Source organism: Salinispora mooreana (assembly GCF_000379065.1).
GTDB lineage: Bacteria > Actinomycetota > Actinomycetes > Mycobacteriales > Micromonosporaceae > Micromonospora > Micromonospora mooreana.
Window position 1 is genome coordinate 834587 of the sequence record NZ_KB900614.1, and the last position, 230686, is coordinate 1065272.

The following is a 230686-nucleotide window of genomic DNA, read 5'->3' on the forward strand; positions in this document are numbered from 1 at the left end:
ACCTGCTTCGCGCTGCCCCTGGGTGTCTTTCTGCTGCACAACTTCGTGTCCCAGCTTCCCCGGGACCTGATGGAAGCAGCCCGGGTCGACGGTGCCACCCACCCGAAGATCTTCCGTACGGTCGTGCTGCCGCTGATCACCCCAGCGCTGGCCGCGTACGGCATCTTCCAGTTCCTCTGGGTCTGGAACGACCTGCTGGTCGCGTTGATCTTCGCAGGCGGCGGGGACGACACCGCTCCACTCACCGTCCGCCTCGCCGAGCTGGCCGGAACCCGGGGCAACGAGTGGCAACGCCTCACCTCCGGCGCGTTCGTCGCGATCGTCGTGCCGCTGATCGTCTTCCTGTCGTTGCAGCGCTACTTCGTCCGCGGGCTCCTCGCCGGCAGTATCAAGGGGTGAGCCCCGCCCCGTACTACATTCGCTTGGCACGGCGGCGAAGCAGGACTCGCACCGCAGCGATGTCCCGCGGGGAGCTGCGGGCCGCGAGCCAGTACATGACCCCGGTCGGTACGAAGAACAGCTGAAATGCGGCGAGCCCCACCGCGTAGTTCATCGGTGGCGGGAAGGCCGTCCGCAGCCCATCGAACACCACCCCGACCACTCCGTTCCCGGCAGCCCGGCCGACCCCGTTGGCCAGGTTGCCGAGACTGTACACAGTGCCGCGATGCTCCGGTGGGTTGACATCGGCGATCAGGGCGAACCAGTTCGGCGAGTTGGCCGAGGTCAGGGCGAGCGCCAGCAACGCCGTAAGCAGACTCAGCCCGACTGTCGGCTCGGTCAGCACACTCGCCAGCACCGCCCGGACGATGGTGCCCGAGCCAGCTCCGTCGGGCACGTCGATGCGGATCGGCACGAAGAAGAGCACGAGATAGAACGGCAGCGCCGCGAGGATCCCGACCGCGGCGACCGTCGCCCGGCCGGACGGGGTACGGCGTTGCAGCGCATCGCCGACCAACCCGCCGACGATGGAGAAGACCCCGCCGAGCTGGAACAGGGTGGCGAAGACGCTGCCCACCACGACCGCCGTCGCGGCCGAGTAGCCCTGCGCCTCGGCCCGTTCGATGAAGAGCACCGGCAGCCAGACCAGCGAGCCGAACGCGGCCTGCGCGGTAACCCCCTGCAGGATCAGCCAGCGGTTCGTCCGTCGGCCAAGGATCCGCGGCAGGTCCGCCCGGCTGATCCGGTGGTCGTACTCGGCGCCACCGGCCAACCGGTCGGCCAGCTCCGGTTCGCTCTGACCACGCCGAATGTCGAAGGTGAACAGGTAGGCCGCGGTGGCACCGAGCCCCACCACGGTGAGCACCAGAAACGGACGTCGCCAGTCCGCCGCCCCGAGCAGACCGCCCACCAGGGTTCCGGCCAGCGTGCCGACCCCCTGGGACAGCCCCCAGAAGCTCATCACCAGGCCCCGCCGACGGGGCGAGATCAAGTCGGTGACCACCGAGAAGCCAACCGAGCCAACGGCACCGAGACCCACCGCACCGACCACCTGGGCGGCCAGAAAGGTCGGATAGCTGCCCGCCACCGCGCTGCCACCAGTGCCGAAGGCCCAGATCAGCGTGCCAACCATGAGCAGCGGCTTGCGGTTGGTGCGGTCCCCGACGTAGGCCCAACCCACCGCCGCCACCGCGCTGACCAGGAAGTTGGTCGCGGTGACCAGGCCGAGTAGGTGCCGCGACACATCAAACGCGTCGGCGATCGAGCCATACAGCGGAGGCACCAGGCCGATCGCCACATTGTCCAGGGAGGCGAGCAGCACGAACACCACGACGCTGTAGAACCGGTGCGCCGGGCTGCCGCCCCACGCCCGCACCGGGCCGCCGGTGGCCGAGGTCATGCCAGCAGCCAACCAGGGCCGGCCCACTGGCCGGTCACCGGGGTGACGACGGCGCGCCACCGTGGTTGATGACATGCTCCCGGGCTTGTGCGTACCGGGCCCGAATCGCCGGCACCGGGTCCGCCTCGTAGGTCCGCGACGCGGCCACGGTCCACCTCGGCGGCTCCGCCCCGCCCAGGACGGCCCAGGCGGCCTGGCGAGCGGCACCGTCGGCGACGTACTCGCCAGGGGGCGGCACGACCACCGGAACACCGAAAACCTGCGGAGCGACCCGTCGTACGGCGGCGGAGCGGGCACCACCACCCACCAGAATCACCCGCCGGACGGCGACGCCCTGCGCGACGAGGGCGTCCAAGCCGTCCGCGAGCGCGCAGAGCATTCCCTCGACGGCCGCGCGGGCCAGGTGCGCCGGGGTGGCGGTACGCAGCGTCAGCCCGTGCACCGCACCGCTGGCGTCCGGCCGGTTCGGGGTCCGCTCCCCCGCCAGGTAGGGCACCAGGACCACGCCGTCCGCCCCGGGTGGTGCGGACAACGCCAGGTCGGCCAGTTCAGCGAGGCTGACTCCGAGCAGCGTCGCGGCGGCGTCGAGCACCCGGGCCGCGTTGAGCGTACAGACCAACGGCAGGTATCGGCCGGTGCTGTCAGCGAAGCCGGCGACGGTACCCGTCGGGTCCGCCGTCGGTTGCTCCGTGACGCCGCACACGGTTCCGGAGGTGCCGATCGAGACGACCACGTCAGCGGGGCCCGCGCCGACCCCGAACGCGGCGGCGGCGTTGTCACCCGCCCCCGGACCGAGCGAGACCTCCGGCAGCTCCGGGGCTCCCGCGAGCACGGCCGGGTCGAGTCGGCCGGCCCACTCCACCGGACCGAGTACCCGGGGCACGGTCACCATCCGACCGAACGCCTGCTCGAGCAGGTCCCGGCGGTACGTTGCGCTGGCCGGGGACCAGTAACCGGTGCCGCTGGCGTCGCTGCGGTCGGTGCTCAACGCCGCCAGGCCGGGGGCGCCGGCGAGCCGCCAGGTAAGCCAGTCGTGCGGTAGGCAGACAGCAGCCACCCGGGCGGCGTTGCCCGGCTCGTGCCGGGCCAACCAACGCAGCTTGGTGACGGTGAGGCTGGCGACCGGCACCACGCCCACCGCGTCCGCCCAGAACCGCCGCCCGGTGTCGCCCTCGCCCGCCTCGGCCACCAGGTCGGCAGCGGCGCCGGCGGAGCGGGTGTCGTTCCAGAGCAACGCCGGGCGGACCACCGCGCCGGCATCGTCAAGGCACACCATGCCGTGCTGCTGCCCGGCGACCGAGACCGCCCCGATGTCGGCGAGCCCGCCGGCGGCCGACACCGCCTCGCCCAGCGCGGACCACCAGGCCGCCGGGTCAACCTCGGTACCGTCCGGGTGCGGCGCCCGACCCTGGCGGACCAGGACACCGCTCTCCCCGTCCCGAATGACGATCTTGCAGGACTGGGTCGAAGAGTCGATCCCGGCGACGAGCGGCACTCCGGCCCGCCTTCAGCGTGCACCGAGCAGATGCTCGACGGCGAGTTGGTTGAGCCGAACAAAGTGGTAGCCGCGGGCACCGGCAGCAGTCACGTCGTACTCCTCGAAGGCAGTGCGGTCGGCGCGGAGCCCGGCATGGGTCTCGCCGGGGGCGACGGTTGGTGTTGCCAGCTCATCCACCCGGCTCGTGGCCAGCGCCGCGGTCACCTCCGGGTCTGCCCGGAACGCCGCGGCCCGCTCCTTGAGGAGCAGATAGGTGCGCATGTTCGCCGCGGCCGAGGCCCACACCCCGGTCCGGTCCTCGGTGCGAGACGGCTTGTAGTCGAAGTGCCGGGGGCCGTCGTAGGCTGGCCCGCCGCCCGGACCGCCGTTCTCAAGTAGGTCGACCAGGGCGAAGGCATTGAGCAGATCACCGTGGCCGAAGACCAGGTCCTGGTCGTACTTGACCCCACGTTGGCCGTTGAGGTCGAGGTGGAACAGCTTGCCCTGCCAGAGCGCCTGAGCGACGCCGTGGGCGAAGTTGAGCCCGGCCATCTGCTCATGGCCGACCTCCGGGTTGAGCCCGACCAACTCCGGGTGGGCCAGGGTGGCGATGAAGGCGAGTGCGTGCCCGACGGTGGGCAGCAGAATGTCGCCGCGCGGCTCGTTGGGCTTGGGCTCGATCGCGAACCGCAGGTCGTATCCCTGCGCCACCACGTACTGGCAGAGCAGGTCAACCGCCTCGCGGTAGCGGTCCAGCGCGGCACGGACATCCTTGGCAACGTCGTACTCGGCGCCCTCCCGACCGCCCCACAGGACGAAGGTGTGCGCGCCCAACTGCGCGGCGAGGTCCACGGCGCGCAGCGCCTTGCGGAGCGCGTACCGCCGGACACCCCGATCGTTGCTGGTGAAGCCGCCGTCCTTGAACACCGGATGGGTGAAGAGGTTGCTGGTGACCATCGGGACCACCAGGCCGGTCTCGTCGAGGGCCCGACGAAACCGGTTGAGGTGGCCGTCGCGGGTGGCAGCGTCCGCCCCGAAGGGGAGCAGGTCGTCATCGTGAAAGGTGATGCCGTACGCCCCCAACTCGGCGAGGCGGTGCACCGCCTCGGCCGCGTCCAGCGCCGGTCGGGTGGCGTCGCCGAACGGGTCCCGGGCCTGCCAGCCCACCGTCCAGAGGCCGAAGGAGAACTTGTCGGCAGGGGTGGGATGGGGCGCCATGCCAGCCTCCGGGGGGGGTCGTCCGCCGTGTTCTGTGGTTGGTTTACCAGACCGAGGCCGAAACGCCCACCACGCACACCACCGAAGCGATGAGGGCGGGAGTCGCGAAACACTCCTAGTACGCGCCGCGGCGGTTCACCACTGCGCCAAAGGTCTTCCACAGGATGGTCAGATCGGCAGCGAGGGACCAGTTCTCCACGTAGTAGAGGTCGAGCCGGACGCCGTCCTCCCAGCTCAGGTCAGACCGACCACTGATCTGCCAGAGGCCGGTCATCCCGGGCTTGACCAGCAGCCGCCGGGCGACGTCGCCGTCATACCGGGCGACCTCCGAGGGCAGTGGTGGGCGGGGGCCGACCAGGCTCATCTGCCCGAACAGGACGTTGACCAGCTGTGGCAGCTCGTCCAGCGACCATTTGCGCAGCAGTCGACCGACCCGGGTCACCCGGGGGTCATCCCGCAGTTTGAACAGCAGGCCGTCGGTCTCGTTCTGCGCCGCCAACTCCGCCAGCAGGGCGTCGGCGTTGACCACCATCGTGCGGAACTTCCACACCCCGAACTCCCGGCCCCCCTGCCCGACCCGGGTCTGCCGAAACAACACCGGCCCCCGGCTGTCGACCAGCACGGTCAGCGCGATCACGATCAGCAACGGCAGCAGCAGGGTCAGGGCGAAGAGCGCACATGCCCGGTCAACCAGTCCTTTCACCAGTTTTCGGGTGCCCCGGAACTCCGGGGCCTCGACGTGGATCAGCGGCAGCCCGGCCACCGGACGGGTGTGGATCCGGGGTCCCGCGACATCGGTCAGCGCCGGGGCAACCACCAGATCAACGCCGGTGCTCTCCAGCTGCCAGCCGAGCCGACGCAGTCGGGTGGCGGTCAGTTCTCCGGAGGCGGTCACCGCCACGGTGTCGGCGCCGATGGCGGTGGCGGCCGCGGGGATGCCCCGGAACGAGCCCACCACGGGCACGTCCCCCAACCGCTGCGGAACCGGCGCGAGCAACACATCCGGGATGCACGCCCCGACTACCTGGTAGCCCGCGTATGGCTCGCGCCGCAGAGTGTGCACCAGCTCCAGAACGTGCGCGGTGTCGCCGACCGCAAGGACCTTCCGGGACCACCCGCGGCCCCGTGAGCGGAAGCGGTGCAGCCTCTTGCGGGCAGCGAAGCGGGCCAGCTCGAGCCCGACAACGCCGGTGGCGAAGGAGATGATGAGGAAGCCCCGCGGCACGCCAACATCCAGGACCCAGCCGGCGATCACTATTCCACCGGCAAGGCGCAGGCTGGCCACACTCACCCGCCGATACTCGTCGGCACCATAGCCGACGACCCGATCGTCGTAGCAACGAAACGCCTTGAGCGAGACCAGCCACGCCAGCACCAGGCCGGATGCCAACATGATGTGGGGGAGCTCGGTGCCGCCGGGGGAGCCGATACCGAAGCCGGCGAGGTACCCGACGAGAACGGCGAGGCTCAGCACCGCGGTGTCGAGCGCCAACAGGGCTCGGAGGTAGGACCGCAGGGCAGCGCGCGTCCTCGGCGGGGACAGGCCGCCCGCCGTTGACCGGCCGAGGGTCAACAGCATCGCCGCATTCACCGACCCTCCCCACCTCACCTCGCCCCTGGTGGTCACGGCTAAGAAACGGCCCGACGGTCCGAGCCGAGATGGCCTAGTTCTCGCCGGAACAACGACATCCTGCCCCGAGCATTATGGGCACGGATTCTTTCCGACGTATTGCCGTCACTTTGCGCGACCGTCGCCCAGCCGACCCCGGCCTGCCGCCCCGGCCGACTCCGGCCCGCCGATCGGTCTCGGCACCGGCGGCAAACTCGACGCTGAGACTCGGATCAGGAGTCCGTCTCGTGCTGAGACTCGGATCAGGAATCTGTCTCGCGCAATGCGATGGCCTTCAGGAAGATGTCACCAATCTTGGTCGGGTCCTCGGTGATGAAGGAGCCGCCACCGGTAACCTTCGTGATCGACTCCAGCTCTGCCTTGCTGACGTCCGCGCCGATCCCGATCAGAACCACCTGCACCGGCCGCTCCGGGTCCTTGATCCGCTCCAGTTCGGCGATCAGTTGCTGCTGGCTGATGCCGTTGTCGTCGTCGTTCTTACCGTCGGTGAAGAGCACGATCGAATTGACCTGCCCCTGATCCCAGTCCTCTTGGACCGCCTCGTACGCCGCCAGCACCGTGTCGAAAAGACCAGTGTCGCCCCGGGTCGGCTGGATCTGGGTCAACGCCGCCTCAAGCTCGCTGCGCTGACTACTCAGCGGGCCGATCTCGACCAGCCGCCGGTAGTCCCGCCCACTGCCCAGGTTGGTCGAGAACTCCCAGAGCCCGATCTGCCAGCTGTCATCGAAGAGGTGGAGCCCACGCCCCGCGGCTTCCAGGGTGACCTGCTGGCGGCTCGCGCCATTGGCGCTCGCCACAGATTCCCGCATCGAGCCGGAGACATCGATGACACAGAGCATTCGGCCGGACTGGGTGGCGATCGACCAGCTGGAGACCGCTCGCTCGACCGCCAGTGGATCCAGGTCGCTGGTGGCGTTGCCACCGTCGGCCGCCGGGCTCGGCACCGCGGTGGGCGCGCTGAACCCAGCGCCCCAGGTACCGTCCGGCGCTCGCAGCGACAACGACGCCAACCGATCCTTGAAGCTGGCGGTGGTGAGCACGTCGAACAGCATCCGGGCAGCCGACGCTTTGGCCGACCCGATCCCCGGCAGCACCGCGTACGGATAGTCCAACGGTGTCGCCGCCGGCGTTGGGTAGAGCGCGGCCAACGGCACCGCCGGCTTCCGGGCGTTGTAGGAGAGCAGGTCCTCCTCGGACAACGCCGCCGCGCCGAGACTACCGGCCAGCGTGGTGGGATCTGCGGAGGTGGGGAACTGAGCGAACAGTTCCTGGCGCAGCTCCGCGCTGCTGGCCGACAACGCACGTAACGCACCGACAGTTGCCGTCTGGCCATCCTCCCCAGCCGCCGCGGCGGCGCTCAACGCGAGTAGACCGGAGAGGCCGGTGGCATCCCGGGTCGGGTTCACGGTGCCGGCCCGGAGCGGTTCCGCGTTGGTGACCTGGCCGACCAACGCGGACCAGGTGAACTCCTGCGCCGGCCAGCCGAGCCGGGCGGCGACCGGCTCGGGCACCCCCACGACCACCGGGCTACGGGCGATCGACGCTCCGTTACCCGGGTCGAACGCGGTCGCGCCACCGCTCTTCAGCCGGAGCAGCCACGCCGAGGAGTCGGGCACCCAGACATCCGGGCTGACCGCGGCGCCGTTGGCCCGACCCACCCCGGCCAGGATGGCACCGTGTTTGGTCGCGACGGTGGCGGCTATCTCGACCGGCTCGGAAGCGGTCACGCTTACCTCAATGCAGGTGCCGTCAACCGCCGCGCCCTCGTTTTCCCACTCGGTCGCCGCGGCGTCGACCGCCGGCGCCAGCTCCGCCGCGACCGCGACCGCGAGCTCGACCTGACCGGAGCAGCCCGGCGAGGCCAGCTGCCGGTAGCCAAAATATCCACCAGAAGCAATGAAAAGCACGCCGACAGCTGCGGCGACACCGGTGACGCGAGTCTTCTTTCGGATGCGATGGCGGCCTGGGGACACGGGACCATCCTCCGGACCCGGCCAAGCAACGGCTACGTCCGTTCGGACGAAGTTACGCAGACGCAACCGCCGACTCCACTTTGACTACGCTCCGTGAGCCAGAAAGTCCGATGTGTTGTGGTTTGCCGTCCAGGGCAGGACACAGGTGGGGCTCGGGACACGCACCGGATCACCGACCGGCGCCGGCACACCGGTCGCCGGATTGACCCGGAACACGCTGATCAGGTCGGCCCGCTCGTCCGCGACGTACAGGTTGGTACCGATCCGGGCGAAGTGCCGGGGCCACTTCCCGCCGGAGTCCACCTCGGCGACCAGCACGGGCAACTCGCCGTCGAGCGTGAAGACGGCGATCGTGCCGACACCCCGGTTCGCGACGTAGCGGCCCTCCGTTTTGGCCCGGAGCGACCATGTGGGTGTGCGCCCGCTCCTGCCGCTGTGGGTCCGGGCCGTGACCCGCATGCCGGACCAGGTCGGTACTCGCCCCAGGCACCCCCTGCCCGTCAAGCGGGAATACCGCCACGCTCCCGTCGCGACGGTGCCGGGGTGACCGCGACCGTGCCGAGCGGCGCAAGCGCACCCGAATCCGGCTCCCGCAGGGCGACAACAATCCCCTCGCCGCGGCCCCCGGCGCCCGCCCGTGTAGCAACCGAGATGGACGAACGCACCCTGAACCGCCACCGGACCACCCTCCGCGCCGACCTCTCCGATCCAACCAGAGGTTCACCCACGTAGCGGCGCATCAGACCGGAAGGCCGGAACGCCACAGCGCGGCTCCACCCCTGGAGCCAGCCACCCCGCTGGCCGGTAGCCGCCGCGGTGAGGCGGGTGCCCGCCCCGGTCGGCACCGGTCAGGCCGGCACCCGCTCCCCATGTTGCCGGGCCACATGTTCGACGAGCGCGATCAACACCTGCTTGGCGGACTGCCGTTCCCGGGCGTCACAGAGCAGCATCGGCACGTCGGAGTCCAGGTCCAACGCCTCGCGTACGGTCTCCAGGCCGAACCGGCGGGCCCCGTCGAAACAGTTGACACCGACCACGAACGGAATACCCCGCTGTTCGAAGTAGCCGATGGACGGGAAACAGTCGGCCAGTCGCCGGGTATCGGCGAGCACCACCGCGCCCAGCGCCCCGAAGGCCAGCTCGTCCCAGAGGAACCAGAACCGATCTTGTCCCGGCGTACCGAAGAGGTAGACCAGGAGATCTTCGTTGATGGTGATTCGACCGAAGTCCATCGCCACGGTGGTGGTGGACTTCGCCTCGACCCCAGCGAGATCGTCGGTGCCGATCCCGGCGTTGGTCAGCATCTCCTCGGTCTGGAGCGGGCGAACCTCACTCAACGCGCTCACCAGCGTCGTCTTCCCCGCGCCGAAACCCCCGGCGATGAGGATCTTGAGCGCAACCGGGATGTGGGCACCGGTTCTTGGGAGTTCAGAGCGCACGGAGTCCACTGACCACCGCCTTGAGAATGTCGTTGTTGGGCAGGTACGGGCCGGCCGAGGGCTGGTGGACCGTCACCAAGCCTCGGTCCACCAGATCACCAAGCAGCACCCGGACGACGCCAACCGCCAGGTCGAGGCCGGTCGCCAGTTCGGCCACCGGAACCGGCTGGGCGGCCAGCGCCACCAGCCGCCGGTGCTCGGGGTGCAGGTCGAGATGTACGGCGGGCTGGGCGTTCCGGTCGGCGAGGACGTACGCGACCAGGTCGAAACCGCCGGCAGCCCGCACGCGCCCCCCGGTCAGTGTGTAGGGGCGCACCACCGGACCTGCGTCGGCGTCCAGCCACTCATGCGGCGTGCCGGACTCAGCCCACATCGCCGATGCCCGCCGTTGGCCGAGCCGGGATGCTCATCGTCTCGCCCACCCGGGTCACCAACATCGCCATCTCGTATGCCACCAGCCCGATGTCGGCGTCTGCGTCACTGACCACAGCGAGGCAGGCGCCCTGACCGGCCGTGGTCACGAAGAGAAATGCCGCTTCCATCTCGACGACAGTCTGCCGGACGGGACCACCGGTCACATGCCGGCTCGTGCCCCGGGCCAGGCTGGAGAGGCCAGCGGCGAGAGCGCACAGGTGCTCCGCGTCGTCCCGCTCCTGCCCGGCGGAGGCCCCCAGCAGCAGGCCGTCGGCGGAGAGCACCACCGCCTGCCGAGCGGGCGGCACCCGCTCCACCAGTTCGTCGAGCAACCAGTCGAGATCAACATTCTGCCCGGTAGATTTCAGCATCACGCGTCCCTCTCAGTTGCGGTCGGGGGATTCGAGATCGTCCGACGGGTCGATCGGCCGAGGACTTGGTCCGTCCTCGGGCATTGATACTCGAGCGGCGGCGACCCGGCGTCCTCTCGCCGTGCCGGCCTGCAACTCCGCCATGATCCGGCGGGCTTCCTCCGGTGAGCGGGGAGTCGGGTCCGACGATGGTGACTGCCGACCACCCACGGCTGGCTGCCGCACCGTCGGTCCATCCACTGCCGGCCTGGGCCGCCGAGCCTCGGCGGTTGCCCCGTCTGGCCCGTTGTCGGAGCGAGACCCGCCGTGCGCGCCGGCTCCGGCCGCGCCCGCCGGTTCCCGCCTGGTCAGTTGTTCCTGCCCGGGCTCCCCAGCGACCCCAGCAGGCGGCATCGTCGCACCTACCCGCCTCCGCGGTCCCGACCCCGGGCGACGCCGGACCCGCCGCGGCAGCCCATCGATCTCGCCGGCCACCTCGACAGGCGCCGGGCCGGCATCGACCACGGCCGACTCGCGGGCAGTCGGGACCGACGGGCGGTCGGCGAGCACCAACGGCTCCGACCTGGTGGGGGGCCGACCCGGTGTCGCCCACCGGACCGCCGGAGACCCCAATCGCTCCTGCTCCCCGGGGGCCGGACCCGAGGGCAGCGGCTCCTCGGCGACCAACTCGTCCGGGATGCGGACAACCGCGGTCAGTCCAGCCGACGTGGACCGACGCAGCCGAACTCCCACCCCGTGCCGGGCGGCCAGCCGGGCCACCACGAAGAGCCCGAGCCGGTCGGTCCGGGTTGGGTCGAACTCGGGCGACGAGGCCAACAACGAGTTGGCGTCCGCCAACGCCTCGGTGCTCATACCGAGGCCCTGGTCGGTGATCTCGAAGATGTATCCGTCGTCCCTGCGCACCCCGGCGACCTGGACCCGGGTCCCCGGAGGCGAAAACCTGGTGGCGTTCTCAATCAACTCGGCGAGCAGGTGGATGAGGTCACCAACGGTCCGGCCGACGAGGCCCGCCGACTGCACGCCGCCGATGTCAACCCGCTTGTACGCCTCAACCTCGGATAGCGCCCCCCGAACCAGGTCAACCATGGCGACCGGGTTGCGCCAGCCCCGGCTCGGAGCCGAGCCAGCCAGAATCACCAGGTCCTCCGCGTGCCGCCGCAGCCGGGCAGCAAGGTGGTCAACCTGGAAGAGATCAGCCAGTTCGTCCGGGTCCTCGGCGCGCCGTTCCATCCGGTCGAGCAGGGCGAGCTGGCGGTGCACCAACCCCTGACTACGCCGGGCGATGTTGAGGAAGACCTCGTTGAGGCCACGGCGCAGGTTTACCTCACCCTCGGCAGACCGGATGGCGGTCCGCCGCACCGCGGTGAAGGCGCGCCCCACCTCGCCGATCTCGTCCGTACCGAAATCGACCGAGGGCGCCTCCCGTTCCACGTCCACCGTCTCACCTTGACGCATCCGCGCCACCAGCTCGGGCAGCTGGCGTTCCGCCCGTTCGAGTACGGTGTGCAACCCAGCCAGCCGGCTCGCAAGGGAACGGCCGACCCGCACCGCCACCACCAGGGAGACCACGACTGCGATGAGGCCTAGCAACCCGGCGGACGCGAGCAGCAGAAAGACGCGTACGGCCAAGGGTTTCGACCGATCGGCCAAGCCATCGGCCTGGTCCAGCTCGTAGTCCCGCATCGCCTGCTGGACCGCGTTGTAGTCGGCCTGCCAGCTCGCAGCCACTACCGGCAGCCGATCGGCGGAGTTCTCGATCAGGAGTTCCTGCATCTGATCCAGACGGCGGAACTCCGCCTGCTCGGTCAACTGCTGGTACGCGCTACGTTCCGCCGCCGGTAGGTCGGCTACCGCCGAATCGGCGAGGAAGCGCTGGTTGATGATCGTCTGCACGAGCTTCCGCTGCTCGCCCTCGGCGAGGCTGCCCGAGACGATTGCCCCGGCCAGCACGGCATCGGCCTGACCGAGCAGTTCGCGGGAGTGACCGAGCGCGGTTACCGCCAACGCCTCCCGGTGTAGCTCGGGGTCCGGCAGTGCTGACAGCGCTTCGAAGGCCTGGAACGCCGACGAGATCATTCCGCTGTAGAGATCAATGACGTCGGACCGGTCCGCCTCTCCCCGGTCGATCTGGCCACGCCCGGTCGACAACGCATCCAGGGCGACGAGGAGGCGGTCCAACCGAACATCCAACAAGTCGCTGGTGGCGTCCCGAAGTGCATCGCCGGCGGCTCGACGACGCAGTTCGGCGATCACCTCGTCCGTATGCCTCCGTTGTGCATCGAGGCCAACATCGGCAGTCTCGGCGGCCAGGTACACGACCGAGAGGCGACGCTCGCGTTGCAGCTCGGCAACGACCGCCTCGCCGGGCCGCCCGAACTCATTGAGGAGGGTGTGAGCGGAGAGCAGGCTTTGCGCCGGCCCAAAGGTGAGCGTGGTGGCAAAGATCCAAAGTGCGACAAGCGCGGTCACCGGCGCCACAACCAGTGCGGTCAGCTTGGAGCGGATCGGCCAGTCGCGGGTGTTCAATCAGGACCTCGTCCAGCTGGTCGGGGCTGCGGGGACACCGGCGCACGCCGGACAGCACCCGCCGGAGCGCGCCCCACACAAAGTGCCGGGACGTCATCGACGGTCGCCTTGGGCAGAATACGGAATCTACGCCAATTCCACTACCGCCCGTCGCCGTCACGAACACAGCGGATGGGTGCCGGTTGCCCGAGCAACGCAGCGACCTGCGTCCGCTCCGCCGCCAGCAGGAAGCACAGAGCCACGGCAGACCGCCCGGAGGGCTGCCCTCGATGCGACGACCTCCACGGGCTCTTCGTCCATTTTCCCCCTATATATAAATTTCTGACACTAAAACAACCGATATGAGCGATTCATCTGTGCCGCGCCGAAAAGTGCGCTGGACCGGGATTGATGGGCTGCATCAGGTGGGAATACCCAAGGCAGCGGAGGAGCCAGGTTGAGGAGACGAGAATGCGCCAGGACGAGCAGCAGGCCGACACTGAGCACCCGGAGGGCGCACCCTTCGCAGCCGCACCAGCGCGACCGAAGGGTGGTCAACCGACGACCGCCGACGACAGCGACCAGCGCGCTGCCGCGGACGGAGACCGAGACGATCGGCCCGAATTCCACCGGCCCGGCCCGGTCCCGAGCGCCCTCGGTGCGCCCTCGGTCGGCGGGGCGGTCGCCGCGTCCGCACTTGCCGGCGGGGAAGAGGAGGCTCCGGACGCGCGCGACGAGTCAACCCCCCGAGCCGGCGACGGTGCCGTTGACGTTGCGCGAGAAGGCTGGCGGGCGGATCCAACGGCCGAGTTCCGCGGTGGCCCGGGGTGGGTACAGCGCCGGGCCGAGCGGGCGTCGGCGGTTGCCGAGCCTCCCACCGCTGAAAGCCACCGCGAGCAGCGAGGGGACGGCGCGACCCGGACCGCCGGCGCTGCCGCGGAGCAACAGCCCGATGCGGGTGGCATGGCACCCGATGCACGGGGTAGGCGAGAAAGTAGCGCACATACGGACGGGAGGGCGACACCATGACCGATCATGACCGGTACCGACCGTTGGAGGAGAGCGCTGAGGCAGCCGCGGCGGTCGAGGACGACACCGGCGTCCCCCAGCTGATCACCGGCGGGGGTGGCGACCGGAACACCCCCGCCTTCGCCGCCGCTGGGGAGCAGGCCGACGGCGGCGCGTCGACCGAGAACCTCCTTGGCGACCCGTACGGCGCCGGGGCCGGTGGGGACACCATCCGCACCGGAGCGGAGCAGCCGTGGGAGCCGGAGGATCTGGTGGCGGCGCGCGGTCAGGACCTGACACCGGAAAATGTTGAGCGGGCCCGCCGAGACCTGGTCGAGAAGGGCCGGGCCGCGATCGAACGTACGGTCCCCTGACCACATAGCCGCCGGGCCCCGGACCCGATCGCGCTGATCGGGCCCGGGGCTCGGGGAACCCGCCGCCCACGCGCCTCACCACCCCAGCGGCTGGGTTCCACAATCAGGACAGCGGCGGGTGGGCATTCTGCATGAGCTGCTGGAACTGCGCCGGGAACCAGGCACCGGAGATCGGCGCATCGGGCAGGGCCCCGGTGGGGTTGAAGCCGTTACGGGCGTTGCCCTCGTACGTCGGGTCACACATCCGGTCAAAGCCTTTGCCATCGTCGTTCGGAATCTCCTCGCTGGAGCCGTCTGACTCGCCCGGCGGCTTCACCCAGACGTAGGCATCGATGCCCGGTTCCGGCGCGGCCTGCGGCCGCTCGCCCAAACCCGCGCCAGACTGGTTGCACCAGTTTCCGGCGTGGACTCGTCGATCAACCCGACCGCCGTCGACATAGCTGTCGACATCGGTCATCGGCCCGGGGCCGGCTGGTCGGGCGCTGCCACCCCAGCCGTTGCGGGAGGTGTCGATCAACATTCCCACCTCCGAGTCGAAGCCCTTGACAACCAGTTCGTCCCGGAACGCCTGCGCAAACGACAGCTCGTCCACGTACTGGTTCCAGTCCACCCACGTGGATTGACGGATCGTCTGTCCGTTGACCGTGTCGGTGATCTGGAAGTAGGGCTCGCGCAGTGCCGAGTAGTTGGCGGTGTTGACGATGAAGCCATGCACGTCATCGACTGTGCTGTCAGAGGCCGTAGCGGCCTCCTTCAGAAGCAGGGCGACCGGGCTGAAGTTGGTGTCCCAGCCAATCCAGCCGTGGTGAGCGGCGTCCACGTAGTTGTAGACGTTGCTGATCGCACCCAACGTGGCCAGTGCGTAGCCGATGCCATTGACGTAGGCACCATTCTGTTTGACGAGGTCACAGGTCGGAGTGGCACCCGGGTTGCTGCCGGTGTTGGCGTGCAGGTTCGGCAGTGAGTCGATCTCGACTATGTTGATGATCCGGAGGTCCTGGTACGTCGGGTCACTCTGGATCGCCGCGATCGGGTCGATGAACTCTGCCTTGTAGCGGGGCAACTCGTCCGGTGCAAGTTCACCGTTCGAGGCAAGCGCAGCGCAGTCCCGACCGGGCAGGTTGTAGATAACGAACTGGATGTAGTCCGCCCCCTGGCTCAGCGCCTCATCCAGGTGGTCGCGTACGCCCATCGGACCGTTGGACTGACTGTCGTCGGTACCTTCGATCGCCGCGATCCGGTCGATCCAGACGGCGGTTGACGCGTTCGACACCCGGTCACCACCCGGCACCGACTCGGCCTTGGCCTTCCACTCCGGATTCACGTAGCCCACCGCGTTCAGGTACGGGTTGTCGGCTCGACCTCCGGGAGGTGGGGTGGTGGGAGGTGGGGTCGTCGGTGGTGCCGTGGTGGGAGGTGGGGTCGTTGGCGGTGCCGTGGTGGGGCCACCGCCGCCGATGCAGGCCACCCCGTTGAGGGTGAACGACGTCGGTGTGGGGTTACTGCCACTCCACGAGCCGTTGAAGCCGATCTCCACGGTGGCACCGCTGGCCACCGAACCGTTGTACGACTCGTTCTGCGCTGTGACGTTCTGCCCGGACTGGCCATACCGGGCCGACCAGCCGTGCACAACCTGCTGACTGCTGTTCGGGAAGGCGAAGCGAAGCGTCCAGCCGTCGAGCGCCTCCCCGGTGTTCTTGATACTGAGGGAGGCGGTGAAGCCACCGGGCCAGTCATTCGTGGTATAGGACACCTCACACTGAGTCGCGGCGTGGGCCATGGTGACCGGCAGGGTCACCAACCCACCCACGACCAGGACGCCCGCGCCGGCCAGCGCAAGGGACGGGCGCGGACCAGCGAGTCTTCTCCACACATTCATGCCACAGATCTCCTTGGGCGAGACCGTTCCGCGGACGGCCCAGCCGACTGACCCGGTGGACGCCGCCGTGAGCAGCCACCGAGGCCAGCGGATACTTCCGGACCGTCCTGGACGGGGTGGTGGTGGTCTGTGCAGACCTGCGATGCAGGTCGGTCAGACCGGCAGAATGATCGCCCGGCGAACCGGTTGCCCTCGATACCCCTGCCGCTACACGGTGTTGGCTCCCACGTTCGTCGATTCTGACATGGGAGCGCTTCCATCGCAATCCTTCGACGGAACCGCACCGGGCACACCCCGGCCACCGGCTTGAGCCGCGACATGAGCGTCGCGACGCAGGAAAGGACTACACCCGCCAGCTAAGGCCGCAAGCCACCAACCCCTACATAACCCCTAAAGCGGGAAAGGCGAAATTTACCCTTCATAAGTTGTGAAAGGGACTAACGTCTGCCCTAGCTCGGTTGTCGCCGAGTTCAGGACAACAGGGGATGGAGTGACGCACGTTATGGCAAAGAAGCTGCTCGGGAAGGTCGTGGCAGGTGCGGCCCTCGGCGGTGCCTCCCTGCTCGTGTGCGCACCGGGAATCGCGGTCGCGGACGAGCACCACCGTAAAGATGAGGGCAAGGTCCTAGCCAAGCCACACGAGGTCAAGGCCGGCCACGAGGTCAAGCTGATCCAGTACTGCCCGACGCCCCAGGAGCACGCCTACGTCTGGTCGAAGGTGACCGGCAAGGTCAAGCTCAAGCCAGCGCACGACCGGGACGGCAAGGACTACGGGGACAGGGGCGGTCACGACTGGGACTACGGCCGCGACCATAAGGGCGGCTGGGACTACGGCCGCGACCACCGCGGCTACGACCACAAGAGCGACTGGGACTACGGCCGCGACTACCACGGCGGCTACGACCACAAGAGCGACTGGGACTACGGCCGCGACTACCACGGCGGCTACGACCACAAGAGCGACTGGGACTACGACCACAAGCACCACGACCACAAGCACCACGACCACAAGCACCACGACCACAAGGGCGACTACGACCACAAGCACCACGACCACAAGCACCACGACCACAAGGGCGACTACGACCACAAGCACCACGACCACAAGCACCACGACCACAAGGGCGACTACGACCACAAGGACGGCTGGGACTCCGGCCGCGACTACGACCACAAGAGCGACTACGACCACAAGCGCCACGACTACAAGGGCGACTACGACCACAAGGACGGCTGGGACTCCGGCCGCGACTACGACCACAAGAGCCACGACTACAAGGGCGACTACGACCACAAGAGCGACTGGGACTCCGACAGCCGTAGCGACTGGGGCAGCGAGGGGGAAGGCCGGCGAGCCGGCCGCCCAGCATCCGCCGAGAAAACCCAGGGCGAGCAGGGAGGTCAGGCGGCTGGGCACCACGACAGCCGGAGCGGTTCTGAGCACGGCCAGGACGGGAAGGGCGGCCGTGACGGCTCGGACAGGACCGACGACCGGAGCGGCTGGCACGGCGACGACCGGAGCGGCGACGACCGGAGCGGCTGGCACGGCGACGACCGGAGCGGCGACGACCGGAGCGGCTGGCACGGCGACGACCGGAGCGGCGGGCACGGCGACGACCGAGACGGGGATCGCTGGGAGCACAAGCGGGACTACGTCTACTACGGCGAAGCCAAGGTGGACAAGCACGCCAAGCCGGGCACCTACAAGCTCAAGGGCTCGTGCGGCGAGGGCGAACTCGTTGTGCTCCCGCGGGGCGGGGTTGACGGCGGCGACGGCGGCATGAGCGCCGGCGCCAACCGGGGCCTGGCTGCCGGTGGGGCTGGCCTGCTCGGCGCGGCCACCCTGGGCGGTCTGGTGCTGCTGCGGCGTCGAACCGATGGTTCCCTGGTCTGAGGGGACGACGACCCGGGCCGGTGGCCGTCACGGACTCCCGTGGCGTGCCGCCGGCTCCATCGTCGTCGTCTTGCTCGCCTTGGCCGGCTTCGGCCTGCTCGGGGCGGCGTTTACGGAGAGTCCCACGGCCCGCCCCCCGCAGCCTCCCGCGCTGGCCGACTCTCCAGTCGGGGCAGTGGCCCCCGGCCCGGACGCCGCCCGGCCTGCCTCCTCCGGGCACCCCCGCTCCACTCCCAGCCAGATCGTCATCCCCAAAATCGGTGTCGACGCATCGGTCATGAAGGTCGGGACCAATCCGGACGGGACAGTCGAGGTGCCCCCACTCGATCAGGCGCAGTTGGCCGGCTGGTACGAGCCGGGAGCGAGCCCGGGCGAAGTCGGTAACGCCGTGATTGTTGGACACGTCGACTCGGCAGAGCTCGGCCCCGCCGTCTTCTTCTCCCTCGGTGAGCTGCGACCGGGCGACACGGTTGGCGTGGTCCGGGAGGACGGCGAGCAGGTCGACTTCACCGTCGAGTCGGTGAAGTCCTATCCGAAGACCGACTTCCCGACCGAACTGGTCTACGGCTCCACGGACCAGATCGGACTACGGGTGGTGACCTGTGGTGGCATTTTCGACGAGGCGGCCGGCAGCTACCCGGACAACATCGTCGTGTTCGCCACCCAGGCCCCATAACCCTGGGATCGGAGGTCCCGGCGGCCGAGGCCCGGCCGCCGGGACATTCCCACGGGTCAGGACGCCGCTGAGGTCCGCACCAGGGTTCGGATCTGACGTAGCAGCACCGACAGGGCGGCCAGGTCGGCCCGGGACTCGTCGAACTCCCCCATCGCCCGCTGTGCACGGTGGATCGAGGTAGCGTTCGACTGCTCCCACTGCTGCACCCGCTCCACCGGTGGCAGGTCGCCCGGGGTACCCCCCAACACCTCGGTGGTCAGCGCGGCGAGCGCGGCGTACAGGTCGTACCGCAGCGCCATCCGGGCCAGTGTCTGCCACCGGTCCTCTCGCGGCAGCAGCGAGATCTTCGACAGCAGCGAGTCCACCCGGAACCGATCCGACAGGACGAAGTAGACCGACGCGACCTCGGACACGTCCCGCCCACTGCTCGCCGCAGTCTCGACGACATCGAGCAGGCCGAAGCTGTACATCAGCCGAACCGTCTGCTGCGCCAGGTCCCGCGGCAGTCCCTTGGCAACCATTGACTCGAGGTGCGCCGCGACTGCCTCCCGCTCGCTGCCGTAGAAGAGCGTCTCCATCCGCGGTAGGAGGTGGGCGACCCCGTCACGCAGCCGCGCGATCTCCGCCGGCACGTCGATCGGAGAGCGGCGGTTGGTCACCAGCCACCGAACCGCCCGGTCCAGCAGGCGCCGAAAGTCCAGGTAGACATCGGTCTGCAGGTCAGGGGCGACTCGGTTGTCCAGCTCCTCGACGGCGTTCCAGATCCCGCGCAGCCCGAACACCTCGCGGACCACCACGTACGCGCGGAGCACGTCGGCGGCGCTCGCTCCGGTCTCCTCGACCACCCGGTAGACGAACGAGATACCGCCCCGGTTGATCGTCTCGTTAACCAACATGGTGGTGACGATGTCCCGGCGCAACCGGTGGCGGGACATCCGCTCGGCGAACCGCTCCCGCATCGGCGTGGGGAAGTAGTTGACCAACAGCTCAGTCGTCCACTCCTCGTCGGCCAAGCCCTCCGCCAGGATCTCCTTCTCGAGCACGATCTTGACGTACGCGAGAAGCACCGCGAACTCCGGCGCGGTCATCCCGGACTCCATCCGGACCGCCAGTTCCTCGTCCGGTGGCAGCGCCTCCAGCGCCCGGTCCAGGGCACCCGAGCGCTCCAGTTCAACGATCATCCGTCGGTGCACCGGCAACAGCGACGGCGCCTGGGCCTGTGCGTTGCTGATCGCCCGCGCCTGGTCGTAGTTGTCCCGCAGCACCAACTCGGCGACCTCGTCGGTCATCTCGGCGAGCAACTCGTCCCGCTCACCGACGGTCAGCTCCCCGTCGGCGACCGCCGTGTTCAACAGGATCTTGATGTTCACCTCGTGGTCCGAGCAGTCCACCCCGGCCGCGTTGTCGATGAAGTCGGTGTAGATCCGACCACCCGCCTCGGCGTACTCGATCCGGCCGAGCTGGGTGCAGCCCAGGTTGCCCCCCTCTCCGACGACCCGGCAACGCAGGTCCTTGCCGTCAACCCGGATCGCGTCGTTGGACTTGTCCCCCACCTCGACGTTGGTCTGACTCGAGGCCTTGATGTAGGTGCCGATGCCGCCGTTCCAGAACAGGTCGACCGAGGCGGTGAGGATCGCCTTCATCAACTCCTGCGGGCTGAGCTGCGACACACCGTCCTCGATACCGAGCGCCGCCCGCACCTGCGGCGAGATCGGCACCGACTTCGCGGTACGGAGGAACACGCCGCCCCCCTCGGAGATCAACTCCGGGTTGTACTCCTCCCACGTCGACCGAGACAGGTCGAACAGCCGCTTCCGCTCCGTCCAGGAGGTGGTGGCGTCCGGATTCGGGTCGAGGAAGATGTGTCGGTGGTCGAAGGCGGCCACCAGCCGGATGTGCTGCGACAGCAGCATCCCGTTGCCGAAAACGTCACCGGACATGTCGCCGACGCCGACCACCGTGAATTCCTGGGTCTGGGTGTCGTGCCCCAACTCGCGGAAGTGCCGTTTCACCGACTCCCAGGCGCCGCGGGCGGTGATCCCCATCTTCTTGTGGTCGTAGCCCGCCGAACCACCGGAGGCGAACGCGTCGCCCAGCCAGAAGTTGTGGGCCGTGGAGATCTCGTTGGCGATGTCGGAGAAGGTGGCGGTGCCCTTGTCCGCCGCGACAACCATGTACGGGTCGTCCCCGTCGTGGCGAACCACATCCGGCGGCGGCACAATCTCGCCGCTGACGATGTTGTCGGTGGCGTCCAGCAGCGCGGAGATGAACTCCTTGTAACAGGCCACGGCTTCGTCCCGGTCGCCCGGCTTCCGCTTGAGCACGAAGCCACCCTTGGCCCCGACGGGGACGATCACGGCGTTCTTCACCATCTGCGCCTTGACCAGACCGAGTACTTCGGTACGGAAGTCCTCCCGCCGGTCGGACCAGCGCAACCCGCCCCGAGCCACCGGCCCGAAGCGCAGGTGCACACCCTCGAACCGGGGCGAGTACACGAAAATCTCGTACCGGGGCCGCGGCGCCGGCAGGTCCGGGATCGCCTGTGGATCCAGCTTCAGGGCGACATATGGCTTCGGCCGTCCGTCAACGCGCTTCTGGTAGAAGCTCGTCCGCAGGGTGGCCTGGATCAGAGTCAGGTATGACCGGAGGATTCGGTCCTGGTCGAGGCTGGCCACGTCGTCGAGCGCGGCACGCAGTTCGGCGACCAGCTCCCTACTCTGCTGCTGGCGCTGCTCGGTGCTGGTTGAGCCCGGCGCGAACCGGGCCTCAAAGAGCCGCACCAGCAGGGCCGCGATCCGCGGATACGCGATGAACGTCGACTCCATGTAGTCCTGGGAGAAGACCGTGCCCGCCTGACGCAGATACTTGGCGTAGGCCCGTAACACGACCACCTGCCGCCAGGTGAGGCCGGCGCGCAGGACCAGCGCGTTGAAGCCGTCCACCTCGGCCTCGCCCCGCCACGCCGCCGCAAAGGCGTTCTCCACGTGCGGGCGAACCTCGACGAGCTCCTGGTGCCCCTCCGGCAACCGCAGGCCGAAGTCGTACAGCCAGATCCGACCGTCAATGCGCTCTACCTCGTACGGGTGCTCGTCAACCGCCTTCACCCCGAGCGAGTGCAGCACCGGCAGCACCGCCGAGAGCATCATTGGCTCGCCGTACCGGTAGACCTTGAACCGGACGTCCATCGACTCGTCGTCGTCGCCCACCCGGCTCGCGGCACGAGGCGCCAGCTGCTTCCGGAACAGGTGCATCTCCAGCTGGCCGGACTCCTCCAGCAGCTCCAGCTTCGCCAGGTCCTTCATCGCCTCGTACGGCGTGTGCCCGTCCTTGTAGCCCTCCGGGAAGGCGTCGGCGTACCGGGAGAAGAGGTGCTTGGCCTGCTCGTCGCCGAGCTTGCGCTCCAGCACCAGCCGATAGTCGTCGTCCCAGAGGCGGGTGGCGTCGGCCAGCTCCTCGGCGAGCAGGTCGGCGTCGATATCCCCCGGCGGCTTGGTCGGGTCGGTACGCACGATGAAGTGCACCCGGGCCAGCATCGACTCGGTAACCCGGGTGGTGTAGTCGACCCCGACCCCGTTCAGCTCCCGCAGCAGGATGTCCTGCATCCGCAGCCGGTTCTGGGTGGTGAACCGATCCCGCGGCAGATAGATCAGGCAGGAGATGAAGCGTCCGTACGCGTCCCGGCGCAGGAACACCCGCAGTTGCCGGCGGCCAGCCATGCGCAGCACACCGATCACCGCGTGGTACAGGTCATCGGTCTTGATCTGGAACAGCTCGTCGCGCGGATAGGTCTCCAGAATCTGGAGTAGGTCCTTGCCGGAGTGGCTACGCAGGCTCAGGCCGGACCGATCGACCACCTCCGCCACCTTGCGCCGTACCACCGGCAGCTCCTGCACGCTGGTGCGGTACGCGGCGGTGGCGAACAGACCGATGAACCGACGTTCCCCGACCACCTCGCCGGCCTCGTCGAACACCTTGAAGCCGATGTAGTCCAGGTACGCGGATCGGTGCACGGTAGCCCGTGAGTTCGCCTTGGTGATGACCAGCAGGCGCTTCTCGGCGACCCGCTCGTGCGCCTCGGGCGTCATCGACGACAACGCCCTTGACTCCGTGGAGTCCGAGCGCAGGATCCCGAGGCCGGTGCCGAGCACCGCGCGCAGGGCCTTGCCACCCGCCTCCCCCTCGGCATCCACCAGGCGATACTCCCGGTAGCCGAGGAAGGTGAAGTGGTCGTGGGCGAGCCAGCGCAGCAGCTCGACCGAGTCGGTGATGTCCTTCTCCGGCACCGGCGGCCGGTTCTCGCTGTTCCGCGCGGCCGCCAGCTCGTCGGCGAGCGTCAGCGCCTGCTGGCGCATCCGGGGCCAGTCCTCGACCGCCTCCCGCACGTCGGTGAGCACGCGTTGCAGCTCCCGACGCAGGTTGTCCCGGTCCGCCGCGTCCCGGACCGGGTCGATCTCGATCCGCATCCAGCTCTCGATCAGGCCAGCGGTGGTCACCTCGTCGGGCTCCACGTCGGCGGACACCTCGATCAGCCGGCCCAGCGGCTCGCGCCGAATCACCAGCAACGGATGGACCAGTAGGTGCACATCCAGGTGATGCGAGTTGAGCAGGGCGGTCACCGAGTCCACCAGGAAGGGCATGTCGTCGGTGACGATCTCGACCACCGAGTGGTGCTGGTCGGCATCCGGCTCCTGGATGCGCAGTTTGAGTTCGCCCGGTACCCGCTGTTCGGCCAGCTCCCGGTGGGTACGTACCGAGTCGAGCATCTCCTCGGCGGTGAAGCCGATCAGTTCCTCATCTGGTGCGAACCGCCAGTAGCGGCGAACCAGCGACGCCGAGTCGTGGTCGTCGCCAGCGAGCGCGATCGCCTGCGCCACCAAGCGCTCCGCGTTGGGTACCGTCTCGTCGAGGTCCGAATCCTCGGCGTCCTCGCCGAAAGCGTTGGCGGGCAGGCCCAAGTCGTAGATCGAGTCGATGCTCGAACCGGTCAGGCCGGTCACACCAGTCTCGACATCACCGAACCCGTCGGAATCGGTCGCCGAATCGAAGTTGTCGTCCCGGCCGGTATCAACCTGCCGGAGGTCGGGTCCCGGTTTGGTAGCCGGACGCCGGTCCATCGGTGCCACTCCCCTCGACCCACCGCGTCGTGGGTCACTCTGCGCCCAGCCTAGGCCCTGCCTATCTGCGCCTTGGTTGGCGGACCATCATCCGGACGTCCGGTTCGGGACTGCCGCCTTTCACCTACTGCGATAGGGGTCGACCCACCCCGGTCTACCCCGCCTCCGGATGTTCATCACCCAGTCGGGGCCCGTCTTCGTCGTCGCGGTCTCCGACCGGGGGACAAACAGGCTGGTAAAGCCGCATTCGGGTGTAGAAAAGCCAGGAATCTGGGGTTGCCGAGGCGACCAACCGGCGTCAGCTGACTGGACGCCTCCGGCTTGACGGGGGCCGGGCGTCCGCAGGCGCCGCCGGATCAGCGGGCACCCCCGCGCCGGTCGGCGGCTCCGGGGGCTGCTCCACGCCTGCTGGCCCACCCTGGTTGACGAGGCGCACCGGCGGCTCCGGGCTCCGGCGGCGCTCCGACCCCCGGCGCGACACGGCAGCGGTCGGCAGCCGGGCTGGGACCGATCCCACCGCAGTGACCGGGCGGAGGCCCCCGACCAGGGTGTTAACGATCTCGGCCGCGTACGACCCGTCCGGGTCGTAGTCCGGGTCAAAAACGGTCAGCTCGACGCCGAGGCAGTGCGGGGTGTCGACCAGGCCGGCGAGCAGACTCTCCAGTTCGGCAAAGGCGATTCCGCCCGGGTCGGGAGCGTCGACGGCGGGCATCACGGCCGGGTCCAGCACGTCCACGTCAACATGCAGCCAGTAGCCGGCGCAGTGGGTGAGCTGGTCATGCGCCCACTGCGCGGTCCGTGCCGCACCCTCTGCACGCAGCGCCGGGACCGGTCGGGTGGTGATCCCGGCGGCCTGGAGGTCGAGCCGATAGTCGTCCTGCGCCCGAATGCCCAGCACCACCACGTCGCTATCCCGAAAGTACGGCCGCCGGCCCTCGATAGCGGTCAGGTCAAGCTGACCGCGACCGGTGACCAGGGCCAGCCCCTCACCGGCCGCCGCGCCCACGTACGAGGCGTTGCCGGGGTGCCGGAAATCCGAATGCCCGTCCACGAAGACCAGCCCGACCCGGCCACCCACCGCCACACCGAGCCGGTGCATGGCCAGCGCCGAGCCGAGCACGACCGAGCAGTCCCCGCCGAGCACCAGCGGAAACTCGCCTCGGTCTATGACCGCTCCGATCCGGTCGGCGAGCGCCACCGAGTAGTTGGCGATCTCATACGCGTGACATACGCCATCGCCGGGTCGCCAGTCGCCCGGGTCGTACCGGAACGGGGTCAGGCAGCCGGCATCCCGGGCCCGGAGCCGGCCGAGCAGGCCCTGGTCGCGCAGGGCGCCCGGAGCCTTGCCGCAGCCCGGCACCGAGGTCGCGGTGGGCGGGCGCAGCCCAAGGTTGGTGGGCGCGTCGAGGACGGCGATCCGGCGCATCATGGGCTCCCGTCCTCAAGCTCGTGCGGGCCGGTGGTCACACCGGCCCGCGCCGACGTGACTGGATCAGAACAGGGCGCTGGCCAGTGCCCGACGGGCGAGCGCCACCGCGGAATCGTCGGGACCGGCGATGGAGAAGAGGCCGACCAGGTGCTGACGCACCTTCTCCCGGTCCTCACCGGCGGTGCGGCGAACCAGCCCGACCAGACGTTGGTAGGCCTGCTCCGCCATCCCGCCGAGCACCTCGACATCGGCGGCGAGCAGCTGAGCGTCGATGTCGTCGGTGGCCGTGGCCGCCGCCGCGAGCGCCGCCTGCGGGTCGGCGCCGGCGACCCGACGGGCAAGCCCGACCTGGGCCAGCCCCGCCTCCGCCGCGGCGTCCGACGGCGCCTCAGCCAGGATCTTGCGGTACGCCTGCTCCGCCGCGTCCAGGTCGCCGTTGAGCAGTGACTCGTCGGCCTCGTCCAACCGTGGGTCAGCCGTCTCGGTCACGCTCGCGCCACCAGCCTTGAGAACCGCCTGGATCCACTGCCGCAGCTGCGCCTCGGGCACCACCCCGGAGAACGCGTCAACCGGCTGGCCGCCGACCACCGCGTAGACCATCGGGATGCCCTGCACCCGGAACATCTGCGCCAGCCGGGGGTTGGCGTCCACGTCGACCTTGGCCAGCACCCAGGCACCGCCGCCCTCGATGGCGAGCCGTTCGAGCACCGGCGAGAGCTGTTTACAGGGCTCGCACCACTCGGCCCAGAAGTCGACGACCACCGGCGTGCTGAGCGACCGTTCAAGGACCTCGGCCTGGAAGGTCGCCTCGGTGACATCAATGACGGCGGCAGTGCTCCCGACGCCGTCATCGGACGGGTCGGACTGGGCAGGGGCGGGGGCCGGGGAGGGTGCGGGGGTGCGCAGCGCGCTGAGGTCTACCGCGCCGCGGGTAAAGATCGACGGGGTGATCCGTGGGTCGCTCATGGTTACCTAGTCTCGCACGGGTGACGCCAATCTCCGCCCTCCGGCGACGCCGAAGGTCACGGTTCTCACGCAGGTCACCACACCTCCCCGCCGCACCTGCGGGATGCCGGCGGTCAGAAGCGAGCCGGCTCGCGGTAGACGCCCCACTCGAGGCGCAGCGCGTCACAGATCTCGCCCAGGGTCGCCTCGGCGCGGACCGCGTCGAGCATCATCGGGATCATGTTCCCGCTGGTCCGGCTGACCGCGACCATCCGCTCCAACGCCGCGCTGACCTCGGCGTCGTCCCGGGCCGCCTTCCGCTCGCCGAGTGTGCGCCGCTGCTCCAGCTCGACCTCGTGCGAAATCCGCAGAATCTCCAGCTCCTTGGCGACCGTGCCGGTGTGGCAGTTAACCCCGACGATCTTCTTTTCGCCCTTCTCCAGCGCCCGCTGGTAGGCGAACGCGGCCTCGGCGATGTGCCCGGTAAACCAGCCATCCTCAATGCCCCGCAGGATTCCCGAGGTCATCGGACCGATCTCGTGCGGCCCCTCACCACCGAGCTGCCGGATCCGGGTGAAGATCTCCTCTGCCTCGGCCTCGATCTTGTCGGTGAGCGCCTCGACGTACCAGGAGCCGCCCAGCGGGTCGGCCACGTTGGTCACCCCGGTCTCCTCCATCAACACCTGTTGGGTACGCAGGGCGATCTCGGCCGACTCGTCGGTGGGCAGCGCCAGGGTTTCGTCGAGGGCGTTGGTGTGTAGCGAGTTGGTGCCGCCAAGCACGGCCGCGAGGGCCTCCACCGCGGTCCGAACCACATTGTTGACCGGCTGCTGTGCGGTCAGCGAGACCCCGGCGGTCTGCGTGTGGAAGCGCAGCCACTGCGCCTTCTCGCTGGTGGCACCGTAGACGTCGCGCAGCCAACGAGCCCAGATCCGCCGGGCGGCTCGGAACTTCGCGACCTCCTCGAAGAAGTCCACATGGGAATCAAAGAAGAAGCTCAGGCCCGGGGCGAAGACGTTCACGTCGAGGCCGCGGGAGAGGCCCAGCTCGACGTAGCCGAAGCCGTCGGCAAGGGTGTATGCCAGCTCCTGCGCGGCCGTCGAGCCCGCCTCCCGGATGTGGTAGCCGGAGACGGAGAGCGGTTTGTACCGGGGTATCTCCCGGGCGCAGTACTCCATGAGGTCGCCGATGAGACGCAGGTGCGGCTCCGGGTCGAAGAGCCACTCTTTCTGTGCGATGTACTCCTTGAAGATGTCCGTCTGCAGGGTGCCATCCAGGCGGGAGAGGTCCGCGCCCTGCCGCTCGGCAGCGATCAGATACATGCAGAAGACCGGGACGGCCGGCCCGGAGATAGTCATACTCGTCGTGACACCGGCCAGGTCGATGCCGTCGAAGAGCACCTCCATGTCGGCGGCGCTGTCCACCGCTACCCCGCAGTGCCCGACCTCGCCGAGTGACTGCGGATCATCCGAGTCACGCCCCATCAGCGTGGGCATGTCGAAGGCGACGGAGAGCCCGCCGCCCCCCGCGCCCAGGATCATCTTGTAGCGCTCGTTGGTCTGCTGGGCGTTACCGAAGCCGGCGAACTGCCGGATGGTCCAGGCCCGCCCTCGGTACCCGGTCGGGTGTAGACCACGGGTGTACGGGAACTCACCCGGCCAGCCGATCCGCTCGAAGCCGGGGTGATCCACTCCCTCTGGCGGCCCATACACCGGGGCGACAGTCATCCCGGAGAGCGTGGTGAAGTCGGCGTCCCGTTTGCGCGCGGCATCGTAGCGGTCCTGCCAGCGTCTGCGTCCAGCGGCGATCTCGTCGGCGTTCATCCGCGGGGCTCCTCCTCGGGTCTGCGACTCCACCTCCGAGTGTAGGTCCTGTCCTGAACGGTCGCTAAGGACGTTCGTACCGGTCGGTAGGGTTTCCGGCGCGGTCGCCGGCGATCTGCGCGAGGAGCTGATCAGCCGCCGCGTACGGGTCGAGCGCACCCGCCGCCACCCGGGCAGCGAGCGTCGACAGCTCGGTGCCGTCCCGCAGCGAACCGATTCGGGCCCGGAGCGCACCCAGCGCGATCGCCTCCACCTCAGCAGCGGCCCGTGCCTCCTGACGACGGCGCAGTTCACCCCGCTCGACCAGCCAACTCCGATGCTTGTCGATGGCCGCGGCGACGTCGTCGATCCCCTCACCGCGTACGGCGACAGCGCGCACCACCGCTGGCCGCCACTGCCCCGGCCCTCGTTCCCCCAGTGCGATCATGCCCTGGATGTCCCGGACCGTGGCATCGGCGCCGTCCCGGTCGGCCTTGTTGACCACGAACACGTCGGCGATCTCCAGGATGCCGGCCTTGACCGCCTGGATCGCGTCCCCCATTCCGGGGGCGAGCAGCACGAGCGTGGTGTCGGCGAGCGAGGCGACCTCTACCTCCGCCTGCCCCACGCCGACGGTCTCCACCAGAACCACGTCGCAGCCGGCACCCTCCAACACCCGGACCGCCTGCGGCGTTGCCGCCGAAAGCCCGCCGAGGTGCCCGCGACTGGACATGGAACGGATGTAGACGCCGGGATCGGTGGCGTGGTCCTGCATCCGGACCCGATCGCCGAGGATCGCCCCTCCGGTGAAGGGGCTGGACGGGTCGATGGCCAGGACGCCGACCCGGTGTCCCCGGGAGCGCAGCGCTCGCACCAACTCGTTGGTGGTGGTCGACTTACCCACCCCGGGCGAGCCCGTCAGACCGACCACCTGGGCCTGGCCCGCATACGGGGCGAAAGCCGCCGCAATCCTCGGCAGTGCCTCGTCCCCGGACTCGACCAACGTGATGAGGCGGGCGACCGCACGGGGGTCACCCGCGCGGGCCCGCTCGACGAGCATGGGAATGTCCCGGCTACGGCGTACCGGAGGCGCGGCCGGGACATTGTTGACGGCGTCAGTCATGGTGCCTTTCGTTCCCGACCACGGGGCTCGCCGGTCTGGCTCACCCCTGGCCCTCGGCCCCCGCTGGGACGTGGATGATCAGCGCGTCGCCCTGGCCACCACCGCCGCAGAGCGCCGCCGCGCCGGTGCCGCCACCGCGCCGCTTGAGCTCCAGCGCCAGGGTCAGAACCAGCCGGGCACCGGACATGCCGATCGGGTGCCCGAGGGCGATCGCACCGCCGTTGACGTTGACCTTGTCCGGACTGATCCCGAGGTCCCGGGTTGACTGGATGCCCACCTGCGCAAACGCCTCGTTGATCTCGATCAGATCCAGATCGTTGATCGTGAGGCCCGCCTTCCGGAGCGCGTGGCCGATCGCATTGGATGGCTGCGAGTGCAGCGAGTTGTCCGGGCCGGCGACATTGCCGTGCGCACCGATCTCGGCCAGCCAGGTAAGCCCCAGTTCCGTGGCTTTGGCCTTACTCATCACCACGACGGCGGCAGCCCCGTCGGAGATCGGCGACGAGCTGCCCGCGGTGATACTGCCCTCCGGGGCAAAGGCCGGACGCAGCTTCGCCAGCGACTCCGCGGTGGCTTCCGGACGAATGCCCTCGTCCGCACTGATCACCAACGGCTCACCCTTGCGCTGTGGGAGAACGACCGGGGTGATCTCCTCGGTGAAGTGCCCGTTCTTCTGGGCTGCGGCGGCACGCTGGTGGCTTCCCGCGGCGAAGGCGTCCTGCTCCGCACGGCTGATCCCCTTGGTGCTGCCGTGCCGCTCGGTCGACTCCCCCATCGAGCAGCAGTCCCAGGCGTCGGTGAGCCCGTCGAGGGCCATGTGGTCCTTGATCACCACGTCGCCGTACTTGTAACCACCCCGCTGTCCCACCAGCAGATGCGGGGCGTTGGTCATCGACTCCATGCCGCCGGCCACGATGACGTCGAACTCCCCAGCCCTGATCAACTGGTCGGCCAGGGCGATCGCGTCCAGCCCGGATAGGCAGACCTTGTTGATGGTCAGCGCCGGAACGGAGAGCGGAATGCCCGCCTCGGCGGCCGCCTGCCGGGCCGGAATCTGACCGGCGCCCGCCTGGAGCACCTGCCCCATGATCACGTACTGGACCTGATCCGGGGCGACCTCGGCCCGCTCCAGCGCTGCCTTGATCGCCACGCCACCAAGCCGGGTCGCGGAAAGATCCTTGAGATTTCCCAGCAGTCGCCCCATCGGGGTTCGAGCGCCGCTGACGATCACCGAAGCCATACCTGCCTCCGAGGGTCCCGACCTGTACGCCTTAACGATTGTTAGGACGCACCTTAGCTTCTGGGAACAGATCGACGACGGTGACCCCGCGCACATCGACGGCGCACGGTAGGGCAAACCGGTGCAGGGCTACTCGTCGCCCCGCCACACAAGGGGCACGGGAGCGCCCGCGTGACCCGTCCGGACAGGGTATCGCCTTCCCGTGAGACAGGTCATCGCCTCCCCGTGGCGTGAGATAGCCATCCGGTCGCGCTCCCCGGGCACGCGTTCGGCCAGACTGACGCCATGGCCGAGAATCCCCCCGTCGAGTCCGCTGCGGACTACGGCACAGACATCGGACTACGTCGCATCGACCACGTCGGTGTCGCCGTACCTGACCTGGACGAGGCGATCGACTTCTACCAGCGCACCTTCGGCATGCGGTGCGTACACACCGAGACCAACGAGGAGCAGGGCGTCCGCGAGGCGATGTTGGCGGTCGGCCCGACTGCCGCCGGCGGCTGCGTGCAGCTGCTCGCCCCACTCTCACCGGCGTCCACGATCGCGCGGTTCCTCGACCGGCAGGGCCCGGGCGTGCAGCAGGTCGCGTACACGGTCACCGACATCGACGTAGCCTGCGCGAAGCTACGCGAGCGGGGTCTCCGCCTGCTGTACGAGCAGCCGAGGCGGGGCACCGCGAACTCTCGGATCAATTTCGTCCACCCGAAGGACGCCGGTGGCGTCCTGGTCGAACTGGTCGAGCCCGCCGCGGAGCACTGAGGCCGGGTGGCCCTCCCGCTCCCTGCCGGGCAGGGCCCACCCACCAATCGATGCATTTTTTCACACAGCACTTCCGAGCAAAGCTACCGTTCAGTAACGTCCGCCTCCACAACAGCGCGGTCGATGCCGGTCGCGTCGATACCGAGCCGGTGACCGACGTGCCGGGCACCGACGATGGCACGCCCCTGCCGGCGACGCGCGGGGCAGACGAACGGGAGGTCGAAGTGCAGGACATCCTCGAAACGATCATGGCCGCGGAGGGTTCGGCGCAGCCCGAACGTGAACTCGCTGGTGTTGCCCGGCTCCCAATTCCACAGTCCTACCGAGGCGTCGTCGTGCGCGCCGAGGAGACACAGATCTTCGACGGCATGGCCACGCGGGACAAGGACCCCCGCAAGGCGCTGCACGTCCAGGAGGTGCCGACCCCACAGCTCGGTCCCGGCGAGGCACTGGTCGCGGTGATGGCCAGCGCCATCAACTACAACACGGTGTGGACGAGCATTTTCGAACCACTGCCGACCTTCACGTTCCTCCAGCGCTATGGCCGACTCTCCGAGCTGACCCGGCGACACGACCTGCCGTACCACGTGGTCGGTTCGGACGCGGCCGGCGTCGTGCTACGCACCGGCCCCGGTGTGACCCGGTGGCAGGCCGGTGACGAGGTCGTCGCCCACTGCCTCTCGGTGGAGCTGGAGGAGGCCGCCGGACACGATGACACCATGCTCGACCCGCAGCAGCGGATCTGGGGTTTCGAGACCAACTTCGGCGGTCTGGCCGAGCTGGCGATTGTCAAGGCCAACCAGCTCATGCCGAAGCCCCGCCACCTCAGCTGGGAGGAGGCGGCGAGCCCGGGGCTGGTCAACTCCACCGCGTACCGCCAGCTCGTCTCCCACCACGGCGCGAACATGAAGCAGGGTGACGTCGTGCTGATCTGGGGTGCCTCCGGCGGCCTGGGCAGCTACGCCACCCAGATGGCGCTCACCGGTGGGGCGATTCCGGTCTGCGTGGTCTCCTCGCCGGAAAAGGCGGAGCTGTGCCGACGGATGGGCGCGGAGCTGGTGATCGACCGGGCCGCCGAAGGCTTTCGGTTCTGGCAGGACGAGCAGACCCAGAACCCGGACGAGTGGCGCCGCTTCGGTGAACGCATTCGTGAGCTGACCGGCGGCGAGGACCCCGACATCGTCTTCGAGCACCCGGGGCGAGAGACCTTCGGAGCCAGCGTCTTCGTCACCAAACGCGGCGGCACCGTGGTCACCTGCGCCTCGACCAGTGGCTACCAACACCAGTACGACAACCGCTACCTCTGGATGCACCTGAAGCGCATCGTCGGCAGCCACTTCGCGAACTACCGGGAGGCGTGGGAGGCGAACCGGCTGATCGCCCTCGGCAAGATCCATCCGACCGTGTCGAAGACCTACAGCCTGGAGCAGACCGGCCAGGCCGCATGTGAGGTGCACCGGAACGCGCACCAGGGCAAGGTCGGGGTCCGCTGCCTTGCTCCTACCGACGGCCTCGGTGTACGCGACCCCGAGTTCCGCGGGCGGCACGAGGCAGCGATCAACCGGTTCCGCGGTCACTGATCAGACGGGTCACAGTCGCCACCCAATGTGGTGACTGGATTGCCTTTCCTTCCGCCGATCTGGACGGCCATTCGAACGATACCGACTTCCCCGATACCGGCTCAGAACTGAAATGAGGCCGTGAGTCCTTGCGCACGGCCCATTTCAGAGCCCACTTCAGACCGTCACGGCATCCGGGAGCTGCCAAGATCGCCGATCGGCCCGGCCGCTGCGCCGCGAGCGGGTTGACCCTGTAATGAGGAAGGCAAAGGTCGGGGCGCTCTTGCGAAGGCCCCCAGGTCGTCTGCGAGTATGTCCCAATGCCCCAGCAGCAGTCCTCCCCTCTTGCGTTCTTCGATAACGCGAACACCCAGCCTGACTTCACGGTCGGCCTGCGCGGCTACAACACCGGGCAGGTGGACGACTTCCTTGGTCGGATGAGCGCCGCGCTGACCCAGTCCGAGCAGGCCCGCGCCGAGGCCGAGCAGCGGATGAACGACGCGCAGCGCCGACTCCGCCAGGCTGAGCAGCGGATGACCGCCCTCGAGCAGAAGCTCTCCGAGGCCAGCAAACAACTCGAAGAGAACAATCGGCCGACCCTCTCCGGCATCGGGACCCGCGTTGAGCAGATCCTCCGGCTCGCTGAGGAGCACGCCAACGACCATCGCAACGAGGCGAAGCGGGAGTCCGAGGGCATTCTCTCCGCCGCCCGGCTCGAGGCCCGGGAGATCACTGACAAGGCGCGGGCCGAGGTGGCGGCGATGAAGGCCACCGCGGAGCGGGAGGCGGGCAACGTCCGGACCGCCGCGGAGCGGGAGGCGGCCGAGGCCCGCGTCCAGGCCCGCCGCGAGGCCGACACCCTGCGGGCCGACGCCGATCGGGAGACCAAGCAGCTGCGCACCGTCACCGCGCACGAGGTCGCCGAGCTTAAGTCCACCGTCGAGCGGGAGGTGTCCACCCTCCGTGCGACCGCGGAGCGGGAGATCACCCAGCAGCGGGCGAAGGCTGCCCGCGAGGCCGAGGAGAAGCGCGCCGAGGCGACCAAGCTCCTCACCGACGCGCGAGACAAGCGCGACAAGGACCTGCAGGCCCTTGAGCTGCAGCTGGCCGAGCGGCGGGAGAAGGCCGAGCGCGAGGAGTCGGAGCGGCACGCCGCCCAGGTCGCCCAGACCCAGAAGCTCGTCAACGAGGCCGAGGAGCGGGCCCGAGCGGCCCAGGAGCGGGCCAAGGAGATCGAGCAGCGCGCCGAGGCACGGCGGGTCGAGTCGGAACGCACCGCCCACGACACGGTCGAAGAAGCCAAGGCTGCCGCCGAAAAGAGCCTCACCGAAGCGAAGGCCGAGGCGAAGCGCCTGCTCACCGAGGCCCGCACCGAGGCCGACCTGGCTACTCAGACGGCCCGCCGCGAGGTCGAGGATCTGACCCGCCAGAAGGACGCCGTCACCTCCCAGCTCGGCCAGATGCTCTCCGGGCTCGCCGGCATCGTCCCGGGCACGGGCCCGGACGCCGCCGCGGCGGCAGCCTCCGCCGTGGCCGCCGCCACGGAGGCGAAGTCGGGGGCCACAGCGGAGGCGAAGAAGAGCGAGAGCACCGCATCCTCCAGCTGACCAGCTCGGCTGGTGCCTGTTCCACCGCGCGGGGCGATGCTGGGTATCCGGTGTCGCCCCGCGCCGTACGTCGTTCCAAGTCCGGATCGCACCGGTTGAACCGCTGCATCCGACGAGTCCGTATCGCCCCAAGAGGGCCAATTGCGTGTGAGGATGGGGGCATGTCGAACGGCGAGGAACTGTTCGCTCTCGGCGGGGATGTGACCACGGAGCCCAGCTTCGAGGCCGGCCTGCGGGGGTACGTGAAGGGGCAGGTCGACCGGTACGTCGCTCGCGCCGAGCACGAGATCGCCACCCTGACCGCCGAGCGAGAGCAGGCCTACACCCAAATCCACAAGCTGGCCGGCCAGGTGGAGGTGCTCCAGCGGGACCTGGCCCAGGTGCGCAAGCAGGTCGGCGTGGTGGACCGCGCCTCCTTCCGGCACCTTGGCCCCCGCGTCGAGCAGGTCCTCACCCTCGCCGAAGAACAGGCCGAAGAGATCCTCGCCGCCGCGAACCAGGAGATCGAGTCCCGCCGAGCCGCCGCCGAACACATCATCGACGAGGCGCGGGCGGAGGCGGCCAAAGCGCTCAAGGACTTCGAGCTGGCGCTGGCCGCTCGCCGCGCCGAGGAAGAGCGGCACACCGCAGCGCGGAAGGCGGAGGCAGACGCCGCGGTCAAAGCCGCGACCGAGGAGGCCGAGGCCCGGGTCAAGGCCGCAACCGAGCAGGCAGACGCCACGGTCAAAACCGCAACCGAGGAGGCCGAGGCCCGGGTCAAGGCCGCAACCGAGCAGGCAGACGCCACGGTCAAAACCGCAACCGAGCAGGCAGAAACCGCGGTCAGGGCCGCGACCGAGGAGGCCGCCCGGCTACGCAAGACCGCGCAGGAGGCGCTGACAAAGGCCCAACAGGAAGCTACCCAACTGCGGGACACCGCGAAAGAGGTGCACACGCGGGCCCAGCAGGAGGCGACGAAGCTACGCGAGGCGGCCCGCGAGGCGCAGACCAAAGCCCAGCAGGAGTCAACCGAGCTACGGGAGGCCGCCAAGGAGGTGCAAGCCAAGGCGCAGGAGGAGGCCGGACGCCTCGTGGAGCAGGCTACCGAGGCGAGCCGGGCTACCCACGCCAAGGCCCAGCAGGAGGCCAAGCAGATCATTGACGACGCCAGCATCGCCGGCCGGGCCACACACACAAAGGCCCGTCAGGAGGCGGAGCTGCTCGCCAAGCAGGCCGCCGACGCGGCGAAGCGGCAGCGGGCCGAGGCCGAGGCAGACGCGCAGCAAACACGCACCGAGGCCGAGGCGTATGCCCGGCAGACCCGAGCCCAGACACAGCAGGAACTGGGAGCGTGGCGGGCGGGGGTGGAGAAGGAGGTCAACAACCGCCGGGCGGCGGCAGACCGCGAGCTGGCCCAGCGCCGGGCCGCCGACGACCAGGAGTTCACCAGCCGCCGCGACGAGTTGGAGCAGCGGCACGAGTCCCGGCATGCCGAGCTGGAGCAGCAGTACACGAGCCGGCAGCAGGAACTGGAGACCGGGTTCGCAGCCCGACAGCAGGAACTGGAGACCGGGTTCACGACCCGACAGCAGGAACTGGAGACCGGGTTCACGAGCCGGCAGCAGGAACTGGAGACCGGGTTCGCAGCCCAACAGCAGGAACTGGAGACCGGGTTCACGACCCGACAGCAGGAACTGGAGACCGAGTTCACCTCGCGCAAGACCGAGTTGGAGTCCACGTACACGGCCCGCCGCGACGAGATCGAGGGTGCCGCCGAAAGCATCCGGCGGACCGCCGAGCAGGATGCCCAGGCCCTACGCGAGCGTGCGGACCAGGAAGCAACGGTGCTGCTGAGCCAGGCCGAGGAGGCGGCGGCCGAGCAGCGCCGTACCGCCGACGAGTACGTCGCCACCTCCCGACGCCAGTTCGAGGAGTACGCCGCCACCACCCAGCAGGCCCTGGCCACCACCCAGCAGCACCTGGCGGCGACGCAGCAGGAGGCCGCGACCGGCCGGCAGCAGCTCGCCCAGGTGATGCTGGAGATCGCGCAGGCGCAGCAGCAGCTCGCTGATCTGCGGCAGGAAACCTGGCGATCCCGCCAGGAGTCCGATGACCTGCAGCGACAGGTGGCAGAACTTCGGCTCGAGTTGACCAGGGCAGCGAAGCCCGCCCCGGTCGGGCCCGCGGACGGCGATTCCGACAACGGTCGGGCCCCCACGGACGCACCGGCGCCGCCCGCTGGCGACCGGGCCGGGGTGGGCAAAGTCGATCCGGCGGACGCCGGCCAGCCGGCCCGCGGACGGATCGAGCCGGCCGTTGACGAGTCCGCCAAGGGCAGCGTGAAGTCGGTTACCACGAAGGACGGTGATGAGGCCAGCGCCGGGGTGGACGGCGAGCCGACCGTCGCGGCCGTACCGGGTGAGGGGGGTCGGGCAGCCGCCCCCACAAAGATCACCAGTACCGGTGAGAACAACAACCGACCGGCGAAGCCCACCACCGACCAGCGCAGCTCCAAGCCGAGCAAGGTCGTCGTTGACAAGGACTGAGCCGACCGGCTGGACGGCGATCCCCACCGTCGCGGCGCTCCGGCCGGTCCAGCGCGGGGTGGCTGTTCCGCGAAAGGATTCCCGCTAGTCGGCCGCCGGGCCCGGCACCGGCCGATCGGCGAAGGCCGCCACCGTGCGATCAGCGTAAGCGCTGACATCGCCGGTCTCCACCGGGCCGTCCCAGGTGGCCGGCAGCGGCACGGGGACGGAGGGGTTGACCCGCCGGACGACCTCGTCCAGGACGGTCTCGGCGTCACCGACCCACAGGTGTTTGGCGCCCGGCACTCCGACCACCTCAGCCTGCGGCACGGCCGCGAAGCGCTCCCGCGCCTCCTCGGGCCGCAGGTAGTCGTCGAACTCCGGCACCAGCGCCGTGATCGGCTTGCCGGCGGCGGCCCAGCTCGCCAGCTCCTCGGAGCCGGAGAACCGCAGCGGCGGGGAGAGCAGGATCGCACCCGCCACCGCCGGGTCACAGCCGTACCGCAGGGCCAGGTCAGTGCCGAACGACCAACCCAGCAGCCAGATCTCCGGCAGCTCGTGGAACTCCGCGTACTCGATGGCGGCGGCGACGTCGTACCGCTCGCCGACCGCGTTGTCGAACGTCCCCGCACTGGTACCGCGCATGCTGGTCGTGCCCCGGGTGTTGAAACGCAGCACCGCCAGATCAGCCAGGGCCGGCAGGCGCCAGGCGGCCTTGCGGAACACGTGGCTGTCCATCATCCCGCCATGGGTGGGCAGCGGATGCAGGCAGACCAGCGTGGCGACCGGTGCGCGGTCGGCCGGGCGGGCCAACTCACCGACGAGTCGCAGCCCGTCGGCGGTGTGCAGCTCGATCTCCTCCCGGCGGCCGGGCAGGATCGACGAGGCGCGGATGGGTGTGCTCACCCGCCCAGTCTCCCCCGTCACCGCGCCGGCAACCCGGCCGGGGTCGGGAAGAGAGCGACCCCAGGTCGTGCCTCAGCCGTGGCGGGGCGCGCTGCGGCCCCGTTGCACGATCGGTGCCCGCCGGTCCCGGGCCCGCCAACAGCCGCTGTGCCAGTGCCGGCGGTCGGTCAGGTCCCCCCACCCCTGGGCAGGCCACGCCACGACATGCGCCACACCTGGCCGGATCTCCTGGTCACAGCCGGGGCAACGGTAGGTCTTCACCGACGCGCCGCCGCTGATCAACCGGACCTGCCAGTCGCCGTCCCGCCACTGTTGCGCCGACTCGACCCCCTGCCGGAGCCGCGCGGAATCAAACTGCACGCTCTCATCCCGGCGGGATCGGTTACGGCGAGGGCTCACACCCTCCAGCGTACGGCGGGACGATGCCGTACGGTGTCGGCGGGCCGGCGGCGCGACCGGCCCGCACCTGTCCTACCGCTCATCGGCGAGTGTGATCGCGGAAGCCCCGGCCAGTCTTCCGGCCCAGATAGCCGGCGGTGACCAGATGCTCCAGCAGCGGCGCGGGAGCGAACCCCGGCTCGCGCAGCTCCAGGTACAACTCCCGCTGAATGGCCAGGGACACGTCGAGGCCGACCACGTCGAGCAACTCGAACGGACCCATCGGGTACCCACAGCCGAGCTTCATCGCATGGTCGATGTCGTCGGCGGTCGAGTAGCTCGCCTCCAGCATCTTCACCGCGTCGTTGAGGTACGGGAAGAGCAACGCGTTGACGATGAACCCGGAGCGGTCCCCGCAGACCACACCGGTCTTGCCCAGCTCCCCGCAGACCGCCTTCGCGGTCGCGGTGGTCTCCGCCGACGTGCGGATGGTCTGCACGATCTCCACCAGCGACATGACCGGTGCCGGGTTGAAGAAGTGCAGGCCGACCACGTCCGCCGGACGCTGGGTGGCCATCGCGACAGCGATCACCGGCAACGACGAGGTGGTGGTGGCGAGCACGACACCGGGCTTGCAGATCTCGTCGAGGCTGGCGAAGAGGGCCTTCTTGACGCTCAGCTCCTCGATGACCGCCTCGACCACCAGATCGACGTCGGCGAGGTGTTCCAACGTCGCGGACCACGTGATCCGGCCCAGCGCGGCGTCCCGGTCGGCCTCGCCCAGCTTGCCCCGCACCACGCCCTTGTTGAGCGAGGTCTTGACCGCCTCGAAGAGCGTGGCGGACTTCTCCGCCCCGCGGGTCACCGAGACCACCTCGTAGCCAGCCTTGGCGAAGACCTCGATAATGCCGGTCGCCATCGTCCCGGAACCGACCACACCGACCTTCGCGATGCCCCGCGCGCGGGCCTCGAGCGTCGACTCCTCACGCACCGGCGTCTGGTCGTCCGGTACGACCACCGGCGAACCGGGCCGCTCGTAGGTGTAGAAGCCGCGCCCCGACTTCCGACCGAGCAGCCCGGCGGTGACCATCTGCTTGATCAGCGGCACCGGGGCGTGTCGCCGGTCCCGGCCGCCCCGCCGGTACATCGTGTCCAGAATCTCGTACGCGGTGTCCAGGCCGATCAGATCCATCAACGCCAACGGGCCCATCGGCAGCCCGCAGCCGAGTTTCATCGCCACATCGATGTCCTCCCGGCTGGTGTACCGCGCCTCGACCAGGCTGACCGCATGGTTGAGGTAGCCGAAGAGGAGGGCGTTGGCGATGAAGCCGGCACGGTCGCTGATCGTCACATCGACCTTGCCCAACCGCGCGCAGAGCCCCTCCACGTCGGCAACAACCTCGGCCGAGGTGACCACCGTCCGAACGATCTCCACCAGCTTCATGACCGGCGCCGGGTTGAAGAAGTGGATGCCGATGACCTGGTTGGGGCGGGTCGTGGCCACCGAAATCTCGGTTACCGAAAGCGACGAGGTGTTGGTGGCCAGAACCGCCTCGGGCTTGCAGACCCGATCCAGCTCCGCGAAGACCCGCTGCTTCAGATCGAGCTGCTCGGGAACGGCCTCGATCACCAGGTCGACCGAGTGCAGGGCCGCCAGCCCGACCTGCCAGTCGACGCGGGCCAGGAGCCCGTCCCGGTCGGCCGCCGCTAGCTTGCCCCTAGCGACCGCCCGGTCGGTCGAGCCGGTCAGGGTGGCCCGGCCGCGCTCCAGCGCCGCCTCGGTCACCTCGACGGCGACGACGTCGATGCCATTTCGGGCGAAGACCTCGACGATGCCGGCACCCATGGTGCCCAGACCCACCACACCCACACTGGCGAACTCGCGCGTCACGCCAAGCCTCCCTGGTCAGCTCCATTCGGCCGGCGTTAACGGCCAATAAGGTATGCGCGCGAGTCTGCCATGTGCCGCAGGGTTGTCGAGATGCCGTGGGGTATGTCACGGTGCCAGGCTGACAATAGGCGGGCACCGCCGCCCTACCGGTGAGTAGCAAGCCGGGTCTAAACTTCCGCCATGACGGCTGTACATGTTCCGGGCACCCCGATGATCGATGATGGTCGACTCGTCTCGACGAACCCGGCGACCGGCGCGGAGGCCGGGCGGCTGCCGGTCGCCTCCCCCGCCGATGTCGAAGCAACCGTCGTCCAGGCCCGTGCCGCCAGCGAGTGGTGGGCCGGGCTCGGCGTCGCCGCCCGACGGGAGCGGCTGCTGCGCTGGCGGAGCCGGCTGGCATCCCGAGTCGAGGAGCTCGCCGAGCTGGTGCATGTCGAGGGCGGCAAGCCGGTCGCCGAGTCCGTCGTCGAGGTGGTCACCGCCGTCGAGCACCTCGACTGGGCCGCACGTAACGCCAAGCGGGTGCTCGGCCCCCGCCGGGTACGGTCCCGGCTGATGCTGGCGGAGTTCTCCGCCCATCTGGAATACCAGCCGTACGGGGTGGTCGGCGTGATCGGCCCGTGGAACTACCCCGTGTTCACCCCGATCGGCTCCATCGCCTACGCCCTGGCCGCGGGCAACGCCGTGGTCCTCAAGCCCAGCGAGTACACTCCGGCCGTCGGCCAGTGGCTGGTTGACAGCTTCGCCGAGGTCGTCAACGAGGAGCCGGTGTTCGCCGCGGTGCACGGCCTCGGTGACGTCGGCGCGGCGCTGTGCCGATCCGGGGTCGACAAGCTGGCCTTCACCGGGTCCACAGCTACTGGTCGAAAGGTGATGGCCGCCTGCGCCGAGTCCCTGACCCCCGTACTCATCGAGGCCGGCGGGAAGGACGCGATGATCGTCGATACCGACGCCGACCTGGACGCCGCGGCCTCGGCAGCCGTCTGGGGCGGTCTCACCAACGCCGGCCAGACCTGCATCGGCATCGAGCGGGTCTACGCCGTCGAGGGGATCTTCGACAGCTTCGTCGACCGGGTGGTCCAGCGGGCCGGACGACTCACCGTCGGTGCCGACGGCACCGATATCGGCCCGATCACCATGCCGAGCCAACTGGAGGTGATCCGCCGGCACATCGACGATGCTCTGGCCCACGGCGGCCGAGCCGTACTCGGTGGGGCAGACGCGGTGCAGCCACCGTACGTGCGGCCCACTGTGCTGGTGGACGTGCCGGAGGACTCAGCCGCCATACGCGAGGAGACCTTCGGCCCCACCCTGACCATCAACCGGGTCCGCGACGTTGACGAGGCGGTCGCCCGGACCAACGCGCTGCGCTACGGGCTCGGCGGCTCGGTCTTCGGCCGGCGTCGGGCCATGGCGGTCGCGCGGCGGATGCGTTCCGGCATGGCCTCGGTGAACTCGGCCCTGACCTTCGCCGGGATGTCCACCCTGCCCTTCGGCGGCGTGGGCGACTCCGGTTTTGGACGTATTCACGGCGCGGATGGGCTGCGGGAGTTCGCCCGCCCCAAGGCCATCACCCGGCGCCGGGCCCGGTCGCTGCTGCCCGTGACGACCTTCGACCGCACCGACGCGGACATCGCCCGACTGGTCAAGATTGTCAAGCGCTTCTACGGCCGTTGACCCATCAGGGCTCCCCCTGCCCTCGAGCCGCCCACAGCCCGAGGCCCCCGGTGGGCCGCGGACGGCTCAGAACAGGGTCAGCTCGTCCCGCTCGATGCCACGCAGCTTGTCGTAGTCCACGACCACGCAGCGAATCCCCCGGTCGGTGGCGAGTACCCGCGCCTGCGGCTTGATCTCCTGCGCGGCGAAGACGCCCTGCACCGGCGCGAGCAGTGGGTCCCGGTTGAGCAGTTCCAGGTAGCGGGTGAGCTGCTCCACACCGTCGATCTCACCGCGGCGCTTCACCTCGACTGCGACAGCACCCTGCGCCGCGTCCCGGCACAACAGGTCCACCGGGCCGATCGCCGTCATGTACTCCCGGCGAACCAGCGTGAAACCCTCACCCAGCGTCTCCGGGCTGGCCGCCAACAGCTCCTGAAGGTGCGCCTCCACGCCGTCCTTCCGCAGGCCCGGGTCGACACCCAGCTCGTACGCGGTGTCCTGGAAGACCTCCTCCAGGGTGATCCGCAGCTCCTCACCGGCCTTGTTGACCACCCGCCAGACGCCCGGGGCCTCCTCCAGCCGGCACGGGGGGCTCATCCAGTTCAGCGGCTTGTAGGCCCGGTCGTCGGCGTGGATCGACACCGACCCGTCCGCCTTCACCATCACCAGACGGGTGGCTGGCGGCAGGTGGGCCGAAAGCCGTCCAACATAGTCCACAGAGCACTTCGCAATCACCAACCGCACCTGACGAGGGTAACGGAGCTACTGCTCCGGCAGGCCGTTGGCGTGGCGGACCACGGTCACCAACTCGTTGACGACCCCGGTGAGCGCGAAGTCCTTCGGCGTGAAGACCCGGACGACTCCGGCATCTCGAAGGGTCTGCGTGTCCGCCTCCGGGATGATGCCGCCGACCACGACGGGCAGATCACCCCGCCCGGCGGCGCGCAGCCCCGCCAGGACGGCGGGCACAGCCGCAAGATGTGAGCCGGAGAGGACCGAGAGGCCGACCAGGTCCACGTCCTCCTCCACCGCGGCGGCCACGATCTGCCCGGCGGTCAACCGGATGCCTTGATAGACCACCTCGAAGCCGGCGTCGCGGGCCCGGACCGCGATCTGCTCGGCACCGTTGGAGTGCCCGTCCAGACCGGGCTTGCCGACCAGCAGCCGCAGCCGTCCACTGCCCAGTTGCCGGGCCGTGGCGGCGACCCGGGCCCGGACCGCCGACAACGGCCCGTCCGCGCCGGAACCGACCGCCCCCGACAGCCCGGTGGGGGCCCGGTACTCCCCGAAGATCTCCCGCAACGCGCCCGCCCACTCACCGGTGGTCACCCCGGCGCGTACGCAGTCGAGCGTGGCCGACATCAGGTTCGTGGTAGTCGCGGCGTCGGCGCGGAGCCGGGCGAGCGCGGTATCCACGGCCGCTGCGTCCCGGCTGGCCCGCCAGTGGCGTACGGCAGTCGTGGCGGCTGCCTCCGCCGCCGGATCGACCTGTTCGATCGCCGCGGCGCCGGCCGCGGTCAGCGGGGAGGGCTCGGTCTCGGTGAACCGGTTGACGCCAACCACCACATCGGTGCCGGCCTCCATCCGGCGACGCCGGTCGCCGAGCGAGGCGACCAGGGCGCTCTTCAGGTAGCCGGTCTCGACCGCGGCGACAACTCCCCCCATCTCCAGCACCTTCTCCAGCTCGCCCCGGGCGCCGGAGACGATGTCGTCCACCAGCGCCGTCATCAGGTGCGAACCGTCGAACAGGTCGGGGTACTCCAGCAGGTCCGACTCGTACGCGAGCACCTGCTGCATCCGCAGCGACCACTGCTGGTCCCACGGGCGGGGCAGGCCAAGGGCCTCGTTCCAGGCGGGGAGTTGCACGGCCCGGGCCCGGGCATTCCGGGAGAGGGTCACGCCGAGCATCTCCAGAACGATGCGTTGAATGTTGTTCTCCGGCTGCGCCTCGGTCAGCCCCAGGGAGTTGACCTGGACGCCGTAGCGAAACCGGCGCTGCTTCGGATTCGCCACGCCGTACCGGTCGCGAGTGATCTCGTCCCAGAGCGCACCGAAGGCACGCATCTTGGCGATCTCCTCCACGAAGCGCACCCCGGCGTTGACGAAGAAACTGATCCGCTGGACCACATCTCCCATCCGCTCGGCCGGCACCTGGCCGGAGCCCCGGACGGCGTCGAGGACGGCGACCGCGGTGGCGAGCGCGAAGCCGACCTCCTGGACCGGGGTGGCGCCGGCCTCCTGCAGGTGGTAGGAGCAGATGTTGACCGGATTCCACCGGGGCATCTCCCGGAGCGTGTACGCGATGAGGTCGGCGGTCAGCCGCAGGGACGCTGCCGGCGGGAAGATGTAGGTCCCGCGGGAGAGGTACTCCTTGATGATGTCGTTCTGGGTCGTGCCGGCGCAGCGGTCGAGTTGCCCCCCCTGCTCGGCGGCAACGGTGCGGTAGAGGCCGAGTAGCCACATCGCCGGCGCGTTGATGGTCATCGAGGTATTCATCTCGGCCAGGGGAATGCCCTGGAAGAGAGCCCGCAGGTCACCGAGGTGCGCCACCGGCACCCCCACCCGGCCGACCTCTCCGGCGGCGAGCTCGTGATCGGGGTCGTACCCGGTCTGGGTGGGCAGGTCGAAGGCGACCGAGAGCCCGGTCTGCCCCTTCGCCAGGTTGCGGCGGAAGAGCGCGTTGGTCGCGGCGGCCGAGCTGTGCCCGGCATAGGTTCGCATCACCCACGGACGGTCCCGCTCTGGCAGCCGACCTGGGGGGGCCTTCTCGTCCATGGCGGGAGTCTAAGTTACTGACGGGTAGAGCGCGCTGTGGAAAATTCCACAGCGACCACCACACCCCGGAGCTCGATCGGTTGCGCGGGGGCAGCACACTTGTTGCATGGACAACGAGCTCGCGATCGTCGCGCGGGGGCTACGCAAGGCGTACGGGAAGAACGTGGCCGTGGCCGGGGTGGACCTGGAGGTCCGCCAGGGTGAGGTGTTCGCCCTCCTCGGCCCGAACGGCGCCGGCAAGACGACTACCGTGGAAATCCTGGAGGGCTACCGGCGACGCGACGCCGGCGAGGTCTCGGTGCTCGACAGCGACCCGGCGGCCCCCGCCGCGAACTGGCGCAACCGGATCGGCATCGTGCTCCAGGGCGTCGGTGAGTTCGACGAGCTCAGCGTCTCCGAACTGGTCCACCACTTCGCCGGCTTCTACGCCGACGCCGACGATCCGGAGAAGGTGATCGCCCGCGTCGGGTTGGCCGACAAGGCCCGGGCCCGCACCCACACCCTCTCCGGCGGACAGAAGCGCCGCCTGGACGTGGCGCTCGGCATCATCGGCCGGCCCGAGCTGCTCTTCCTCGACGAACCGACCACCGGCTTCGACCCAGAGGCACGGCGCGAGTTCTGGCAGCTGATTCGGGATCTGGCGGCGGCCGGGACGACGATCGTGCTGACCACGCACTATCTCGACGAAGCGGAGGCGCTCGCGGACCGGGTGGGGGTGATCGCCGGCGGCCGGCTGATCGAGGTAGCCGCACCCGAAGACCTGGGCAACCGGCAACAGGCCCACGCGACAGTCTCCTGGCGCACGCCCGAGGGGCGTACCGAGAGCACGGAGAGCGCGACGCCCACGGAGTTGGTGACAGAGTTGGCCGCGCGCTTCGGCGGCGAGGTGCCCGGGCTCACGGTTACCCGGCCGACCCTCGAGGACATCTACCTGCAGATGATCGGACACCGATGACCACGACGTTGAAGCCCGCCACGGCCGCCCGGGCAGCGAGCCGCCAGCCCGGCCCACTCGCCCTCGCGCTACGGCAGGGTCGGCTGGAGCTCACCCAGTTCCTGCGCAGCCGGGAGTCCGTCGTGTTCACGATGGGGTTCCCGATCATCATGATCCTGATCTTCGCCGCGATCTTCGACGGCGAGATCGCGCCCGGGGTGAGCTTTCCCCAGTACTTCATCACCGGGATGATCGCTGCCGGTCTGATGACCGTGAGCTTCCAGAACCTCGGTATCTGGATTCCGATTGAACGAGACCGCGGGGTGCTCAAGCGCTACCGCGGCACACCGATGCCGAAGTGGGTGTACTTCGCCGGCAAGGTGATCATGGTTGTCGTGGTCGGCGTCATTGAGACAGCGCTGCTGCTCGCCGTCTCAGTGGCCGTGTTCGACCTACAACTACCGGGCACCGCCACGAAGTGGCTGACCTTCGGCTGGGTGTCCGTCCTCGGCATCACCGCCTGCACGCTCTGCGGCATCGCGATCTCCTCGTTGGCGCGGACGGCCCGCAGCGGTTCGGCGGTGGTCACCCCGGTCGCCCTCATCCTCCAGTTCACCTCCGGGGTGTTCTTCGTCTTCACCCAGTTGCCGACCTGGATGCAGCAGGTGGCCGCGCTCTTCCCGCTCAAGTGGATGTGTCAGGGGCTCCGCTCGGTCTTCCTGCCGGACACCTTCGCCGGGCAGGAGCCGGGTGGGTCGTACGAGCTGGGCCGAGTCGCCCTGGTGCTGGCCGCCTGGTGCGTGATCGGGCTCCTGCTCTGCCTCGGCACCTTCCGCTGGACCACCCGCCGCGACGGTTGAGGGGCGAGCCCAGATCAACCGACGGGAGTGGAGGGCCCCTTCGGACCGCTGTCACGAAGGGCCCTCCCGCCTGGATCGGCCGGGCTAGCCGTACGAGTAGAAGCCCTGGCCGGTCTTGCGGCCCAGGTCCCCGGCGGTGGCCATCCGCTGGAGCAGCTCCGGGGGGAAGAACTTCTCGTCGGCGGTGTCGGTGTAGATGTTGCGGGTGGCGTTGAGCAGCACATCCACCCCGGTCAGGTCCACCGTCGCCAACGGGCCCATGGCGTGGCCGAAGCCCAGCTTGCAGGCGTTGTCCAGATCCTCGGCGGAGATCACGCCGGATTCGACCAGGCTGACCGCCTCCATCGCCAACGCGCAGATCAGCCGGGTGGTCACGAAGCCCGCGGTGTCCCGGTTGACGACCACGACCGTCTTGCCGATCTCCTCGGCGAATGCCCTCGCCGTGGCGATGGTGGCGTCGCTGGTCTTGTAGCCGCGGACCAACTCGCACAGCTTCATCATCGGCACCGGTGAGAAGAAGTGGGTGCCGACCACCGACTCGGGGCGTTCGGTGGCGGTGGCGATCTGGGTGACCGGGATCGCCGAGGTGTTGGTGGCGAGCACCGCATCCGCCTTGCAGATCTTGTCCAACGCGCGGAAGACCTCGTGTTTGAGCTCGAGCTTCTCGAAGACCGCCTCGACGACGATGTCCGCGTCGGCGGCGGCCCCGAGGTCGGTGGTGGGGGTGATCCGGCCGAGCGCCGCCTCGGCATCGGCCGACGAGATCTTCCCCTTCTCGGCGAACTTCTCCAGCGACCGCTGGATACCCACCAGGCCCCGCTTCGTGGCCGTGTCGTCCAGGTCCCGCAGCGTCACCTGCCAGCCCGCCTGCGCCGCAACCTGGGCGATTCCCGAGCCCATCAGCCCAGCACCGACAACCGCGAGTCGACCCGCCATCTGCTTACTCCCTCACTGCGATTGGTGTCTGCCCTGCACCCTAGCCGGCAGACCTGAACGCAGCTTAAGGGCAGGGCGGCGGTCGGCTGAGGACCCACACGTCCCACCGCGGTGCCCCTCACCGGCCGAGGGAGATGCCCCCGTCGGCAGCGCCGCCCCGCTCCACCTCGACGCCGAGGGCCCGCAGGTCCGCCACGAAGTCCGGGTAACCCCGATCCACATGGTGCACCTGAGAGACCTCGGTGACCCCTTCGGTGCAGAGCCCCGCGATCAGGAGACCCGCTCCGGCGCGGATGTCGGTTGCCCGCACCAGCGCCCCGGAGAGCCGCTGTCGCCCCCGGACCACGGCGTGGTGGCCGTCGGTCTGAATGTCCGCGCCGAGTCGCATCATCTCGTTGGCGAACATGAACCGGCCGTCAAAGATGTTCTCGGTAATCAGGGAGGCACCGTCGCTGACCGCCGCCAGCCCGATCGCCATCGGTAGCAGGTCGGTGGCGAACCCGGGGTAGGGCAGGGTGACCACGTCCACCGCACGGGGGCGGTCCACCATCCGGACCCGGAAGGCGTCCCGCCGCGTCTCCACCAGCGCACCGGCGGAGACCAGCTTGTCCAGGGCGATGTCGAGGAAGGCCGGGGAGGCCCCGGTCACCGTCACGTCGCCCCGAGTCATCGCCGCGCCGAACGCCCACGTGCCGGCGACGATCCGGTCCCCCACGGTGGCGTGCCGCACCGGATGCAGCCCGGGCACCCCGACGACGGTCAACGTCGAGGTGCCGGCACCGTCGATGAGCGCACCCATCTGTCGGAGCATCGTGCAGATGTCCACGATCTCCGGTTCGCGGGCGGCGTTGTCGATGACCGTGGTGCCCTGGGCGAGCACCGCCGCCATCACCAGGTTCTCGGTGGCGCCGACGCTCGGGAAATCCAACACGATCTCGGTACCGCGCAGCCCGTGCGGGGCCGTGGCGACCACGCAGCCGCGCTCACCGGAGATCTCGGCGCCCATCCGGGTGAGCCCGGCGATATGCATGTCCAACCCGCGCGAGCCGATCGCGTCGCCCCCCGGATGGGCCACCCGAACAGATCCACGACGCGCCAGCAGGGGCCCGAGTACGCAGATCGACGCGCGCAGCCGGCGAACCAGATCGCAGTCCGCGTCGATGCCGGGGGTCTCCGGCACATCAATGGTCACCGACCGGGAGCGGGGAGTCCCGCCGTACGCCTCCATCGGGTCCACCGGATCGTCCGCGTCGAACCGAACCCCGCAGCCGAGCCGACGCAGCACCTCTCCCATGATCGCGATATCGGTGATCCGCGGGACATTGGTGATGACGCTACGGCCCGGCGCCAGCAGTGCCGCGGCCATGAGCTTCAAGGCCGAGTTCTTGGCGCCCACCACGTGCACGGTGCCGGTCATTCGGGTGCCACCCCGTACCCGAATGACGTCGTCAACCGCCGCGCCGGCATCGCCCGGACTGGTCAGCCAGGCATGGTCCGGCCGGTCCGGGATCATCAGATCCGGTGTCCGTAGGCTGTGCGTCATGGCCGTCCACCTCACGCGCATCTACACCAAGGCCGGCGACGCCGGCACGACCAGGCTGAGCAACAACGAGCAGGTTCCAAAGACCGATCCCCGGATCGCCGCGTACGCGGACGTGGACGAGTGCAACGCGGCGATTGGCGTGGCGCTCGCTCTCGGGCAACTCGACGAAGAGCTGCGCACGATACTCGGATCAATCCAGAACGATATGTTCGACGTGGGGGCCGACCTGGCCACGCCGGTCGAACCGAATCCGAAGTACCCGCCGCTACGAGTCACCGAGGCGTACATCGAGCGCCTTGAGGGCTGGTGCGACGAGTACAACGCACGCCTGAGCAAGCTCGACTCCTTCACCCTCCCCGGCGGCACCGCTGGCGCGGCGCTACTGCATGTTGCGCGGACGGTAGCCCGGCGCGCCGAGCGTGCGGCCTGGGCCCTGATCACCCATGACCCCGACCGAACCAGCACGCTCCCGGCAAAGTATCTCAACCGGCTCTCCGATCTACTCTTTATCCTGTCAAGAACGGCAAATCCGGCCGGAGATGTGCTATGGGTGCCCGGCGGCAAGCACTAACCGATCGACCGTCCGACGCGCCGGTGTGGGAGCCGGCGCGCCGCACCACGCCGAGGTCTGCATACCCGACCTGCCGGCTACCATCCGCGCCCAGGAGCAGCAGCTCGGCGAGGTGAAACGGCAGAACTAATCGGCCGAGGTCTCCTCGTACCGTTGCGCCGTGGGCGCTGCACGGGCCCCGGCGCCCCGGGGGCTCCGCACCGGTCCGCGACTGGGGGCCTCAGGCCGCTGGCCAGTCCTGAGCGGTCAGACTCGGCGAGGCCGCCCCCGGAGGAGCGGCCTCAAGCCAGGAGAGAAAACCGGTGACGGTCGAGCGCGCCATAGCAATCTCGACCGGGGCATGGCGGCTGGTACAGCGGAGGATGATCCAGTCGGCGGGCATCGAGAACCGCTCCTGCCCTTCGGGCAGCCGGCGGCGTTCCACCGCGAGACCCTTACGGGAGAGTGTCCGCCGGGGGCGGAGAGCGAAACTGAACATTCGGTAGAGGCGAAGCTCGTCCCCGACGAAGCGGCCGAAGCCGGGGGCCCAACCCCGGCCGTCGAGGATCGTGGAGGTCCGGACGTTGAGCCGGATAATCCCTCCGCTGCGAGTAACCAACCCACGCCGGACAAAGAGAGCCAGAAGCGCGCCGACGATGACGGCGATGCCGATCCCGACCCCTTCGACGATCCCCATCGCCGGGTGGCGCTCAGCTACCCTGCGCGGCCCGGACCGGGCTGGCGCTCTCGGCCAGGACGGTGACACCCTTGTTGCTCACGGAGAGGAAGCCGCCAGCCACCTCGTAGGAGAGCTGGTCGCCTCCGGCAACCTTGATCCGAACCTGGCCGGACTCCGCGAGCTGACCGAGCAGCGGAGCATGCCCTGGCATCACGCCAAGCTCACCCTCGGTCGTCCGGGCCATGACCATCTCGGCCTCGCCGGACCATACCGTCTCCTCGACGGCTACCAGCTCGACGTGAAGCTGCTGTGCCACGCTGTCTCCTTGCTGCGGCGTCGGGTTGCCGAAATTCTAGTCTCGCCATCGGGGCGCCGGTATCGCGGGTGACGAGACGTACGCCACTCGGGTTGGGATTCGGCTCCGATACGGTCAGCTCTTGTTCTGGAAGTCCGGATGCTCCAGCAGGAACGCATCGAGTTGCTCGTTCCGCAGCGCCAGGAAGAAGTCCTCAACGGCCGGCAGAAAGGCCTCGCCCAGGTATTTCTCGCCCTCATCGACGCGTCCACCGGACAGTTTGATCATCTGGATGTTGCCCGGCCGGAGGTCCTTCAGGGCCAGGCCAAAGTCAATCACGCTGTGCCCCCGGCCGTTGAAGATCAGTGACTCACCGGCGGCCCGAAGCACCCGGTCCAGCTTGATCGGGTTGGTCACCACATCAGCGCTGAGGGCCTGACTCGCCATTGCCTTGACAAACTGCTGCTGGTGCCGCTGGCGGCCGTAGTCACCGTCTGGCACACCGTTCGCTTCGTAGCGCTGACGGATGTAGTCCAGCGCCTGCCAACCCTCGAGAAGTTGCTCTCCCGGCGGGTATACCGCCTGCTCGCCGACGTATCCCCCACCGCCGGGGCGCAGCTCTCGGTGCGTGCCGTCGGGGCGGCGATGCCTCGAGCGCACCTCCTGCTCGATGTCCATCGTGACGCCACCCATCGCATCCACAATCTTGATGAACCCACCGAAGTTGATGATCGCCCCGGCGTCGAACCGCTGGATCCCGGTGATCGACTGGACCGTCTTGGCGAGCAGTTCGAAGCCCTGCGCCGTGCTGGGGTTCTCCCCCTGCACCTGACTGCCGTAGGACATCGCCGCGTTGAGCTTGGCCCTATCGCCGGGAAATCCGGCCTTGTCGAAAGCGGGAATCTCGACGTAGAGATCTCGGGGCATCGAGAAGAGGTAGGCTCGGTCGAGCCCCTCCGGCACGTGCAGCACCATGATCGAGTCGGCCAGCGGTAGCTGCTCCTCTTTGCGGGGGTCAACGCCGACGAGCAGGATGTTGAGCGGGCCCTTGATGTCGCTCGTACGCTCACTGGCTCCCGCCGCCTGGTCCCCGAACAGGTCCGCCTTGCCCACCGCGTTCTCGTACCGCGCCACCAGCGCCTCGGCCCCAACCAGGGCCACGCCGCTGACGAACATCAAAATGGCGCCGAAGGCGGTGCACACCTGGGCCCACCGCGGCACGCCCGCCCACACCGACGGCTTCTTCTTGCCGCCTTTGCCGGCCTTACCCACGATCATCTCCGTTCGTCAACGTCTATCGGGACGGGCGTACGTCAGCGAATGATTGCACGAATGGGCGCACAGTTAGCGCGACGCGCGTGAAACGGTACCTCGCCACCAATCAAGGTCACCGATCGGCGAAAGGGAGCCAGCGACCGGAACGGCGGCAACGGATGTGCGGAAAGGCCGCCCCGGCGTGCACCAGGGCGGCCTCTCGTCGCTACTAAGCGCTACCTGCGGCGGCAGCCGCAGCGGGGCACTCAGCCCTCCGCCATGAGCTCCTTGGCCTTACGCTCCAGGTCGTCCAGGCCACCGCACATGAAGAAGGCCTGCTCGGGGAAGTGGTCGTACTCACCCTCACTGATCTTCTTGAACGCGTCGATGGTCTCCTTGATCGGGACCGTCGAGCCCTTCATGCCGGTGAACTGCTCGGCGGCGTAGGTGTTCTGCGACAGGAAGCGCTCGATCCGACGCGCCCGGCCGACCGTGAGCTTGTCCTCCTCGGAAAGCTCCTCAATACCCAGGATCGCGATGATGTCCTGCAGGTCCTTGTACCGCTGCAGGATCCGCTTCACCTCGGTGGCCACCGTGAAGTGCTCCTGGCCGACGAACTCCGGGGCGAGGATCCGGGACGAGGACGCCAGCGGGTCCACCGCCGGGTAGATGCCCTTGTCGGAGATCGAACGCTCCAGGTTGGTGGTCGCGTCCAGGTGGGCGAAGGTGGTGGCCGGCGCCGGGTCGGTGTAGTCGTCGGCGGGCACGTAGATCGCCTGCAGCGAGGTGATCGCCTGACCCCGGACCGAGGTGATCCGCTCCTGGAGCTCGCCCATCTCGTCGGCGAGCGTCGGCTGGTAGCCCACGGCGCTCGGCATCCGGCCGAGCAGCGTGGAGACCTCGGAGCCGGCCTGGGTGAACCGGAAGATGTTGTCGATGAAGAGCAACACCTCCTGCTTCTGCACGTCCCGGAAGTACTCCGCCATGGTCAGCGCGGAGAGCGCGACGCGGAGGCGGGTGCCCGGCGGCTCGTCCATCTGGCCGTAGACCAGCGCGGTCTTGTCGATCACGCCGGACTCGCTCATCTCGGCGATCAGGTCATTACCCTCGCGGGTACGCTCACCCACCCCGGCGAAGACCGAGGTACCACCGAAGTTCCGGGCAACCCGGGTGATCATCTCCTGGATCAGCACCGTCTTGCCCACGCCGGCACCGCCGAACAGACCGATCTTGCCGCCCTTGACGTACGGGGCGAGCAGGTCGATGACCTTGATGCCGGTCTCCAGCATCTCCGTCTTCGGCTCCAGGTCCGCGAAGGCCGGGGCCTTGCGGTGGATCTGCCAGTGGTCGTCCGGGCTGAGCGTCTCACCCGGCTCCAGGTTGAGGCACTCGCCGATCGCGTTGAACACGTGGCCCTTGACCGTGTCACCCACGGGCACCGTGATCGGCGAACCGGTGTCACGCACCTCCACCCCGCGGACCAGGCCGTCGGTCGGCTGCATGGAGATGGCACGGACCAGGTTGTCCCCCAGGTGCTGGGCGACCTCCAGGGTCAGCGTCTTCTCGCCGCCGGAGAGGGTCACGTCAACGTGCATGGCGTTGAACAGGTCCGGCATCGCGTCGCGCGGGAACTCGGCGTCGACGACCGGGCCGATGACCCGGACCACGCGACCGGTGGCCGCGTTGGTGCCGGCCGGCCCATCAGCAGTAGCGGAAACAGTCATCACACTTCACTTCCCGACGCGGCCAGCGCGTTCGCGCCGCCGACGATCTCGCTGATCTCCTGGGTGATCCCGGCCTGGCGGGCCGAGTTCATCTCGCGCGTGTACTTCTCGATCATCTCTTCGGCGTTGTCGGTGGCGCTCTTCATCGCCCGCCGTCGCGACGCCGACTCACTCGCCGCCGACTCGACCAACGCCGCGTAGATCCGGGTGTTGATGTACTTCGGCAGCAGCGCGTCGAGGAGCGCCTCCGCCTCCGGCTCGAATTCGTAGGCCGGCAGCGCACCTTCGGACCGGGGCCGGTCCTCGATCTCCATCGGCCCGAGGATCCTCGGGACCGGCACCTGGGTCATCAGGGACTTGAACTCGGTGGAGACGATGTGAAGCTCGTCCACACCGAAGACCCCATCCGGCCCCGGATCCCCGTCGCCGTCGTCCACGCCAGCGGTGAACGCCTTGATCAGCGTCTCGCCCACCTCGCGGGCGTCGGCGAAGGTCGGCTGCTCCGAGAAGCCGGTCCAGCACGCTGTGATCGGCCGGTTGCGGAACCGGTAGTACTGCACGCCCTTGCGACCGATGACATAGAGCGAAGGCTCCTTGCCGTCGGCGCGCAGCCGGGCGAGCAGCGACTCCGCCGTCTTGATGGCGTTGGAGCTGTAGCCACCGGCCAGGCCCCGGTCACTGGTGACCAGCAGCACACCAGCCCGCCGCACCCGCTCCCGGGGAGTGAGTAGCGGGTGGTCGATCCGCGTGTTGGACGCCAGCGCCGTGAGCACCTCGGTGATGGCCCGGGAGTAGGGCAGGGAGGCCGCCACCTGCTCCTGGGCCTTGGCGATCCGGCTCGTCGCGACGAGCTCCATCGCCTTGGTGATCTTCTTCATCGACTTCGCCGCGCGGATGCGTTGGCGGAGTACGCGTACCTGGGCGGCCATCGGTCAGCTTCCAGCCGGACGGTCGGTCGGCTCGTCCTGGAACCGGGTAACCGTCTCCCGGTCCTCCTCACCGGCCAACGGCTCGGCGGCCGGCTCGTTGATCCGCCGCTCGTCCTCCTTGCCCAGGAAGAGTTTCTTGAAGTCGGTGATCGCCGCGTCCAGGGAGGCGATAACGTCGTCGCCCCAGGTGCCGTCCGCGATCTGCGCGAGGACGCCCTCGTGCTTGTGCCGCAGGTACTGCAGGAGCTCGGACTCGAAGCGACGGATCTCGCCGACCGGGATGTCATCCAGCTTGCCCTCGACACCGGCCCAGACCGAGACGACCTGATCCTGCACCGGGAAGGGCGAGTAGTTCGACTGCTTGAGCAGCTCGACCAGGCGGGCACCCCGATCCAGCTGGGCCCGGGAAGCCTTGTCCAGGTCCGAGGCGAAGGCGGCGAACGCCTCCAGCTCACGGTACTGGGCCAGGTTCAGCCGCAGCGAGCCGGAGACCTTCTTCATCGGCTTCACCTGCGCGGCGCCACCAACCCGGGAGACCGAGGTGCCGACGTTGATCGCCGGCCGGACGCCCTGGTTGAACAGGTCGGTCTCCAGGAAGATCTGGCCATCGGTGATGGAGATGACGTTGGTCGGGATGAACGCCGAGATGTCGTTCGCCTTGGTCTCGATGATCGGCAGACCGGTCATCGAGCCGCCGCCCATCTCGTCGGAGAGCTTCGCGCAGCGCTCCAACAGCCGGGAGTGCAGGTAGAAGACGTCACCCGGGTACGCCTCGCGGCCCGGCGGGCGACGCAGCAGCAGTGACACGGCCCGGTACGCCTCGGCCTGCTTGCTCAGGTCGTCGAAGACGATCAGGACGTGCTTGCCGCCGTACATCCAGTGCTGCCCGATCGACGAGCCGGTGTACGGGGCGAGGTACTTGAAGCCGGCCGGGTCGGACGCCGGGGAGGCCACGATGGTGGTGTACTCCATCGCGCCCGCCTCCTCCAGCACGCCCTTGATCGAGGCGATCGTGGAGGCCTTCTGGCCGACGGCGACGTAGATGCAGCGGACCTGCTTCTTCGGGTCGCCGGAGCGCCAGTTGTCCCGCTGGTTAAGGATGGTGTCCAGGGCGACGGTGGTCTTACCGGTCTTCCGGTCACCGATGATCAGCTGGCGCTGGCCCCGGCCGATCGGCGTCATCGCGTCGATGGCCTTGATCCCGGTCTGCAGCGGCTCGTCGACCGACTTCCGGGACATCACGTTCGGGGCCTGGAGCTCCAGCTCCCGGAAGCCCTCGTTCGGGATGTCGCCGAGGCCGTCGATCGGCTCACCGAGCGCGTTGACCACGCGGCCGAGGAAGGCGTCGCCGACCGGGGCCGAGAGCACGCGGCCAGTGCGCTTGACGCGCTGCCCCTCCTCGATGCCGGCGAAGTCGCCGAGGACGACGACACCGATCTCCCGGACGTCGAGGTTCAGCGCCACACCGATCGTGCCGTCTTCGAACTCGAGCAGCTCGTTGGTCATGGTCGAGGGCAGGCCCTCGACGTGGGCGATGCCGTCGCCGGCGTCAGCGACGGTGCCGACCTCCTCGCGGGACACGTCGGCGCTGTAGGAGGAGACGTAGCGCTCCAGCGCGCCGCGGATCTCCTCCGTCGAGATGGTCAGCTCGGCCATCCTCTGCTTCCTTAAGTATCAGGGGCCCGGGATACCTAGTACCGACCGGTCCGAATGACGTCTGGTCAGGGCGCTGGCGCGGCAGGTTCCGGCTCAGCGCTTAGCGAGCGCGTTACGGGATTCGTTGAGGCGACGCAGGACGGTGCCGTCGTACAGGTCGGAGCCGACCTGGACGCTGACACCACCGAGGACCTCGGGGTTGACCGACTGCTTGACGGTCACCTCGCGACCGTAGATGGCAGAGAGGCGGGCGACCAGGCGCTGCTCCTCCTCCGCACCCAACGGGGCTGCGACGGTCACGTACGCCACCTGTCGGTCCCGCTGGTCGGCGGCGAGCTCGACCAACCGGGTGAGCGCCCCGACGAAGGAGCGCCCGCCGAACCCGCCGAGCGCCACCTCGACCAGCCGGACGGTGACCGGGCGGGCCTTGCCGGCGAGCAGCTCACCGGCGAGGGTGGCCCGCTGCGCGGACGGGGCCGCCGGGTCCGAGAGCACGTTGGAGAGCGCCGACTGGCCGGCCACGACCTGACCGAAACGGAACAGCTCGTCCTCGACCTCACCGAGGTCGCCCGCCTTGTCGGCGGCGGCCAGCAGCGCGGCCACACCGAGCCGCTCGGCACCGTCGAGGAGCTCCGACGAGGCCGACCAGCGGTGGGAGACCAGGGTGGTCAGCAGGTCGAGCGCGTCCCCGCCGACCTTCCCGGTGAGGATTCCGGCGAGCAGGTCGGCCCGGTCCGTACCGGAGCGGGCCGGGTCAACGAGGGCCCGGCGCAGCCGTGGCTCGCGCCGGAGCAGGTCGGCGACGGAGAGAAGGTCTTCGGCGGTGCCGGCCACCGCCGAAGACTCCGCACCCCGGACGTACTCGTCGAGGCGGTCGGCCGCGATCTTGTACGACTCCCGGCTGGTGGCGGCCTGCATCAGCGGGCCCCCGCGCTCTCGAGACCGTCCAGGAACCGGTCGACCGTGCCGGCGCGGCGCGCCTCGTCGGCGAGGGACTCACCAACGATCTTGCTGGCCAGGTCCACCGCGAGCGTGCCGACCTCGGTACGCAACTCGCGCACGATCGTGGTCCGCTCGGCGACGAGCTGCTCCTTGCCGGCGGCGATGATCCGGTCGGACTCCTCCCGCGCCTTGGCGAGGATGTCCTGCCGGATGCCCTCCGCGTCGGCCCGGGCGTCGTCCCGGATCCGGGCCGCCTCGGTGCGCACCTCGGCCAGCTGGGCCCGGTACTGCTCGAGCAGCTGGTTGGCCTCGGCCTGAGCAGCCTCAGCGCGCTTGAGGCCGCCCTCGATCGCGTCCACCCGCGCCTGGTACATCGTCTCCATGCGCGGCATGACGAACTTCAGCAGCACGAAGACCAGTAGGGCGAAGGCGATGGTCCCGACGACGAGCTCTTGCCAGATCGGCAGGATCGGGTTGTGCCCTTCGGCGGCGAGATACATGTCAGACCTCCGGGTCGGGGAAGGGTACTCGTCAGCCGATGGCGAAGGCGAGCACCAGGCCGAAGAGGGCGAGCGCCTCGACCAGGGCGAAGCCCAGGACCAGCCAGGTGCGGTTGAAGCCGGCGGACTCCGGCTGGCGGGCGCTTGCCTGGATGTAGGCCGCGAAGACCAGCGCGACACCAATGCCGGGGCCGATGGCGGCGAGGCCGTAGCCGACGGTGTTGATGCTGCCCTCGATGGCGGCGAGAACGTCCATTGCGGGTATTCCTCCTAGCTCGCACGTGAGGTCTCACGCGTTCGGGGTTTGTACCAGAAGCTTGGTCGGGCCGGACGGCCCGCCGAGCAGGATCTCAGTGCTCCTCGGCCAGCGAGGTGCCGACGTAGTTAGCGGACAGCGTGACGAAGACGTATGCCTGCAGCACCGCCACCAGCGCCTCGAAGAAGGCCATCACGATCGCCATCGCGAAGGAGAAGACCGAGGTCACTTGAACGAAGAGGTTGTCCGCGGAGAGCATCACGAAGCCACCGACGGTGAAGACCAGCAGGAGCAGGTGACCGGCGAACATGTTGGCGAAGAGCCGGAGGGCCAGGGTAACCGGCCGCACGACGAAGTTCTGTAGGAACTCGATCGGGATCAGCAGGAAGTGCATCGGCCACGGCACGCCCGGCAGGATCAGGCTCATCTTGAGGTACTTCAGGAGACCGTGCTTACGGACCCCGACAGCGAGGTAGAGCACGTAGGAGATCGCCGAGAGCACGATCGGGAAGGCGATGTGCGCGTTCGGCGAGATCTGCAGCCCGGGAACGATGCTGAAGATATTGGTGACCAGAATGAAGCTGAACAGCACCGTGAAGTAGGGGGCGAACCGGATGCCGGCATTGCCCATCTGCTCCCGGGCGATGTTGTCCCGAACCAGCCCGTAGACCGACTCGGCCAGCCACTGCCCCTTACTGGGGACCAGCTTCGGGTTCCGGTAGGCGGTCATGTAGAAGACGATCACCAGCCCGACGGCCAGCCAGACCATGAGGGTGAACTTCGTGACCCACGGTCCAGCCACCGCTGGCGGATAGAAGTCATTGACGCTGGGGGGCCAGGGAAGGTCCTGGGCGACGACCAGCTGTCCGCTCACCGTGTCATCCTCCACACTCGACAGACCGGCGCGTGCCGAACACTCAGGCACCGAGCCTCTTCATGATCAGGTAGATCGCTGCGGCTGCGCCGAGCATCATGCCGACGGCGATCCCCACGCCGGCCGGCACGCCGAGGAAGCCCTCTGCCAACCAGCCGAGAAATCCCCAGACCAGGATGCCGGCGAGAAGGTAGCCAAGCACGGCACCCGCCACACCCTCCGACGAGTGCGCGTCGGACGGTTCGCGGTCTGGGTTGTCGGCCATTACGACGCGTACATTAGCAGCCGCAGCACGCAGGAGTGTGCGGCACCCCCCACACTGCAGGGCGGCGTGCGGGCGCGGCTGGCGCATCAATCCGGGCCAGCCTACTCCTGTCCGACACACCGCATAGGACATCAAAACGGCGGATAGACGCCAGTCGTCCGGGTAGGGCCGTCCGGCCACTCAGCTCCGCGACGACGAGTCAACTGTGGGTAGTGGCGCGCGGAGAGCCCAGGTCAGGTGGGCGGCCGTCCAGACCACCACGGCGACGATGATGGCCACCCCCATGTCCGGCAGCCCGGCCCAACCAGTCCCGGCGACCGCCGCCATCACCACGCCCAGCACCACAATCTTCGTGACGTAGGTGACCAGCCCAACCGACATGATCAGCTGCGGGTTGACCGCATCTGCCCAGGCCACCGAGAGCCCGGAGACCAGGTAGCTCACGACAACGAGCGCGATCCCCGCCGCCACCGCGGCCGCGGAGGTGGCACCCCGGACGGCCGCCGCGGCCGGCACCGCGGCGACCGCGAGGAGGGCACACGCGGCCAGGGGCAGCCGCAGGTAGGGCAGCCGCGCGCGAATCGCGCCCGGCTCGCCCGCGGCCGGATCGGTCGCCCGCGGCTGGTCGTGGTCCCGCCCCTGGCAGGTCGGCGTCGTCTCGGTGTTCACAGCACCACAGTCTATTGGTCCCCGCGCCGGCGGCCGCGCGGCGCCAGCGGAAACGGTGTGACGGGGCACACCGACGAGCGCCTCCCGCCCCGGGGGGAGAGCATAGGCCCCCCATCGGCGAGGACGCCCGCGCCCGGGGTGCGCTACTCCCCGGTCCGGGCAGGGGTGACATCGAAGGCGGTTACCTCGCTCGGCGGGACGAAGTCTCGAACCGGCTGCCCCCGTAGAGCGAGGGACATCAACTCCGCCACCCCGTCGGCCATCCGCGCCTGGACCGCGTGCCCCACCGCATCGTGCGGGTCGTCCGGGTTGGTGGCGATCGCCGCCACCGCCAGCTGCGGCGTGACCGCGACGATGGACTCCGTTCCGTACCCCTCCGAACTGCCGGTCTTGCCGGCGACCGGGCGTCCCAGCCGGGAGCGGAGCTCCGGTGCGGTACCCCCCTCACAGCCCTGGTACATCGACTGATCCCCGACCGGACAGCGCGCGGCGTCCACCGCGGCCCGGGCCACGTCCCGGGCCACGACCTGCCGGCAGTCCGGCGACCCGGCCGCGACCGTCCGCCCGGCCGCGTCGGTGATCCGCACCACCGGCAGCGGCGCGCACCACCGCCCCTCGGCCGCGATGGTGGCGTACGCGTTCGCCAGATCCAACGGAGTCGTGGCCGAGACACCCAACGTGAACGGGCCCCACGTGCGGACACCGTGCCGGGCCAGCTGCTCGTCGCTGGGCGCCCGGAACACGATGCCCAGCCGCTCGGCCATCTCCACCACCCGATCCGCGCCGACCCGCTCGGTCAACCAGGCGAAGTACGTGTTGACCGACTTCCCGAACGCACTCCACATGGTGTGCTCACCATCGACCGACGAGCTGGCGTTGCGGGGGCACCACCTTCCGTCACAGCTCGTCGGACCGCTGATCGGGAAGTCGGTGACGATTCGGTCGGGCGCGTCGAACACCGTGTTCAACGGCAGCCCGGCCTCCACCGCGGCCAGCACGGTGAACAGCTTGAACGTGCTCCCGCCCTGATAGCCCTGGATTGCGCCGCCGCCCGCAATCAGCTGATTGACCGTGTTCGGGCGGTTCTTCCACCCGGCCGGGTTCGGCTGTACGCCGTAGGTGCGGTTGACCGCCATGGCGAGCACCCGCCCGGTTCCGGGCTGGACCACGGCGGTCGGCAGCGCGTGGCGGTGGTTCGCCGAGTAGATCTGCCGCACCTGCTCGATCGCGGCCTGCTGCACCGCCGGGTCCAGGGACGCCACAATCTCGTAGCCGCCCCGGCGCAGGGCGAGCTGCCGCTCGTCAACCGTCGATCCGAACGCCTCCTGCGAATTCCACCAGCGGGTGAACCAGTCGCAGAAGAAGCCCCAGTCGTTCTGCTCCGCCGGCACCGCCGCGCAGTCGTTCGGCGTCTCGGTGGGCCGCAGCCGCAGCGGCTCGGCCGCCACCCGGGCCGCCTCGTCCGCCGCGAGCTGACCGGCCTCGACCAGCTGTTCCAGCACGTACGCCCGGCGTTGCCGCGCGGCATCGGCGTCCCCGTTGAGCGGGTCGTCGGTGTGTGGGGACTGGACCAGCCCGGCGAGCAGCGTCGCCTCGGCCAGGTTCAGGTCCGCCGGCGACTTGGAGAAGTAACGCTTACTCGCGGCCGCCACCCCGTATGCGCCGGCACCAAAGTAGGCGATGTTGAGGTAGCGGGCGAGGATCTCGTCCTTGCTCAGCTCCCGCTCCAGTGCCAACGCGTACCGCACCTCCTGCACCTTGCGCGCGGAGGTGACCTCAGTGGCGGCCCGGCGCTGCTCCTCGGTCAGACGGGGGTCGCTGGCCAGAACGTTGCGGACGTACTGCATGGTCAGGGTGGACGCCCCCTGCCGGACCGCACCGCCGCGCTGGTTGGCGGTGAACGCCCGGACCACGCCGCGCAGGTCCACCCCACGGTGCTGGTAGAAGCGGGCGTCCTCGGCGGCGAGGATCGCCTGACGCATCACCGGGGCCACCTCGTGCAGCGGCACATCCACCCGGTCCTCCTGGTAGAAGGAGGTGATCAACGTGCTGCCGTCGTTGGCGTACAGGTTGGACCGCTGTGGGGTCGGCGGCGTACGCAGGGTGTTCGGCAGCTCCGTGTAGGGCGCGGCGAGCGCCGAGAGGCCGACTCCGTACACCAACGCGGCGGGCAAGGCCGCCACCGCGAGCCCGAGACCGGCCAGAAGGCCGGCGAGCAGGACTGTCATCAGCTTGTTCAGGTGTGCCCGGGTCATCAGCTCTCCCCGCAGGAGCCGGCAGGACTCCTCAAGAATGACCCGAATGCGCCTCTTGTCCGCCTCGTTCCGCCGCCGGGTAACCCAGGTGGGTTACGGCAACAACGCCGCCGCCAACGGACGCACCGTCTCCTCGACCTCGTCGGCGACCCGGCCGAAACACTGGTCGCCCCGGCCCCACGGGTCGTCGAGGTCATCCGTGGGGAGCGGCCCGGCCCCCGCCCGAACGGCGTTGACCGCCTCGACCAGCGCCACACCGCGCGTGTACACAGCGGTGGGGCTCGCTCCGGCCGCCGGCAGACCAGCCAGGTCCACCGCGGGCAACAGACGACCGAACTCACCCAGCACGAAGGTGCGGGAACCCGCGTCCGGACGCAACACCGACACGAACTCCTGCTGATCGGCGGTCGCGGTGAGCACCAGGTCAGCGCCGTCGATATGCTCCGAACGCAGCTTTCGGGCCGCGAACCCGTCGGTGCCACCGCCCCGCCCGGCCACCTGTCGGGCCGCCGGTGGATTCATCTCCTCACCGGCGTGCCAACCGCCGGTGCCGGCGCTGTGACTGTGCAGTAGCTCGTCGGCGAGCCCCGGTGCGGCGTCGCCGTGCCGGGCCAGCCGCACCTGGACAGCCAGGACCAGCAGCCGCTCCGCCATCGGAGAGCGACAGATGTTGCCCATACACACGTGGAGAACGGTAAACGGCGGCACTCAGGCCACCCGGTTCAAGTCGATATCCGGCACCACATCCCGCAGCCGGTCCAGCTCGATCGCACCGGCGCGGAGCAGCTGGGGCACCGGCCCGGTCAGGTCCACGATCGTGCTCGGCACCGGATCCACCGCCGGACCCGCTTCCAAATACGTGCGCACCGAGTAGGCGAGCTGCCCACGGGCCGCCTCGGCGGTGGTGGCCGCGGGCAGACCAGCCGTGTTCGCCGACGCCACCGCCATCGGGCCGGTCTCCCGGAGGACCTCCAGCGCGACCGGATGCAACGGCATCCGCACCGCGATCCGGCCCGAGGTCTCCCCCAGATCCCAGCGCAGGCTAGGCGAGTGCTCAACCACGATGGTCAGCGCACCTGGCCAGAAGGCCGCCACCAGATCACGGGCCGCGCTGGGCAACGAAAAGACCAGACCGTCCAGGGTGTGCCGGGAGCCGATCAGCACCGGCGGCGGCACCGGCTGACCACCCTTGGCGTCGAGCAGGGCCTTGACCGCGTGCGGAGTGAACGCGTCCGCCCCGATCCCATAGACCGTGTCGGTCGGCAGGACGACCAACTCGCCGTCGCGGATCGCCTTGATGGCTGCCGCGATGCCGCGGTCCCGGTCGGCGGGCGACCGGCAGTCGTAGAGCATCACGAGCAGCAGTCTGCCACGCCCGGGTCCGGGCGGTGTGCCGGCCGTACCCGGGCGGCGGACACGCGCGCTCCACCCCCGCCCCGCAGGTGGGCGAGTTCGCCGACCCACCCGCCGGCGCCACCGGGCTCTCACGCGTCCACCCGCCGGGTCGCGGTAGCGAATCGGGGCCGGCCGGCGAGGTCCGCGTGGTCGGCGATCGAGTCGTACCGGCCGTCCCCGGCCAGCAGCCCGGGTACCGCCGCACCCTGCGTGTCGTCGTGCTCGATCCCGAGCCGGCCCCCGGGCCGTAACAGCAGCGCGGCCCGGGACACCACCGGCCGGATCACGGCCAATCCGTCCGCACCGGCGAAGACCGCCGGCGCCGGATCGTGCTGGCCGACCTCCGGCGGCACCACCACGTCCACCGGAACGTACGGCGGGTTGCACAGCAGCACGTCCACCTGACCCAGGAGGTCGTCGAGCAGATCCGGCACCGTGACATCCGCGACCACCACCTCAACCGGCCGATCGCCGGCGGCGGCCCGGCTGGTCGCGTTGCGCCGCAGCCACGACAGCGCCGCCGGGGAACGCTCCACCGCGACCACCCGGGCCGCCGGGACCTCCTGCGCCACCGCAAGGGCGATCGCCCCGGAGCCGCTGCACAGGTCCACGACCAGCGGCGCCGCCTCCCGGCGTGCCTGCTCGACGCCCCACCCGGCGAGCAGCTCCGTCTCCGGACGAGGCACGAAGACGCCCGGGCCGACCGCCAGTTCGAGATGCCGAAACGGTGCGCTGCCGGTGAGGTGCTGCAACGGTTCCCGGCCGGCCCGCCGGGCCACCAACGCGTCGAACCGGCGACGCTGGTCCGGGTCTAGCCCGTCGGCCAGCGCCAGCCGTCCCCGTGGCACCCCCAGCACGTACGCGGCCAGCACCTCCGCCTCCCCCCGGGGCCCCTCCACCCCGGCGTCGGCCAGCAGCCGGGCGGCCCGGACGACCGCTCGGGTGGGTCGCTCCCGATTCGTCCCTTCGGACGGCTGTTGCGACAAAGTGCTCACGCCATAATCATGGGGCGTCACGCAACCGTCCACGAGCCGGTGCGGTCAGGCGCACACAGACAGGAGGTCGCGGGTGGGTTGGCTGGACCAGGTCGGCGACCAGGTTGACACCCTGAGCCGGGCGCGCGGGCTACAGGAGTCGAGCCGCTCCACCGAGGCCTACCGCATCCTCTCGGGCGTGCTCGCCACCACCAACGACCGGTACGCCCGGGCCGACGCCCTGGTGCAACGTCTCTCCGCGGTGGTCAACCTGGGCCGCACCGCGGAGTACACCCGGGCCATCGAGGAGGCCACCACCGCCGTCCGAGACCTCACCGAGCCATACCCGCACGGACACCTCCACGCGCTCGCCGCGCTCGCCGCCCACCATCAGGGCGCCCTGGACCGCTGTGTCATGCACCTGGTGCGGGCCGCTCGCGCGCTGGGTGCCGTCGAGGACCCCGACCAGGACACCGCCTGGGGCTGGCACGACCTCGCGATGGCCTACTCCTACCTCAGCTTCCACGGATACGCGCTGGGCGCGATCGAGCGGGCCCGACAGCTCGGGCTCGCCGCCGGCATCCCGGCGGAGACCTTCGCCGCCCCCGGCATCCGACTACGTAACGCCGTCGCGCTGGACCACACCGGCGACAGCGACGGCTGCCTGCGGGTGCTCCGCGACATCGCCAGCGACCTGGCGCAGTTCCTGCACGCCGGAGAGGCCGGGCGGCTCCGCCCGAGCAGCCTCGCCGCGTACGGCTACGCCGCAGCGCGGCAGGCCGCCCTGGGTGACCGACTGGAGGTGGGAACGAATGCCGCCCCAAACCGACTGCTCAGCCACGGCGGCGACAGTGCCCGGGCGCGAGACATGCGCCAACTTGGCGAGGTCTGCCTGGCCATCGCGGCCGACCGCCCGATCGAGGCGATCGCCCGACTGGACACCGTGCACGTCTCCACCGAGACCCTGGGTGCGGCCGAACCCGATCGGCTCCGCAGCATCGCGCACGGCCGGGCCGGTGAACACGTCGCCGCGCACCGGGCCGACCGGCGGGCGTTCCGGCTCGCCGCGCAGCGCAACAATCGACTTCGGGACGTCTACATCGACGGAATCGCCGCCCGCATCGACCACGAGGAGATGCGCCGCGAGGCCGCCCGCTTCGAGGGAGAGGCACTCACCGACCCGCTGACCGGGCTACCCAACCGGCGCCGGCTGGAACGGCACATCGCCACCGTGATGGCCCAGGGGAAGCGGGTGGTGATCGGCATCTGCGACCTGGACGGATTCAAGGCGGTGAACACGTGCCACGGGCACCACTCCGGCGACCTGGTCCTGCAGCGCGTCGCCGGAGTGGTCAACCGGGTGATGCGGCGCAACGACTTTGTGGCCCGCTACGGCGGCGACGAGTTCGTCGTGGTGCTACCCGGAACGAACATGGCCGAGGCGGAGGAGGTGGCGCGCCGGATCAGATCCGCCGTACGGACCGAGGACTGGGAGTCCCTCGTGCCTGGCACCCCGGTCGGGGTCAGCATCGGCTTCGCCGAGGTCGCCGCCACCGGCCCCGACGTACAGGATGCCCTGAGCGTCGCCTTCGAGACCGCCGACCGGGAGATGCTGCGCGCCAAGACCCGCCCCGCGCCTCCTGACGGCCTCGGGGCCGGGCCGGCAGACCGTTGACCGGGGCGAGCCGGCGGTGTCAGCGGCGGACCAGGTCCGCGTTGCCCGCCAGCCGGGCCGCCCGGTCGGCCTCGGCGAGCGCCGCCAGCACGCCGTCCAGCTCTCCGGCGAGGGCCAGGTCCAGGTTGTACGCCGTGTAACCGATCCGGTGGTCGGTGATCCGGTTCTGCGGGAAGTTGTAGGTGCGGATCCGCTCCGAGCGGTCCACCGTCCGTACCTGCGCCCTACGCGCGTCGGAGGCGGCGGCGTCGGCCTGCTCCTGCGCCACCGCCAGGAGTCGGGCCCGCAGGATCCGCATCGCCTGCTCGCGGTTCTGCAACTGGGACTTCTCGTTCTGGCAGGAGACGACGATGCCGGTCGGCAGGTGGGTGATCCGGACCGCGGAGTCGGTGGTGTTCACCGACTGACCACCGGGACCAGACGAGCGGAACACGTCGATCCGAAGCTCGTTCGGGTCGATCGTCACGTCGATCTCCTCGGCCTCCGGCAGCACCAGCACGCCAGCCGCGCTGGTGTGGATGCGTCCCTGCGACTCGGTGACCGGCACCCGCTGCACGCGGTGCACGCCGCCCTCCCACTTGAGTCGGGACCACACCCCGTTGCCGCCCTCCGGCACTCCCTTGCTCTTGATGGCCACCGAGACGTCCTTGACGCCGCCCAGGTCGGAATCCTGCGCGTCGATCACCTCGACCAGCCAGCCACAGCGTTCCGCGTACCGGGTGTACATCCGCAGCAGGTCGCCGGCGAAGAGCGCCGACTCCTCGCCCCCCTCCCCCGCCTTGATCTCGACGATGATGTCCTTGGCGTCGTGCGGGTCCCGCGGGATCAACAGCTCGGCGAGGCACTCCTCCAGTGCCGGCAGGGTCGCCGCGATCGCCTCCGCCTCGTCAGCGAAGGCGGGATCCTCGGCCGCCAGTTCCTTCGCCGCCGCCAGGTCGGCTCGGGCCTGCGCCAGCTCGGTGGCGGCCTTGTGTAGCGGCACCAGCTCCGCGTACCGGCGGCCGACTCGGCGAGCCAGGTTCTGGTCGGCGTGAATCGCCGGGTCGGCCAGCCGCTTTTCCAGCTCCGCGTACTCATCCAGAAGGGTGGCCAGACGCTCGCTACTCATGGACAGCTACTCCTTCGACAACGGCGCTGGACGGCGAGGCCCCGGAGTGGGGCGGAATACGGACGGCGCCCGCGCCCGGAGACAAGACCGGACACGGGCGCCGAGTTGGGCGTTACTTGCCCTTCTTGGCCTGAACCTTGGCGTACTTCTGCTGGAACTTGGCCACCCGGCCGGCGGTGTCCAGAACGCGCTGCTTACCGGTGTAGAACGGGTGGCAGGCGCTGCACGTCTCCACGTGGATGGAACCGCCCTTGGCGGTGCTGCGGGTGGTGAAGGTGCTGCCGCAGGAGCAGGCGACCTCAGTGGTCACGTACTCCGGGTGGATGTTGGGCTTCATGTCGCCTCGGTCCTCTCGTTGGTGGTCGCCGGGTCGCCCGGCCGCGGGTGTACGACGGATCGGGCGTGAACCGGAACCGGTGGCCGACTGACCAGTCTGCCACGGGGACAGGTCGGCTCGGTAAGCGGGCCGCGCCGCGCCACTGGCAGCGCAAACGTCGACCCGTAGCACCGCATTCCCCGATCCGCCGCCGAGCATTCGTCCCGGCGGTTCCGCTCCGGAGGTGCGACGACCCGATGCGGTGTCGCCGCCGCTACCGGCACCGGGGCACGACCACGCGGCCGCGCCCCGGACCGACCTGGGGCTCACTCCCCGGGCGTCGACTTCGCAATCTGCATCAGGAACTCGATGTTGGTCCGTGACTGCTTGAGCCGGTCCAGCAGCAGGTCCAGCGCGGCCTGCGAGTCCAGCGCGTGCAGCACCTTCCGGAGTTTGTGGACGATGGCCAACTCCTCCGGCGCGAGCAGAATCTCCTCCTTACGCGTGCCGGACGGGTGGATGTCGATGGCCGGGAAGGTCCGCTTGTCGGCGATCTTCCGGTCCAGCTTCAACTCCGCGTTGCCGGTGCCCTTGAACTCCTCGAAGATGACCGTGTCCGCCGTCGAACCGGTCTCCACCAGCGCGGTGGCGAGGATGGTCAGCGAACCGCCGTTTTCGATGTTGCGGGCCGCACCGAGGAACCGCTTGGGCGGGTACAGCGCGGTGGAGTCGATACCACCCGACATGATCCGGCCGCTGGCCGGCGCCGCCAGGTTGTACGACCGGCCGAGCCGCGTCACCGAGTCCAGCAGCACGACCACGTCGTGGCCCAGCTCGACCAGCCGCTTCGCCCGTTCGATCGCCAGCTCGGCGACGGTGGTGTGGTCCTGCGGCGGACGGTCGAAGGTTGCCGCGACTACCTCACCCTTCACCGACCGCTGCATGTCGGTGACCTCTTCTGGACGCTCGTCCACCAGCACCACCATCAGGTGGCACTCCGGGTTGTTGTGGGTGATCGCGTTCGCGATCGCCTGCAACACCATCGTCTTACCGGCCTTGGGCGGCGAAACGATGAGCGCCCGCTGACCCTTGCCGATCGGCATCACCAGGTCGATCACCCGAGTGGTGAGGATGTGCGGCTCGCTCTCCAACCGCAGCCGCTCCTGCGGGTAGAGCGGGGTTAGACGATAGAACTCCGGTCGGCGCTTCGCCTCCTCCGGCTCCATCCCATTGATGGTGTCCAGCCGGACCAGCGGGTTGTACTTGTCGCGCCGCGGCTCGCCCTCCCGCGCCGCGCGGACGGCACCGGTGATCGCGTCACCGCGCCGCAGACCGTACCGCTTGATCTGGGACATCGAGACGTAAACGTCATTCGGCCCGGCCAGGTAGCCGGTAGTCCGGACGAAGGCGTAGTTGTCGAGCACGTCGATGATGCCCGCCACCGGGACGAGGACATCGTCCTCGCTGACCTGGGGCTCCCGGCCGCCATCGCCGTCCCGGTCACCACGGCCGCGCCGACGGTCCCGGAAGCGGCTGCGCCGACCACGCCGACCGCCGCCCTCGTTCTCCTCCTCGCCGTCGTTGTCACGCTGACCCCGCTCGTTCCGGTCGCCGCGCTCAGCCCGGTCGCCGCGGTCGCCGCGCTCAGCCCGGTCACCACGCTCAGCCCGGTCGCCGCGGTCGCCGCGCTCAGCCCGGTCACCACGCTCAGCCCGGTCGCCGCGGTCGCCGCGCTCAGCCCGGTCACCACGCTCAGCCCGGTCGCCGCGCTCGCCGCGCTCAGCCCGGTCACCACGCTCAGCCCGGTCGCCGCGCTCGCTCCGGTCACCGCGCTCAGCCCGGTCCCGGCCACCGCGGCCCTCACTCCGCTCCCGGCGTTCGCCGGACTCGGCCCCCTCCGGTCGCGTCTCGGCGCGGGCCTCACTGGCCTCGCTGACCGCCCGGCTACGTCGGCCACGGGTGCGGCCGGTGGTCGGCGTGGTCGGCGTGGTCGGCGTGGTTGTCGACGGCTCGGCGGGACGCGACTCGGTCTCCGGCCGCTCACCCGACTCCCGAACCTCCGCGTGAACCTCCCCCCGGGCGGGGGCCGCAGCAGCCGCAACCTCGGCCCGCGGTCGAGGGGTTCCGGTGGCTGCCCCGCCACTCTGGCGCTCGGTGATCGCGCTGATCAGCTCACCCTTGCGCATGCGAGCCGTGCCCGAGATGCCGAGCGACGCGGCCAGGCTCTGAAGCTCCGGCAGCAGCATCGCCGACAGACCGGTGCCGCTACGCCGGCGACGGGTGGGAGCAGCGGTCGTGGCATCGCCAGCGACGTTGGAAACATCCGACGTCACGTCGGTGGTGTCGCTCAATGGAATCCTTCCCTCGATAGGCCGGGACTGCCCGGGATCGACATACAGGTGGCCGGGCGGCCTCGGTGCACCCGCCTCGCATGGACGCGTCGCGGGAGATGGTGACACAGCAGCCGGTCGCCTTCCCGACTCACCGAGGTGATGAGGACGGGCTCGCCGTCTGCCGCGACCGGTGCGCACTGCGGTGCGGCGTGTCTAGGCAGGGGTGACGGGCAGACCGCCGACAGCTTCGGGGGTGCGCCGACCCGCAGGAAAATCGCGTGCTTCGCGGCTGTGCTAAGTCTAGAGCGTAATCAACTCTTCCGACCTGCGGCAACAGGATCCCGCTCCGCGTGTCCCAGTCTACCCCGCCCGACCCGGGCGCCGTGCACCTCTACCGGCAACGACCACACCTGCCAGTCTGGCCCCGTCACCAGGTCGGCGGGGGGATGACGCAGGGCCAGCACAGTCGGGCCGGCCCCAGACACCACCGCTGGCACATCCGCCGCGCGTAGCTCGGCAACCAGCGCGGCCGTCGCCGGCATGCTCTCGGCCCGGTAGTCCTGGTGCAACCGGTCAACCGTGGCCGGCAGCAACAGCTCCGGTGCGACGCTGAGCGCATGGACCAGCAGTGCGGCCCGGCCAGCGTTCTGTGCCGCGTCCTGGTGCGGCACCGTGGCCGGCAGCGCGGCCCGCGCGGCGGCCGTGAGCCCCCGCTCCGTCGGCACGAACACCGTCGGCCGAACCCCGGCGGCGACCGGAAGCGACACCGCTCGGGCGCCCTCCGGCTCGGTCCACGCGACGGTGCACCCACCCAGCAGGCAGGGCGCCACATTGTCCGGGTGGCCCTCGAGCTGGGCCGCGAGACGGAGCACGGCGGCGTCGTCCAGCCGTTGCTGCCCGTCGGGCACCAACGCTCGGGCCAGCAGCACCCCGGCGACGATCGCCGCCGAGGACGAGCCGAGGCCACGCGCCTGGGGGATCCGATTGACGCACTCCACCGTCAGCCCCGCTGGCTGGCCGCCACACTCGGCGAAGGCGGCCCGCATCGCGCCCACCACGAGGTGCCGCTCGTCGCTGGGTAGGTCACCGGCGCCCTCGCCGACCACCTGCACCGTGACACCGCCAGCGGTAACCTCGGCGCAGACATCGTCATAGAGTCCAAGGGCGAGCCCGACGGCGTCGAAGCCTGGCCCCAGATTGGCGCTCGTGGCAGCGACTCGCACCCGGACCGGGCCGGGCATGAAGTTGGTGGACACGCGCTCATGCTAGGACCGCGCACCGACGTTCCGCACCACCGCCCCCGGGCCCACTGCCGGGGAGCTGGTGGCGAAGAACCTCGGCAGGTCAGCGCAGCGCCGACGCAGACTCCGACTCGGCAACCGACCCGGTCAGCGAGAGGTGGCGGGTCGCCACCCGCCACCCGATCGCGTAGACCAGGGTGACCAGACCGCCACCGGCCAGCACCACCCGTTCGTCCACCACGTCAATCATCGACGCCACCACCAGCTGGCTCACCGTGATGGCGAGGGTCGCCAGCATCATGTCGGTGGCGAAAACCCGCCCCCGTAACCGGTCCGGGACCTCGCCCTGGAGGGCGTAGTTGGACATGACCCAGTTACTGCCCCCGGCGAAGTGCGCCACAAAGACCAACACGAGCACCAGCGGGAACCAGTTCACCGCCGAGGTGCCCAGATAGGCCAGCCCGTACAGCGACATGGACAACGCCAGGCCGGGCAGCAGCCAGGCCCGGTTACCCAGGACCCGTCGCATCAGGATCGGACCGACCAGAGCCCCCGCCCCACGTACCGCGAAGAGCAGACCGGCGCCGATCGGGCCTGCCCCATAGGTCGCTGCCAGCAAAGGAAAGACCGTCAACACACCATTCCCGAGACCGACCGCCGACTTCACCGTCACCAACGCCAGCACCCGGGGCCGGTGGCCGATGTAGCCGAGCGCCTCCCGGACCGCCGCCCAGGTCGGCTGGACCGGCCGGTCCCGATCTAGGGGAGCCTGCAACGGCCGACGGATCAGCCCGGCCAGGACCGCCGCCAGGAGCAGGCCGGCGGCGGCGACCCAGAAGGCGACGTACGGTCCGGTGACGCTGCTCAGCACACCGCCGAGCGATGCCCCGACAATCGTCATCGTGCCCCACGCCGAACCCGCGACCGCATTACCCGCGGCCAACTCGTCCCGGTCCAGCACGTTCGGCAGGGCGGCCTGCGCGGCCGGTGAGTAGAACGCCTTCGCTACCGCCACCACCCCGATCCCGACCAACGCCAGCCAGGCGGTGCCGGCATCGCGTACGCCGAGGAGCAGCAGCACGCCGACCAGCGCAGCGATGTTGGCTCCGATCATGATCCGGCGACGATCGAACCGGTCCGCCACCGCCCCGGCGTACGGCAGCAGCAGCGCCACGACGCCGGTCTCCATGGCCAGCAGCAGCGCACCCCACACGCCGCTGCCGGTCAAGGCTGGCAGGAGCACCAGCAACGGCACCATGACGAACCAGTCAACGCCGAAGACCATCAGCTGGGCCAAGAGCAGTTTGCGGAAGTTCCGGTTACGACGCAGGACCGAGAGGACGGACGGCATCACCGAACCCTATCCACCACGGTGCCGGGCTCTGGTCATCGTACGGACAGCAGGGCCCGGACACGGCGCGGACGCCCTCGATCAGCCGTCGAGGGCGTCCGCGGGCCAGGGCGCGCTACTCCGCCGGCGGAAGCGGCGAGGTGCGGCTTCTGGGCAGTCGCAGTACCTCAAACTGGTCAGTTCCATCGACCAGCGCCGGCGAGGGCATTGGTTGGCCGGACGCCTCCCCGGTGGCGGTGACGGTGGCGGCGCCCGGACTCGCAGGCTCGGCCGCACCGGGCTCGGTGGCCGCCGGCTCAGCCGAGGTGGACGTGGCGGCCGATGCCTCGACCACGGCCCGCGTCCCCCGCCGACCGGCCCGCCAGTCCCGGATCGACTCCTTGGCGTGCTCGACCATGACGTACAGGGTCGGTACCAGCACCAGGGTGAGCAACGTCGAGCTGAGCAGACCGCCGATCACCACGATCGCCAGGGGCTCCGAGATGAAGCCGCCCTCGCCGGTGAGGCCGAGGGCCATCGGCAGCAGCGCGAAGATGGTCGCGACCGCGGTCATCAGAATCGGGCGCAGCCGGCGCCGGCCGCCCTCGACAACCGCCTCCCGGACCCCCAGGCCCTGCGCCCGGTACTGGTTGACCAGGTCGAGCAGGACAATCGCGTTGGTCACCACGATGCCGACCAGCATGAGAACACCGATCAACGCCGGTACGCCCAGTGGGGTGCCGGTGGCCAGCAGCAGCCCGATCGCGCCGGTCGCCGCGAACGGCACGGAGACCAGCAGAATCAACGCCTGAGTCAGGCTACGGAACGTCACAACCATGATCAGGAAGACGATCGCGATCGCGGCTAGCACCGCCAGCCCCAGATCAGCGAAGGCCTCCTCCTGGTCCGCGCTGACCCCGCCGATGACGAAGGTGGCCCCGGGGACGTCGATCGCGTCCAGCCGCTCCTGCAGCTCCTGGCTGGTCGCACCGAGGTCGGAGCCGGTGGCCGTGCCGGTCACCGAGACGCTGCGCTCACCGTCGATCCGGGTGATCTGCTGGGGGCCGAGCACCTCGCTGACCTCAGCGATGGCGCCCAGCGTGACCGCACCGACCGGCAGTGCCCGCAACTGCTCCGTTGACACCGGCGGCTGGACGGTCTGCAGGACCACGTCCCGCTGCTGCCCCTCGAGCGTCAGCTGCCCCAGGGGGGCGCCCCGGAAGGCCTGCGCGACGAGCTGCCCGACCCTCGCCTCGGTGAGCCCGACCGCCGCGGCCTTCGCCCGATCAACCGTGACCGCGACCTGCCCGACCTGGGTGGCCACGCTGGTGGTCACATCCTCGACGCCGGACAGCCCCGTCATCGCCGCCGACACCTCGTCGATGGCCTGGGTCCGGGTCGCCGGATCGGTGGCCTGCACGACCACCTCGAGCTGATTAGCGGCAGCTCCACCCTGCCCGGTCCCGAACCGGAACTCACCCGCCTCGGCACCGAACTCGTCGAACTTTCCGCGCAGGACAGCACGCATCTGCTCGGCGTCGGTGTCGGTGAGGGTGAGCGACCAGGTCGCCACGTTGTTGCCGCTGGCACCGGCCCACGGGTTACCCCCGGCGCCCGCCGTCACCTGGTAGGTCTCGATGCCCTCGGTCTCGGCCAGCACCTCCTCCACCTGTTGGGCCGCCGCGTCCGTTCCGGCCAGTCCGGTGCCGGCCGGCAGTTCCTGGGTGATGGTCAACGTGTCCTGGCCGGAGTCGTCGAGAAAGTTCGTCTCCAGCTGGCGGGAGAGGCCAAACGTGCCGAAGAGGACCAGGACGCCGAGGCCGAGGGTGATCCATCGGGTCGACCGCTCGCGGGTGGCGAAGCCGATGACCGGCAGGTACGCACGCTGTAGCGGGCTTCGCAGCTCCTTCTCCTCCGCTGCCCGGCGCACCGCCGCCGCACCCGCCGTCTTGCCGGCTGGCTGGAGGAACCAGTACGCCAGCACCGGAATGAGGGTCAGCGACACCAGCAGCGAGGCGAGCAGCGCCACCGTGACGGTGATCGCGAACGGCGCGAAGAGCTGCCCGATGAATCCACCGACCAGCGCGATCGGGGCGAAGACGGCGACCGTGGTGAGGGTGGAGGCGGTCACCGCACCGGCCACCTCACGGACCGCGGTACGGATGGCCTCCTGCTTGGACTCGCCATACTCAAGATGCCGTTTGATGTTCTCCAGCACCACGATCGAGTCGTCGACGACGCGACCGACGGCGATGGTCAACGCGCCGAGGGTGAGCAGGTTGAGCGAGTAGTCACCGATCCAGAGCGCAATGAGCGCGACCAGCACCGACAACGGGATGGAGACCGCGGTGACGACGGTGGAGCGCACCGAGAGGAGGAAGACCAGGATCACCAGGGCGGCCATCACGAGGCCGATCAGCCCCTTGGTGGCGAGACCCTTGATCGACTTCTCGACGAAGGGAGCCTGGTCGAAGACGACGGTCAGCTCGGCACCGGAGGCGGTGCGCAGCTCCGCGAGCCGGTCCCGGATCTCCTGGGAGATCTCCACCGCGTTCCCGTCCGGGGTCGCGGTTACGGCGATGCCCAGGCTTTCCTGGCCGTTGGTACGCGTGATCGCGGTGACCGGGGTGAGCCGCTGCTCCACCCTCGCCACGTCGCCGAGGCGCACCGGGGCCGCCGGCGCCACCGTGAGGATGACGCCACGCAGCTCGTCGAGGGTGCCCAGCGGGGTGCCAACCTGCACCGGGAGCGTCTGCTGGCCATCCACCACCGCGCCGGCCGGAATGGCGACGCCGTTGGCTCGCAATGCCCCGCCGAAGGCGCTGGGCTGAATCCCGGCGGCCGTGATCTTCGCCATGTCGGGCGTGATTACCACCACCTCATCACGGGTGCCCGTCAGGTCGACCGTACGGACGCCCTCGATCGCGGCCAGCTCCGGCAGGACCGTACCGCGAAGCTGCTCGCCGAGCGCCTGCTGATCGGCATCGCCGGAGGCGGCGAGCACCACCGCCGGCAGGTCATCCGTACCGCCGGCGATGACCTGCGGGTCAACCCCGTCCGGCAGCTCCACGACCCGGTTGACCGCGCTCTGTAGCTGGCTAACCGCCTCGTCCACATCGGTACCGAATTCGTACTCAACCTGGATGGTCGACGACCCCTCGCGCGAGGTGGAGGTGATCTTCTCCAGCCCGGCTACGCCCTGCAGACTGTTCTCGATCGGTGCGGTTACCTGCGACTCCACAGCCTCCGGACCGGCGCCCGGATAGCCCGCCACGATAAAGGCGGCCGGGAACTCCAGCGACGGTAGGAGCTGCTGCTTCAGCGACGGTACGGCGAACGCTCCGAACACCGTGGTGACCACCGCGACAAGGGCTATCAGCCCTCTATTGGCAAGACTGAATCTGGCGAGCAGCGACATCGGCTGGGCTCACTCCTGATGCGGGAAATGGGTGCGGGTGAGTCGAGTGTCCCGTACTGGTTCTGCACCGGTACGGCGGGGTTCGATCTCAGCGCCCCGCGAGTTTGCTCGCCGGTATCACGGGCGAGCCCCGCCCCGCCCTCAGGTCAGATCGAGTGAACGGGCCGCGGCCAGGGGGTCATTGGCGATGGTCACCGGCGCGGGGGCAGTCGAGATCGCCCACTCCGGGTCTTTCAGACCATGACCAGTCACCGTGCAGACAACCGTCGAACCCGGCGGCACCGTACCCGCGGCGGCCTGCTGGAGCAGTCCGGCGACACTCGCGGCGCTGCCCAACTCGACGAAGCTCCCGACATCGCGAGCGAGCAGCCGGTAGGCGGTCAGGATCTCCCGGTCGGTGACCGCGGCGATCAGACCGCCCGAGGCGTCCCGGGCATCCAGTGCTCTCGGCCAACTCGCCGGATTGCCGATCCGGATTGCGGTGGCGATGGTGGCTGGTTCCCGCACCGCCTGGCCGGTGACGATCGGCGCGGCGCCAGCGGCCTGAAAACCGTAGAGTTTCGGGGCCCGGGTGATATTTCCGGCCGCCTGTTCCTCCGAGTAGCCGAGCCAGTAGGCGGAGATGTTCCCCGCATTACCGACCGGCATGCAGTGGATGTCCGGCGCCGCGCCGAGCGCCTCGACGATCTCGAACGCGGCGGTCTTCTGGCCGTGTAGGCGATCGATGTTCACCGAGTTCACCAGGGCCACCGGATAGTCCTGGGCGAGCTTGGCGGCCAGCGCCAGGCAGTCATCGAAGTTGCCGCTGACCTGAAGCAGGCGAGCACCGTGCACCAGCGCCTGGGCGAGTTTGCCCAGCGCGATCTTGCCCTGCGGCACCAGCACTGCGCAGGTCAGGCCAGCTCGCGCCGCGTAGGCCGCGGCCGAGGCACTGGTGTTGCCGGTCGAGGCACAAATGATCACCTTGTTGTCAGCCTCGACCGCTTTGGAGACCGCGACGGTCATCCCGCGGTCCTTGAAGGAGCCGGTCGGGTTGGCGCCCTCGACCTTCAGATAGACCTCGCACCTGGTCCGCGCCGACAGCACCGGCGCCGGCAGCAGTGGGGTGTTCCCCTCGTGCAGGGTGACAACCGGGGTGGTCGCCGTAACCGGCAGCCGACCTCGATACGCGTCGATAAGACCCCGCCACATGTCGTCTCCTCCGCCTCTCCCCGGCCCGGACTGGGCTATGCGCTGCCCTCGACCCGCAGCACGCTGGCTACCGACCGGACCGCGTCCAGCCCGCGCAATGCCTGGACCGTCGCGGCGAGTGCGGCATCCGGCGCGACATGGGTGACGATGACCAGGTCGGCATCGTCGTCCCGGCCGGCCGCGCCGCTGCCCGCGGCACCCTGCCGAACGGTTGCTATCGATACACCGTGCTGCGCGAACACACCCGCCACCGCCGCCAACACCCCGGGACGGTCGGTCACGTCGAGGCTGATGTGGTAGCGGGTGAGCGCCTCCCCCATCGGCCGCACCGGCAGGTCGGCGTAGGCGGACTCACTGGCCGCCCGGACCCCGGCGAGCCGGTTGCGGGAGACCGCCACCACGTCGCCGAGCACCGCGCTGGCGGTCGGCGCCCCACCCGCACCCGGCCCGTAGAACATCAACTGCCCCGCCGCCTCGGCCTCCACGAACACCGCGTTGAAGGCGTCACCCACGCTGGCGAGGGGGTGGGTGAGCGGAATCATCGCCGGATGCACCCGTACGCTGACGGTCTCCCGGCCATCCGCGGCGGTGCCCCGCGCTGCGATGCAGAGCAGCTTGATGGTGCAGCCCATCGCCTTGGCGCTGGCGACATCGGCGGCGGCCACCTCGGTGATGCCCTCCCGGTGCACATCCGCCGCGCCGACCCGGGTATGGAACGCCAGTGAGGCGAGGATCGCCGCCTTGGCCGCCGCGTCGAAACCCTCCACGTCGGCCGTCGGGTCAGCCTCGGCGTACCCCAGATCAGTCGCCTCGGCCAACGCCTCGGCGAAGCCGGCGCCGGTGCTGTCCATGGCGGAGAGGATGAAGTTGGTGGTGCCATTGACGATGCCGGTCACCCGGGTGACCCGGTCCCCGTGCAACGACTCCCGCAGCGGGCGCAGCAGGGGGATCGCGCCGGCCACGGCCGCCTCGTAGTAGAGGTCGCCCCCGCCCTGCGCCGCCGCGTCGTGCAGCGACCCGCCGTCCTCGGCGAGCAGCGCCTTGTTCGCGGTTACCACGCTCTTACCCGCCCGCAGCGCCTCCACCAGCCAGCTCCGGGCCGGTTCGATGCCGCCGACGCACTCGACCACCACGTCGATGTCGTCCCGTTTGACCAGGTCGAGCGGGTCAGCGGTGAAGACGAGAGGATCGACCGGCAACTCCCCCCGGTCCCGGCCGATCCGCCGGACAGCGATGCCGGCGATCTCCAGCGGGGCACCGATCCGGGCGGCGAGATCGGCGGACTGCGAGTGCAGCAGCCGAACCACCTCGCTGCCGACCGTGCCGCAGCCGAGCAGCGCCAAGCGCACAGGTGATGTCATCCCACATCCAAAGCGAGCAGATCCTCTTCGGTTTCCCGGCGGACGATCAGGCGAGCCCGGCCGTCACGCACCGCGACCACCGGAGGGCGCGGTACATGGTTGTAGTTGCTGGCCATACTCCGGCAGTAGGCACCCGTGCCGGGCACGGCGACAAGATCTCCGGGCTGCACGTCGGCGGGCAGGAATTCATCCTTGACCACGATGTCCCCAGACTCACAGTGCTTTCCCACAACGCGGGCAAGCACCGGCTCGGCGACGCTCGCTCGGGACGCCAGAGTCGCCGAGTACGACGCGTCGTAGAGCGCGGTTCGGATGTTGTCGCTCATGCCACCGTCAACACTCACATAACAACGACGCCCATCGGCCGCGTCCCCACCGGCGCCGACCGGCACCGACTTGACCGTGCCCACCTCGTAGAGCGTGAACATGGCCGGGCCGACGATCGCCCGGCCCGGCTCGATCGACAGGTGCGGCACAGCCAGCCGCTCGGCGGCACACTCCCCGTCAACGATTTTGCGTAGTCGCTTCGCCAGGTCGGCCGGCGTGGCCGGGTCGTCCTGCGAGGTGTACGCGATGCCGAAGCCGCCGCCCAGGTCCAGCTCCGGTAGCTGCACCCCCCGCGCGTCGCGGATCTGCGCCTGCAGCGCCAGCACCCGGCGGGCGGAGACCTCGAAACCGCTCGCATCGAAGATCTGCGACCCGATGTGCGAGTGCAGACCGCGCAGCTCCAGCACGTCCTCGTCGAGAATGCGCAGCACGGCGGCGATCGCCGCGCCGTCCGCCAGCGAGAAACCGAACTTCTGGTCCTCGTGCGCGGTGGCGATGAACTCGTGCGTGTGCGCCTCCACGCCAACGGTGACCCGCACCAACACCCGGGGGCGGACGTCCCGCTCGCGAGCCAACGCGGTAAGCCGGTCGATCTCGTGGGATGAGTCGACGATGATCCGCCCCACCCCGACCTCCACCGCCCGACTCAGCTCGGCGATCGACTTGTTGTTGCCGTGGAAGCCGATCCGCTCCGGTGGCATCCCGGCCGCCAGCGCGGTAGCCAACTCGCCACCACTGCACACGTCCAGGTACAGGCCCTCCTCGGCGACCATTCGGGCAACCGCACGGCAGAGGAAGGCCTTACCGGCGTAGTAGACATCCTCGGTCGGGAAGGCGGCACGGAAATCCCGGCAGCGGCTCCGCAGGTCCTCCTCGTCCAGGAGGTACACCGCGGTGCCGAACTGGGCCGCGAGATCCCGTACCGAGCAGCCCGCGACGGCGAGCGCGCCGTCCCCCGCCCGGCTGACGGTACGCGGCCACAGCGCGGGTATCAGGGCGTTAACGTCCCGCGGGGCCCGCAGCCACGCCGCCCCCTGGCTGCCGATCTCCCCGTGCAGGGCGCCGGCCTCATGTGCGCGCATTACTTGTCTCCGCTTCCCGACTGCGGGGCTCGCAAGCTCACTCCTCGCGCTCGCACTACTTGTCTCCGCTTCCCGACTGCGGGGCTCGCAAGCTCACTCCTCGCGCTCGCACTACTTGTCTCCGCTTCCCGACTGCGGGGCTCGCAAGCTCACTCCTCGCGCTCGCATGTCACATCCGCTCTGGGGCCGTGACGCCGAGCAGCCGCAGGCCGTTGGCGATGACCACGCGGGTGGCGTCGTTGATCCAGAGCCGGGCGCGGTGCAGGTCGGTGATCTTCTCGTCGCCCCGCGGCAGCACCCGACAGTTGTCATAGAAGCGGTGGTACGCCCCGGCCAGGTCCTCCAGGTAGCGGGCGATCCGGTGTGGCTCCCGCAGCTCGGCGGCGGTGGCCACCACGGCGGGGAACTCGGCCAGCGCCTTCAACAGCTCGTTTTCCTTGTCATGGTCGAGCAGCTCGGGGTGGAAGTCCGCCGAGCCACCCCGGGCCAGCCCGACCTCCGCGGCATTGCGCCCCACATTCGCCGTACGCGCCGCCACGTACTGCACGTAGTAGACCGGGTTGTCGCGGCTGGCCCGGGTCCACAGCTCGATGTCGATGTCGATCGGGGAGTCGGTGGAGTAGCGCGCCAGCGCGTACCGGGCGGCGTCCACACCGATCGCGTCGACCAGGTCCTCCAGGCTCACCACGGTGCCGGCTCGCTTACTCATCCGCACCGGGGCCCCGTCCCGGACCAGGTTGACCATCTGCCCGATGAGGATCTCCAGGTTGCGGCTCGGGTCGTCGCCGAAGCAGGCGACCATCGCCTTCATCCGGCCCAGGTAGCCGTGGTGGTCCGCGCCGAGCATCAGCACGACCCGCTCGAAGCCGCGCTCCCGCTTGTCCAGGTAGTAGGCGCAGTCCGCGGCGAAGTACGTCCACTCGCCGTCGGACTTGCGCAGCACCCGGTCCTTGTCGTCGCCGAAGTCGGTGGTGCGCAGCCAGGTGGCGCCGTCGGCTTCGAAGATGTGGCCCTGCTGCCGGAGCCGCTCCAGGGCGAGCTCCAACTCACCCCGGTCGTGCAGGTCCTTTTCGTTGAAGTAGGTGTCGAACTCCACGCCGAAGTCACGCAGCGACGACTTGATCTCCGCGAACATCAACTCGACGCCCTCGACCCGGAACACCTCCTGGGCGGCGGCGGCGTCGAGCGCCAGCACGTCCGGCCGCCGGGACTGGACCTGCTGCGCGATCTCCGCAAGGTACGCGCCGGCGTACCCGTCCTCCGGCGGCGGCTCCCCCTTCGCCGCAGCCAGCAGGGAGCGGGCGAACCGATCGATCTGCGAACCGGCGTCGTTGAAGTAGTACTCGGTGGCGACCGCAGCCCCGGTGGCGCGCAGCAACCGGCTCAACGCGTCACCGACCGCCGCCCACCGGACGCCGCCGATGTGCACCGGGCCGGTGGGATTGGCCGACACGAACTCGAGGTTGATCGACTGACCGGCGAGCCGGCCACTGCGGCCGTACTCCGCGCCGGTCTCGACGATCACCTGGGCCAGCTGGCCCGCGGCGGCCGCGTCGAGGCGGATGTTCAGGAAGCCCGGGCCGGCGATCTCCACCGACTTGACCCCCACGGCCTGGCCGAGCTGCTCGGCCAGCGCAGCGGCGAGCTCCCGGGGCGGGACTCCCACCTTCTTGCTGAGCTGCAGGGCCAGCGTCGAGGCGTAGTCCCCGTGCTCGACGTTGCGGGGTCGCTCCACCGCGGTCTGCTCCGGAAGCGTGGAGCGGTCCAGGCCCCGCTCGGTAAAGACGGCGTGGGCTGCGGTGAGGACGACCTCGGCGAGTTCTGCGGGAGTCACCGAACCATGCTATCGGGGGTAGACTCAGTCCCCGCGGCGGCGACCCAGCATGTGACCCCAGCCCGCCAGATCCCCCGACCGACCGACCTGACGAGGCCCGATGAGCATCAGCACCCCGGGCGGCCCGGAACGCCACCCGACCGTTGCCAGCAGCACGAAGAAGTCAGCCGGGGGCAGGCCGGCCAAGCCCGGATCCGGCACGCCAGCGGGGGGCAGACCGGGGTCCGGTAAACCAGTGGGCAGTCAGCGCGGCGGCAAGAAGCCACGCAAGCCGATCACTCCGGTCAGGGTGAGCCAGGAGCGCAACTGGGGGCCGATCGCCCTCTTCGTTGCCGTCGGCGTGCTCGCTGTCGCAATCGTCGGCTACGGCGGCTGGGCGGCATTCCAGGGCTCCAAGCCGTGGGACGAACGGGCGAACGAGATCGCCGGCATCGTCAACTACCGCGAGAAGGACCCGGAGCTGGTCACGGGCGGCAACCACCAGCAGGGCTCAATCCAGTACTCCGTCCTACCCCCGGTCGCCGGCCCACACAACGACGCCTGGCAGAACTGCATGGGCGACATCTACGACGCACCGATCGCCAGCGAGCACGCGGTGCACAGCCTGGAGCACGGCGCGGTGTGGATCACTTACCAGCCCGACCTCGACGCCGGCCAGGTCGAGAAGTTGGCCGAGCGGGTACGCGGCAACGAGAAGCTCCTCCTCAGCCCGTACGAAGGCCTGGACCAGGCGATCTCGCTCCAGGCCTGGGGCTACCAGCTCAAGGTCGACAACGCCGACGACGGCCGGATCGACGATTTCATCAAGACGCTGAAGGTCAATGCCTCTGTCGAGGGGCCAACCGCCCTCTGCGCTCAGGGCGTCACCGCCACCGGCACCACGCCGCGGGAGCTCGGCCCGCAGATGCCGCAGTAGTTAGGAGCCGGGATGTCCGTCCGCACGCCCCTCGAAGAAAAGCCAGACGGGGCTCCGCCCGCCGCCAGCGCCCGTCGCCCCGCTACCCGGTTCGGCACGGCGACGATGGCGATCGCCATCGTGATCGGCCTCCTGCTCGGCTATGCGGGCGGCCTACTCACCCCCAACCTCAACCGGCCCGGGGACACCTCCGCCGAGGCGGGCTTCGCCCGGGACATGACCACCCACCACGCCCAGGCGGTGGAGATGGGGTTGATCGCCTTCAAGCACGGCACGGACCGGGAGGTCCAGACGATCGGTAGCGACATCGCCCTCGGTCAGCAGGGTGACATCGGCATCATGCAGGCCTGGCTACGGTCGTGGGAGCTGGACCCGACCGGCTCCGAGCCCCGGATGGCGTGGGTACCGGACGGCACCGAGATGATCCGTGACGGGCTGATGCCGGGGATGGCCACTGCGGAGCAGATGACACAGCTACGGGAGGCCCGGGGCACGGAGGTGGATGTCCTCTTCCTCGAGCTGATGATCACGCACCACATCGGCGGCATCCACATGGTTGATGCGCTGCTCGACCAGAGCGACGAGAAGGACGTGGTCCAGACCGCGCAGACCATGAAGAACACCCAGCAGACAGATCTGACCAACCTGCGCAACGCACTCGAGCGCATCCGGGGCTGATCGGGCGGCTGGGCTGTCCTGCGACCCGCACCACCACGGGATGGTGCGGGTCGTTTGTCATGGTCAGAGGTGCGCACCGCGGGCCCGCCGAGCCCGGTCCCACCCAACGGGCCAGACCCGGACCGGCCATACCCCACTGAGGAAGCAAGTCCGATTCGAGAGGTTGATCCCTCTCCGGGCGAATACATCTCAAAGAGAAGTTTCTCCGCACATATCGTGACCAGTTGCGATTCGGGCTCGTTGCGTAAGACGTGGGTGTTGCACTGAGAGACGCACGGCGTTCGGTCACCAGCTGGTGTCGGCGCCACACAATCGGCGGTGACGGGGCGGTGGCGGCCGTCCGTCGCGGAGTGCGGCAGAGCGAGCCAGGAGCGCTCAGCCGCGAACAGGAACTCGAGCTGATCGACACCTTGCGGGGCAGCTACCCCGACGCGTTCGGCTTGGACGAGGAGCTCTGGACGCGACAGGGCCTACACACCCTCATCCAGAACCGGTTCGGGTTGCCGCTCGACCCCGGCGCCGTCGGGGTGTATCTGCGAGCGTGGGGACTCGGTCCACGGGAGCCACGCGAGCGCGCCTGCGGGCTCTGCGTCGGCACGGTGGAGCGATGGGTGCGCACCGAGTACCCAGCGATCATCCGGGCCGCTCAGGAGCACCTGGCCGACGTGCACTGGATCGGCCGGATCCGGCTCCGCGGCACGATGCCGGCGGCGGACATCATCTCCGCGGTCTCGTCCCGAGGGCGGGTCCAATTCATGATCACCACGCCGTCGGTGGACCCCCCGCTCCCGCGTGACTTTGTACTCCGGCTCAGCGGAGCGGAGCAACGCACCGTCCACCTGATCGTTGACGGCTCGTGGCCCCGCAATGAGTGGCCACGTCGGCTACCCCGCCGCATCGCGCTACACCCGTTGCCGAGCTGCGGTCGCGCCGTCGCCGCGTGACCCCAGCTCGCCCGGACGCGGGCAACTGGAGCGCATCCGCGCATACCGATTCGGTGATCGCGGGAGGGGTTTGCTACTCTTCTCCGGTCGCTGAGCCCCCGTAGCTCAGGGGATAGAGCACCGCCCTCCGGAGGCGGGAGCGCAGGTTCGAATCCTGCCGGGGGCACCACCAAGAGGCTGTGACCACTCGGGTCACGCGGCCAGGGCCACCAGCGTAGGCCAACGGCCACACCGGAATTCCGAACGGACACGCGCGATGTCGATGGCATCGCGACGGGTCGCGCCATCCCGCTACGACGGCTTGTTCGGTACCCGGTCTGCGGCTGCCGTGAGCTGGTCAGCCAGGTTTCTCAGCGCCGGCCGTAACTCGTCGGGTCGGCGGATGGTGAAGGGCCATTCCAGTGCGGCCAGCAGGCGGGCCATGCCGTCCAGGCTCTCGGCCCGCGCGTGCATCACGACACCGGCGACAGCTGTCTCGAGCGTCACGGCGGAGCGCGGCAGTCGGCGGGCGACGTCGTCCAGCGGCCCGTGGATGAGGACTTCGACCTCCCAGCGGTAGGGAACACGAGCAAGCGCCGACGTCAGGTGAGTAACGGGGTCAAAACCCTCAGGCACCGTGAAGGTTTGCGTACCAGTTGCAAGCGAAGTGATCCGGTCGATGCGGAAGGTTCTTAGGTTGTCGTACCGGTGGTCGCGTCCGACCACATACCAACGGCCGCGATGGAAGACGACACCGTAAGGATCGAGGTCACGTTCGGTCTGCTCCTGTTGCCAGGACAGATAGCTCAGGTGGACGGCCGTACGGCCACGCGATGCCTGGGCCAGGGCCAGCAGCACACCCACCTCGGGCGCCTGCGCGGTCACCGCGTTCGTCGTGAAGGACAGGGTCTCCCGAATGGCAGCCAGCGGCTCCCGCAGGCCGCGGGGGAGGACCCGTTCGATCTTGGCCAGGGCGCCCGAGTGCGCCGGAGTGGTCATGCTCATGCCCAGCCGCTCTGCGGCGAGCAGTCCCACGACAACGGCGAGGGCCTCGTCGTTGGTGAGGACCAGGGGCGGCATCCGATAGCCGCGGGCTAGGCGGTAGCCGCCGTGGCGTCCCCGTTCGGCCGCTACCGGGATCCCGAGATCGCGCAGGTGCGCGGCGTAGCGACGGACAGTTCGGACGTCAGTGCCGAGCCGGTCGGCCAGTTCCCGACCAGCAAGCCGCGGGTGCGACTGCAGGAGCTCCAGCAGGGTCAGGATGCGCGTCAGCGGATGAGACATGGGTCACTCAAGATATCCGGGCGGGATCTGTCCTGTATTGATCCTACGCTTGCGACGCCTCAAGCTAGGGAGAACACATGGCTACCTTCGTACTCGTTCCCGGCGCCTGGCTCGGCGCATGGGCCTGGCACGACACCGCGCACGCGCTAGCTGGGCGCGGACACACGGCGCTTCCGCTGACGCTGACCGGCCTCGGTGAGTACGCCGACCGTGGCACTCCGGCGACGAACCTGGAAACCCACATCGCCGACATCGTCGATGTCATCGAGCAACGTGACCTGCACGACGTCACCCTGGTCGCCCACAGCTACGCGGGCGCTCCCGTCACCGGAGCAGCCGCACAACTCGATGCACGGCTGAAGCGTGTGGTGTACGTGGACAGCGCTCCGTTCGCCACCGGCATGTGCATGCTCGACCTCATGCCACCGGAGGCCGCTGACCAGCTACGCCAGCAGGTGGCAGCGGATGGCGGTGGATGGCGACTACCGATGCCCCCCTTGGAAGTCCTGGGAATGTCCAGCAGCCTCGACGGACTCGACCAGAACAAGCGGGAGCTGCTGCGGGCACGTGCCACCGCCCAACCATTCGGGACCTACGAGCAGCGGCTCACTGGCCCGGCCGAACCCCGCCACGACGTCGACCGCGTCCTGGTCACGTGCAACGACTTCCGGGACTTGTTGAACGCCGGAGTACCGGCCCTGGCGTCCCTCACCCAGCCCCCGTGGCGGCGTTTCGACCTGCACACGGGGCACTGGCCGATGTTGTCCGCCCCGACTGAGCTCGCCGATGCCCTCGATACGGCCGTGAGCTGACAGCGGCGCCGGTACGCGGTGCGGCAGCCGAACGGCGTCGGATGCCCGGCGGTCACCCCGACCGGCACTCAGCCGGCGGCCCGCCGGGCACGGGCCCGACGCTTCCCCTCCTGCATCGCCTGCACCCGAGCCACCGGGATGGTGCGCCCCTCCGCGATCAGGTCGGCCGGGAGCCGCTGCGCCGTAGGCATTCCGTCCGCCCACGGGTCACCGGTGGCGACCAGTGCGGGCACGGTCTGAATCGTGAAGTCGGCGGGCGTAACCGATGGCAGGACGTCCCAGGGCACCGGGAACGAAACCGGCACGCCGGACCGTAGCCGCGGGCTGTAGGCGGCCACCACCGTCGCCCCACCAGCTCGGGTGGAGTCGATGAAGACCTTCCCACTCCGGTCCTCCCGGATGAAGGCGGTCGTCGCGACGTCCGGGTCGAGGCGTGCCGCCCGAAGCGCGAGCGCTCGGGTGGCGGCGGCCAGCTCCTCCGCCGTCGCCTCCGCCGTCACCGGCACGAACACATGCACCCCCTTGGCACCGCTGGTCTTCACCGCCCCGGCCAGCCCGGCACCGGCGAGCGCCCGCCGGACCAGGAGGGCCGCGGCCACCGCCGCCTCGAACGGGGCGCCCTCCGGCGGGTCCAGGTCGAGCACGAGGTGGGTCGGGCACTGCAGGGCAGCGACCGTGGCGAGGGTGGGGTGGAACTCCACCGCCCGCTGGTTGGCGAGCCAGAGCAACGTACGTCGGTCGCCGCAGAGGGCGTACGAGATCTCGCGGTGCGACGCTGCCGCCCACACCCCCGTACGAGGAACCCATTCCGGGGTGTACCTCGGCAGGTTCTTCTGCATGAACGGGGGTTGCCCGGGGCGCACCCGCATGACCGACAACGGCCGCTCCCGCAGGTACGGCAGGATTCGGTCGCGCACCGCGTCCAGGTAGTTCACCAGGTCGCGCTTTGTCGCGCCCGCCCCGTCAAACAGCGGCTGACTCAGGTTAGTCAGTGCGACCCCGTCCCGGGTCTCCTCGACCTTGCCCATCTGATCACCCTGCCGGCAGCCGAGACGGCGGTCAACACACCCGGCCGCCGACATGAGCACGTCAGCCAGCCGCGGGCCGGAACCGGCGGCCACCGCCAGAGCACCGCCAGAAGCGCCTTCGCCACGGCCAATCGGACCCACCTGGGTGTGGCGAACGCCACTGGTTTGCCCATCAGTCGGCATCTGACCGATCGGTCAGGCATGCTGTGCGAGGAGGTGGAACCGGCATGACACGGGCAGCGCCCGAGCGGCACGACGATATTCTCGCGGCGGCGGGGCGACGGTTTGCGCAATCCGGCTACCGGGGCACGTCGTTGCAGGACATCGCGGCAGACGTGGGCTGTTCGAAGGCGGCGGTGCTTTACCACTTCGCCGACAAGAAAGCCATTCTTGCCGAATTGGTAGCCCGGCCGATCGACCAGCTACGGGAACTCGACGAGCGCATCGCCGCCGCGAGCAGCCCGGCGGAGGCGCAACGGGTCGCGGCCGAGGGCTACGTCGACCTGGCCGTCCAGTTCCGCCGCGAGACCGCGTTCCTCCGCGGTGAGTTCCCCGGCCTGTTCCAGCAACCCCCCTTCAGCCACCTACAACACATCCCGGATCGGCTCGTCCGCGCCTTTGCCGGGCAATCCGATCGCCCGGCTGCCCGGGTCTCGGCGCTGGTGATTCTCGCCGGCATCGCCGAGACGTGCGGCGAGTTCATCGATCTCCCCGAGGCGGAGCTACGACCGGCGCTGCTCGCGCTGGTCCGCCGGGCACTCGAACCGGTCAACTGACCCACCAATAACGACGGAGGACATCGACCCATGTCGACCCTGCTCTATCGGCTCGGCCGCGGCGCGATGCGCAGGCGACGCCTCGTCGCCGCGATCTGGCTCGTCGTGCTCGTCGGTCTCGGCCTGGCGGCCCTGAACCTGCGCGGCCCGACGGCGAGCGACTTCAGCATGCCCGGCACCGAGTCGCAGCAGGCGAGGGATCTGCTCGATGAGCAGTTCTCGGCGGCCAGCGGCGCCACCGGCACGATCGCGCTCAAAGCTCCACAGCCGGGCCTGCTCGGCACGCCAGAGGGCCAGGCGGTGGCGACCGAGGTCACCCAGGAGGCCGCGACGCTGCCCGGTGTGATCGGCGCGGTGGACCCACTCACGGCCCAGGCGATCAGCCCCGACGGCCAGTACGGGCTGATCCAGGTCCAGTTCGCCGAGGGCGCGGACAAGGTCACCAACGAAGAGCGGGAGGCGTACGAACAGGTCGGCGCCGCGGCCAAGGCGGAGGGCTGGCAGGTAGCCCCCGGCGGCGAGGTGCTCAACGCCGAGCCGCAGGCCGGCTCCTCGGAGGCGATCGGCGTCGCCGTCGCGGCAATCGTCCTGGTCGTCACCTTCGGCTCACTGGTAGCGGCGGGAATGACCATGCTGAACGCGCTGATCGGGGTCGGCGTCGGCATGGCCGGTCTCTACGCGCTCAGCGGCACGGTCGAGTTGACCAGCACCGCGCCGATCCTCGCCCTGATGCTCGGTCTCGCGGTCGGCATCGACTACTCGCTCTTCATCACCTCCCGCTACCGGCAGAACCTGCTCGAGGGGCTACCGCCGGACGAGGCGGTCGGCCGGGCGGTCGGCACCGCCGGCTCGGCTGTGCTCTTCGCCGGCGCCACCGTGGTCATCGCGCTCTCCGGTCTGGCGGTGGTGAACATCCCGTTCCTGACCGTGATGGGTCTGGCCGCCGCCGGAACGATCGTCATCGCCGTGCTGGTCGCCCTCACCCTGCAGCCCGCGCTGCTCGGCTTCGCCGGGCGGCGGGTGCTCCGCCGTAAGCAACGGCACCAGTACCGGGCCAACCCGATCGAGCCGGGAACCGATGCACCCGAGCCGACCGCGCCGGCCGAGGACCGCTCCACGTTCGGCTTCCGCTGGGCTCGGTTGGCCATCCGGTTCCGGGTGCCGGTGATCCTGGTCGCCCTGCTCGGGCTCGGCGCGCTCGCGCTGCCCACCTCCGACATGCGGCTGGCCCTCCCGGACCAGGGGACCGCGCCGGTCGGCTCGCCGGCCCGGGTCTCCAACGACCTGATCAGTGAGGGCTTCGGGCCGGGCTTCACCGGTCGGCTGGCGATCGTGGTGGCCGGGGACAGCCCGGAGGCGACGGCGGCAGCCGTACCCCAGGTCGCAGCCCTGGTTCAGGGCACTGACAACGTCCTGGCCGTGACGCCACCGCAGCTGAGTCCGGACGGGCGGACCGCTTTGCTCGGTGTGATCCCGGAGACCGGGCCCACCGACCCGGCGACCGAGCGGGTGGTGGACGACATCCGCGGCTCGGTCGGCGGCATCCAGGGCGCCGACGTGCTGCTCACCGGGGTAACCGCGATTGGCATCGACGTCTCGGAGAAGCTCACCGACGCCCTGCCGATCTACCTACTCCTGGTGGTCGGCCTGTCGATCGTGCTGTTGATGCTGGTGTTCCGCTCGCTGCTGGTGCCGGTGAAGGCCGCGCTGGGCTTCCTGCTCACGGTGGCGGCCACCTTCGGGCTCACCGTCGCGGTCTTCCAGCAGGGCCACCTCGCCGACCTGGTCGGTCTGGACACACCAGGGCCGCTGATCAGCTTCCTGCCGATCCTGCTCATCGGTATCCTCTTCGGACTCGCGATGGACTACGAGGTCTTCCTCGTCTCCCGAATGCGGGAGGACTTCGTCCACGGCGACACCGCCCGGCAGGCCACCATCAACGGGATGGGGCACGGCGCCCGGGTGGTCACCGCGGCCGCGCTCATCATGATCTCCGTCTTCGGTGGCTTCATCTTCATGGAGGACCCGGTCATCAAGTCGATGGGCTTCGCGCTGGCGGTCGGCGTCGCCATCGATGCGTTCGTGGTCCGGATGACGATCGTGCCGGCGGTCATGTCCCTGCTCGGCGACGCCGGTTGGTGGCTGCCGCGCTGGCTGAACCGGGTCCTGCCCAACGTGGACGTGGAGGGTGAGGGCCTGCGGAACCACCTGGCGGAGCAGGAGCCCGCCCGCACCTGAGGTCAGTGAAGCGGCCCCTTGCCCGGGGTGGGACGCGCCGGGCAGGGGGCCCTTCCTGTGCTGGCCCCGAACCAGGGCCCTCCCCGCTACACCCCGGCCGGGTACGTCTCCAGCTCACCGCGGGCATCCCGAGCGGGGAGTGGGTCCAGGGCGGTCGCCTCGTCACACCAGACGAACCCGTCGTACCGTTCCCCCAGCCGCGTCGGCTGATAGTTACCCCACGACTCCAACGAGGGGTTGTAGACCACCCCGATCGCCCGGTGGTCCAGCGGCTCGGTCACCCAGCCGGGCTGGTCGGCGCCGCCGAAGATCAGTACTGCCTGTTCCGGCAGCAGGTCGTGTAGCCGCTGTTCCACCGACCCCTCCCGGGCCGGCGGAACGTTCATCTTCTCGGCTGGCGAGCCCCAGTGCGGCGCGGCGACCACCGTGCCCCGATGGCTGCCGAACCCGACCAGGACGACATCGTCCCGGCCGTGTCGGTCCCGGGCCAGTTGGCCGAGGCTCACCATGCCGTCCGCGACCATGTCGGTTGCGCGCGCGTCCCCGACGTGGGTGTTGTGGGCCCACACCACCCCACGTGCCCCCGGACCGTAGCGCTCCAGCAGCCGGTCCAGGGTGTCGGCCATGTGGTTGTCCCGGATGTTCCACGACTCCGGCCCACCGCTGACCATGGCGCGGTAGTACCGCTCCGCGCCGGAGACGACCTCCGCGTTCTGCCAGGCCGAGAAGGCGTCCGCACCGTTGGTCGCCGCGTGTTCCCGAATCCGCGCCAGCAGGCAGACCACCTCGTCCTCACAGCGCGCGGAGACGAACCGGCTCGCTGTGCCGTACTCCTCGATCCGCCGTCCGTATGGCTCGAAGCACCGATAGGCGTCCTGCGCGGCGTCCAGCGCCCCGGGCGCCTCCTCGCCCAGGTAGTCGAAGATGGCCTGCATCGACTCCCACAGGCTGTAGACGTCCAACCCGTGGAAACCGACCCGTTCCGGCTCGGGCCGCTGCCCGTTCCACTCCCGCAGCCACCGCAAGAAGCGGGCCACCTCCGCGTTCGCCCACATCCAGGTGGGCCACCGCTCGAACCGTTCGAGGGCACCCTGCGGTTCGACCGCGGCGTCGGGGGCGGCCGTCACCGAGCGATGCACCCGGTCGCAGTCCGGCCAGTCCCCCTCCACCGCGATGAACGAGAAGCCCCCCTCGGCAATCAACCGCCGGGTCAGCTCCCCACGCAGCCGGTAGTAGTCATGGCTGCCGTGGGTCGCCTCCCCGAGCATCACGATCCGGGCGTCCCGGGCGCGCTCCAGCAATGGGTCAAAATCACTCGGGGCGCCGAGCCGCTGCATCAGCATGCCGGGCGGCTACCCGGTGCGCCGGATGGGCAAACCCGGTGTGCCGGCACGCGGGGCGGGTATCCGGGAGCATGACCGCCTCCAGCGCAGAGTTGCAGGACTCTATCGCCGCCCTCGACTACCCCGTCTCCCGCGAGGACCTGGTCCGGTGGGGCCAGGAGAACGGGGTGAGCACGGAGATGTTGCAGGTGCTGCGGCTGCTGCCAGAGGGCAGCTTCAACTCCCCGGCCGAGCTGTCCGAGGCGCTGAACATGCGCTGAGACCCCAGCGGCCGGGCCGGGCCCGGGCCGCCGGGTCAGGCGGTTGACCGCGGCCGGATCAACGAGTAAGCACCTCAACGGTGCGGGCCTCGGCGCGGGCCGTCTCCGCTGCCGCCAGGATGGCCACCACCTCACGACCGAACCGGACGTCGAGACGGTGATCCCGGGTCCCCGAGTCGATCTCTGCCAGGAGCTGGTCGATCGCCGTCCCGAACGCCCCGGCCAGGGTGTCGTTGCCGTAGGGAACGGCCTCGATGCCGCTCTCGCCGTAGAAGACGACATCCCGGCGGACCGCTCCGCTGGGGGCGTCCAGGGTGAGTGACAGTCTGCTCGTGGCGCCGTTGTCGTGGGTGAGCAGCAGGTGCACCAGACCCCGGGGGCCATCCATCGCCGCAACCCGGGTGACTCGCCCCATGACCGGCAGGATCAGTGACAGCGCGTGCGGACCGATGTCCCAGAGCCCGCCGTGCTCACGCCGCCAGGTAGAGCCCGCGTACGGGCTACCCGGCTGGAAGATCGAGGCGAAGAGGGTCGCCTCGGCGTGTTGCCAGCCGCCGTCCGCGGCGGTGGCGGCGAGGAAGGTGGTGACGTTCTGGTGATAGCGCTGGGTGAAGAAGACCAGCGAGGCAACGTTGGCAGCCTGGGCCGTGGCGACCAGGCGGTCGGCGTCGGCGAGGGTCAACGCGAGCGGCTTGTCGAGCAGCAGGTGGCGTCCCGCCGCGGCGGCCCGGGTCGCCAGCTCGACCTGCACATCTGGCGGCAGGGCAATCGCCACGGCCTCGCACGCCTCAATCAGCGCGTCGGCGTCGTCAAACGCCGGCACGCCGTACTGCTCGGCGAGCACGGCGGCCTTGGCTGGATCCCGCCCCCAGACACCGACCAACTCGGTACGGGGATGGGCAGCCAGACCCGCTCCGTGCGTCTCACCCGCCCAGTGCCCGGTACCGAACAACCCGAACCGCACCACGAACCTCCCACCAGTCGGCACCGCGACCCACCGCAGTGTCGCAGACAACGCTATCCGGCGGGGCAAGGACGCCACCGGGAGGTGTGCTACCCGGATGAGTAGAGTGTGCCGGTGACCGAAGCAAGCGCGGCCACCAGCGCTGCTGCCGACCTTCCCATCGACGGGCTCCTCGCCGCCGTCCCGATCGTGCTCTCCCTCCTCGTCGCGGGTTGGGCCCTCGTGGCGACGCTGCGGCACCGCGCCCCGGACCGGGCGCAGTTCGCGGGCTTGGCCGTGCTGGAAGCGGCTCTGCTCGTACTCACCGTCGTCACCCTGATCGCCCTCGGCGGTGGTCAGCGGCCGGACGAGCCGGGATCCTTCTTCGGCTACCTGGCCACCCTGGTCTGTCTACCCCCGCTGGCCTGGGTGCTGGCCCGAATGGAGCCCACCCGGTGGGGGTCGGCCATCGTCTGCACGATCTGCCTGGTCACCCCGGTGGTTCTGGTCCGACTCCAGCAGACCTGGACGGTGCTCGGTGGCTGACCCGCACCCCACCAAGCGCCCGCAACCCACCGAGCGGGCGCGGACCAATTCCGGCCCGGGCCGCCTCCTGATCGCGGTCTACCTGCTCTTCGCCATCGCCGCCACCAGCCGGGCCGGCCTCCAGATCGCCACCCGGTTCGAGGCGGCGCCGATGGCGTACCTCCTCTCCGGCTTCGCCGCGGCGGTCTACATCGTGGCGGCGGTGGGGCTGGGCCGGGCCGGTCGCGCCGGCCGCCTGATCGCGCTGACCTGCTGCACGGTCGAGTTGGTCGGGGTGGTGGGTGTCGGTGCGGTCAGCCAGGCCCGGCCGGAGTTGTTCCCGGACGAGACAGTCTGGTCCGGCTTCGGCAGCGGGTACGGCTACATCCCGCTGGTGCTACCGGTGCTCGGTCTGCTCTGGCTCTGGCGTACCCGTCACGACCCCGACCGGACTGTGGCCAGCCGGCCGAGGCCGTCCCGGGTCGCGCCGGATCAGTCCTTCGGCCCGCCGGCGACGTAGAGGACCTGCCCGGAGACGAACGACGCGCCCGCACTGGCCAGGAATGAGATGGTGTGCGCGATGTCCTCCGGGCGGCCCACCCGGCGGACCGGGATCTCCGCCTCCGCGTGTTTCTGCAGCGCCTCGAAGTCGACCTTCATTCGGGCGGCGGTCGCCGCGGTCATGTCGGTGACGATGAAACCCGGAGCGACCGCGTTGACCGTCACCCCGAACGGGCCCAACTCGATCGCGAGGGTCTTCGTGAAGCCTTGCAGACCGGCCTTGGCCGCGGCGTAGTTCGCCTGCCCCCGGTTGCCGAGCGCGGAGGTGCTGGAGAGGTTGACGATCCGACCCCACCGCTGCTCGACCATGTGCTGCTGGGTGGCCTGGCTGAACAAGAAGGCACCCCGCAGGTGCACGCCCAGCACCGTGTCCCAGTCGGCGTCGGACATCTTGAACAGCAGATTGTCCCGCAGCACACCGGCGTTGTTGACCAGGACGGTTGGCGCGCCGAGCTCGGCGGCTACCCGCTCGACGGCCGCCTCCACCTGGGCCCGGTCCGACACGTCCGCGCCGACGCCGAGCGCCCGCCCACCCGCGTCGGCGATGGCGGCGACGGTCGCACCGGTCGCGGACTCGTCGATGTCCACCACCGCTACGGCCAACCCGTCGGCGGCCAACCGCCGGGCGGTGGCCGCCCCGATGCCCCGCGCTGCGCCGGTCACGATCGCGACCCGCTGCTCCGACATACTACCTCCCAGTAACCTCGATCGATCGAAGGAGCTTAACCCACTCGAGTCGACCCGTTACCCGACCAGGAAGCAGTCGCCGCTCGGGCGCGCGACGGGTTGTCCGCCGCGCTACCGAGGGGGAGGAGCGGGCGAGCGGCCCTGGTTGACGCCGACGGGAAGCCCACCAGGGCCGCTTGCACCGCTAACGGCGGAAGGTGAACCAGTTGACGTTGACGAAGTCGTTCGGCTGGCCGCTGGTGAAGGTCAGGTAGACCGGATGGCGACCGGTGGGGCCGGCAACGTTGCCGGGCACCGAACGCCAGCTCTGCCAGCCGCCGGTGCTGCCGATCGCGAAGCTGCCGATCGGTGGGCTGGTCGGGCTGTCCAGGCGCACCTCGACCAACCCGCTCACCCCGCTACCGGCGCCGGAGGCGATCCGAGCGACGAAATCCCGTGGTGGGACGGCACCGAACTCGACGTTGTCGTAGCGGGCCCAGTCACCGTTGCGCAGGTAGCCGATGCTCTCCCCGCCCTCGGTGGCGTCCTCCACCTGAACGCCGTACTGGCCGTCGAACGACTCGGCCTCGATCGTCGCGTACGCGTCCCGCGCCCCACCCGGCGGTGGGGTGGTTGGTGGAGCGGTGGTCGGCGGGGCGGTGCCGGCGCCCCGGCTGTAGACCGCGACGTAGTCCACGAGCATCGGCCGGCCCGGCACCGTCGCGGCGGTCGGGGTGGTTCCCCCGGCGACACCATTCGGGAAGGCGCCACCCATCGCCACGTTGAGCAGCAGGAAGTAGCCGTCGTGGCTGGTCATCTGCGACCAGGCCGGCTCACCGACCCGGGTCTGCGTCACCGTGTGGTATTGCTCGCCGTCGACGTACCAGCGCAGCTCCTGCGGGCTGACCGAGGCGTCCCACTCGAACCGGTAGGTGTGGAACGCCGACTGACAGGTGGCTCCCGGGCAGGTTCGGGCGGCACCGATACCGTTGAACTCGTCGCACGGTCCGCCCGGCGCGAAGCCGCAGTGCAGCACGCCCCAGACCGAGTTGATCCCGTTGACGTTCTCCATCACGTCAAACTCGCCGACGCTCGGCCAGTTCTGGTAGTCACCCCGGTACGGCGACCCGAGCGCCCAGAACGCCGGCCAGTAGCCGGCCGCCGGAGCCCCGGTCACATTCGGCACCTGGAGCCGGCCTTCGATCGCGAGGACACCTCCGGCCGGCGGCTTGAAGTCGGTCCGTACGGTCTCGATCCGGGCCGAGGTCCACCCGCCGGCCGACTCGCGCAGGGGGGTGATTCGTAGGTTGCCCGCACCATCGTGACTGAGGTTGGCGGTGCTGTCGGTATACGTCTGGATCTCACCGGTGCCCCAGTTGGGCGGGCCGCCGGGGTAGCTGGTGCCGAGGTCGATGATCCAGTTGGCCGAGGAGGGCAGGGTGCCGGCCGCGCCGTCGAAGTCGTCGCTCCAGACCAGACTCCAGCCGGGGGCGGGCGTGGGCACGGCGGCGTTCGCGGTGACCGCGACACCCGCCAGGGCAGTGGTGGTAAGGGCAGTGAACAGCGCCAACGCCAGTTGCTTCCGGCGTCTCGCGGGCAGGGCGGCAGGCGCCCCGGGCGGGGTGTGCATGAACGTACCTCTCTGGGGACGGGTCGAGAGAGCGCTCTCTCCGAGTTGTACGTGCCCACCACCCAGTTGTCAATGTCGATCTCTCGAACCTCCGCTCAGCGCACCCGAGCCCGGGTCGATCCGTGACAGGATGAGTTGGTGGCAGAACGGTTAATCGTCATCGGCGGCGATGCCGCCGGGATGGCGGCGGCGTCCCAGGCCCGCCGTCGCCGCGACCCGGACGACCTGGAGATCATTGCCTTCGAGCGGGGCCAGTTCACGTCCTACTCGGCCTGCGGCATCCCGTACTGGATCAGTGGTCTGGTGCCGCAGCGCGACCAGCTGATCGCCCGCGATCCGACGACCTTCCGCGAGCGGTTCGACATCGGAGTCCGGCTACGGCACGAGGTCACCGCGGTCGACCTGGACCGGCGCGAGGTAGTCGCCCGGGACCTGGCCAACGGCGGCGAGGTCCGCGAGCGATTCGACACCCTGGTCTACGCCACCGGTGCCCACCCGCTACGGCCCGCCTGGGCGCGCACCGGGGTGGAGGGCGTCTTCGGCGTGCAGACCCTCGACGACGGCGCCGCCCTCCGGGACTGGCTGGACACTGATCCGCGACCCCGCCAGGCGGTCGTGGTCGGCGGAGGCTACATCGGGGTCGAGATGGCCGAGGCGCTGATCCAGCGCGGGCTGGCGGTCACCCTGGTCGAGAAGGCCAGTCAACCGATGTCGACGGTGGACCCGGACATGGCCAAGCTGGTCAACGACGCCATGCACGGAGTGGGGGTGCAGATCCGCACCGACCTGGAGGTGACCGGCCTGCAGGAGCGAGACGGGCGGGTCTGCGCGGTGCTCACCTCCGACGGACCGATCCCCGCCGACCTGGTCGTGCTCGGCCTCGGTGTCCGCCCCAACGTCGCGCTCGCCGAGGCCGCGGGGCTGCCGATCGGGCCCAGCGGGGCACTGCGGGTGGACCGGCGCATGCGGGTACCCGGAGTTGACGACGTATGGGCCGCCGGTGACTGCGTGGAGTGCCTGCACCGGGTCAGCGGAATGCCCGTACACATCCCACTGGGCACGCACGCCAACAAGCAGGGCCGGGTCGCCGGCATCAACATCGGTGGCGGGTACGCGACCTTCCCCGGCGTGATCGGCACTGCGGTGATCAAGGTCTGTGACCTGGAGGTCGGCCGCACCGGGCTCCGGGAGCAGGACGCCGCGGCGGCGGGCTTCGAGTTCGTCTCGGTGATCACCGAGTCCACCAACCGCGCCGGCTACTTCCCCGGCTCCCGCCCGATGAGCGTCAAGCTCATCGCCGAACGGCCCACCGGGCGGCTCCTCGGCGCCCAGATCGTGGGCTGGTCGGAGGCGGCGAAACGGATCGACGCCTTGGCCGTGGCGCTCTGGAACGGCATGACGGTGGATGACATGACCGCCCTCGACCTCGGGTACGCCCCGCCGTACTCACCGGTCTGGGATCCGGTGCTGATCGCCGCGCGTAAGGCCGTTGAGGCCCTCGGGCGGTGACGCGGGAGCACCTCCCCTTTCCGGCCGGAGCAGCCGGAGACTCCCCGCCGGGAGGTCTCTGCAATGAAACGCCGCCAAAGAGCCGTCAAACGCAATGATCTGACGACCAAAGCAACTTCCTACGGTGGATCCTGCTGACCTGCCCCACATACCGTGGAGCAACGGCGCCAGCCCGCGGGCCACGGTGGCCGGGCGCGCCCAACCCTGGGAGCAGGACAATGCCGATGGACGCCACCCACCAGCGCTTCCTCATGTGCCGGCCGACATACTTCGCCGTTGACTACGCGATCAACCCGTGGATGGACCCGACCGCACCGGTCGACGTCGACCTGGCGATCCGGCAGTGGGAGCAGCTACGCCAGACCTACCGGGATCTCGGCCACACCATCGAGGAGATCACCCCGCTACCGGGCCTACCCGACATGGTCTTCGCCGCCAACGGCGGCACGGTCCTCGGCGACCGGGCCATGGCGGTGCAGTTCCGGAACCCGCAGCGCGCCGACGAGGCACCCGCCTATCGGGCCTGGTTCGAAGCCGCCGGCTTCGAGGTGCACGATCCGAAGCACGTCAACGAGGGGGAAGGCGACATCCTGCTCGCCGGTGGCTACCTCCTCGCCGGCACCGGGTTCCGGACCGCGCACCCCGCCCATGCGCAGTTGCAGGAGGTCTTCGGCTACCCGGTTCTCACCATGCAGCTGGTGGACCCCCGCTTCTACCACCTGGACACCGCGTTGACCGTGCTGGATGAGCGCACCGTCGCGTACCTCCCCGAGGCCTTCTCCCCCGGCAGCCAGGCAGTGCTGCGGCGACTCTTCCCGGACGCCGTACTCGCCAGCATGGCCGACGCCATGGTCCTGGGCCTCAACGCGGTCGGCGACGGCCAGCACGTCGTCCTACCGGCGCAGGCCACCGGCTTGGCGGCGAAGCTCCGGGAGCGGGGCTACCAGACGATCGGGATCGACCTGTCCGAGCTGCGTAAGGCCGGCGGTGGCCCGAAGTGCTGCACGTTGCGACTCCGACAGGGAGGCGAATAGATGATCAAAGACGAGGTACGGACGCCCGCGGCCGTGCGCGATGCGCAACGGTGGACAGCGCACAACTACCACCCGCTGCCGGTGGTCATCTCCTCGGCCGAGGGCACCTGGGTGACCGACGTGGACGGCCGCCGCTACCTGGACTGCCTGGCCGGCTACTCGGCGCTCAACTTCGGGCACCGCCACCCGAAGCTGGTCGAGGCCGCCCACGCCCAGCTGGACCGCCTCACCCTGACCAGCCGTGCCTTCATCCACGACCAGTTCGCCGACTTCTGTCGGGAACTTTCCCAGCTCTGCGGCAAGGAGCTGGTGCTGCCGATGAACACCGGGGCCGAGGCCGTCGAGACCGGCATCAAGGTGGCCCGCAAGTGGGGCTACCAGGTCAAGGGAGTCGCGGCGGAGCAGGCGAACATTGTGGTGGCCGAGGGCAACTTCCACGGTCGCACCACCACCATCGTCAGCTTCTCCACCGATGAGGACGCCCGCGCCGACTTCGGGCCGTACACGCCAGGCTTCCGCCTCGTCGCCTACGGCGACCTGGCGGCGCTGACCGCCGCCATCGACGAGAACACCGTCGCGGTGCTGCTCGAGCCGATCCAGGGCGAGCAGGGGGTCATCGTGCCACCGGCCGGCTACCTGCCGGGCGTACGGCGGGTCTGCACCGACCGGAACGTGCTCCTCCTCGCCGACGAGATCCAGTCCGGCCTCGGCCGCACCGGCACCACGTTCGCCTGCGAACACGAAGATGTCGTGCCGGACATGTACCTACTCGGCAAGGCCCTCGGCGGCGGCATCGTGCCGGTCTCGGCCGTCGCGGCGGATGCCGGCGTGCTCGGCGTGCTCCAACCGGGCCAGCACGGCTCCACCTTCGGCGGGAACCCCCTCGCCGCCGCGGTCGCCACCGAGGTTGTCCGGCTGCTGGCCACCGGCGAGTTCCAGCGCCGCTCCACCGAGCTCGGCGCCCGGTTGCACGCCGGGCTCCAGGCACTGGTCGGCAAGGGTCTGCTCGCGGTCCGGGGCCGCGGGCTCTGGGCCGGCCTGGACATCGACCCGGCCCTGATGACCGGGCGGGAGGCGAGCGAACGGCTGATGAGCCGCGGCGTCCTCGTTAAGGACACCCACGGCTCCACCATCCGCCTGGCCCCACCCCTGGTCATCACCGAGGAAGAGACCGACTACGCGGTGGCTCAGCTCGCTGCGATCCTCACCGAGTAGCCCTCGTGCCCCCGCAGGGGTGCCGGTCCGGGTGACCCGGCACCCCTGCCGGGCCGGTCACCGCGGCAGGCGCATCGCCATCGTCGGCGCCTCGGCCATCACCGAGGCCGGGGTGTGCGGCGCGCCAGTCGGCAGTTCATCCGGGCGCCCGACCTGCACGCCCGGGTACAGCTCCACCATCTCCCCCTCGGTCAGCACCCGAGACTGCTGCGGCGCCAGCGGAACCCGCTCCGCCTCCACCACCGACCCGTTCGGCCGGATCCCCGAGCCGTTGGTGCTCACGTCGGTGACGACGATCTCGCCGACGCGCAACTCCAGGCGCAGGTGGCTGCGGCTGATCCACCGGCGGGCCTCGTCGTTGAGCCACTGACCGAGGACGATCCCGCCGTCAGCCTCTGGAGCACGCCCGACCAGCACCGGTTCGGAGTCGGTGAGCACGAACCGACGCCGGATCAGGCCACCGACCCGGACCGCCAACATCGCCGACCGAGGACGCGGACCCGCGTCGCTGAGCCGAGCGCCGTGCCGGGGGCAGGTCGGCACTCCGCCGCGCAGGCTGGGCGGCGGCTGCGTCACCGGGCTGCGATCGCTGACCGCGGCCAGATCGGCGAAGGCCCCACCCCCACCGCCCTGACCGAAGAGCGCGCACGGGGACTCGGGGCACCGCCAGTGCCGCGCCAACAGCTTGTTGCCGGCCACGGAGCGGTCCCCGGCGGAGAGAGTGCCCCCGCCACCGACGTGTGCGACGAAGGTCGGCCCACCCTGCGCGGGCACCGGGGCGACCACCCGGCCGGGCTGGTCGGCCACCCAGGGGTAGCGTCCCCGCAACCCGTCGAACCGGGCCCGGCTCAGCACCGGAAGCCCGAGCAGGTCAGCGACCTCCAGCATCCGACCACCGGGATTGTCGAGCACCTCCACCAAGCCGTCGTCGGCCCACCGCCGCACCACCATCCGCTCGTTCGACGTCAGGTCGGCGTCGGAGAGCACGCCCCGGTGCACCACCGCGTAGACCGGGACGCTGTCCTCCTCCAGGTGACGCGACAGGGCGTCAATCACCATGCCGAGGCGGAGCAGACTGGCTGGCCGGCCGCCGTCAATGTCCTGGTACCGGATCACCTCGGCCAGGTCGAGCACCGCGCGGGTCAGCCAGGGGTCGGTGGACACCCGGCCCTCAATGGCGTCCAGCACCTTACTGATCTCGAATCTCATCGGATCTCCCCCACGAAGGTCGCCCTCCGCCCGGTGCGCACGTCTACCATGAGCCGACCCTACCGGCACCGCCGGCCCGGAGCTGACCAGCGGTGTCGGCACCACCTCGCTGCCGAGGCACGCTACTCACTCAACGTAATGGCTGCCCAACCGCATGCAGGTGTGCGAGCGCCTGCCGGTACGACTCCACCAGTCCCACCTCGACGTACGGGACACCCCGCTGCGCGCAGTAGGCCCGGACGATCGGTTGGGCCCGGCGCAGGTTGCCGCGCGGCATGCTCGGGAAGAGGTGGTGCTCGATCTGCTGGTTCAATCCGCCCAACGCGACATCGACAAACCGACCACCTCGTACGTTACGTGAGGTGATCACCTGCTTACGCAGGAAGTCCAGTTGGTCAACGGCGGTCGGCATCGGCATGCCCTTGTGATTCGGAGCGAACGAACACCCCATGTACAGCCCCCACAGCCCCTGGTGCACCGCCGCGAAGACCAACGCCTTCCCCGGTGACATCACCAGCAGCAGGCCGCCAACGTAGAGGACGGTGTGTGCGGCGAGCAGGAACGCCTCGGCGCCCCGGTGCCGCATCGGCGTCTGGAACCGCCCGTCCGGCCCCCGCCCTACGATGGCTCGCAGGCTCGACAGATGCAGGTTCAGCCCTTCCAGTAGCAGCATCGGGAAGAAGAGGAACGCCTGCCTTCGCGCCAGCCACCGAGCGAACCCCCGGGTCGCCCGAGCCTGCTCCACCGACCAGACCAACGCGCCCGCCCCCACGTCCGGGTCCTCGTCGGCGTGGTTGGGGTTGGCGTGGTGCCGGTTGTGCTTCTCCACCCACCACCCGTAGCTGAGCCCGACCGCCAGGTTCCCGGCGAGCAGGCCAACCAGTTCGCTGGGCCCCCGCCGCCGGAACATCTGCCGGTGCCCGGCGTCGTGACCGAGGAAGGCCACCTGCGTGCTGGCCACCGCCATCAGTGCCGCGACCGCCGCCTGCCCCCAGGAGTCGCCGACGAGGACGACCAGCGCCCAGACCGCGCCGAAGAACGCGGTGGTTGACGTGATCCACACCGCATACCAGCCGGGACGGCGGTCCAGGAGCCCCGCCGCCCGAACCCGCCGGGACAACTCGGCGTAGTCACTGCCCCGAACCGGCGGATCCGCCACCAGCTGCCGCATCATCGCCCACCCCTCCTCGACTCCGGTCGCGCCGGTCAGCTCGACCATCGACACCGAGTCTTCCGAGGACGGTTGCGCTGAGTAAGCCGGCACACCCCCCGGCTGGAGGTGGGGCACGCCCTACCGGGGCGGGTTACGGATGGGTCTGCTCGTGGATCCAGGCGGCGTAGTCGGGGTTACTCTCCACCCGGTTGACCAGGATCTCCGGGACGTCGTACGGGTGGTTGGCCCGAATCTGCCCGACCAACGCACCGACTCGGTCCGGGGCGGTCTTGAACTGCACCGACCATTCGGAATTGGTCTCGACGCGCTGTTGCCACCAGTACGTACTGTCCACCTGGCCGCCCACCTGCGCGCAGGCCGCCAGATGATCGGCCACCGCCGCGTCCGCGAGCCCCCCGGCGACCGAACGCTCGTCCACCACCGTCGTCACCACACAGATCTCCTCCACATAGTCACCCTACGTGGATCCGTTCTGATGTTGGGCGATCCACGCGTCCATCCGCCCCCACCAGTCAAACAGCCAGTCGATCCGCGCCTGCGCACCGACCGGCACCTCCTCCGGGGGCACAGACCAGAAGCGCATCACGATCCGTTTGTCCATGGGAAGTTCCCGCCACACGTCGGTAATCGTCACCATCCGGTCCAGGCCGGTGTGGGCGACAAAGATGACGCCGGCGTCGGGCGCGGCGTCCAACGCGGCCAATAGCCCGCCCGGCTGCGGGGCAAGCACGTGGCGCATCCGTTCGGCCCGCGACGCCATCAACTCGTGGCCCAGTTCCCGCAGCCGGGCAATCGCCCGCAGACGACGCTTCGGGGTGAAGTTACCGCCCTCGGGAAAGAGCACGAAGGCAGTGTCATCGTCCAGGCCGGTGGCGAGCTGCCCGATCTGTTCGGTCAACGTCGCGCGGCCGTCTGGTCCGGGCGCGAGAAAGCGGTTCGGTAACCGGTTGAGCAGTACGTCGATCGCCGGATCCCACTGCAGGGTGTGCTTGAGCACGATCCGCGGCTCCCGGCGGAACCAGTTGACCAGGGCATGGATCAGAATGAACGAGTCGCCCGGACCGGCGTGCCGACACAACACCAGCTCCGGCCGCCCGGCCAGGGCCGTGTCCGGATCGGCGCCCGCCACCTCAATGGAGAGCCGCAGGGTCCACCGGGCCTGCCAGAACAGCACCCGCAGGAACCAGCCGGCGAGCCGGTAGTGCGCCTGTTCGAACGCCGGGGACCGGACCCGCCAGCCGAACCCGGAGGCGACCCAGAGCACGAAGAGCGCGATCAGTGCCGCCGCGTCCCACACCAGATAGACGAGACCGATCCAGAGCAGTCGCAGCGGACGCAGCCGACCCGGCACGAACGGCGAGGCGGCCAGGGCGAGCAGGGCCCACACCGGCACTGTCGTCACCACGGTGACCGCCAGCGCAACCACACCCGGAGCCAGGAGCACCCGGCGCAGCCACCGGGGTGGTAGGCGCATCAGCGGTCCATCTGGGCCAGGTAGTGCCGCGAGGCCGTGTAGGCCCGGCTGATCCGCCGTCCCACCGCCGCCATGTCGCGGTACGCCCACGGCGAGTCCTCCCGGGGCTGGATGCCGCCGGTCGGCAGCACGTGCACCTGGACCCCGTCGGGCACGGCGGCCAACTCGCGGGCGAACCGGTGCCGGCGGGCGATCTCGAACGCGACCTGGGCGATCTCCCAGGGGCGCCGCGGCGGGCTGAGCTCGCGTTCGATCCGCCCCACCTGAAGCACGAAGATCCGGGTAGCGCCAGCCGCCACCGCCTCGCCGATCGGGATCGAGTTGACCACACCCCCGTCGATGTAGTGCTGGCCATCGATCTGGGCTGGGGGGAGAAGACCCGGCACAGAGGCGCTGGCGAGGACGGCCGGCACCACCGGCCCGGTATCAAACCAGTGCTCGGCGGCCCGCTCGATGTTCGCCGCACAGCAGCGGAAGGGCACCCGCAGGTCCGCGAAGGTGGTGTCGGCGCCGAGCTCCCGCTCCAACAGTTTGCGCAGTGGCCGCGGCGAGTGCAGATGGGTACGCGCGGCGAACCGGCGTAGCTGCCGAGCCACCGAGTCGCCGTACACCTCGCTCGCCTCCGGGGAGGCCCAGAGCCGGACCAGCCGGTCGATGACCGCAGTGGACGGATCGGCGGCCACCAGTACCCCGTTGACCGCACCAATCGATGTGCCGAACACCAGGTCCGGCCGGATGTTGGTGCGGAACAGAGCGCGCAGCATGCCGACCTCGACCGCACCGAGGATGCCGCCGCCACCGAGCACGAACGCCACCGGACCCCGAGCCATAGCTGCCATCCTGGCATGGCTGTGCCGCCCGCCCGCCGGCCCGTCACCCACCTCCCCCAACCCGGACTGATCCGGCCGCCGCCCTCAGCGGAACGTGATGGGGGCGGGTTCTCGCGCGGGGACCACCGCCGAGACGAACCGCTGCAGCACCGCCTCGTAGCCGTCAACCAGCCGGGCGGTGGAGAAGCTCTCCGCCACGTGCGCGACGCAGACCGCCGGGTCCAGTTCGCCCGCCACCCGCAGCGCCGCCGGCAACTCGTCCGCGCTCTCGCAGATCAGACCGGTACGGTCCGGCACGATCAACTCCGGCACGGCACCTCGACGTAGCGCCACCACCGGGGTCCCGGTGGCCATCGCCTCCAGCATGACGACACCGAACGGCTCCTCCCACTGGATCGGCAACACCAGACAGCGGGCGTCCAGGAGCAGGCGGAACGAGTCCCGTCGGTCGGCGTCGAGGATGACGGTGACATCGTCGCCCAGCATCGGCCGAACCACCTCGTCGAAGTAGCGACGTTCGGCTGGCTCGTTGCACTTGCCGGCGAGGACCAGCGGCAGGCCGGCCGCCCGGCAGGCACGGATGGCGAGATCGGGTCCCTTGTCCGGGCTGAACCGGGCCAGCCAGAGCACCGGTCCCCGGCCCGGCTGCGACTTGTGCGGGATGTCTTCGGTGTCCAGCGCGTTGTGCACGGTGCCGACCCAGGGCAGCCGCAGGTTGAGCCGCCGTTGGGCGTGGGAGATGGCTACCAGACCGACGCCTCGGTCGACCTTCTCGAGGACGGTGCCGTACTCCCCGACCGGGTTGCCGTGCACGGTCGCAACGGTGGGCACAGACCGGCGTCCGGCCAACAGGGGTCCGATCGTGGTGTGGTCGTGGACCACGTCGAAGTGTTCCGGAGTGATGAACTGATTCACCTGAACGAGGTGGGCCAGCTCGGGCAGCGCCTCACCCATCCGGTGAAACTTCAGCTCGGCGTCGGTCGAGACGTAGCGGGCGGCGGTCCCGGTCTGCTCACCCGCACCGAAGAGGGTCACCGGATGGCCCCGGGCGATCAGCCCGTCCACCAGGGCAGCGACGACGTACTCCAGGCCACCGTAGCCGGCTGGTGGCACCGATAGCCACGGCGGGACCACCATCGCGATCCGTAGTGGCCGCCCGGCCACGCTGCCGTCCCCGCGGTTACGCGCCACGAGTCCCCCTCCGGCCGCTGGTGGGCACCGCCATGCCCACCAGCGGCACGGCTGCCAGTCGGGGGCGGATTCCCGGTTGCCACCCAAGTAAACGGACAAGCCGGACGAGCGCTCCTGCTGCCCCGGCCGGTCCTGTTTCCCCCTGACGGCGTCTGGAGCTGGGGTGACGGTGGTTCACCCGTCCGGGGTGAACCACCGTCACCACAGACGCGGCGGGTGGTGGAGCCAACCCCCTTGGCTCCACCACCCGCCGCAGGAGGGAGGAGGAAAGTCCTGATCGCAGTGACGCCCTGGGCGGGCATCACTTCTTAGGACGCTTCGGCGAGCGTCACGGTTGCCGTCGCTTCAACATTGTTTCGCTTGTATGTCACATCCACCCGGTCGCCCACCTTGCCGGCCTGGACCACGGCGACCAGATCTTCGGAGTCGCTGATCACCTTGTCGCCGTACCGGATGATGACGTCGCCCTGCTGGAAGCCCGCCCGCTCGGCAGCGCTGTCGGGGAGGACCTCGGCCACCAGGGCACCCCCGCCCTCCGCGGCGGTGACGCTGACACCGAGGGTGGGGTGGCTTACCTTCTCGCCCCGTTGCAGCTTCTCGGCGACGTCCTTGGCCTTGTTACTCGGGATGGCGAAGCCGACCCCGATGTTGCCGGTGCTGCCTTGGCCGCTGGTGGCGATCGCGGTGTTGATCCCGATCACCTCACCCCGGGTGTTGACCAGCGCCCCACCGGAGTTACCCGGGTTGATCGGCGCGTCGGTCTGCAACAGCCCCGAGATCGAGGTGACCCCCGCCGTCGGGTCCTGCTCCGAACCGCCGGCCTGAATGGTGCGGTCCCGCGCGCTCAGGATGCCGGCGGTCACCGACCCCTGCAGGCCCAGCGGACTACCGAGGGCGAGAACCTGATCGCCGACCTGCATCGCGTCGCTGTCGCCGAACTCCGCCGGCGTCAGGTCGCTGACCCCGGCGGCCTTCACCACCGCCAGGTCGGTCTTGGGGTCGGTGCCGGTGATCTCCGCCGACGCCGTCTCGCCGTCGGCGAAGGTCACCAGCACGGTGTCGCCGCTGGCCGTGGCGATCACGTGGTTGTTGGTCAGCACATATCCGTCGGCGGTGAGGATCACGCCCGAGCCCCCGCCGCTGTCGGTGCCGATCGACACCACGCTGGGCTGCACCGCGGCGGCGATCCGCGGCAGGTCGGCGCTGTCGATGATCGGGGCCGCGGAGTAGGTGCGCGTGATGCCGGAGCCATCGCTCAGGGCGAGTGCGAGCGCGCCGCCGGCGACACCGGAGCCGAACATCAGGGCGAGCACCGCGACGCCGGCGCCAATGAACTTCGCCACCCGGCTGCCCGGATTCGGACCGGTTCGCGGCGCCCCCCACGGTGGTGTGGGCTGCCCGGCCAGCTGCGCTGGCTGACCCGGGTAGAACGGGGCTCCGTACCCGCCTGGCTGCCCCCCGCTCCAGGCGGTGGACTGCGGCCCGTACCAGGCAGCGCCGGGGTGCTGCGGCGAGTAGCCGGGGGGATAGGGAGGCCCACCGGGCGGCCCGGCGACGGGCGTGGCGCCGGGCCGGGGGCCGAGCGGCACAGCGGGGTTGACCGACGGCGGGCCGTCCGGGGCCGAGGGCGGCAACACGTCAATGGGGTCGACCGACAGCGGCGTGTCCGGAGCCGAGGTCGGCACCACCTCAGTACGGTCGGCCGGGGTGCCGGCGGATGGCGCGGCGCCACTGTCCGCACCGGGGGTAGCGGCCGAAGAGTCGGACAGGGTGCGCTCGAGGCGGGACAGATCGGCAGTGGGATGCGACGACTCGGCGTCCCTGGGGGTCTGCCGACGCTGCGGGTCGGACTCGTAGTCGGTCATGGAACCACCTTCTCCCCTACCACTTCGATCAGCCTGAAGCCTAGCTGTGGATTGGCTGAAAATTACACCTCGTCACCGGTCGGTGCCGGCGCCAGGGGCAACCGGACCCGAAACGTCGCGCCTCCGCCCGGAGTCTGCGCCACCTCCACCGTGCCCTGGTGGGCGGCGACCAGGGCGGCGACGATCGCCAGGCCCAGCCCGGTCCCGGTGTTGCCACCGGCCCGGCGGGTCCGGGCCGCGTCCACCCGGTAGAAGCGCTCGAACACCCGCTCGGCCTGCTCACCGGAGAGCCCCGGCCCGGTGTCGGCGACCTCCACCACCGCCAACTGACCAGACTCGGAACGCAGCCGTAGCGTCACCGACGCCCCCGGTGGGGTGTGCGTCAGGGCATTGGTCATCAGGTTGCCGATCACCTGCCGCAGACGAGCGTCGTCGCCGTATACCACCAGCGGCCCGGCGCCCGCGACGATGTCCAGTTCAATTCGCCGGTCCGGCGCCACCGCCCGCGCTGCCGCCACGGCGTCGGCGGCCAGCACCGGCAGCTCGACCGGGGCCGGCGAGAGCGGACGCTCCCGGTCCAGCCGGGCGAGCAGCAGCAGATCCTCCACCAGCAGCCCCATCCGGGCCGCCTCGTCCTCGATCCGACGCAGCAGGTCACCGGTCTGCTCGGGATCCCGCGCAGCGCCCTGCCGGTACAGCTCGGCGAAGCCCCGGATGGTGGTCAGTGGCGTACGCAGCTCGTGCGAGGCGTCCGCGACGAACTGCCGCATCCGCTCCTCGGAACGCCGGGCGCGGGACTCGGACGCCTGCGCGTGCGCGGCGGCGTCCCGCGCGGTGGCCTCGGCGGCGCGGGCGGCGGTCTCCGAGGCGGCGCGGGCGGTGAAGGCCGCCTCGATCTGGGTGAGCATCATGTTGAGCGCCCTGGACAGCCGCCCCAGCTCCGAGGTCGGCTGGGGGTTACCCGCCTCGGGGTCCGGCACCCGGCGGGCCAGGTCCCCACCGGCGATCGCGGCGGCGGTCTGCTCGATCTCGTCGAGGGGCCTCAGGCTGGCCCGGACGATGCCCGCGCCGATCGAGGCGAGCAGGAGCAACACCGACGTGCCCACCATCAGATCGATCCAGATCAGCCGCTTGACGGCCTGATCCACCTCGATCAGGTGCTGCCCGACGGCCAGCCACGCTCCGCTCGGCAGCTCCGTGTAGAGCATTCGCCAGTGCACATCGCTGCCCTTGGCGCGGGCGGTGAACGGCTCACCGGCCAGGTCCCGAAACCCCGCGGCGTCCGTCGGCACCGGGGGCAGCTCCCAACTCTCGAACCGGCCTGTGTCGTACACCACGCCTTCGACCAGCCCGGTTTGGGCGCTCGTCACGACGATCAGGTAGTCCGTCGGGAAGATCAGCCGAACCGGCACGTGGAGAGCCTCGCCGGCCTTGAGCCGGGAGTCGATGTTGCTGGCCGAGCCCTCCAACCCCTGGTCAACCTGGCCGATAAGGTAGCTCCGGAGGAAGACGGTGGCCATCGTGCTGATCACCAGGAGCGCGACCGCCACCAGGCTGAGGACCGCGGCGATCAGCTTGACCCGGAGCGGGATCCGGCGCAGTCCGGCCTTCGCCTGTGCGAGGGCGTTCACGCTGCCGGCTTGCGGAGCACGTACCCGACCCCGCGGAGGGTGTGGATCAACCGGGGCTGGGTGTTGTCGACCTTGCGCCGAAGATACGAGATGTACGACTCGACGATGTTGTCGTCGCCCCGGAAGTCGTAGTTCCAGACGTGATCGAGGATCTGCGCCTTGGAGAGCACCCGGTTGGCGTTCAGCATCAGGTACCGCAGCAGCTTGAACTCCGTCGGGGAGAGCTGCACCCGCTGCCCCGCCCGGTGCACCTCGTGGGCCTCCTCGTCGAGTTCGAGGTCGGCGAAGGTGAGCCGGGCCGGGGCCTGCTCACCGCTGGCGCTGCGGCGCAGCACCGCCCGGATCCGCGCGGTCAACTCCTCCAGGCTGAACGGCTTGGTCACGTAGTCGTCGCCGCCCAGGGTCAGCCCACGGATCTTGTCGTCGGTGGCGTCCCGCGCGGTCAGGAAGACGACCGGGGTACGGGTGCCCCCCTCGCGCAGCAACCGGATGACCTCGAACCCGTCCAGATCGGGCAGCATGATGTCCAGCACGACCAGATCGGGGCGGTGTGTCTTCGCCGCGCTCAACGCGGCGCTGCCGCTGGTCGCGGTCGCCACGTCGAAACCAGCGAAGCGCAGGCTCGCGGAGAGCAGCTCGAGAATGTTCGGGTCGTCCTCGACGACGAGCAGTCGAGCCTCGGTCTGGGTAGCCGCCATGCGGCCATCATCCGCGACCCGACTGCGACACGCCTGGGTGATTCCTGAATGAATTCTGTGAGCGGACGAGGCGACCTGGCCACCTGGGCGGCTGCGACATGACCATGGCAGGCTGCCAGGCGGACCGGCGACCGGGCTGGCTCCGATCGGAGGTGAACGACGTGATCATCGGCTCGCGGTACAACGGCCCGCCGGGCTCGGGGAACGGCGGGTGGAGCGCGGGTACGTTCGCGGTGGCCGCCCAGGGTGCTTCGCTACCGGCGCCCGGCGGGCGCCCTCGACGCGACGCCGAGCCGGTGGAGGTGACCCTACGCCGACCCCCGCCGCTGGAGACGCCGTTGACCCTCGACACGGGCGAGGTCCGCGACCCCGCAGGCCGCCTCGTCGCCGAGGTCACGACAGTTGCCCCGTTCGACCCGGTGGCGGAGCCGGTGGACCTGGCGACCGCCCGGGCCGCCGCCGCCGACTACCCCGGGCTGGTCAACCACCCGTTCCCCGGCTGCTACGTCTGCGGCCCGCAGCACGCCGACGGGCTCCGGATCTTCCCTGGTCCACTCTCCGACGGGCGCACCGCCGCCCCGTTCCGGGCTCCGGAGGAAGCGGACGTGGTCACCACCTGGGCGGCGCTGGACTGTCCCGGAGGCTGGTCGGTGATCGCCCCCGGCCGGCCGTACCTGCTGGGCCGAATGTCCGCGGTGGTGCTGGCCACACCGCACCCCGATGACGAGTGCGTGGTGACCGGGGTGTTGGCCGGCGTCCAGGGCCGCAAAGCCGAGGTGCACAGCAGCTTGTTCGCCCCGGACGGTAGTCTCCTCGGCTACGCGCGCGCCACCTGGATCGCCGGATAGCAGCTGGACATCGGTCCCGGCTCCGCTGCCGGGCCGCAGGTGGCTCACACCGCCCGGCAAGGCCAACGAGGGCGATCACCGACATGAACGTGGGAGAAGAATGACAGACGGACGGTCGAGCCCCAACACCACAGGCGAGATCGTGGTCTCCCGGCTGACGAAGATCTACGGCAACGCTCGCGCGGTCAACGACCTGTCGTTCCGGGTGGAGCCGGGTCGGGTCACCGGGTTCCTGGGCCCGAACGGTGCCGGCAAGACCACCACGCTGCGCATGCTGCTGAACCTGGTCACGCCGACGGCTGGCCAGGCGACCATCGGCGGGCGCCGGTATGCCGACCTGACCGACCCGGTGCGGCACGTCGGCGCGGTGCTGGAGGCGTCCAGCGCACACAAGGGGCGCACCGGCATCAACCACCTGCGGGTGATCTGCACCGCGGCCGGGCTGCCCCGTTCCCGGGCCGACGAGGTGCTGACCCAGGTCGGTCTGGCACCAGCGGCCCAGCGCAAGTTCAAGGGCTACTCGCTGGGCATGAAGCAGCGCCTGGGCATCGCCGCGGCGATGCTCGGCGACCCCCGGGTGCTGATTTTGGATGAGCCGGCCAACGGGCTCGACCCGGAGGGCATCCGGTGGATGCGCGGTTTCCTCAAGAGCCTGGCCGCCGAAGGGCGCACGGTCCTGGTCTCCAGCCACCTGCTGTCGGAGATGCAGCTTCTCGCGGACGATGTCGTCATCATCGCGGCCGGCCGGCTGATCCGGCAGGGCCCGGTGGACCGGGTCATCGGCTCGATGGCGCAGACCGCCCGGGTTCGGGTGCGCTCCCCGCAGGCCGAGACGCTGCGGGCCGCGCTCGAGCAGCAGTCGGCGACAGTGGACGTTGACGACCAGGGGGCCCTGCTGGTCCGGGGCGTGGACGCACCGACGATCGGCAGGGTGGCCCTGGCCGCCAGCGTGGAGCTGCATGAACTAGCCACCGAACGTCCTGACCTTGAGGGCGTCTTCCTCGAGCTGACGGCCGGAAAGGCGGGCATCCGATGAGTAACCTGGTCCGAGCCGAGCTGGTCAAGATCCGCACGACCAGCACCTGGTGGATCATGACTCTGATCTACCTGCCACTGTGGGGTATCACGTTGGCGTTCAACTGGTTGCAGACCGACGCGCTCACCCGGACCCGCCTCGACGACGTGCCGGCGGAGCAGTCCGAGGCGGTGGGGGCGGTCGCCCAGCCGGACGCGCTGGCGGCCAACCTCTACACCAACGGTCAGTTCTTCGGCCTGCTGATGGTGATGCTGCTCGGCATCGTCGTGGTGACCGGTGAATTCTTCCACCAGACCGTGACCACCACCTTCCTGACCACCCCGCGGCGGAGCGCGGTCGTCCTGGCCAAGCTCGCCGCGACCGCCTGCCTGGCACTGATCTTCTGGCTGGTGACGACCAGCGCGAACCTGCTCGCCGGGCCAGCGGTCCTGGAGGTGGTCGGGGTGAGCGCCCAGTGGGGCAGCGCCGCCTGGGAGGCCGTTGCGCTCAACGGGCTGGCCTACCTGCTCTGGGCGTTTTTCGGGGTCGGCCTGGGGACACTCATCCGCAGCCAACTCGGCGCCACCGTCACCGGAATTCTGCTGTACCTGGGAGGCACGATCGGGGCGCTGACCGTGCTCGTCATGGCCGCGAACCGCTTCGGTGACTGGATCAACAACCTGCAACTGCTGGTGCCGTCGTTGGCCTCGGCGCTGATGACCACCGGTGTCGACATTCCGGGGGAACCACCACGCTGGGCGGGCGCTGCCGTACTCATCGGGTACGGGCTGCTCTCCGGGCTGATCGGCATCCTCATCATGCGTCGGCGGGACGTCTCCTGACGGATCCGTCAGGAGACGGCCTACCTGCCCGAAAGGGCAGGTAGGCCCGTCCGCGCTGATGGGTTCGGGCCGCCTACCAGGAGGTGGCAGGACGCGCGGCGATGGACGCACTTCTGGCAATTTCTGTGAAACCCCCCGCGGAGCCGAGTCGGAAACTCCTATTGGTTGGGTACGGCGTAGCCTGGAGCCCGACTCGTGTGTCCGGGAGCCCCCGGCGTTCGGCGTAACCCACAAACTCGCGTGAAAGAGGCGATACCGGCCGTGTCGACCCAGCAGACCTCGCAGGAGAACCCACTGGCGGGTTTCGGCCCGAACGAGTGGATCGTCGAAGAGATGTACCAGCGGTACCTCACCGACCCCACCAGCGTCGACCCGGCCTGGCACGACTTTTTCGCCGACTACCGGCCCACCCCGGGCCCGGGAGAGACGCGGGATAACGAGCCGGCCGCGAAACCGGAACCCGACGGCCGGCCCGAGCCCTCCACCGCCCCGCCCGCTGCCACCCCGGAGCGCACATCCGTGTCGACCAAGGCCACCCCCAGCAAGCCCGCTCCCAAGCCGGCCGCCACGAAGCCGGCCGCCAAGCCCGCCCCCGCCAAGCCCGCCCCCGCGAAGCCGACCGCCACGCCGACCTCATCCGGCCCGCAGACCGCACCGCTACGTGGGGTCGCCGCCAAGATCGTCCAGAACATGGACGCCTCCTTGAGCGTGCCGACCGCGACCAGTGTGCGTGCCGTCCCGGCCAAGCTGCTGGTGGACAACCGCATCGTGATCAACAACCACCTCGCCCGGGGCCGCGGTGGGAAGGTCAGCTTCACCCACCTGGTCGGATACGCGCTGGTCCGCGCGCTGGCGATGCACCCGGAGATGAACAACTCCTTCGCCGTCGTGGACGGCAAGCCGGCGCTGGTCCGCCCCGAGCACGTCAACCTCGGAATCGCGATCGACCTGGTCAAGCCGGACGGCAGCCGCAACCTGGTGGTGCCCTCCATCAAGGCCTGCGAGCAGCTGGACTTCCGTCAGTTCTGGCAGGCGTACGAGGATGTGGTCCGGCGGGCTCGGAAGAACGAGCTGACCATGGAGGACTACGGCGGCACCACCATCTCGCTGACCAACCCCGGCGGCATCGGCACCGTGCACTCGATGCCACGACTCATGACCGGCCAGAGCGCGATCATCGGCGTCGGCGCGATGGAGTACCCGGCGCCGTACCAGGGCATGAGCGAGGGCACCCTTGCCGAGCTGGCGGTCAGTAAGGTCATCACGCTGACCAGCACCTACGACCACCGGGTCATCCAGGGCGCGCAGTCCGGCGAGTTCCTCAAGGTGATGCATGAGGTGCTCCTCGGCGAGCACGGCTTCTACGACGAGATCTTCACCTCGCTCCGCATCCCGTACGAGCCGGTGCGCTGGATGCGCGACGTCGCGATCGACGGCGAGGGTCAGATCAACAAGACTGCCCGGGTCCACGAGCTGATCCACGCCTACCGGGTGCGGGGCCACCTGATGGCCGACACCGACCCGCTGGAGTTCAAGATCCGCAAGCACCCGGATCTGGACGTCCTCCAGCACGGGCTCACCCTCTGGGACCTGGACCGCCAGTTCCCGGTGAACGGCTTCGCCAGTCGGCAGCGGATGAAGTTGCGTGATGTCCTCGGCGTGCTCCGGGACACCTACTGCCGCCGGGTCGGCATCGAGTACATGCACATCCAGGACCCGGAGGAGCGGCGCTGGATCCAGCAGCGGGTTGAGCGCAAGTACGAGAAGCCGGCGGTCAACGAGCAGAAGCACGTCCTCAACCGGCTGAACGCCGCGGAGGCCTTCGAGACCTTCCTGCAAACCAAGTACGTCGGCCAGAAGCGCTTCTCGTTGGAGGGGGGCGAGTCGCTGATTCCGCTGCTCGGCGAGGTGTTGGAGGCCTCCGCCGAAGGTGGGCTGGACGAGGTCGTCATCGGCATGGCGCACCGGGGCCGGCTGAACGTGTTGGCCAACATCGTCGGCAAGCCGTACGAGAAGATCTTCTCCGAGTTCGAGGGGCACCTGGACCCGCGTTCCACACAGGGCTCCGGCGACGTGAAGTACCACCTCGGGCAGAACGGCAAGTTCACCACCCCCGACGGCGAGCACTCGGTCAAGGTCTCGGTGGTGGCGAACCCGTCGCACCTGGAGGCCGTTGACCCGGTGCTGGAGGGCATCGTCCGGGCCAAGCAGGACCGGATCGACCTCAAGCTGGAGGGCTACACCGTACTGCCGCTGGCGGTACACGGGGACGCGGCCTTCGCCGGCCAGGGAGTCGTCGCCGAGACGCTGAACCTGTCCCAGCTACGCGGCTACCGCACCGGCGGCACGGTGCACGTGGTGGTCAACAACCAGGTCGGCTTCACCACCGCGCCGGAGTACAGCCGCTCCAGCCTCTACAGCACCGACGTGGCCCGGATGATCCAGGCACCGATCTTCCACGTCAACGGCGACGACCCGGAGGCCGTGGTGCGGGTCGCCCAGCTGGCCTTCGAGTACCGGCAGACGTTCAACAAGGATGTCGTCATCGACCTGGTCTGCTACCGGCGACGCGGGCACAACGAGGGCGACGACCCGTCGATGTCGAACCCGGAGATGTACCGGATCATCGACTCGAAGCGATCGGTTCGCAAGCTCTACACCGAGGAGCTGATCGGGCGCGGCGACATCACCGTGGAGGACGCGGAGGAGCTGCTGCGCGACTACCAGGCGCAGCTGGAGCGGGTCTTCAAGGCCACCCGGGACGCCGCCACCGCACCCCGTCAACTCAGCCGCCCGAAGCGGGAGGATGAGCCGGAGCCACCGGTGGAGACCGCCACGGACGCCGATGTCATCCGGGCGGTTGGCGAGGCACACCTCAACCTGCCGGAAGGCTTCACCCCGCACAAGCGGATCCAGCAGCTGCTCGACCGACGGGCCAAGATGGCCAGCGAGGGCAACATCGACTGGGGCTTCGGCGAGATCATCGCCTTCGGTGCGTTGCTGCACGACGGGGTCACCATCCGGCTCGCCGGCCAGGACTCGCGCCGCGGCACGTTCGTGCAGCGGCACGCCTCCGTTGTCGACGCCGAGACCGGCGACGACCACCTGCCCCTGGAGGCGCTCACCGCCGGCGGTGAGCGGTCCCGGTTCTTCGCGCACGACTCGCTGCTGTCCGAGTATGCGGCGATGGGCTTCGAATACGGCTACTCGGTGGAGAACGTCAACGCGCTGGTCTGCTGGGAGGCCCAGTTCGGTGACTTCGTCAACGGTGCCCAGTCGGTGATTGACGAGTTCATCTCCTCCGGTGAGGTGAAGTGGGGTCAGCGCTCCGCGGTCACACTGCTGCTGCCGCACGGCCACGAGGGCCAGGGCCCGGACCACACCTCCGGCCGTCCGGAACGGTTCCTCCAGCTCTGCGCCGAGGACAACATGCGGGTGGCGATCCCGACGACGCCGGCGAACTACTTCCACCTGCTGCGTCGCCAGGCCCTGTCGCCGAAGCGCAAGCCCCTCATCGTCTTCACGCCGAAGTCCCTGCTGCGGCACCGGCTCTGTGTCTCACAGGTCGAGGACTTCACCAACGGCACCTTCCAGCCGGTGCTGCCCGACGGTGGCACCCCCGCCCCAGAGCAGGTGAAGCGGGTTCTGCTCTGCTCTGGCAAGGTCTACTACGACCTGTTCCAAGCCCGGCAGGATCGCGGTATCACCGACACCGCGATCATCCGGGTCGAGCAGCTCTACCCGATGCCGATCGAGGAAATTCGGGCCGCACTCGCGGCATACCCGAACGCGGTGGACTTCGCCTGGGCCCAGGAGGAGCCGGCCAACCAGGGTGCCTGGTCTTTTGTTGCGCTCAACATGCTGGAGCACCTGGACGGGGTACGGCTACGCCGCATCTCCCGCCCAGCGGCAGCCGCCCCGGCGGTCGGCTCGGCCAAAATGCACGACGTCGAGCTCTCCGCCCTGCTCGACGCCGCACTCCCCCGCCCGTAGGTACCACCCAACCCGTGCTGGTGGTGGGGGCTGGGACACTGTCCCGGCCCCCACCACCACGACGTGACCGAGGAACGCATGTACTTCACCGACCGAGGGATCGAGGAACTGACCGAGCGCCGCGGCGACGAGCAGGTCAGCATCGACTGGCTCGCCGAGCGCCTACGCGACTTCGTCGACCAGAACCCCGAATTCGAGACCCCGATCGAGCGCTTCGCCACCTACCTGGCTCGGCTGGACGACGAGGACGACGAGTAGGGCCGCGAACGGCAGCCCCGCCGCCCCCAACTCGACGGCGATCACTCCCCCGGGAGGCTGCGCACACTCTCCGGTAGCGGCGAGACCTCCCCCGGCAGCGGCGCGAAGCGAACACCCGGGCCCCGGGCCGGATGACCGGGCCGAAGGACCCGGGCGGAGAGCCCGGCGAGCTCCTAGAGTGGATCTCGTGGCGCGGAGTGTGTATCTGACCAGCGTGAGTTCCGGCGGCGGCAAGTCCACCGTCGCCCTGGGACTGGCGGAGCTGTTGTCCCGGCAGGTTGGCCGAATCGGCATCTTCCGGCCGTTGGTCCGGGGCGAGCAGCCGGACCCGATCCTCGCCCTACTCAGCGAACGCTACCGGGTCGAACTACCGATCGAGGACCTCACCGGCACCACCTACACCGAGGCCACCGGGATGGTCGCCGAGGGCCGGAGGGAGCAGCTGGTCTCCCGCATCGTGGAGCGATACCGCGCGGTCGAGCGGCAGTACCCGGCGGTGGTCGTGGTGGGCAGCGACTTCGCCGACGACGGCGACGGCGCCGGCCCCCGGGAACTGGCCTTCAACGCCCGGCTCGCGACCGAGTTCGGCAGCGTCGTGGTCCCCGTGGTGGACGGGTACGAGCAGGAAACCGCCACCATCGCGGCGTCGGCCCGGGGGGCGTACCACGACCTGGCGGACCTCGGTGCGACGGTGCTGGCGGTCGTCGCGAACCGGGTGACCGGTCCACTCACGCTGCCCGAGCTGCCGGTGCCCGCGTACCTGATCCCCGAGGTGCCCAGCGTGTCGGCACCGACCGTCGCCGAGGTCGCGACCGCGCTCGGTGCCACCCAGCTCGGTGGAGACGACGCCGCGCTCAGCCGCGACGTACTCGACTATGTCGTCGGCGCGGCCCACGTGCCCACGCTGCTCGACCATCTGACCGAAGGCGCCCTGGTGATCATGCCGGGGGATCGGGACGATCTCCTGGTCGCCACCAACGCCGCGCACGTCGCGGGACAGGTCGCGCTCTCCGGGCTGGTTCTCACCCTCGGCGAAACGCCGGACCCGCGCACAATGCGGCTGGTCGAGCGGCTCCGGCCAGGCCTTGCCGTGCTCTCCGTGCCCAGCGACAGCTACGACACGGTGGCTGCCTGCAACCGAATCGAGGGCCGGCTCAGCGCCAGCAATCCGCGCAAGGTGGAGGCCGCGCTGGGCGCCTTCGAACGCTGCGTGGACACCGACGACCTCTCCCGCCGGCTGCGGGTCACCCGTTCACAGCGGGTCACCCCGCTGATGTTCGAGTACGACCTGATCGACCGGGCCCGGGCCCAGCGCCGGCATGTGGTGCTGCCGGAGGGGAACGAGGAGCGGATCCTGCGGGCAGCCGAGATCCTGCTGCGCCGGGATGTAGCCGAGCTGACCCTGCTCGGCCGGCCCGACGATATCGCCCGGCGAACCCGGGAGCTGGGCGTCGACATCGCCGACGCACGGGTGATCGATCCATTCACCAGCGAGTGGCGCGACGAGTTCGCTGACGGGTACGCGCGGCTCCGCGCCCACCGGGGCGTTACCCCGGACCTCGCCCACGACATCGTGCCCCAGTCGAACTACTTCGGCACGATGATGGTGTGGGCCGGGTACGCCGACGGCATGGTCTCCGGCGCCACCCACACCACCGCCGCCACCATCCGTCCCGCCTTCGAGATCATCCGCAATCTGCCCGACGTCTCCATCGCCTCCAGCGTCTTCTTCATGCTGCTCGCCGACCGGGTACTCGTCTACGGCGACTGCGCGGTCAATCCCGACCCGGACGCCGCCCAACTCGCCGACATCGCGATCTCATCCGCCGACACCGCCGTCCGGTTCGGCATCGAGCCGCGGGTGGCGATGCTGTCGTACTCGACCGGCAGCTCGGGCGCGGGCGCCGATGTGGAGAAGGTCGCGGCGGCCACTCGAAGGGTTCGGGAGCGCCGACCCGATCTGCTGGTCGAGGGGCCGATCCAGTACGACGCGGCGATCGACCCGACGGTGGCGGCGACGAAGCTGCCCGGCAGTACGGTCGCCGGGCGGGCGACGGTCTTCGTCTTCCCAGATCTGAACACGGGCAACAACACATACAAGGCGGTGCAACGATCTGCCCGAGCGGTGGCGGTGGGGCCGGTCATGCAGGGGCTACGCCGGCCGGTGAACGACCTGTCTCGGGGTGCGACCGTCCCGGACATCGTCAACACGGTGGCGATCACCGCGATCCAGGCCGGAGAGGCAGGCAAATGAGCCGGGTACTGGTACTCAACTGTGGGTCGTCGTCGGTCAAGTGGCGGCTCTACGACGGCGACGAGCTCCTCGACCGGGGCGCCGTCGAGCGGATCGGCGAACCCGGGGGCGGGCCGGCAGACCACGGCACCGCCGTCCGGGGGATCCTCGCCGAGCTCGACCTGACCGGACTCACCGCCATCGGGCACCGGGTGGTACACGGTGGACGCCGCTTCGGCGAGCCGGTCCTGATCGACGATGCGGTGCTCACCGCGATCCGGGAGCTGGTGCCACTCGCCCCGTTACACAACCCCGCCAACCTGGCCGGCATCGAGGTCGCCCGGGCGACGCTGCCCGGTGTCCCCCAGGTCGCCGTCTTCGACACCGCCTTCCACACCACGCTGCCCGAGTCCGCCGCCACCTACGCGATCGACCGGGCGACAGCCGGCCGGTACGGCATCCGGCGGTACGGCTTTCACGGCACCTCCCACGCGTACGTCTCCCGGCGCACGGCGGAGTTGCTGGGGCGTCCGTACGCCGACACCAACACCATCACCCTGCACCTGGGCAACGGCGCGAGCGCCGCCGCCGTGGCCGGCGGGCGCAGCGTGGCCACCTCGATGGGGATGTCCCCGCTCGAGGGACTGGTCATGGGCACCCGGAGCGGTGACCTGGACCCAACGGTGATCTTTCACCTGCGGCGGGAGGGCGGTCTGGGCGTAGACGACATCGACGACCTGCTCAACCACCGCAGCGGCCTGTACGGGCTCACCGGCGCCAACGACATGCGCGAGGTGCTCGCCCGCCGGGCGGACGGCGACGAGGCCGCCCGCCTCGCCTTCGACGTGTACTGCCGCCGGATCACCAGCTACGTCGGGGCGTACTACGCGCTGCTCGGTCGGGTGGACGCGGTGACCTTCACCGCCGGCGTCGGCGAGCACGCCGCCCCGGTCCGCGCGGCCGCCCTGGCCGGACTGGAGCGACTCGGTATCACGATCGATCCGGAGCGCAACGCCGGCAGTGGCGACCGGGTCATCTCGCCGGACGGGGGCGAGGTGGCGGTCTGCGTCGTCGGCACCGACGAGGAGCGGGAGATCGCCCGCGCCGCCCGGGAGGTGGCGGGCCGACGCTGACGTCGCTCAGGCGGCGTGGTCGACGACCACCTTGCCGAAGACGTCACCGGAGTGCAGGCGGGCGAATGCCTCCTCGACCGCGGTGAACGGCACCACCCGGTCCACCACCGGGCGCAGCCCCCGCTCGGCGCAGAAGGCCAGCAGTGCGGCCAGCTCGTCCGGAGTGCCCATGGAGGTGCCGAGGATCTCCAGCTGCATGGCGAAGACGCGGCGCAGATTGACTGTGGGTTCGTGCCCGGCGGTCGCGCCGGAGACCACGATCCGGGCCATGGGCGCGGCTGACTTCAGTGAGTGGTCGAAGGTCGCGGCACCGACTGTCTCGATCACCAGGTCCACCCGCTCCGGCAGCCGGGCACCCGGTTCGACGGCGGTCGCGCCGAGCGCCGCGACCCGCTCCCGCTTCGCGGCGTCCCGGCTGGTCGCATAGACCCGCTTACCCATCGCGGCGGCGAGCGCGACGGCCGCGGTGGCCACACCTCCCCCCGCCCCCTGCACCAACACGGCGGCGGCCTCGTCCACCCGGCCCCGGGTGGTGAGCATCCGCCACGCGGTGAGCCAGGCGGTGGGCAGGCAGGCGGCATCCGTCGCCGCCAGGCCCGCCGGCAGCGGCAGCAGGTTCGCCCGGGGTACGGCGACCCGTTCGGCCAGCGTGCCCGGGAAGTGCTCGGAGAGGATCGAGATCCGGCGTGGATCGGCTGGGGTGGGGAGCACCGGGTAGACGACCACCGGGTTGCCGTCTGGGTCAACGCCGGCCGCATCACAGCCGAGGATCATCGGCAGCTGCTCCGCGCGCAGCCCGACGCCGCGCAGCGACCAGAGGTCGTGGTGATTGAGCGAGCTGGCGGTGACCTGGACGGTCACCCAGTCGTCGCCGTGGTGCGCGGGTTCCGGCCGCTCGCCGACGGTGAGCGCGGCGAGCGGGTTGGCGTCGTCGAAGCGGGAGGCGAAGGCAGCACGCATGATCGGCACGGTAACAACCCGGGCGGGTGACCAGAAGGCCCGTCGGCGTGTGCGAAGCCACACGTCGGATCAGCCGCCGCGCCGCACGGATCCCGCCCCCCGTGCCTACCGGGTTAGGCCGTCGCGCGACGCGGACCCCGCCGCCACACCGACCGCGTTACCCCACCGCGCTGCCGCGCCTACCGAGTTGCGCCGTCGCGCCGCGCGGCCTCCGCGACCGCCTCGGCCACAGCGGGGGCGACCCGCGGGTCCAGTGGGGACGGGACGATCGCATCGGGCGTGAGCGAGTCGGCCACCACCCCGGCTATCGCGTCCGCCGCGGCCACCTTCATGCCGTCGGTGATCCGGGTGGCCCGGGCGTCCAGTGCGCCGCGGAAGACACCGGGGAAGGCGAGCACGTTGTTGATCTGGTTGGGGTGGTCGCTTCGCCCGGTGGCGACCACCGCGACGTGCCGGGCGGCCACCTCCGGCTGCACCTCGGGGGTGGGGTTGGCCAGGGCGAAGACGATCCCGCGGGGAGCCATGCCGGCGACTGCCGCCTCGGCGATCTGGCCACCAGAGACACCGATCAGCACATCGGCGCCGCGCAGCGCCTCGGCCACGTCGCCCTGCCGGCCGTCACCGTTGGTCAGCTCCGCCAGCTCGGCCTTGGCCCCGGTGAGACCTTCGCGGTGCGGCCCGAGGATGCCCCGGGAGTCGCAGACCACCACCTGTTCCGGGTCTACTCCGCCGGCGACGAGCATCTTGGTCACCGCCACCCCGGCGGCACCCGCGCCACTGATCGCCACCCGAAGGTCGCCGAGCTTTCGGGTGAGCAATGCCGCCGCGTTGCGGAGCGCGGCGAGTACAACGATCGCGGTGCCGTGCTGGTCGTCGTGGAAGACCGGGATGTCCAGCGCCTCGTCGAGGCGCCGCTCGACCTCGAAGCAGCGCGGCGCGCTGATGTCCTCCAGGTTGATGCCGCCGAAGGAGGGGGCGAGGGCCCGTACCGCTGCCACGATCTCATCCACGTCCTGCGTGTTCAGACAGATCGGCACCGCGTCCACCCCGCCGAACTGCTTGAAGAGCACGGCCTTGCCCTCCATGACCGGCAACGCGGCGGATGGGCCGATGTTGCCGAGCCCCAGCACGGCGGAGCCGTCGGTGACGACCGCGACGGTGTGCCCGGCCCAGGTGTAGTCATCGGCGAGCCGGGGGTCGGCGGCGATGGCCGCACAGACCCGGGCCACCCCTGGGGTGTACGCCAGGGAGAGGTCTTCCCGGCTGGTCAGCGGGACGGTCGAGGCAACGGCCAGCTTGCCGCCCCGATGCAGTCGGAAGACCGGGTCCGCAGGGTCCATAGTTGACGATGACATTGGTGACTCCAGGATCTGTCGATACAGATGGACCAGCCGGTCCGGGCGCGAGGTGGGCGCTGACCGGCGGCGCGAGGTGTGGGGGTCACCCGGGACACCTGCCGAGCATAGTGCGGCGCACACCACCCGGATGTGAGTAGGGTCATACTTTACGGCGGCGCAGCAGCCGGGGCCGCGGCCAGTAGCGCGCCACCACCCGCCCCCAGATGTCCGCGCCACCGTACGCCCGTGAGTCGTCAGTGATCAGTGGGTTGTCGCCCGCGAGCCACCAACCCTCCACGGTCGGACCGACCGCCCGCTTGACCACCAGCAGGTCGGGGCGGCTCCGAAAGACCGCGACCACCACGTCACCGGCCCGGATCCCGCGGTCCCCACGGCGCACCAGTACCGCGTCGCCGTGCCGCAGGGTCGGCGCCATGGACGGACCCGTCACCAGGACGGCCGAGAGCGACCACCGAGCGCCCGGCGCCGGGCACGGCGGGGGCGAGGGCATGCCGTTCACCTCCACCAGGTTCGGCGTCCAAGTAATGTCGTGCTCGATCATCGCAAACTTCCCAGGAGGCTCCTGATGCGACTTCCACGCATCCTCACCCCCCGAGTTACCGCCAGCGCCCACTGCGACCTGCCCTGCGGTGTCTACGACCCGGCACAGGCCCGGATCGAGGCCGAGTCGGTGAAAATGATCTGTGAGAAGTACCAGGCCAACACCGACCCGGAGTTCCGCACCCGGGCCATCCTGATCAAGGAGCAGCGGGCCGAGCTGGTGAAGCACCACCTGTGGGTGCTCTGGACCGACTACTTCAAGCCGGCCCACTTCGAGAAGTACCCGCACCTGCACCAGCTCTTCAACGAGGCCACCAAGCTGGCCGGCGCGACCGGCGCCAAGGGCGCGACCGACCCCGCGAAGGCCGACGAGTTGCTACAGAAGATCGACGAGATCTCAAAGATCTTCTGGGAGACCAAGAAGGCGTAGGCGAACGGCCACGGTGACGACCGGCGCGTCCGCGGAGGTGCCGGTCGTCACCGTGGCGGCTGCGTCGGAGGTACCGGGTAGAGTTCCCTGACGGGTCGCCACCCCCGATCCGGGTAGCGGGCGCCCCGGAGGGGATGACGCGTGACTCCGACGACCAGCCAACCTGCCAGCGACAACGTGGTGCACCTGACCGTGCCCGCAGATGGCGGCTACCTGGGCGTGCTCCGCACAGCCACGGCCGGGCTCGCGGCCCGGCTGCAGTTCGCCCTCGACGAAATCGAGGATCTCCGCATCGCGGTTGACGAGGCGTGCGCCATGCTGCTTTCGATCGCCACCCAGCACGCCGAGCTGGAGTGTCGGTTCTCGGTAACCGACGATGCGCTCGCCGTCGAGGTCACGGTGCCAACCTCCCGCGGTGCGCGACTGCCGGCCGAGTCCTCCTTTGCCTGGAAGGTACTCACCGCACTGACCACCTCGGCCGCCGCTACCGCTGACAACGACCGCGCCACCATCTCGCTGCTGACCCGTCGCGTCGCCGGCTAGGTCGAGCCGGTCGCGCCCACCGGCTAGGACCGGCGGCGCTCCGCGCCCTCACTCGAAGCCGAGGGCACGGGTCGTCGGAGTACTGAGCAGCAGGGCGGTGACGCCGAGACCGAGTGCCATCAGCGGCCCGCCCAGCCAACCGATCCCGCCCTGGATCATGAACCATCCGATCGGCAACAGCATCAGCTGAAGCACAACAGACGGAGCCCGGGCACCCGCCCGACACCGCGCGAGCGCCCCACCCAGCGCCCAGAGCCCGGCCGCCACACCCGCGGCGAACGCCGGCAGCAGCAGCGCCGACGTCAGGTCGACGGTGGGCTCCACGAGGTTGGCCCAGAGTAGCCAGCCAGCGATCAGACCGACGGCGACCGCCTCACCGCGCAGCATCAGGACGGCCCACCGAAGCGGGCCGGGTATCTGGTTGGGGGCGATCGTCACGCGACCACGATACCGGTGTCGCCACGCGGTACAGTGCCGCCCATGCGGGCCGTCCTGGTGGTCAACCCCAAGGCCACCACCACCAGCGAGCGCAGCCGGGATGTCCTGGTCCGGGCGCTGCGCAGTGAAGTCGACCTGTCGGTGCGCTACACCCGGCGCCGGGGGCACGCCACAACCCTGGCCCGCGAGGCGGCTGAGGAGGGCGTCGACCTGGTCGTCACGCTTGGTGGCGATGGCACGGTCAACGAGGTCGTCAACGGCCTGATGTCCGCGCTGCCGACGACGGGGCCGACCGGGGGAGCGCCGGCCGAGCAACTGCCCGCCCTGGCGGCTGTGCCGGGCGGTTCGACGAACGTCTTCGCCCGCGCTCTCGGTCTGCCCCGGGAGTGGCCGGACAGCACCAGCGTGATCTTGGAAGGGCTACGGCTGAACCGGCACCGCACCATCGGCCTGGGTCGGGCGGACGAGCGTTACTTCACCTTCTGCGCCGGCTTCGGGGTTGACGCCGCAGTGATCCACCGGGTGGAACGGTCCCGCCGGCGCGGGCAGGTATCCACGCCCAGCCTGTACTTCCGATCGACGCTCGCCCAGTACTTCCTCGCCTCGGACCGCCGACACCCCGCGATCGCCCTCCAGCAGCCGGACCAGCCCACCGAGGAGCAACTCGCCACAGTGATCGTCCAGAACACCGCACCCTGGACGTACCTCGGCGATCAGGAGGTGCACCCGAATCCGGAGGCATCGTTCGACCTCGGCCTGGACGCGTTCGCACTACGACGGCTCCGGGTGACCAGCACAACACGGACGATCACTCAATTCTTCGGCCGAGCGCCGGGGCCGCACGGCAAACAGGTGCTCCGCCTCCACGACCTGGCCGAGTTCACCTTGATCGCCCGCCACCCACAGGCGTTCCAGCTCGATGGCGAGTACCTGGGCGAGCGCGAGAAAGTTGAATTCACCGCCGTACCCGCGGCGGTGCGAGTAATCTGCTAGCTCTCGGGTACTCCCCTCGGTTGAGCCGGCCCGTCCATGACGATTGGCGCCACGTGGGGGTGAGTGACGGAAATGTCAGCGAAATCAGCGCTGTCGTACTATATTGATCCCCGACTGTGGTACTCCGAGTATCCGGAGCCTCGGGCAAATCAGGACAAACAGGTTGTGGGCTTGCTCACCGCGTGGAGTTTTCCGAGCGTCACCCTTGACATCGCGAGCGTTCGTGAAAGTATTCACAAGCGACTTGAGTTTCCGGGACGTCGCCTGGATACGCTCAACAGAATGAGCGGTTCCAGCAGGTCCACGGAGCCAACAGCCTGATCACGCATTGCCAGCAACCCGGACGCGAACCGTTGCGGCCGGCGCTGCGGATGCATATAGCAAGCCATCTGCCACCCATCCAGAATGAGGAGTGTTGCCGCCATGGACTGGCGTCACCATGCTGTCTGCCGCGACGAGGACCCCGAGCTGTTCTTCCCGATCGGGACGTCCGGTCCGGCCCTCCTGCAGGTGGAGCAGGCCAAAGCTGTCTGCCGGCGTTGCCCGGTGACGGATCAGTGCCTGCAGTGGGCCCTCGAGTCCGGCCAGGACGCAGGCGTCTGGGGCGGGATGAGTGAGGAGGAGCGACGCGCCGTCAAGCGTCGCGGCGGCCTCCGGGTGCTGCGCGCTCACACCGCCTGACCACCAGCCGAAAGCGGAACGCCCCGGTCGGCCCCCAACCACCGGGGCGTTCCGCTGCCCGGCCGAGGTAGACCGAGACCCGCTGCCACCGGGACGACACCACCACCAAGCCTAGTCGAACACGGCGTCAACCCGGCGGAGGACCAGGTCGACCAGCTCGGGAGCGTCCGAGAGCGGGGCCGCCACCGCCACCGCACCGGCCTGCCGGGCCGAGACGGTGACTGCGTCGTGAAACAGCCCGGGCGCCAGGAAGTACGCGGCCACCGCCACCCGCCGCGCGCCGCGTGCGCGCAGGCGGTTCACCGCCACACCAGCGGCGGGAGGAGCAGCCGAGGCGTAGGAGACCCGGGTCGGAACGGCCAGGGCCGCCCGCAGCGATGCCGCCACCCGCCCCACCGAGGCGCGCGCGACCGGATCCCGGGTGCCCGCAGCGGCCAGCACCAGCCCGTCGTAGCCCCCGGGCTCCGCCTCGGCCAGGCGGCGGCGCAGCCCGGCCATCAACGCCGGTTCGATCTCCCGGGCGGCGGGACCGAGCACGTCGGTCACCCGTACCGCCAGTTCGGGAGCCGTCTGGCGGACCGCCGCAACGGCCGCCGGGATGTCCACCCGCCAGTGATACGCGGCGGTCAGCAACAGCGGCACCAGCACCACCCGGGGGAAACCAGCGCCGGCCAACTCCCGCAACGCCTCCGTTGGACCGGGGCGGGTGTGGTCCAGCCAGCTCGGCATCACCCGCCGGCCAGGCCGGGCAGCGGACACCGCCGCAGCCAGCGCCCGCGTCGCCGCGGCGGCCCGCGGGTCCCGACTGCCATGCGCGACCAGGAGCACCGGGTCCCCGCGGCCCCTGGTCTCGCTCAGCCGTGCAGGCCGCACTCGGCCTTCTCGAACATCGCCCACCGACCGGCCCGCGGATCCTCCCCAGCCTTCGTCCGCCGGGTACAGGGCCAGCAGCCGACCGAGCTGTAGGACCGGCCGAACAGCTCGTTTACCGGCACATCCCAGCGGGAGACGTACGTCTCCACATCGACCTGCGTCCACGCCGCGATCGGGTTGACCTTCACCTTGCCCCGACGCGCGTCAAAGGTGACCACCGGGGTGTTCGCCCGGGACGGCGACTCGTCCCGGCGCAGCCCCGCGGCCCACGCGTCGTACCCAACCAGGGCCCGCTCCAGCGACTCCACCTTGCGTAGCTGGCAGCAGTCATCCGGGGAGCGATGGAACAGCCGCGGCCCGTACTCGCCGTCCTGCTGGCCGACGGTCAGCCGGGGTCGGATCGAACGGATGTTCACCGGCATCGTGCGGGCGACCTGATCCCGGACCTTGAGCGTCTCCGGAAAGTGCAGCCCGGTGTCCAGGAAGACCACGTCAACGCCGGGCGCGACCCGAGAGAACAGGTGGACGAGCACCGCGTCGGCCATCGAACTGGTGACGCAGAACCGGTCGCCGAACGTCTCGACCGCCCATTGGGCCACCGCCAACGCCGGTGCGCCCGCCAACTCCCGGCCGGCCGCCTCGGCCAGCGTCCGCAACTCCTGCCGGTTCACTTCCGCAGCGGCCGGTTCGCCGGCCCGGACCAGGCCGAGACCGGCCGCCCAGACCAGACCGCTCACCGGAGCACCGCCTTCGCCAACAGGCCATGCAGCCGTACGGTGAAGATCCGGGCACAGGCACGGCACTCCCAACCGCCGTGCGTGGCCTCGCTCGGCCACAGCTCCTCCGCACCGCAGTACGGGCAGTACAGCGGGGTGGAACGGGCGTCACTCATCGCAGCTCTCCCGCATCGGCCCGGAGCACCCAGCTGGCGAACGTCTCCCCGTCGACGCGACCAGCCAGGTAGCGCCGAGCCAGCCGCTCCACGTACGCCGGAAGCTCCGCCGCCGTGACCTTCAGGCCTCGCGGCTTGCGGCCGAACCCCGCGGCCCGGCCCTGCGCCATGCCCAGACCACCGCCGAGATGCACCTGGAAGCCCTCCACCTGGCGGCCGTCCTCGCCGACCATCAGCTGACCCCGGAGACCGATGTCGGCCACCTGGGTACGGGCGCACGCGTTCGGGCAGCCGTTGAGATGAATGGTGATGTCGGCGTCGAAGTCCCGCAGCCGCTCCTCCAGCCGGGCCACCAACTCCGCGCCCCGCGCCTTGGTCTCGACGATGGCCAGCTTGCAGAACTCAAGGCCGGTGCAGGCCATGGCGCCACGCCGCCAGGCCGATGGCCGGGCCGACAGGCCAAGCCCGCCCAGCGCCTCGACCAGGGACTCCGTCCGGTCCGGCGGCACGTCCAACACCAACAGCTTCTGGTATGGAGTCAGCCGAACACGATCGCTGCCGTGCGCCTCGGCCACGTCGGCGAGCCGGGTGAGCTGGCTACCCGAGACCCGGCCGACCGTCGCAGCAGCCCCGACATAGTTGCGCCCGTCGCGCTGCTCGTGCACCCCGATGTGGTCAATCTGCTGCGCCGGCAGCTCGGCCGACGGTCCGTCCCGCAGCGCGCGGCCCAGGTACTCCTGCTCCAGCACCTCCCGGAACGTCGCCACCCCCCAGTCGGCGACCAGGAACTTCAGCCGGGCGCGGTGGCGCAGCCGTCGGTAACCGTAGTCGCGGAAGATACCCACCACCCCCGCCCAGACGTCCGGCACCTCGTCCAGCGGCACCCACACACCCAGCCGCTGGGCGAGCATCGGATTCGTGGAGAGGCCGCCGCCGACCCAGAGGTCGAAGCCAGGGCCGTGATCGGGGTGCACCGCCCCGAGGAAGGCGATGTCGTTCGTCTCGTACGGCGTGTCCACCAGCCAGGAGATCGAGGACTTGAACTTCCGGGGCAGGTTGGCGTACTGCTTGTCGCCGACGTAGCGCCGGACGATCTCGTCAATCGCCGGCGTCGGATCGATCATTTCGTCGCGGGCCACGCCAGCGACCGGGCTACCGAGCACGATCCGGGGGCAGTCCCCGCAGGCCTCGGTGGTCTGCAGGCCGACCGACTCCAGTCGACGCCAGATCTCCGGTATGTCCTCGACCCGGATCCAGTGATACTGGATGTTCTGCCGGTCGGTGAGGTCGGCGGTGTCCCGGGCGAACTCGCGGGAAATCTCGGCCACCACCCGGAGCTGGGCCACGGAGAGCTGCCCGCCGTCGATTCGCACCCGGAGCATGAAGAACTCGTCCTCGAGCTCGTGCGGCTCCAGCACGGCGGTACGTCCACCGTCGATGCCGGCCCTGCGTTGCGTGTACAGCCCCCACCAGCGGAACCGACCCCGCAGGTCCTGTGGGTCGATCGAGGCGAAACCCTGGTGGGCGTAGATGTTCTCGATCCGGGCTCGGACGTTGAGTGGGTCGTCGTCCTTCTTGATCCGCTCGTTGGCGTTGAGCGGCTCGTGGTGGCCGAGTGCCCACTGACCCTCCCCGCGGGGGCGGCGAAGAGCCCGGACCGACTGGAGCGTCGGGTCCTCGGGGCGGGCCGGGTTGCGCAGCGCCATCGTGGCGTCCTCCATTGTCTGAGGTGCCTCGTGGCCACTGCGCCGAGCGCGGTGGCCGGCCCCGGCACGACGGGCTGGGCTGGGGCTGAGCAGCCGGCGCAGAGCGCCCGAGACAGCTGGGGTCGGGCGTCGTCAGTGGGCCGGACAGATCGCGCTGCGCACGCGGCCAAAATCGACGTGGCGACGGGCCACGAAGTAGCGAACAACGGCGGCAGCCATGACGTTATGCTGCCACGGCGTCACCGAAGCAGCCAAGGTTCGGGGGGCGGCATCCCACATCACGGTCGGCGGTGTTCCAGTCCGGCCCCCGGGGCCCCGGGGCTGTGCGAGGCTCAGCGACATGGGCGCGCGAACCGTGCCGCAGCTGCCGGTGTGGCTGCCGCCGGCGCTGCTGACGCTCGCGGTCACCCTCACCGACGTGACCGGGGCACAGCTCTGGCGAGACGAGTTGGCGACCTGGAGCGCCGCCACCCGTCCGCTCGGTGACCTGGTCCGGCTCACCGGCACGATCGACGCCGCAACCGGTCCGTACTACCTGCTGATGCACCTTTGGGTGGCCGGAGCGGGGGATTCGGTGGCCGCCCTGCGGCTGCCGGCCGTGCTCGCCATGACCACCGCCGCGGCCCTGACCGCGCTCCTCGGCGCCCGGCTGTACGGTCGGGCGGCCGGGCTGCTCGCCGGCCTCCTCTTCGCGGTGCTGCCCAGCACCTCCCGGTACGGGCAGGAAGCCCGCCCGTACGCGCTGGCTACCGCCCTCGCTGTCCTGACGACGCTGTTGCTGGTCGCTGCCGTAGCTCCGGTGCCGGCGGGCCGGCGGTTCGGACCCTGGATCCGCTGGGCCGGCTACGCCGCCGCGCTGGCCGCGCTGGGCCTGACCCACCTGGTCGCCCTCACCCTGCTCCCGGCCCACGCGGTGGTGGTGCTCGCCGCCCAGCGGCGGCACCCCGACCGACGCATCGTCGGAGCCGGGCTGCTCGCGCTCGTGCCGGTGGTGCTGCTGGTCGGCCCGCTGCTCTGGGTCGCCCACGGCCAGCACGCCCGCCAACTCGACTGGGTGGACCCCGCCCGCCTCGGCGATCTCGCCGCGCTGGCCGGGGCGGTGACGCAGAGCGGGGTGGTCGGAGGCCTGCTGGTCGGGCTCGCCGCACTCGGCGCCGCAGCCCTGGGACGGTCGGCGCTGCTGCCCGGGCTGGCCGTGCTCCTGCCGGTGCTGCTGGTCTTCGCCGTCGGTGCGGTCATCCCCCTCTGGGTACCCCGATACCTGGTCTTCGTGGTGCCGTTCGGCTGCCTGCTGGCCGGGGTCGCCCTGGCCAGGGTGCCGCTCCTACCGGCGCTGACCATCGTGGCCCTGGCCGGGGCGCTCGGCCTGCCGGCCCAGACGGCGCTGCGGCGTACCCACGAGTGGCCCCGTTCGGCGCCGGTCGACTACGCCGGGGCGGCCCAGATCGTGGCGGACGGGCAGCGCCCCACCGACGCGGTCGTCTACTCGCCCCGGGACGGCTGGTTCTTCCTCGACCTCGGCCTGGCCTATCACCTGGGCGACCACCGACCCCAGGACGTGCTGCTCTCCGCCAGCCCGGCCCGCCGGGGCGACCTTTGGGCCGCCGAGTGTGCCCGCCCGGCCCAGTGCCTGGCCGACGCGGACCGAGTCTGGCTGATGCTGGCCGGCCGGCACGACGACCCGCTGGCCGCCGTACCCGGCGCGAAGGGGAGGGCGCTGCGGGACGGACGGACGGTCGAGCGGGTCTGGCACCCCCCTGGACTGACCGTCGCCCTGGTACGCCGTTAGCCGGTGCCGCATCGCCAGAGTCCACGCGGTGGACCGGCGCCGCAGCACCAACGTGACGCGGTTGGCCGGTGCCGCACGCCCCGGGTGGTCACAGCCGGTGGAGGGGAAGGACGAGCAGCGCCTCGGTGCCGCCGCTGGCACTCGGCCGCAGCTCGATCGTGCCGCGCAGCTCCCCGGTGACCAGTGCACGGACGATCTGCAGACCGAGGCTGCCGCCGCGCTCGGCGTCGAAGCCCGGCGGCAGTCCACCACCGTTGTCGGCCACCGACACATGCAGGATCTTGCGAAAGCGATGCGCCGAGACCACCACCTCGGGGGAGCAGTCGGCCGCTCCCGACTGTTCACCAGCCCCGTCATCGGCGGGGAACCCGTGCTCGACGGCGTTCAGCAGGAGCTCGTTGAGGACCATCACCAGCGAGGTGGCGAGTTCGGCGGGGAGCACGCCGAAGCTGCCCTGACGGCGCATCCGGACGGTTGACTCGGTCGCCGCCACCTCGGTCGCCGCGCTCGCCACCCGGTCCACGATCCCGTCGAACTCGACCACCTCGTCGTTGGACATGGAGAGCGTCTCGTGTACCAGCGCGATCGAGGCGACCCGGCGGACCGACTCCTCCAGCGCGATCCGTGCCTCCGGCATGGCGACCCGGCGGGCCTGCAGCCGCAACAGGGCGGCGACCGTCTGGAGGTTGTTCTTCACCCGGTGATGGATCTCCCGAATGGTGGCGTCCTTGGTCATCAACGCTCGGTCCCGGCGCCGGACCTCGGTGACATCGCGGACCAGCACCAGCGCGCCGATCGGCACTCCGGCGGGGATCAGCGGTAGCGCCCGGGTCAGCATGGTCGCCCCGCGCGCGTTGATCTCCCGGCGGGGCGGTGCCTCGCCCCGAAGCGCGGCCAGCGCCGCATTGGCCGCGTCGGTCCCCTCCAGCGGATCGTCGGCGAGGCGCCGGTGCAGCGCCGCGAGGTCCTCCCCCACCAGGTCCGAGGCGTAGCCGACCCGCCGGTACGCAGACTGCGCGTTCGGGCTCGAATACGTCACCCTGCCGCCCGCGTCCAGCCGGACCAGCCCATCGCCGACCCGGGGAGCCGAAGTGGTCTCCCCCGGGTGCCGGGGTGGCGGGAAGGTGCCGTCGGCGAGCATCTGCGCCAGGTCGTCCGCCGTGGTCAGATAGTTCAGCTCCAGTTGGCTGGGGGTCCGGGCGGTCGAGAGGTTGGTGTCCCGGCCGACCACGGCGATCACCTCGGCCAGCTCACCGTCGGCGGCCCGCAGCCGCACCGGGATCGCCTCGTGCCGCGCGGGCACGTCCCCGTACCAGACCGGATCGCCCTCCCGCCAGATCCGGCCTCGCCGGTAGGCGACCTCCAGGTGGTCCACCTCCGGCCCACCGGTGATTCGACCCACCTGGTCATGCTGGTACGCGGTGGGCGCGGTGGTCGGTCGAACCTGGGCCACGCAGAGGAACGTCCCGTCCTCGCCCACCGGCACCCAGAGCAACAGGTCGGCAAAGGACATGTCAGAGAGCAACTGCCAGTCGCCCGCGATCCGGTGCAGATGATCGATGTCAGCGGGACGTAGCTGGGTGTGCTCGTCGGCGAGGTCGCGCAGCGTGGACACGCCGCCCAGCCTGCCACGCCTGGGCTCACATCGTCGCGGTGACCTTCTTCAGGCCCCGCGGCGCGTCCGGGTCCTCGCCTCGGGCCAGCGCGAGCGCCAGGGCCAGGCGCTGCAGCGGCAGGATGTCCAGCAGCGGCGCATACCGTTCGTCCACCTCGGGAACGGCGATTCGCGTCGTGCTGGGCACCTCCGCCGAGCCGACCACCACCACATCGGCGCGGCGCTCGCCGAGCCGGGGCAGCACCTCCCCCATTGCCTGGCCGCCTGGGCCGGAGCCGACCACCGCGAGCACCGGCACGTCCGGATCGGTCATGGCGAGCGGACCATGCAGCAGATCGGCACCGGAAAAGGCGAGCGTCGGCAGGTACGAGGTTTCCATCAGCTTCAGCGCGGCCTCCCGCGCGGTCGGGTACGCGTACCCCCGGCCGGTCGTGACGAGCTGCGCGGCGAACCGGTACCGGGGGGCGAGCTGGGCGGGCGTCGGGTCGGCGAGGGTACGTGCGGCGAGCTCAGGCAGCGTGTCGAGGGCTCTCCGCTCGGCGGCCGGCAGCACGCCGTCACCGGCCCGGATGCCCTCCACCAACATGAGCAGGGCGAGCAGCTCAGCCGAGTATGTCTTGGTGGCGGCCACTGCCCGTTCATGCCCGGCGGCGATGTCCACGCTCAGCTCCGCCGCCTCGGCGAGCGGCGAGTCCGGCGTGTTGGTGACCGCGAGGGTGAGCGCGCCGGAGTTCCGGGCGGCCCGCAGCACCTCGGTGAGGTCCGGGGAGCCGCCGCTCTGGCTCACCCCGACCACGAGCGCGGCGGAGAGGTCCGGGCGGGCGCCGTACGCGGTGACGGAGCTGGGCGAGGCGAGCCCGGCGGGCAGACCCAACCGGATCTCGGTCAGGTAGGTGCCGTAGAGCGCGGCATGGTCTGAGGTGCCGCGGGCGGTGAACACCACGTGCCGCGGTCGGTGCTCGGCGATGGCGGCGGCGACCCGAGCGATCGGCTCGGCATGCTCGGCGGAGAGCAGGCGGGTGTATGTCGCCGGCTGCTCGTCAATGTCGGCGGCCATGCCGGCCCCTGGACGCGTCACAGAAACTCCTCCCGGTGCGCGATTTCCGCGCGTTTGTGTTCAGTCTTGCACTTTTCAGCGCCCAAGCGCAACATAACAAGCAGCAGTGCGCGATCATCGCTAAAGATCCTCACTATCACCTACGCTGACCGACCGGAGCGCAAACCAGCACGGCGGGAGAAGAACGTGTCCCCGGACAAGCGAGACCTGCCGGCGGCGGAGGAACTGACCCTGGCCCGACTAGCACTCACCGAGGGCGACCTGGCGCACGCTGCCGCCCACATCGCGGGGGCGCTGGCACAGGCACCGACTCTTCCCGAGGCCCACGAACTACTCTCCCGGCTCGCTGCCGTCGACGGCGACGGGCTCAACCTCTTTCCCCTGCACCAGAACGTCTTCGTCGGAACCGTGGTCGCCCGGGCCCACCTACTCGCCGCTGCCGGCCGGCCCGCCGAGGGGTTGGACCTGCTCGTTGCGGCCACGGGCCACGCGCCTACCGAGCCGTGGGCGGAGGTGCCCTGGGTGACCGCGCCCGACCTGGCCGAACGCCTCGGGCCGGAGCGGATCGCCCAGATTCTCATGCAGGTCTGCGCCGCGACCGCCGATCCGGTTCCCCGAGCCGGCCGGGCCGCCCTCACTCCATACCTCACGCTGGCCCGCAACGCGGTGGCCACGTACCACGGACACGCGCTGCTGTTCGGCGCCGCCTCCGCACTGGCCCGGCGGCTCGGCGAGGTAGCACTCGCCGTCCGGTGGGCGTCCCAGGGGTTACGTGCCGAGCCATCCAAGATCGGTGAGGTCTGGCTCGGGTACGCCTATCGAAGCGCGGGGCGAATCCGAGACGCCCTCGCAGCGCTGGAACGTGCCGTTGCGCACGACCCGGACGACCTCGCCGTCTACGCCGACATCGCGGGCACTCTCGCCGACCACGGACGGCTGGACGAGGCGCTCGACTGGATCAACCGGGCGCTCGCCCGGGACCCGACGTTTGACTGTGCCGTGCACACCGCCCATCGGCTGCGCTTTCAGCGCGACGGCGATGTCGGGCACCTCATCGCACTGGCGGACTTCGTCCGGGAGCACCCCGAGGACTCCCACGAGCACACCGACCTCGCTGAGTCCTGCGCCGGCCAGCCCTGGCTCGGGCAGATCACTCCGGCCGCCGGCCCCGCCGTGGACGCACTCCGGGCCAACCATGCCGGCGGTCGGCTGGGAGCCAGCATCCGGTTCGGGTCGCCGGTGCCGCCGAGCGCCCTGCACACCCTCACCCGAGCCGCGCCCGGGCTCCGGGTTCGGCTGGCACAGGGGCCAGGCCCGGACCCGCGGGAACCCCGACGCGCGGTGGACTGGCACCTGTGGCGGCACGACGGCACACCCGCCGTCGAAGCCCCCTCGCCACTGGCGGCGGACCACCTCCGGCAGTTCGTGCATCCGGCGTGGCCCCATCCGCCGGCGGCGTACGACGCCGCGGTGGCCCTGGCCACCCTGGACCTGACCGACCTCCTCGGTCTGCTGGCCCATCCGCCGGCGACCCCACCGACCGTGCTGGGTCGGGTCCTCGACGATCAGGACCCGTCCCTCTGGATCCGCAGCGTCCAGGTGTGGGCCTGCCTCGGGCTGCTGCACCACCGCACCGACGAGCCATGGCCGACCTCCACCCGCCGGGCCGTGCTGCTAGACCTGACCTGGGGCGTCGAGGACTGGGCTACCGAGGCCGCGCTCTTCGCCCTGGTCACCGTCGCCTGGGTCGACCCAGCGGTCCGCCCCGAGGTCGCCGCGGTCGTCGCCGAACGACTCACCGATGCGGTCGAGGTGGCGCGAACCCGCCCGGTCCCGATCGCCCGGTCCCTGGCGCTTCTGGCACTGGCCACCCCGGACCTGGCCCCGGAATCCCGAACGCTGGCCCAGACGGTGGCCGGTGGCCGGCCGTCGGCGCCAATGCCGCCCGGCCCGCTTCGCCGCCTCTGGCGACGCATCACGACACTCCTCCGCCGCCACTGATCTCGCCGAGCCGACTCGGGGTCAGCGGCGGGCGCCCGGGAGTTGGGGCTTCGCCTCGCCGGGCGGCACCGGGATGTTCTCGGTACGCAGCGGAATCTCCCTGATGAGCCAGGCGAGCACCGGCACCACGAGGGTGAACAGCAGGGCCCACTGAAACACGTGTGAGATCGCGTCGGCGAGGCCACCGAAAACCAGCTCCCGGACCGCCTCCGGGAGCTCCCGAAGCTTCGCGAGGTCCATCGCCGCCCCGGCCTCACCGCCGCCGAACATCCCGCCGCCGGGGGAGCTGGCCAGCCGGCTGGCGAAGACGGCCCCGAAGAGCGAGATGCCGAACGAGCCGCCGATCGAGCGGAAGAAGGTCGCCGCGCCGCTGGCCGCGCCCAGATCGCGCTGATCAACACTGTTCTGCGCGATCAGCATCGTCGTCTGCATCAGGAAGCCCATACCGACACCGAGCACGAGTAGGTAGAGCGAGGACTCCGCCACCTCGGTCTGCGCGTCGAGCCGTGTCAGCAGGACCATGCCCACACTCATCACCACACCGCCGATGATCGGGAAGACCCGGTACCGGCCGGTTCTGGTGATCATCCGCCCCACCACCAACGAGACCACCAGCATGCCGAACATCAACGGCAGCAGGAGCAACCCGGATTCGGTGGCTGAGGCGCCCTGCACGGTCTGCTGGTAGAGCGGCAGAAAGCTCATCGCCCCGTACATCGCGAAGCCGAGCAGGAAACCGATCACCGAGATCAGCGCGAAGTTGCGGTTGGCGAAGAGTGAAAGCGGCAGGATCGGCTCCACCGCCCGCCGCTCGACGACCGCGAAGACGACGAGCGAGGTCACCGCGAGGACGATCAGGCCAACGATCTGCGGAGAACGCCAGGCGTACTCGTTACCACCCCACGTGGTGATCAGCACGATCGCGGTGATGCCGACCGCGAGCAGTGCGGCACCGAGCCAGTCAATCCGGTGCTCGGTGCGATGCCGGGGCAGACGCAGGGTGGCGACGAGCAGCACCAGGGCGACCCCGCCGAGGGGCAGGTTGACATAGAAGGCCCAGCGCCAGGAGAGATGATCGGTGATGAAGCCGCCGACCAGCGGGCCAGTCACCAGGGCGACCGCCATGATCCCGGCGATCGTCCCCTGGTAGCGACCCCGCTCGCGGGGCGGCACCAGATCGCCGATGATCGCCAACACGCCGACCATCAGGCCGCCCGCACCGAGGCCCTGCACCGCGCGGAAGGCGATCAGTTCCACCATCCCGTCATCCGGCCCGCCGAGCAGGTCGGAGCCGGCCATGCCGCAGAGCGCGGACCCGACAAGAAAGATCACCACCGAGGTCAGGAAGATCGGCTTCCGGCCGAAGAGGTCACCGAGCTTGCCCCAGATCGGAGTGGAGACGGTGGTCCCGAGAACATAGGCGGTAACAACCCAGGTGAAGTGGTCCAGACCGCCGAACTCACCCACAATCCGCGGCAGGGCGGTGCTGACGATCATATTGTCCAACATCGCCAGCATCATGGCGATCATCAGGCCGAAGAGCACGATCCGGATATTCGGTCGCGTCGGAGCCGGGGCTGCCTGGGTCATACGTCATTCCCCTCGGGGTTTGCTTACTTGCCGACCGGCTAGCCAGCTTACTAGCCGTACGGTAAGTTGGGGTGCCGACGACAGTCAAGCGGGGTAGGTGATGAGAGTGCGGGAGAGCACCGGCAGCACACGGGAACGGATCAAGACCGTCGCCCTGGAGCTCTTCACCGAGCAGGGCTACGAGAAGACCTCGCTCCGGGAGATCGCCGAACGGCTCAACGTGACGAAGGCGGCGCTCTACTACCACTTCAAGAGCAAGGACGAAATCGTCAACAGCTTCGTCGAGGACCGCCTCGATCAACTGGACGACCTCGTCGCCTGGGCCGAGGTCCAACCCGCCACACTGACCACCCGACGGGGCATCATCGGTCGGTACGCGGACACCATGTGCGCCGGGCAATACCCGTCGGTGATGCGCTTCTTCGAGCAGAACCAGACAGCGTTACGGAGTCTCGCCGCCGGACAGCGGATGCGGGAGCGGATGTTCCAGCTAGCCAACCTGCTCTGCGGCGACGACTCCTCCCCCGAGGCCCAACTCCGGGCCGCCCTCGCGCTCTTCTCCGTACACAGCAGTTGGCTTGGGGTACGCGCGCCCGGCCTGACCGACCAGGAACGCCGGGAGGTTGCCCTGAAGGTGGCCGACGAGCTCATCGCCGCCATCGGCCCACCCCCGACCGACGACCCCCGCTGACCCAACCGCCGGCTCAGGCCGGAAGCGAAAGCCGCAGTCCGCGCAGGAGCACGCCGGCCATCGGCGACCAGTCCAGCTCCGGTGCCCGAGTGAACCCCCGCCGCTGATAGAGCCGCTGCGCCGAGGCGGCGAGGCCATCTCGCATGCAGATCACCAGGGCGGAGCAGCCCAACTCGGTCGCCCGCGCCACGCACGCCTCCACCAGAGCCGCGCCAACTCCCCGCCCCTGCACTGCCGGGTCCACGGCGAGCATCCGGAACTCCGCCTCGCCGGCTCCGGAGAGCTCGGCGTATTGGGTACCGGGCAGGACGAAGAGGACCGAACCCAGCACAGCGTCGGTGCCGGCGTCCACGGCGACCAGCACCTCACCGTGCTCCACCCGAGCCGGGACGTCGGCGAGCACCGCCGCGTACCCATGCTCTCCCTTGAGCTGCCCGTCCGCCTCGTAGGCGGCGACCGTCAGCCGGGCGACCGCGGAGTGGTCAGCCGGCGTGACGGGTCGGACCAGGACACTCAACCGATCACCGCGATCAGGTCGCCGTCCTGCACCACGTCCCCCTCGTTGACCGCCAGCTCATGTACGACGCCGTCGGACTCGCTGACGACCGGGATCTCCATCTTCATCGACTCCAGGATCACCAGCGTGTCCCCCTCGGACACGGTGTCCCCGGCCGACGCGACGACCTTCCAGACGTTCGCCACCATCTCGGCGCGGATCTCCTCGGCCATCTCCCCAGCCTTTCTCTCGCGACTGTCCTGCCGACGTATCCAATCATGAGCCGGGCCGGAGCGGGGCGGCCACGCCAAGACGCGCCAGTACCGCCCGAGCACGCTTCGAGAAACGGCACGGGCCCCCGCGCCGGGCGACGCCCCGGGCCGGGCCCGCCAGCCAGCGACAACAGCACTAGGGTCGGACGCGTCCGGTTTCACGCCGCAGTGGTCGCGCCGCCGCGGCGTCCACCAACAAGGAGGTCACCATGGCCAAGAGGGCCCGGAAGAAGAAGGCTCGCAAGAAGGGCGCGGCCAACCACGGCAAGCGCCCCAACTCCTGAACCACCGCCGCGACCAAGCCCAGCCGGCTCGGCCAGCGGGAACGACAGTGGCCCGGACCGAGCTCGGTCCGGGCCACCACGGTGTAGCCCCAGGTCAGTCAGCCAACTCACGCGACTCGCTGCTGCCGAAGACCACGAGTTCGGCGAGCTTGCTGCGGAGCCGCTCGCGAAGCTGGTCAGGAGCGGTCTCATTACCGCAGCAGCGGGCCACGAGCGCCTGGACCTCCTGCTCGATGCCGTATTCACGCAGGCACGGACCACACTCGTCGAGGTGGTGCCGGATCAGCTTCCGCCGCTCCTCTGCGCACTCCAGGTCCAGGTACAGGTAGACCTCCGCCAACACCTCGCGGCAGTCCGTCTCGTGCGGCTCTCCACAACTCACGTCAGACCCCCCGGCCGGTCGAGCCCTTGGCCGACGACGCAGAGCTGAAGCCCCGGTCGGCCGCGTACTGCTCCAGCAGCTTGCGCAGGTTACGACGACCGCGGTGCAGGCGTGACATCACGGTGCCAATCGGCGTACCCATGATCTCGGCAACCTCCTTGTAGGAGAAGCCCTCGACATCGGTGAGGTAGACAGCCAGCCGGAACTCCTCGGGTAGCTGTTGCAGGGCCTGCTTGATGTCGCTGTCCGGCAACCGGTCCAGCGCCTCCGTCTCAGCGGAGCGCAGCCCGCTGGAGGTGTGCGACTCGGCCTCGGCGAGCTGCCAGTCGGTGATCTCGTCGGTCGGCGCCTGAATCGGCTGCCGCTGCCGCCGCCGGTAGGAGTTGATGTAGGTATTGGTCAGGATTCGGTACAGCCAGGCCTTCAGGTTGGTGCCCTGCTCGAACTGGTGAAAGGCTGCGTACGCCTTCAGGTACGTCTCCTGGACCAGGTCCTCGGCATCTGCCGGGTTGCGGGTCATCCGTAAGCCAGCAGCGTAGAGCTGGTCAACAAAGGGCATGGCGTCCCGCTCGAAGCGGGCCCGGCGCTCGTCCGTCTTCTCGGTGGTCAACCGCGCATCCCCTCGGGTCGGATGTTTCCTCGCCGAGGATACGTGCAACCGCTCACCGACAGATTCACTTCCGCCCAGCCCGACCGAAACCCGGGCCGCCGACGCCGCCGTTGGCCAGCTCGGCCCCGCCAGCACGCGGTGTCGCGGCCACGTCTCCCGATCGTCCAACTCCCGGGCCTGCGTCTCGACCGGCACCGGCCACCCCCCTCGTCGGAAAAGTCGTCCGCCGGATGTAACGCGGGTCGGCGGGGCGGGAATTCCGGCCATCGGCCCCCTTTCCTGGTCCCGGCCCGACCTCGGCGGGGACCGGAGCTGGGACCAGGAAGGGCCCGGGAGGACCGGTGCCGCCGCCGGGCTGGGGCGGGCGGCACCATCCAAAGCAACGAGAGTCGCCCACCACGGTCACGCCTCATCGGCGCAGTCGGACGGCGTGACCCCACGGCTGGACCGGTCCGGAGGGCCGGTCCAGCCACCGGCACGCAGCCAGTCGAGGACGACCGCCGCCGTGCCCAGCGGATCCTTGCGCAGCTCATGCCGCTCCCCCGGCCGGGTGATGACGCTAACCGTCGGCACCGCGGCCACCGGCGTCCCGAACGGGTCCCGGTCGCCGTTCACCACCAACGTTGGCACGCTGACCGGCAGCTCGGCGGCGCGAGACCGCTCCGGTCGGCCCGGTGGGTGCAGCGGAAACGCCAGGGCCACCACACCCGCTGCCCCCACCGCGTCGGCGGTACGGCAGGCCACCCGGGCACCACTGGAGCGGCCGCCCACCACCAGCGGAACTCCGGGACACCGCGCCCGAAGCACGGACAACACCACCGTCCAGGCCACGTCGAGCTGCCGCGCGGGTGCGGGCGCGCGCCGGCCCGCGAGCCGGTAGGGCTGAGTCACCCGGGCAACGACCAGGCCAGCGGCCAGTGCGGCGTCCCGGAGCGCGAGCAGGTCCGGCGCGTCCACCCCGCCGCCCGCTCCGTGACCGAGCACCAACAGAGCGGCCGGCGGACCGACAGGGCGGTCGAGCTCCACCCCGGCCGGCCCGTGCGGAGTAATGATCTCCTCGGTCGGCGTCACGCCACCATTCTGACCGTCACGCCGATGCTCCGGTCACGCGGCCACGCCGACGCTCACCGGCCGAGTGGCACCGGGGCCAGCCGCCGGCCCCGGACCAGCGGCTGGGCAGCGTCGGTCAGGGCTGGCTGAACCTCGCCGCGCCAGGCGACCAGCATGGCCCGACGCTCGCGCGGGGTGGTGCCACCCCAGACGCCATAGCAGTCGCCGACCTCCAACGCCCAGGCGAGACAGGCCCCCTGCACGTCACAGGTGTGACAGAGCGCCACAGCGGCGTCCGCCGGCTCGTTGGGCGCCGGAAAGAAGGTTTCCGGGTCAACGCTTTGGCAGACGCCTCTGGTACGCCATGCATCGTCTCGCTGACGCTCATGCAGAGCCCGCAACAGGCGCGTGTCATGTCGTGCCGCAGCAACCTCGTGTGGACGGGGCATGCGTGCCCTGGTCATCCACCCACCTCCCCCGTGGGACCGGAAATCTAGGGCACGACTCGCCGCATGCGAATCGATGCCCACTACCGGCGCTCTGGTGTATCGCACTTTTCGAAGTCGATACAAGGGGTAGCGGAAAAAAGTTGAATTAACCAGGAATGTTTTGCTCTTAAAACCGACAAATAACCTGGCCTTAAGTCGCGGATACGTCAGAAAAGAGTCTCCTCCCCGAGCCCGCTGCCACGTCGGGGCGGCACCGACGCGGTGACCCGTTCGACGAGGCTCGGACCGTCGTTACGGACATTGCCAACCGCCGGCCCAACCGGACGAATCTCCAGCCCAGCCAGCCACTCCAGCGACGGCGGGGCGAGCAGGTCCGTCGGTCGGTCCGTGGGACCCAGCCAGGCCCCCCACCGCTCACGGGGCACCAACAGCGGCATCCGGTCGTGCACGTCGGCCAGGTCACCACGGGCGGGGGTGGTCACGATGCCGCAGGTGAGCAACGGGCCGCCCGGCCCCTTCCACACCGACCAGATACCGGCGAAGACGACCGGCGAGCCGTCCTGGGGAGTCAGGTAACACGCCTGCTTGCCACCCGGATGACGGACCCACTCGTACCAACCGTCCGCCGGCAGCAGACACCGGTGGCGGGCAAAGGCACGGGCGTACGCCCGGCTCGTGGCCACCGTCTCGGCCCGAGCGTTAATCATGCGAGCAGCGCCGGCCAGGGAGCGCGACCAAGCCGGGACGAAGCCCCAGCGCCCCAGCGACAGCACCCGCTGGCCCGCCGTGGTGGCCTGAACCAACGGCACCGGATCGGTGGGGGCGACGTTGTAGGCTGCGCTGAGCCGACCACCCGTTTCGTCGAACGACTCGAATATCGTGCTCAGGTCCCCCGCGGACCGGGTCGTCGCGTATCTCCCGCACACACCGGACACGCTAGCGCCCCAACCGGTCGCCCGCGGTCCCGCCGGCCGGGCCGACAACCGGGGGTAGCCGACAATGACCGCTGGTGAAGGCGGCAGAATGTAACCGTGGGACATCTGACCGCTACCCGGCCGCTGCGACCATGGACCGCGCCGACCGCCTCGGATCCGGTCTCGACGAGGCTGCGCCTGCCCGGTTCCAAGTCACTCACCGCGCGCGCCCTGGTGCTCAGCGGCCTGGCTACCGGCCCATCGACGCTCGCCCGGCCGCTACGAGCCCGGGACACCGAGTTGATGGCCAGCGGGCTGCGGGCGATGGGTGCGCACGTCTCGATCAGCGATGACGAGCGCTGGCTGGTCCGACCGCACCCGCTGGCCGGACCGGCACACATCGATGTCGGCCTCGCCGGCACGGTGATGCGCTTCCTACCCCCGGTCAGCGGCCTCGCGGACGGTCGAATCACCTTCGACGGCGACCCGCAGGCCCGCCAGCGTCCGCTGGGGCCGCTCCTGGCCGCCCTTCGCCGCCTCGGTGTCCGGATCACCTCGCCGGCCGTCGGGAGCCTGCCGCTGACCGTGCTCGGTGGCGGAAGCATTCGCGGCGGCGAGGTCGTGATCGACGCCAGCGCCTCCAGTCAACTCGTCTCCGGGCTACTACTAGCCGCTCCCCGCTTCGACCGAGGGGTGGTCGTTCGACACGTCGGCCCGCCGGTGCCCTCCGCGCCCCACCTGCGGATGACGGTGGAGATGCTGCGGGCCGCCGGTGCCGCCGTCGACGACACCACCCCCGATGTCTGGGCGGTCGAGCCGGGCCCACTGACCGGTCGTGGCTGGGAGATCGAGCCAGACCTCTCCGGCGCGGTTCCCTTCTTCGCCGCCGCGCTGGTCACCGGCGGAGAGGTAACCGTGACCGGCTGGCCGGGCGGCAGCGTCCAACCAGTCGAGCGGCTCCGCGGGCTGTTCCAGGCGATGGGGGGCGAAGTATCCCTCTCCACCTCCGGGCTGACCGTGCGGGGCACCGGCACCGTACACGGCCTGACCGCCGACCTCTCCGACGTGAGTGAGCTGACCCCGGCGTTGACCGCGCTGGCGATGCTCGCCGACTCCCCCTCCCGGTTTACCGGTATCGCCCACATCCGGGGGCACGAGACCGATCGGATCTCGGCGCTCGCCCGCGAGTTCACCGCTCTCGGCGCCGACCTCACCGAATCTCAGGACGGGCTGGAAATCCGACCCCGGCCACTTCGCGGCGGAGTGTTCGAGACCTACCACGACCATCGAATGGCGCACGCCGCCGCGATCGCCGGGCTGGCGGTGCCCGGCATCGAGCTGAGCGACGTTGCCTGCACCTCGAAGACGATGCCGGAATTCCCGGCGCTATGGTCAGCGATGGTAACCGGCAAGAGCTGAGGGGAGCTGTCCTGGCGACGAGGCGGCGGGAGTACGACGAGGACGACGTCCGGATTCGGCCCGGCAGATCCTCACGCCCACGTACCCGAACGCGTCCGCGCCACGCGGACGCGGTCGAGGGATTCGTCATCGCCGTGGACCGCGGGCGCTACACCTGCGTACGGGAGGACGCCGACGCGAATCAGGCACCGGTGACCGCGATGCGGGCCCGGGAGTTGGGCCGCAAGTCCGTCGTGGTGGGCGACCGGGTTGGGCTGGTCGGCGACACGTCCGGTAGGCCCGGGGCGCTGGCCCGGATCGTGCGCATCGCCGACCGCAGCTCGGTTCTGAGACGCACCGCCGAGGATGACGCGACCACCCCCGAAGGGCGGCTGGAACGGGTCGTCGTCGCCAACGCCGACCAGCTCGTGATCGTCAGCGCACTGGCCGATCCACCGCCCCGGACCGGTTTCATCGACCGTTGCCTGGTAGCCGCGTACGACGCCGACATCGAGCCGCTGCTCTGCCTCACCAAGGCCGACCTCGCCGGGCCGGAGGAGGTGCTCGGGTACTACGCCGAACTGGAGCTGCCCCATGTTCTGATCTGTCCAGGCTCGACCCTGGACCCGCTACGCGGTCTCCTCGCCGGACGGATCTCGGTGCTGGTGGGGCACTCCGGGGTCGGTAAGTCGACACTGGTCAACCGCCTGGTCCCCGCAGCCACCCGGGCAGTTGGCCAGGTCAGCGCGATCGGTCGGGGCCGGCACACGTCAACCAGTGTGGTGGCGCTACGGCTGCCACCGGTCGCCGACGCCGCCGAGGGCTGGATCATCGACACGCCGGGAATCCGCAGCTTCGGGCTGGCCCACGTCTCCGCCCAGAGCCTCCTGCACGGCTTCCCCGACCTCGCCGAGGGGGCGGCCGACTGCCCGGCGAACTGCCCACACACCGCCGGTGAGCCGCTCTGCGGGCTGGGCGCCCGGGTCGCCGCCGGCCACGCCGACCCGCGCCGGCTGGCCTCGTACCGGCGGCTCCTCACCTCGCGCACCGGCGAGAGCGAGCCGCGCACCAAGCCCAGTTCCCGAGACCCGAGTGACCCGCCGGCGGGAAGCTGAGCAGAACGGCACTACTGTTCCCTGGATGAAGGGTTACGCCGCCGACATCACCCTCGCCCACCGCCTCGCGGACGCCGCCGACGAGGTCTCCGCCGCACGGTTTCGCGCCGTGGACCTTCGGGTGGACACGAAGCCGGATCTCACCCCGGTCTCCGACGCCGACACCGCGGTCGAGCAGGAGATTCGGGCTCTGCTCGCCGCCGAACGCCCCGACGACGGCCTACTCGGCGAAGAGTACGGCGAGCAGCCCGCCGCCGGCCCAGGCGGGCGGCGGTGGGTAGTCGACCCGATCGACGGGACAAAGAACTTCATTCGCGGCGTACCGGTGTGGGCCACGCTCATCGCCCTACTCGAAGGGGACCAACCGGTCGCCGGACTGGTCTCCGCACCGGCCCTGGGACGACGCTGGTGGGGGGCGCTCGGCGAGGGGGCGTACGCGGGGCCGGACCAGGCGTCCGGTGCGCCGATCCAGGTGTCGGCCGTGGCCAAGCTGACCGACGCCAGTTTCTGCTACTCCTCGCTCCACGGCTGGGAGGAGCGCGGCCGGCTGCCGGCGGTCCTACAGATCATGCGAGACGCGTGGCGCAGTCGGGCGTACGGCGACTTCTACGGTTACATGCTGCTGGCCGAGGGCGCGCTGGACATCATGGTGGAGCCGGAGCTGTCGCTGTGGGACATCGCCGCGCTGGTGCCGATCGTGACCGAGGCGGGCGGCACCTTCACCGACCTGGCGGGCCAGGCTGCCCCGGGGGAGATCGGCTCCGGCGGGATCAGCGCGATCGCCACGAACGGTCCGCTGCACAGCGGCGTCCTCGCCCGCCTGGGTTGAGCGCCTGCGCGCTGATGTCGGCCACACTCTATCCTCGCGCTGTGGTTTCCTCCGGTTGGTGCTTCCTCGCGGCAATGATCATCGCCTACGGGTTCGCCAACCTGCTCCAGTCGGTCGCGGCGGCCCGCACCACCGTGCATCACTCGTTCGATCCGGGGTTGCTGCTGCGACTGGCCGGACACCGCACCTACCTGCTCGGTCTGGGCTGCCAGGTGGGCGGTTTCGTGCTGGCCTTCCTGGCCCGCCGGGACCTTCCGCTCTTCCTGGTGCAGGCCAGCATGGCGGCGGGGCTCGGCGTGACCGCCTTCCTCGGGGTGCTCCTACTGAGGTGGCGACTGCCCAGGGCGGAGGTCGTTCTGCTGGTGCTGCTCGTCGTCGGGATCACCGGGCTGGTGCTCTCGGCCCGACCGGCGCCCTCGCGGCAGCTCGGCACCGCCGGCCTGGTCACCCTGGCGGCGGCCTTCGGCGCAATCGCCGTACTGGGCTTCTTCGCGGTACGGCTGCACGGCGCGCCCGGATCGGTGGCGCTCGGCTCCCTCGCCGGCCTGGCCTTCTCCGCCGCGGCGGTGGCGGCCCGGCCACTGGCCTCAACCGACTCGGCTGAGGAGTTCCTCGGCGACCCGCTGCTCTACCTGTTGGTGGCCCACTCGGTCATCGGCCAGCTCCTTCTCGGCTTGGCGATGCAACGCGGGTCGACCACGGCCGCCGTAGCCGCGATGGACGCGGCCGGGGCGGTGCCGGCAGCCATCATCGGACTGCTGCTGCTCGGCGACCAGATCTGGCCGGGACGGGAGTGGCTGGCCACGGCCGGCTTCCTGGTCACCCTCGCCGCCGTGCTCGGGCTGACCCGGTACGCGGAGCCGCAGCACCAGCACGCCGGGACCGGTTGGCGGGAACAAGTGGTGGTCAGCGTTGGTCGGTCCAGCTCAGCGCTGCCAGGGCGGGTAAGCGCTCAGGCGGCCTCAATCGGGGTGCGGCAGCGGGCCACCCGCTCGTAGAGCCGTTCCAGCGCAGCGCCGGTCCGCTCCCACGTGTAGCTGCATCGCACCCGGTCCACGGCGGCGTGCCCGTAGGCGAACCGCTCGGCGCCGTCGGTCATCAACCGACGCAACGTCACCCCCAGGGCGCGTACGTCGCCCGGCGGCACCAGCCGTCCGGTGACCTCGTCCACGACCGCGTCGGCGATCCCACCCATCGCGTACCCAACGACCGGCACACCGCAGGCCATCGCCTCCAACGACACCCGGCCGGCCGAGGCATAGCCCGACGTGCATGCCACCACGTCCGCTGAGCGGTACCAGGTGGCCAGCTGCTCGTGCGGCACCGCCCCCACCAGAGTCACCTGATCGGCCACCCCGTTGCGTTCGGCCAGTTCCTGGAGCCGGCGCGCCTCGTCGTGCCCGGCGAGCCGCTCGCCCGGCGGGCCGCCGACGATCACCAGTTCCGCATCGCCAGCCATCCGAATCACCCGGATCAGATCTTCCTGACCGTGGCCCGGGTCAAGGGTGGTCACGGAGAGGATCCGCGGTCGCGCCTCGCGCGGCACCGCCTCCCCGTCGGGGTGGAACAGCTCCGCGTCCACCCCTGGTGGGACCAGCGCCACCGAGGCACGTGGCAGACCCAACCGGGCCAGCTCGTCCACCTCGTCGTTGGACTGCGCCACCGCGATGTCCACCACGCGAACGAGTGCCCGCTCCAGCGGAATTCGCTCCGGCGGCGCGCTGTAGCGCGCGCCGAGGCGACGTAGTTGTTCCAACCCGAGCGAGTGGAACGTCTGCACGATCGGGATGTCGGTCTCGCGGACGGCGTGCGCGGCGGCGAGCCCACCGAGCCAGTAGTGCCCATGCACCATCTCCGGTGCCCAGTCGTCCGCCCACCGGCCGGTCAGCCAACGGCCGTACTCGGCGACGTAGCCCACCAACTCGCCGGTGGGCAGTGCCGCGGCGGGACCGACCGGGACCCGCTCGACCTGGTAGCCGTCCGCCGTCGCCGTCGCCGCCTGGTCCGGGGCATCGTGGCGCTCGTAGAGCCGGACGTCGTGGCCCCGCCCGGCGAGTTCAGCGGCGATCCGGGCGATGTGCTGGTGGGTTCCGACAGACGGGCCGCCGGCACGCCGGGACGGGTCAGCGTGCGCGCAGACGAGACCGACGCGCATGGTCACCTCCAGGCATCGTCACAGTGGCGGAGTCCTCCCGGTCAGAGGTTCCCATTAACCCGGGGTCGGGGAGTCGAAACCTGGCAGATCGGCGGCAGCAGGCTGGCGGCGGCTGCCGAAGCGCCGGTTACGGGACGTGGGGCAGCGGGTAGAGCATCGGCATGCGCGACGACGAGTACCCGACCCCGGTGTCTGACCCGGAGGCGGTGGGCCTGCCCGACACCGCCGACGACGACTCGACCGCGAACGACAATGTCCGGACTGGGCGGGAGGCAGACGGCCCGGACCCGGCGCAGCTGCCCGGGGACCGGATGCCGGTCGCGGTCGACCGGTTCGGCACCACTGCCGACGAACAGCTCGACGGCGAGTCGCTGGATGCCAAACTCGGCCGGGAACGGTACGAGCGGCCGGCGGATGATCCGTTGGCCGGCCCGGTGGACCCGGACATCGCCGCCGAGGCGAACAGCCCCGAGCAGGCCGCCCAGGCCCAGCTCGACGCCGACGTGTTCGAACCGGGACCGTCCTCCGATCCGAACTCCCCGGTCTCCCTCTACGACCACGGCCTGCTTGGCAGCGGGGCCGACGCCCAGGTGGGTCGGCTGGTTGAGCCGGACGAGGGCGTCCATCCCGACCAGGAGACCGACGCGGTCGCGTACGACGCGGGTTCGGCCGGCGGCGGTGCGAGCGCTGAGGAACTGGCGGTCCACGAGACCCGCCCGCCGCCGGCGGTCTAACCCCTCGGCGGTCGACCATCGATATGGGTGGCGGCCCTGGCGTACGGTGAAAATGCCGCTATTCCACACCGTGATCCCTGCCGAGAAGGGCCATGACGAACGCAGACCCGGACCTGCCGCGCATGGCTGCGCCCCCGGAACCCTTCCTGTTGATCGCCACCGCCTTCGAGCAGAGACAGGTGACCCAGCTACGCCACTCGGCCGCCGCGTGCGCGCACACGGCGGGGCTGCGGGGCCAGCGGCTCAACGACTTTGTGCTGGCGGTCAACGAGCTGACCACGAACGCGGTTCGCCACGGCGGCGGCCGCGGGTCGCTACGGATGTGGCGGCAGGCCGGAAGCCTGGTCTGCGAGGTCTCCGATCATGGGGATGGATTCAGCAGCCGACTGCGCGGAGACCACCGCCGCCCGGCCCCGGAATCGGTCGGTGGCTGGGGGCTCTGGCTGGCTCGCGAGCTGAGCGACACCATGGACGTGGCGTCCGACCGAGCCGGCACGGTCGTCCGCATCACCACCCTGCTGCCGATCCCACACTCCACTCCGGAGTAGCCGGGGGCAGAGTGGTTCAACCGAAGAGCGCGCTCACCGACTCGCCGTTGTGAATCCGGCGAATCGCTTCGGCCAACGCAGGGGCCACCGACAGCACGGTCAGCTTGGGGACCCGCTTCTCGGTGGGGATGGGAACCGTGTTGGTGCAGACGATCTCCCGTACCTCGTCCTGCTCGCTCAACCGCTGCACGGCTCCGTTGACGAGGAGGCCGTGGGTGCAGGCCAGCCGGATCGAGCGGACCTCCAACTCACGCAGGTGCCCCATCAGTTCGACCACCGTGCTGCCCTTGACAATCTCGTCATCCACCACAATCACGTCCCGGCCCCGCACCTCGCCGATGATCGTGCTGATCTCCACCCGGTCGCCCCCGAAGCGCTGCTTGGCACCGGCGGCGACCGGCGTCCCGAGCTGCCGGGCAAAGACCGCAGCCTCTTTGACATAGCCCAGATCTGGCGAGACCACCACGGTGTTACTCAGGTCGAGCGCCTGGAAGTGGGCGGTCAGTTCGCGTAGCGCGTGCAGGTGGTCGACCGGGATGCCGAAGAAGCCGTAGACCTGCGGCGAGTGCAGGGTCATCGTGAGTACCCGATCAGCGCCGGCCGCGGTGAGCAGGTCCGCGACCAACCGGCCACCGATCGAGATACGCGGCGCGTCCTTCTTGTCGGAGCGGGCGTACGCGTAGTGCGGTAGCACCACGCTGATCCGACCGGCCGAGGCTCCCCGGGCCGCGTTGACCATGAACAGCAGCTCGACGAGGTGCTCCTGCACCGGCGGGACCAGTGGCTGGATCAGGAAGACGTCCCGTTCCCGGCAGTTGCCCTGTAACTGCACTTCCAGGCAGTCGTTGGCGAACCGGGACACCCGAGTCGGGGACAGGGGCACTCCCAGGTGGGTGCAGATCTCCGCACCGAGCTCAGGATGGGCGCTTCCACTGAAAACGGCGAGCTGGCGCACAGCTACCGATTCTACGACCTGATCAGCCCCAGCGCTCGCCGGTGAGTTTCTCGTAGACGTCAACGTAGCGGGCACGGGTGGCGTCGACGACCTCGCCCGGCACCTCCGGCGCCGGGCTCTGCTTGTCCCACCCGCTCCTGGTGGCCCAATCCCGCACGTACTGCTTGTCGTACGAGAACTGGGCACGTCCCGGCTGGTACGACTCGGCCGGCCAGAACCGGGACGAATCCGAGGTCAGCAGCTCGTCGCCGATCGTCAGCGTGCCATCGGCAGCCCAACCCAACTCGATCTTGGTGTCGGCGATCAGAATTCCCCGGTCGGCGGCGAGCTCGGCTCCCCGTCGGTAGACGTCGAGCGTGACCTGACGCAGCCGCTCGGCGGTCTCCGCGCCGACCTTCTCCACCACCTCAGCGAGGGTCATCGGCTGGTCGTGCTCTCCGACCGGCGCCTTGGTGGAGGGGGTAAAGATCGGCTCCGGCAGGACGGCCGCCTCGACCAATCCGCGCGGCAGTTCGATCCCGGAGACCGTTCCGGTGCGCTGGTACTCGGCGAAGCCGCCACCGACCAGATAGCCCCGGGCGACGCACTCCACCGGAACCATCTCCAGTCGCCGGCACCGAATCGCCCGGCCGGCGAACTCCGGCGGCACGTCGGTCGCCGAGAGCACGTGGTTCGGCACCAGCTCGGCGAGCTGGTCGAACCACCACAGAGAGAGCGCCGTGAGAAGTTTGCCCTTCTCCGGGATCGGCGTCGGCAGCACGACGTCGTAGACAGAGACGCGGTCCGAGGCGACCAGGATCAGGTCGTCGCCATCAGCGTAGACATCCCGAACCTTGCCCGAGTGCAGAAGTTCCACGTGAGCTAGTACATCACGCGGCCCAGATCGACCCGCGGCGGCAGAGCGCGGCCCACAAGACCCGACGCAGAAGGCGCGCCGGGCCGCCGCTGGTCGACTCAGCGCCGGGGACCGCGCCGACCACGGAGGACCCGCAGGACGAGCAACACGATCACGACGACCACGACCAGGCAACACAAGAGCCCGAGGAAGCCGAAGCCCCCGCGACGGCGCCGGGCGGCCTCGATCGCCAGCTCACCCGGGCCGCTGGCTGCCCAGGCCGCCACCGGGACAAAGACCGCCAGTACGACCGCACCGAGGACCGCGCTGAGCCGGCCCCACCACTTCGCGAATGCAGACATGACCCCATCCTGGCCGAGCCGCGCAAGCCGGGCACGACGAAGGCCCTGGAGGAAACCTCCAGGGCCTTCGTATGAGTAGCGGGGACAGGATTTGAACCTGCGACCTCTGGGTTATGAGCCCAGCGAGCTACCGAGCTGCTCCACCCCGCGTCGGCTTCACTACTGTACCCCATCAGATCCCGGCCATGATCCGCACCCCCGGTGCTCGGTGCTCGTCCTGCACCACACCCGACAACACCGTCGATCCGCCGAACGAACTCATCGGGACAGTCCCACCGGACGGTCCGCCAACACGCGAAAGCCCCGGAGAAACCCTCCGGGGCTTTCGTATGAGTAGCGGGGACAGGATTTGAACCTGCGACCTCTGGGTTATGAGCCCAGCGAGCTACCGAGCTGCTCCACCCCGCGTCGGCTCGTAAACGTTAGCGCACCACCCCGGGCCAACGCAAAACGGCCTCTGCCCGGCAGACACAACGACGCCCCCGGGACTCCCGGGGGCGTCGTTGATCGTACGTGCTGGGGTCAGCCGCCGGGCGTCGGTGAACCCGTCGGCGCCGTGGTCGGCGTGGCAGCGGGGGGCGACCCCGCTGCCTGATCGAAGGCCCCGATCGCCTCATCCAACGCCTGTAGCGCCCGGCCGTAGCGCTCGAAGTCGCCGGACTCCTGCGCGGCCCGGAGCTCCACGATCGCCGCCTGAACCTGCTGGGCCGCCTCAGCCACGTCGCCCGTGAACGGGGGTGGGGTGGCGCTCGGAGTCGTCGGAGTCGGGGTCGGGGTCGGGGTCGGGGTCGGGGGTGTCTCGTCGTCGGAGGGCGGAGGCGCGGGCGCGCCGGCCTGTTCACCCTGCTCGACGAGCTGTTTGATGCCGTCGGAGAGGTTGTCGGCCAGGACGACGAACGATCCACCGTCGCCGTAGGAGAGGAGCACCTTCTGCAACAGGGGATAGGCCTGCTGTTGGTTGCTCTTCACATAGACCGGCTCGACGTAGAGCATGCCGTTGCCGAACGGCAGGGAGAGCAGGTTGCCGTACTGGACCTGAGCCTGGTTCGACGAGAGCAGGTTCAGCTGCTGCCGAATCTGGGCGTTGTTGGTCATCTGCTGGTGCACCTGCACCGGACCGGAGATCCGAGTGTCTTCCGGCAGTTCGTACACCTCTAGCCGCGGCTTGCCGTCCACGTACGAGCCAGACATCAGTGCCGCGAGGTTCTGCCGCCGGTTCGGCGTCACCGCTGAGGTGAGCTGGAACCGGGGCTCGTCCTGCCCGGGCATCTGGGTGAAGAGGTAGTACGGGGGCTGCTTCTGGCCGCTGTCCGGCGCGTCCGGCACGTTCGGCACCTGCCAGAAGTCCTGCCCGGAGTAGAAGTCACCGGGGTTGGTCACGTGGAACCGGGTGTACACGTTCCGCTGCACCTTGAACAGGTCAGCCGGGTAACGGAAGTGGGCGCTCAACTCGGCCGGGATCTCCGCCTTCGGCTTGATCAGGTCGCCGCCGAATGCCTTGTTCCACGCCCGAAGTACCGGGTCACCGTCGTCGAACTCGTAGAGGGTGACCGTGCCGTCGTACGCGTCAACCGTCGCCTTGACCGAGTTCCGGATGTAGTTGATGTTTTCCCGGGCCTGCTGGAAGGTGCCCCGGTTGGTGAGTTCGTCGGTGGTCTCGGTCTGGAGGTTGATCCGCTCGGCGTAGGGGTAGGTCGCGGCGGTGGTGTAGCCGTCGATGATCCACGTCACCCGGCCATCGATCACCGCTGGGTACGGGTCGCCGTCCACGGTGAGGAACGGGGCGACCTTCTCCACCCGCTCCCTCGGGTTACGGACGTAGAGCAGCTTGGAGTTCTCGTTGACCGCCTCGGAGAGCAGGAAGTTCGACTCCTGCTCCTTGATCGCGTAGAGCAGCCGGCGACCGAACGAGCCGACGTCGACACCGCCGGAGCCGGTGTAGGTGTAGTAGGACTCGGATCCGTCCTCGCCGACCGGCCGATCGAACTCGGCGGGGCTGGCCTCCGAGGTCGCCTTACCGACGATGGCGTAGTCGCCGGCCTCCATCCGCTCGCCGTAGTAGATCCGCGGCTGGCTGGCCGGGATCTGGTCGACCTGCGCGGCACACCCCTCCTGCGACCGCTCCCCGAGGAAGCCGGAGACGAAGAACGGCTGGCCACCACAGACCACCCGGTTCGCCGGGGCCGCGACCAAGCCATAACCATGGGTGTAGACGGTGTGCCGGTTGATCCAGTTGCTCTGCTGCGGGGTCAGCTCGCCATAGTTGATTTCACGGACCCCGACCACGTAGTCCTGGGTCTCCCCATCGACGGTGTAGCGGTCGATGTCGAGCTTGGGGCCGAAGTCGTAGAAGCCGCGGACCTGCTGAAGCTGGGTGTACGTCTCGCTGACCAGCTGCGGATCCAGCAGTCGGGCGTTCGGCACCACCGCGGTGTCGGTGGCGAGGCTCGCCGGTGGTTGCAGGTTACTCGCCGCGTACCGCGTGGTGTCGGCCTCGCCCAGACTGAAGGCCGCCCGAGTCGCCTCGATGCTGCGCTCGATGTACCGCGCCTCCTTGTCTCGGGCACTTGGCTTCACCTCGAAGGTCTGCACAGCCCACGGGTAGATGCCGCCGATGGCGACCGCGGAGACCCCAAGCAGGGCCAGCGAGATGCCCGGCCAGACCAGGTTCCGCATCCAGGCGTTGGCGAAGACGAGGACCGCGATCGCCACGACGACCGAGATGTAGGCGAGGATCTCCTTCGCTGGCAGCAACGCGTTGACGTCGGCGTAGCCGGCACCGTAGACGTTGGCGCCCTCGTTGTACTCCAGCAGCATCGTCCGCCGGTCGAGCACGTACGCGACGGCTTTGAGCAACACAAAGAGCGCGATCAACGTGCTCAGGTGGGCCCGCGCCGCGGTGCTCATCCGGTCGCCCACGCCCTGGAGCCGGATCCCGCCGAAGACATAGTGCACAGCGAGCGCCCCGAGCAGCGCCAACACCACGGCGGTGAAGGCGACCCCGAGCAGGTAGCGCCAGAACGGCAGGTCGAAGACGTAGAAGCCGATGTCCACCCCGAACTCCGGGTCCTTGACCCCGAAGTCCCCACCGTTGCGGAACAGCAGCCACTCGCCCCACCTGCTCTGCGCCGACAGCCCCGCGAAGAGGCCGACCACGACGGCGGCCATCGTGAACCAGATGCCGAGCCGAGGGCTGAGCAGCATCCGGTATCGCTCCAGGGTGGCCTGCTCCGGCGACTGCGGTCGCAGCCGAGGCCGCAGTCGATGCGCCAGCCAGAGGTTGCCACCGACGATGGCCGCCATGGCCAGGCCGACCGCGACGAAGAGCAGCAGCCGGGTGACGAGCACCCCGCTGAAGACCGCGGTGTAGTTGACCTCGCCAAACCAGAGCCAGTCGGTCCACGCCTGCACCCCCCAACCGAGCAGGGTGAAGAGCACGAACACCCCGACCAGGACACCAATCGTGACGCGTCCGCGTCGGCTCATCCTCGGCATCGGGGCGCTGCTACGCATGACCACTGTTGGCTCCGCATGTTCGATTGATCGGCACCGACCAGGCCACCAGAGTACGGGGTCTTCTCAAACCTGTCGTCCGCGGTCACGCCGAGTGCCGGCGGTTGGCTCAGCAGCGGGTCGGTTCGCCCCCCGCTCGGAGCTCCTCGAGGGCGGTCAACGCATCGTCCAACGTCGCCACCCTGAGCAGCGGAAGGTCGGGCTGGGGGTTGCGGGCCGCCTCAGCGCAGTTCTCCGCCGGGACCAGGAAGGCGGTGGCGCCGGCCTCCTTGGCGCCGACCAGCTTCTGCGGGATACCGCCGATCGGGCCGACCCGGCCCGCGTCATCGATCGTGCCGGTGCCCGCGATGACCTGCCCACCGGTCAGATCCTCCGGGATCAGCTTGTCGATGATGCCGAGGGCGAACATGAGCCCGGCGCTCGGACCACCGATGTCCGCCAGGTCGATCGTCAGCGTGAACGGGTGCGGTTGCTGCTGCTCGATTCCGATCCCGATCCGGGGCTTGCCGTCCCGATCCTGAGTCGTGATCCGCGCCGTCCCCGGGGTCCCGTCGCGGGTGTAACCGATCTCCAAGACGGTGCCGACCGGCTCGGCCTGGATCAACTCGGTAAGCCGGATGGCCACCGGGACCGGCTCTCCGTTGACGGAGGTCACCACGTCGCCGGGACGGAGCAGACCGGCCGAGGGCCCGTCCTCGGCCACCGTCTTGACCTGCACCGTCACCGGGAATCCGAGCTCACGCAGGGCGACCGTCTCCGCGCTGGACTGGGAGGCCTCGAAGTCCTCCGCGTTGCGTTCCTCGACCTCCTCCCGGCTCTCCCCCGGCGGGTACACCAGTTCCCGCGGCACCACCGCCTCGTCGTCGGAGAACCAGCCCTGGATAGCCCCACGCAGCTTGACCGAGGGCTGCACCCCCACCGTGGTCAACCGCAACTCTCCCGCCGAGGTGAAGGTCTCCCGGTCCTCGACCTGGATGACCTCCGTGCCGTCCTCGGTGCCCAGCGTGTTGACGGTGGGGCCGGGACCCAGCACCACGTATGGGATGGGCGCCGCGAGCACGCCGATGCCAAGCAGGGCAACAAAGATGGCACCGAGCAGGACGGTCATGCCGCGACGTCTCATGCGGCAGAGCGTACCGACCGGGTGCGCTGGCCCCCGCGGACCTGCCAGGACTTCACCATTGACGCAACGCCAGCCGACGCGACCTGGGGCGCGGCGCGCGTACCGTAGACCCCGTGCCTGATATTCCGTTCGGTTTCGCGCTCCCCGGTGGCCAGCCACCAGACCCCAACGACCCCGCGCAGATGCAGCAGTTCATGTCCCAGCTGCAGCACCTGCTCGCCGCGCCCGGCAGTGGACCGGTGAACTGGGACCTGGCCCGCCAGGTGGCGGCGAGCCAGCTCAGCGCCGGGGGTGATCCGGCTGTCTCGCCGTACGAGCGCAACGCGGTGGAGGAGGCGCTGCGGCTGGCCGACCTCTGGTTGGAGTCGGTCTCGGCGCTCCCGTCGGGCATCCGCGCCTCGGTGGCGTGGAACCGGAATGAGTGGATCTACAAGACCCTCGACGTCTGGCGCAAGTTGTGTGACCCGGTGGCCAGCCGGATGGTCGGCGCCATGGGTGACCTGGTGCCGCCGGAGGCACGGGCCCAACTCGGCCCGATGCAGTCGATGGTGGCCACCCTCGGTGGGGCCCTCTTCGGGGGCCAGCTGGGCCAGGCCCTCGGCTCACTCGCCGCCGAGGTGCTCTCCGCCGGCGACATCGGGCTGCCGCTCGGCCCGGCCGGCACGGCGGCGCTCGTCCCGGCCAACATTCGGGACTACGGTGCCGGGCTGGAACTGCCCGAGGACGAGGTGCGCCTCTACGTAGCCCTACGCGAGGCCGCTCACCAGCGCCTCTTCGAGCACGTTCCGTGGCTGCGCGGACACGTGCTCAACGCGGTGGAGATGTACGCCTCGGGCATCCGGGTCAACCGCGAGGCGATTGAGGAGGCGATGGGCCGCGTCGACCCGACCGACCCGGAGTCGATGCAGGCGATCGCGCTGGAGGGGATCTTCACCCCAGAGGACAATCCAGCCCAGAAGGCGTCGCTGGCCCGGCTGGAGACGGCCCTCGCGCTCGTCGAGGGCTGGGTCTGCCACGTGGTCGACAGCGCGGCCGGGGAACGACTGCCCAACGTCGTCCGACTCGGGGAGGCGTTCCGGCGGCGGCGGGCCGCCGGAGGTCCGGCCGAGCAGACCTTCGCCGCCCTGGTCGGCCTGGAGCTTCGGCCGCGGCGGCTGCGCGAGGCGGCGGCGCTCTGGGCGGCCCTCACCGAGCACCGGGGGATCGCCGGGCGGGATGCGCTCTGGGGTCACCCCGACCTGCTGCCCTCCGACGACGACTTCGCCGACCCGGTTGCCTTCGCCCAGGCCCGGCTCGATGCGGACGAGTTGGAGAGCTTCGACTTCAGCGCGCCGGGTGGCCCGCCGGAGAAGACCCCCGGCGAGCCCGACGAACAGGACCCACCCACCGCCGGCTGACTCTCCGGCCCCGCCGGGGTCAGCCGAGGATGCCGGCACCGGCAAGCAGGGTGCGGGTGGCGTCCCAGCCGGCCAGGGCGGGGTCGAGCCGGGCCAGGTCGGCCGGGCCACGCAGCCGATGCCACCCCGCGGTGACGGCGAGCTCGCCGGGGCGAGGTGCCGCCGCGCGCACCGCAGCGGGTACCGCCCGATCCAGGTCCAGCGCCGGTAGCCACTCGGGTAGGGGCAGTCGGGCCGCCGCACCGAGCAGGCCGGTGTCGCCGCCGGCGACCGGGGCCACGGCCACCGGTCGGGTGCTGAGCGGCCGGAGTAGCTTGCCGATGGTCAACCCCGGTAGGTCCGGGGCGTCCCCGGCGACGACGGCCACCTGGTCGTAGCCGTGCCCGGCCTCGGCTCGGGTACCGCTGGCCGACCGGGCGGTCCGCCCGCAGCTGGTGAGGACGGCGTCGACGGTGGGCCGCGGGATCTGGAAGACGGTGGTGCCGGGCCAGACCACGGCATCGGCCAACCACTGGTCGGCCTCGGTCACCGCAACCGCGGTCTCGACCTCGTTCAGCGTGGCGAGAAGGTCAACCACATCCTCGGCGAGCGCCGTCCGCCAGTCAGTCGGGGCGATCTCCGGCGGCGTCCAGGTGACCGGCGCGAGCAGGGCAACCACCAACCGTCGTACCACGGACCGACCCTACGCCCGCCAGCGGAGATCAGGAAGAGGAGACAGCCGCGACGCCCTCCAGGTAGCCACGGGCCCGCTCGGTCTTCGGGTACCGGCCCACAAGCTGCCAGAAGCGGGCGTTGTGGCTCGGGACGATGAGGTGGGCCAGCTCATGCAACAGGACATAGTCGATCACCCAGTCCGGCATGTCCTGTAGCCGGTGAGAGATGCGAATCGTCCGATCGGCTGGGGTGCAGGAACCCCAGCGACCGGTCTGGTTGGTCACCCAGCGGACGCTTGCCGGAATCGCGTCACAGCCGTGGTCGGCCAGGTAGAGGGCGATCAGTCGAGTGGCACGGGCGAGTAGTTCGTCGTCGGATCGGACCAGCCGGCTCTCCCGGGCGGTGAGCCTTGCAAGCATTCGGTCCACCCACTCGCTCTCCTCAGCTCGGGAGAACTGGTCTGGGATCAGGACAACGACCCGCTCGCCGTCGCGGTACGCGGACACCGTTCGCCGGCGGCGCTGGCTGCGCCGTACCTCGACCACCGGCTTCCGCGGCGCTGCCATCAGCCGGCCGCGCCGCCGTGGATTCCTGCCACGAAGAAAAGTTACTTCGTGGTGACCGGGGGTCCGCAAGGGCCAACCCGCGACACGCGCCCGAAAAATAAGTGTTGGTCGCCCGGAGTCCCGAAAATTTTTCTGCGTTAGCGTGCCCGGGAATAGCCGAAGGTCACCCGCGGGCCGGGTGATCACGTTGGGCTCCCGTCACCTGCGGGCACCCTGCGCCGTTCTTCAGGGCATCCGTCCGGCGTGTCCCCACCAAACTCACTTATCCAAGCTTATTCGCCGTGCACACTCTCGTCGTCAACTTGCTCACAGTGTCGATGAGGAGTTGACATGGAACCCCCCAGACCTGGGTAGGGTCCGCGGACCGGTGGTCACGCCTGTGACCACGACGGAAGGCCTAGCGCCGGCGCCCTCGTGGCCCGCCGCTGGAACCCCGCCGGATGAGCGTTCGCCGGTGGACGAGACGAGGAGGCACCCGTGGCCGACCAGGCCCAGACTTACAACGGTTACTGCGTCAAGTGCAAGGAGAAGCGGGACTTCGAGGGGCGCGTCGAGGTTTCCAAGACCGGGATGAACATGGCCAAGGGCAAGTGTCCGGTGTGCGGCACAACAGTGAACCGCATTCTCGGTAAAGCGAAGGTCTAACGCCTTTCCGGGTGGTGGAAGGGGCCGCCCTTCCACCACCCCAGCCAATGTCGGTTGCCGGACAGGCGCGTCCGAGGCCTGTGGAGAACCAGCCACTTCCTGTGGAAAACTCTGGGCCGGACTCCGGACACCTGTGGACAACGTTCGACGGAAACCTCTGACGCGATCACTATTCGTGCCCATGAGCCTTACCACCCTGCCCCGGCCAACCCTGCTTCCCGGCCTCACCCGCCTCTGGCGGGACCGACACACGCTGCAACTGGGTGTCGATCCGAGCCGGGCCGTCCTGCTGGAGTTGGCCAACCCGCGTACCGCCCGGCTCCTCGACCTGCTCGACGGCGCGCACAGCGAGCGGCATGTCCTGGAACAGGCCAACCGAATCGAGGTGGGGCGGGAGGCGGCCCGTACCCTGCTCGAGGCGCTGCGCACCGCCGGCCTGGTCGTACCCGCCCACACCCTCCTACCCCGCGACCTGACCGGGCCGCCACGAACCCGCCTCGCCGCCGAGGCCGGCGCCCTCGCGTTGGCCAACCAACAGACAGCCGGCACGCCCGCCCAGGTACTGCGCCGCCGCCGGACAGCGCGGGTACTGGTAACCGGCACCGGTCGCCTCGGCGCTCCCGTCGCCGTCGCCCTGGCCCAGGCCGGGGTGGGGCACGTGCAACCACGCCTGGCCGGCCCGGTCGCGCCGGCGGACCTCGTCGGCACCGGAATCCCCGCCGCCGACCTCGGCCAGCCGCTCACCAGCGCAGTCCGGGAGACCCTCGGCCGCACCGCCCCCGGCACCGCCACCGGCCCACTCCGACCCGGCCGGATCGACCTCGTGATTCAGTGCGGAACAGACCGTCCGGCTCCCCTGCTCGCCGCCGCCCACCGCCAACGCCGGCAAGTACACCTACTGCTCGACCTCCGGGAGGGCGTGCCGGTCGTCGGCCCGCTGGTCCGGCCACCGATCGGTCCCTGCCTGAACTGCCTCGACCTGCATCGAAGGGACCGCGACCCGAGCTGGCCGGCGCTCGCCGCCCAGCTCGCCAATGGCACGCCGGAGTGGGCCTGCGCGACGACAACGCTGCTCGCCGCCGTGGCGTACGCCACTGGCGAAGCCCTGAGCCACCTCGATGGCGGTGTCCCGGCCACCGTCAGCGGCTCTGTCGAGGTCACCGCCGATGGCCGGCTACGTCGCCGGCATTGGGCGCCCCACCCCTCCTGCACCTGCTCCGGCCGCGGAGCAATGAGGTCGGTCCGCAACTCCCGGTGAGCCCGCAGCCCGCCGAGATCCGCTGCTGCCCCGGCGCCCGTCCGCCCGAAGGCGGGCCGGCCGGGCAGCACGGCAGCCGTGGGCCCGCCCGGTCGGTCACAATAGCCAGGTGACCGAAATCCCGCGCCGGGCCGTCTCCCGGACCGCCAAGCTCGCCGCTCTGCCGCTCGGCTTCGCCGGCCGGACCGTCCTCGGCGTGGGCAAGCGCGTCACCGGTCTCGCCTCTGACGTCATCTCCGCAGAGATCCAGCAACGCACCGCCGAACAGCTCTTCAGCGTCCTCGGGCAGCTCAAAGGCGGTGCGATGAAGTTCGGCCAGGCGCTGTCGGTCTTCGAGGCGGCGCTGCCCGAGGAGATGGCGGCCCCCTACCGGCAGGCACTGACCAAACTCCAGGAGGCCGCACCCCCGCTGCCCGCCGCCTCCGTACACCGGGTGCTCGCCGAGCAACTCGGCCCGGACTGGCGGAATCGGTTCGTGGAGTTCGACGACACACCGGTCGCCGCCGCCAGCATCGGTCAGGTACACCGCGCGCAGTGGCGGGAGCCGGGCTACGACGCGAACGGCGCCCCCAACACCCGCGACGTGGCGATCAAGATTCAGTATCCAGGTGCGGGAGAAGCCCTGCTCACCGACCTCAAACAGCTCTCCCGACTCGGTGGGATGTTCCGGGCGATCCAGCCGGGGCTGGACATCAAACCACTCCTCGCCGAGCTACGGGAACGCATCACCGAGGAACTCGACTACGAACTGGAGGCCGAGTCGCAGCGCGCCTTCGCCACGGCGTACGCGGACGACCCGGAGATCTACATCCCGGCCGTGGTCGCCACGTCGCCGCGGGTCCTCGTGACCGGGTGGGTCGAGGGAACTCCGCTGTCGCGGATCATCGAGGAAGGCTCCGAGCAAGAGCGGGACGAGGCCGGCCGGTTGATGGCCACCCTGCACCTCTCCGCGCCGATGCGGGCCGGGCTACTCCACGCCGACCCGCATCCGGGCAACTTCCGGCTGCTGCCCGACGGCCGGCTTGGGGTGGTCGACTTCGGCGCGGTGGCCCGGCTACCCGAGGGGACACCCGAGCCGATCGGCCGCATCGCCGGACTGGCCTTGCGAGGAGATGCCGAAGCGGTGATGGCCGGCTTGAGTGACGAGGGCTTCGTCAGCAACAGCGAGGCGATCGACGGGCCGGCGTTGCTGGACTTCCTCCAGCCGATGCTGGAGCCGGTCGCCGCCGAGGAGTTCCGGTTCACCCGGGCCTGGCTACGGGCCGAGGCGACCCGACTGGCCAGCCCCCGCTCGCCCGCGTACCAGCTCAGCCGAAACCTCAACCTGCCCCCGTCGTACCTGCTGATCCACCGGGTCACGCTCGGCTCGATCGGGGTGCTCTGCCAGTTGGAGGCGAAGGCACCGTACCGAGGGATCCTGGAGCGCTGGCTGCCCGGCTTCGCCTCGGTCGCCTGACGCGACGACGGGCACGTCCGGGGTAACCGGACGTGCCCGTCGCAGCGGTGTTAGCGAACGGGCCCGCTCCCCACCCGCGAGGGGGGAACGGGCCCGATCCCTAACCGATTCCCGACTCGCGCGCCGACCGCCGACGGGCGGCCATGGCGACGGTACGGGCGGAGCGATAAGCCTCAGTGCTCGTGGTGGTGCGACCGGCCTGAGGCCGGGGCATTCGAGCCCTCGACAACACTTCGTTCAGTAATTGCAGTTCGAACTTATTCGATTTCTGGAGCATCTTCGTCAGCTTTCTCGTGGCCGGCGCGAACACCGGCGAGGGGTTGAACGGATCGGGTGGTTGTCAGGCTGCCAGCCGGACCGCGTCGCGCCAGGCCAGCCCACTGGCCTCCAGTCGCGCCTCGGCCTCGACCCGGAGTGTGGCGTCTCGGGCGACATCGTCCTTACGGGGACGGCCTCGGGGCCGCTTACGCGGAACCACCGCGCCACGCTCGAAGATCTCGCCACCCCAGACGCCCCAGGGCTCGGCCCGCTCCACCGCGCCAGCGAGGCACTCGACGCGCAGCGGGCAGTCCCCGCAGAGCGACTTGGCCACCTCAAGCTCGGGGGGCGAGTCAGAGAACCACAGGTCGGGGTCGAACTTCCGGCAGGGCAGGTTCGCCTCCAGCTCGACGCTCAGGTCGAGTGGGGCCAACGCCAGACTCATCGCCCGGTCACCTCTCTCTCACTTCGATCTCTTGGATCGCATTCCGACATACTTCGGCGGGACAAAAACAAAGGCCGCGGATCCCGGTATGCGGGTTCCGCGGCCTCGAGGTGAGCCGGTGGTCTGTCTCAGACCGGTCTACCTCGAGGTGGAACACCGCGGACATCCGTGTGCCGCGTGGCGTTATCAACGCCCTTGCCCGTGAAACCACTGGTCCCCTGAGTCCCGAATGGCGCCAGCGCGAGAATCAGCTCGGCCTGGGTCTCGACCTGGCGCGTCTGCGGAACCGACGGTCGCGCAGCGCTCAGGGGCACCTGGACGGCCGTCAGGGGAGCGTTGGCAGCAGGCAGCACCATCGGACGCTCATTGCTGTAGATCTCCATTGGGGCCACCTCCCTAACTCTCCCTCGTGCCGACCGAATCACGCCCGCGAGCAGCCCGAATGCCGCAGCTCGCGAGGTATGCCCCGAGGCTATGCCGCACCCGGGGGGGAGGGCAAACGAATTTACGGCAAGATTTCAGAAGTTCTCTCCGGGCAGACCTCGTCCACCGTCGCGCCGGCCACCAGGGCCAGCACCGCCTCCCCGTAGAGCCCCAGCTTCCGGGCTCCGATTCCCGCGATCGCGGTGAGATCACGGGGCTGCTGCGGGCGCCGCTCCGCCAACGCGACCAAGGTCGCGTCGGTGAACACCACATAGTCCGGCACCCGCTGGCCACTGGCCACCCGACGCCGCCACTCACCCAGCCGCCCGTGCAGCTCCTTGTCCATATCCGACGGACAGGCGGTGCACCGGCCCAGCTTGCGCTCCGCGCCAGCGAGCAGCGTCGTACCGCAGACCCGGCAGGAGACGATCTGGGTACGCCGACGCTCGGTCCGCCGTACCCCGCTCACACCGGCCCGCCCACTGGCACCGGAGGAGTCCAGCCGGGGCAGGAAGCGACAGGGCCGCCGGGGACGCCCACCCGGTGAGCGGGCTGAGGCGTACGACAGCCAAAGCCACTCCCGCGCCCGGGTGATGCCCACGTAGAGCAGCCGGCGCTCCTCCTCCACCTGCTCCGGGGTCTTCGCGTAGGTGGTGGGCAGAGTGCCCTCGGCGAGGCCGACCAGAAAGACGGCATCCCACTCCAGACCCTTCGCCGAGTGCAGGGAGGCGAGTGTCACGCCCTCGACCGTCGGCACGTGCTGGGCGGCGGCACGCCGGGCCAACTCGTCGGTGAAGTCGGCCAGCGTGGCCGGCCGCTCGACCGCGGCAGCCGGCCCGATCGGCAGCACCGGGGCGCTGGCCGCGTACTCCTCGGCGAGTTGGACCAGAGCGGCGAGGGCCGCCCACCGTTCCCGGGCGGCGCCACCGGTTGGTGGCGTATCCGGTGCCCACCCCACCGCGGCCAACGCCTCGACCACGGCCGCCGGCAGCGGGGTGTCACCGGGAAGGGAGCGGGTGGCGGCGCGCAGCGCGACCATCGCCTGCCGTACCTCGACGCGCTCGAAGAACCGCTCCGCACCCTGCACCTGGTACGGCACCTCGGCCTCGGTCAGCGCCTCCTCGTACGCCTCGGACTGCGCGTTGGTCCGAAACAGCACGGCGATCTCCCGGGCTGGTGTGCCGGCGTCCACCAGGGCACGACAGCGGGCGGCGACGGCGGCGGCCTCGGCCGGCTCGTCGGTGAAGATCCTCAACTCGGGCTCGGGGCCGGCCGGGCGCTGGCCGACCAACTCCAGCCGAAGCCGCGCCTCGGCGCCCCGGGCCGGGGCGATGACCGAGTTGGCCAGCCCGACCACCTGGGGGGTGGAGCGATAGTCGCGCACCAGACGGACCACCGTCGCGCCCCGGTGCCGACGGGGGAAGTCCACCAGGTAGGACGAGGTCGCGCCGGTGAACGAGTAGATCGTCTGGCTCGCGTCACCCACCACCGTCAGGTCGTCACCACCACCGAGCCACGCCTCCAGCAGCCGCTGTTGCAGCGGGTTGACGTCCTGGTACTCGTCAACGACGAAGTGCCGGTACTGGGCGCGTATCTGGTCGGCCACGTCCGGGTGCTCCTCGATCCCCCAGATCGCGGCGCGCAGCATGTCCTCGAAATCGATCACCCCGCCGGCGCGTTTGGCCTTCTCGTACGCGGCGAAGACATCGGCCACCTTCGCCGGCTCGTACGGGGTGTCCCGCAGCGCCCGGGCGGCCGCGACCACGTACTCCCCGGGCTCGACCAGGGACGACTTCGCCCACTCGATCTCGCCCGCGAGGTCCCGGGCACCGGCCCGGTCGGAGCGGATCCCGACCTTCGCCGCGGCGAGGGTGACCAATCGGACCTTACTGTCCAGCAACTCGGGCATCGCCCGACCGGTGAGCAGCCGGGGCGCGAAGTAGCGCACCTGACGCAGCGCCGCGGCGTGGAAGGTGCGCGCCTGCACACCCGGTACCCCCAGCGTGGTGAGTCGGCTGCGCAGCTCGGCGGCGGCCCGCGCGGTGAAGGTGACCGCGAGCAGGTGCCGGGCCAGGATCTCCCCGGTCAACGTCCGGTGTGCGATCCGGGAGGTGACCGCCCGGGTCTTCCCGGTGCCGGCGCCGGCCAGGACACAGACCGGGCCGGCCGGGGCGGTTACCGCTGCCCGCTGCTCTGGGTCGAGGCCGGCGAGCACCCGGTCGGACGCTGAGTGGGACACCACAGCGTGGGATTGTTCCAGCCGCTCCCCACGTTGGTGAAGTTAGCCTGACGTGAATCATGACCAACCCTTGGAGGTCTGCCGATGTTGACGATGTACTCCACGCCTTGGTGCGGCTACTGCCACCGGCTGAAGTCACAGCTGGACCGGGAGGGCATCACGTACGAGGTGGTCGACATCGAGCAGGAGCCGGCGGCCGCCGAGTTCGTGATGAGCGTCAACGGCGGCAACCAGACCGTGCCGACGCTGCGCTTCGCGGACGGCAGCGCGCTGACCAACCCCACTATTCGGCAGGTCAAGGAGCACCTGTCGGGGATCTCCGCCTGACTGGTACGGGCCCGACGGGTGCCGGCTGGGCCGGTGGGCTCAGCCGGCGCCCACTCCAGAGGTAGCTGCTGGCCAGTAGGGTGACCAGGCCCACCAGCACGAAGAGCAGCCGATAGTCGAAGCTGCCGACGAGCAGTGCACCGCCCCCGATCGAGGCGGCCCGCGGGCCGCTGACCACCGCATCGGCGCCGGCCGCGACCCGACCGATCAGCGGTGCCGGCGTACGCCGCTGGATCAGCGTGTGCAGGCTGACCATGGTGAGCGGCAGGGACACCCCGGCCAGCAGGAGGGCGGCGCAGCCCAGCCAGAGGTTGGGGTAGGCGAGCGTCAGCCCGGCTGACCCGAACAGTGCCACCCCCACCGCGAGCGCGCCGACCTCCCCCACCCGCCGGATCACGCCGGAGGAGACCAGCCCGCCAGCGAGACCACCGACCCCCTGCACGGCCACGAGCACACCCACGAACGCCGCGTCGCGGCGAAGCCCGTGGTCAACGTAGGCAAAGATCAACGACTCGCTGAAGCCCATCACCAGCGAACTGAGACCGTAGCCGAGCAGTGCCCGGCGCAGCGCCGGCTCGTCGGCCAGGTACCGCAGGCCAGCGCCGAGCTCGGTCGCCCAGCGCGACGTGCAGCGCGGTTGCCTTGCCCGGCTCGACGGCGGGGTGCGTCCTGGGCGGCAGCGGCAACACCGCCCTGGTCGCGACCGGGGCGGCTCGGTGACCCGGAGCAGGCCCACCAGCACCGCCGCGGCGACGAAGCCGACTATCGCCACGCCGGCCAACAGTCCGCCGCCGACGGCGGTGTAGAGGGCGGCCCCCGCCAGCGGGCCGATCAACCGCAGCCCCTGCCGCACCGTCTGTAGCACGCCGTTCGCGTCGGCCAACAACTCTGCCGGCACCAGGTGCCGCAGGAGGCCGCTGAGCCCTGCGTTGAGGGTGATGTACGACAGGCCGTAGAAGACCGCGACCAGGTAGATGAGCCAGAGGTCGGCACGGTCTTCGACGGCGAACAACGGGGTGAGTAGGGCGGCCGTGACCAGGTTGGCGGCCACGAACAGGGGCCGGCGCGGATACCGGTCAACGATCCAGCCGACCAGTGGTGCCAGCGTCATCGGGGCGATGATCGCAAAGATGGTGGCCCCGGCCAGTCCACTCGATCCGGTCAGTTCCTTGACCCAGACGGCGAGCGCGAGCAGCAGGATCGACTCGGCGGTCATACTGGCCACCAGGCCACCGAAGAGCAGCCGGAAGTCCGGGCGGCGCAGGACGGTACGCATCTGCCCTCCGTCTGACGTGGTACACGATGTGCCGCCTTTGGCCGAGACACGCCCCCACCAGAACCTCCGGCGCCGGCCGCGTCGTTCCATACTGAGGGTTAGGGGCGAATTCAGAGAGTTACCGTCGCATCTACGACGGTCTACGGAAATGAGGACACGTGCCTCCAGTCGCACCCAGCCCCATCCTGCGGCGCCGCAGGTTGGGCACCGAACTGCGTCGGCTGCGCGAGACCACCGGCCTCACCGGGGACCAGGTGGTCGAGCGGGTCGGCTGGGCCTCCGCTTCCAAGCTGTCTCGCCTGGAGAATGGTCGCAGCCGACCGGACCCTCAGGATGTCCGCGCACTGCTCGAGCTCTACCGGGTGGACGTGACGCTGCGGGACGAGTTGCTGACCATCGCCAAAGAGGCCGGCGACATCCGTGGCTGGCTTCGGAACTACCCGGTCATGACCCCGCAGCAGCGCGGCTTCGCCGAGTTGGAGGCGGGCTGTGTGGAGATCTCGGAGTATCACCCGCTGCTCGTACCGGGGCTGCTCCAGACGCCCGGCTACGCCCGCATCCGCATCGCCTCCGCTCGGGATGTCGACGAAGCGGCCGGCGAGCCGGAGGGCACCGAGGACATCGAGACCGAGGTGGGTGCCCGGCTGGCCCGTCAGTCGCTGCTCACCCGGGGGCCGGACGCACCCCAGTACACGGCCGTACTCGAGGAGACAGCACTGGGGGGCCGGGCCGGGCCGGCCGACGTGCTACGGGAGCAGCTCACGCAGCTTTACGAGTTGGCCAAGCTGCCCAACGTCACGCTACATGTGCTGCCGCGGGACACCCAGGCGAGCGGTTGGTACCTGCCACCGACGGCGTTCTCCCTCTACCGGTTCACCGACCCGCAGGATCCCGAGACTATGGCGATCGAAAGCGCGTTCTTGAACACCATGTCAACCGAGGCAAAAATCATAAATCGCTATAAAGTGGTCTTTGAGTGGTTATGCACGGCAGCACTCCCCGCATCGGACACTCTCTCCTGGCTGAATCAGGCCAGGGGACAGCGATTCGATGCAGCACCCTCGTCGGCAGCGGCGTTCGGGGCGGCAACACCGCCGGTCCAGCGCCGCCGGCGCCCCGGGCGACTGACGGAACGCTGACCCACCGGCACCCAGCGTCGGTCCGTGCGGGCACTACTCGTCCATCGGCCGGTTCACACAGGAGTGCAACCATGAACGAGATCCATGACACGCCGACCGTCTCCCCCGACCTGGCGCGGGCGACGTGGCGAAAGAGCACCCGCAGTCAGACCTCAAACTGCGTCGAGGTAGCACCGCTGCCGGCCACGGTGGCCCTCCGGGACAGCAAGGATCAGGCCGGTCCGGTGCTGCTGTTCGACCGTGGCGAGTGGCGAAACTTCCTGGCCGCGACCAAGGAAGGCCGGCTCGACCGAACCTGACTCGCAGCTTCGACGGGGCCGCCGGTGCGTAGGTACACCGGCGGCCCCGCATCGTCTTCGAAGGCCGGACGGGCGGGCCGTTCGGGCAGCCGGCCCGGGCGCCCTCGCCCGATCGGCCACTCTGCCGGCCGATCGCGGCATTTCGATTGCCAGGCCTGCCACGCGGCGTAGCATGACCCGCAGTGACGTGGAACTTCCACTCCGTTCCCGATCGTCGCGGCACTCATCCGGAGACCGACATGCGGTTCCTGATCGTTCGCACCGATGTCCGCGCGGCTGCTGACGTGGACCTCACCGCCGCCTGGGCCCACGGGGGCCGGCTCCGCGACGAGACCGTCGCGCCCGAGCCACGCCGGCAGGTCGTCCACGCCGACGACCGCGAAGCCGCGCTCCTGCTCGCCCGTGCCCTCGCCGCGGTCGGCGCGGTCCGGGCCGGTCGGCAACGGGTCAAGGTGCTCCCGCTCGACGAACCCCCGTCCGCCTGGCCGAGCTGGCCGGATGACCGGGGTAGCTGAGCGGCTACCCGTCCGTCGGAACCGGCCCGGCTCCCCCCCACCGCGCCCGCGCCCCAGCCGGTCTCGACGGCACGGTCCTCGGCCCGTGACCGTCGCGGCAACGGCGGTCGCGGGCCGGGACCACGTTCGGCGTCAGCCATCACATTCTGCGGCGGCACCGCCCTCAACAGTGGCCGTCGAGCCAGTGGCGCAGCAAGAAGGACGCGATCGAAGACGACGGCGGCAGGACCAGCCGAACGCCCTGAACGTCAACGTGCTCCCCGGCCAGGGCCGCGCTGACCTCGGCCCGGGTGAACCAGCGGGCCGCCGCGATCTCCGCTGGGTCGACCCGCACCGGACGCCGCGGGTCGGCCACCGCCTGGAAACCCAGCATCAACGAACCGGGGAACGGCCAGGCCTGGCTCCCCACGTACGTGATGTCCGTGACCGGGACGTCAACCTCCTCGCGTACCTCACGCAGCACCGCCGCCTCGGCCGACTCCCCGGGCTCCACGTAGCCCGCAAGGCAGGAGAAACGCAGCTCTCCCGGCACCCGCGGCCAGGCGGCGTTGTTGCCCAACAGGCAGCGCCCGTCCCGACCGGAGCCCCCGTCGTGCACCAGGACGATCATCGCCGGATCGGTCCGCGGCCAGATCCGCTCCCCCGCCGGGGCGACCCGGGACCAACCGGCCTCATCCATCGTGGTGGCCTGCCCCGTCCGCGGAGAATATCGGTGCCCACGGTGCCAGTTAAGCAGGGCCAGACCGGTGGTGAGCAGGCCCGCGTCCCGGTCGGGGAGCAGGTGACCAACCTCCAACAGGTGCACCGCACGGGTGCCGGGGAGCACCGGCAGGGGGGCGTCCACCGTGAACACTGGGACGCCATCGGGCTCGACCCCGAGGAATACCGCCCGCAGGGCCGCCTCCTCCGGCACCTGCTCCGAGCCGACCAGCACCAACGCTGGCGGCTCCGGTCCGGCTGACACCAACGCCCGCCCCCCGTTGCCGCTGTCCAACACCAGCACCCGGCACCGTCCCCAGGCCTGACCCAGCCAGTCAGGATCGGTACGCCGGTGCGCGGCCCGGTCCAGGGTGGAGCGGGCCAGCGCCGGGGCCGGTCCGCTGTCCGTCACGGAACCGCCGGTTCGGTCACAACCTCGGCGAGCGTCCCCAACTGCCCGGCGACCCGCTGCGCATCCCCCAGCACGACGGTGACCGCCCGGGCCGGGGCGAGGTACTGGGTCGCCGCGTCGGCGACATCAGCCACCGTCGCCTTCGCCAGCCGAGCCGCGTGTTCGGCCAAGAAGTCCAGGCGCAGACCGCTGCCCGCGTACGCGCTGGTCAGCGCCGCCAGCCCGGCCTGGGTGGAGATGCCGAGTTGGAGCGTGCCGAGCGCGTACTGGCGGGCCTGCTCCAGTTCCTCCGCCCCCGGTGCGACGCAGGCCAACCGACCCAACTCATACTGGGTCTCCAGCAACGCCGCCCCGGTCACGTCGGTGGCCACCTCGGCGGCGGCGAGCAGGACCGATCCGGCGGCCGAGTGCTCCACCAACGAGTGTGGTCCGTACGTGTAGCCCTTATCCTCGCGAATATTCTCCACCCAGCGGGACGAGAAGTAACCTCCGAAGATCAGGTTCGCGAGTTGCAGGGCGGCGTGGTCGGGGTCGGTGCGCGGCACCGCCGGCAGCGCCATCCGCAGCGACGACTGCACCGATCCGGGGCGGTCAACGAGAAGCAGCGGCCCCGGCTCCAACGGTGGCGTGGCCGGCAGCCCGACAACCTGACCGGCGCCATTCCACCCGCCGAGCGCCTGCTCGGCCGCGTCCAACGCCCGTTCCGGCTGGACATCCCCGACCAGTACCAGGACCGCATCCGTCGGATGCACCCGCTCGTCATGGAGCTTCCGCAGCACGCTCGGACGCACCGCGCGGACCTGATCCGGGGTCGGCGTCTGCACCGCGTACGGGTGCCGACCGTAGATCCGCTTGAGCAGGGCGGTGCGGGCCAGGTGCCCTGGCTGGCACTGGGCCAGCTGAATCCGGTCAACCAGCCGGTCCCGCTCGGTGGCGACCTCGTCGGCCGGATAGGCCGCCGAGGTCAGCACCCCGGCCAGCAGCTCCAGCATCCGGTCCAGGCCAGTCACCAATCCCGCACCGGAGAGCATCAGCCGGTCTGGGTCAACCCCGGCGGAGAGCCCACCGCCGACCTTCTGCAACTCGGCGGCGATCTGCACCCCGGTCAACGTCGTCGTGCCGGAGAGCAGGGTCTGTGCGAGCATCGCGGCGCGGGCCGGGTGCACCCGCCCGAACGGCATCCCGAGCCGCAGCTCGACCAGGGGCACCGCCGGCCGACGGACCGCAATCACGGTGAGACCGTTGCCGAGCCTACGTTCCGCCTGCTTCGGCAGCTTCAGTTCCCGGGTCGGACCGAGCGGCGGCAGAACGCGCGACGCGGTCGTCGTCGCGCCGCTCACTGCTCCGCCCCCGCGAGCACCTCGATGGTGGCCCGGCGCTGTGGGCGCAGGGTGGCGGCGGCGGCGCGGACCGACTCCTCGGTGACCTCGCCGACCAGGCGAGGCAACTCGTTGAGCAGGCCGGGCTCGCCGCGTTGCTGCTCCAGGACGGCCATCCGTAGGGCCCGGCCGAGCACCGCGTCCGTGTCGCGCAACAGGTGCGTGGCCATCCGGGCCTGGGTTCGGGCCAGCTCACCGTCGGCCAGTCCGTCGGTGGCCAGCCGGTCCAGTTCCTCATCCATCGTCTGCAGCACCTTGTCCACGTCACCGTCGGGTGGCAGGTGCGCCTGGAGCAGGAGGGCCGTCGGATCGCGGACATCGAACGGGTCCCCCATGAAGCCCAGGTAACCGCCGACGCTGGTGACCGACCTGTCCCGCTGGACCAGCCGTTCGACCAGCCGGGCGGCGTCCCCGTCGGTGAGCACCTCGGCAAGCACCGCATATGGGAGGTAGCCGGCGAAGTCGCCGATCGGGTCCGGCACCCGCCACGCCGAGGCGACCGCCGGCAGTGGGGCCAACCGATCGGTGTAGGAAACCCGCCGTTCGGCGGCCAGGTCCGGCTCGGCGAAGCGTGGCAGGACCGGGGCCGGACGGGCCGGCACGTCGCCGAAGTGCCGCTCGACCAGCTCGACCGCCTCGGCTACGTCGATGTCGCCGCTGACCGCCAGTACCGCGTTACCGCTGGCGTAGTAGTGCTGGAAGAAGTCGGCGGCGTCGGCCACCGTCGCCGACTCGAGGTCGGCAAAGGACCCGTAGCCGTCGTGCGCGTTGGGGAAGGTGTCGAAAAGCACCGGTGGCAGGGTGAGCCAGGGAAACCCGCCGTACGGCCGGTTGAGCACGTTGACCCGAATCTCCTCCTTGACCACATCGACCTGGTTGCGCAGGTTCTCCTCGGTCAACCGGGGGCCGCGCATCCGGTCCGCCTCAAGGAAGAGAGCCCGTTCGAGGGCGTTGCCCGGCAACGTCTCGTAGTAGTCGGTGTAGTCGAGGTGGGTGGAGCCGTTGAAGGTGCCGCCCGCCCCCTGTACGTGCCGGAAGTGGGCCAGTTTCTCCAGGTTCTCTGAACCCTGGAACATCAGGTGTTCGAAGAGGTGCGCGAAGCCGGTGCGTCCCTCGGGCTCGGAGCGGATACCGACGTCATAGACGACTGCCACCCCGATCACCGGGGCGCTGCGGTCCGGGGTGAGCACCACCCGCAGGCCGTTGTCGAGTGTGAGTCGCTCGACGGGGTACCTCGTTGCTGGAATCGTCGCTCTGCGGGTGGTCGACACGCGTTCGACCCTAACCCGTCCGCGCTGACGCACCGATGGCCTCCCGCCGGACTCAGCCCACGGTCGCTGTCGGTTCCGGACTGCGCAGCTCAACCGGGGCCGCCGGCGCGGCCTTGTCCGGCACGGCGTGCCACGGGCTGAAGACGACGATCAGGGCGAGCAGTACCCCGACCACGGCGACCGCCGCGACCAAGAGCAGTTCCCTCACCGTGTCCAGGACGCTATGCCCCGTCATTCATACCCCTCCCACACCGAACGGGCGGCCGGTGTCATCCCCTCTGCCCCAGCCTCACCGGCCCCGCCACCGGATACAGTCACCATTCGGACCCATCCGACGCTAGTTGCTGACTCAGCCAACGGTGGGCCCCTCAGCCCCACGTTCTTCCGGGACCGCGGCGATCAGCGCGGTGAGGCCCGCCGCGTCCAGCAGATCCACCGGCCGCACCGTCGCACCGTCGCGGACGTAGTGGAACGCCGCACCCACCTGCGCAACCGGAACTCCCACCAGCTCCGCCCAGGCCAGTCGATAGACGGCGAGCTGCACCGCTGCCGCGGCAGCGGCCACGCCGGAGGGCTGCCGGCCAGTCTTCCAGTCCACCACGTCGAACCGGCCGCCGGGCCGGCCGAAGACCGCGTCCATCCGGCCCCGGACGACCACCCCGGCGATCACCGTCGCGAACGGCACCTCGACCTCAGCCGGGGTCCGGTCCGCCCACTCACTGGCCAGGAAGCGCTCCTGGAGTTCGGCAAGCGCCTCGTCCGGCGCGGCGTCCGCATCCGCGGCGCCGGGCAACTCGTCCACGTCGAGCAGCCGGCCAGCCCCGAACCGCTGCTCCAGCCAGGTGTGGAAGGCGGTACCCCGACGGGCGTACGGGTTCGGCTCGGTGGGCAGGGGTCGGCGCAGTGACCGGGCCAGGGCCGCGGGATCCCGCCGCAGCGCCACCAGTTGGGTGACCGAGAGCGCAGCCGGCAGCGCGACCTCAATCGGGCCCGCCTGCCGGGTCAGCTCGGCCCGCTCGGCGAGCAGCAGATCGGCCTCCCTGCGCCAACGCGCCACCTCCGGGTCGTCGCCACCCGGATCGTCCGTAGCCAGGTTGTCCGCGCCCGGCAGCGGGGGGCCGGCCACCGCAAGGCTGCCGGGTGCCGGACGAGTCGACACCCCATCCGTCAGATGGCGCCGAACCAGCGTGGCTGCCTCGGTGAGCACCGGTCGACGGGCACCCAACGGGTCAGCGGGCCACTCCGCCCGGAGCACCACCTCGGTCGTGGGATTCACCGCGTCCGGGGCGGGCTCCGCCGCCCACTCGTCAACCACCTGCCCAGCACCCCCGTCCCGGCAGGCCTGTTGCAGGTCCCGCAGGAACACGGAGGGGCCGCGCGGGCGTTTGGTGCCCTCCCCCCACCAGTGCGCCGAGCAGAGCAGGAGCCGGCGGGGACGTGTCACCGCGACGTACGCCAACCGCCGCTCCTCCTGCTCGTCATGCGCCCGCCACGCCGCGGTGAAGTCTGCCAGGGCCTGCGCCACCCCGCGCTGATCCTCCGCCGCGGCCAGCGCCAACACCGGCAACCCGGCAGCGTCTCCGCGCAGCGGGAACGGCAGCACCCCCAGCCCGCCCAGCCAGTGATCGGAGTTGCGCACCGGCCCCGGCCACACCCCACGGCTGAGCCCCGCCACCGCCACGATGTCCCACTCCAGGCCCTTGGCCGCGTGCGCGGTGAGAACCTGCACCGCCCCCTCGACCACCTCCACCTCACCGGGGGTGAGCCCACGCTCCTCGTCCTCCGCCGCCGCCAGGTAGGCCAGGAAGCCCGAGAGCGTGGCGCCCGGGGTCTCCCCGCTGAACCGGGCCGCGACGTCACCGAGCGCATCCAGGTGCCCCCGGGCCAGCCCCGCATCGCCGGCCCCGTCCCGGCCGGCGCGCACCGCCACCTCCACGTCCAGGCCGATCGTCCGCTCGACATCCGCGATCAGGTCTGGCAGCGACTGGTCCAGCCGGTAGCGCAGCAGGCCCAGTTCCTGGGCGGCGGCGCGGAGCCGGGCATAGCCCTCCGCCGAGTACGCCGGCGCCGGCCCCAGATCGGCCAGGGCCTCCACCAGAGTCGCCTCGTCCAGCACATCCGGGACGATCTCCGGCTCGTCATCCGCCGCGAGCTGCCGGCGTGCGGCGGCGATGGCCCGAGCCCGACGGTGCAGGGCCACCAGGTCCCGCGGCCCGATCCGCCACCGGGCACCGGTCAGCAACCGAAGTAGCGCGGCACCGGCGGTCGGGTCGGCCAGCACCCGCAGGATGCAGACCACGTCCCGCACCTCCGGCGTGTCCAGCAGCCCACCCAGCCCCACCACGTCGACCGGCAGGCCTCGGGCTCGCAGCGCCGACTCGATCGCCGGAATCTGGCTGCGCAGCCGGACCAGCACCGCGGTGGTGGGGCGCGCCACGACCGGAAGGTGCTCGGGCAACGCGCCGGGCATCCCCGCCGCTCCCTGCCAGGCGCGCAGCAGGCTGTCGGCGATCCAGTTCGCCTCGTCCGCGTAGGTGTCCAACAACGCGCAGTGGACGGTGCCGGCGGCGGCCCCGCGGGGAGTTCGGTGCGGGATCGGTTCCTTGACGCTGAGCGCGGCACGCAGCTCCGGCACCCGGGCGCCGGCGGCGCGAAGCGGGGTGGCGAGGGCGTTCGCCACCCCCAGGATCTCCGGTCGGTTGCGCCAGCTTGTGGTAAGGGTGCAGACCTGGGCCGGAGCGCCGTCGGCCTGGGCGAACTCGGTGCGGAACCGGTCGAGGGTGCCCGCACTCGCCCCACGCCAGCCGTAGATCGACTGGCACGGGTCACCGACCGCGGTCACCGGATGCCCGCCACCGAAGAGCGCGTTCAGCAGCACCACCTGGGCGTGGCTGGTGTCCTGATACTCGTCGAGCAGCACCACCCGGTAGCGGTCCCGTTCGATCTCACCGACCACCGGGTGGTCCCGGGCGGCCCGGGCCGCCCGGGCCAACTGGTCGGCGAAGTCCATCGCCTCGAAATCCTCCTTGCGCCGGGCGTACGCCCGGACCAGCGGCAGCAGCTTCAACCGGACCTGCGCGAGGGTGAGCGTCCGACGCACGTCGGCGTAGACACGGCCGGGGCGGGACTGCACATCGGCAAAGAACCGCCCGGTCCAGGCCGCCAGGTGGTCCGGCTCGACCAGGTGCTCGTCCAGCTCGCCGGCGAGGGCCAGCACCGCGTCGGTGACCGTGCTCGGCATTCGGTCCACTTCGGACATATCACCGTCGTAGGTACGCACGATCAGGTCGACGAGCTGCCAGCGGGACGCCTCGGTGAGCAGCCGGGTGGCGGGCTCGTACCCGGCGCGCAGCCCATGTTCGGTCACCACCCGCCCGGCATACGAGTGGTAGGTGGCGACCGTCGGCTCACCGGAGAACGGATCGTCGAGCGGGTGTCGCCCGTTACGCCCGAGCCGGCGAACGAGCTGACCGAGCCGGGTCCGGACGCGGTGCGCCAACTCCCCGGCGGCCTTGCGGGTGAACGTCAGACCGAGCACCTGCTCCGGTCGGACGTACGAATTGGCCACCAGCCAGACCACCCGGGCGGCCATCGTCTCGGTCTTGCCGGAACCGGCGCCCGCGACGACGAGCATTGGCTCCACCGGGGCGGCGATGATCGCCGCCTGTTCCCGGGTGGGCGCTGGCAGTCTCAGCAGCTTCGCCAACTCGACCGGGGTGTACCGGGGCCCGGCATCGGCCCGACGGGGAGTCGGAGTCGCCGCGCTGAACAGGGTCGGCTGGGTCACGGGCCCTCCGGTGAGCGAGTGCTCGGCGGTTCGACGACCTGACGCCCCTGCCCGGACACCGGGCAGCTGGTGCGTACCGGGCAGACACGACACTTCGAGTTGGCGACCGCGGCAAAGGTGGCGGCGGCCATCGTCTCGGCGGTACGCCGGACCAGGGCGGTCGCCCAGCCGGCCGCCGGCCCCTCGCCGGCCGGCGGTTGGGCCTGCTCCCGGGCTTCCCTGGCGCCGGTGCCGAGCTGCACCAGGGACGCTCCCCCGGACTCGGTCCCGAACTCGGCGAACGCGCCCGCCTCGACCGCCGCCTGGTACGCGCCCAGCTGCGGATGCTCGGCGAGGTCCGCTGCGGTCACCGCAGTCGACTTGCCGGTCTTGAGGTCAACCACCACGAGCCGGCCGTCCGGGTCAACCTCCAGCCGGTCCACCCGACCGACCAGGTCGACCGGGTGGCGTGGATCGTCCAGTCGGACGGCGAACTCGTGCTCGATGGCGAGCAGCCGACGCGGGTTGGTGGCCAGCCAGCGCAGCAGCTTGTCCACCATCGCCTCGGCGCGGGCCTGCTCCGGGCCGACCATCCACCGGGCCGCCAGCTCGATCGCGTCGAACCGGGCTGCCACATAGTCGAGCAGCGCCCCGCGGTCCGAGCTGGCACTCTCGGCCAGCATCGCGGCGGCGTGCACCAGGTTTCCCACCCCCTGCGCCGCGCTGGCCGGCGCGCCACCGCCGTGGCGTTCGAGCAGCCAGCGCAGGCTGCACCGCAGGGCGCTCTCCATCCCCGACGGGGTGACCCGCACCGGCTCGCCGTCGGCGACCAACGGCCGTTCGTCGGAGAGCGGACGCAGCCCCCACCAGTCATCCGGATGCGCCCCGGCGACCCCCTCGGCGGCGAGCCGGGCCAGCTCGGCCGCGGCCGCCCGTCGCCGGAGCACCGGCGCGCTCGGGTCGGTCACCGCGGTGCGCAGCTCCGCCACCAGCGACGCCAGCGTGAGCGCCCGGGGCGGCCGGCTGAGTGGCAACGTGGCCGTCCGGGCGTCCCCCGGTCCCGCGCCATCGTCCGGTCCCGTACCTCCGCCCGATCCCGCACCCTCGGCCGGTCCCACGCCTTCGGCCGGCAGCGGGTCGACCACGCCGAGTTCGTGCAGGAACCGGCTCGGCTGCTCGTCGTGATCGTCGCCGCCGACGGCGGCGCTGGCGACGGCGCTGACCATCAGCCGGCGTCGCGCCCGGGTCACCGCGACGTGGAAGAGCCGCCGCTCCTCGTCCAGCAGGGCCGAGGTCTGGCCAACGACGGAGACCCGCTGTCCCTCGCCGGCCGAGCGGCCGGCGAGCACGTCCACGAGGCGCTCCGACCCGAGCAGACTGCCCCGCAGCCGCAAGTCCGGCCAGACGCCCTCCTGCACTCCGGCGACGGCGACCAGATCCCACTCCAACCCCTTCGCGGCGTGCGCGGTGAGCAGCCGGACCGCGTCGCCCCGGTCAGCGGTCGGGGCGATGGTGTCGGCCGGCAGGTCCTGCCCGAGCACGTGGTCGAGGAAGACCTCGACCCGCGCCCCGGGCAGCCGGTCGGTGAACCGGGCGGCGGCGTCGAAGAGCACCAGCACCGCGTCCAGATCTCGGTCGGCCGCCTCGGCGCGACGACGCCGGGCGACCTCCCCCTCCCCGGCCGCCGCCGGGGTTCGGGCCAGCGCCGCCGACCAGAGCTCGGCGAGGCCACTGGCCCGCCAGACCGCCCAGAGCACCTGCTCGGCGGTGGCACCCGGCCGAGCGGCCGCCTCCCGGGTGACCGCCAGTAGACCGGCCACCGTCTGCGCCGGCTCCGCCCACCGGCGGTCGATGCCGGCCAGCTCGGCCGGGTCCCGCAGCGCCTCGACGATCAGCTCACCGGAGGGTCGGCGGTCGCCGGCGGCCAAAGCCATAACCCGCAGCCCCTGCCGCAACCGCCGTTCCGCCAGCGGATCCGCCCCGCCCAACGGCGAGTGCAGCAGAGCGACCGCCGCCTCCTCGTCGAGCCGGTCCGGGGCGAGCGCGCAGCGCAACAGCAGCAGCAGCGGGGCGACCGCCGGTTGCAGGTGCAGCGGCAGGTCCTCGCCATGCACCACGGTGGGCACCCCGGCGGCGTGCAGAGCGCGCCGCAGCGAGGGCAGCGCGCGCCCGGTGGAGCGCACCAACACGGCCATCTCCGACCAGGGCACCCCGTCGAGCAGGTGCGCCGCCCGCAGCGCGTGCGCCAGCCAGGCCGCCTCGCTGGCGGCCGAACGGAACATATGGACCTCCGCCACGCCCGCGGCCGCTGCGGGTAAGGCCCGGGTCCGCCGGTGCGTGGCCGGGCCACGCAGCCGGCGGGCCAGCCGCGCGTGCGCCGCCAGCAGCCGGGGACCGGCCCGGTACGACGTGCTGAGGACGACCTGCGCGGCCGGCGCCCCGGAGGCGGTCCGGAATCGGTGCGGGAAGGTCACCACACCGCCCGGGTCGGCGCCCCGGAAGGCGTACGTGGAGGAGTCGGGATCGGCGAGGACGACCAGCGCCTTGCCGCCCCCCGCCACGGTCGCCAGCAGCTCCTGCTGGGCGGGGTCGGTATCGGCGTACTCGTCCACGTAGACGTGCACCAGCCGGTGCCGCTCCGCGGCCAGCAGCGCCGGATCGTCGAGCAGCATTCCGGTGGCGGCGCGGACCAGCTCGGCCGGGTCGTAGGCGATCGAACCGCGGTTGCCGACATCGCGCAGCGCGAGCACGGCGACATACTCCCGGAGGAACCGGGCGGCGGCCGGCCAGTCGGCCCGGCCGAGCCGCTCACCCAACCGCGCCAGCTCCATTGGCCCGACGCCGCGCTCGGCGGCGCGCATCAGCAGGTCCCGCAGCTGGGTGGCGAAGGCGCGGGTGCGCAGGGCCGGGCGTAGGTCCTCCGGCCAGCCCACCGGATCGGCGTCCGGCTCCTCGCCCACCAGGTCCAGCAACTCCCGAATGATCAAATCCTGCTCGGGGCCGGTGAGCAGCCGGGGCGACGGCTCACCGCGCTCCGCGGCGGCCCGGCGCAACAGCCCGAACGCGTACGCCGGGAAGGTGCGCACCAACGGCTCCCGCAGCACCCGGTGCCCGGCGCCGGCGATCCGAGCCTCGATGCGCTGGCGCAGGCCGGCGGCTTGTCGGCGACTGAAGGTGAGCACCAGGATGCGTTCGGGATCCACCCCCTCGGCTACCCGCGCGGCGACCGCCTCGACCAAGGTGGCGGTCTTGCCGGTGCCCGGCCCACCCAGCACCAGCATCGGCCCGATGGTGTGCCCGATCACCTCCGCCTGCCGGGGGTCGTCGATCCGCCCGACCAGCCGACCGTGCTCACCCAGCGGGGCATGCTCGCCCAACAGGGTGTGCTCGCCCGCCGGAGTGGGCGCCTCCGCCGGCCCGCCAGACCGGCGTACCAGCCGGTATGCCTGCATCCCCCCATCCCACCAGACCCGGCCGACAGATCCCTATCCGCCCACGCCCACCGGGTACCCGGACCTACCGCGCACCGCCAGCGGGGGCGGTCGCGCCGGGCTGCCGCGGCGCTGACTGCACCGCAAGACCCGTGCGGTGGCGCTCAGCTCAGTCGGGATTCCAGGAGGTCGAGGGCCGCGGGGACGGTCGCCGCGACGGAGAGCAACTCCAGCCCCGCCGGCTTCAGGAAGGTCTGCCCGGCCAGGCCACCCAGCCAGTCGAGCAGCGGACGGTAGAAGCCGTCCGCGTCCACCAGCGTCATCGGCTTGCTGTGCAGCGTCAGGGTGGCGGTCGTCCAGACCTCGAAGAGCTCGTCCATCGTGCCGAGGCCACCGGGGAGGGCGAGGAAGGCATCCGACTTGTCGATCATGATCGTCTTACGGTCGGCCATCGACTCGGTGACCAACAGCTCGTCGGAGCCGAGGTCGGCGACCTCCAGATCGACCAGGGACTGCGGGATGATGCCCAACGTCCGCCCACCGGCGGCCCGCGCGCCGGCCGCCACCGCCCCCATCATCCCGACCCGGCCACCACCGCTGACGAGCGTGTGACCACGGCGGGCCAGCGCTGCGCCGGTCTCGGCTGCCAGGTCCAGAAAACGCTGGTCAAGCGTGCGGGAAGACGCGCAGAAGACACAGATCGCCGCCATCGTCAGCTCCGATCTCCGTCGTCTGTGGCGGCCCGCTGCTCGGCCGCGGTGACGGCGACGGACTCCTCGCGGATCGCCTCCTGCTCGGCGGAGAGCACCGCCTCCGCCTCGACGATGTGCCGCACGGCTGTGTTCACGTCGTCGGTGAGGCAGATCAGATCAAGATCGATCACCCCGATCTTGCCGTCGGCCACCATCGTGTCCCGCAGCCAGTCGAGCAATCCGCGCCAGTAGTCGGCACCCATCAGCACCACCGGGAACCGGGTCACCTTGCCGGTCTGCACCAGGGTGAGGGCCTCGAACAGCTCGTCCATCGTGCCGAAGCCACCCGGAAGCACCACGAACGCCTGGGCGTACTTGACGAACATGGTCTTCCGGGCAAAGAAGTACCGAAACTCGACCGCCACATCGACCCAGTCGTTGAGGCCCTGCTCGAAGGGGAGCTCGATGCCGAGGCCGACGGAGAGCCCGCCAGCCTCACTGGCCCCCCGGTTGGCCGCCTGCATCACCCCCGGTCCCCCACCGGTGATGACCGCGTAGCCGGCCCGGGCCAGCGCCCCACCCAGCTCCTCGGCCAGCCGGCACTCCGGGCTGTCCGGCAGGCTCCGCGCCGAACCGAAAACGCTCACCGCCGGCTGCAGGTCGGAGAGGGTGTCGAAGCCCTCGACGAACTCGGAGAGGATCCGCAGCGCCCGCCAGGCGTCCCGGGTCTTCCAGTCACTGCGCTGGTGGGAGTCGAGCAGCCGCTGATCAGCGGTGCTGCCACCAATCACTGACCGACGTGGTGCTCCCGCGCCCCGGTGCTGGTCCCGCTGGGCGGCACCGGTCGCCTCCCGCCCGTTGCTCTCGCTCATGCAGGCAACCGTAGTGGAGATCCGCCGACGGGCGGGGCGAGCAGGGCCGTTCAGGCCACCGAGAGCCAACGACGCAGCACAGCCGCACCGTCGCGGATCTTCCCGATCTCGACATGTTCGTCCGGGTGGTGGGCGAGGTTGGGGTCCCCGGGGCCGAAATTCAGCGCTGGCGTGCCCAGCGCCGCGAAGCGGGCAACATCCGTCCAGCCCAGCTTGCCGATCGGTGCGGTACCGACAGCGGCCAGGAACTCCTGTGCCGGCGCGGCCTCCAGCCCCGGCATCGCGGCGGCCGCCAGGTCGGTGATCGCCACCTCGAAGTCGGCGAACACCTCCCGCACGTGCGCCTCCGCCTGCTCCGGGCTCCGGTCCGGCGCGAACCGGTAGTTGACCTCAACCGTGCAGCGGTCCGGCACCACGTTGCCAGCGACCCCGCCGTTGATGCGCACCGCGTTCATCCCCTCGCGGTACTCGCAACCATCAACCGTCACCCGGCGGGCCTCGTACGCCTCGAGCCGGCGCAGTACCTCCCCAGCGGCGTGGATCGCGTTCACGCCGTGCCAGGAGCGCGCCGAGTGCGCCCGTACGCCGCTGGTGGCGACGGTTGCCCGCAGGGTGCCCTGGCAGCCCGCCTCGACGATCCCGTGCGTCGGCTCCAGCAGCAACGCGAAGTCGGCCGTGAGCCACTCCGGGTGCGCCTCGGAGACGAGGAAGAGACCGTTGTACCTCGACTCGATCTCCTCGGCCTCGTAGAAGAAGTACGTCACGTCGTACCGCGGCTCGGTCAGGGTCACCGCGAGGTGCAACGCGTACGCGACACCGCTCTTCATGTCCGAGGTGCCGCAGCCATACATCAGGTCGCCGCGCACCGTGGCCGGAAAGTTGTTGTTGATCGGGACCGTGTCGAGGTGGCCGGCGAGCACCACCCGCTGGTCTCGGCCGAGGCTGGTACGGGCCATCACGGTGTTGCCATACCGATAGGTGGTCAGGTGCGGCTCACCGCGCAGCACATCCTCGACACAGTCCGCGATCGCCTTCTCGTTCCGGGAGACGGACTCGATGTCGACCAGGGCGCGGGTCAGGGCCACCGGATCAGCGAGGACCTCGGGGGTCAGCGGGTTCTTCATAATCCGCACGGTACCGTCACAGAGGTGACCACTACGCAGTCTGCCTGGGGCATCGGCCTGGCCACCGTAACCGCTGACGACCAGGTGCTCGACACCTGGTACCCGACCGGCAAGCTGGGCCTCGGCGAGCTGCCGCTGGTCCCGGGCGAGGATGAGGCGGACGTCCTCGACCTGCCGCCCGGAGCAGTCGGCGATCGGTCGCTGCCGGGCCTGCGGACCGTCCAGCTGGTGACCGTACTCGGCTCGCTGGCCGACCCGATCAAGGACGCCGCGGACGCGTACCTCCGGCTGCACCTCCTCTCGCACCGACTGGTGCGGCCCAACGAGCTCAACCTCGACGGCATCTTCGGCAAGCTGGCCAACGTCGCCTGGACCTCGGCCGGGCCCTGCCCGCCGGAGCGGGTGGACGAGCTACGGGTCATCGAGCGGTCCGCCGGCCGCCACCTGACCGTGTACGGGGTGGACAAGTTCCCCCGAATGACTGACTACGTGGTGCCCTCCGGGGTCCGGATCGCCGACGCGGACCGAGTCCGGATCGGCGCCCACCTCGCCTCCGGCACGACGGTGATGCACGAGGGCTTCGTGAACTTCAACGCCGGCACGCTCGGCGCCTCCATGGTCGAGGGGCGCATCGTGCAGGGCGTGGTGATCGGGGACGGCTCCGACATCGGTGGCGGCGCCTCGATCATGGGCACTCTCTCCGGGGGCGGCACCGAGAAGGTCCGCATCGGCGAGCGGAGCCTGATCGGCGCGAACGCGGGTGTGGGCATCTCGCTCGGCGACGACTGCGTGATCGAGGCGGGCTGCTACATCACGGCCAGCTCCAAGCTCACGCTGCCGGACGGTCGGGTGGTGAAGGCCCGCGAGCTCTCCGGCGTCGACGGCCTGCTCTTCTGGCGCAACTCGGTCACGGGCGGGCTCGAGGCGAAGCCGCGTACCGGGCAGGGCATCGCACTGAACGCCGCGCTGCACGCCAACGACTGACCCGCTCAGCCCGGCGGTGGCTCGGCGAGGCACACCACCAGGTCGGCCCGGTGCGCCGTGCTCGCCACCAACGCGGCGTTGGCCTCGTCGGTGCCGCCCGCCCAGGCCCGGGCCTGGGCGGGCGAACGCCCGTACGCCTCGTGCCGCGCCGTCAGCCGGCGCAGCCGCTGTTCCGCATCGAGATCCAGGAACCACGCCTCGTGCAGCAGCGGCCGAACCTCCTCCCACGGCCAGTCCGGCAGCAACAGATAATTACCTTCGGTAACCACCAACCGAACCGCCGGCGGCACCTCGACCGCCCCGGCCACCGGCTCTTCCAGCTCCCGCCGGAACTCCGGCGCGTAGACCGAGGTGGGCTCCAGACGCCGCAGCCGGCGCAGCAGCGAGACATAGCCGTTGGCGTCGAACGTGTCCGCGGCGCCCTTCCGCTCTGCCCGGCCCAACCGGACAAGCTCGGCCTGCGCAAGGTGGAACCCGTCCATCGACACCAGCCGGGCCGCCGGCCCAACCGCGGCGACGATCTGCGCGGCCAGGGTGGACTTGCCCGCGCCGGGCGCACCGGCGATGCCCAGTAGCTGGCGGGAGCCGGTGTCGGCGAGCGCGCGGGCCCGCGCCACCAACTCGGCAACAGGCACCACGCGGGCCGGCCCCATCAGCTGAGGACCGGCTCGCTGATCGTGAACCGCGCCTGCACCGCCGCCTGCACCGACTGGGGTTGCGGGTCCAGATCGAGCTCGGGCAACCTTTCGGCAGTGGCCGAGTAGGACTGAGCAGCCAGCATCGCTGGTCGATCGACGCCAGCGTCGGCGAGCTCGACCAACGCGGTCACCCGGGCGCCGAGCGCCTCCGCGTACTCGTGGGCCCGGCGCAGCGCGTCGGCGATCGCCGCCTGCCGGGCCTCTCGGTAGACCGGGTTGTCCGGACGCAGCGACCACCACGGCCCCGACACCTCGACCTGGTCCTGGTCAGCCAGGCGCAGCATCAACTCGCCCAGGGCGGTGAAGTCGGTGACCGTGACGGTGGTGTGCACACTGCCGTGATAGGCGCGCACCCGCTCCCCCGAGCGTCGTAGCTCCGGGGAGACCCGCAGCTCGCCGGTCTCCCGCCGCTCAATCACCGGGCCGTATCCGTCGAGGAGCACCCGGACGGCGGCCGCCCGCTCGGCCAGCCGGCTCAGCGTGGTCTCCCGGTCCCGGTCCCGGGCCAGCACGGCCACGGCGAACCGGGCCCGCTCCGGCGCGACCTCCCGAAAGGACTCCCCACGAACCGCCACCACCGGTCCAGCCACCATGTGCACACCCTAGCGGCGGTCAACCGCCCCGGCAGGCCCGTCGGGCCGCGCGTCACGCCCAACCGGGCCGCGGCAGCCCGGCGGTGTAGCAGACCTGACCCTCGCGCACCTGGCAGCCGCCCAGATAACCGCCGGCCGCGCCGACCTCCCGAAGCCAGTCGACCTCCGCGGTGTGCTCCCCACCGATCGGGAATTCGCGGACCTGGGTGGTGTACTCCCGGTTGGACAGCAAACGCCGGATCGCCCCCGCCTCGTCATAGCGCGCGATGAGCCGCTCCCGGTCACCGGAGCGCAGGGCCTCGACCAGGTCGTCCAGGTACGCCCGCACCCCGGTCAGCTCCCGCAGCACCTCGTCCCGATTGCCGAGCAGCAGGTTGGCCGTCCGCGCCGCCGGGGTGGCGGCGACCCGGGTGCCGTCGCGGAAGCTGCCGGCGGCGAGGGCGAGAACGGCATCCGGTGCAGCCGTCCGACCGCTCGCCCCGGCCAACGCCCCGGCGAGCAGGTGCGGCACGTGCGACGCGAGGGCGGCGGCCCGGTCGTGCTCCGCCACGGCCAGCGGCACCACCCGAGCTCCGAACACGGCCAGGAGCAGCCCGGTGAGCCAGCGGAACGGGGCCGTCGCCGGCCCCGGGCACAGCACCCACGCGGCACCGCCGAGGAGCGTCGGCCCGGCCGCCGCGAGCCCGGCGAACTCGGCGCCCGCCATCGGGTGTCCCGGCACGAACCGGTGCAGCAGACCCAGCCGGGCCGCCGCCGCGGCCACCTCGGCCTTGGTACTACCCACGTCGGTGAGGACGCAGTCGGGCCCGCTGGCGGCGGCGACAGCCGACAGTGTGCTTGGCAGGGTCGGTAGCGGCCCGCACAGGAACACCAGCTCCCGGCCCGCGACCGCTGCCTCGACGGTCTCCGGGACCGGCACTCCCCACTCGCGTGCCTGGTCCCGGGTCGTCGGGTCCGGGTCCCAGCCGGTGACATCCAGCCCTGCTTGGCGGAGCCGAAGCAGGATGGACCCCCCGATCAGACCGGTCCCCACGACCGCGGCCCGGACCCCGCGATACGCCGCCCCGGCCGCGATGCTTCCAGCGTCGGTCACGGTCGACACCCGCCGCTCTCAGCCGGCCAACCGGTCGGCGACCGCCGCCACGTGCTGGTCGGACGCGGTCAGCGCCACGCGGACATGCCGAGCGCCGGTGTGCCCGTAGAGGGCACCCGCCGCCACCAGGACGCCCCGCCGGGCCAGCCAGTCGACCGTCGCCCAGCAGTCCTCGTCCCGGGTCAACCACAGGTAGAGGCCGGCCTCCGAGTGCTCGACGGTGAACCCGGCGGCGGTGAACGCGGCACGCAGCACGGCCCGCCGAGCCCGGTAGCGCTCCCGCTGCTCGGTGGCGTCCCGCTCGTCCTCGAGCGCGGTCACCATCGCGGCCTGCACCGGAGCTGGCATGATCATCCCGGCGTGCTTGCGCACCTTGAGCAGCTCGGCGACGAGCGCCGGGTCGCCGGCGACGAAGCCGGCCCGGTAGCCGGCGAGGTTGGACCGCTTGGACAGCGAGTGCACCGCCAGGACGCTGTCGTACGAATCGCCGCAGACCTGCGACGACAGCACCGAGACCGGCTCGGCCTCCCAGCCCAGCGGCAGATAACACTCGTCACTGGCGACGACGGCACCGCGCTCTCGGGCCCAGTCGACCACCTTGCGCAGGTGGGCGGCGGGCAGCACCCGCCCCGTCGGGTTCCCCGGCGAGTTCACCCAGACCAGGCGGACCCGGGGGGTCGGACCGAGGGCGGTCAACGAATCAGCCCGCACGACGGTCGCCCCGGCGAGTCGAGCCCCGTCCTCGTAGGTCGGGTACGCGACCGACGGCACCACGACCACGTCCTGCGGCCCGATCCCGAGCAGCGTGGGCAACCAGGCGACCAGCTCTTTCGACCCGACCACCGGAAGCACGCCGAGCCCCTCCGGCTGGGCACCGCAGGCACGCGCCGCCCAGGCCACCATCGCGGCCCGCAGCGCCGGCGAGCCGGCGGTCAGCGGGTACCCGGGGGCGTCCGAGGCGTCCGCCAGCGCCTGCCGGATCGACGGCGGCACCGGGTCAACCGGCGTACCGATGGAGAGGTTGATCAGGCCCCCCGGGTGCGCCGCGGCCAGAGCGGTCGCGGCCTCCAGGGCGTCCCAGGTGAACTCCGGCAGCCGAGCCGAGACCGGCGTGGGCCGGTTCAGTGTGCCTCTCCACGCGGCGCCTGCGCCGCGACGAAGGTGGCGTCCTTCTCCACCTTGCCGATCTTCGAGGCTCCGCCGGGCGAGCCCAGGTCCTCGAAGAACTCATAGTTGGCCGCGGTGTAGTCCTTCCACTGCTCCGGCACGTCGTCCTCGTAGAAGATCGCCTCGACCGGGCATACCGGCTCACAGGCACCACAGTCGACGCACTCGTCGGGGTGGATGTAGAGCATCCGGTTGCCCTCGTAAATGCAGTCGACCGGGCACTCCTCGATGCATGCCTTGTCGAGCACATCCACGCACGGCTCGGCGATGATATAGGTCACCGATCTTCTCCTCCGCAGACACGCCGCGATCACCCGCGACGGGTATGAGCCTAGTATCTCGTCGGGGAGGAGGTCGATCGTGCTCCAACCAGAGGATGTGGGACACCGGGTCGTGGTCCGCCGAATTGTGGGCATTCGCGCAGGCCGGCCCCGCTTCTCCGACGCCCTCGGCGAGTTGGCTGAGCTGAGCGAGAGCCATCTCACCCTCGTCACCGCGCAGGGGCGACTCACGGTGCCGAGGGACGAGGTCCACCGGGCGCGGCGAGTACCCCCCTCCCGACGGCCGGCAGCCGCCGCGATGGCCGCGCTGGAGCACGCGGCGGATGCGGCCTGGCCCGCACCGACCCGGGCCCACCTGGGCGACTGGCTGCTGCGCAGCGCCGACGGCTGGACCGGACGCGCCAACTCGGCGTTACCGGTCGGCGACCCGGACCGGCCACTTCCCGCCGCGATCGACACGGTGCAGCGCTGGTACGCCGACCTCGGTCGACCAGCCCTGATCAACACGCCGCTTCCGCTCGCCGCGCCCGTCAGCGCGGAGCTCGACGCCCGGGGTTGGAGCGGTGGCCCGCCGGTGCTCGTCCAGACGGTGCCGCTGGCCGCGTTGCCGGCCGCCCGGCCCGCCATCGCCGACGCACCGCCGGTCGAGCTGGCCGCCACGCCGTCGGCGGACTGGCTGGCGGTCGCCGCCAACCGCAAGGGCGACCTGCCGACCGCCGCCCGGCACGTGCTCACCGCCGTGCCCCAGATCCGCTTCGCCCAGGTACGCGTTGCCGGCCGGCTGGTCGCCATCGGCCGGGGAACTGTCACCGGGGCGGGCCGCTGGCTCGGCCTCAGTCTGATCGAGGTGGCACCCGAGGCACGCCGGCGAGGACTGGCGCGGCAGGTGATCCACTCCCTGGCGCAGTGGGGTGTGGCGGTCGGTGCGACGAACGCCTTCCTCCAGGTCGAACGGAGCAATGCGGAGGCGGTGACGCTCTATCGAGCCCTCGGCTTCACCACCCATCACACCTACCGAACCCGAACCGCACCGGCCGACTGAACGGGTCAGCGGCGGGCCGGCTTGTGCGGCTTCGCCGTCTTCGACTCGGCGTACCGCTTCAGCACCCGGGAGCGGTGGTCCAGGCCGAGCGCGACGGCCAGCAGATAGCCCAGCAGCACCCCGATGCCGGCGACAGCGGCATAGAGCCAGATCTGCGCGAAGAAGGTCCCCGCACCGTCACCGAACGGGTTCTTCCCCACCAACAGCGGCCCGACCAGTACGGTCAGCGCCAGCGCGACGCCGACCGCGGCGGCGACGTCCGCCCCCCACTCGGCGGCGGGCCGGCTTCGGCTCCAGACGAAGGTGACCGCGGCCAGGCCCACCCCGATCACCACGAACATCCCGAGCGACACCCGGTCAGCCGCGGTCGTGTCCGCATCGTCGAACCCCACCCAGATGATCAACCGAGCGACCACGTTGACTACGAACAACGCACCCGTCAGCGCTCCGGCCGCCCGCCACCGCTGCCTCATCGCACTCTCCCGCCATACCGCCCGCCACCACTCGTACGGGTCATCCTGGCAGGAATGTCTACCACCGGAGGACGGGTGCCGTCAGGCCCCGGGCCGGGTAGCCGGCGGGGCGGCCAGGATCTGCCGGAACCCCAGCACCGCGAAGGTCATTGCGCCGGCCACGACGAGCAGCAGGTCCACCCAGGTGCCGGCGAGCAGCACGTCCCCCTCCGCGGTGCGGATCCCGGCGACTGCGACCAGGAAGAACCACGGCACGGCGGGCAGCGCCACCGCCCACCGACGCCCGACAGTAGCCAGGGCGAACCAGGTCAGGGCCACGTTCAACCCGACCGCGACCAGCACGGCCACGCCAATCAGATAGCCACCGACCCGAAGCGGGGCGAACAGGAGTTCCAGCATCGCGCTGAGGGCCCCGCCGGCGACCGCCAACACGCCGCCGGTGAACCGCAACACCCGGCTGGCGAACCGGGCGTCGCCCCGGGCTGGGGGTGGAGCGCTCTCGTCGGGCACGACCGACACCGGCACGGCGGGAAGACTCACCACTGACCGGTCGCGCCGACCGGGGCCCGGTTGACGCCGTCGGCCAGAGCACGGTCCGAGCCCTCCGCGACCGACATCCGGTCGTCCGAGCCCTCCGCTACCGATGTCCGGTCCGAGCTCTCCGCGACCGGCAGCCCGGCGAAGAGGTCGTCCTCCCAGCCGTACGGGCCGAAGCCAGGGCCCTTCTCGCCAACGGCGAGGGTGTAGTACTCCACCCCCATGAACTCGCTGCCGAAGTTGCCGGCGATCGAGTACAGCCAGGAGTTGTCCGGAATCTGGGTGGCGTGCGCGCGCATCGCCGCCTCCTTCGCGGCGTGCTGCCCGCTCGCGTCGATCCGGGCGGCGATACGCTCATCCGGCGTGCAGAACGGCAACTCCACCGCCTCCTCGATGCCGGCGAACGGGTTGTCCGACGAGCCGGCGAAGTGCGTCATCCCCGCCTCCAGCACACTGCGCGGCATCGCCGTCCAGTAGACCTTCGCCGGAGCGAACCCGTCGGCGGCGGCCAACTCGTGTGCCCGCATCGCCACCCGGTGGGCCTGAATGTGATCCGGGTGGCCGTAGAACCCGTTGCCGTCATAGGTGACCATGACCTGGGGTCGGAGCTCCCGCATGAGCTCCACCAGCTGCCCGGCGGCCACATCGAGGTCGGCCTGCCAGAAGGCGCGCGGGTGCTCGTTGGTGGCCAGGCCCATCATCCCGGAGTCGCGATAGCGGCCGGCGCCGCCGAGAAACCGGTGATCGGTGACCCCGAGCGCGCGGCAGGCCGCCGCCAGCTCCCCGATCCGGTAGCCACCGAGTTGGTCGGCTTCGGCCGCGGCGAGCTGCGCCAGCTCCGGCACGTGCACCTCACCCTCCTCACCCAGGGTGCAGGTGACCAGCGTGACGTGCGCACCGGTGGCCGCGTAGTGGGCCATCGTCGCGCCGGTGCCGATGGCTTCGTCGTCGGGATGCGCATGGACCAGCAGGAGCCGGCGATCGGGCAGTGTCGTCACGTCCGTCACTCTATCCGGCGGTTCTCGCAGCCGACCCGGATGCGTCCGCGCAGGTCCGCCACATCACCCACGGCACCGCCCTACGATCCGACGTGTGGACTTTCCGGAGCTGGCCGCGCGGACCCGTCGGTTCCGCCACGGAGCGCCGCACGCGATCTCGGTGGCCGACGACGGCTCCCGGGTGCTCTTCCTTCGCTCCGGTGGGCCGACGGACCCCACCGAGGCGCTCTGGCTCCTCGATGTCGACACCGGGCAGGAGCGGCTCGTCGCCGATCCGGCGGCGCTCCTGTCGGAGGATGCCGACCAGCTCAGCCCGGGCGAGCGCACGCTGCGGGAGCGGCTGCGGCTGAGCGCCGCCGGCATCGGCTCGTACGCTCTCGACTCGGCCGGCCGGGTGGCGATCTTCGCCCTCGGTGGCCGGCTCTTCCGGGCCGACCTGATCCACGGGGACGTGGTCGAGGTGGCCGCCGCCGGCCCGGTGCTCGATCCCCGACCCGACCCGACCGGGCAGCGGCTGGCGTACGTGACCGACGCCGCGGCCGGGGTCCGCCGGGGAGAGCTTCGGGTGGTCGAGTACGACGGCACCGACACCATGCTCGCCGGCGAGGACGCGGGGGTCATCTGGGGGCTGGCCGAGCACGTCGCGGCGGAGGAGTTCAACCGCTTTCGGGGCTACTGGTGGGCACCGGACGGGCGCTCGGTACTCGCCGCCCGGGTAGACGAGTCCCGACTGGGCCGATGGCACCTGCATGACCCGGCCGAGCCGGCGACCGCGCCGACCACCGTCGCCTACCCCCGGGCGGGCGGACCCAACGCCGAGGTCAGCCTGCACCTGCTCGATCTCGACGACGGCTGGGTCGATGTGCACTGGGACCGGGAGACCTACCCGTACCTGACCGCCGTGCACTGGGCCGACGGCGGACCGCTGATCACCGTGCTGCGCCGTTCCCAACAGCACGGACTGGTACTCGCGGTGGACCCACGCACCGGGGAGACCCAGGTACACGCCGAGCTGGCCGACCCGCGCTGGGTGGAGCCGGTCCCCGGCACTCCCGCTCACCTGCCGGACGGCCGGGTGCTGGTCGGCGGGGAACTGGCCCACGACGGCTACGACGCACGCTGCCTCTTCGCCGACGGAACGCTGTTGACGCCGCCGTCGCTCTACGTGCGCCGGGTGGTGGGACGGCTCCCGGCCCGCGCGGGCACCGGACCGGCTGATCTGCTGGTGGAGGCGGCCGAGGGCGAGCCGAGCGAGCAGCACCTGTTCCGGGTCCGCACCACGGTCGGCGGCGGCATGGACGTACGCCGGATCACCTCGGACTCCGGCTGGCACGTCGGTGTCGTGGGCGGGGACGTGTTGGTGGTGGGCAGCGCCTCGCTGGACCACCCGGGTCTACGCTGGACGGTCTGGCGCGGTGACCGGGAGGTGGCGACGCTACGCTCGTTCGCAGCGGCCCCGCCGTACGCTCCGCTGCCGTTGCTGGAGCGGGTGACCGACCGGCGACTGCCGGCTGCGGTGCTCTACCCGGAGAACCACGTCTCCGGCCGCCGGCTGCCGGTGCTGCTGGACGTGTACGGCGGCCCCGGTCACCAGGAGGTGCTGGCGGCGCGGTCGGCGTGGTTGGAGCGGCAGTGGTGGGCCGACGCCGGGTTCGCGGTGGTCGTGATCGACAACCGCGGTACGCCGGGGGTCGCGCCGTCGTTCGAGAAGGCGATCCACCGGCGGGTCGCGGACATGGTCCTCACCGACCAGGTGGAGGGGCTCACCGCGCTCGCCGACAAACATCCGGACCTGGACCTCGACCGGGTGGCGGTGCGGGGCTGGTCGTTCGGCGGCTGGCTGGCGGCGCTGGCGGTGCTGCGCCGTCCGGAGCTGTTCACGTGCGGGATCGCCGGGGCGCCGGTGACCGACTGGAGCCTGTACGACACCGCCTACACCGAACGCTACCTGGGCCTGCCCGAGGACGGGACGGACGTGTACGCCCACCATTCCCTGGTGGAGTTGGCCGCCGCCACCGAGCAGGCCCGGCCGCTGCTGCTGGTGCACGGGCTGGCCGACGACAACGTGGTGGCGGCGCACACGCTGCGGCTGTCGGCCGCGCTGGTGGCCAACGGACACCCACATTCGGTGCTGCCACTCACCGGCGCCACGCACATGGCGGCGGGCGGCGTCGGTGAACAACTGCTGCGGCTGGAGCTGGCCTTCCTCCGTACCCACCTGGAGTGAGCGCCGTCCCCGGCTTGGTTCGGATCAGTCATAGGAGCTGACCATCTAGGGTCGAGCTATGACCGAGTTCGATGCGGCGTCCGCCGCTGTCCAAGCCGCCCTCGACGCGGGCGCCCGGTACGCGGATGCCCGGGTGATGCACCGGCGCTACGAGTCCATGACGGCCCGCAACAGCGACATCGAGGAGCTGACCCAGGACGAGAGTGTCGGGCTGGGGGTCCGGGCGCTGGTCGGGTCGAGCTGGGGCTTTCACGCCGTCCCCGACCTGTCCGATTCCGCCGCCCGCGACGCCGGCCGGCGGGCAGCGCGGATCGCCGCGGCCAGTGCCCACGTTCCGGGCCCGCCGATCGACCCGATCCCGGCCGAGCCGGTCATCGCGAGCTGGGCCTCGACCTGCGCGGTGGATCCGCTCGGCGTGCCGCTGTCGGCCAAGGGCGACCTGCTGGTCGAGGCGACCCGGCTGATGGCCGAGCACGGCGCCGACCTCGCCGAGGGCCTCTACCAGATCTGGGACACGGCGAAGTGGTTCGTCTCCAGTGAGGGCCACCGGATCGACCAGCGCATCCGCGAGTGCGGCGGGGGCATCTCGGCCACCTCGATCGGCGCCGGAGAGACCCAACGCCGGTCGTACCCGAGCTACCGGGGCCAGTACGGCACCAGCGGGTGGGAACTGGTCGACTCGCTCGACCTGACCGCGCACGCGGCACGAATGGCCGAGGAGTCCCGGGCACTGCTCACCGCACCGCCCTGCCCCGCCGGCGAGACCGACCTGATCCTCGGTGGCGAGCAGCTCGCCCTCCAGATCCACGAGTCGGTCGGGCACGCCATCGAGCTGGACCGGATCCTCGGCTGGGAGGCGGCCTTCGCCGGTACCTCCTGGCTGGAGCTGGCCCAGCTCGGCTCGCTGCGGTACGGCTCGGAGCTGATGAACATCACCGTTGATCCAACGCTCCCCGGGGCGCTGGGCAGCTTCGGCTACGACGACGAGGGTTCCCCGGCGGTCCGCCGGGACGCCGTCCGGGAGGGGCGTTGGGTGGGCGTGCTCGCGGGTCGTGACTCGGCCGCCGTCGCGGGCCTGGACTACGCCGGCAGCGTCCGGGCGGACGGCTGGGCCCGGCTGCCGATGGTGCGGATGACCAATGTCGGGCTGGAGCCCGGTCCACACAGCCTGGACGAGATCATCGCCGCCACCGACGAGGGGGTGTTGATGGACATCAACCGGTCCTGGTCCATCGACGACAAACGGCTCAACTTCCAGTTCGGCTGCGAGGTCGGCTGGGAGATCAGGAAGGGGAGACGGGGACGGATGCTGCGCAACCCCACGTACACCGGGATCAGCCCGCTCTTCTGGCGCTCGATGGACATGCTCTCCGGCGAGACGGTCGCCTGGGGCACACCCAACTGCGGCAAGGGCCAACCAGGGCAGGTGGGGCACACCGGCCATCCGGCCGCACCCGCCCGCTTCCGGGGCACCCGGGTGGGGGTGCGCGCGTGAGGGCGACGATCCGGCCGGGGTCCGAGCTGGACCTGGCGGGCCAGGTGATAGAGCTGGTCCACCGGCTGGCCGGGCCGACCGCGTCGGCCGAGGCGACGGTGACCCGGGCCGAGCTGGCGCTGACCCGGTTCGCCAACTCGTTCATCCACCAGAACGTCGGCGAAACCCACCAGACCGTACGGCTACGGCTGCACCTCGCCGGGCGGACCGTCGCCAGCAGTGGCAGCGTCGGCACCCCGGACGGCCTGCGGGAACTCGTCGAGCGCACCCTGGCGGCGGTACGACTCGGTCCGCTCGACCCGGCCTGGCCGGGGCTCACCCCACCCACCCCGATTCCGCCCGGAGCCCCGGTGGACGAGGCGACCGCGTACGCGGAGCCGGGTGAGCGGGCCGATCGGGTCCGCGCCTTCGTGGCGGCGGCCGGCGGGCTGGAGACGGCCGGCTACTGCCGCACCGCGCACCGCTCGTCGGCGTTCGCCAACTCGGCCGGTCACTCGGTCGGGGGCCAGACCGCCGAGGCGGCGATGGACGGCATCGCCCGCACCGGCGGCGCGGACGGGGTGGCCCGGCTGGCCGCCGACCGCCTTGCCGACCTGGACGGCTCCGTCCTCGGCGCCCGCGCCGCCGGCAAGGCTCGGGCGGCGACCGACCCCGTCGAGCTGCCGCCCGGCCGGTACGAGGTGGTGCTGGAGCCGGCCGCCGTCGCCGACCTGCTCCAGAACCTCTCCTCCTACGGCTTCAACGGCAGGCGGCACCACGAGGGTCAGTCCTTCGCCGAGCCCGGCACGGCCCAGTTCGACCCGATGGTGACCCTGGTGGACGATCCGCTCGACCGGTCCGGTCCGCCGTTCGACGTGGAGGGCACTCGGCGGGCGGCGTTGACCCTGGTGGACGCGGGCGTGACCGCTGCCGTCGCGCACGATCGGCGCACCGCCGCCCTGGCCGGTGCCACCTCAACCGGGCACGCCGTCCCCGGCGGCACCGCCTGGGGCCCGGTCCCCCGCAACCTGCGTCTCACCGCCGCCTCGGCCGAGGCGGTGCGGCAGCCCGGGTCCGGCGACGCCCGTACCGCGGCGGTCGTTGACCCGGACACCGCCGCGCTGCTCGCCGGCGTCCGCCGTGGTCTGTTGGTCAGCGACTTCTGGTACACCCGGGTCCTCGACCCGAAGAGCCTGGTCGTCACGGGTCTCACCCGGAACGGGGTGTGGCTGGTGGAGGAGGGCGTGGTGACTCGGGCGGTACGTGACCTCCGGTTCACCGAGTCCTACCCGCGCGCGCTCGGTCCCGGAGCGGTACTCGGCGTCGGGCACACGCTGGCCCGTCAGCCGGACCGGGTGGACGGGGTCTGGTGGGAGGCGCCGGCGCTGCGCCTCGCCGCGTGGAACTTCACCGGTGGGGCCTCCGGCTGATCGGCGACCGCCAGTGCCCGCGGTGGGCGGGGCGGGTGGCCGCGGTCGGCGCGGCTGAACGACGCCGTCGAACGAACGGGTGGACATCGATGCACCGACAGGCCTTTCCAAGAACGGGGACACACGGGACACTGCCTTGCGCGGACGGCTCGCAAAGATCGGCGTAACGTGTGTCACTTAGCTGCGCCGTTTCTCCGGCGCGGTCGTTGGTGTGCGCATGACGTTGGCAAGCGGGTGCGGCCTGGTTGCCTACCGAACTTGATCCGCCGCCCATCCGGGCCCCGTCAGGGAGACGACTCGAATGACATCAACGGCAACGAGGCCGGGAGGGCCGGGCGCGCGTCCGCGTGCCGCCATCGCGGCGAGAACGTTGCGTACCGACCGCTGGTGGGTGCAGCCCGTCGGCATCGCCGCAATCCTGCTCTTCTTCATCGTCTACTCGACGATCCGCGTCTTCATGGCGAAGTGGTACTACGTGGAGGACTACCACTACCTCACGCCGCTGTACTCGCCGTGCCTGACCGACTCGTGCGTACCCGGCTCATCGCACTTCGGCACCCCGTTCGGGGAGTTCCCCTTCTTCCTCCCCCTCGGCATCGTCGCCTTCCCGATCGTCGCCGGGTTCCGGGTTACCTGCTACTACTACCGCAAGGCGGGCTACCGCTCGTTGTGGGCGTCCCCGCCGGCCTGCGCGGTGACCGAGCCGCACCAGAAGTACACCGGGGAGACCAGGTTCCCGCTGTTCGTCATGAACTGGCACCGGTACTTCTTCTACCTGGCCTTCGTGGTCCTGCTGATCAACATCTATGACGCGTTCCTCGCGTTCCGCGGGCCGGACGGCGCCTTCGGGGTCGGGCTGGGCTCGCTGATCATCCTGGTCAACATCGTCGCTCTCGCCGGCTACACGCTCTCCTGCCACGCCTGCCGGCACGTGATGGGCGGACGACTGAAGCACTTCTCCCGGAACCCGGTGCGGTACCGCTTCTGGACGTTGATCTCAAAGCTGAACGTCCGGCACGGCACGTTCGCCATGGTGTCGCTGTTCACGGTGCTCTTCACCGACTTCTACATCATGGCCGTCTCCGCCGACTGGTTCACCGACCTGCGGTTCATCAACTAGAGGGCCCCGACATGACCACTACCACGCGAATCGAACGACACCACTACGACGTCGTCGTGATCGGGGCCGGCGGCGCCGGGCTGCGGGCGGCGATCGAGGCCCGGCTGGCCGGCAAGAAGACCGCGATCATCTCGAAGTCGCTCTTCGGCAAGGCGCACACGGTGATGGCCGAGGGCGGCGCCGCGGCCGCGATGGGGAACGTGAACAGCCGGGACAGCTGGCAGGTGCACTTCCGCGACACCATGCGTGGCGGCAAGTTCCTGAACAACTTCCGGATGGCCGAGCTGCACGCGAAGGAGTCGCCGCAGCGAATCTGGGAGCTGGAGACCTACGGCGCCCTCTTCGACCGGACGAAGGACGGGAAGATCTCCCAGCGCAACTTCGGCGGGCACGAGTACCCGCGCCTTGCGCACGTGGGCGACCGCACCGGCCTGGAGCTGATCCGCACCCTCCAGCAGAAGATCGTCTCCCTCCAGCAGGAAGATCAGCGCGAGCACGGCTCCTACGACGCCCGGATCCGGGTCTTCTCCGAGACCACCATCACCGAGCTGCTGCTCGACGGCGACCGGGTCGCCGGCGCCTTCGGCTACTACCGGGAGTCGGGGGAGTTCATTCTCTTCGAGGCGCCGGCCGTGGTGCTGGCGACCGGCGGGGTCGGCCGCTCGTACAAGGTCACCTCGAACTCCTGGGAGTACACCGGGGACGGCCACGCGCTGGCGCTGCGGGCCGGGGCGACGCTGATCAACATGGAGTTTCTCCAGTTCCACCCGACCGGCATGGTCTGGCCGCCCTCGGTGAAGGGCATCCTGGTCACCGAGTCGGTCCGCGGGGACGGCGGGATCCTGAAGAACTCCGAGGGCAAGCGGTTCATGTTCGACTACGTGCCGGATGTGTTCCGGAAGCAGTACGCGGACAGTGCGGCCGAGGCGGACCGCTGGTACGAGGACCCGGACAACAACCGGCGTCCACCGGAGCTGCTTCCGCGCGACGAGGTGGCCCGGGCCATCAACAGCGAGGTCAAGGCGGGTCGGGGCACCCCGGCTGGGGGTGTGTACCTGGACATCGCCTCCCGGCTACCGGCGGAGGAGATCCGCCGTCGCCTCCCGTCGATGTATCACCAGTTCAAGGAGCTGGCCGATGTCGACATCACGCAGGAGCCGATGGAGGTCGGGCCGACCTGCCACTACGTGATGGGTGGGGTGGAGGTCGACCCCGACTCCGGTGCCGCGTTCGGACACGTCCGCGGGCTGTTCGCCGCCGGTGAGGTCTCCGGCGGGATGCACGGCTCCAACCGGCTCGGCGGCAACTCCCTGTCGGACCTGCTGGTCTTCGGCAAGCGGGCGGGCGGGCACGCCGCCTCGTACGCCGACGGGTTGGCGTCCCGGCCCCGGGTCCCGGTGCCGGCGGTGGAGACCGCGGTGGAGACGGCCCTGGCCCCGCTACAGCGGGACACCGGCGAGAGCCCGTACGTCCTACAGCAGGATCTCCAGGCGGTGATGGGTGACCTGGTCGGCATCATTCGACGGGAGGGCGAGCTGGTGGACGCGCTGGCCCGGCTCGGCGAGCTTCGCGAACGAGTGGCCAAGGTGAGCGCGGTGGGCGGCCGGCGCTACAACCCGGGCTGGCACCTTGCCCTGGATCTCCGCAACATGCTGGTGGTCTCCGAGTGCACCGCGAAGGCAGCGCTGGAGCGGCGGGAGTCGCGGGGCGGCCACACCCGGGAGGATCATCCGACGATGGACCCGGCCTGGCGGCGGGTCAACCAGGTCTGCTCCCTGGAGGGCGACATCGTGCACCTGGACCGCAAGCCGCTACCGCGGATGCGGCCGGAGCTCTTCGCGCTCTTCGACCGCGCGGAGTTGGCGAAGTACCTGACCGACGAGGAGCTGGCGGAGTTCGACGCCCTCACCGAGGAGGAGCGCTGAGGAATGGGAACTGAGAAGAGCCAGGCGGCCGGCGCACCGGCCACGAAGCGACAGTTCCGCATCTGGCGGGGCGACGAGACCGGCGGCGACCTGAAGGAATACCTGGTCGAGGCAAAAGAGGGCGAGGTCGTCCTCGACATCATCCACCGACTGCAGAGCACCGAGGCACCGGACCTCGCCTGCCGCTGGAACTGCAAGGCCGGCAAGTGCGGCTCCTGCTCAGTGGAGATCAACGGCAAGCCGAAGCTGGCCTGCATGACCCGGATGTCGACCTTCACCGAGGACGAGACGATCTCGGTCACGCCGCTACGGACGTTCCCGATCGTGCGGGACCTGGTCACCGACGTCTCGTTCAACTACGAGAAGGCCCGGGAGACCCCGGCCTTCGCACCGCCCCCCGGCGTCGCCCCAGGCGACTACCGGATGCAGCAGGTTGACGTCGAGCGCTCGCAGGAGTTCCGCAAGTGCATCGAGTGCTTCCTCTGCCAGACGGTCTGTCACGTGATCCGGGACCATGAGGAGAACAAGCCAGCCTTCTCCGGGCCGCGGTACTTCATTCGGGCGGCCGAGCTGGACATGCACCCACTGGACGCGCGGGACGACCGCAAGGAGTACGCACAGGCCGAACAGGGTCTGGGCTACTGCAACATCACCAAGTGCTGCACCGAGGTCTGCCCCGAGCACATCAAGATCACTGATAACGGGATTATCCCCATGAAGGAGCGGGTAGTCGACCGGAAGTATGATCCCCTTGTTTGGCTCGGTAACAAGATCTTCCGGAGGGGTCAGGTGCCTCAGACCAGCGTGACCAGCGAGCACTCCCCGGGTGCCGTGCGCACCCCCGCGGCCGGCCCGCCCGGGTTCCACTCACACGCGGGAGCGTCGCACGACCCGCAGGCCGAGGCGCAGGCGCAGGCCGGCGTCAACTGGCACCGCGAGGTGCCGAAGCCGACCGCCCCGACACTTGACGAGTCCGGCAAGCTGCCGCTGACCGAGCTCACCTTCGACCGGCCGGCGGCACCGTCGCCGTTCGGCGAGGACGTGACCTTCCCGCTGCCGCCGGAGCACCTGAACTACGCCCACCCGGAGCAGGACAAGCACTGAACACGTCAACGACGACGACAGGGCCGGCGGCAGCTCCGCCGGCTCTGTCCGTTTTCGGGTCGCCCTTCCTGTTCTGCTGCGGGTCAGCCAGCGGCCAGCAGCGGGCGGAGCGCGGCGACAATCGGGGCATCGGCGGGTAGCCAGGTGACGCTGTCCAACTCGGCCGCGGAGAGCCAACGCAGCGCCGCGTGCTCCAAGGCCTGCGGCTGGTCACCGTGCAGCAGCCGGGCCAGATACACCTTCAGCACCGAGCGCCCGTGGGCCATCCGAACGCTCCGGCCGACCCGCTCACCGATCTCCACCCGGACGGCCAACTCCTCGACACACTCGCGCACCAGCGCCGCGGTCTCGCTCTCCCCCGGCTCCACCTTGCCGCCGGGGAACTCCCACCGGCCCGCCACCTCCGGCGGGGCAGACCGTGCGCAGGCCAACACCCGACCGTTCTGGATGATTGCCGCGCCGACGACCACCTTCGGCTCGGGTCGCTCCACCCGGCCGCCATCGCTTGCCTGTTCGGTCCGCACGAGCGTCCAGCGTGCCAGATCAATCGCCGGTTTGGGTACCGCGACCAACCCATCAGGCCAGGAAGACCCAGAAGTGTGGCCGTGGACACAGTTCCTCCCAAGAGACAGACTAAGTCCACCAAAACGACACGGGGAAGCGACGATTAGGCCACAAGCCAGCAACGATGCCGGGAGGTGTGGTGGCACGCATGCCGTTCGGGCGAGGTAAGCACAACCATCTCAACGATGCGCTGACCCTGCTGCCCGGTTGGACCCGGGAGGGCGAAGGAATCCGACGGACGCTCCCCATCGACGACTCGCAACATGCCGCCCTCACCGAGCGGGTGAAGGTGGTCGCTGACGCGCTGCACCTTCGTCCCGAGATCAGCCGCCGCGCCGACCAGACCGAGATCCGGGTCGGCCACGAGACCATGCCGCTGACCGAGGGCGAGGTCCTGCTGGCCGCCCGCATCGAGGACGCGTATCGCGCCGTCACCGAGCCCTGAGGCCACGGTGACCAGCTACCAGCAGCCGAGGCATCACCGCAGGCCACTTCGCTCCCTGTCGATGTGCTCGTGATACCTACGCTGAGGCCATGGCGAACGCGACGTACGACCGCAAGGAGCAGTTCCAGCAGATCCAGAGCGGGCTGCTCGAGGGCGAGCAGATCATCGCCGTCTACGACGCCGTCGGCACCGGTACCGGCTTCATCGGTGTGACCGACCGACGCGTGATCATTCAGGACCGCTCGTTCATCGGCAAACGCTACGCGATCACCAGCATCCCGTACGCGAAGATCACCAGTGTGAGCGTGGTCAGCAACAAGTCGTGGGGTGGCTCGTTCTTCTCCACCGGCGCCATCGCCATCCACGTTGGCACGCACACCTACGAGGTGGAGTTCCGCGGCTCCCAGAAGAGCCACCACGTGCACAACGTGATCCTGCACTACATCAGCTGACCCCACGGTCCGGGCGCGACGACCCCGCCGCCGGGTCGATCCCCCCACACGAGGTCGTCGCGGGCCTGCCGGCGGGATCGGCGTTGGTGGCACCGCGGCTGGGACGGTGGGTCAGGACCTGGGGGCCCGCGGCGGTGATGGCGATCGTGTGTTCGGAGTGGGCGGTACGGGAGCCGTCGGCGGAGCGAATCGTCCAGCCGTCCTCGTCGAACTTGATCTTGTCAGTGGAGGCGCAGAACCAGGGTTCGATAGCGATGGTGAGGCCGGGGTGGAGCTTCAGACCGCGACGGGCGCGAGCATTGTTGGCCACGTGCGGGGCCTCGTGCATGGTGCGGCCGATGCCGTGCCCACCGAACTCGCCGTTGACCTGGTAGCCGTAAGAGTGCGCGACCTGACCGATCGCGGCGGAGATGTCGCCGAGCCGCCCGCCGGGCTGGGCGGCGGCGATACCGGCGACGAGGGCGACCTCGGTGGCCTCGATCAGCTTCAGGTCGGCGGGGGCGGGGGTGCCGACGACGAGGGAGAGCGCGGAGTCGGCGACCCAGCCGTCGATGCCGACCGCCATGTCGATGCTGAGCAGGTCACCGTCGCGGAGGACATAGTCGTGCGGCAGGCCGTGCAGCACCGCGTCGTTGACCGACAGGCAGAGGACGTTGCGGAAGGGGCCGCGGCCGAACGAGGGGGCGTAGTCCCAGTAACAGGACGTGGCACCGCGTTGCGCGATCCGACGACGGGCGTGGTGTTCGAGATCCATCAGGTTGACGCCGACCGCGGCGACCTCGCTCAGTTCGGCGAGCAACTCACCGACGAACTGGCCGGTGACCGCCATCTGGTCGATCTCCTCGGCGGACTTCAGCTCGATCACGGTGCCTCCCTGGCAACGGTATTTTAATACCGTATTTTTATACCACCCCACGCTGCGGGGGCATCGGGAGCTATCCTGCCGGCATGGTTCGCCAACCCCTGACCGCCGAGCAGATCGCCGCGGGCCAGCGCCTCGGGGTCGCCCTCCGGGCCGCGCGGGCCGACCGCAGCCTCGTCGAGGTGGCCCTGGCGGCCGGCATCTCCCCGGAGACGCTGCGCAAAATCGAGTCGGGTCGCCTACCCGCGCCGGCGTTCGGCACCGTGGTCTGCCTCAGCCGGGCTCTCGACGTCCCCGTCAGCAACCTGGCCGACGCCTGGCTGACCAGCCCGGCCATCCGCCAGGCGTCCTGACCACCGGCGACGAATCCGAACCCGGCAGACCAGCCCGGCGGCCACCCCAAGGCCCGGAACCCCACAACACCACTCGTGCCGTCGCGACAGACAGCTCCACAGCATGCCCCGCGACAGCTCTTCATGGACATGTCTCGGCCCTACCAGCGGGACCGCGCGCCACCACGCGAACCTTCGAGACTAGCGCAGCGACCCAAGGGTGCGGCGGGTTAAGCCGCACAGACTCCACCTTTGGGTGACACAATCCGTAATCGCATCACCCACGAGCCGGTTTTGTAAGAATGTGAGCGATAGTCAGGTTCGGTTTCCGGAGTAGCTGACCATTCTCGGTCGCGAACTCGTGCTGCTGTCTGGGCAGCACGCGAAGGAGCCTACATGACGCGCCTAATCCGATCTCTCTGCGCCTCGCTGTGCGCCGCGGGGATCTTGCTTGCCACACCCTCTTACACCACTGCGAGGTCACCTTCTCCAGACGGAGCCGCAATCGACGGTCAGACAGCGCACGTCTATGAGGTTACGCGCCGTTATGTAACCAAGTTCTACCCCCGGTGGTTCACGCATCAACAACAGCGGGTCCTGGTTCCCAATCTCCTCTTCGGACCAGACGAGATGTCCCCCACATTCCGCTCCGTGGTGGCACCCAGCGATGACACGCTGTACACCTCTGCACTCATCGGCGTACGTCATGAGCCAGCGATCTTGGAGATCCCGGACACCGCGGCGACGTATGGGGTACTCATCACCGACGTTTACGGGAACATTATTAATACCGATATATCGACAACCTCTGGTGGCACCTACGCTTTCACTGGACCCGGCTGGAGCGGAAGCCTCCCTCCAGAGGTAGCCCAGATAGCACTTCCGGTGACAAATCCGCTCCTGATTATCCGGACCAACAGATTCTCGTCCGAGGGGGAGAACCAGAGTGCTCTGGCTGAGGAGTTCCGGAGATCCCTGCGCATGGGCCCCTTGCTGGCGTACGAGAGGGGCGTGCTGGCGGAGACCCTGATTCTCCCCGTGACTTTCTGGGCTCGCTCGTTCAAGAGGGATGCGGGCAGGCTGATCAGAAATAATCCTATTCGCTTCCTGCGAGAACTCCAACGTGGGGTTAGGGACATCCGAACACCACCTCTCACTGGCGACAACAGGGAACTTGCGGATGAATTCGACAAACTGCTCGCCACCGGGAGATTCGACGAAGAATTCGCACGAGCGACCCAGGACGCACAGTCCGCGATCATCGCGAACTATCTTGATAATACCGATCAGAACAACTGGATCAACTTCCGAAACATCGGCTTCTGGGGGCGCGAATACCTCGATCGATCCTCGATTGCCGAATTCTGTCAATACTGCAACGGCATCGACAGTTCAGCGTACTACAATGTCTTCCAGGGCGAGGACGATCGACCACTGAATGGAGCCTCCGGCGGATATGTTCTCACTTTCGAGAGGGACCAGATTCCCCAGTCCCGTGATTTCTGGTCGGTCACTTCCTACATTTCTGAAACCATTAACCTGCATCGCAACCCGGAGGATAAATACGTCGTAGCAAGCTACACTCCGGGGCTCGAGACCAACGAGGATGGCTCGATCAGCATCTACGCAACGCCAACTCCACCACCAGGCGTAAGTACCGCCAACTGGCTACCCGTTCCCGATGGGCCCTTCAGCATGCTGCTCCGCGTCTACAGCCCAGAGGGGAGCGTGGCCGACGGTACGTACGTCCCACCGGCCGTCCGAGAGATCAATCAACCTGAACGGAACGAAGGCGCTCCCCGCGGGGGCGGTTGAGCCTCCCTCGTAGCGATAGGCAAACCGCGCGCCCGTCCGCCTCCGATCAGCAGGTACCGACTGACGATTCGCTGCAGAAGTCCAATTGCTACGGTCATAGGTCCGGCCCTCCGTCCTGAGTGCGCGGAGGGACATCTGCCAATGCACCTCTCGCTCCGCGCCCCGGTGTGGTGAGGTCCAGCGTCCCGCCGAACACGGCATCGATCTAGCCGCTGCGTGTCCGCTAACCGGGCTTGCTGTCCGCCGATAGTCGGCGTCCCGGGGCGTGTTCGACGCACAGGTCACGCAATGCCGCGGCCTCCGGCGCCCCCGACTGTTCCACCTTCGTCAGCAGTTCCGCAGCCCGCCACCAGTTCGACGGCACCACCCGCCCGGACATCACAGCCTGCACCCCCAGGGCGACCGCCTCGTCGGGCTGGCCGGCGGCGACCAGGGCAAGGCCAAGATCGAGACGAGCTGATGCGGACCGACGAGGCCTCGCTCCCCCATCTCCGTGCGGGTCCAGGTCGGCCAGAACCGCCCGCGCTACCTGCTCGGCACCGGGGTCCCCCGCCCACGCCAACGTTGTGGCCGTATAGGCGGCGGCCTTGGCGGGGTCGTAGCGATAGTGGTGCTCAGCCCGCTCCGGAACGGGCAGATTCGCCGTCAACCGCTCCACCCGGTCCAGCGCTCGCCGAGTCGCACCGACGTCTCCCATCCGCGCCCACGCGCGCGCCTCCTGGGCGGTCGCCTGAATCCGAGCAGAGCTGCCCTTCGGGGCGACCCGCTGCGCTTGACCGGAAAGATCGAGCGCCCTCCGGTAGTCACCTTGAGTCAGCACGTCCCAGGCCCGGGTTTCCAGACACCATGCCTGGATCTCACCATGCTCGGCATGTTCGGCAAGGTCACGCGCAGCCCGCAGGTGGGCAGCCGCAGCAGTGCGCTGTCGAAGGTCGATGTGAACGGTCGCCCGCAGCACCGCCAGCCAGGCACCGGCAACCAACAACCGCCGTTGTTGAGCAAGTGTGACCCGTCCATCCAGTAGCCGCCGCACATCGGCGAGGTGCCGCCGCACCAGCGGCAACAAGTCTGCCGGGGCCAACGTCGGATAGGAACTGGCCAGGTCGTCAACGCCCTGTTCAATCCGTTCGAGCACGTCTCTGCCCACGTCACTGGCGGCGACTCTCGCCCGCAGCTCGCCGGCCTCGGCCGCATGGTCGATCGGTGCGTCAACCAGGCGAGCCAGCACGCCTCCCGCGCCGAGAATCCGGTCCAGGTGGCACGCCGTGTCGACCGTCGGAGCCTTGAGTCCCGCCTCCAGCTCCTGCAGATGGCTCTTACTCCGATGAGCGAGCTGCCCGAGGGATCGGATCGACAGACCACGCTGCTCCCGGAACTCACGCAGTGCTACCCCAAAGCGCGGATCGACAGGCGAGGCCATAGCGTCACTCCAAGCTCAGCAGGCCAGCGAACTCCCCAACCGGCCATCACGTTGACGGTACCCCCAACGTCGCGCGTCGGTGCCCCCTCGACACTTCACCGGCCGCCTCGACGCCCTCAGCCTCGACACTGGCTCCTACAACCCTTGGGCCGCCAGCCGGCCTCCTCCTCGACCTCCCGTACCGCGGCTGTTGAGCCCTATCATCGAGCCTCGTGGAGGATTGTTCTGGGTGGTCGCCGCACCGGTTTGCGGCCTGCTGAGCTGTCTGTTTCTCTGCGCCGTCCTAGCGGCGCTGGCGACCTGGCCCAGGAGGAGCGACGTGGGTAGTGGGCCCTCAATTATTGGTTGTAAGCGCCCTGTCCATGCCCTGTCCGTCAGGGCTGAGATGAGGCAGCACCGAGACATCTCCTGGATTGCCGTTGTGGCTACTACCGCGGGATGGGAGCGGCCAGACGCACAGATTGCCCGACGGCTGTCGTGAGGCCCGGCGGGCGGTGGCGCGGCCTGGGAGCCAGCTCCCTGCCGCGCCACCGCCCGGCTACCTGTCAGGTGCCGGGCAACTCCTGGGCGACCTCCCAGACGTTGCCGGCCGGGTCGGCGAAGGCGGCCGTACGACGGCCCCACGGGCGGTCGATCGGCCCGTTGAGTAGCTTGACCCCGTGCCGCTCGAGTTCGGCGCAGACCGCGTTGGCATCCTCCACCAAAATGGTCAGCAGCAGACGGGAGCCGCCGTCCCGACCAGCAACTCGGGCCGGCTCGATCAGTTCGTCGGCCTCGGAGACCTGGAGCAAGTTGATCATCAGGCTCTGCAGCTTGACGACGGCCGACACCTCGTCCTCGAACACCACCTCGAGGCCGAAGACGTCCTGGTAGAACTTCTTCGTCACCGGCAGGTCCTCGGTAAACAGCGTAATGACTTCGATGTTGTTCAGCGCTTTGATCATCCTCTTCCTCCATCTGGCATTGATCCCACCACTAACCTGACCCGGGCGCGGCCGGGATGAATGCCACCTCTCCGCACCCCCTCGTGGGTCTCGCACCGGGCGCCTCGAATCACCAGCGACGGCCGGAAGTCCGCCACCACATCAGCACAGCGCCGTCAACGGTGGGCCCGGCCGGGCCCACCGCCGCTGGTCGTTGCCGCCGTTGGCGCGTTCGGCCGGCGTCGCGGTCACCGACCCGGCAGAGCCACCACCGCACGTCTCGTCCAGGCGGCGACTGAGGTACCGACGTTCGGCGTCGTTGCCGGTCAGGTGCAACGCCCGGCGGTAGCTTGCCGCCGCGTCGTCCCGCCGACCGAGCCGGCGCAACAGGTCCGCGCGGAGCGCTGGCAGCAGGTGGTAGCCGCCCAACCGCCCGGATGCCTCCAGGGCCTCCATGAGCACCAGCCCCGCCGCCGGGCCGTCGGCCATCGCGACCGCGACAGCCCGGTTGAGTTCCACGATCGGCGAGGGCATCAACTCGGCCAGGCACGCGTACAGCGCGGAGATCTCGGCCCAGTTGGTGTCGGCCGCCCGCCGCGCCTCGGTATGACAGGCGGCGATCGCGGCCTGAAGCTGGTAAGGCCCGATGCGCCGGGCCCGCAACGTCCGTTCGAGCAGCCTGGTGGCCTCGTCGATCTCTTCCCGGTGCCACAGACCGCGGTCCTGGTCCTCCAGGGTGATCAGGTTGCCGGCGCTGTCCACCCGGGCCCCACGCCGCGAGTGTTGCAACAGCATCAGGGCGAGCAGGCCGGCCGGCTCCGACTCGCCGGGCATCAGCTCAACCAGGGCCCGGGTCAGCCGGATCGCCTCCGCGCAGAGCCCCTCACGGGCCAGGTCGGCACCGCCGAGCCGTTTCGCCATCGTCTGCTCGGGAACCAGAAACGCCCGGGCGATCTCGGCGGTGGTCAGCCCGGCAAGGGTACGGAGAGTCAGCGCCACCCGCGCCTCAATCGGCAACGCCGGGTGACAGCAGGTGAACATCAGCCGTAGTCGGTCGTCCCGAATGCCACTGCCGCCGTCGGCGTCGAGGTCCACACCCCCGCCGGATAGGCCCTTCTGATCCGCCAGGACGGCGACCTCCTTCAGCTTCGCGGTCTCTGTGCTGGCCCGCCGGAGTCGGTCGTAGGCACAGTTGCGGGCCACCGTGGTGAGCCAGGCGCCCGGACGCCGCGGGGTGCCCGTCTCCGGCCAGGTGCGCAGCGCCTCGGCGAAAGCGTCCTGCGTGCACTCCTCGACCAAGTCCCAGTCGCCGGTAAGGCGGATGAGCCCCGCGACGATGCGCCCCGACTCCTGCCGGAACGACTCCGCCACGGCCATCCGCACCTCCGGCGTCAGGACTGCCAAAACGCCCGCACCTCGATCGCGCCGAAGCTGGCGGCCGGGTGTTTGGAAGCCACTTCGATCGCCTCCTGCAGGTCCGCGCACTCGAGCAGGTCGTAGCCCGCGACGTGCTCCTTCGTCTCGGCACACGGCCCATCAGCGACGAGCACCGCACCGTCCCGCACCCGTACCGTGGTCGCTCCCTCGGCGGGCTGCAGCCGGCTGCCGTGCAGGCGCACCCCGCGGCTGTCCATCTCCGCCACCCACCGCTGAGTCCGGCGCGCCAGGTCCGCCTCCTCCTCGACAGTGAAGGTCAGGTCTTCCTCAGCGCAGACCAGCATCAGATACTTCATGACTTCATTCTCAGCTCGTCTTCTCAGGTATCAGCACGTTCTCCAGGGCTCAGGGCCGATGGGATCTGTTGGGTATCGGTACGACGATCGGTGCGGCCCCGAATGGACACCCGTGCCGAATTTTCTTGATGATCCCGGCAGATATCCTGGTCGACAAGGCCGACGCGGCCTGGCCGCGCGAAGGCACGACCGACTGGGATCGGCTCGCCGGAGGGCCCCGGGTGCGGGGTCGGCCGGGGGTCGGGGTCGATCGGAGCTTCGGCCAGGCCGGAGTTCACCGAGGGCCGCGACGCAGATCAGTCACCTCGGCGGACGGAGTGAAGCCGGCCGAGGCGTAGGTGGCCATGGCACCGGCGTTGGAGCTCTCCACGCACACGCCCGCGCTGGACGAACCCAGGTCGCGAAGGGCCGCGGCGGCGGCGAGCGTGACCGCTGTGCCGTAGTAACGACCTCGATGACCATGGTGGACGCCCATTGGTTCCAGCAGTCCCGGCCGCCCGGGGCCGGCCGACCACACGGCCGCCACCGCCACGGCGTCGTCGTTCTCGTCGAATACGGCGAGGCTGCGTGCGTCACCGTAAAACGGGCCTCCAGCCATCGTGAGCCAACGCCCGACCGTACGGTGTCGGTCGGCATCGGTGCAGACTGAGCCACGGAACGCGGACCAGTGGACGGCGACCCACACCTCGGCGCGATCGGGCTCGATCGTCTCGACGCGCGGACCGCTGCCCTCCACCGGTTCCGAGAGGGTTCGATGAAAGGTTGTCCACGGCTCGTCCCGTTCCCAGCCTCGCTTCAACAGCAACTGGGTAAGGAGCTCCGCACCCCGGGCTTCGACGATCGCGTCATCGCCAGCCCGGACACCACCTGCCGGGTCGTCCAGATCCGCGGCGAGCCGGTGGGCCAGGGCCGCATCCTCGCGCCGGTCGGGAGCGACCGCCAGGCGCACCAGCCCAGGGCCGTCCAGCAGCCCGATCGCGAGAACCTCCCCGTCACACGACCACATCCGAATCGCGCCGGCGGTAGCCTCGGCCCCGTTTTGCGAGTGCCAGCCGAGATCGCCGGAGTGTAGTTGCAGCGCTCCCTCGTCGAGCTGCCACCGCTTGAGCGCCTCGGCCGCTGATGACAGCTCGTCAACCTTCGGAGTGCTCAGAATGATGCTCATCGAGGCACCCAACCACCCGAAGCAACCTGGCACCAGCGACTTTGGCAGGTAGGCACTCTCGTTCATCCGCGAGCGCCTCGTCGCCCACCAGGGCTTGGCCAGGTGAAGCCTCAATGGGGGACGCTTTAACCGTGGTTGGCGCGGTGGGGCCGGCCGCCGGTGGGCAGGCCCCACCGGCCACCGGCCACCGGATGCGGTCAGTCGCGCCGCTCCCCCACCTGGTACGTGACCAGGTTCGGGTCGGCTCGGAGCTGGCGCTGTGTGAATTTGATGGTGTCCCAACCCTTGCCCGAATACAACCGCGTCTGATCGGCGTACCAGGGCGAATTCGGGTTGGCCGACTGCGAGTAGGTGAGGATCTGCCGGCCCGACGGCCCGTCGCTACCCAGCTCAACGGCCATCAGGAACGAGGTGCCGTCAAAATCTTTGGATAGCCGACTCCGGGCGCAAACCCACTGATGGTCATATTGAAGGCGCCGACATCGTAATGACCACCGTGGATCGAGATCTGTTCGGCGCCCCGCGGCTCGGTCTGGATGTCGCCGAGCCGGGCGTCGAGCGGGATGCCATCCAGCTTCTGGACGGCATCCGCGAGAGCGGTCCGCACCTTCGGGTCGTCGACGGCAAGCCGGCTCGGCGTGCTCAGCGGGGCGGTTGGGTCGAACGGGTCGGCGAAGCGCAGGCCACCGGCCCCAACGAACTCGGTGAACAGGTGCGCACCGCGACTGTCCAGATCGACCCGCAGATCCCAACCACGCAGGGCCGCGCAAGCTTCGGTCAGGTCGACGGTGGCGCCGTCGGAGGTGGTCGCCGTCGGCTCCGCCTCGCAGCTCCGGACCAGGTCGTCGCGGACCAGTTCACCGCCGAAGACCCGGTTGCCGATCGTCACGTCCCACAGGTTGCTGGTGGTGAAGCCCCTCCCGGGAAGTCCATCGGTGCCGGTGCGGCGCTGCTGCACCGATGCACACCGAGCCGGGTCCGCAGGCTGCGCTGGGTCTGCTCGTCGCTGACGATACGCGGGTAGCCCTCCAACGGATGTTCCGGATTGGCCAGCCAGTAGCTGTCGTTGGAGTTGGTCACATAGTCACTCCGGAATGCAGGCGGCGGCCAGGGAGTCGGTCACCCGGGGCACGACGGAGTGGTCGGCGTAGAGGGCCTGGCCGCGGCGGTCAACGGCGATGACGTTGACCCAGGACAGGAACTGCCGCTCGTCCAACACCGTCCGCAACTCACCCACCGACCGAGCCTGTCCCATGGCCAGCCAACCATCGAGGGCACGGTTGTTGGTGGCATTGGCGTCAGTGATCGCGTCGCCGTGGTGTCGGTCCAGTCGAACTGACCGGGCACCACGACGACCGGACCGAAGTGGGTGTCGTAGAGGGTGCGGCTGATCGGCCCCTCGGGAGTCTGAACGGTGACCGTACGGGCGGTCATCTTCCCGGGGCTGGCCGTCGTAGTGGTAGCTGCACCAGGTCCAGCCGGTGCCAGACAAACCGCTGGGCGGTGGAGACGGTGTGGCTCCAGGCGACCTTGCCGTTGTGGCCGATCTGGACAAGCGGGTCACCAACCAGCGCCGCGCCCTCGACGTCATACCGGCCGGGCACCTTGAGAGATGCATCCGGTAGAAGCGCTCGACGCCGTCCCACGGGAAGTGCGGGTTGGCCAGCAGCATGCCGGCGCCGCTGGTGGTGGCCTCCCGCCCCAAGCCATACGCGTTGCTGCCCAACCCGGCCGGCGCACCGTCCACGCCGGCGGCGACCGCTGCCGTCTGAGGGGCACTTGCCAGCCCACTGTTCCCGCTGGCGGTGGGGGGCGCGGCGGCGACGATACCGTTGGCAAGGGCACCAGAGCTGGCCAAGACCATTCGGGCCCAGTGCGCCCGCCACATGTCCAGCTCGCTGATCGGGCGTACCCACTCCTTCCCGGCGCAGGCAGGGTCGGTGATCGCCTTCCCATCGCGAAGGTACGCGTTGTAGCCGGCGACAAAGCCCCGGATCTGGTCGCGCACCTGTGTGGAGGGTGCGCGGACGCCGTCGCGCGGACCGTCGAGCAACTGCTCGGCGGCCTGGTCGTCGATGGCCTTCTGATGGAGGAGGTCGCTGCTGACGTTGCTGGCCTCCGCGCCGAGCCAACGGGATCGTTCGGCGCGGACCGTCACCATCTGCTCGGCGATCAGGCAGATGTTGTCCTCGGCTTGCACGTAGCCGGTGCCGAAGCCGAGGCTGGCGAAATTGCGGGCGGTGATGTGCGGTACGCCGTAAGACGCGCGCTGGATCAAGGCCGAGTAGCCATCGCGTTCACGACGGCGGTGCTGCCGGTGACGGTGAGGCCAGCGGCGACCAGTCCGACGACGGTGGCTGCGGCGACGAGCCGGCGCCGGCTCATCGGTGGGCTCTATTCGCGGTGCGTCCTCCCTCGCGGCATCCTGTCCATGCTCGACAGACGCTAGTGGTGAAGGACTCCCCCGGGCATCAGTAGCGAACCATGAACTTTCGCCAGGGTTCACCCCGAGGGGCTGCTCAACGATGATGATCAGATGGACGACCTCAGCATCCGGGACCGGGTCCCGGCCGACCTGCAACGCTGCATCTCAGTCCTCGCGGACGTGCACCGGCTGGACCGCTACCCGCTGAACTGGCCCGCCGACACATACCAGTGGCTGTCCCCCGACAACACCCGCCATGCCTGGATCGCCGAGCGAGGAAGCACCCTCGTCGGCCACGTAGCCATCCACCACCCCGCCTCCGCCGCCGACCCTGCCTTCACAACCAACCCTGTCGCTGCGACCAGCCCTGCCGCCACAACCGTGGTCGAGATCAGTCGCCTGTTCGTCGCACCGGCCGCCCGTCGACACAACACCGCAACCCGGCTCCTGCACCATGCTCGCCAATGGGCCACCGAGCACCAACTCGACCTCATGCTGGAGATCGTTGACGACCCCAGGTCAGCCGCCGCCATCGCCCTGTACGAGCACACCGGCTGGCGGCACACCCACACCACCACCGCCGACTGGACCAGCCCGGAAGGCCGCCCCGTCCGGCTGCGCCGCTACATCCTCCGCGGCCACCGGACCAGGGCGTCGTGGCCACCGGGCGACCCACTCCTCAACGAGAACGTGGCCAGGCCGATCGGTAGGTGAGACTACGTAGCAGCACCTCGGCCGGGCCACGGACAGACAGCCGGTCCATCAACAGCGCGCTGAGGACGCCGACGGTCCAGACACCAACAGCCACCGCAGAGTTCCACGCAACGCCGAAGTTGTCACCCAGCCCAAAGAAGTCCGGATCGAAGAGGACGAGGAATAGCAGGGATTGGCTCAGGTACAGAGTCAAGGAGCGTTGCCCACTCACCGACAGTGCCTTCACTATTGGGCCGGGAGTCTGCCGAGCGGCAACCGCGATTAAGGCAAACAGGGCCAGGTAACCTGCTGCGGCAGCATATCCGCCCGCCAGGTGGAGCATTCCCGCGATCGCACTGATACCGAGTGCTGGGTCAGTCCATATTGACGCCGCCATCAGCGCCAAGGGCACTCCGGCAAGGATGCCGACCGCCAGTCCGGCAACCGCGACCAGGCCAAGAACCCGCTTCCGCTCCGGCCCCCAGGTCAAGACTGACCTACGCCCCGCGTAGACACCGAAGAGCACCGCCGGCATCAGGCCGAACAGGCGTATCGTCCCCACGGCCCACTCACTCACCCTCGCCTGCACCGCCCCGATGGCCTCTCCGCCGAATATCGTCGGCGTCGCCGTGACCACTTCCGCCTGGCCAAGCGCCTCCGCGGGCAGCCCGATCCCGACAGATGACCTGGACCCCGGGATGCGCGTGCAGCCATTCGGCGAGGGTGCCGACGGGTGCGCTCGGGTAGGACGTCGATCGGCCGGCGGGTGTGCATGTCGAGCAGCACGGTCGCGTATCGGTGCCCACGGCGTCGGGCGAAGTCGTCCACGCCCAGCACCGTCGGCGTTCACCTCAGGTTCCTACTCGCACGAGGGAGATGTCGATGCCAGTCACGCTATTGGCCACAACTTCGGATGGCACTGAAGCAACCACCGTACCGCTGGTAGGGATAACCCATCCACGGTTACGACGACGCAACATGCAGTTGACGGATTCTTGTCGGGCTGTGCGCGGCCCCTCCGGACGCCTCCTGACAGAACGAGCCTGGTTCACCTACAGTCATCCCAGGGAGGGGATCTTCGCCGGCTTGGGCCTGATGCTCTGTGCAGGGTTTGCCTGCCTCTTCCTCATCGCCGTCGTAGGGCTGCTCGCGGCCTGGTGGAGACCCAAGGGCTAACGGGTCACTCTCGGGTTGGGAACGGGCTATGGGCCCCGAAGTAGGGCTATGGGTGCTCCGAGCTGCGAGGGCACCTGAGCCAGAAAGGCCACCGCAAGCCGTTACTCGCCTCCACCGCCTCCACCGCCCCCGCTGTCGCCACTCCCGCTGGCACTGTCATCGCCACTCCGGTGACCGCTCCCGGCAACCCACCATCCGTCGGCGTAGGCGCTGCCCCCCAGCCCTTCCAATCGCTTGACCCGCGCTCTGCGCACCGCCACTATTCCGAGCACGGTAGCTACCAGGGCGGCCAACACGAACAAAACCTCAAACATATGGCAAAGGTACGGCGGTGAACCGAGGCGCCGCAATCGACAGCAATGGTTCGGACGACTTCGGTACGAATGATTGATCGCGTACCGGATCGTCGCGCGGCAACTGGACCGGCCAGCGGTCGCACCTGCCCGGTTGGCCGTGCTGGACCTCGGTTCCAGAACACCTCGTACGGCGCGGGCACGCCAGGTGCCCGTCTTCTGAAGGGGCCGGGTGGTTGACGACGAGTCGCTGCGGCCGGTGAGACCCGGAATCACGGCCGTCACCCAGTGCGGCGGCTTTCGCGAGTTCGCCACCGGTCCGATGCAAAAGGCGACGTCAGCGCGGCGGCCAGCGCCCCGAATCCTGGATAACGACCGCATCTGTCCACAGTCCCGACAGGAGTAACGGTCTGTGTAGGGGCCCGGGCGGAGGTCCTTCCGCGTTCACGACCTCGGGTAGCTGTCCGCTTCCGACCGCTGCCGGCTGTCCATGTCGCAGCTTGTTGCTGTCAACATTGCTGTCGGGCTGTCGCCACCGACGGTGTGCGAGGCTTGGGAGTCCCGCAGTCGGCGGGACTCCCCGGACTCGGCCCGACTCGAACGGGCTGTCACCCTCTCCATGTTGCGGGCGCGGTCAACCGGAGCCACCACGCCTTGAGCGAGGACAACCGGATTCAATCAGGTCAACATACGCCCCCGCAACGCTTAACTCAGACGTTGAAGCGGAACTCCACCACGTCGCCGTCCTGCATGATGTAGTCCTTGCCCTCGATGCGAACCTTGCCCACCGCCTTCGCGGCGCTCATCGACCCGGCCTCGAGCAGGTCGTCGTAGGAGACGACCTCCGCCTTGATGAAGCCGCGCTGGAAGTCGGTGTGGATGACGCCGGCGGCCTCCGGGGCGCTCGCCCCGACCGGCACGGTCCAGGCCCGCGCCTCCTTGGGGCCGGCGGTGAGGTACGTCTGGAGCCCCAGCGTGCGGAAGCCGACCCGGACAAGCTGGTCCAGCCCGGGCTCGGCCTGCCCGATCGACTCCAGTAGCTCGCGGGCCTCCTCCTCGGGCAGGTCCACCAGCTCCGATTCGATCTTCGCGTCCATGAAGACGGCCTCGGCGGGGGCGACCAGGGCCCGCAGCTCGTCGAGGAACTCGGCGTTGGCCAGCTCGGCCTCGTCGACGTTGAAGACGTACAGGAAGGGCTTGGTGGTCAGCAGGTGCAGCTCGCGCAGATGCTCCAGCGCGACACCGGCGGCAGCCGCGCCCGCGTACAGGGTGGTGCCGTTGTCGAGCACCTCCACGGCGGCCTTGGCGGCGGTCACCGCGGCGGCCCGGTCCTTGCGGAGCTTGGCCTCCTTCTCCAGCCGGGGAATCGCCCGCTCCAGCGTCTGCAGGTCGGCGAGGATCAGCTCCGTGTTGATCGTCTCGATGTCGTCCGCCGGGGCGATCTTGCCGTCGACGTGTACGACGTTCGGGTCGGAGAAGGCGCGGACCACCTGGCAGATCGCGGCGGCGTCCCGGATGTTGGCGAGGAACGCGTTGCCCCGCCCCTGGCCCTTCGAGGCGCCGCGGACCAGCCCGGCGATGTCGACGAACGACACCGGCGCGGGGATCACCTTCTGCGAGTCGAAGATCCCGGCGAGCTTGCCCAGCCGCTCGTCCGGCAGGCCGACCACACCGACGTTGGGCTCGATGGTGGCGAAGGGGTAGTTCGCCGCGAGCACGTCATTCTTGGTCAGCGCGTTGAAGAGGGTGCTCTTGCCGACGTTGGGCAGGCCGACGATGCCGATGGTGAGACTCACGACGAGCCAGCTTACGCCGCCGCCGGTTGACCACCGGCACCTGGCCGACGATTCCTGTCGCCGGCTCAGTCCAGCAGGCGTGGGCCGATGGGGGTCTCCCGGATGCTGCCGTCCGGGCCGCGACTGACCTCGTACGCCGACACGCCCGGCCGGTCCGCGACCGCCTCGACCAGCCGCTCACCCCGGTAGAGCAGACCGACGCCGTCGTCGGTGCACCGGCTGGTGGGCAGCGTGCCGTCGCCGACCAACCGGTGTATCAACGGGCGCCGCTGGTCCTCACTGTCGTAGTGCACCCCGTTGCCGTACGGCAGCCAGCCCAGCCCGTCGGTGAAGCCCCGCAGGGTGGTTCCGAAGCTGTCGGTGGCGCCGCCGGAGTGCCAGCAGATCGAGCCGGCCGACACTCCGCCCAAGACGACCCCGGCCTCCCAGCACTCCCGCAGGATCTCGCCGAGGCCGTGCACCCGCCACACCGCCACGAGGTTGGCCACGCTGCCGCCGCCAACCCAGATGATGTCCTGCGCCCGCAGGTGGGCCCGCACGTCCTCGACGTTCGGCATCGGGAACAGCGCCAGGTGGGACATCCGGAACCGGCTGCCGGCGAACCCCTCGTAGACCCGGGTCAGCGTGGTCGGCTGATCCCCCTCGGCCTGGTTGAGGAAACAGATCCGCGGCTCCGCTGCGCCGGCCAATTCGGCGGCCAGGTCGAAGACCGGGTTGATTCGCCGGGGCTGGCCGGCGCGTCCCGGCGCGAAGATGCCCATGCTGGTGGCGAGGATGGTGGGTTCGGTGGCGGCCACGGTCGTCCTTTCCGTCGGGTGCGTCGCCCATCCTGCCCCGAGGGCGACCTCGGTCAGTCCCGGGGGAGGGTCTGGCGGGGAATGACCGGCTCGGTCCGCGGCGCTTCCGGGGGCAGTTCGGCGGCGGCGGCGAGCGGCAGGGTGAAGCGCGCGTCGGCCGCTGGCCCGACCGCGTGCGACTCGCGGAGCATCCACCGAACCTCGTCGGCCGTCCACCCCAGCCCCGGCCGGGCAGCGATCTCGCTGAGCAGCCGCAGCGCGGCCCGGGTGTCATCGTCGTAGAAGCGCACGCACCAGTGGTGCACCCACATGCCGAGGGCACGGAGCCGGTCGTCGTCCAGCGAGCGGACGAGCCGACCGCTGGCGGTGTCCTCGAACGCCCGCTCCGGGCTTCCGGCACGGTCCCGATCCAGCGCTCCGACCGCCGCCGGGGCGACCACCCGCATGCGGGTGAAGAAGCCCTGCGTGACCGCCGGATCCAGCGGCGGGTGCCCATCCCGTGTCGACGTCTGCCCGCCCGCCCCGCTCGCCATCGCCGCACCCTTCTCCCGTGACCTGGTGTGCGAGACGGTACCGACCAGGACCGACCGTTCCTGCCCCGGGCACCCCTGCGGTACACCGGCGTCCGATTCCCGCGAGCCGACGGGCTCCGGACGGAGGCATCATCGGTGCGTGGACCTGGACTTTGAACGGTGCTACCGGGCCGTTGACAGCCGCGACCAGCGGTTCGACGGCTGGTTCTACACCGGTGTGCTCTCGACCGGCATCTACTGCCGGCCATCCTGCCCGGCAACCACCCCGAAGCGAAAGAATGTGCGATTTTTCCCATCTGCTGCCGCGGCGCAGGGGGCCGGGCTGCGGGCCTGCCGTCGATGCCGGCCGGATGCGACCCCCGGTTCACCACAGTGGGATCTCCGGGCGGACCTGGTGAGTCGCGCCATGCGGCTGATCGCCGACGGCGTGGTCGATCGGGACGGGGTGCCCGGACTGGCGGCGCGGCTCGGCTACACCGAGCGCCACCTGCACCGGCTACTCCGCACCGAGCTGGGCGCCGGCCCGCTCGCGCTGGCCCGAGCGCAGCGCGCGCAGACCGCACGGACCCTGATCGAGTCCACCGACCTCGGGCTGGCGGAGGTCGCGTTCGCCGCCGGGTTCGGCAGCGTACGACAGTTCAACGACACGCTCCGCGAGGTGTACGCGGTCCCTCCGTCCGAGCTACGGGCCAACCGGCGTCGGCCAACGGTACCCGCGGGACCCGGCACGATCACGGTACGGCTGGCCTACCGCCCCCCACTGCACGTCGGGGCGCTGCTGGACTTCCTCGCCCCGCGGACACTGCCCGGGGTGGACCAGGTACGCGCCGGCACCTACCACCGGGGGCTACGGCTACCCCACGGCACCGGCACAGCGGCGCTGGCCCCGACGGAGCGGCACGTGGTGGCGACGCTACGCCTGACCGACCTGCGGGACCTGGCGCCGGCGGTGGCCCGGTGCCGCCGGCTGCTCGACCTCGATGCCGACCCCACCGCGGTGGACGCCGCCCTGGCCACCGACCCCGCCCTGGCCCCGATGGTCGCGGCGGAACCCGGGGTCCGGGTGCCCCGCACGGTCGACGGTTTCGAGGTGGCCGTCCGCGCGGTCGTCGGCCAGCAGGTCTCGGTGGCCTCCGCTCGCACCACGCTCACTCGGCTCCTGAGCCAGCTCCCCGCCCCCGTGCCCGAGGCGGACGGGCTGTCCGCGTTCCCCGCCGCCGAGGAGGTTCTTGCCGCGCCGGATACGGCATTCCGGATGCCGGCCGCCCGCCGGGAGACGCTGCGTCGGCTCGCGGCGGCGGTGGCCGCCGGGGAGATCGACCTGGAGCCGGGTGGGGATCGACAGGAGACCCGGCAGCGGCTGCTGGCCCTCCCCGGGATCGGGGCGTGGACCGCGGACTACGTCGCGCTCCGCGCGCTCGGCGACCCGGACGTCCTGCTCCCCACCGATGTGGCCGTCCGTCGGGGTGCCGCCGCCCTCGGCCTCCCCGACAGCCCGGACACCCTGCACTCGTACGCCGACCGCTGGCGCCCCTGGCGCTCGTACGCGCTGAGCCGACTCTGGAGAGCAGCATGAACACGATCGACGCCACCATCACCGACACCCCGGCCGGCCCACTCGCCATCCTCGCCGGACCGGACGGGGCGGTCCGAGCCGCCGGCTTCACCACCGACCTGCCCGCCCTGCTCGCCCTGGTCCACCCACGCCTGCGCGCCCCGTTGCGCCAACGCCGCGACCTCGGCCCGGTCACCACCGCCGTCACGGCGTACCTGGAGGGGGAGCTGACCGCGGTGGACGAGGTTCCGGTCGAGCAGCACACCGACGGTGCGTTCCTGGCCCACGCCTGGGACGTGCTGCGAGACCTGAAGCCGGGCAATCCGGTCACCTACACGGAGCTCGCCGGGCTGGCCGGACGCCCAGCGGCGGTCCGGGCCGCCGCGGCGGCCTGCGCCCGGAACACCGCCGCACTCTTCGTCCCCTGTCACCGGGTGCTCCGCACCGACGGAACCCTGGGCGGCTACCGCTGGGGACTGGATGTGAAGAAGTGGTTGCTGAATCATGAGCGACAGTTGACAGCAAGCTGACACCGGCGACGGTCCTAAAGGACGTAACGTCGGGTAGTGCCCGCGGAGGTTGACGGCGATCCGGGCCCCACCACGGGCCGACATCCGTTCGACAGCCTCTGGCGGCTGCGGCACTACCTGCGCCCATATGCGCCGGAGTTCGCCTGGCTCTTCCTCGCCGGCCTGGCCGCCATGGCGGCGGGGATCGCCGTACCGCTGGTGGCCCAGCGGGTGGTGGACGGCCCGGTCGCCCGGCAGGATCCGGCCGGGCTGTTCCGCCTCGCCGGCCTGGCGCTGCTCTTCGGGCTCGCCGAAGCGGTGCTGATCTTCATCCGCCGCTGGGTGCAGTCCTCCTCCTCGCTGGGGATCGAGACGGCCATCCGGGCCGACATCTACGCCCACCTGCAACGATTGCCGGCCAGCTTTCACGACCGGTGGCAGTCCGGTCAGCTCCTCTCCCGGATCACCACCGACCTTTCGGCGATCCGTCGGTTCCTCTCCTTCGGCCTGCTCTTCCTCGCCCTGAACCTGGTCACGTACACCGTGGTGGTGGCGCTGCTGATCCGGCTGCACCCCGTGCTGGGCCTGGCCGTGGCAGTCAGCGCCATCCCGCTGTTCCTCCTCGCGCGGCGGTTCGCCCGCGCGTACCACGCCGCCTCCCGGCGGATGCAGGACCAGCAGGGCGACCTGGCCACGCTGGTTGAGGAGACCGCGCAGGGGCTACGCACGGCGAAGGCGTACGGGCGGGGGCCGGAGCTGGCCGCGCGATTCGCCGTCAGCTCCCAAGCGCTACACGACACCGCGGTCGGCAAGGGACGGCTGCTCGCCGACACCTCCGCCCGGCTCGACCTGGTGCCGAACCTGACCCTGGGCGTCGTCCTCATCGCCGGGGCGGGCGCCGCCGCCGCCGGCACGCTCACCATCGGCGAGCTGGTGGCCTTCGTCAGCCTCCAGCTCCTGCTGATCTGGCCGGTGCAGGGCCTGGGGTGGATCATCGCGGGCGGGCAGGAGGCGGCCACCGCGGCCGACCGGATCCGGGAGGTCCTGGACACCCCGCCCGCGATCCTGGACGCTCCCGACGCCGCCGCCCCACCCCGCGCCCAGATCCTCGGTCGGTTGCGGTTCGCAGGTGTCTCGTTCCGGTACCCGGGTGCCCGCGCACCCGTGCTGCGCGACGTTGACCTCACCATCGAGCCAGGCGAGACGGTGGCACTGGTCGGCGCGACCGGCTCCGGCAAGAGCACCCTGCTGTCCCTGGTACCCCGGCTGCACGACGTGACCGGCGGCCACATCACCATCGACGGGTACGACGTGCGGTGCCTGAAGCTGACGACGCTGCGCCGGCTGGTCGGGGTGGCCTTCGAGGAGCCGACGCTCTTCTCCATGTCGGTGTGGGAGAACGTGACCCTGGGCCGGCCCGACGCCGCTGACGAGGAGGTCCGGGCCGCGCTCACGCTGGCGCAGGCCACCTTCGCCTACGACCTGCCGTGGGGGTTGGCGACTCGGGTCGGCGAGCAGGGCCTGTCCCTCTCCGGCGGGCAGCGGCAACGGCTCGCGCTCGCCCGGACGGTGCTCAGCCGCCCCGCCCTGCTCCTGCTCGACGACCCCCTGTCCGCCCTCGACGTGCACACCGAGGCGCTCGTCGAGACGGCGCTACGACAGGCCCTACCCGACACGACAACCCTGGTCGTGGTGCACCGACCGGCCACGATCGCACTCGCCGACCGGGTCGCCCTGCTGGAGGCCGGCCGGATCACCGCGCTGGGCCGCCACTCCGACCTACTCACCACGGTGCCGGCGTACCGTGCCCTGCTCTCGGCCGAACCGGGCCCACCGGCGGGCCATCCGACCCCCAACGGCCTGGTGCGCTCGTGACCGACGGCGACAATCGGGGCGGTGACCCGCGGTCGGCCGCCCCCGTGCCACGACCACGGCCGGCCCGGGAGAACTGGCGCGGCATCGCGGTTGACCCGGACGCCGACCGCAGCCGGGCCGAGGCCACCGATCCGGCGGCGGTGGCCCGGCTGCGCGCCCGCAGCCGAGTGCTGCTGCGCAACCTGATCCACCCGCACCGCCGACAGCTCGCCGTCGCCGTCGTGCTGCTGCTCATCCAGAATGTGGCGGGCATGGCCGGACCATATCTGGTGATGCTCGGCATCGACCGGGCCATTCCGCCGCTGCGGGCCGGTGATGCCAGGCCGTTGACGTACATCGCGGCCGCGTTCGTCGTCGCCACGGTCGCCGAGTACATCACCCGCCGCGGCTTCCTCGTCCTCTCCGCCCGGATCGGTCAGGCTGTGCTCCTTGACCTCCGACGCCGGGTGTACAGGCACTTCCTGCGCCTGTCGGTGACCTTCCACGAGCGGTACACCTCCGGACGGATGGTCTCCCGGCTCACCAGCGACCTGGACTCCATCGGCGAGTTGGTCGGCGGTGGCATCGACAGCCTGGTCCTCGCTGCCCTGTCGATCCTGTCGGTGGCCGCGATCCTGCTCTGGCTGGACCTTCCGCTGGCCGCCGTGACGCTGCTGGCGTTCCCGTTCCTGTTCTGGCTGTCCCGCTGGTTCGCCCGCACCTCGGCCGTGGCGTATCGGTGGACCCGGGACACCATCGCCCTGGTTATCGTGCATACCGTCGAGTCGCTGCGGGGGATCCGGGCGGTACAGGCGTTCCGCCGCGAGCCGCGCAACCAACGGATCTTCACCCGGGTCAACGACGACTACCGACGGGCCAGTCTGCATGCGTTTCAGCTCATCGCCACCTACTCGCCCGGGGTCAAGCTGATCGGCAACGTCACCATCGCCGCAGTGCTCTGCTACGGCGGGTGGCGCGTCCTCAACGGCCACGTCGAGGTCGGGGTGCTCGCCGCCTTCCTGCTCTACCTGCGTCGGTTCTTTGAGCCGATGCAGGAACTGAGCCAGTTCTACAACTCGCTGCAGTCGGCCACCGCGGCGCTGGAGAAGCTCGCCGGGGTGCTGGACGAGCGGCCTGAGGTACCGGAGCCGGCCCGCCCGGTGCCGCTGCCGGCCACCGAAGCCGGGCGCGGCGCGGTGACCTTCCACTCGGTCTCCTTCGGGTACTACCCGCAGTCCCCGATCCTGCGTGGACTGGATCTGGACATCCCGGCCGGACAGACCGTCGCGCTGATCGGACCGACCGGCGCCGGCAAGTCGACCATCGCCAAGCTGCTCGCCCGTTTCCACGACCCGAACACGGGCACCGTTTCGATGGGGGGCGTGGACCTGCGGGACCTCGCCGACGCCGACCTACGGCAGGCGCTCGTCCTGGTCACGCAGGAAACCCACCTCTTCGGCGGGACGGTCGCGGAGAACATCCGCTTCGGCCGGCCCGACGCCGACGACGCCGCGGTGGCGGCGGCGGCGAAGGCAATCGGCGCGGACGAGTTCATCACCGCGCTGCCCGACGGGTACGCCACCCAGGTGCATCGCCGCGGTAGCCGGCTCTCGGCCGGTCAGCGGCAGCTCGTCGCGTTCGCTCGGGTGTTCCTGGCCGACCCGGCGGTGCTGATCCTCGACGAGGCGACCTCGGCCCTCGACGTCCCGACCGAACGAGCGGTCCAGCGGGCCCTGGCCACCATTCTGCGGGACCGTACCGCGCTGGTGATCGCGCACCGACTCTCCACCGTCGAGATCGCCGACCGGGTGGTGGTGCTGGAGTCGGGGCGGATCGTCGAGGACGGTCCACCGGCGCGCCTGGTCCACCGCGACGGGCGATACGCCGCGCTGCACCGCCAGTGGCTGGACTCCCTGAGCTGAGCGGGAGGACAAGGTCAGGCAGAAGCCCCGGTAAGGACGGTGAGGCTGGAGACGGCCACCGCGGCTGGCTCAGCAGCGAGCGAATCGGCACGCAGCACCACCTCGCCTGCGGCTGCCAAGCGTTGGACGAGTCACCCTAGCCCCGCACTGCCCGGAGTGAACCCCGCCGGCTATCCCACCGGTGGTGGGGCCGCCGACCTGACTCAGCTGGTGTCGCCGGCCACACTGAACGACCGGAGCCGATCGACTGCCAGGGCGGTGAAACCGATCGTGATCAGCGCGCTCATCACCGCCGCGACCGGCACCGAGACATCGGTGGCGAGCAGCTCGGTCGGGGCGAACCGGTCGGCGAGTGCGATCACGTACTGCTGGATGGAGAGCACCTTCGTCCCGCTGACGAAGTTGCCGAGCAGCCCCTCCCAGATCAGCACGTAGACCAACCCGAGCAGCACCGGGCGGCGCGTGACCAGGCTGAGCGCGAGGAAGAGCGCGCAGTAGGCCAGCGCGCCGATGGCGGCGGCGGCGGCGAGCGCCAGACCGACCCAGACCGAGCTGGCGAGCACACCGGCCACATACAGCGGCACGGCGACGGTGACCGCGGTGACCCCGGCCGCCACCGCCAGCTTCGGCAACACGATCTGCCAGCGCGGCAACGGCTTGGTGAGGATGTGCACCACGGTGCCGTCGTCAATCTCCGCGCCGAGTACGCCGGTCCCGACGATCAACGCGATCACCGGCAGCACCACGGCCAACCCGAGGCCGACCAGCACCGGCGGCCCCCACGCGCCGGGATCCACCCCCAGCGCGCGGGAGAGCACCGCGAGCAGGACCAGCAGCACCGGTAGTGGGAACAGCAGCAGGAAGCGGCGCCGCCCCAACAGCCCCCGGGCGGTGATCCAGGAAACAGTCGACATGGTCAGGCCTCCACCAGGTAGGAGAACACGCTCTCCAGGGACTCGTCCTCGGGCACGAGCTGCCGCACCCGGATCCCGTGGGCCGGGGCAACCTTGGGCAGCGCCCGGGTGAAGGCGCCGTAGTCGCTCACCCGCACGGTCAGCCCGCCCCGGCCCAGCTCCACGCCGGTCACCGATGGCTCCGCCATCAGCGCCACGGCGAGCGCCCGGTCGTCGGTGGACCGGACCCCGAAGACGTGGGGCCGATTGGTCATCAGCCGACGGATCGTCCGGAAGTCGCCGGAGGCGGCGAGCCGGCCGGCGACCATCACCTGCACCGTGCCGGAGAGCTGCTCGACCTCCTCCAGGATGTGCGAGCTGAACAGGATGGTGCGCCCGGCGCCGCCGAGGCGGTGCAGCAGGTCCATCATGTGCAGCCGCTGTCGCGGGTCCATCCCGTTGAACGGCTCGTCAAGCAGCAGCACCTGCGGGTCGTGGACCAGCGCCGCCGCCACCCGCGCCCGCTGTCGCATGCCCTTGGAGTACGTGCCGATCCGGCGTGACTGCGCCCCCTCCAACTCGACCAGGGCGATCGCCCGGCGAGCGGCCTCCGAGGGGTCCGGCAGCCGGTGCAGCCGTGCGCTGGCCAGCACGAACTCGTACGCGGTGAGAAAGGTGTGCACGGCCTCCCGTTCGCTGACCAGCCCCAGCCGCCGGTAGACCTCGGGGTTGCGCCAGGTGGGCGTCCCGTCCAGGGTCACCGCGCCACGGGACGGCGCGAGGAAGCCGGCCATCATGTGCAGCAGCGTCGTCTTACCCGCGCCGTTGGGCCCGAGTAGCCCGGTGACCCCCGGCCCCAGGCTCATGCTGACATCGTTGACGGCGACCACGTTGCCGTACCAGCGGGAGACGCCCGCCAGATCCAGTCGGCTGCCTGTGGGGGCGGGCGCCGACCTCGGTTCCACACTGGTCACGCTCATCGGGTGGCCACCTTCCGGTAGCGGGCCAACAGGAGAACGACACAACCGGCCACGAGCAGCACGGCCGCGAAGGCGTAGAGCGGGCCGAGCCCACCGATGGGCAACCCCTCCCCGCGCTCGAAGAGCAGGTCCCCGAGCGCCCAGGTGCCCACGCCGTTAACCATGGTCATCGGCGAGGCGAGGAAGGCCAGCTCATTGATTGTCTGCGAGGGCAGGATGGCGAGGATGCCGACGATCGGCGTGGTCATCAGGAAGACCGCGACGATCCCACCGGCGGCGAACGCCCGCTTGCCGGTCAGCGCGGCGACCAACAGACCGATCGCGCCGAAGACCGCTGCCCAGAGACCGGCGTAGAGCAGCCCCGGCAGCAGGTCGAGCAGCTCGTTCCAGACCCCCCGCGGGCCCTCCTCGAGGGTGAAGGCGGCGCCGAGGAACATCACCAGCTGTGGGCCGCCGAGCAACAACCAGAGCGCGGTGACCAGGGAGAGGAGCTTGGCCAGCGGATAGTCCGACCGAGCCAGCGGCCGGGAGAAGTACAGCGGCAGCACTCCGCTACGCAGGTCTCGACTGACCAGTTCGGGGGCCGCGACGGCGACGAAAAAGATGATCAGCCAGCTCATCGTGTCGGCGAACTGCGCATATGTGATCACCACCTGACCGATCTGGCTCCGGACGGCGGCGACCACGGCGGCGACCACGATCACGATGCCCACCACCAGCCAGGGGAAGATCTTCGCCTTGGCGCTGCGGCCGAAGCCGAAGACCGTGCGCAGCCCGTGCAGGTAGAGCGCGCCGAACACCGGACCACGGCCGAGGCGGGGGCCGGTGTAGCGCTGGTAGCCGATGTCGTGAATGACTCCGGTCGACTCAGACATGGCTGGGCTCCCTCGTGGCGAACAGCTCGGCCACCCGGTGGCGACGCTGGTCCAACCGGTGCAGCGGCAGGTCCAGCTCAGCAACCGCGCCGAGGATCTGATCGTAGGTGTCGTCATCGGCCAGCTCGACGAGGAGCAGGCGGCCTTCCCGGCGAACCGGCAGCCGCAGTGCGGCCAGGCGGGCGGCGAGTTCCTCGGTGCCCTCGCTGACCTCCACGGCGAGCACGTCGGTGGCCGAGGTCATGGCGTCGATCCGGTCGGCCCGCAGCAGCCGACCGCCGTCGATGGCGACCAGCGTGTGACAGATCCGCTCGACCTCGCCGAGCAGGTGCGAGCAGACCAGAACCGAGATGCCGAACTCGGTGCCGATCCGGTGGATCAGGGCGAGCATCGCGTCCCGCCCGGCCGGGTCGAGCCCGTTGGTCGGCTCGTCGAGCAGCAGCAGGTCCGGGTCGTGCACCAGGGCCTGAGCGAGCTTCACCCGCTGCTTCATGCCGGTCGAGTAACCGCCGACCGGACGGTAGCGCTCCTCGTAGAGCCCGACGTGTCGCAGCGCCTCGCTGGCCCGCTCGCGGGCCACCGTCCGTGGCAGGCCGCTGATCCGGCCGAGGTGGGTAACGAACTCGGCGGCGGAGAGGTCGGGGGGAAGAGCCTCGTGCTCGGGCATGTAGCCGACGCGCGCACGGACCCGGTCGGGCTGGGTGGTCGGATCCAGGCCGAGGACCCGGACCTGCCCACTGGTCGGCGGGAGCAGACCGAGCAGAATCTTGATCAGGGTGGACTTGCCGGCGCCGTTCGCGCCGACGAGACCGACGATGCCGGGCTCGACCACGACGGTCAGATCGGCCAGCGCGGTGACCCCACCCCGGTAGGTTTTGGTCAGCGACTCGGTCGCGATGAGTGCCACGCCCCCAGATTAGGCAGGTGCCGCCCGACACCGACACCCGACGCGCCCCTGATCATTCCCGTAGGGGGCGGCAGTCGTAAGGCTCCGGTAATTCCCCCACCGCCCCCCGCCGGCAGACTGGACGCATGGCTTCACGACTGCTGCGCGCCCCGCTCACCTGGGTCGCGGTCACCGTTCTCGCCGCCGGCACCACCTTCGGTCTCTACTGGTTCCAGCCGTGGAAACTGGTCACCGACACCGAGGTGAACGAAGAACTGGCGGTCGTGGCCAGCGAAGCGCCCTCATCGCCCACCAACTCCACACCAGTCGACGACTCCGCATCAGCCGAAGGCGCCACCCCGGGCACCGGCCCGACGATCGTCCGCAGCGGCGAGTTCATCACCCACGAACACGACACCAGCGGCACCGCCCGGATCATCCGCACCGCCGACGGCGAGCTGCGGCTGGAACTGGTCGGCCTGGCCACCTCCAACGGCCCTGACCTTCGGGTGTGGTTGACCGACCAGCCGGTCCGGAGCGGCGAAGCCGGGTGGCATGTGTTCGACGACGGCCACTGGGTCGAGTTGGGCCGACTCAAGGGCAACCGCGGTGACCAGGCGTACGACATCCCGGCCGAGGTGGACCTGGACGAGCTGACCAGCGTGTCAATCTGGTGTAAACGGTTCGCGGTGTCCTTCGGCGCGGCCCCCTTGGCCACTGCCTGAGATCCGGCCGCGTCCCCAACTCCTGGAGTGGCACTCGACCGATCCCCAGGTCGGCTGAGAAACTAGTGCCGAACAGTGATTTGGGGGGTTCATGAGTAACGGTTGGGTGCCGCCCGACGAGGTGCTGCGGGACGCGCCGGCGTACTCGCCCCGCCCGGGTGAACTGGCCGATCTGGAGCTACTCCTCATCGGGGCATACACCCCGCTGACCGGCTTCATGACCCGCGCCGACCTGGTCTCGGTGAGCCGGCGGGGCCGGCTCACCGACGACGCTCCCTGGTCGGTGCCGGTGACGCTCCAGGTACCGGCGGCCCTCGCCGAGCGGCTCGACGTCCGGGATCCGGCCCGCCGCACGTTGGTGCTGACCGACGGCGAGGGGGCCCCGATGGCCGCGCTGGAGGTCACCGACGCCTGGCCGGTGCGCGACGGGGTGACGGGGGTCGGTGGTCCGGTGCGCCGGCTCGGCGACGGCGGACACGGCCCGTTCCAGCGGCTACGCCGCACCCCGGCGGAGATCCGCTCGCTACTGCCACCCGGCCGGGTGCTCGGGGTGGTCGCCGACCGGCCGCTGCACCGGCCGCAACTCGCCCAGATCGCCCACGCGACCCGTACCCTCGGCGCCCACCTGCTGGTGCTGATCCCGATCGGCGAGGACGGCGGCGAGCTGCCGCCGGAGGCCCTGGTGCGCAGCGTCTTCGCCGCCCGGGACCGGATGCCACCGGCGACGCTGATCGCCGTTCCGCTGCCCCGTCGCCGTGAGGAGATCAGCGACGCGCTGCTCCGGGCGCGGGTCTCGGCGGCCTACGGGGTGACCCATCTTCTCTCCACCGGCGAGATGCTCTCCGGGGCAGGGCTGCGGGTGCTGGTCCCGCGGGAGTTGGCCTACGACAACCGGGACGGGCAGTGGCGGTGGCGGGAGGACATCCCGCCGCGTAACCGGCGGCAGGCGCTGACCCAGGCCGAGATCGACGACCTGCTGGACCGGGGATTCCCGCTGCCGGAGTGGCACACTCCTCCGGCGGTGGCGAAGGAGTTGGTACACGCCCGCCCACCCCGCCGTTACCGAGGCTTGGTCATCTTCCTGACCGGCCTCTCCGGTTCCGGCAAGTCCACCATCGCCCGTGGTCTCGCCGATGCCCTACGGGAGCAGGGCGAACGGACGGTCACCCTGCTCGACGGCGATATCGTGCGTCGGGAGCTGTCCGCTGGGCTCGGCTTCAGCAAGGCCGACCGGGACGCGAACGTCCGCCGGATCAGCTGGGTGGCTGCCGAGATCGCCCGGCACCGGGGGGTGGCGATCTGCTGCCCGATCGCCCCCTACGAGCACGCTCGGGCCGCCGCTCGAAAGATGACGCTGGCCACCGGGGCGGGCTTCCTCCTGATCCACGTCTCCACCCCGCTGGAGGTCTGCGAGCAGCGGGACCGGAAGGGCCTGTACGCGCGCGCCCGCGCGGGCCTGCTGACCGGGATGACCGGAGTGGACGACCCGTACGAGGAGCCGACCGACGCCGAGCTGACGGTCGACACGACCGACCTGTCGGTGGAGGAGGCGGTGCAGGAGGTCCTGCACCAGCTGGCCGAGACGGGCTGGGTCGAACCCCGCCACCCGAGCGGGTAACCAGTCCCCTGGTCGCGCCGTTCCACGGCAGGCGGCACAGGGCGTGTCGGCTCGTGGAAGGAGGCGAGGGCTCCGGGCACCCGACCAGGGGCTCGGGACATCAGCCCGGGAGCACGGGAGAGGGGCACGGAAGCGGGGTGCGGGGGGCCCGGGACAGGGCCCCCCGCTGGGAAGGGACGGCTGGCTGTGCGTGACAGCCGGGAAAGCTGACGGGCGGCGCACGTCGCGGGCGACCGCGGTCAACCTTCCTGGACGCGACTGGCATCTCGTCCATCTGGGTCAACGAGGCGCGCCGGAGAAAGTCGCGCCTCCCGCCGGCTCGACCCCACCCGCCGACTGCCCCACCGGCAGTCGGCGGCCCCGCCGGTCGAGATCAGGCGAGCTTGCGGGCCAGGTTCTCGTCCAGCGCGTTCATGAACTCGTCGGTGGTCAGCCACGGGGCGTCCCGCGAGATGAGCAGCGCGAGGTCCTTGGTCATCTGGCCGCCCTCGACGGTCTCGATGATGACCTTCTCCAGCGTGTTGGCGAACTCGGTAACCGCCGGGGTGCCGTCCAGCTTGCCCCGGTGGGCCAGGCCCCGGGTCCAGGCGTAGATCGAGGCGATCGGGTTGGTCGAGGTCTTCTCGCCCTTCTGGTACTGCCGGTAGTGCCGGGTGACGGTGCCGTGCGCGGCCTCGGCCTCGACGGTGCGGCCGTCGGGGGTCATCAGCACGGACGTCATCAGGCCGAGCGAGCCGAAGCCCTGCGCGACGGTGTCGGACTGCACGTCACCGTCGTAGTTCTTGCAGGCCCAGACGAAGCCGCCCTCCCACTTGAGCGCCGCGGCGACCATGTCGTCGATCAGCCGGTGCTCGTAGCTGATGCCGGCCGCCTCGAACTCGGCCTTGAACTCAGCCTCGTAGACCTCGGCGAAGATGTCCTTGAACCGGCCGTCGTACGCCTTGAGGATGGTGTTCTTGGTCGACAGGTATACCGGGTAGCCACGGTCGAGGCCGTACCGCATGGAGGCCCGGGCGAAGTCCCGGATCGACTCGTCGAAGTTGTACATGCCCATGGCGACCCCGCCGCCGGGGAAGTTGGCGATCTCCATCTCGACCGGCTGGGTGCCGTCGGTCGGGGTGTAGGTGATGGTGACCTTGCCCGGCCCGGGGACGACGAAGTCGCTGGCCTTGTACTGGTCGCCGTGGGCGTGCCGGCCGATGATGATCGGCTTCGTCCAACCGGGCACCAGACGCGGCACGTTGGACATGATGATCGGCTCACGGAAGACGACGCCGCCGAGGATGTTGCGGATGGTGCCGTTCGGCGACCGCCACATCTTCTTCAGGCCGAACTCCTCGACCCGCGCCTCGTCCGGAGTGATCGTGGCGCACTTGACGCCGACGCCGTGCTCCTTGATCGCGTTGGCGGCGTCGACGGTGACCTGGTCGTCGGTCTCGTCCCGGTGCTGGATCGAAAGGTCGTAGTAACGCAGGTCGACGTCGAGGTAGGGCAGGATCAACTGCTCCCGGATCTGCTTCCAGATGATCCGGGTCATCTCGTCGCCGTCGAGCTCTACGACCGGGTTGTTTACCTTGATCTTCGCCATCGGCCGGCGCTCCTCTCGGGGGACACATGCTCAAGCAGTACGAGCGTACTGCAAACAATCCCGCTCTCCCCAGCCGGCCTCATTCCGGGGACCGAACCCTCGGCGTAGCCGACGGCAGCGCCCGCGGCCGGGTGACCACGGGGCGCTGCCGTCGAGGTGA

Annotated in this window: 201 protein-coding genes, 3 tRNA genes and 3 pseudogenes (1 of these 207 only partly in view); 75 read left to right on the forward strand and 132 right to left on the reverse strand. The window is 70.2% G+C overall.

Annotated elements, in window-relative coordinates; all coding sequences use genetic code 11:
* On the forward strand, positions 1 to 399 hold the 3' end of the coding sequence (locus tag SALPAC6_RS0103975; protein WP_018252149.1) for a carbohydrate ABC transporter permease. 555 nt of this gene lie to the left of the window's left edge; only the last 399 of its 954 coding nucleotides appear in the window; the start codon falls outside the window, past its left edge; its stop codon occupies positions 397 to 399.
* Between the two features lie 13 nt (positions 400 to 412).
* Here SALPAC6_RS0103975 and SALPAC6_RS0103980 read toward each other — a convergent pair whose 3' ends face one another.
* The 10 genes and pseudogenes from SALPAC6_RS0103980 to SALPAC6_RS25330 form a co-directional block, all read right to left on the reverse strand.
* The gene (locus SALPAC6_RS0103980; protein ID WP_018252150.1) at positions 413 to 1837 is read right to left on the reverse strand and encodes an MFS transporter; all 1425 of its coding nucleotides are present in this window, start codon (positions 1835 to 1837) and stop codon (positions 413 to 415) included.
* Positions 1838 to 1871: 34 nt separating this feature from the next.
* Positions 1872 to 3332: a xylulokinase gene (xylB, locus tag SALPAC6_RS0103985; protein ID WP_018252151.1), complete on the reverse strand. Its 1461-nt coding sequence runs from the start codon at positions 3330 to 3332 to the stop codon at positions 1872 to 1874.
* A gap of 12 nt (positions 3333 to 3344) precedes the next feature.
* Positions 3345 to 4532 (reverse strand): xylose isomerase, encoded by a 1188-nt coding sequence (gene xylA / locus SALPAC6_RS0103990; protein ID WP_018252152.1) that lies wholly within the window; start codon positions 4530 to 4532, stop codon positions 3345 to 3347.
* 115 nt (positions 4533 to 4647) lie between these two features.
* Entirely contained in the window at positions 4648 to 6123 is a 1476-nt protein-coding gene (locus SALPAC6_RS0103995) for a sugar transferase (protein WP_018252153.1), read from the reverse strand.
* A 281-nt stretch (positions 6124 to 6404) separates the two neighbouring features.
* Entirely contained in the window at positions 6405 to 8135 is a 1731-nt protein-coding gene (locus SALPAC6_RS0104000) for a substrate-binding domain-containing protein (RefSeq protein ID WP_018252154.1), read from the reverse strand.
* Positions 8136 to 8219: 84 nt separating this feature from the next.
* Positions 8220 to 8813 (reverse strand): annotated as a pseudogene (locus SALPAC6_RS27180) (lactonase family protein).
* 170 nt (positions 8814 to 8983) lie between these two features.
* On the reverse strand, positions 8984 to 9583 hold the full coding sequence (locus SALPAC6_RS0104010; RefSeq protein WP_018252156.1) for a GTP-binding protein: 600 nt from the start codon (positions 9581 to 9583) through the stop codon (positions 8984 to 8986).
* Positions 9564 to 9947, reverse strand: coding sequence for a DUF742 domain-containing protein (locus SALPAC6_RS0104015; RefSeq protein ID WP_018252157.1), 384 nt, complete (start codon positions 9945 to 9947; stop codon positions 9564 to 9566). The genes SALPAC6_RS0104010 and SALPAC6_RS0104015 overlap by 20 nt, the downstream gene beginning before the upstream one ends.
* The gene (locus SALPAC6_RS0104020) at positions 9937 to 10362 is read right to left on the reverse strand and encodes a roadblock/LC7 domain-containing protein (protein ID WP_026189305.1); all 426 of its coding nucleotides are present in this window, start codon (positions 10360 to 10362) and stop codon (positions 9937 to 9939) included. The genes SALPAC6_RS0104015 and SALPAC6_RS0104020 overlap by 11 nt, the downstream gene beginning before the upstream one ends.
* A 9-nt stretch (positions 10363 to 10371) precedes the next feature.
* Positions 10372 to 12885, reverse strand: a complete 2514-nt coding sequence (locus SALPAC6_RS25330; RefSeq protein WP_018252159.1) for a sensor histidine kinase — start codon at positions 12883 to 12885, stop codon at positions 10372 to 10374.
* Positions 12886 to 13335: 450 nt separating this feature from the next.
* Here SALPAC6_RS25330 and SALPAC6_RS27185 point away from each other — a divergent pair, with 450 nt between their 5' ends.
* On the forward strand, positions 13336 to 13893 hold the full coding sequence (locus SALPAC6_RS27185; protein WP_018252160.1) for a hypothetical protein: 558 nt from the start codon (positions 13336 to 13338) through the stop codon (positions 13891 to 13893).
* The gene (locus SALPAC6_RS0104035; protein WP_018252161.1) at positions 13890 to 14246 is read left to right on the forward strand and encodes a hypothetical protein; all 357 of its coding nucleotides are present in this window, start codon (positions 13890 to 13892) and stop codon (positions 14244 to 14246) included. The genes SALPAC6_RS27185 and SALPAC6_RS0104035 overlap by 4 nt, the downstream gene beginning before the upstream one ends.
* 103 nt (positions 14247 to 14349) lie before the next feature.
* On the opposite strand, the gene SALPAC6_RS0104040 is transcribed toward SALPAC6_RS0104035, so the two are convergent.
* Positions 14350 to 16125, reverse strand: a complete 1776-nt coding sequence (locus SALPAC6_RS0104040; protein ID WP_018252162.1) for a glycoside hydrolase family 6 protein — start codon at positions 16123 to 16125, stop codon at positions 14350 to 14352.
* 502 nt (positions 16126 to 16627) lie between these two features.
* Here SALPAC6_RS0104040 and SALPAC6_RS28825 point away from each other — a divergent pair.
* Complete coding sequence (locus SALPAC6_RS28825; protein ID WP_026189306.1) at positions 16628 to 18019, forward strand: hypothetical protein; 1392 nt, start codon at positions 16628 to 16630, stop codon at positions 18017 to 18019.
* Complete coding sequence (locus SALPAC6_RS0104050; protein WP_018252163.1) at positions 18003 to 18695, forward strand: class F sortase; 693 nt, start codon at positions 18003 to 18005, stop codon at positions 18693 to 18695. Before SALPAC6_RS28825 ends, SALPAC6_RS0104050 begins: the two co-directional genes overlap by 17 nt.
* 56 nt (positions 18696 to 18751) lie before the next feature.
* Here the strand turns inward: SALPAC6_RS0104050 and SALPAC6_RS0104055 are convergent, their stop codons facing one another.
* The 6 genes from SALPAC6_RS0104055 to SALPAC6_RS0104080 form a co-directional block, all read right to left on the reverse strand.
* The gene (locus SALPAC6_RS0104055) at positions 18752 to 23809 is read right to left on the reverse strand and encodes an NAD-glutamate dehydrogenase (RefSeq protein WP_018252164.1); all 5058 of its coding nucleotides are present in this window, start codon (positions 23807 to 23809) and stop codon (positions 18752 to 18754) included.
* Between the two features lie 298 nt (positions 23810 to 24107).
* Complete coding sequence (locus SALPAC6_RS0104060; protein ID WP_018252165.1) at positions 24108 to 25238, reverse strand: arginase family protein; 1131 nt, start codon at positions 25236 to 25238, stop codon at positions 24108 to 24110.
* A gap of 63 nt (positions 25239 to 25301) precedes the next feature.
* On the reverse strand, positions 25302 to 26204 hold the full coding sequence (locus tag SALPAC6_RS0104065; protein WP_018252166.1) for a tetratricopeptide repeat protein: 903 nt from the start codon (positions 26202 to 26204) through the stop codon (positions 25302 to 25304).
* 113 nt (positions 26205 to 26317) lie between these two features.
* Positions 26318 to 28006, reverse strand: a complete 1689-nt coding sequence (locus tag SALPAC6_RS0104070; protein WP_018252167.1) for an acyl-CoA mutase large subunit family protein — start codon at positions 28004 to 28006, stop codon at positions 26318 to 26320.
* Between the two features lie 64 nt (positions 28007 to 28070).
* Positions 28071 to 29108 carry a methylmalonyl Co-A mutase-associated GTPase MeaB gene (gene meaB / locus SALPAC6_RS0104075; protein ID WP_018252168.1) on the reverse strand — a complete coding sequence of 346 codons (1038 nt, stop codon included), beginning with the start codon at positions 29106 to 29108 and terminating at the stop codon, positions 28071 to 28073.
* A gap of 40 nt (positions 29109 to 29148) precedes the next feature.
* Positions 29149 to 30348 carry an acetyl-CoA C-acetyltransferase gene (locus SALPAC6_RS0104080; RefSeq protein ID WP_018252169.1) on the reverse strand — a complete coding sequence of 400 codons (1200 nt, stop codon included), beginning with the start codon at positions 30346 to 30348 and terminating at the stop codon, positions 29149 to 29151.
* A 285-nt stretch (positions 30349 to 30633) separates the two neighbouring features.
* Here SALPAC6_RS0104080 and mce point away from each other — a divergent pair, with 285 nt between their 5' ends.
* The 4 genes from mce to SALPAC6_RS0104100 all read left to right on the forward strand — a co-directional run bounded on the left by mce (position 30634) and on the right by SALPAC6_RS0104100 (position 36798).
* Positions 30634 to 31107: a methylmalonyl-CoA epimerase gene (mce, locus tag SALPAC6_RS0104085; RefSeq protein ID WP_018252170.1), complete on the forward strand. Its 474-nt coding sequence runs from the start codon at positions 30634 to 30636 to the stop codon at positions 31105 to 31107.
* A 224-nt stretch (positions 31108 to 31331) separates the two neighbouring features.
* Positions 31332 to 32687, forward strand: a complete 1356-nt coding sequence (gene ccrA / locus SALPAC6_RS0104090) for a crotonyl-CoA carboxylase/reductase (RefSeq protein ID WP_026189307.1) — start codon at positions 31332 to 31334, stop codon at positions 32685 to 32687.
* 299 nt (positions 32688 to 32986) lie between these two features.
* Complete coding sequence (locus SALPAC6_RS0104095; protein WP_018252172.1) at positions 32987 to 34273, forward strand: DivIVA domain-containing protein; 1287 nt, start codon at positions 32987 to 32989, stop codon at positions 34271 to 34273.
* A 161-nt stretch (positions 34274 to 34434) separates the two neighbouring features.
* Positions 34435 to 36798 carry a hypothetical protein gene (locus tag SALPAC6_RS0104100; protein WP_020493535.1) on the forward strand — a complete coding sequence of 788 codons (2364 nt, stop codon included), beginning with the start codon at positions 34435 to 34437 and terminating at the stop codon, positions 36796 to 36798.
* Between the two features lie 84 nt (positions 36799 to 36882).
* Here SALPAC6_RS0104100 and SALPAC6_RS0104105 read toward each other — a convergent pair whose 3' ends face one another.
* From SALPAC6_RS0104105 to SALPAC6_RS0104115, 3 genes are all read right to left on the reverse strand, one after another.
* The gene (locus SALPAC6_RS0104105) at positions 36883 to 37683 is read right to left on the reverse strand and encodes an alpha/beta hydrolase (RefSeq protein ID WP_018252173.1); all 801 of its coding nucleotides are present in this window, start codon (positions 37681 to 37683) and stop codon (positions 36883 to 36885) included.
* A gap of 72 nt (positions 37684 to 37755) precedes the next feature.
* Positions 37756 to 38043 (reverse strand): hypothetical protein, encoded by a 288-nt coding sequence (locus tag SALPAC6_RS0104110; RefSeq protein ID WP_018252174.1) that lies wholly within the window; start codon positions 38041 to 38043, stop codon positions 37756 to 37758.
* Between the two features lie 118 nt (positions 38044 to 38161).
* Positions 38162 to 39952, reverse strand: a complete 1791-nt coding sequence (locus SALPAC6_RS0104115) for a 3-hydroxyacyl-CoA dehydrogenase family protein (protein WP_018252175.1) — start codon at positions 39950 to 39952, stop codon at positions 38162 to 38164.
* A gap of 180 nt (positions 39953 to 40132) precedes the next feature.
* Here SALPAC6_RS0104115 and SALPAC6_RS0104120 point away from each other — a divergent pair, with 180 nt between their 5' ends.
* The gene (locus tag SALPAC6_RS0104120; protein ID WP_018252176.1) at positions 40133 to 41629 is read left to right on the forward strand and encodes an aldehyde dehydrogenase family protein; all 1497 of its coding nucleotides are present in this window, start codon (positions 40133 to 40135) and stop codon (positions 41627 to 41629) included.
* Positions 41630 to 41695: 66 nt separating this feature from the next.
* On the opposite strand, the gene nucS is transcribed toward SALPAC6_RS0104120, so the two are convergent.
* On the reverse strand, positions 41696 to 42355 hold the full coding sequence (gene nucS / locus SALPAC6_RS0104125) for an endonuclease NucS (RefSeq protein ID WP_018729397.1): 660 nt from the start codon (positions 42353 to 42355) through the stop codon (positions 41696 to 41698).
* An 18-nt stretch (positions 42356 to 42373) separates the two neighbouring features.
* On the reverse strand, positions 42374 to 44386 hold the full coding sequence (locus tag SALPAC6_RS0104130; protein WP_018252178.1) for a protein meaA: 2013 nt from the start codon (positions 44384 to 44386) through the stop codon (positions 42374 to 42376).
* A 106-nt stretch (positions 44387 to 44492) separates the two neighbouring features.
* Here SALPAC6_RS0104130 and SALPAC6_RS0104135 point away from each other — a divergent pair, with 106 nt between their 5' ends.
* Together SALPAC6_RS0104135 and SALPAC6_RS0104140 are read left to right on the forward strand one after the other, a co-directional pair.
* Complete coding sequence (locus tag SALPAC6_RS0104135) at positions 44493 to 45341, forward strand: ABC transporter ATP-binding protein (protein ID WP_018252179.1); 849 nt, start codon at positions 44493 to 44495, stop codon at positions 45339 to 45341.
* Complete coding sequence (locus SALPAC6_RS0104140) at positions 45338 to 46180, forward strand: ABC transporter permease (RefSeq protein ID WP_018252180.1); 843 nt, start codon at positions 45338 to 45340, stop codon at positions 46178 to 46180. Before SALPAC6_RS0104135 ends, SALPAC6_RS0104140 begins: the two co-directional genes overlap by 4 nt.
* Before the next feature lie 84 nt (positions 46181 to 46264).
* Here SALPAC6_RS0104140 and SALPAC6_RS0104145 read toward each other — a convergent pair whose 3' ends face one another.
* The gene (locus tag SALPAC6_RS0104145) at positions 46265 to 47116 is read right to left on the reverse strand and encodes a 3-hydroxyacyl-CoA dehydrogenase family protein (RefSeq protein ID WP_018252181.1); all 852 of its coding nucleotides are present in this window, start codon (positions 47114 to 47116) and stop codon (positions 46265 to 46267) included.
* A gap of 118 nt (positions 47117 to 47234) precedes the next feature.
* The gene (murA, locus tag SALPAC6_RS0104150) at positions 47235 to 48659 is read right to left on the reverse strand and encodes a UDP-N-acetylglucosamine 1-carboxyvinyltransferase (protein WP_018252182.1); all 1425 of its coding nucleotides are present in this window, start codon (positions 48657 to 48659) and stop codon (positions 47235 to 47237) included.
* On the opposite strand from murA, the gene SALPAC6_RS0104155 reads away from it, so the two are divergent.
* Positions 48658 to 49230: a cob(I)yrinic acid a,c-diamide adenosyltransferase gene (locus tag SALPAC6_RS0104155; protein WP_018252183.1), complete on the forward strand. Its 573-nt coding sequence runs from the start codon at positions 48658 to 48660 to the stop codon at positions 49228 to 49230. The genes murA and SALPAC6_RS0104155 overlap by 2 nt on opposite strands.
* A 220-nt stretch (positions 49231 to 49450) precedes the next feature.
* Here the strand turns inward: SALPAC6_RS0104155 and SALPAC6_RS0104165 are convergent, their stop codons facing one another.
* The 16 genes from SALPAC6_RS0104165 to prmC form a co-directional block, all read right to left on the reverse strand.
* Positions 49451 to 49906: a DUF2550 domain-containing protein gene (locus SALPAC6_RS0104165; protein ID WP_018252185.1), complete on the reverse strand. Its 456-nt coding sequence runs from the start codon at positions 49904 to 49906 to the stop codon at positions 49451 to 49453.
* Positions 49907 to 49919: 13 nt separating this feature from the next.
* Positions 49920 to 50204: a F0F1 ATP synthase subunit epsilon gene (locus SALPAC6_RS0104170; protein ID WP_018252186.1), complete on the reverse strand. Its 285-nt coding sequence runs from the start codon at positions 50202 to 50204 to the stop codon at positions 49920 to 49922.
* 114 nt (positions 50205 to 50318) lie between these two features.
* Positions 50319 to 51461, reverse strand: coding sequence for an LCP family protein (locus SALPAC6_RS0104175; protein WP_018252187.1), 1143 nt, complete (start codon positions 51459 to 51461; stop codon positions 50319 to 50321).
* Between the two features lie 242 nt (positions 51462 to 51703).
* A complete protein-coding gene (atpD, locus tag SALPAC6_RS0104180) occupies positions 51704 to 53161 on the reverse strand; it encodes a F0F1 ATP synthase subunit beta (protein WP_018252188.1) in 1458 nt (485 codons plus the stop codon).
* Positions 53161 to 54090, reverse strand: coding sequence for a F0F1 ATP synthase subunit gamma (locus SALPAC6_RS0104185; protein ID WP_018252189.1), 930 nt, complete (start codon positions 54088 to 54090; stop codon positions 53161 to 53163). The genes atpD and SALPAC6_RS0104185 overlap by 1 nt, the downstream gene beginning before the upstream one ends.
* Positions 54091 to 54093: 3 nt before the next feature.
* Positions 54094 to 55746 (reverse strand): F0F1 ATP synthase subunit alpha, encoded by a 1653-nt coding sequence (gene atpA, locus SALPAC6_RS0104190; protein ID WP_018252190.1) that lies wholly within the window; start codon positions 55744 to 55746, stop codon positions 54094 to 54096.
* 93 nt (positions 55747 to 55839) lie between these two features.
* Positions 55840 to 56664: a F0F1 ATP synthase subunit delta gene (locus SALPAC6_RS0104195; RefSeq protein ID WP_018252191.1), complete on the reverse strand. Its 825-nt coding sequence runs from the start codon at positions 56662 to 56664 to the stop codon at positions 55840 to 55842.
* Positions 56664 to 57188 carry a F0F1 ATP synthase subunit B gene (locus SALPAC6_RS0104200; RefSeq protein WP_018252192.1) on the reverse strand — a complete coding sequence of 175 codons (525 nt, stop codon included), beginning with the start codon at positions 57186 to 57188 and terminating at the stop codon, positions 56664 to 56666. The genes SALPAC6_RS0104195 and SALPAC6_RS0104200 overlap by 1 nt, the downstream gene beginning before the upstream one ends.
* A 31-nt stretch (positions 57189 to 57219) precedes the next feature.
* Positions 57220 to 57444, reverse strand: a complete 225-nt coding sequence (atpE, locus tag SALPAC6_RS0104205; RefSeq protein WP_018252193.1) for an ATP synthase F0 subunit C — start codon at positions 57442 to 57444, stop codon at positions 57220 to 57222.
* Positions 57445 to 57538: 94 nt separating this feature from the next.
* Complete coding sequence (atpB, locus tag SALPAC6_RS0104210; RefSeq protein WP_020493536.1) at positions 57539 to 58318, reverse strand: F0F1 ATP synthase subunit A; 780 nt, start codon at positions 58316 to 58318, stop codon at positions 57539 to 57541.
* A gap of 43 nt (positions 58319 to 58361) precedes the next feature.
* A complete protein-coding gene (locus SALPAC6_RS0104215; RefSeq protein ID WP_018216786.1) occupies positions 58362 to 58583 on the reverse strand; it encodes an MATE family efflux transporter in 222 nt (73 codons plus the stop codon).
* A 180-nt stretch (positions 58584 to 58763) separates the two neighbouring features.
* On the reverse strand, positions 58764 to 59252 hold the full coding sequence (locus SALPAC6_RS0104220; RefSeq protein WP_018252195.1) for a hypothetical protein: 489 nt from the start codon (positions 59250 to 59252) through the stop codon (positions 58764 to 58766).
* 143 nt (positions 59253 to 59395) lie between these two features.
* Complete coding sequence (locus tag SALPAC6_RS0104225) at positions 59396 to 61507, reverse strand: transglycosylase domain-containing protein (protein ID WP_018252196.1); 2112 nt, start codon at positions 61505 to 61507, stop codon at positions 59396 to 59398.
* A gap of 93 nt (positions 61508 to 61600) precedes the next feature.
* Positions 61601 to 62215 carry an arsenate reductase/protein-tyrosine-phosphatase family protein gene (locus SALPAC6_RS0104230; protein ID WP_026189308.1) on the reverse strand — a complete coding sequence of 205 codons (615 nt, stop codon included), beginning with the start codon at positions 62213 to 62215 and terminating at the stop codon, positions 61601 to 61603.
* A complete protein-coding gene (locus SALPAC6_RS0104235) occupies positions 62216 to 62860 on the reverse strand; it encodes an L-threonylcarbamoyladenylate synthase (RefSeq protein ID WP_018252198.1) in 645 nt (214 codons plus the stop codon). It lies immediately after the preceding gene.
* 131 nt (positions 62861 to 62991) lie between these two features.
* Entirely contained in the window at positions 62992 to 63897 is a 906-nt protein-coding gene (gene prmC / locus SALPAC6_RS0104240; RefSeq protein ID WP_020493537.1) for a peptide chain release factor N(5)-glutamine methyltransferase, read from the reverse strand.
* 73 nt (positions 63898 to 63970) lie between these two features.
* Between prmC and SALPAC6_RS0104245 the strand changes: the two genes are divergently transcribed.
* Positions 63971 to 65551 (forward strand): GGDEF domain-containing protein, encoded by a 1581-nt coding sequence (locus SALPAC6_RS0104245; protein ID WP_018252200.1) that lies wholly within the window; start codon positions 63971 to 63973, stop codon positions 65549 to 65551.
* 19 nt (positions 65552 to 65570) lie between these two features.
* Here the strand turns inward: SALPAC6_RS0104245 and prfA are convergent, their stop codons facing one another.
* The 10 genes from prfA to argS form a co-directional block, all read right to left on the reverse strand.
* On the reverse strand, positions 65571 to 66659 hold the full coding sequence (prfA, locus tag SALPAC6_RS0104250; RefSeq protein ID WP_018252201.1) for a peptide chain release factor 1: 1089 nt from the start codon (positions 66657 to 66659) through the stop codon (positions 65571 to 65573).
* 112 nt (positions 66660 to 66771) lie between these two features.
* Positions 66772 to 66996, reverse strand: a complete 225-nt coding sequence (rpmE, locus tag SALPAC6_RS0104255; RefSeq protein WP_018252202.1) for a 50S ribosomal protein L31 — start codon at positions 66994 to 66996, stop codon at positions 66772 to 66774.
* Between the two features lie 305 nt (positions 66997 to 67301).
* Entirely contained in the window at positions 67302 to 69326 is a 2025-nt protein-coding gene (gene rho / locus SALPAC6_RS0104265; RefSeq protein ID WP_018252203.1) for a transcription termination factor Rho, read from the reverse strand.
* Positions 69327 to 69619: 293 nt separating this feature from the next.
* Positions 69620 to 70564 (reverse strand): homoserine kinase, encoded by a 945-nt coding sequence (thrB, locus tag SALPAC6_RS0104270; RefSeq protein ID WP_018252204.1) that lies wholly within the window; start codon positions 70562 to 70564, stop codon positions 69620 to 69622.
* An 88-nt stretch (positions 70565 to 70652) separates the two neighbouring features.
* Entirely contained in the window at positions 70653 to 71900 is a 1248-nt protein-coding gene (locus SALPAC6_RS0104275) for an MFS transporter (protein WP_018252205.1), read from the reverse strand.
* A 115-nt stretch (positions 71901 to 72015) separates the two neighbouring features.
* The gene (locus SALPAC6_RS0104280) at positions 72016 to 75297 is read right to left on the reverse strand and encodes an efflux RND transporter permease subunit (RefSeq protein ID WP_026189311.1); all 3282 of its coding nucleotides are present in this window, start codon (positions 75295 to 75297) and stop codon (positions 72016 to 72018) included.
* Between the two features lie 141 nt (positions 75298 to 75438).
* Positions 75439 to 76488, reverse strand: coding sequence for a threonine synthase (thrC, locus tag SALPAC6_RS0104285; RefSeq protein ID WP_018252207.1), 1050 nt, complete (start codon positions 76486 to 76488; stop codon positions 75439 to 75441).
* 35 nt (positions 76489 to 76523) lie between these two features.
* A complete protein-coding gene (locus SALPAC6_RS0104290; RefSeq protein ID WP_018252208.1) occupies positions 76524 to 77837 on the reverse strand; it encodes a homoserine dehydrogenase in 1314 nt (437 codons plus the stop codon).
* Between the two features lie 8 nt (positions 77838 to 77845).
* Positions 77846 to 79258 (reverse strand): diaminopimelate decarboxylase, encoded by a 1413-nt coding sequence (gene lysA / locus SALPAC6_RS0104295; protein WP_018252209.1) that lies wholly within the window; start codon positions 79256 to 79258, stop codon positions 77846 to 77848.
* 169 nt (positions 79259 to 79427) lie between these two features.
* A complete protein-coding gene (argS, locus tag SALPAC6_RS0104300; RefSeq protein ID WP_018252210.1) occupies positions 79428 to 81092 on the reverse strand; it encodes an arginine--tRNA ligase in 1665 nt (554 codons plus the stop codon).
* A 100-nt stretch (positions 81093 to 81192) separates the two neighbouring features.
* Here argS and SALPAC6_RS0104305 point away from each other — a divergent pair, with 100 nt between their 5' ends.
* From SALPAC6_RS0104305 to SALPAC6_RS0104320, 4 genes are all read left to right on the forward strand, one after another.
* A complete protein-coding gene (locus SALPAC6_RS0104305) occupies positions 81193 to 82008 on the forward strand; it encodes a DUF3105 domain-containing protein (RefSeq protein ID WP_026189312.1) in 816 nt (271 codons plus the stop codon).
* Positions 82009 to 82020: 12 nt separating this feature from the next.
* Positions 82021 to 82686, forward strand: coding sequence for a DUF305 domain-containing protein (locus SALPAC6_RS0104310; protein ID WP_018252213.1), 666 nt, complete (start codon positions 82021 to 82023; stop codon positions 82684 to 82686).
* Between the two features lie 251 nt (positions 82687 to 82937).
* Entirely contained in the window at positions 82938 to 83630 is a 693-nt protein-coding gene (locus SALPAC6_RS0104315; protein WP_033667104.1) for a winged helix-turn-helix domain-containing protein, read from the forward strand.
* A gap of 94 nt (positions 83631 to 83724) precedes the next feature.
* A tRNA-Arg gene (locus SALPAC6_RS0104320) sits at positions 83725 to 83799 on the forward strand.
* Positions 83800 to 83921: 122 nt separating this feature from the next.
* On the opposite strand, the gene SALPAC6_RS0104325 is transcribed toward SALPAC6_RS0104320, so the two are convergent.
* The gene (locus SALPAC6_RS0104325; protein ID WP_018252215.1) at positions 83922 to 84893 is read right to left on the reverse strand and encodes a helix-turn-helix transcriptional regulator; all 972 of its coding nucleotides are present in this window, start codon (positions 84891 to 84893) and stop codon (positions 83922 to 83924) included.
* A 77-nt stretch (positions 84894 to 84970) separates the two neighbouring features.
* Here SALPAC6_RS0104325 and SALPAC6_RS0104330 point away from each other — a divergent pair, with 77 nt between their 5' ends.
* Positions 84971 to 85705, forward strand: coding sequence for an alpha/beta fold hydrolase (locus tag SALPAC6_RS0104330; protein ID WP_018252216.1), 735 nt, complete (start codon positions 84971 to 84973; stop codon positions 85703 to 85705).
* A 68-nt stretch (positions 85706 to 85773) separates the two neighbouring features.
* Here SALPAC6_RS0104330 and SALPAC6_RS0104335 read toward each other — a convergent pair whose 3' ends face one another.
* On the reverse strand, positions 85774 to 86733 hold the full coding sequence (locus SALPAC6_RS0104335; RefSeq protein ID WP_026189313.1) for a non-homologous end-joining DNA ligase LigD: 960 nt from the start codon (positions 86731 to 86733) through the stop codon (positions 85774 to 85776).
* A 227-nt stretch (positions 86734 to 86960) separates the two neighbouring features.
* Between SALPAC6_RS0104335 and SALPAC6_RS0104345 the strand changes: the two genes are divergently transcribed.
* Positions 86961 to 87509 (forward strand): TetR/AcrR family transcriptional regulator, encoded by a 549-nt coding sequence (locus SALPAC6_RS0104345; RefSeq protein WP_018252218.1) that lies wholly within the window; start codon positions 86961 to 86963, stop codon positions 87507 to 87509.
* A gap of 30 nt (positions 87510 to 87539) precedes the next feature.
* On the forward strand, positions 87540 to 89747 hold the full coding sequence (locus SALPAC6_RS0104350; protein ID WP_018252219.1) for an MMPL family transporter: 2208 nt from the start codon (positions 87540 to 87542) through the stop codon (positions 89745 to 89747).
* 86 nt (positions 89748 to 89833) lie between these two features.
* Here the strand turns inward: SALPAC6_RS0104350 and SALPAC6_RS0104355 are convergent, their stop codons facing one another.
* Positions 89834 to 91090 carry an erythromycin esterase family protein gene (locus SALPAC6_RS0104355; protein ID WP_018252220.1) on the reverse strand — a complete coding sequence of 419 codons (1257 nt, stop codon included), beginning with the start codon at positions 91088 to 91090 and terminating at the stop codon, positions 89834 to 89836.
* A 71-nt stretch (positions 91091 to 91161) separates the two neighbouring features.
* Here SALPAC6_RS0104355 and SALPAC6_RS0104360 point away from each other — a divergent pair, with 71 nt between their 5' ends.
* Positions 91162 to 91350, forward strand: a complete 189-nt coding sequence (locus SALPAC6_RS0104360; protein ID WP_026189314.1) for a DUF2795 domain-containing protein — start codon at positions 91162 to 91164, stop codon at positions 91348 to 91350.
* Positions 91351 to 91408: 58 nt separating this feature from the next.
* Here SALPAC6_RS0104360 and SALPAC6_RS0104365 read toward each other — a convergent pair whose 3' ends face one another.
* Positions 91409 to 92317: a Gfo/Idh/MocA family protein gene (locus SALPAC6_RS0104365; RefSeq protein ID WP_018252222.1), complete on the reverse strand. Its 909-nt coding sequence runs from the start codon at positions 92315 to 92317 to the stop codon at positions 91409 to 91411.
* Between the two features lie 105 nt (positions 92318 to 92422).
* Between SALPAC6_RS0104365 and SALPAC6_RS0104370 the strand changes: the two genes are divergently transcribed.
* Complete coding sequence (locus tag SALPAC6_RS0104370; RefSeq protein WP_018252223.1) at positions 92423 to 92839, forward strand: hypothetical protein; 417 nt, start codon at positions 92423 to 92425, stop codon at positions 92837 to 92839.
* On the forward strand, positions 92832 to 93338 hold the full coding sequence (locus SALPAC6_RS0104375) for a hypothetical protein (protein WP_018252224.1): 507 nt from the start codon (positions 92832 to 92834) through the stop codon (positions 93336 to 93338). Before SALPAC6_RS0104370 ends, SALPAC6_RS0104375 begins: the two co-directional genes overlap by 8 nt.
* Here the strand turns inward: SALPAC6_RS0104375 and fabG are convergent.
* Both fabG and SALPAC6_RS0104385 read right to left on the reverse strand, forming a co-directional pair.
* Positions 93311 to 94066: a 3-oxoacyl-ACP reductase FabG gene (gene fabG / locus SALPAC6_RS0104380; protein ID WP_018252225.1), complete on the reverse strand. Its 756-nt coding sequence runs from the start codon at positions 94064 to 94066 to the stop codon at positions 93311 to 93313. The genes SALPAC6_RS0104375 and fabG overlap by 28 nt on opposite strands.
* Before the next feature lie 184 nt (positions 94067 to 94250).
* Complete coding sequence (locus tag SALPAC6_RS0104385; RefSeq protein ID WP_026189315.1) at positions 94251 to 95675, reverse strand: carbohydrate-binding protein; 1425 nt, start codon at positions 95673 to 95675, stop codon at positions 94251 to 94253.
* Positions 95676 to 95813: 138 nt separating this feature from the next.
* Here SALPAC6_RS0104385 and SALPAC6_RS0104390 point away from each other — a divergent pair, with 138 nt between their 5' ends.
* From SALPAC6_RS0104390 to rocD, 3 genes are all read left to right on the forward strand, one after another.
* Positions 95814 to 97184: an FAD-dependent oxidoreductase gene (locus tag SALPAC6_RS0104390; protein WP_018252227.1), complete on the forward strand. Its 1371-nt coding sequence runs from the start codon at positions 95814 to 95816 to the stop codon at positions 97182 to 97184.
* 224 nt (positions 97185 to 97408) lie between these two features.
* Positions 97409 to 98218: a dimethylargininase gene (ddaH, locus tag SALPAC6_RS0104395; protein WP_018252228.1), complete on the forward strand. Its 810-nt coding sequence runs from the start codon at positions 97409 to 97411 to the stop codon at positions 98216 to 98218.
* A complete protein-coding gene (gene rocD / locus SALPAC6_RS0104400; protein WP_018252229.1) occupies positions 98219 to 99433 on the forward strand; it encodes an ornithine--oxo-acid transaminase in 1215 nt (404 codons plus the stop codon).
* A gap of 57 nt (positions 99434 to 99490) precedes the next feature.
* Here the strand turns inward: rocD and SALPAC6_RS0104405 are convergent, their stop codons facing one another.
* The 9 genes from SALPAC6_RS0104405 to SALPAC6_RS0104445 all read right to left on the reverse strand — a co-directional run bounded on the left by SALPAC6_RS0104405 (position 99491) and on the right by SALPAC6_RS0104445 (position 109505).
* Positions 99491 to 100642, reverse strand: a complete 1152-nt coding sequence (locus SALPAC6_RS0104405) for an FHA domain-containing protein (protein WP_018252230.1) — start codon at positions 100640 to 100642, stop codon at positions 99491 to 99493.
* Positions 100643 to 100772: 130 nt separating this feature from the next.
* Positions 100773 to 101816 carry a fatty acid desaturase family protein gene (locus tag SALPAC6_RS0104410; RefSeq protein WP_026189316.1) on the reverse strand — a complete coding sequence of 348 codons (1044 nt, stop codon included), beginning with the start codon at positions 101814 to 101816 and terminating at the stop codon, positions 100773 to 100775.
* A 130-nt stretch (positions 101817 to 101946) separates the two neighbouring features.
* Complete coding sequence (gene cutA / locus SALPAC6_RS0104415) at positions 101947 to 102264, reverse strand: divalent-cation tolerance protein CutA (RefSeq protein WP_018252232.1); 318 nt, start codon at positions 102262 to 102264, stop codon at positions 101947 to 101949.
* 9 nt (positions 102265 to 102273) lie between these two features.
* Positions 102274 to 103290: a 1-acyl-sn-glycerol-3-phosphate acyltransferase gene (locus SALPAC6_RS0104420; RefSeq protein ID WP_018252233.1), complete on the reverse strand. Its 1017-nt coding sequence runs from the start codon at positions 103288 to 103290 to the stop codon at positions 102274 to 102276.
* Entirely contained in the window at positions 103290 to 104120 is an 831-nt protein-coding gene (locus SALPAC6_RS0104425) for a patatin-like phospholipase family protein (protein WP_018252234.1), read from the reverse strand. Before SALPAC6_RS0104425 ends, SALPAC6_RS0104420 begins: the two co-directional genes overlap by 1 nt.
* An 84-nt stretch (positions 104121 to 104204) precedes the next feature.
* Positions 104205 to 105311, reverse strand: coding sequence for a glycosyltransferase family 4 protein (locus tag SALPAC6_RS0104430; RefSeq protein ID WP_018252235.1), 1107 nt, complete (start codon positions 105309 to 105311; stop codon positions 104205 to 104207).
* Between the two features lie 308 nt (positions 105312 to 105619).
* Positions 105620 to 107176, reverse strand: coding sequence for a S1C family serine protease (locus SALPAC6_RS0104435; RefSeq protein ID WP_018252236.1), 1557 nt, complete (start codon positions 107174 to 107176; stop codon positions 105620 to 105622).
* A gap of 62 nt (positions 107177 to 107238) precedes the next feature.
* The gene (locus SALPAC6_RS0104440; RefSeq protein WP_018252237.1) at positions 107239 to 108807 is read right to left on the reverse strand and encodes a sensor histidine kinase; all 1569 of its coding nucleotides are present in this window, start codon (positions 108805 to 108807) and stop codon (positions 107239 to 107241) included.
* On the reverse strand, positions 108804 to 109505 hold the full coding sequence (locus SALPAC6_RS0104445) for a response regulator transcription factor (RefSeq protein WP_018252238.1): 702 nt from the start codon (positions 109503 to 109505) through the stop codon (positions 108804 to 108806). The genes SALPAC6_RS0104440 and SALPAC6_RS0104445 overlap by 4 nt, the downstream gene beginning before the upstream one ends.
* Positions 109506 to 109609: 104 nt before the next feature.
* Here SALPAC6_RS0104445 and SALPAC6_RS0104450 point away from each other — a divergent pair, with 104 nt between their 5' ends.
* The 7 genes from SALPAC6_RS0104450 to SALPAC6_RS0104480 all read left to right on the forward strand — a co-directional run bounded on the left by SALPAC6_RS0104450 (position 109610) and on the right by SALPAC6_RS0104480 (position 119827).
* A complete protein-coding gene (locus SALPAC6_RS0104450; protein WP_188115278.1) occupies positions 109610 to 110353 on the forward strand; it encodes a hypothetical protein in 744 nt (247 codons plus the stop codon).
* A gap of 100 nt (positions 110354 to 110453) precedes the next feature.
* Positions 110454 to 111389, forward strand: a complete 936-nt coding sequence (locus SALPAC6_RS0104455) for an ABC transporter ATP-binding protein (RefSeq protein ID WP_018252240.1) — start codon at positions 110454 to 110456, stop codon at positions 111387 to 111389.
* A complete protein-coding gene (locus tag SALPAC6_RS0104460) occupies positions 111386 to 112210 on the forward strand; it encodes an ABC transporter permease subunit (RefSeq protein WP_018252241.1) in 825 nt (274 codons plus the stop codon). Before SALPAC6_RS0104455 ends, SALPAC6_RS0104460 begins: the two co-directional genes overlap by 4 nt.
* A 261-nt stretch (positions 112211 to 112471) precedes the next feature.
* Positions 112472 to 116203 carry a multifunctional oxoglutarate decarboxylase/oxoglutarate dehydrogenase thiamine pyrophosphate-binding subunit/dihydrolipoyllysine-residue succinyltransferase subunit gene (locus SALPAC6_RS0104465; RefSeq protein ID WP_018252242.1) on the forward strand — a complete coding sequence of 1244 codons (3732 nt, stop codon included), beginning with the start codon at positions 112472 to 112474 and terminating at the stop codon, positions 116201 to 116203.
* Positions 116204 to 116266: 63 nt separating this feature from the next.
* Positions 116267 to 116461, forward strand: coding sequence for a DUF6104 family protein (locus SALPAC6_RS0104470; protein ID WP_026189318.1), 195 nt, complete (start codon positions 116267 to 116269; stop codon positions 116459 to 116461).
* A gap of 178 nt (positions 116462 to 116639) precedes the next feature.
* The gene (pta, locus tag SALPAC6_RS0104475; protein ID WP_018252244.1) at positions 116640 to 118715 is read left to right on the forward strand and encodes a phosphate acetyltransferase; all 2076 of its coding nucleotides are present in this window, start codon (positions 116640 to 116642) and stop codon (positions 118713 to 118715) included.
* Positions 118712 to 119827, forward strand: coding sequence for an acetate/propionate family kinase (locus SALPAC6_RS0104480; RefSeq protein WP_018252245.1), 1116 nt, complete (start codon positions 118712 to 118714; stop codon positions 119825 to 119827). Before pta ends, SALPAC6_RS0104480 begins: the two co-directional genes overlap by 4 nt.
* Before the next feature lie 6 nt (positions 119828 to 119833).
* Here the strand turns inward: SALPAC6_RS0104480 and SALPAC6_RS0104485 are convergent, their stop codons facing one another.
* From SALPAC6_RS0104485 to SALPAC6_RS0104495, 3 genes are all read right to left on the reverse strand, one after another.
* Complete coding sequence (locus SALPAC6_RS0104485) at positions 119834 to 120796, reverse strand: zinc-binding dehydrogenase (protein ID WP_018252246.1); 963 nt, start codon at positions 120794 to 120796, stop codon at positions 119834 to 119836.
* Positions 120797 to 120966: 170 nt separating this feature from the next.
* Positions 120967 to 122142, reverse strand: coding sequence for an NAD(P)-dependent malic enzyme (locus SALPAC6_RS0104490; RefSeq protein ID WP_026189319.1), 1176 nt, complete (start codon positions 122140 to 122142; stop codon positions 120967 to 120969).
* Positions 122143 to 122284: 142 nt separating this feature from the next.
* Positions 122285 to 122686 (reverse strand): S24/S26 family peptidase, encoded by a 402-nt coding sequence (locus tag SALPAC6_RS0104495; protein WP_018252248.1) that lies wholly within the window; start codon positions 122684 to 122686, stop codon positions 122285 to 122287.
* Between the two features lie 24 nt (positions 122687 to 122710).
* On the opposite strand from SALPAC6_RS0104495, the gene sodN reads away from it, so the two are divergent.
* The gene (sodN, locus tag SALPAC6_RS0104500; protein WP_018252249.1) at positions 122711 to 123115 is read left to right on the forward strand and encodes a superoxide dismutase, Ni; all 405 of its coding nucleotides are present in this window, start codon (positions 122711 to 122713) and stop codon (positions 123113 to 123115) included.
* A gap of 141 nt (positions 123116 to 123256) precedes the next feature.
* Complete coding sequence (locus SALPAC6_RS0104505; protein WP_018252250.1) at positions 123257 to 123658, forward strand: ATP-binding protein; 402 nt, start codon at positions 123257 to 123259, stop codon at positions 123656 to 123658.
* Positions 123659 to 123706: 48 nt separating this feature from the next.
* Here the strand turns inward: SALPAC6_RS0104505 and SALPAC6_RS0104510 are convergent, their stop codons facing one another.
* On the reverse strand, positions 123707 to 124096 hold the full coding sequence (locus tag SALPAC6_RS0104510; protein WP_018252251.1) for a hypothetical protein: 390 nt from the start codon (positions 124094 to 124096) through the stop codon (positions 123707 to 123709).
* Positions 124097 to 124138: 42 nt separating this feature from the next.
* On the opposite strand from SALPAC6_RS0104510, the gene SALPAC6_RS0104515 reads away from it, so the two are divergent.
* Together SALPAC6_RS0104515 and SALPAC6_RS0104520 are read left to right on the forward strand one after the other, a co-directional pair.
* A complete protein-coding gene (locus tag SALPAC6_RS0104515; protein ID WP_018252252.1) occupies positions 124139 to 125089 on the forward strand; it encodes a diacylglycerol/lipid kinase family protein in 951 nt (316 codons plus the stop codon).
* 423 nt (positions 125090 to 125512) lie between these two features.
* Positions 125513 to 125770 (forward strand): WhiB family transcriptional regulator, encoded by a 258-nt coding sequence (locus tag SALPAC6_RS0104520; RefSeq protein WP_025616811.1) that lies wholly within the window; start codon positions 125513 to 125515, stop codon positions 125768 to 125770.
* A gap of 111 nt (positions 125771 to 125881) precedes the next feature.
* On the opposite strand, the gene SALPAC6_RS0104525 is transcribed toward SALPAC6_RS0104520, so the two are convergent.
* Genes SALPAC6_RS0104525 through SALPAC6_RS0104540 form a run of 4 tightly spaced genes read right to left on the reverse strand, consistent with a single transcriptional unit; the run spans position 125882 to position 129241 of the window.
* Complete coding sequence (locus SALPAC6_RS0104525) at positions 125882 to 126643, reverse strand: sirohydrochlorin chelatase (RefSeq protein WP_018252253.1); 762 nt, start codon at positions 126641 to 126643, stop codon at positions 125882 to 125884.
* The gene (locus SALPAC6_RS0104530; protein WP_018252254.1) at positions 126625 to 127380 is read right to left on the reverse strand and encodes a phosphoadenylyl-sulfate reductase; all 756 of its coding nucleotides are present in this window, start codon (positions 127378 to 127380) and stop codon (positions 126625 to 126627) included. Before SALPAC6_RS0104530 ends, SALPAC6_RS0104525 begins: the two co-directional genes overlap by 19 nt.
* Complete coding sequence (locus SALPAC6_RS29630; RefSeq protein WP_018252255.1) at positions 127377 to 127535, reverse strand: hypothetical protein; 159 nt, start codon at positions 127533 to 127535, stop codon at positions 127377 to 127379. Before SALPAC6_RS29630 ends, SALPAC6_RS0104530 begins: the two co-directional genes overlap by 4 nt.
* On the reverse strand, positions 127532 to 129241 hold the full coding sequence (locus SALPAC6_RS0104540) for a nitrite/sulfite reductase (RefSeq protein ID WP_026189321.1): 1710 nt from the start codon (positions 129239 to 129241) through the stop codon (positions 127532 to 127534). The genes SALPAC6_RS29630 and SALPAC6_RS0104540 overlap by 4 nt, the downstream gene beginning before the upstream one ends.
* Positions 129242 to 129581: 340 nt before the next feature.
* Here SALPAC6_RS0104540 and SALPAC6_RS0104545 point away from each other — a divergent pair, with 340 nt between their 5' ends.
* A complete protein-coding gene (locus SALPAC6_RS0104545; protein WP_018252257.1) occupies positions 129582 to 131030 on the forward strand; it encodes a glycosyltransferase family 39 protein in 1449 nt (482 codons plus the stop codon).
* Between the two features lie 88 nt (positions 131031 to 131118).
* On the opposite strand, the gene SALPAC6_RS0104550 is transcribed toward SALPAC6_RS0104545, so the two are convergent.
* Both SALPAC6_RS0104550 and SALPAC6_RS0104555 read right to left on the reverse strand, forming a co-directional pair.
* A complete protein-coding gene (locus SALPAC6_RS0104550) occupies positions 131119 to 132645 on the reverse strand; it encodes a sensor histidine kinase (protein WP_018252258.1) in 1527 nt (508 codons plus the stop codon).
* A 25-nt stretch (positions 132646 to 132670) separates the two neighbouring features.
* Positions 132671 to 133702, reverse strand: coding sequence for an SIS domain-containing protein (locus SALPAC6_RS0104555; RefSeq protein WP_018252259.1), 1032 nt, complete (start codon positions 133700 to 133702; stop codon positions 132671 to 132673).
* A 186-nt stretch (positions 133703 to 133888) separates the two neighbouring features.
* On the opposite strand from SALPAC6_RS0104555, the gene SALPAC6_RS0104560 reads away from it, so the two are divergent.
* Positions 133889 to 135703, forward strand: a complete 1815-nt coding sequence (locus SALPAC6_RS0104560; RefSeq protein ID WP_018252260.1) for a tetratricopeptide repeat protein — start codon at positions 133889 to 133891, stop codon at positions 135701 to 135703.
* A 21-nt stretch (positions 135704 to 135724) separates the two neighbouring features.
* Here the strand turns inward: SALPAC6_RS0104560 and SALPAC6_RS0104565 are convergent, their stop codons facing one another.
* Positions 135725 to 137293 (reverse strand): MDR family MFS transporter, encoded by a 1569-nt coding sequence (locus SALPAC6_RS0104565; RefSeq protein ID WP_018252261.1) that lies wholly within the window; start codon positions 137291 to 137293, stop codon positions 135725 to 135727.
* Positions 137294 to 137393: 100 nt separating this feature from the next.
* Here SALPAC6_RS0104565 and SALPAC6_RS0104570 point away from each other — a divergent pair, with 100 nt between their 5' ends.
* On the forward strand, positions 137394 to 137984 hold the full coding sequence (locus SALPAC6_RS0104570) for a TetR/AcrR family transcriptional regulator (RefSeq protein WP_026189322.1): 591 nt from the start codon (positions 137394 to 137396) through the stop codon (positions 137982 to 137984).
* Positions 137985 to 137997: 13 nt separating this feature from the next.
* On the opposite strand, the gene SALPAC6_RS0104575 is transcribed toward SALPAC6_RS0104570, so the two are convergent.
* Positions 137998 to 138501 carry a GNAT family N-acetyltransferase gene (locus SALPAC6_RS0104575; RefSeq protein WP_018252263.1) on the reverse strand — a complete coding sequence of 168 codons (504 nt, stop codon included), beginning with the start codon at positions 138499 to 138501 and terminating at the stop codon, positions 137998 to 138000.
* Positions 138498 to 138713, reverse strand: a complete 216-nt coding sequence (locus tag SALPAC6_RS0104580) for a biotin/lipoyl-binding carrier protein (protein ID WP_018252264.1) — start codon at positions 138711 to 138713, stop codon at positions 138498 to 138500. Before SALPAC6_RS0104580 ends, SALPAC6_RS0104575 begins: the two co-directional genes overlap by 4 nt.
* A 248-nt stretch (positions 138714 to 138961) precedes the next feature.
* Here SALPAC6_RS0104580 and SALPAC6_RS31140 point away from each other — a divergent pair, with 248 nt between their 5' ends.
* Positions 138962 to 139036: a 50S ribosomal protein bL37 gene (locus SALPAC6_RS31140; protein WP_372492465.1), complete on the forward strand. Its 75-nt coding sequence runs from the start codon at positions 138962 to 138964 to the stop codon at positions 139034 to 139036.
* A gap of 94 nt (positions 139037 to 139130) precedes the next feature.
* Here SALPAC6_RS31140 and rsrA read toward each other — a convergent pair whose 3' ends face one another.
* The 5 genes from rsrA to SALPAC6_RS0104610 all read right to left on the reverse strand — a co-directional run bounded on the left by rsrA (position 139131) and on the right by SALPAC6_RS0104610 (position 142453).
* Positions 139131 to 139418, reverse strand: a complete 288-nt coding sequence (rsrA, locus tag SALPAC6_RS0104590) for a mycothiol system anti-sigma-R factor (RefSeq protein ID WP_025616801.1) — start codon at positions 139416 to 139418, stop codon at positions 139131 to 139133.
* A 1-nt stretch (position 139419) separates the two neighbouring features.
* Complete coding sequence (locus SALPAC6_RS0104595; RefSeq protein ID WP_018252267.1) at positions 139420 to 140223, reverse strand: sigma-70 family RNA polymerase sigma factor; 804 nt, start codon at positions 140221 to 140223, stop codon at positions 139420 to 139422.
* 207 nt (positions 140224 to 140430) lie between these two features.
* Positions 140431 to 141099 (reverse strand): alpha/beta hydrolase family protein, encoded by a 669-nt coding sequence (locus tag SALPAC6_RS0104600; protein WP_018252268.1) that lies wholly within the window; start codon positions 141097 to 141099, stop codon positions 140431 to 140433.
* 53 nt (positions 141100 to 141152) lie between these two features.
* Complete coding sequence (locus tag SALPAC6_RS0104605) at positions 141153 to 141542, reverse strand: WhiB family transcriptional regulator (protein ID WP_026189323.1); 390 nt, start codon at positions 141540 to 141542, stop codon at positions 141153 to 141155.
* Positions 141543 to 141733: 191 nt separating this feature from the next.
* Positions 141734 to 142453, reverse strand: a complete 720-nt coding sequence (locus SALPAC6_RS0104610) for an SOS response-associated peptidase (protein ID WP_033667096.1) — start codon at positions 142451 to 142453, stop codon at positions 141734 to 141736.
* A 105-nt stretch (positions 142454 to 142558) separates the two neighbouring features.
* Here SALPAC6_RS0104610 and aroA point away from each other — a divergent pair, with 105 nt between their 5' ends.
* From aroA to SALPAC6_RS0104630, 4 genes are all read left to right on the forward strand, one after another.
* A complete protein-coding gene (gene aroA / locus SALPAC6_RS0104615) occupies positions 142559 to 143860 on the forward strand; it encodes a 3-phosphoshikimate 1-carboxyvinyltransferase (protein ID WP_018252271.1) in 1302 nt (433 codons plus the stop codon).
* A complete protein-coding gene (gene rsgA, locus SALPAC6_RS0104620; protein WP_033667095.1) occupies positions 143830 to 144954 on the forward strand; it encodes a ribosome small subunit-dependent GTPase A in 1125 nt (374 codons plus the stop codon). Before aroA ends, rsgA begins: the two co-directional genes overlap by 31 nt.
* 25 nt (positions 144955 to 144979) lie before the next feature.
* Positions 144980 to 145783 carry a histidinol-phosphatase gene (hisN, locus tag SALPAC6_RS0104625; RefSeq protein ID WP_026189325.1) on the forward strand — a complete coding sequence of 268 codons (804 nt, stop codon included), beginning with the start codon at positions 144980 to 144982 and terminating at the stop codon, positions 145781 to 145783.
* A gap of 74 nt (positions 145784 to 145857) precedes the next feature.
* Positions 145858 to 146781: a hypothetical protein gene (locus SALPAC6_RS0104630; protein WP_018252274.1), complete on the forward strand. Its 924-nt coding sequence runs from the start codon at positions 145858 to 145860 to the stop codon at positions 146779 to 146781.
* Here the strand turns inward: SALPAC6_RS0104630 and SALPAC6_RS0104635 are convergent.
* Positions 146736 to 147938 (reverse strand): glycosyltransferase, encoded by a 1203-nt coding sequence (locus SALPAC6_RS0104635; RefSeq protein WP_018252275.1) that lies wholly within the window; start codon positions 147936 to 147938, stop codon positions 146736 to 146738. The two genes, SALPAC6_RS0104630 and SALPAC6_RS0104635, sit on opposite strands and share 46 nt — an antisense overlap.
* Before the next feature lie 161 nt (positions 147939 to 148099).
* On the opposite strand from SALPAC6_RS0104635, the gene SALPAC6_RS0104640 reads away from it, so the two are divergent.
* Both SALPAC6_RS0104640 and SALPAC6_RS0104645 read left to right on the forward strand, forming a co-directional pair.
* The gene (locus tag SALPAC6_RS0104640; protein ID WP_018252276.1) at positions 148100 to 148672 is read left to right on the forward strand and encodes a DUF5709 domain-containing protein; all 573 of its coding nucleotides are present in this window, start codon (positions 148100 to 148102) and stop codon (positions 148670 to 148672) included.
* A 92-nt stretch (positions 148673 to 148764) separates the two neighbouring features.
* Positions 148765 to 149220, forward strand: coding sequence for an ATP-binding protein (locus tag SALPAC6_RS0104645; RefSeq protein WP_018252277.1), 456 nt, complete (start codon positions 148765 to 148767; stop codon positions 149218 to 149220).
* Positions 149221 to 149236: 16 nt separating this feature from the next.
* On the opposite strand, the gene SALPAC6_RS0104650 is transcribed toward SALPAC6_RS0104645, so the two are convergent.
* From SALPAC6_RS0104650 to SALPAC6_RS0104685, 7 genes are all read right to left on the reverse strand, one after another.
* Positions 149237 to 150175 carry a ribose-phosphate diphosphokinase gene (locus SALPAC6_RS0104650; protein ID WP_018252278.1) on the reverse strand — a complete coding sequence of 313 codons (939 nt, stop codon included), beginning with the start codon at positions 150173 to 150175 and terminating at the stop codon, positions 149237 to 149239.
* A 22-nt stretch (positions 150176 to 150197) separates the two neighbouring features.
* Positions 150198 to 151031 (reverse strand): phosphoribosylaminoimidazolesuccinocarboxamide synthase, encoded by an 834-nt coding sequence (locus SALPAC6_RS0104655; protein ID WP_018252279.1) that lies wholly within the window; start codon positions 151029 to 151031, stop codon positions 150198 to 150200.
* A gap of 98 nt (positions 151032 to 151129) precedes the next feature.
* A complete protein-coding gene (locus SALPAC6_RS0104660) occupies positions 151130 to 151372 on the reverse strand; it encodes a hypothetical protein (RefSeq protein ID WP_018252280.1) in 243 nt (80 codons plus the stop codon).
* Positions 151373 to 151448: 76 nt separating this feature from the next.
* A tRNA-Met gene (locus tag SALPAC6_RS0104665) sits at positions 151449 to 151522 on the reverse strand.
* Between the two features lie 184 nt (positions 151523 to 151706).
* Positions 151707 to 151780, reverse strand: a tRNA-Met gene (locus tag SALPAC6_RS0104675).
* A gap of 114 nt (positions 151781 to 151894) precedes the next feature.
* The gene (locus tag SALPAC6_RS0104680) at positions 151895 to 154885 is read right to left on the reverse strand and encodes a UPF0182 family membrane protein (RefSeq protein WP_080636141.1); all 2991 of its coding nucleotides are present in this window, start codon (positions 154883 to 154885) and stop codon (positions 151895 to 151897) included.
* A gap of 109 nt (positions 154886 to 154994) precedes the next feature.
* On the reverse strand, positions 154995 to 156008 hold the full coding sequence (locus SALPAC6_RS0104685; RefSeq protein ID WP_026189327.1) for a YlbL family protein: 1014 nt from the start codon (positions 156006 to 156008) through the stop codon (positions 154995 to 154997).
* 182 nt (positions 156009 to 156190) lie between these two features.
* Between SALPAC6_RS0104685 and SALPAC6_RS25345 the strand changes: the two genes are divergently transcribed.
* Entirely contained in the window at positions 156191 to 157405 is a 1215-nt protein-coding gene (locus SALPAC6_RS25345) for a zinc-dependent metalloprotease (RefSeq protein WP_018252284.1), read from the forward strand.
* Positions 157406 to 157424: 19 nt separating this feature from the next.
* Here the strand turns inward: SALPAC6_RS25345 and SALPAC6_RS0104695 are convergent, their stop codons facing one another.
* The gene (locus SALPAC6_RS0104695; RefSeq protein ID WP_018252285.1) at positions 157425 to 158078 is read right to left on the reverse strand and encodes a hypothetical protein; all 654 of its coding nucleotides are present in this window, start codon (positions 158076 to 158078) and stop codon (positions 157425 to 157427) included.
* Between the two features lie 28 nt (positions 158079 to 158106).
* On the reverse strand, positions 158107 to 158625 hold the full coding sequence (locus SALPAC6_RS0104700) for a M48 metallopeptidase family protein (RefSeq protein WP_018252286.1): 519 nt from the start codon (positions 158623 to 158625) through the stop codon (positions 158107 to 158109).
* 477 nt (positions 158626 to 159102) lie between these two features.
* Between SALPAC6_RS0104700 and SALPAC6_RS29635 the strand changes: the two genes are divergently transcribed.
* The 3 genes from SALPAC6_RS29635 to SALPAC6_RS0104715 all read left to right on the forward strand — a co-directional run bounded on the left by SALPAC6_RS29635 (position 159103) and on the right by SALPAC6_RS0104715 (position 161984).
* Positions 159103 to 159270 (forward strand): DUF5679 domain-containing protein, encoded by a 168-nt coding sequence (locus tag SALPAC6_RS29635; protein WP_012014940.1) that lies wholly within the window; start codon positions 159103 to 159105, stop codon positions 159268 to 159270.
* Positions 159271 to 159451: 181 nt separating this feature from the next.
* Positions 159452 to 160528 carry a hypothetical protein gene (locus SALPAC6_RS0104710; protein ID WP_018252287.1) on the forward strand — a complete coding sequence of 359 codons (1077 nt, stop codon included), beginning with the start codon at positions 159452 to 159454 and terminating at the stop codon, positions 160526 to 160528.
* 109 nt (positions 160529 to 160637) lie between these two features.
* Entirely contained in the window at positions 160638 to 161984 is a 1347-nt protein-coding gene (locus SALPAC6_RS0104715) for an ABC1 kinase family protein (protein ID WP_018252288.1), read from the forward strand.
* A 340-nt stretch (positions 161985 to 162324) separates the two neighbouring features.
* Here SALPAC6_RS0104715 and SALPAC6_RS0104720 read toward each other — a convergent pair whose 3' ends face one another.
* The 3 genes from SALPAC6_RS0104720 to SALPAC6_RS0104730 all read right to left on the reverse strand — a co-directional run bounded on the left by SALPAC6_RS0104720 (position 162325) and on the right by SALPAC6_RS0104730 (position 165352).
* Positions 162325 to 162687 (reverse strand): WhiB family transcriptional regulator, encoded by a 363-nt coding sequence (locus SALPAC6_RS0104720; RefSeq protein WP_018252289.1) that lies wholly within the window; start codon positions 162685 to 162687, stop codon positions 162325 to 162327.
* A gap of 128 nt (positions 162688 to 162815) precedes the next feature.
* On the reverse strand, positions 162816 to 163070 hold the full coding sequence (locus SALPAC6_RS0104725; RefSeq protein ID WP_018252290.1) for a hypothetical protein: 255 nt from the start codon (positions 163068 to 163070) through the stop codon (positions 162816 to 162818).
* A gap of 122 nt (positions 163071 to 163192) precedes the next feature.
* Positions 163193 to 165352 carry an ATP-dependent DNA helicase UvrD2 gene (locus SALPAC6_RS0104730; protein ID WP_018252291.1) on the reverse strand — a complete coding sequence of 720 codons (2160 nt, stop codon included), beginning with the start codon at positions 165350 to 165352 and terminating at the stop codon, positions 163193 to 163195.
* Between the two features lie 81 nt (positions 165353 to 165433).
* On the opposite strand from SALPAC6_RS0104730, the gene SALPAC6_RS0104735 reads away from it, so the two are divergent.
* Positions 165434 to 165676: a mycoredoxin gene (locus SALPAC6_RS0104735; protein ID WP_018252292.1), complete on the forward strand. Its 243-nt coding sequence runs from the start codon at positions 165434 to 165436 to the stop codon at positions 165674 to 165676.
* Here SALPAC6_RS0104735 and SALPAC6_RS0104740 read toward each other — a convergent pair.
* The gene (locus tag SALPAC6_RS0104740) at positions 165645 to 166952 is read right to left on the reverse strand and encodes an MFS transporter (RefSeq protein ID WP_018252293.1); all 1308 of its coding nucleotides are present in this window, start codon (positions 166950 to 166952) and stop codon (positions 165645 to 165647) included. The two genes, SALPAC6_RS0104735 and SALPAC6_RS0104740, sit on opposite strands and share 32 nt — an antisense overlap.
* Before the next feature lie 158 nt (positions 166953 to 167110).
* Between SALPAC6_RS0104740 and SALPAC6_RS0104745 the strand changes: the two genes are divergently transcribed.
* From SALPAC6_RS0104745 to SALPAC6_RS0104755, 3 genes are all read left to right on the forward strand, one after another.
* Positions 167111 to 168091, forward strand: coding sequence for a helix-turn-helix domain-containing protein (locus tag SALPAC6_RS0104745; RefSeq protein WP_018252294.1), 981 nt, complete (start codon positions 167111 to 167113; stop codon positions 168089 to 168091).
* 71 nt (positions 168092 to 168162) lie between these two features.
* Positions 168163 to 168390 (forward strand): DUF397 domain-containing protein, encoded by a 228-nt coding sequence (locus SALPAC6_RS0104750; protein ID WP_018252295.1) that lies wholly within the window; start codon positions 168163 to 168165, stop codon positions 168388 to 168390.
* A gap of 239 nt (positions 168391 to 168629) precedes the next feature.
* Complete coding sequence (locus SALPAC6_RS0104755; RefSeq protein ID WP_018252296.1) at positions 168630 to 168905, forward strand: hypothetical protein; 276 nt, start codon at positions 168630 to 168632, stop codon at positions 168903 to 168905.
* Positions 168906 to 169068: 163 nt separating this feature from the next.
* On the opposite strand, the gene nudC is transcribed toward SALPAC6_RS0104755, so the two are convergent.
* The 9 genes from nudC to dapE form a co-directional block, all read right to left on the reverse strand.
* Positions 169069 to 170016 carry an NAD(+) diphosphatase gene (gene nudC / locus SALPAC6_RS0104760; protein WP_018252297.1) on the reverse strand — a complete coding sequence of 316 codons (948 nt, stop codon included), beginning with the start codon at positions 170014 to 170016 and terminating at the stop codon, positions 169069 to 169071.
* Positions 170013 to 171356 carry a M16 family metallopeptidase gene (locus SALPAC6_RS0104765; RefSeq protein ID WP_018252298.1) on the reverse strand — a complete coding sequence of 448 codons (1344 nt, stop codon included), beginning with the start codon at positions 171354 to 171356 and terminating at the stop codon, positions 170013 to 170015. The genes nudC and SALPAC6_RS0104765 overlap by 4 nt, the downstream gene beginning before the upstream one ends.
* Positions 171353 to 172666 carry a M16 family metallopeptidase gene (locus SALPAC6_RS0104770; RefSeq protein ID WP_018252299.1) on the reverse strand — a complete coding sequence of 438 codons (1314 nt, stop codon included), beginning with the start codon at positions 172664 to 172666 and terminating at the stop codon, positions 171353 to 171355. Before SALPAC6_RS0104770 ends, SALPAC6_RS0104765 begins: the two co-directional genes overlap by 4 nt.
* Before the next feature lie 52 nt (positions 172667 to 172718).
* Entirely contained in the window at positions 172719 to 172901 is a 183-nt protein-coding gene (locus SALPAC6_RS0104775) for a hypothetical protein (protein ID WP_018252300.1), read from the reverse strand.
* A 114-nt stretch (positions 172902 to 173015) separates the two neighbouring features.
* Positions 173016 to 176453, reverse strand: coding sequence for an ATP-dependent helicase (locus SALPAC6_RS0104780; protein WP_018252301.1), 3438 nt, complete (start codon positions 176451 to 176453; stop codon positions 173016 to 173018).
* On the reverse strand, positions 176450 to 179884 hold the full coding sequence (locus tag SALPAC6_RS0104785; RefSeq protein WP_018252302.1) for an ATP-dependent helicase: 3435 nt from the start codon (positions 179882 to 179884) through the stop codon (positions 176450 to 176452). Before SALPAC6_RS0104785 ends, SALPAC6_RS0104780 begins: the two co-directional genes overlap by 4 nt.
* Positions 179885 to 180027: 143 nt before the next feature.
* Positions 180028 to 180573 carry an LOG family protein gene (locus SALPAC6_RS0104790; protein ID WP_018252303.1) on the reverse strand — a complete coding sequence of 182 codons (546 nt, stop codon included), beginning with the start codon at positions 180571 to 180573 and terminating at the stop codon, positions 180028 to 180030.
* Between the two features lie 2 nt (positions 180574 to 180575).
* Positions 180576 to 181427 (reverse strand): LOG family protein, encoded by an 852-nt coding sequence (locus tag SALPAC6_RS0104795; protein WP_018252304.1) that lies wholly within the window; start codon positions 181425 to 181427, stop codon positions 180576 to 180578.
* A 50-nt stretch (positions 181428 to 181477) separates the two neighbouring features.
* On the reverse strand, positions 181478 to 182551 hold the full coding sequence (gene dapE, locus SALPAC6_RS0104800) for a succinyl-diaminopimelate desuccinylase (protein ID WP_018252305.1): 1074 nt from the start codon (positions 182549 to 182551) through the stop codon (positions 181478 to 181480).
* A gap of 24 nt (positions 182552 to 182575) precedes the next feature.
* Between dapE and dapD the strand changes: the two genes are divergently transcribed.
* Positions 182576 to 183535 (forward strand): 2,3,4,5-tetrahydropyridine-2,6-dicarboxylate N-succinyltransferase, encoded by a 960-nt coding sequence (dapD, locus tag SALPAC6_RS0104805; RefSeq protein ID WP_018252306.1) that lies wholly within the window; start codon positions 182576 to 182578, stop codon positions 183533 to 183535.
* A 5-nt stretch (positions 183536 to 183540) separates the two neighbouring features.
* Here the strand turns inward: dapD and SALPAC6_RS0104810 are convergent, their stop codons facing one another.
* The 5 genes from SALPAC6_RS0104810 to fdxA are packed head-to-tail and all read right to left on the reverse strand — an operon-like array spanning position 183541 to position 187367.
* Positions 183541 to 184188 (reverse strand): nucleoside/nucleotide kinase family protein, encoded by a 648-nt coding sequence (locus SALPAC6_RS0104810; protein WP_018252307.1) that lies wholly within the window; start codon positions 184186 to 184188, stop codon positions 183541 to 183543.
* Positions 184188 to 184826 (reverse strand): SIMPL domain-containing protein, encoded by a 639-nt coding sequence (locus tag SALPAC6_RS0104815; protein ID WP_018252308.1) that lies wholly within the window; start codon positions 184824 to 184826, stop codon positions 184188 to 184190. The genes SALPAC6_RS0104810 and SALPAC6_RS0104815 overlap by 1 nt, the downstream gene beginning before the upstream one ends.
* 52 nt (positions 184827 to 184878) lie before the next feature.
* A complete protein-coding gene (locus SALPAC6_RS0104820) occupies positions 184879 to 185919 on the reverse strand; it encodes a prephenate dehydrogenase (RefSeq protein ID WP_026189328.1) in 1041 nt (346 codons plus the stop codon).
* 18 nt (positions 185920 to 185937) lie between these two features.
* Complete coding sequence (gene dapC, locus SALPAC6_RS0104825) at positions 185938 to 187044, reverse strand: succinyldiaminopimelate transaminase (RefSeq protein ID WP_080635995.1); 1107 nt, start codon at positions 187042 to 187044, stop codon at positions 185938 to 185940.
* Positions 187041 to 187367 carry a ferredoxin gene (fdxA, locus tag SALPAC6_RS0104830; protein ID WP_012014965.1) on the reverse strand — a complete coding sequence of 109 codons (327 nt, stop codon included), beginning with the start codon at positions 187365 to 187367 and terminating at the stop codon, positions 187041 to 187043. The genes dapC and fdxA overlap by 4 nt, the downstream gene beginning before the upstream one ends.
* 79 nt (positions 187368 to 187446) lie before the next feature.
* Here fdxA and SALPAC6_RS0104835 point away from each other — a divergent pair, with 79 nt between their 5' ends.
* Positions 187447 to 188409, forward strand: a complete 963-nt coding sequence (locus SALPAC6_RS0104835) for a GNAT family N-acetyltransferase (RefSeq protein WP_026189329.1) — start codon at positions 187447 to 187449, stop codon at positions 188407 to 188409.
* Between the two features lie 5 nt (positions 188410 to 188414).
* Here SALPAC6_RS0104835 and SALPAC6_RS0104840 read toward each other — a convergent pair whose 3' ends face one another.
* From SALPAC6_RS0104840 to mshB, 3 genes are all read right to left on the reverse strand, one after another.
* Positions 188415 to 188882, reverse strand: a complete 468-nt coding sequence (locus SALPAC6_RS0104840) for a hypothetical protein (protein WP_018252312.1) — start codon at positions 188880 to 188882, stop codon at positions 188415 to 188417.
* 81 nt (positions 188883 to 188963) lie between these two features.
* Entirely contained in the window at positions 188964 to 189407 is a 444-nt protein-coding gene (locus SALPAC6_RS0104845) for a hypothetical protein (protein WP_018252313.1), read from the reverse strand.
* Between the two features lie 11 nt (positions 189408 to 189418).
* Positions 189419 to 190426, reverse strand: a complete 1008-nt coding sequence (gene mshB, locus SALPAC6_RS0104850; RefSeq protein ID WP_018252314.1) for an N-acetyl-1-D-myo-inositol-2-amino-2-deoxy-alpha-D-glucopyranoside deacetylase — start codon at positions 190424 to 190426, stop codon at positions 189419 to 189421.
* A gap of 85 nt (positions 190427 to 190511) precedes the next feature.
* On the opposite strand from mshB, the gene SALPAC6_RS0104855 reads away from it, so the two are divergent.
* The 6 genes from SALPAC6_RS0104855 to SALPAC6_RS0104880 all read left to right on the forward strand — a co-directional run bounded on the left by SALPAC6_RS0104855 (position 190512) and on the right by SALPAC6_RS0104880 (position 199697).
* On the forward strand, positions 190512 to 192644 hold the full coding sequence (locus SALPAC6_RS0104855; RefSeq protein WP_018252315.1) for a S9 family peptidase: 2133 nt from the start codon (positions 190512 to 190514) through the stop codon (positions 192642 to 192644).
* A 58-nt stretch (positions 192645 to 192702) separates the two neighbouring features.
* Positions 192703 to 194139: a TldD/PmbA family protein gene (locus SALPAC6_RS0104860; protein WP_018252316.1), complete on the forward strand. Its 1437-nt coding sequence runs from the start codon at positions 192703 to 192705 to the stop codon at positions 194137 to 194139.
* The gene (locus SALPAC6_RS0104865) at positions 194136 to 195548 is read left to right on the forward strand and encodes a TldD/PmbA family protein (protein ID WP_018252317.1); all 1413 of its coding nucleotides are present in this window, start codon (positions 194136 to 194138) and stop codon (positions 195546 to 195548) included. The genes SALPAC6_RS0104860 and SALPAC6_RS0104865 overlap by 4 nt, the downstream gene beginning before the upstream one ends.
* A 301-nt stretch (positions 195549 to 195849) precedes the next feature.
* On the forward strand, positions 195850 to 196668 hold the full coding sequence (locus SALPAC6_RS0104870) for a hypothetical protein (protein WP_033667093.1): 819 nt from the start codon (positions 195850 to 195852) through the stop codon (positions 196666 to 196668).
* Positions 196669 to 196679: 11 nt separating this feature from the next.
* The gene (locus tag SALPAC6_RS0104875; RefSeq protein WP_018252319.1) at positions 196680 to 198593 is read left to right on the forward strand and encodes a fumarate reductase/succinate dehydrogenase flavoprotein subunit; all 1914 of its coding nucleotides are present in this window, start codon (positions 196680 to 196682) and stop codon (positions 198591 to 198593) included.
* 3 nt (positions 198594 to 198596) lie between these two features.
* Positions 198597 to 199697 (forward strand): succinate dehydrogenase/fumarate reductase iron-sulfur subunit, encoded by a 1101-nt coding sequence (locus SALPAC6_RS0104880; protein WP_018252320.1) that lies wholly within the window; start codon positions 198597 to 198599, stop codon positions 199695 to 199697.
* 83 nt (positions 199698 to 199780) lie between these two features.
* Here the strand turns inward: SALPAC6_RS0104880 and SALPAC6_RS0104885 are convergent, their stop codons facing one another.
* Positions 199781 to 200221 (reverse strand): (deoxy)nucleoside triphosphate pyrophosphohydrolase, encoded by a 441-nt coding sequence (locus tag SALPAC6_RS0104885; protein WP_020493540.1) that lies wholly within the window; start codon positions 200219 to 200221, stop codon positions 199781 to 199783.
* 188 nt (positions 200222 to 200409) lie between these two features.
* On the opposite strand from SALPAC6_RS0104885, the gene SALPAC6_RS0104890 reads away from it, so the two are divergent.
* Positions 200410 to 200706, forward strand: coding sequence for a 4a-hydroxytetrahydrobiopterin dehydratase (locus SALPAC6_RS0104890; protein WP_018252322.1), 297 nt, complete (start codon positions 200410 to 200412; stop codon positions 200704 to 200706).
* 89 nt (positions 200707 to 200795) lie between these two features.
* Positions 200796 to 201158 carry a PH domain-containing protein gene (locus SALPAC6_RS0104895; protein ID WP_018252323.1) on the forward strand — a complete coding sequence of 121 codons (363 nt, stop codon included), beginning with the start codon at positions 200796 to 200798 and terminating at the stop codon, positions 201156 to 201158.
* On the opposite strand, the gene map is transcribed toward SALPAC6_RS0104895, so the two are convergent.
* Positions 201151 to 202023 (reverse strand): type I methionyl aminopeptidase, encoded by an 873-nt coding sequence (gene map, locus SALPAC6_RS0104900; RefSeq protein WP_018252324.1) that lies wholly within the window; start codon positions 202021 to 202023, stop codon positions 201151 to 201153. The two genes, SALPAC6_RS0104895 and map, sit on opposite strands and share 8 nt — an antisense overlap.
* Positions 202024 to 202106: 83 nt before the next feature.
* On the opposite strand from map, the gene SALPAC6_RS0104905 reads away from it, so the two are divergent.
* Together SALPAC6_RS0104905 and SALPAC6_RS25350 are read left to right on the forward strand one after the other, a co-directional pair.
* On the forward strand, positions 202107 to 202373 hold the full coding sequence (locus tag SALPAC6_RS0104905) for a helix-turn-helix domain-containing protein (protein ID WP_018252325.1): 267 nt from the start codon (positions 202107 to 202109) through the stop codon (positions 202371 to 202373).
* A gap of 375 nt (positions 202374 to 202748) precedes the next feature.
* The gene (locus SALPAC6_RS25350; RefSeq protein WP_080635996.1) at positions 202749 to 204167 is read left to right on the forward strand and encodes a DUF1214 domain-containing protein; all 1419 of its coding nucleotides are present in this window, start codon (positions 202749 to 202751) and stop codon (positions 204165 to 204167) included.
* A gap of 223 nt (positions 204168 to 204390) precedes the next feature.
* On the opposite strand, the gene SALPAC6_RS0104910 is transcribed toward SALPAC6_RS25350, so the two are convergent.
* From SALPAC6_RS0104910 to SALPAC6_RS25355, 6 genes and pseudogenes are all read right to left on the reverse strand, one after another.
* On the reverse strand, positions 204391 to 205587 hold the full coding sequence (locus SALPAC6_RS0104910; protein WP_018252327.1) for a helix-turn-helix domain-containing protein: 1197 nt from the start codon (positions 205585 to 205587) through the stop codon (positions 204391 to 204393).
* Positions 205588 to 206132: 545 nt separating this feature from the next.
* Positions 206133 to 206531 carry a VOC family protein gene (locus SALPAC6_RS0104915; RefSeq protein WP_018252328.1) on the reverse strand — a complete coding sequence of 133 codons (399 nt, stop codon included), beginning with the start codon at positions 206529 to 206531 and terminating at the stop codon, positions 206133 to 206135.
* Positions 206532 to 206672: 141 nt separating this feature from the next.
* Complete coding sequence (locus tag SALPAC6_RS0104920; RefSeq protein WP_018252329.1) at positions 206673 to 207887, reverse strand: RNA polymerase sigma factor; 1215 nt, start codon at positions 207885 to 207887, stop codon at positions 206673 to 206675.
* Between the two features lie 14 nt (positions 207888 to 207901).
* On the reverse strand, positions 207902 to 208243 hold the full coding sequence (locus tag SALPAC6_RS0104925) for a YciI family protein (protein WP_018252330.1): 342 nt from the start codon (positions 208241 to 208243) through the stop codon (positions 207902 to 207904).
* A gap of 274 nt (positions 208244 to 208517) precedes the next feature.
* On the reverse strand, positions 208518 to 209408 hold the full coding sequence (locus tag SALPAC6_RS0104930; protein ID WP_026189333.1) for a GNAT family N-acetyltransferase: 891 nt from the start codon (positions 209406 to 209408) through the stop codon (positions 208518 to 208520).
* Positions 209409 to 209605: 197 nt separating this feature from the next.
* Positions 209606 to 211793 (reverse strand): annotated as a pseudogene (locus SALPAC6_RS25355) (penicillin acylase family protein).
* A gap of 151 nt (positions 211794 to 211944) precedes the next feature.
* Here SALPAC6_RS25355 and SALPAC6_RS0104940 point away from each other — a divergent pair.
* Positions 211945 to 212547 (forward strand): GNAT family N-acetyltransferase, encoded by a 603-nt coding sequence (locus SALPAC6_RS0104940; protein WP_018252336.1) that lies wholly within the window; start codon positions 211945 to 211947, stop codon positions 212545 to 212547.
* On the opposite strand, the gene SALPAC6_RS25360 is transcribed toward SALPAC6_RS0104940, so the two are convergent.
* The 5 genes and pseudogenes from SALPAC6_RS25360 to SALPAC6_RS0104970 form a co-directional block, all read right to left on the reverse strand.
* Positions 212513 to 213088 carry a DUF418 domain-containing protein gene (locus SALPAC6_RS25360; RefSeq protein ID WP_223874420.1) on the reverse strand — a complete coding sequence of 192 codons (576 nt, stop codon included), beginning with the start codon at positions 213086 to 213088 and terminating at the stop codon, positions 212513 to 212515. The genes SALPAC6_RS0104940 and SALPAC6_RS25360 overlap by 35 nt on opposite strands.
* 100 nt (positions 213089 to 213188) lie before the next feature.
* Positions 213189 to 213369, reverse strand: a pseudogene (locus SALPAC6_RS28830) (transposase); the annotation flags it as partial.
* A 1336-nt stretch (positions 213370 to 214705) separates the two neighbouring features.
* Positions 214706 to 215791 (reverse strand): redox-regulated ATPase YchF, encoded by a 1086-nt coding sequence (gene ychF, locus SALPAC6_RS0104960; RefSeq protein ID WP_018252340.1) that lies wholly within the window; start codon positions 215789 to 215791, stop codon positions 214706 to 214708.
* Between the two features lie 65 nt (positions 215792 to 215856).
* Positions 215857 to 216588, reverse strand: a complete 732-nt coding sequence (locus SALPAC6_RS0104965) for a Type 1 glutamine amidotransferase-like domain-containing protein (RefSeq protein WP_018252341.1) — start codon at positions 216586 to 216588, stop codon at positions 215857 to 215859.
* Positions 216589 to 216641: 53 nt separating this feature from the next.
* On the reverse strand, positions 216642 to 217121 hold the full coding sequence (locus SALPAC6_RS0104970; protein ID WP_018252342.1) for a hypothetical protein: 480 nt from the start codon (positions 217119 to 217121) through the stop codon (positions 216642 to 216644).
* Between the two features lie 139 nt (positions 217122 to 217260).
* Between SALPAC6_RS0104970 and SALPAC6_RS0104975 the strand changes: the two genes are divergently transcribed.
* Genes SALPAC6_RS0104975 through SALPAC6_RS0104990 form a run of 4 tightly spaced genes read left to right on the forward strand, consistent with a single transcriptional unit; the run spans position 217261 to position 222961 of the window.
* The gene (locus SALPAC6_RS0104975; protein WP_018252343.1) at positions 217261 to 218697 is read left to right on the forward strand and encodes an AlkA N-terminal domain-containing protein; all 1437 of its coding nucleotides are present in this window, start codon (positions 217261 to 217263) and stop codon (positions 218695 to 218697) included.
* Complete coding sequence (locus SALPAC6_RS0104980) at positions 218694 to 219206, forward strand: methylated-DNA--[protein]-cysteine S-methyltransferase (protein WP_018252344.1); 513 nt, start codon at positions 218694 to 218696, stop codon at positions 219204 to 219206. The genes SALPAC6_RS0104975 and SALPAC6_RS0104980 overlap by 4 nt, the downstream gene beginning before the upstream one ends.
* Positions 219207 to 219242: 36 nt before the next feature.
* Entirely contained in the window at positions 219243 to 221060 is a 1818-nt protein-coding gene (locus SALPAC6_RS0104985) for an ABC transporter ATP-binding protein (protein WP_018252345.1), read from the forward strand.
* Positions 221057 to 222961: an ABC transporter ATP-binding protein gene (locus SALPAC6_RS0104990; protein ID WP_018252346.1), complete on the forward strand. Its 1905-nt coding sequence runs from the start codon at positions 221057 to 221059 to the stop codon at positions 222959 to 222961. The genes SALPAC6_RS0104985 and SALPAC6_RS0104990 overlap by 4 nt, the downstream gene beginning before the upstream one ends.
* Positions 222962 to 223164: 203 nt before the next feature.
* Here SALPAC6_RS0104990 and SALPAC6_RS0104995 read toward each other — a convergent pair whose 3' ends face one another.
* From SALPAC6_RS0104995 to SALPAC6_RS0105010, 4 genes are read right to left on the reverse strand one after another with little or no spacing between them, the layout of a single operon-like run.
* Positions 223165 to 223875, reverse strand: a complete 711-nt coding sequence (locus SALPAC6_RS0104995) for an ABC transporter permease subunit (RefSeq protein WP_018252347.1) — start codon at positions 223873 to 223875, stop codon at positions 223165 to 223167.
* Between the two features lie 2 nt (positions 223876 to 223877).
* Positions 223878 to 224834 carry an ABC transporter ATP-binding protein gene (locus SALPAC6_RS0105000; RefSeq protein ID WP_018252348.1) on the reverse strand — a complete coding sequence of 319 codons (957 nt, stop codon included), beginning with the start codon at positions 224832 to 224834 and terminating at the stop codon, positions 223878 to 223880.
* On the reverse strand, positions 224831 to 225709 hold the full coding sequence (locus SALPAC6_RS0105005) for an ABC transporter permease (protein ID WP_018252349.1): 879 nt from the start codon (positions 225707 to 225709) through the stop codon (positions 224831 to 224833). The genes SALPAC6_RS0105000 and SALPAC6_RS0105005 overlap by 4 nt, the downstream gene beginning before the upstream one ends.
* On the reverse strand, positions 225702 to 226616 hold the full coding sequence (locus SALPAC6_RS0105010) for an ABC transporter ATP-binding protein (RefSeq protein WP_018252350.1): 915 nt from the start codon (positions 226614 to 226616) through the stop codon (positions 225702 to 225704). Before SALPAC6_RS0105010 ends, SALPAC6_RS0105005 begins: the two co-directional genes overlap by 8 nt.
* 125 nt (positions 226617 to 226741) lie before the next feature.
* On the opposite strand from SALPAC6_RS0105010, the gene SALPAC6_RS0105015 reads away from it, so the two are divergent.
* Together SALPAC6_RS0105015 and cysC are read left to right on the forward strand one after the other, a co-directional pair.
* Positions 226742 to 227320 carry a DM13 domain-containing protein gene (locus SALPAC6_RS0105015; protein WP_018252351.1) on the forward strand — a complete coding sequence of 193 codons (579 nt, stop codon included), beginning with the start codon at positions 226742 to 226744 and terminating at the stop codon, positions 227318 to 227320.
* Between the two features lie 91 nt (positions 227321 to 227411).
* On the forward strand, positions 227412 to 228938 hold the full coding sequence (gene cysC, locus SALPAC6_RS0105020; protein WP_018252352.1) for an adenylyl-sulfate kinase: 1527 nt from the start codon (positions 227412 to 227414) through the stop codon (positions 228936 to 228938).
* Positions 228939 to 229311: 373 nt separating this feature from the next.
* Here cysC and SALPAC6_RS0105025 read toward each other — a convergent pair whose 3' ends face one another.
* Entirely contained in the window at positions 229312 to 230526 is a 1215-nt protein-coding gene (locus SALPAC6_RS0105025) for an NADP-dependent isocitrate dehydrogenase (RefSeq protein WP_018252353.1), read from the reverse strand.
* Positions 230527 to 230686 lie beyond the last annotated feature (160 nt).

What these genes read in the sequence shown, in the direction of transcription:
- SALPAC6_RS0103980 (WP_018252150.1), bottom strand. Translation starts at nt 1,837, where the DNA reads ATGACCTCGGCCACCGGCGGCCCGGTGCGGGCGTGGGGCGGCAGCCCG.
- xylA (WP_018252152.1), bottom strand. Translation starts at nt 4,532, where the DNA reads ATGGCGCCCCATCCCACCCCTGCCGACAAGTTCTCCTTCGGCCTCTGG.
- SALPAC6_RS0104015 (WP_018252157.1), bottom strand. Translation starts at nt 9,947, where the DNA reads ATGTGGGCTGAGTCCGGCACGCCGCATGAGTGGCTGGACGCCGACGCA.
- SALPAC6_RS27185 (WP_018252160.1), top strand. Translation starts at nt 13,336, where the DNA reads ATGCGCCAGGACGAGCAGCAGGCCGACACTGAGCACCCGGAGGGCGCA.
- SALPAC6_RS0104035 (WP_018252161.1), top strand. Translation starts at nt 13,890, where the DNA reads ATGACCGATCATGACCGGTACCGACCGTTGGAGGAGAGCGCTGAGGCA.
- SALPAC6_RS0104040 (WP_018252162.1), bottom strand. Translation starts at nt 16,125, where the DNA reads ATGAATGTGTGGAGAAGACTCGCTGGTCCGCGCCCGTCCCTTGCGCTG.
- SALPAC6_RS28825 (WP_026189306.1), top strand. Translation starts at nt 16,628, where the DNA reads ATGGCAAAGAAGCTGCTCGGGAAGGTCGTGGCAGGTGCGGCCCTCGGC.
- SALPAC6_RS0104050 (WP_018252163.1), top strand. Translation starts at nt 18,003, where the DNA reads ATGGTTCCCTGGTCTGAGGGGACGACGACCCGGGCCGGTGGCCGTCAC.
- SALPAC6_RS0104055 (WP_018252164.1), bottom strand. Translation starts at nt 23,809, where the DNA reads ATGGACCGGCGTCCGGCTACCAAACCGGGACCCGACCTCCGGCAGGTT.
- SALPAC6_RS0104060 (WP_018252165.1), bottom strand. Translation starts at nt 25,238, where the DNA reads ATGATGCGCCGGATCGCCGTCCTCGACGCGCCCACCAACCTTGGGCTG.
- SALPAC6_RS0104065 (WP_018252166.1), bottom strand. Translation starts at nt 26,204, where the DNA reads ATGAGCGACCCACGGATCACCCCGTCGATCTTTACCCGCGGCGCGGTA.
- SALPAC6_RS0104070 (WP_018252167.1), bottom strand. Translation starts at nt 28,006, where the DNA reads ATGAACGCCGACGAGATCGCCGCTGGACGCAGACGCTGGCAGGACCGC.
- meaB (WP_018252168.1), bottom strand. Translation starts at nt 29,108, where the DNA reads ATGACTGACGCCGTCAACAATGTCCCGGCCGCGCCTCCGGTACGCCGT.
- SALPAC6_RS0104080 (WP_018252169.1), bottom strand. Translation starts at nt 30,348, where the DNA reads ATGGCTTCGGTGATCGTCAGCGGCGCTCGAACCCCGATGGGGCGACTG.
- mce (WP_018252170.1), top strand. Translation starts at nt 30,634, where the DNA reads ATGGCCGAGAATCCCCCCGTCGAGTCCGCTGCGGACTACGGCACAGAC.
- SALPAC6_RS0104095 (WP_018252172.1), top strand. Translation starts at nt 32,987, where the DNA reads ATGCCCCAGCAGCAGTCCTCCCCTCTTGCGTTCTTCGATAACGCGAAC.
- SALPAC6_RS0104100 (WP_020493535.1), top strand. Translation starts at nt 34,435, where the DNA reads ATGTCGAACGGCGAGGAACTGTTCGCTCTCGGCGGGGATGTGACCACG.
- SALPAC6_RS0104120 (WP_018252176.1), top strand. Translation starts at nt 40,133, where the DNA reads ATGACGGCTGTACATGTTCCGGGCACCCCGATGATCGATGATGGTCGA.
- SALPAC6_RS0104130 (WP_018252178.1), bottom strand. Translation starts at nt 44,386, where the DNA reads ATGGACGAGAAGGCCCCCCCAGGTCGGCTGCCAGAGCGGGACCGTCCG.
- SALPAC6_RS0104135 (WP_018252179.1), top strand. Translation starts at nt 44,493, where the DNA reads ATGGACAACGAGCTCGCGATCGTCGCGCGGGGGCTACGCAAGGCGTAC.
- SALPAC6_RS0104140 (WP_018252180.1), top strand. Translation starts at nt 45,338, where the DNA reads ATGACCACGACGTTGAAGCCCGCCACGGCCGCCCGGGCAGCGAGCCGC.
- SALPAC6_RS0104145 (WP_018252181.1), bottom strand. Translation starts at nt 47,116, where the DNA reads ATGGCGGGTCGACTCGCGGTTGTCGGTGCTGGGCTGATGGGCTCGGGA.
- SALPAC6_RS0104155 (WP_018252183.1), top strand. Translation starts at nt 48,658, where the DNA reads ATGGCCGTCCACCTCACGCGCATCTACACCAAGGCCGGCGACGCCGGC.
- murA (WP_018252182.1), bottom strand. Translation starts at nt 48,659, where the DNA reads ATGACGCACAGCCTACGGACACCGGATCTGATGATCCCGGACCGGCCG.
- SALPAC6_RS0104165 (WP_018252185.1), bottom strand. Translation starts at nt 49,906, where the DNA reads ATGGGGATCGTCGAAGGGGTCGGGATCGGCATCGCCGTCATCGTCGGC.
- SALPAC6_RS0104175 (WP_018252187.1), bottom strand. Translation starts at nt 51,461, where the DNA reads ATGATCGTGGGTAAGGCCGGCAAAGGCGGCAAGAAGAAGCCGTCGGTG.
- atpD (WP_018252188.1), bottom strand. Translation starts at nt 53,161, where the DNA reads ATGACTGTTTCCGCTACTGCTGATGGGCCGGCCGGCACCAACGCGGCC.
- SALPAC6_RS0104185 (WP_018252189.1), bottom strand. Translation starts at nt 54,090, where the DNA reads ATGGCCGCCCAGGTACGCGTACTCCGCCAACGCATCCGCGCGGCGAAG.
- atpA (WP_018252190.1), bottom strand. Translation starts at nt 55,746, where the DNA reads ATGGCCGAGCTGACCATCTCGACGGAGGAGATCCGCGGCGCGCTGGAG.
- SALPAC6_RS0104195 (WP_018252191.1), bottom strand. Translation starts at nt 56,664, where the DNA reads ATGCAGGCCGCCACCAGCCGGGAGTCGTACAAGATCGCGGCCGACCGC.
- SALPAC6_RS0104200 (WP_018252192.1), bottom strand. Translation starts at nt 57,188, where the DNA reads ATGTATCTCGCCGCCGAAGGGCACAACCCGATCCTGCCGATCTGGCAA.
- atpE (WP_018252193.1), bottom strand. Translation starts at nt 57,444, where the DNA reads ATGGACGTTCTCGCCGCCATCGAGGGCAGCATCAACACCGTCGGCTAC.
- SALPAC6_RS0104215 (WP_018216786.1), bottom strand. Translation starts at nt 58,583, where the DNA reads ATGGCCGACAACCCAGACCGCGAACCGTCCGACGCGCACTCGTCGGAG.
- SALPAC6_RS0104225 (WP_018252196.1), bottom strand. Translation starts at nt 61,507, where the DNA reads ATGACCCGGGCACACCTGAACAAGCTGATGACAGTCCTGCTCGCCGGC.
- SALPAC6_RS0104235 (WP_018252198.1), bottom strand. Translation starts at nt 62,860, where the DNA reads ATGCTCTACGACTGCCGGTCGCCCGCCGACCGGGACCGCGGCATCGCG.
- prfA (WP_018252201.1), bottom strand. Translation starts at nt 66,659, where the DNA reads ATGAGTAGCGAGCGTCTGGCCACCCTTCTGGATGAGTACGCGGAGCTG.
- rpmE (WP_018252202.1), bottom strand. Translation starts at nt 66,996, where the DNA reads ATGAAGCCCAACATCCACCCGGAGTACGTGACCACTGAGGTCGCCTGC.
- SALPAC6_RS0104275 (WP_018252205.1), bottom strand. Translation starts at nt 71,900, where the DNA reads ATGCCGTCCGTCCTCTCGGTCCTGCGTCGTAACCGGAACTTCCGCAAA.
- SALPAC6_RS0104280 (WP_026189311.1), bottom strand. Translation starts at nt 75,297, where the DNA reads ATGTCGCTGCTCGCCAGATTCAGTCTTGCCAATAGAGGGCTGATAGCC.
- thrC (WP_018252207.1), bottom strand. Translation starts at nt 76,488, where the DNA reads ATGTGGCGGGGTCTTATCGACGCGTATCGAGGTCGGCTGCCGGTTACG.
- lysA (WP_018252209.1), bottom strand. Translation starts at nt 79,258, where the DNA reads ATGCGCGCACATGAGGCCGGCGCCCTGCACGGGGAGATCGGCAGCCAG.
- SALPAC6_RS0104305 (WP_026189312.1), top strand. Translation starts at nt 81,193, where the DNA reads ATGAGCATCAGCACCCCGGGCGGCCCGGAACGCCACCCGACCGTTGCC.
- SALPAC6_RS0104310 (WP_018252213.1), top strand. Translation starts at nt 82,021, where the DNA reads ATGTCCGTCCGCACGCCCCTCGAAGAAAAGCCAGACGGGGCTCCGCCC.
- SALPAC6_RS0104325 (WP_018252215.1), bottom strand. Translation starts at nt 84,893, where the DNA reads ATGTCTCATCCGCTGACGCGCATCCTGACCCTGCTGGAGCTCCTGCAG.
- SALPAC6_RS0104330 (WP_018252216.1), top strand. Translation starts at nt 84,971, where the DNA reads ATGGCTACCTTCGTACTCGTTCCCGGCGCCTGGCTCGGCGCATGGGCC.
- SALPAC6_RS0104335 (WP_026189313.1), bottom strand. Translation starts at nt 86,733, where the DNA reads ATGGGCAAGGTCGAGGAGACCCGGGACGGGGTCGCACTGACTAACCTG.
- SALPAC6_RS0104345 (WP_018252218.1), top strand. Translation starts at nt 86,961, where the DNA reads ATGACACGGGCAGCGCCCGAGCGGCACGACGATATTCTCGCGGCGGCG.
- SALPAC6_RS0104350 (WP_018252219.1), top strand. Translation starts at nt 87,540, where the DNA reads ATGTCGACCCTGCTCTATCGGCTCGGCCGCGGCGCGATGCGCAGGCGA.
- SALPAC6_RS0104355 (WP_018252220.1), bottom strand. Translation starts at nt 91,090, where the DNA reads ATGCTGATGCAGCGGCTCGGCGCCCCGAGTGATTTTGACCCATTGCTG.
- SALPAC6_RS0104360 (WP_026189314.1), top strand. Translation starts at nt 91,162, where the DNA reads ATGACCGCCTCCAGCGCAGAGTTGCAGGACTCTATCGCCGCCCTCGAC.
- fabG (WP_018252225.1), bottom strand. Translation starts at nt 94,066, where the DNA reads ATGTCGGAGCAGCGGGTCGCGATCGTGACCGGCGCAGCGCGGGGCATC.
- SALPAC6_RS0104385 (WP_026189315.1), bottom strand. Translation starts at nt 95,675, where the DNA reads ATGCACACCCCGCCCGGGGCGCCTGCCGCCCTGCCCGCGAGACGCCGG.
- ddaH (WP_018252228.1), top strand. Translation starts at nt 97,409, where the DNA reads ATGGACGCCACCCACCAGCGCTTCCTCATGTGCCGGCCGACATACTTC.
- rocD (WP_018252229.1), top strand. Translation starts at nt 98,219, where the DNA reads ATGATCAAAGACGAGGTACGGACGCCCGCGGCCGTGCGCGATGCGCAA.
- SALPAC6_RS0104405 (WP_018252230.1), bottom strand. Translation starts at nt 100,642, where the DNA reads ATGAGATTCGAGATCAGTAAGGTGCTGGACGCCATTGAGGGCCGGGTG.
- SALPAC6_RS0104410 (WP_026189316.1), bottom strand. Translation starts at nt 101,816, where the DNA reads ATGATGCGGCAGCTGGTGGCGGATCCGCCGGTTCGGGGCAGTGACTAC.
- SALPAC6_RS0104420 (WP_018252233.1), bottom strand. Translation starts at nt 103,290, where the DNA reads ATGCGCCTACCACCCCGGTGGCTGCGCCGGGTGCTCCTGGCTCCGGGT.
- SALPAC6_RS0104425 (WP_018252234.1), bottom strand. Translation starts at nt 104,120, where the DNA reads ATGGCTCGGGGTCCGGTGGCGTTCGTGCTCGGTGGCGGCGGCATCCTC.
- SALPAC6_RS0104435 (WP_018252236.1), bottom strand. Translation starts at nt 107,176, where the DNA reads ATGACCGACTACGAGTCCGACCCGCAGCGTCGGCAGACCCCCAGGGAC.
- SALPAC6_RS0104445 (WP_018252238.1), bottom strand. Translation starts at nt 109,505, where the DNA reads ATGGCGGCTACCCAGACCGAGGCTCGACTGCTCGTCGTCGAGGACGAC.
- SALPAC6_RS0104450 (WP_188115278.1), top strand. Translation starts at nt 109,610, where the DNA reads ATGGCAGGCTGCCAGGCGGACCGGCGACCGGGCTGGCTCCGATCGGAG.
- SALPAC6_RS0104455 (WP_018252240.1), top strand. Translation starts at nt 110,454, where the DNA reads ATGACAGACGGACGGTCGAGCCCCAACACCACAGGCGAGATCGTGGTC.
- SALPAC6_RS0104460 (WP_018252241.1), top strand. Translation starts at nt 111,386, where the DNA reads ATGAGTAACCTGGTCCGAGCCGAGCTGGTCAAGATCCGCACGACCAGC.
- SALPAC6_RS0104480 (WP_018252245.1), top strand. Translation starts at nt 118,712, where the DNA reads ATGAGCCGGGTACTGGTACTCAACTGTGGGTCGTCGTCGGTCAAGTGG.
- SALPAC6_RS0104490 (WP_026189319.1), bottom strand. Translation starts at nt 122,142, where the DNA reads ATGTCATCGTCAACTATGGACCCTGCGGACCCGGTCTTCCGACTGCAT.
- SALPAC6_RS0104495 (WP_018252248.1), bottom strand. Translation starts at nt 122,686, where the DNA reads ATGATCGAGCACGACATTACTTGGACGCCGAACCTGGTGGAGGTGAAC.
- sodN (WP_018252249.1), top strand. Translation starts at nt 122,711, where the DNA reads ATGCGACTTCCACGCATCCTCACCCCCCGAGTTACCGCCAGCGCCCAC.
- SALPAC6_RS0104515 (WP_018252252.1), top strand. Translation starts at nt 124,139, where the DNA reads ATGCGGGCCGTCCTGGTGGTCAACCCCAAGGCCACCACCACCAGCGAG.
- SALPAC6_RS0104520 (WP_025616811.1), top strand. Translation starts at nt 125,513, where the DNA reads ATGGACTGGCGTCACCATGCTGTCTGCCGCGACGAGGACCCCGAGCTG.
- SALPAC6_RS29630 (WP_018252255.1), bottom strand. Translation starts at nt 127,535, where the DNA reads ATGAGTGACGCCCGTTCCACCCCGCTGTACTGCCCGTACTGCGGTGCG.
- SALPAC6_RS0104540 (WP_026189321.1), bottom strand. Translation starts at nt 129,241, where the DNA reads ATGGCGCTGCGCAACCCGGCCCGCCCCGAGGACCCGACGCTCCAGTCG.
- SALPAC6_RS0104545 (WP_018252257.1), top strand. Translation starts at nt 129,582, where the DNA reads ATGGGCGCGCGAACCGTGCCGCAGCTGCCGGTGTGGCTGCCGCCGGCG.
- SALPAC6_RS0104555 (WP_018252259.1), bottom strand. Translation starts at nt 133,702, where the DNA reads ATGGCCGCCGACATTGACGAGCAGCCGGCGACATACACCCGCCTGCTC.
- SALPAC6_RS0104565 (WP_018252261.1), bottom strand. Translation starts at nt 137,293, where the DNA reads ATGACCCAGGCAGCCCCGGCTCCGACGCGACCGAATATCCGGATCGTG.
- SALPAC6_RS0104570 (WP_026189322.1), top strand. Translation starts at nt 137,394, where the DNA reads ATGAGAGTGCGGGAGAGCACCGGCAGCACACGGGAACGGATCAAGACC.
- SALPAC6_RS0104580 (WP_018252264.1), bottom strand. Translation starts at nt 138,713, where the DNA reads ATGGCCGAGGAGATCCGCGCCGAGATGGTGGCGAACGTCTGGAAGGTC.
- SALPAC6_RS0104605 (WP_026189323.1), bottom strand. Translation starts at nt 141,542, where the DNA reads ATGACCAGGGCACGCATGCCCCGTCCACACGAGGTTGCTGCGGCACGA.
- rsgA (WP_033667095.1), top strand. Translation starts at nt 143,830, where the DNA reads ATGGTCAGCGATGGTAACCGGCAAGAGCTGAGGGGAGCTGTCCTGGCG.
- hisN (WP_026189325.1), top strand. Translation starts at nt 144,980, where the DNA reads ATGAAGGGTTACGCCGCCGACATCACCCTCGCCCACCGCCTCGCGGAC.
- SALPAC6_RS0104630 (WP_018252274.1), top strand. Translation starts at nt 145,858, where the DNA reads ATGATCATCGCCTACGGGTTCGCCAACCTGCTCCAGTCGGTCGCGGCG.
- SALPAC6_RS0104635 (WP_018252275.1), bottom strand. Translation starts at nt 147,938, where the DNA reads ATGCGCGTCGGTCTCGTCTGCGCGCACGCTGACCCGTCCCGGCGTGCC.
- SALPAC6_RS0104640 (WP_018252276.1), top strand. Translation starts at nt 148,100, where the DNA reads ATGCGCGACGACGAGTACCCGACCCCGGTGTCTGACCCGGAGGCGGTG.
- SALPAC6_RS0104645 (WP_018252277.1), top strand. Translation starts at nt 148,765, where the DNA reads ATGACGAACGCAGACCCGGACCTGCCGCGCATGGCTGCGCCCCCGGAA.
- SALPAC6_RS0104660 (WP_018252280.1), bottom strand. Translation starts at nt 151,372, where the DNA reads ATGTCTGCATTCGCGAAGTGGTGGGGCCGGCTCAGCGCGGTCCTCGGT.
- SALPAC6_RS0104680 (WP_080636141.1), bottom strand. Translation starts at nt 154,885, where the DNA reads ATGCGTAGCAGCGCCCCGATGCCGAGGATGAGCCGACGCGGACGCGTC.
- SALPAC6_RS0104685 (WP_026189327.1), bottom strand. Translation starts at nt 156,008, where the DNA reads ATGAGACGTCGCGGCATGACCGTCCTGCTCGGTGCCATCTTTGTTGCC.
- SALPAC6_RS25345 (WP_018252284.1), top strand. Translation starts at nt 156,191, where the DNA reads ATGCAGCAGTTCATGTCCCAGCTGCAGCACCTGCTCGCCGCGCCCGGC.
- SALPAC6_RS0104700 (WP_018252286.1), bottom strand. Translation starts at nt 158,625, where the DNA reads ATGGCAGCGCCGCGGAAGCCGGTGGTCGAGGTACGGCGCAGCCAGCGC.
- SALPAC6_RS0104710 (WP_018252287.1), top strand. Translation starts at nt 159,452, where the DNA reads ATGAGCCTTACCACCCTGCCCCGGCCAACCCTGCTTCCCGGCCTCACC.
- SALPAC6_RS0104720 (WP_018252289.1), bottom strand. Translation starts at nt 162,687, where the DNA reads ATGAGTCTGGCGTTGGCCCCACTCGACCTGAGCGTCGAGCTGGAGGCG.
- SALPAC6_RS0104725 (WP_018252290.1), bottom strand. Translation starts at nt 163,070, where the DNA reads ATGGAGATCTACAGCAATGAGCGTCCGATGGTGCTGCCTGCTGCCAAC.
- SALPAC6_RS0104735 (WP_018252292.1), top strand. Translation starts at nt 165,434, where the DNA reads ATGTTGACGATGTACTCCACGCCTTGGTGCGGCTACTGCCACCGGCTG.
- SALPAC6_RS0104740 (WP_018252293.1), bottom strand. Translation starts at nt 166,952, where the DNA reads ATGCGTACCGTCCTGCGCCGCCCGGACTTCCGGCTGCTCTTCGGTGGC.
- SALPAC6_RS0104750 (WP_018252295.1), top strand. Translation starts at nt 168,163, where the DNA reads ATGAACGAGATCCATGACACGCCGACCGTCTCCCCCGACCTGGCGCGG.
- SALPAC6_RS0104755 (WP_018252296.1), top strand. Translation starts at nt 168,630, where the DNA reads ATGCGGTTCCTGATCGTTCGCACCGATGTCCGCGCGGCTGCTGACGTG.
- SALPAC6_RS0104775 (WP_018252300.1), bottom strand. Translation starts at nt 172,901, where the DNA reads ATGACGGGGCATAGCGTCCTGGACACGGTGAGGGAACTGCTCTTGGTC.
- SALPAC6_RS0104785 (WP_018252302.1), bottom strand. Translation starts at nt 179,884, where the DNA reads ATGCAGGCATACCGGCTGGTACGCCGGTCTGGCGGGCCGGCGGAGGCG.
- SALPAC6_RS0104790 (WP_018252303.1), bottom strand. Translation starts at nt 180,573, where the DNA reads ATGGCGGCGATCTGTGTCTTCTGCGCGTCTTCCCGCACGCTTGACCAG.
- SALPAC6_RS0104795 (WP_018252304.1), bottom strand. Translation starts at nt 181,427, where the DNA reads ATGAGCGAGAGCAACGGGCGGGAGGCGACCGGTGCCGCCCAGCGGGAC.
- dapE (WP_018252305.1), bottom strand. Translation starts at nt 182,551, where the DNA reads ATGAAGAACCCGCTGACCCCCGAGGTCCTCGCTGATCCGGTGGCCCTG.
- SALPAC6_RS0104810 (WP_018252307.1), bottom strand. Translation starts at nt 184,188, where the DNA reads ATGGGGCCGGCCCGCGTGGTGCCTGTTGCCGAGTTGGTGGCGCGGGCC.
- SALPAC6_RS0104815 (WP_018252308.1), bottom strand. Translation starts at nt 184,826, where the DNA reads ATGGTGGCTGGACCGGTGGTGGCGGTTCGTGGGGAGTCCTTTCGGGAG.
- SALPAC6_RS0104840 (WP_018252312.1), bottom strand. Translation starts at nt 188,882, where the DNA reads ATGAGGCAGCGGTGGCGGGCGGCCGGAGCGCTGACGGGTGCGTTGTTC.
- SALPAC6_RS0104860 (WP_018252316.1), top strand. Translation starts at nt 192,703, where the DNA reads ATGACCGAGTTCGATGCGGCGTCCGCCGCTGTCCAAGCCGCCCTCGAC.
- SALPAC6_RS0104870 (WP_033667093.1), top strand. Translation starts at nt 195,850, where the DNA reads ATGACATCAACGGCAACGAGGCCGGGAGGGCCGGGCGCGCGTCCGCGT.
- SALPAC6_RS0104875 (WP_018252319.1), top strand. Translation starts at nt 196,680, where the DNA reads ATGACCACTACCACGCGAATCGAACGACACCACTACGACGTCGTCGTG.
- SALPAC6_RS0104880 (WP_018252320.1), top strand. Translation starts at nt 198,597, where the DNA reads ATGGGAACTGAGAAGAGCCAGGCGGCCGGCGCACCGGCCACGAAGCGA.
- SALPAC6_RS0104890 (WP_018252322.1), top strand. Translation starts at nt 200,410, where the DNA reads ATGCCGTTCGGGCGAGGTAAGCACAACCATCTCAACGATGCGCTGACC.
- SALPAC6_RS0104895 (WP_018252323.1), top strand. Translation starts at nt 200,796, where the DNA reads ATGGCGAACGCGACGTACGACCGCAAGGAGCAGTTCCAGCAGATCCAG.
- SALPAC6_RS0104905 (WP_018252325.1), top strand. Translation starts at nt 202,107, where the DNA reads ATGGTTCGCCAACCCCTGACCGCCGAGCAGATCGCCGCGGGCCAGCGC.
- SALPAC6_RS25350 (WP_080635996.1), top strand. Translation starts at nt 202,749, where the DNA reads ATGACGCGCCTAATCCGATCTCTCTGCGCCTCGCTGTGCGCCGCGGGG.
- SALPAC6_RS0104910 (WP_018252327.1), bottom strand. Translation starts at nt 205,587, where the DNA reads ATGGCCTCGCCTGTCGATCCGCGCTTTGGGGTAGCACTGCGTGAGTTC.
- SALPAC6_RS0104915 (WP_018252328.1), bottom strand. Translation starts at nt 206,531, where the DNA reads ATGATCAAAGCGCTGAACAACATCGAAGTCATTACGCTGTTTACCGAG.
- SALPAC6_RS0104920 (WP_018252329.1), bottom strand. Translation starts at nt 207,887, where the DNA reads ATGGCCGTGGCGGAGTCGTTCCGGCAGGAGTCGGGGCGCATCGTCGCG.
- SALPAC6_RS0104925 (WP_018252330.1), bottom strand. Translation starts at nt 208,243, where the DNA reads ATGAAGTATCTGATGCTGGTCTGCGCTGAGGAAGACCTGACCTTCACT.
- SALPAC6_RS0104930 (WP_026189333.1), bottom strand. Translation starts at nt 209,408, where the DNA reads ATGAGCATCATTCTGAGCACTCCGAAGGTTGACGAGCTGTCATCAGCG.
- SALPAC6_RS0104940 (WP_018252336.1), top strand. Translation starts at nt 211,945, where the DNA reads ATGGACGACCTCAGCATCCGGGACCGGGTCCCGGCCGACCTGCAACGC.
- SALPAC6_RS0104970 (WP_018252342.1), bottom strand. Translation starts at nt 217,121, where the DNA reads ATGGCGAGCGGGGCGGGCGGGCAGACGTCGACACGGGATGGGCACCCG.
- SALPAC6_RS0104980 (WP_018252344.1), top strand. Translation starts at nt 218,694, where the DNA reads ATGAACACGATCGACGCCACCATCACCGACACCCCGGCCGGCCCACTC.
- SALPAC6_RS0104995 (WP_018252347.1), bottom strand. Translation starts at nt 223,875, where the DNA reads ATGTCGACTGTTTCCTGGATCACCGCCCGGGGGCTGTTGGGGCGGCGC.
- SALPAC6_RS0105000 (WP_018252348.1), bottom strand. Translation starts at nt 224,834, where the DNA reads ATGAGCGTGACCAGTGTGGAACCGAGGTCGGCGCCCGCCCCCACAGGC.
- SALPAC6_RS0105005 (WP_018252349.1), bottom strand. Translation starts at nt 225,709, where the DNA reads ATGTCTGAGTCGACCGGAGTCATTCACGACATCGGCTACCAGCGCTAC.
- SALPAC6_RS0105015 (WP_018252351.1), top strand. Translation starts at nt 226,742, where the DNA reads ATGGCTTCACGACTGCTGCGCGCCCCGCTCACCTGGGTCGCGGTCACC.
- cysC (WP_018252352.1), top strand. Translation starts at nt 227,412, where the DNA reads ATGAGTAACGGTTGGGTGCCGCCCGACGAGGTGCTGCGGGACGCGCCG.
- SALPAC6_RS0105025 (WP_018252353.1), bottom strand. Translation starts at nt 230,526, where the DNA reads ATGGCGAAGATCAAGGTAAACAACCCGGTCGTAGAGCTCGACGGCGAC.